Origin of the sequence: Faecalibacterium sp. 3, assembly GCF_048323735.1 — a bacterium.
GTDB classification, from domain to species: Bacteria; Bacillota; Clostridia; order Oscillospirales; family Ruminococcaceae; genus Faecalibacterium; species Faecalibacterium wellingii.
The window spans coordinates 805,517-1,032,889 of record NZ_JBLWFN010000001.1 but is presented as its reverse complement, the minus strand read 5'-3'; the positions used below and the strand labels follow the sequence as shown (position 1 = coordinate 1,032,889).

General features: G+C 57.4%; 210 protein-coding genes, 6 tRNA genes, 3 rRNA genes, 4 pseudogenes, 1 CRISPR repeat array and 1 other annotated feature (2 of these 225 only partly in view). Of the genes and pseudogenes, 138 read left to right on the top strand and 85 right to left on the bottom strand.

The genetic code is table 11. The features are described 5' to 3' along the window. The 4 genes from ACNSPV_RS04800 to ACNSPV_RS04785 all read left to right on the top strand — a co-directional run. On the top strand, positions 1–688 hold the 3' portion of the coding sequence (locus ACNSPV_RS04800) for a LysR family transcriptional regulator (RefSeq protein ID WP_249237874.1). The gene continues 194 nt to the left of window position 1, outside the view; 688 of the gene's 882 nt are visible here — the last part of the coding sequence; its start codon lies off the left edge, out of view; it ends in the stop codon at positions 686–688. A 158-nt stretch (positions 689–846) separates the two neighbouring features. Next, positions 847–1,950: an agmatine deiminase gene (gene aguA / locus ACNSPV_RS04795; RefSeq protein ID WP_339394628.1), complete on the top strand. Its 1,104-nt coding sequence runs from the start codon at positions 847–849 to the stop codon at positions 1,948–1,950. 27 nt (positions 1,951–1,977) lie between these two features. Continuing rightward, positions 1,978–2,868 (top strand): N-carbamoylputrescine amidase, encoded by an 891-nt coding sequence (aguB, locus tag ACNSPV_RS04790; protein WP_348584399.1) that lies wholly within the window; start codon positions 1,978–1,980, stop codon positions 2,866–2,868. Between the two features lie 9 nt (positions 2,869–2,877). Next, positions 2,878–4,452 carry a lipase family protein gene (locus ACNSPV_RS04785; RefSeq protein WP_348584401.1) on the top strand — a complete coding sequence of 525 codons (1,575 nt, stop codon included), beginning with the start codon at positions 2,878–2,880 and terminating at the stop codon, positions 4,450–4,452. Positions 4,453–4,583: 131 nt separating this feature from the next. On the opposite strand, the gene ACNSPV_RS04780 is transcribed toward ACNSPV_RS04785, so the two are convergent. Both ACNSPV_RS04780 and ACNSPV_RS04775 read right to left on the bottom strand, forming a co-directional pair. Further along, a complete protein-coding gene (locus ACNSPV_RS04780; RefSeq protein WP_249241181.1) occupies positions 4,584–4,829 on the bottom strand; it encodes a hypothetical protein in 246 nt (81 codons plus the stop codon). 21 nt (positions 4,830–4,850) lie between these two features. Then, positions 4,851–5,183 carry a helix-turn-helix domain-containing protein gene (locus tag ACNSPV_RS04775; RefSeq protein ID WP_348584403.1) on the bottom strand — a complete coding sequence of 111 codons (333 nt, stop codon included), beginning with the start codon at positions 5,181–5,183 and terminating at the stop codon, positions 4,851–4,853. Between the two features lie 142 nt (positions 5,184–5,325). Between ACNSPV_RS04775 and ACNSPV_RS04770 the strand changes: the two genes are divergently transcribed. Continuing rightward, on the top strand, positions 5,326–5,679 hold the full coding sequence (locus ACNSPV_RS04770; protein ID WP_080788749.1) for a cupin domain-containing protein: 354 nt from the start codon (positions 5,326–5,328) through the stop codon (positions 5,677–5,679). A 169-nt stretch (positions 5,680–5,848) separates the two neighbouring features. On the opposite strand, the gene ACNSPV_RS04765 is transcribed toward ACNSPV_RS04770, so the two are convergent. Further along, positions 5,849–7,426: a recombinase family protein gene (locus ACNSPV_RS04765; RefSeq protein ID WP_348584405.1), complete on the bottom strand. Its 1,578-nt coding sequence runs from the start codon at positions 7,424–7,426 to the stop codon at positions 5,849–5,851. A gap of 450 nt (positions 7,427–7,876) precedes the next feature. On the opposite strand from ACNSPV_RS04765, the gene ACNSPV_RS04760 reads away from it, so the two are divergent. Together ACNSPV_RS04760 and ACNSPV_RS04755 are read left to right on the top strand one after the other, a co-directional pair. Next, the gene (locus ACNSPV_RS04760; RefSeq protein WP_249234995.1) at positions 7,877–8,857 is read left to right on the top strand and encodes a helix-turn-helix transcriptional regulator; all 981 of its coding nucleotides are present in this window, start codon (positions 7,877–7,879) and stop codon (positions 8,855–8,857) included. 78 nt (positions 8,858–8,935) lie between these two features. Further along, positions 8,936–10,231: a GLUG motif-containing protein gene (locus ACNSPV_RS04755; RefSeq protein ID WP_097774243.1), complete on the top strand. Its 1,296-nt coding sequence runs from the start codon at positions 8,936–8,938 to the stop codon at positions 10,229–10,231. A gap of 199 nt (positions 10,232–10,430) precedes the next feature. Here the strand turns inward: ACNSPV_RS04755 and ACNSPV_RS04750 are convergent. Next, positions 10,431–10,506 (bottom strand) — tRNA-Val (locus tag ACNSPV_RS04750). A 235-nt stretch (positions 10,507–10,741) separates the two neighbouring features. Here ACNSPV_RS04750 and ruvC point away from each other — a divergent pair. The 12 genes from ruvC to ACNSPV_RS04690 all read left to right on the top strand — a co-directional run bounded on the left by ruvC (position 10,742) and on the right by ACNSPV_RS04690 (position 23,309). Then, positions 10,742–11,254, top strand: coding sequence for a crossover junction endodeoxyribonuclease RuvC (gene ruvC, locus ACNSPV_RS04745; RefSeq protein WP_339394632.1), 513 nt, complete (start codon positions 10,742–10,744; stop codon positions 11,252–11,254). A gap of 107 nt (positions 11,255–11,361) precedes the next feature. Next, positions 11,362–11,976, top strand: a complete 615-nt coding sequence (gene ruvA / locus ACNSPV_RS04740) for a Holliday junction branch migration protein RuvA (RefSeq protein ID WP_339394633.1) — start codon at positions 11,362–11,364, stop codon at positions 11,974–11,976. A gap of 3 nt (positions 11,977–11,979) precedes the next feature. Continuing rightward, on the top strand, positions 11,980–13,035 hold the full coding sequence (gene ruvB, locus ACNSPV_RS04735; RefSeq protein ID WP_249237880.1) for a Holliday junction branch migration DNA helicase RuvB: 1,056 nt from the start codon (positions 11,980–11,982) through the stop codon (positions 13,033–13,035). 173 nt (positions 13,036–13,208) lie between these two features. Continuing rightward, the gene (glmM, locus tag ACNSPV_RS04730; protein WP_348584406.1) at positions 13,209–14,564 is read left to right on the top strand and encodes a phosphoglucosamine mutase; all 1,356 of its coding nucleotides are present in this window, start codon (positions 13,209–13,211) and stop codon (positions 14,562–14,564) included. A 16-nt stretch (positions 14,565–14,580) separates the two neighbouring features. Next, positions 14,581–15,456 carry a class I SAM-dependent methyltransferase gene (locus ACNSPV_RS04725; protein WP_291013552.1) on the top strand — a complete coding sequence of 292 codons (876 nt, stop codon included), beginning with the start codon at positions 14,581–14,583 and terminating at the stop codon, positions 15,454–15,456. Positions 15,457–15,565: 109 nt separating this feature from the next. Beyond that, entirely contained in the window at positions 15,566–16,405 is an 840-nt protein-coding gene (locus tag ACNSPV_RS04720) for an energy-coupling factor transporter ATPase (protein WP_249237882.1), read from the top strand. A gap of 15 nt (positions 16,406–16,420) precedes the next feature. After that, positions 16,421–17,341, top strand: coding sequence for an energy-coupling factor transporter ATPase (locus ACNSPV_RS04715; protein WP_348584407.1), 921 nt, complete (start codon positions 16,421–16,423; stop codon positions 17,339–17,341). Further along, positions 17,335–18,150 carry an energy-coupling factor transporter transmembrane component T family protein gene (locus ACNSPV_RS04710; protein WP_249237884.1) on the top strand — a complete coding sequence of 272 codons (816 nt, stop codon included), beginning with the start codon at positions 17,335–17,337 and terminating at the stop codon, positions 18,148–18,150. Before ACNSPV_RS04715 ends, ACNSPV_RS04710 begins: the two co-directional genes overlap by 7 nt. Positions 18,151–18,212: 62 nt before the next feature. Beyond that, positions 18,213–18,959, top strand: a complete 747-nt coding sequence (truA, locus tag ACNSPV_RS04705; protein WP_348584409.1) for a tRNA pseudouridine(38-40) synthase TruA — start codon at positions 18,213–18,215, stop codon at positions 18,957–18,959. A 12-nt stretch (positions 18,960–18,971) separates the two neighbouring features. Further along, on the top strand, positions 18,972–20,204 hold the full coding sequence (locus ACNSPV_RS04700) for a DUF5711 family protein (RefSeq protein ID WP_348584410.1): 1,233 nt from the start codon (positions 18,972–18,974) through the stop codon (positions 20,202–20,204). 135 nt (positions 20,205–20,339) lie between these two features. Next, positions 20,340–20,975, top strand: a complete 636-nt coding sequence (locus ACNSPV_RS04695) for a hypothetical protein (protein WP_348584411.1) — start codon at positions 20,340–20,342, stop codon at positions 20,973–20,975. Positions 20,976–20,999: 24 nt separating this feature from the next. Further along, complete coding sequence (locus tag ACNSPV_RS04690; RefSeq protein ID WP_348584412.1) at positions 21,000–23,309, top strand: ATP-dependent Clp protease ATP-binding subunit; 2,310 nt, start codon at positions 21,000–21,002, stop codon at positions 23,307–23,309. Positions 23,310–23,589: 280 nt separating this feature from the next. Here ACNSPV_RS04690 and ACNSPV_RS04685 read toward each other — a convergent pair whose 3' ends face one another. The 4 genes from ACNSPV_RS04685 to ACNSPV_RS04670 all read right to left on the bottom strand — a co-directional run bounded on the left by ACNSPV_RS04685 (position 23,590) and on the right by ACNSPV_RS04670 (position 25,982). Next, positions 23,590–24,498, bottom strand: a complete 909-nt coding sequence (locus ACNSPV_RS04685) for a radical SAM mobile pair protein B (RefSeq protein ID WP_348584414.1) — start codon at positions 24,496–24,498, stop codon at positions 23,590–23,592. After that, the gene (locus ACNSPV_RS04680; RefSeq protein WP_348584415.1) at positions 24,486–25,175 is read right to left on the bottom strand and encodes a radical SAM mobile pair protein A; all 690 of its coding nucleotides are present in this window, start codon (positions 25,173–25,175) and stop codon (positions 24,486–24,488) included. The genes ACNSPV_RS04685 and ACNSPV_RS04680 overlap by 13 nt, the downstream gene beginning before the upstream one ends. Further along, positions 25,172–25,609 (bottom strand): radical SAM mobile pair system MarR family transcriptional regulator, encoded by a 438-nt coding sequence (locus ACNSPV_RS04675; protein WP_348584417.1) that lies wholly within the window; start codon positions 25,607–25,609, stop codon positions 25,172–25,174. Before ACNSPV_RS04675 ends, ACNSPV_RS04680 begins: the two co-directional genes overlap by 4 nt. 115 nt (positions 25,610–25,724) lie before the next feature. Then, complete coding sequence (locus tag ACNSPV_RS04670; RefSeq protein ID WP_339394642.1) at positions 25,725–25,982, bottom strand: hypothetical protein; 258 nt, start codon at positions 25,980–25,982, stop codon at positions 25,725–25,727. A gap of 220 nt (positions 25,983–26,202) precedes the next feature. On the opposite strand from ACNSPV_RS04670, the gene gltX reads away from it, so the two are divergent. From gltX to ACNSPV_RS04640, 6 genes are all read left to right on the top strand, one after another. After that, positions 26,203–27,672, top strand: coding sequence for a glutamate--tRNA ligase (gene gltX, locus ACNSPV_RS04665; RefSeq protein ID WP_339394643.1), 1,470 nt, complete (start codon positions 26,203–26,205; stop codon positions 27,670–27,672). 32 nt (positions 27,673–27,704) lie between these two features. Beyond that, the gene (locus tag ACNSPV_RS04660; protein ID WP_348584419.1) at positions 27,705–27,977 is read left to right on the top strand and encodes a hypothetical protein; all 273 of its coding nucleotides are present in this window, start codon (positions 27,705–27,707) and stop codon (positions 27,975–27,977) included. Then, positions 27,961–28,239, top strand: a complete 279-nt coding sequence (locus tag ACNSPV_RS04655) for a DUF4160 domain-containing protein (RefSeq protein WP_005921956.1) — start codon at positions 27,961–27,963, stop codon at positions 28,237–28,239. The genes ACNSPV_RS04660 and ACNSPV_RS04655 overlap by 17 nt, the downstream gene beginning before the upstream one ends. A 194-nt stretch (positions 28,240–28,433) precedes the next feature. Next, on the top strand, positions 28,434–30,719 hold the full coding sequence (locus ACNSPV_RS04650; RefSeq protein ID WP_348584420.1) for a SpoIIE family protein phosphatase: 2,286 nt from the start codon (positions 28,434–28,436) through the stop codon (positions 30,717–30,719). A gap of 80 nt (positions 30,720–30,799) precedes the next feature. Next, on the top strand, positions 30,800–31,747 hold the full coding sequence (locus tag ACNSPV_RS04645) for a pectinesterase family protein (protein ID WP_348584421.1): 948 nt from the start codon (positions 30,800–30,802) through the stop codon (positions 31,745–31,747). 48 nt (positions 31,748–31,795) lie between these two features. Then, a complete protein-coding gene (locus ACNSPV_RS04640) occupies positions 31,796–31,957 on the top strand; it encodes a hypothetical protein (RefSeq protein ID WP_339394647.1) in 162 nt (53 codons plus the stop codon). Between the two features lie 68 nt (positions 31,958–32,025). Here ACNSPV_RS04640 and nagZ read toward each other — a convergent pair whose 3' ends face one another. From nagZ to ACNSPV_RS04625, 3 genes are read right to left on the bottom strand one after another with little or no spacing between them, the layout of a single operon-like run. Then, positions 32,026–33,216 (bottom strand): beta-N-acetylhexosaminidase, encoded by a 1,191-nt coding sequence (nagZ, locus tag ACNSPV_RS04635; RefSeq protein WP_339394648.1) that lies wholly within the window; start codon positions 33,214–33,216, stop codon positions 32,026–32,028. 28 nt (positions 33,217–33,244) lie between these two features. Beyond that, entirely contained in the window at positions 33,245–34,804 is a 1,560-nt protein-coding gene (locus tag ACNSPV_RS04630; protein ID WP_348584423.1) for a HAMP domain-containing sensor histidine kinase, read from the bottom strand. An 18-nt stretch (positions 34,805–34,822) separates the two neighbouring features. Continuing rightward, the gene (locus ACNSPV_RS04625) at positions 34,823–35,509 is read right to left on the bottom strand and encodes a response regulator transcription factor (protein WP_339394650.1); all 687 of its coding nucleotides are present in this window, start codon (positions 35,507–35,509) and stop codon (positions 34,823–34,825) included. Between the two features lie 260 nt (positions 35,510–35,769). Here ACNSPV_RS04625 and ACNSPV_RS04620 point away from each other — a divergent pair, with 260 nt between their 5' ends. The 3 genes from ACNSPV_RS04620 to ACNSPV_RS04610 all read left to right on the top strand — a co-directional run bounded on the left by ACNSPV_RS04620 (position 35,770) and on the right by ACNSPV_RS04610 (position 39,616). Beyond that, positions 35,770–36,576, top strand: coding sequence for a MurR/RpiR family transcriptional regulator (locus ACNSPV_RS04620; protein ID WP_348584424.1), 807 nt, complete (start codon positions 35,770–35,772; stop codon positions 36,574–36,576). A gap of 173 nt (positions 36,577–36,749) precedes the next feature. Further along, the gene (locus tag ACNSPV_RS04615) at positions 36,750–38,213 is read left to right on the top strand and encodes a family 1 glycosylhydrolase (protein WP_348584425.1); all 1,464 of its coding nucleotides are present in this window, start codon (positions 36,750–36,752) and stop codon (positions 38,211–38,213) included. Between the two features lie 32 nt (positions 38,214–38,245). Further along, positions 38,246–39,616: a PTS transporter subunit EIIC gene (locus ACNSPV_RS04610; protein ID WP_348584426.1), complete on the top strand. Its 1,371-nt coding sequence runs from the start codon at positions 38,246–38,248 to the stop codon at positions 39,614–39,616. Between the two features lie 121 nt (positions 39,617–39,737). On the opposite strand, the gene ACNSPV_RS04605 is transcribed toward ACNSPV_RS04610, so the two are convergent. Then, positions 39,738–39,965, bottom strand: a complete 228-nt coding sequence (locus ACNSPV_RS04605; protein ID WP_348584427.1) for a DUF1653 domain-containing protein — start codon at positions 39,963–39,965, stop codon at positions 39,738–39,740. 207 nt (positions 39,966–40,172) lie between these two features. Here ACNSPV_RS04605 and ACNSPV_RS04600 point away from each other — a divergent pair, with 207 nt between their 5' ends. From ACNSPV_RS04600 to ACNSPV_RS04585, 4 genes are all read left to right on the top strand, one after another. Continuing rightward, positions 40,173–41,486 carry an SMP-30/gluconolactonase/LRE family protein gene (locus ACNSPV_RS04600; protein WP_348584428.1) on the top strand — a complete coding sequence of 438 codons (1,314 nt, stop codon included), beginning with the start codon at positions 40,173–40,175 and terminating at the stop codon, positions 41,484–41,486. A gap of 27 nt (positions 41,487–41,513) precedes the next feature. Further along, on the top strand, positions 41,514–42,074 hold the full coding sequence (locus ACNSPV_RS04595) for a TIGR01440 family protein (protein ID WP_348584429.1): 561 nt from the start codon (positions 41,514–41,516) through the stop codon (positions 42,072–42,074). A 5-nt stretch (positions 42,075–42,079) separates the two neighbouring features. Next, the gene (locus tag ACNSPV_RS04590; protein ID WP_348584430.1) at positions 42,080–42,799 is read left to right on the top strand and encodes a YggS family pyridoxal phosphate-dependent enzyme; all 720 of its coding nucleotides are present in this window, start codon (positions 42,080–42,082) and stop codon (positions 42,797–42,799) included. A 151-nt stretch (positions 42,800–42,950) separates the two neighbouring features. Then, positions 42,951–44,741 carry an ABC transporter ATP-binding protein gene (locus ACNSPV_RS04585; RefSeq protein ID WP_348584433.1) on the top strand — a complete coding sequence of 597 codons (1,791 nt, stop codon included), beginning with the start codon at positions 42,951–42,953 and terminating at the stop codon, positions 44,739–44,741. Positions 44,742–44,803: 62 nt separating this feature from the next. Here the strand turns inward: ACNSPV_RS04585 and ACNSPV_RS04580 are convergent, their stop codons facing one another. The 6 genes from ACNSPV_RS04580 to ACNSPV_RS04555 all read right to left on the bottom strand — a co-directional run bounded on the left by ACNSPV_RS04580 (position 44,804) and on the right by ACNSPV_RS04555 (position 48,928). Beyond that, the gene (locus ACNSPV_RS04580; RefSeq protein ID WP_348584434.1) at positions 44,804–45,754 is read right to left on the bottom strand and encodes an ROK family glucokinase; all 951 of its coding nucleotides are present in this window, start codon (positions 45,752–45,754) and stop codon (positions 44,804–44,806) included. A 148-nt stretch (positions 45,755–45,902) separates the two neighbouring features. Next, the gene (locus ACNSPV_RS04575; RefSeq protein ID WP_348584436.1) at positions 45,903–46,787 is read right to left on the bottom strand and encodes a fumarylacetoacetate hydrolase family protein; all 885 of its coding nucleotides are present in this window, start codon (positions 46,785–46,787) and stop codon (positions 45,903–45,905) included. 14 nt (positions 46,788–46,801) lie between these two features. Next, a complete protein-coding gene (locus ACNSPV_RS04570; protein WP_348584437.1) occupies positions 46,802–47,353 on the bottom strand; it encodes a DJ-1 family glyoxalase III in 552 nt (183 codons plus the stop codon). Between the two features lie 132 nt (positions 47,354–47,485). After that, entirely contained in the window at positions 47,486–47,788 is a 303-nt protein-coding gene (locus ACNSPV_RS04565) for a YerC/YecD family TrpR-related protein (protein ID WP_348584438.1), read from the bottom strand. 115 nt (positions 47,789–47,903) lie between these two features. Continuing rightward, the gene (locus tag ACNSPV_RS04560; protein ID WP_348584440.1) at positions 47,904–48,398 is read right to left on the bottom strand and encodes a GNAT family N-acetyltransferase; all 495 of its coding nucleotides are present in this window, start codon (positions 48,396–48,398) and stop codon (positions 47,904–47,906) included. A gap of 8 nt (positions 48,399–48,406) precedes the next feature. Beyond that, entirely contained in the window at positions 48,407–48,928 is a 522-nt protein-coding gene (locus ACNSPV_RS04555; RefSeq protein WP_348584442.1) for a nitroreductase, read from the bottom strand. Between the two features lie 224 nt (positions 48,929–49,152). On the opposite strand from ACNSPV_RS04555, the gene ACNSPV_RS04550 reads away from it, so the two are divergent. Both ACNSPV_RS04550 and ACNSPV_RS04545 read left to right on the top strand, forming a co-directional pair. Next, positions 49,153–49,746 carry an RICIN domain-containing protein gene (locus ACNSPV_RS04550; protein ID WP_348584443.1) on the top strand — a complete coding sequence of 198 codons (594 nt, stop codon included), beginning with the start codon at positions 49,153–49,155 and terminating at the stop codon, positions 49,744–49,746. 162 nt (positions 49,747–49,908) lie between these two features. Next, entirely contained in the window at positions 49,909–50,418 is a 510-nt protein-coding gene (locus ACNSPV_RS04545) for an 8-oxo-dGTP diphosphatase (RefSeq protein ID WP_348584444.1), read from the top strand. A gap of 111 nt (positions 50,419–50,529) precedes the next feature. On the opposite strand, the gene ACNSPV_RS04540 is transcribed toward ACNSPV_RS04545, so the two are convergent. Next, on the bottom strand, positions 50,530–51,588 hold the full coding sequence (locus ACNSPV_RS04540) for a PTS sugar transporter subunit IIC (RefSeq protein ID WP_348584445.1): 1,059 nt from the start codon (positions 51,586–51,588) through the stop codon (positions 50,530–50,532). A gap of 337 nt (positions 51,589–51,925) precedes the next feature. Here ACNSPV_RS04540 and ACNSPV_RS04535 point away from each other — a divergent pair, with 337 nt between their 5' ends. The 9 genes from ACNSPV_RS04535 to ACNSPV_RS04495 all read left to right on the top strand — a co-directional run bounded on the left by ACNSPV_RS04535 (position 51,926) and on the right by ACNSPV_RS04495 (position 61,326). Next, positions 51,926–53,098, top strand: coding sequence for a glycoside hydrolase family 25 protein (locus ACNSPV_RS04535; protein ID WP_348584446.1), 1,173 nt, complete (start codon positions 51,926–51,928; stop codon positions 53,096–53,098). An 18-nt stretch (positions 53,099–53,116) separates the two neighbouring features. Continuing rightward, entirely contained in the window at positions 53,117–53,959 is an 843-nt protein-coding gene (locus tag ACNSPV_RS04530; protein ID WP_348584448.1) for an HAD family hydrolase, read from the top strand. A gap of 482 nt (positions 53,960–54,441) precedes the next feature. Continuing rightward, entirely contained in the window at positions 54,442–55,158 is a 717-nt protein-coding gene (locus ACNSPV_RS04525; protein ID WP_348584450.1) for a DUF4830 domain-containing protein, read from the top strand. Positions 55,159–55,166: 8 nt separating this feature from the next. Then, entirely contained in the window at positions 55,167–55,340 is a 174-nt protein-coding gene (locus ACNSPV_RS04520; protein WP_418268252.1) for a hypothetical protein, read from the top strand. Between the two features lie 112 nt (positions 55,341–55,452). Next, positions 55,453–55,716, top strand: coding sequence for an HPr family phosphocarrier protein (locus ACNSPV_RS04515; protein ID WP_249237914.1), 264 nt, complete (start codon positions 55,453–55,455; stop codon positions 55,714–55,716). A 106-nt stretch (positions 55,717–55,822) separates the two neighbouring features. After that, positions 55,823–57,463 (top strand): phosphoenolpyruvate--protein phosphotransferase, encoded by a 1,641-nt coding sequence (gene ptsP, locus ACNSPV_RS04510; RefSeq protein ID WP_339394665.1) that lies wholly within the window; start codon positions 55,823–55,825, stop codon positions 57,461–57,463. 183 nt (positions 57,464–57,646) lie between these two features. After that, a complete protein-coding gene (locus ACNSPV_RS04505) occupies positions 57,647–58,828 on the top strand; it encodes a cation diffusion facilitator family transporter (RefSeq protein ID WP_348584453.1) in 1,182 nt (393 codons plus the stop codon). A gap of 19 nt (positions 58,829–58,847) precedes the next feature. Then, the gene (locus tag ACNSPV_RS04500) at positions 58,848–60,035 is read left to right on the top strand and encodes a pyridoxal phosphate-dependent aminotransferase (protein WP_348584454.1); all 1,188 of its coding nucleotides are present in this window, start codon (positions 58,848–58,850) and stop codon (positions 60,033–60,035) included. A 79-nt stretch (positions 60,036–60,114) separates the two neighbouring features. Further along, complete coding sequence (locus tag ACNSPV_RS04495; RefSeq protein WP_005937607.1) at positions 60,115–61,326, top strand: NADP-dependent isocitrate dehydrogenase; 1,212 nt, start codon at positions 60,115–60,117, stop codon at positions 61,324–61,326. A gap of 424 nt (positions 61,327–61,750) precedes the next feature. Here the strand turns inward: ACNSPV_RS04495 and ACNSPV_RS04490 are convergent, their stop codons facing one another. Together ACNSPV_RS04490 and aroD are read right to left on the bottom strand one after the other, a co-directional pair. Continuing rightward, a complete protein-coding gene (locus tag ACNSPV_RS04490) occupies positions 61,751–62,353 on the bottom strand; it encodes a Type 1 glutamine amidotransferase-like domain-containing protein (protein WP_348584456.1) in 603 nt (200 codons plus the stop codon). Positions 62,354–62,493: 140 nt separating this feature from the next. Then, a complete protein-coding gene (gene aroD, locus ACNSPV_RS04485) occupies positions 62,494–63,249 on the bottom strand; it encodes a type I 3-dehydroquinate dehydratase (protein ID WP_348584457.1) in 756 nt (251 codons plus the stop codon). Positions 63,250–63,923: 674 nt separating this feature from the next. Between aroD and ACNSPV_RS04480 the strand changes: the two genes are divergently transcribed. The 8 genes from ACNSPV_RS04480 (at position 63,924) to ACNSPV_RS04445 (ending at position 71,610) form a co-directional block, all read left to right on the top strand. Continuing rightward, a 16S ribosomal RNA gene (locus tag ACNSPV_RS04480) occupies positions 63,924–65,434 on the top strand. Between the two features lie 120 nt (positions 65,435–65,554). Next, a tRNA-Ala gene (locus ACNSPV_RS04475) sits at positions 65,555–65,630 on the top strand. A gap of 3 nt (positions 65,631–65,633) precedes the next feature. Further along, positions 65,634–65,710: transfer RNA gene (locus tag ACNSPV_RS04470), tRNA-Ile, on the top strand. Between the two features lie 207 nt (positions 65,711–65,917). Further along, positions 65,918–68,752, top strand: a 23S ribosomal RNA gene (locus ACNSPV_RS04465). Positions 68,753–68,880: 128 nt separating this feature from the next. Next, positions 68,881–68,997 (top strand): 5S ribosomal RNA (rrf, locus tag ACNSPV_RS04460). Together the 16S, 23S and 5S rRNA genes with 2 tRNA genes alongside form the textbook arrangement of a ribosomal RNA operon. Before the next feature lie 141 nt (positions 68,998–69,138). Further along, entirely contained in the window at positions 69,139–70,002 is an 864-nt protein-coding gene (locus ACNSPV_RS04455; protein WP_348584458.1) for a TraX family protein, read from the top strand. A gap of 4 nt (positions 70,003–70,006) precedes the next feature. Beyond that, positions 70,007–70,687, top strand: a complete 681-nt coding sequence (locus tag ACNSPV_RS04450) for a response regulator transcription factor (protein ID WP_348584459.1) — start codon at positions 70,007–70,009, stop codon at positions 70,685–70,687. Beyond that, the gene (locus ACNSPV_RS04445) at positions 70,669–71,610 is read left to right on the top strand and encodes a histidine kinase dimerization/phospho-acceptor domain-containing protein (RefSeq protein WP_348584460.1); all 942 of its coding nucleotides are present in this window, start codon (positions 70,669–70,671) and stop codon (positions 71,608–71,610) included. The genes ACNSPV_RS04450 and ACNSPV_RS04445 overlap by 19 nt, the downstream gene beginning before the upstream one ends. 56 nt (positions 71,611–71,666) lie before the next feature. Here ACNSPV_RS04445 and murC read toward each other — a convergent pair whose 3' ends face one another. Next, entirely contained in the window at positions 71,667–73,049 is a 1,383-nt protein-coding gene (gene murC / locus ACNSPV_RS04440) for a UDP-N-acetylmuramate--L-alanine ligase (protein WP_249237923.1), read from the bottom strand. Positions 73,050–73,379: 330 nt separating this feature from the next. Between murC and ACNSPV_RS04435 the strand changes: the two genes are divergently transcribed. Further along, entirely contained in the window at positions 73,380–74,228 is an 849-nt protein-coding gene (locus tag ACNSPV_RS04435; RefSeq protein ID WP_339396310.1) for a DegV family protein, read from the top strand. 36 nt (positions 74,229–74,264) lie between these two features. On the opposite strand, the gene coaBC is transcribed toward ACNSPV_RS04435, so the two are convergent. Further along, on the bottom strand, positions 74,265–75,461 hold the full coding sequence (coaBC, locus tag ACNSPV_RS04430) for a bifunctional phosphopantothenoylcysteine decarboxylase/phosphopantothenate--cysteine ligase CoaBC (RefSeq protein WP_348584461.1): 1,197 nt from the start codon (positions 75,459–75,461) through the stop codon (positions 74,265–74,267). 312 nt (positions 75,462–75,773) lie between these two features. Between coaBC and ACNSPV_RS04425 the strand changes: the two genes are divergently transcribed. The 16 genes from ACNSPV_RS04425 to ACNSPV_RS04350 all read left to right on the top strand — a co-directional run bounded on the left by ACNSPV_RS04425 (position 75,774) and on the right by ACNSPV_RS04350 (position 89,991). Then, the gene (locus ACNSPV_RS04425; RefSeq protein ID WP_249237925.1) at positions 75,774–76,670 is read left to right on the top strand and encodes a type III pantothenate kinase; all 897 of its coding nucleotides are present in this window, start codon (positions 75,774–75,776) and stop codon (positions 76,668–76,670) included. A gap of 31 nt (positions 76,671–76,701) precedes the next feature. Beyond that, positions 76,702–77,682, top strand: a complete 981-nt coding sequence (locus ACNSPV_RS04420) for a Gfo/Idh/MocA family oxidoreductase (protein ID WP_348584462.1) — start codon at positions 76,702–76,704, stop codon at positions 77,680–77,682. A gap of 147 nt (positions 77,683–77,829) precedes the next feature. Next, positions 77,830–78,423 (top strand): ECF transporter S component, encoded by a 594-nt coding sequence (locus ACNSPV_RS04415; protein WP_005943857.1) that lies wholly within the window; start codon positions 77,830–77,832, stop codon positions 78,421–78,423. 425 nt (positions 78,424–78,848) lie between these two features. Further along, positions 78,849–79,640: an NAD(P)-binding domain-containing protein gene (locus ACNSPV_RS04410; protein WP_348584463.1), complete on the top strand. Its 792-nt coding sequence runs from the start codon at positions 78,849–78,851 to the stop codon at positions 79,638–79,640. Beyond that, positions 79,637–80,227, top strand: a complete 591-nt coding sequence (locus tag ACNSPV_RS04405) for a dipicolinate synthase subunit B (protein WP_348584466.1) — start codon at positions 79,637–79,639, stop codon at positions 80,225–80,227. The genes ACNSPV_RS04410 and ACNSPV_RS04405 overlap by 4 nt, the downstream gene beginning before the upstream one ends. 96 nt (positions 80,228–80,323) lie before the next feature. Then, entirely contained in the window at positions 80,324–81,637 is a 1,314-nt protein-coding gene (locus tag ACNSPV_RS04400; RefSeq protein ID WP_348584468.1) for a D-alanyl-D-alanine carboxypeptidase family protein, read from the top strand. A 125-nt stretch (positions 81,638–81,762) separates the two neighbouring features. Beyond that, on the top strand, positions 81,763–82,329 hold the full coding sequence (gene rfbC / locus ACNSPV_RS04395) for a dTDP-4-dehydrorhamnose 3,5-epimerase (protein ID WP_044953950.1): 567 nt from the start codon (positions 81,763–81,765) through the stop codon (positions 82,327–82,329). Positions 82,330–82,335: 6 nt separating this feature from the next. Next, complete coding sequence (locus ACNSPV_RS04390) at positions 82,336–83,145, top strand: ABC transporter permease (RefSeq protein WP_223388262.1); 810 nt, start codon at positions 82,336–82,338, stop codon at positions 83,143–83,145. Between the two features lie 12 nt (positions 83,146–83,157). After that, complete coding sequence (locus ACNSPV_RS04385) at positions 83,158–83,901, top strand: ABC transporter ATP-binding protein (RefSeq protein ID WP_005943870.1); 744 nt, start codon at positions 83,158–83,160, stop codon at positions 83,899–83,901. A gap of 1 nt (position 83,902) precedes the next feature. Then, positions 83,903–85,780, top strand: coding sequence for a glycosyltransferase family 2 protein (locus tag ACNSPV_RS04380; RefSeq protein ID WP_348584472.1), 1,878 nt, complete (start codon positions 83,903–83,905; stop codon positions 85,778–85,780). Positions 85,781–85,784: 4 nt separating this feature from the next. After that, positions 85,785–86,321 carry a DUF5662 family protein gene (locus ACNSPV_RS04375; protein ID WP_249235440.1) on the top strand — a complete coding sequence of 179 codons (537 nt, stop codon included), beginning with the start codon at positions 85,785–85,787 and terminating at the stop codon, positions 86,319–86,321. Between the two features lie 284 nt (positions 86,322–86,605). Further along, the gene (locus ACNSPV_RS04370; protein WP_249235441.1) at positions 86,606–87,130 is read left to right on the top strand and encodes a hypothetical protein; all 525 of its coding nucleotides are present in this window, start codon (positions 86,606–86,608) and stop codon (positions 87,128–87,130) included. Between the two features lie 21 nt (positions 87,131–87,151). After that, complete coding sequence (locus tag ACNSPV_RS04365) at positions 87,152–87,688, top strand: hypothetical protein (RefSeq protein WP_249235442.1); 537 nt, start codon at positions 87,152–87,154, stop codon at positions 87,686–87,688. A gap of 398 nt (positions 87,689–88,086) precedes the next feature. Then, on the top strand, positions 88,087–88,602 hold the full coding sequence (locus tag ACNSPV_RS04360; RefSeq protein WP_339395415.1) for a hypothetical protein: 516 nt from the start codon (positions 88,087–88,089) through the stop codon (positions 88,600–88,602). Between the two features lie 56 nt (positions 88,603–88,658). Further along, on the top strand, positions 88,659–89,210 hold the full coding sequence (locus ACNSPV_RS04355) for a hypothetical protein (RefSeq protein WP_339395416.1): 552 nt from the start codon (positions 88,659–88,661) through the stop codon (positions 89,208–89,210). Between the two features lie 217 nt (positions 89,211–89,427). Beyond that, positions 89,428–89,991, top strand: a complete 564-nt coding sequence (locus tag ACNSPV_RS04350; RefSeq protein WP_348584475.1) for a hypothetical protein — start codon at positions 89,428–89,430, stop codon at positions 89,989–89,991. A gap of 173 nt (positions 89,992–90,164) precedes the next feature. Here the strand turns inward: ACNSPV_RS04350 and ACNSPV_RS04345 are convergent, their stop codons facing one another. Further along, positions 90,165–90,290, bottom strand: a complete 126-nt coding sequence (locus tag ACNSPV_RS04345; protein ID WP_005943878.1) for a hypothetical protein — start codon at positions 90,288–90,290, stop codon at positions 90,165–90,167. 312 nt (positions 90,291–90,602) lie between these two features. Between ACNSPV_RS04345 and rsxC the strand changes: the two genes are divergently transcribed. From rsxC to ACNSPV_RS04310, 7 genes are all read left to right on the top strand, one after another. After that, positions 90,603–91,919, top strand: coding sequence for an electron transport complex subunit RsxC (gene rsxC / locus ACNSPV_RS04340; protein WP_242702960.1), 1,317 nt, complete (start codon positions 90,603–90,605; stop codon positions 91,917–91,919). Further along, positions 91,919–92,878, top strand: a complete 960-nt coding sequence (locus ACNSPV_RS04335; RefSeq protein WP_097777391.1) for an RnfABCDGE type electron transport complex subunit D — start codon at positions 91,919–91,921, stop codon at positions 92,876–92,878. Before rsxC ends, ACNSPV_RS04335 begins: the two co-directional genes overlap by 1 nt. Continuing rightward, on the top strand, positions 92,875–93,423 hold the full coding sequence (locus ACNSPV_RS04330; RefSeq protein ID WP_249237933.1) for an FMN-binding protein: 549 nt from the start codon (positions 92,875–92,877) through the stop codon (positions 93,421–93,423). The genes ACNSPV_RS04335 and ACNSPV_RS04330 overlap by 4 nt, the downstream gene beginning before the upstream one ends. Positions 93,424–93,439: 16 nt before the next feature. Beyond that, on the top strand, positions 93,440–94,105 hold the full coding sequence (gene rsxE, locus ACNSPV_RS04325; RefSeq protein WP_005943886.1) for an electron transport complex subunit RsxE: 666 nt from the start codon (positions 93,440–93,442) through the stop codon (positions 94,103–94,105). 1 nt (position 94,106) lies between these two features. Beyond that, on the top strand, positions 94,107–94,739 hold the full coding sequence (locus ACNSPV_RS04320) for an electron transport complex protein RnfA (protein ID WP_005943888.1): 633 nt from the start codon (positions 94,107–94,109) through the stop codon (positions 94,737–94,739). Positions 94,740–94,754: 15 nt separating this feature from the next. Beyond that, positions 94,755–95,654 (top strand): RnfABCDGE type electron transport complex subunit B, encoded by a 900-nt coding sequence (locus ACNSPV_RS04315; RefSeq protein WP_348584479.1) that lies wholly within the window; start codon positions 94,755–94,757, stop codon positions 95,652–95,654. A 514-nt stretch (positions 95,655–96,168) separates the two neighbouring features. After that, positions 96,169–97,308: an MFS transporter gene (locus ACNSPV_RS04310; protein ID WP_348584482.1), complete on the top strand. Its 1,140-nt coding sequence runs from the start codon at positions 96,169–96,171 to the stop codon at positions 97,306–97,308. 158 nt (positions 97,309–97,466) lie between these two features. On the opposite strand, the gene ACNSPV_RS04305 is transcribed toward ACNSPV_RS04310, so the two are convergent. Beyond that, positions 97,467–98,096: an epoxyqueuosine reductase QueH gene (locus ACNSPV_RS04305; protein ID WP_348584484.1), complete on the bottom strand. Its 630-nt coding sequence runs from the start codon at positions 98,094–98,096 to the stop codon at positions 97,467–97,469. Positions 98,097–98,227: 131 nt separating this feature from the next. On the opposite strand from ACNSPV_RS04305, the gene ACNSPV_RS04300 reads away from it, so the two are divergent. The 5 genes from ACNSPV_RS04300 to ACNSPV_RS04280 all read left to right on the top strand — a co-directional run bounded on the left by ACNSPV_RS04300 (position 98,228) and on the right by ACNSPV_RS04280 (position 105,750). Then, positions 98,228–98,452: a DUF896 domain-containing protein gene (locus tag ACNSPV_RS04300; protein WP_154260758.1), complete on the top strand. Its 225-nt coding sequence runs from the start codon at positions 98,228–98,230 to the stop codon at positions 98,450–98,452. Positions 98,453–98,656: 204 nt separating this feature from the next. Further along, positions 98,657–99,949, top strand: a complete 1,293-nt coding sequence (locus ACNSPV_RS04295) for an adenylosuccinate synthase (RefSeq protein WP_348584486.1) — start codon at positions 98,657–98,659, stop codon at positions 99,947–99,949. Positions 99,950–99,993: 44 nt separating this feature from the next. After that, the gene (locus tag ACNSPV_RS04290; RefSeq protein ID WP_348584488.1) at positions 99,994–100,896 is read left to right on the top strand and encodes a DegV family protein; all 903 of its coding nucleotides are present in this window, start codon (positions 99,994–99,996) and stop codon (positions 100,894–100,896) included. 603 nt (positions 100,897–101,499) lie between these two features. Beyond that, entirely contained in the window at positions 101,500–104,112 is a 2,613-nt protein-coding gene (clpB, locus tag ACNSPV_RS04285; protein ID WP_339395423.1) for an ATP-dependent chaperone ClpB, read from the top strand. A gap of 333 nt (positions 104,113–104,445) precedes the next feature. Next, positions 104,446–105,750 carry a hemolysin family protein gene (locus tag ACNSPV_RS04280; RefSeq protein WP_348584490.1) on the top strand — a complete coding sequence of 435 codons (1,305 nt, stop codon included), beginning with the start codon at positions 104,446–104,448 and terminating at the stop codon, positions 105,748–105,750. Between the two features lie 180 nt (positions 105,751–105,930). Here the strand turns inward: ACNSPV_RS04280 and ACNSPV_RS04275 are convergent, their stop codons facing one another. The 13 genes from ACNSPV_RS04275 to ACNSPV_RS04215 all read right to left on the bottom strand — a co-directional run bounded on the left by ACNSPV_RS04275 (position 105,931) and on the right by ACNSPV_RS04215 (position 118,441). Beyond that, entirely contained in the window at positions 105,931–106,488 is a 558-nt protein-coding gene (locus ACNSPV_RS04275; protein ID WP_348584493.1) for a LemA family protein, read from the bottom strand. Between the two features lie 128 nt (positions 106,489–106,616). After that, a complete protein-coding gene (locus ACNSPV_RS04270; protein ID WP_348584495.1) occupies positions 106,617–107,906 on the bottom strand; it encodes a sensor histidine kinase in 1,290 nt (429 codons plus the stop codon). Further along, positions 107,903–108,637 carry a LytTR family DNA-binding domain-containing protein gene (locus ACNSPV_RS04265; protein ID WP_348584496.1) on the bottom strand — a complete coding sequence of 245 codons (735 nt, stop codon included), beginning with the start codon at positions 108,635–108,637 and terminating at the stop codon, positions 107,903–107,905. The genes ACNSPV_RS04270 and ACNSPV_RS04265 overlap by 4 nt, the downstream gene beginning before the upstream one ends. Positions 108,638–108,675: 38 nt before the next feature. Beyond that, a complete protein-coding gene (gene nagA / locus ACNSPV_RS04260; protein ID WP_348584498.1) occupies positions 108,676–109,812 on the bottom strand; it encodes an N-acetylglucosamine-6-phosphate deacetylase in 1,137 nt (378 codons plus the stop codon). A gap of 190 nt (positions 109,813–110,002) precedes the next feature. Further along, positions 110,003–110,947, bottom strand: a complete 945-nt coding sequence (locus tag ACNSPV_RS04255) for a bile acid:sodium symporter family protein (RefSeq protein WP_348584499.1) — start codon at positions 110,945–110,947, stop codon at positions 110,003–110,005. Between the two features lie 115 nt (positions 110,948–111,062). Further along, positions 111,063–111,316, bottom strand: a binding site (T-box leader). 96 nt (positions 111,317–111,412) lie between these two features. After that, positions 111,413–112,465, bottom strand: a complete 1,053-nt coding sequence (locus tag ACNSPV_RS04250; RefSeq protein ID WP_337795643.1) for a DctP family TRAP transporter solute-binding subunit — start codon at positions 112,463–112,465, stop codon at positions 111,413–111,415. A gap of 458 nt (positions 112,466–112,923) precedes the next feature. Then, complete coding sequence (locus tag ACNSPV_RS04245) at positions 112,924–113,652, bottom strand: GntR family transcriptional regulator (protein WP_339395429.1); 729 nt, start codon at positions 113,650–113,652, stop codon at positions 112,924–112,926. Between the two features lie 24 nt (positions 113,653–113,676). Beyond that, positions 113,677–114,309, bottom strand: coding sequence for an SGNH/GDSL hydrolase family protein (locus tag ACNSPV_RS04240; protein ID WP_339395430.1), 633 nt, complete (start codon positions 114,307–114,309; stop codon positions 113,677–113,679). A 256-nt stretch (positions 114,310–114,565) separates the two neighbouring features. Then, positions 114,566–115,171 (bottom strand): MFS transporter, encoded by a 606-nt coding sequence (locus ACNSPV_RS04235; protein WP_348584500.1) that lies wholly within the window; start codon positions 115,169–115,171, stop codon positions 114,566–114,568. After that, positions 115,171–115,992 carry a glycoside hydrolase family 2 protein gene (locus tag ACNSPV_RS04230; RefSeq protein WP_348584501.1) on the bottom strand — a complete coding sequence of 274 codons (822 nt, stop codon included), beginning with the start codon at positions 115,990–115,992 and terminating at the stop codon, positions 115,171–115,173. The genes ACNSPV_RS04235 and ACNSPV_RS04230 overlap by 1 nt, the downstream gene beginning before the upstream one ends. A gap of 587 nt (positions 115,993–116,579) precedes the next feature. Next, a complete protein-coding gene (locus tag ACNSPV_RS04225) occupies positions 116,580–117,278 on the bottom strand; it encodes a transglutaminase family protein (protein ID WP_348584503.1) in 699 nt (232 codons plus the stop codon). Positions 117,279–117,695: 417 nt separating this feature from the next. After that, positions 117,696–117,771: transfer RNA gene (locus tag ACNSPV_RS04220), tRNA-Val, on the bottom strand. Positions 117,772–117,838: 67 nt separating this feature from the next. Beyond that, positions 117,839–118,441, bottom strand: a complete 603-nt coding sequence (locus ACNSPV_RS04215) for a TetR/AcrR family transcriptional regulator (RefSeq protein ID WP_348584504.1) — start codon at positions 118,439–118,441, stop codon at positions 117,839–117,841. 255 nt (positions 118,442–118,696) lie between these two features. Between ACNSPV_RS04215 and ACNSPV_RS04210 the strand changes: the two genes are divergently transcribed. Both ACNSPV_RS04210 and ACNSPV_RS04205 read left to right on the top strand, forming a co-directional pair. Further along, complete coding sequence (locus ACNSPV_RS04210) at positions 118,697–120,796, top strand: efflux RND transporter permease subunit (protein ID WP_348584505.1); 2,100 nt, start codon at positions 118,697–118,699, stop codon at positions 120,794–120,796. A 7-nt stretch (positions 120,797–120,803) separates the two neighbouring features. After that, positions 120,804–122,714 carry a hypothetical protein gene (locus ACNSPV_RS04205; protein WP_339395439.1) on the top strand — a complete coding sequence of 637 codons (1,911 nt, stop codon included), beginning with the start codon at positions 120,804–120,806 and terminating at the stop codon, positions 122,712–122,714. Positions 122,715–123,111: 397 nt separating this feature from the next. Here the strand turns inward: ACNSPV_RS04205 and ACNSPV_RS04200 are convergent, their stop codons facing one another. The 3 genes from ACNSPV_RS04200 to ACNSPV_RS04190 all read right to left on the bottom strand — a co-directional run bounded on the left by ACNSPV_RS04200 (position 123,112) and on the right by ACNSPV_RS04190 (position 124,783). Continuing rightward, positions 123,112–123,819, bottom strand: coding sequence for an LrgB family protein (locus ACNSPV_RS04200; RefSeq protein ID WP_249237956.1), 708 nt, complete (start codon positions 123,817–123,819; stop codon positions 123,112–123,114). Next, positions 123,800–124,111 (bottom strand): CidA/LrgA family protein, encoded by a 312-nt coding sequence (locus tag ACNSPV_RS04195; RefSeq protein WP_418265425.1) that lies wholly within the window; start codon positions 124,109–124,111, stop codon positions 123,800–123,802. Before ACNSPV_RS04195 ends, ACNSPV_RS04200 begins: the two co-directional genes overlap by 20 nt. Positions 124,112–124,351: 240 nt before the next feature. Continuing rightward, positions 124,352–124,783, bottom strand: a complete 432-nt coding sequence (locus ACNSPV_RS04190) for an RrF2 family transcriptional regulator (protein WP_249237959.1) — start codon at positions 124,781–124,783, stop codon at positions 124,352–124,354. 221 nt (positions 124,784–125,004) lie between these two features. Here ACNSPV_RS04190 and cysK point away from each other — a divergent pair, with 221 nt between their 5' ends. Further along, positions 125,005–125,937 carry a cysteine synthase A gene (cysK, locus tag ACNSPV_RS04185; RefSeq protein ID WP_339395441.1) on the top strand — a complete coding sequence of 311 codons (933 nt, stop codon included), beginning with the start codon at positions 125,005–125,007 and terminating at the stop codon, positions 125,935–125,937. Between the two features lie 172 nt (positions 125,938–126,109). Here cysK and ACNSPV_RS04180 read toward each other — a convergent pair whose 3' ends face one another. After that, entirely contained in the window at positions 126,110–127,273 is a 1,164-nt protein-coding gene (locus ACNSPV_RS04180; protein WP_339395442.1) for a DUF819 domain-containing protein, read from the bottom strand. Positions 127,274–127,408: 135 nt separating this feature from the next. Here ACNSPV_RS04180 and ACNSPV_RS04175 point away from each other — a divergent pair, with 135 nt between their 5' ends. Continuing rightward, a complete protein-coding gene (locus tag ACNSPV_RS04175; RefSeq protein ID WP_249237961.1) occupies positions 127,409–128,506 on the top strand; it encodes a dipeptide epimerase in 1,098 nt (365 codons plus the stop codon). Between the two features lie 128 nt (positions 128,507–128,634). Here ACNSPV_RS04175 and ACNSPV_RS04170 read toward each other — a convergent pair whose 3' ends face one another. Then, a complete protein-coding gene (locus tag ACNSPV_RS04170; RefSeq protein ID WP_348584507.1) occupies positions 128,635–130,086 on the bottom strand; it encodes an aminoacyl-histidine dipeptidase in 1,452 nt (483 codons plus the stop codon). Positions 130,087–130,358: 272 nt separating this feature from the next. Between ACNSPV_RS04170 and asnA the strand changes: the two genes are divergently transcribed. Further along, on the top strand, positions 130,359–131,372 hold the full coding sequence (gene asnA / locus ACNSPV_RS04165; protein ID WP_249237963.1) for an aspartate--ammonia ligase: 1,014 nt from the start codon (positions 130,359–130,361) through the stop codon (positions 131,370–131,372). Between the two features lie 127 nt (positions 131,373–131,499). Here the strand turns inward: asnA and ACNSPV_RS04160 are convergent, their stop codons facing one another. Both ACNSPV_RS04160 and ACNSPV_RS04155 read right to left on the bottom strand, forming a co-directional pair. Then, positions 131,500–131,850, bottom strand: a complete 351-nt coding sequence (locus ACNSPV_RS04160) for a type II toxin-antitoxin system PemK/MazF family toxin (protein WP_348584508.1) — start codon at positions 131,848–131,850, stop codon at positions 131,500–131,502. Positions 131,851–131,973: 123 nt separating this feature from the next. Then, positions 131,974–132,384 carry a holo-ACP synthase gene (locus ACNSPV_RS04155; RefSeq protein WP_249237964.1) on the bottom strand — a complete coding sequence of 137 codons (411 nt, stop codon included), beginning with the start codon at positions 132,382–132,384 and terminating at the stop codon, positions 131,974–131,976. Positions 132,385–132,546: 162 nt separating this feature from the next. Here ACNSPV_RS04155 and ACNSPV_RS04150 point away from each other — a divergent pair, with 162 nt between their 5' ends. Continuing rightward, entirely contained in the window at positions 132,547–132,792 is a 246-nt protein-coding gene (locus ACNSPV_RS04150) for an IreB family regulatory phosphoprotein (protein ID WP_249237965.1), read from the top strand. A 131-nt stretch (positions 132,793–132,923) separates the two neighbouring features. On the opposite strand, the gene ACNSPV_RS04145 is transcribed toward ACNSPV_RS04150, so the two are convergent. The 7 genes from ACNSPV_RS04145 to ACNSPV_RS04115 all read right to left on the bottom strand — a co-directional run bounded on the left by ACNSPV_RS04145 (position 132,924) and on the right by ACNSPV_RS04115 (position 140,619). Further along, complete coding sequence (locus tag ACNSPV_RS04145; RefSeq protein WP_348584510.1) at positions 132,924–133,868, bottom strand: tRNA-dihydrouridine synthase family protein; 945 nt, start codon at positions 133,866–133,868, stop codon at positions 132,924–132,926. Between the two features lie 206 nt (positions 133,869–134,074). After that, on the bottom strand, positions 134,075–134,788 hold the full coding sequence (locus ACNSPV_RS04140) for an ABC transporter ATP-binding protein (RefSeq protein WP_249237967.1): 714 nt from the start codon (positions 134,786–134,788) through the stop codon (positions 134,075–134,077). 3 nt (positions 134,789–134,791) lie between these two features. Beyond that, entirely contained in the window at positions 134,792–135,631 is an 840-nt protein-coding gene (locus ACNSPV_RS04135; RefSeq protein ID WP_348584511.1) for an ABC transporter ATP-binding protein, read from the bottom strand. Continuing rightward, a complete protein-coding gene (locus tag ACNSPV_RS04130; protein ID WP_249237968.1) occupies positions 135,624–136,649 on the bottom strand; it encodes a branched-chain amino acid ABC transporter permease in 1,026 nt (341 codons plus the stop codon). Before ACNSPV_RS04130 ends, ACNSPV_RS04135 begins: the two co-directional genes overlap by 8 nt. Before the next feature lie 13 nt (positions 136,650–136,662). Continuing rightward, positions 136,663–137,541, bottom strand: coding sequence for a branched-chain amino acid ABC transporter permease (locus ACNSPV_RS04125; RefSeq protein ID WP_339395448.1), 879 nt, complete (start codon positions 137,539–137,541; stop codon positions 136,663–136,665). 170 nt (positions 137,542–137,711) lie between these two features. After that, positions 137,712–138,932 (bottom strand): ABC transporter substrate-binding protein, encoded by a 1,221-nt coding sequence (locus tag ACNSPV_RS04120; protein WP_348584513.1) that lies wholly within the window; start codon positions 138,930–138,932, stop codon positions 137,712–137,714. A 265-nt stretch (positions 138,933–139,197) separates the two neighbouring features. After that, positions 139,198–140,619, bottom strand: a complete 1,422-nt coding sequence (locus ACNSPV_RS04115) for an MATE family efflux transporter (RefSeq protein WP_348584515.1) — start codon at positions 140,617–140,619, stop codon at positions 139,198–139,200. A gap of 395 nt (positions 140,620–141,014) precedes the next feature. On the opposite strand from ACNSPV_RS04115, the gene eno reads away from it, so the two are divergent. Next, entirely contained in the window at positions 141,015–142,313 is a 1,299-nt protein-coding gene (gene eno, locus ACNSPV_RS04110; protein ID WP_348584516.1) for a phosphopyruvate hydratase, read from the top strand. A 373-nt stretch (positions 142,314–142,686) separates the two neighbouring features. After that, positions 142,687–143,358 carry an Ig-like domain-containing protein gene (locus tag ACNSPV_RS04105; RefSeq protein ID WP_348584517.1) on the top strand — a complete coding sequence of 224 codons (672 nt, stop codon included), beginning with the start codon at positions 142,687–142,689 and terminating at the stop codon, positions 143,356–143,358. 112 nt (positions 143,359–143,470) lie between these two features. On the opposite strand, the gene ACNSPV_RS04100 is transcribed toward ACNSPV_RS04105, so the two are convergent. Both ACNSPV_RS04100 and ACNSPV_RS04095 read right to left on the bottom strand, forming a co-directional pair. Beyond that, positions 143,471–143,860: an FMN-binding protein gene (locus ACNSPV_RS04100; protein WP_348584519.1), complete on the bottom strand. Its 390-nt coding sequence runs from the start codon at positions 143,858–143,860 to the stop codon at positions 143,471–143,473. A gap of 21 nt (positions 143,861–143,881) precedes the next feature. Further along, a complete protein-coding gene (locus tag ACNSPV_RS04095) occupies positions 143,882–145,540 on the bottom strand; it encodes a glutamine--tRNA ligase/YqeY domain fusion protein (protein WP_348584520.1) in 1,659 nt (552 codons plus the stop codon). A gap of 227 nt (positions 145,541–145,767) precedes the next feature. Between ACNSPV_RS04095 and ACNSPV_RS04090 the strand changes: the two genes are divergently transcribed. Both ACNSPV_RS04090 and ACNSPV_RS04085 read left to right on the top strand, forming a co-directional pair. Then, positions 145,768–146,652 (top strand): YitT family protein, encoded by an 885-nt coding sequence (locus ACNSPV_RS04090; RefSeq protein WP_348584522.1) that lies wholly within the window; start codon positions 145,768–145,770, stop codon positions 146,650–146,652. Positions 146,653–146,765: 113 nt separating this feature from the next. Further along, a tRNA-Pro gene (locus ACNSPV_RS04085) sits at positions 146,766–146,838 on the top strand. A 79-nt stretch (positions 146,839–146,917) separates the two neighbouring features. Here ACNSPV_RS04085 and ACNSPV_RS04080 read toward each other — a convergent pair. From ACNSPV_RS04080 to ACNSPV_RS04065, 4 genes are all read right to left on the bottom strand, one after another. Then, complete coding sequence (locus tag ACNSPV_RS04080) at positions 146,918–148,060, bottom strand: ComEC/Rec2 family competence protein (protein ID WP_348584523.1); 1,143 nt, start codon at positions 148,058–148,060, stop codon at positions 146,918–146,920. Beyond that, a complete protein-coding gene (locus tag ACNSPV_RS04075; RefSeq protein WP_348584524.1) occupies positions 148,033–150,099 on the bottom strand; it encodes a YgiQ family radical SAM protein in 2,067 nt (688 codons plus the stop codon). The genes ACNSPV_RS04080 and ACNSPV_RS04075 overlap by 28 nt, the downstream gene beginning before the upstream one ends. Before the next feature lie 191 nt (positions 150,100–150,290). Then, positions 150,291–153,194, bottom strand: coding sequence for a DNA translocase FtsK (locus ACNSPV_RS04070; protein ID WP_348584525.1), 2,904 nt, complete (start codon positions 153,192–153,194; stop codon positions 150,291–150,293). Between the two features lie 336 nt (positions 153,195–153,530). Next, the gene (locus ACNSPV_RS04065) at positions 153,531–154,211 is read right to left on the bottom strand and encodes a ClpP family protease (RefSeq protein ID WP_249237980.1); all 681 of its coding nucleotides are present in this window, start codon (positions 154,209–154,211) and stop codon (positions 153,531–153,533) included. Positions 154,212–154,472: 261 nt separating this feature from the next. On the opposite strand from ACNSPV_RS04065, the gene ACNSPV_RS04060 reads away from it, so the two are divergent. The 5 genes from ACNSPV_RS04060 to ACNSPV_RS04040 all read left to right on the top strand — a co-directional run bounded on the left by ACNSPV_RS04060 (position 154,473) and on the right by ACNSPV_RS04040 (position 160,014). Continuing rightward, positions 154,473–155,114: a redox-sensing transcriptional repressor Rex gene (locus tag ACNSPV_RS04060; RefSeq protein WP_339395461.1), complete on the top strand. Its 642-nt coding sequence runs from the start codon at positions 154,473–154,475 to the stop codon at positions 155,112–155,114. A 300-nt stretch (positions 155,115–155,414) separates the two neighbouring features. Beyond that, on the top strand, positions 155,415–156,029 hold the full coding sequence (locus ACNSPV_RS04055; RefSeq protein WP_249237982.1) for a thymidine kinase: 615 nt from the start codon (positions 155,415–155,417) through the stop codon (positions 156,027–156,029). 600 nt (positions 156,030–156,629) lie between these two features. Beyond that, positions 156,630–158,012 (top strand): ABC transporter substrate-binding protein, encoded by a 1,383-nt coding sequence (locus ACNSPV_RS04050; protein WP_339395462.1) that lies wholly within the window; start codon positions 156,630–156,632, stop codon positions 158,010–158,012. A 204-nt stretch (positions 158,013–158,216) separates the two neighbouring features. Beyond that, the gene (locus ACNSPV_RS04045) at positions 158,217–159,146 is read left to right on the top strand and encodes a carbohydrate ABC transporter permease (protein ID WP_154259430.1); all 930 of its coding nucleotides are present in this window, start codon (positions 158,217–158,219) and stop codon (positions 159,144–159,146) included. A 10-nt stretch (positions 159,147–159,156) separates the two neighbouring features. After that, a complete protein-coding gene (locus ACNSPV_RS04040) occupies positions 159,157–160,014 on the top strand; it encodes a carbohydrate ABC transporter permease (RefSeq protein ID WP_005942942.1) in 858 nt (285 codons plus the stop codon). Positions 160,015–160,117: 103 nt separating this feature from the next. On the opposite strand, the gene ACNSPV_RS04035 is transcribed toward ACNSPV_RS04040, so the two are convergent. Next, positions 160,118–160,936: an AraC family transcriptional regulator gene (locus ACNSPV_RS04035; RefSeq protein ID WP_348584526.1), complete on the bottom strand. Its 819-nt coding sequence runs from the start codon at positions 160,934–160,936 to the stop codon at positions 160,118–160,120. Between the two features lie 224 nt (positions 160,937–161,160). Between ACNSPV_RS04035 and ACNSPV_RS04030 the strand changes: the two genes are divergently transcribed. From ACNSPV_RS04030 to ACNSPV_RS04020, 3 genes are all read left to right on the top strand, one after another. Then, positions 161,161–162,717 carry a glycoside hydrolase family 28 protein gene (locus ACNSPV_RS04030; protein ID WP_348584527.1) on the top strand — a complete coding sequence of 519 codons (1,557 nt, stop codon included), beginning with the start codon at positions 161,161–161,163 and terminating at the stop codon, positions 162,715–162,717. Between the two features lie 4 nt (positions 162,718–162,721). Then, entirely contained in the window at positions 162,722–163,867 is a 1,146-nt protein-coding gene (locus tag ACNSPV_RS04025; protein ID WP_348584529.1) for a glycoside hydrolase family 88/105 protein, read from the top strand. A gap of 245 nt (positions 163,868–164,112) precedes the next feature. Continuing rightward, positions 164,113–164,256, top strand: coding sequence for a hypothetical protein (locus ACNSPV_RS04020; RefSeq protein WP_348584530.1), 144 nt, complete (start codon positions 164,113–164,115; stop codon positions 164,254–164,256). A gap of 165 nt (positions 164,257–164,421) precedes the next feature. On the opposite strand, the gene ACNSPV_RS04015 is transcribed toward ACNSPV_RS04020, so the two are convergent. Beyond that, entirely contained in the window at positions 164,422–164,859 is a 438-nt protein-coding gene (locus ACNSPV_RS04015; protein WP_348584532.1) for a MarR family winged helix-turn-helix transcriptional regulator, read from the bottom strand. A gap of 59 nt (positions 164,860–164,918) precedes the next feature. Continuing rightward, positions 164,919–166,274 carry a citrate/2-methylcitrate synthase gene (locus tag ACNSPV_RS04010; RefSeq protein WP_348584533.1) on the bottom strand — a complete coding sequence of 452 codons (1,356 nt, stop codon included), beginning with the start codon at positions 166,272–166,274 and terminating at the stop codon, positions 164,919–164,921. A 316-nt stretch (positions 166,275–166,590) separates the two neighbouring features. On the opposite strand from ACNSPV_RS04010, the gene ACNSPV_RS04005 reads away from it, so the two are divergent. Together ACNSPV_RS04005 and ACNSPV_RS04000 are read left to right on the top strand one after the other, a co-directional pair. Further along, the gene (locus tag ACNSPV_RS04005; RefSeq protein ID WP_348584534.1) at positions 166,591–167,277 is read left to right on the top strand and encodes a methionine synthase; all 687 of its coding nucleotides are present in this window, start codon (positions 166,591–166,593) and stop codon (positions 167,275–167,277) included. Then, complete coding sequence (locus ACNSPV_RS04000) at positions 167,264–169,696, top strand: homocysteine S-methyltransferase family protein (protein WP_348584535.1); 2,433 nt, start codon at positions 167,264–167,266, stop codon at positions 169,694–169,696. Before ACNSPV_RS04005 ends, ACNSPV_RS04000 begins: the two co-directional genes overlap by 14 nt. 762 nt (positions 169,697–170,458) lie before the next feature. Here ACNSPV_RS04000 and ACNSPV_RS03995 read toward each other — a convergent pair. Together ACNSPV_RS03995 and ACNSPV_RS03990 are read right to left on the bottom strand one after the other, a co-directional pair. Next, positions 170,459–171,007, bottom strand: a complete 549-nt coding sequence (locus ACNSPV_RS03995; RefSeq protein WP_348584536.1) for a phosphatase PAP2 family protein — start codon at positions 171,005–171,007, stop codon at positions 170,459–170,461. 211 nt (positions 171,008–171,218) lie between these two features. After that, positions 171,219–172,178 (bottom strand): carbohydrate kinase, encoded by a 960-nt coding sequence (locus tag ACNSPV_RS03990; protein ID WP_348584537.1) that lies wholly within the window; start codon positions 172,176–172,178, stop codon positions 171,219–171,221. A 205-nt stretch (positions 172,179–172,383) separates the two neighbouring features. On the opposite strand from ACNSPV_RS03990, the gene ACNSPV_RS03985 reads away from it, so the two are divergent. Both ACNSPV_RS03985 and ACNSPV_RS03980 read left to right on the top strand, forming a co-directional pair. Next, entirely contained in the window at positions 172,384–173,682 is a 1,299-nt protein-coding gene (locus tag ACNSPV_RS03985) for an MATE family efflux transporter (protein WP_348584538.1), read from the top strand. 112 nt (positions 173,683–173,794) lie between these two features. Beyond that, positions 173,795–174,901, top strand: coding sequence for a GGDEF domain-containing protein (locus ACNSPV_RS03980; protein WP_348584539.1), 1,107 nt, complete (start codon positions 173,795–173,797; stop codon positions 174,899–174,901). Here the strand turns inward: ACNSPV_RS03980 and ACNSPV_RS03975 are convergent. Beyond that, entirely contained in the window at positions 174,892–175,737 is an 846-nt protein-coding gene (locus tag ACNSPV_RS03975) for an AraC family transcriptional regulator (protein ID WP_348584540.1), read from the bottom strand. The genes ACNSPV_RS03980 and ACNSPV_RS03975 overlap by 10 nt on opposite strands. Before the next feature lie 125 nt (positions 175,738–175,862). On the opposite strand from ACNSPV_RS03975, the gene ACNSPV_RS03970 reads away from it, so the two are divergent. Continuing rightward, positions 175,863–176,978, top strand: a complete 1,116-nt coding sequence (locus ACNSPV_RS03970) for an ABC transporter ATP-binding protein (RefSeq protein ID WP_120020388.1) — start codon at positions 175,863–175,865, stop codon at positions 176,976–176,978. An 80-nt stretch (positions 176,979–177,058) separates the two neighbouring features. On the opposite strand, the gene ACNSPV_RS03965 is transcribed toward ACNSPV_RS03970, so the two are convergent. Genes ACNSPV_RS03965 through ACNSPV_RS03940 form a run of 6 tightly spaced genes read right to left on the bottom strand, consistent with a single transcriptional unit; the run spans position 177,059 to position 181,073 of the window. Beyond that, complete coding sequence (locus ACNSPV_RS03965; RefSeq protein WP_348584541.1) at positions 177,059–177,757, bottom strand: uracil-DNA glycosylase family protein; 699 nt, start codon at positions 177,755–177,757, stop codon at positions 177,059–177,061. 16 nt (positions 177,758–177,773) lie between these two features. Next, the gene (locus ACNSPV_RS03960; RefSeq protein WP_348584542.1) at positions 177,774–178,562 is read right to left on the bottom strand and encodes a Cof-type HAD-IIB family hydrolase; all 789 of its coding nucleotides are present in this window, start codon (positions 178,560–178,562) and stop codon (positions 177,774–177,776) included. Between the two features lie 12 nt (positions 178,563–178,574). Next, positions 178,575–179,465: a LysR family transcriptional regulator gene (locus ACNSPV_RS03955; RefSeq protein ID WP_339395475.1), complete on the bottom strand. Its 891-nt coding sequence runs from the start codon at positions 179,463–179,465 to the stop codon at positions 178,575–178,577. A 12-nt stretch (positions 179,466–179,477) separates the two neighbouring features. Beyond that, on the bottom strand, positions 179,478–180,176 hold the full coding sequence (gene tsaA, locus ACNSPV_RS03950; RefSeq protein WP_348584544.1) for a tRNA (N6-threonylcarbamoyladenosine(37)-N6)-methyltransferase TrmO: 699 nt from the start codon (positions 180,174–180,176) through the stop codon (positions 179,478–179,480). Between the two features lie 12 nt (positions 180,177–180,188). After that, entirely contained in the window at positions 180,189–180,407 is a 219-nt protein-coding gene (locus ACNSPV_RS03945; protein WP_348584545.1) for an aspartate dehydrogenase, read from the bottom strand. Positions 180,408–180,455: 48 nt separating this feature from the next. Further along, a complete protein-coding gene (locus tag ACNSPV_RS03940) occupies positions 180,456–181,073 on the bottom strand; it encodes a LexA family protein (RefSeq protein WP_249238000.1) in 618 nt (205 codons plus the stop codon). Between the two features lie 194 nt (positions 181,074–181,267). Between ACNSPV_RS03940 and ACNSPV_RS03935 the strand changes: the two genes are divergently transcribed. Both ACNSPV_RS03935 and ACNSPV_RS03930 read left to right on the top strand, forming a co-directional pair. Beyond that, positions 181,268–181,549 (top strand): helix-turn-helix domain-containing protein, encoded by a 282-nt coding sequence (locus ACNSPV_RS03935; protein ID WP_249238001.1) that lies wholly within the window; start codon positions 181,268–181,270, stop codon positions 181,547–181,549. Continuing rightward, positions 181,527–181,838 (top strand): hypothetical protein, encoded by a 312-nt coding sequence (locus tag ACNSPV_RS03930; protein ID WP_249238002.1) that lies wholly within the window; start codon positions 181,527–181,529, stop codon positions 181,836–181,838. The genes ACNSPV_RS03935 and ACNSPV_RS03930 overlap by 23 nt, the downstream gene beginning before the upstream one ends. A gap of 134 nt (positions 181,839–181,972) precedes the next feature. Here the strand turns inward: ACNSPV_RS03930 and ACNSPV_RS03925 are convergent, their stop codons facing one another. Beyond that, positions 181,973–182,140, bottom strand: coding sequence for a FeoB-associated Cys-rich membrane protein (locus tag ACNSPV_RS03925; RefSeq protein WP_339395479.1), 168 nt, complete (start codon positions 182,138–182,140; stop codon positions 181,973–181,975). Positions 182,141–182,319: 179 nt separating this feature from the next. Here ACNSPV_RS03925 and ACNSPV_RS03920 point away from each other — a divergent pair. From ACNSPV_RS03920 to ACNSPV_RS03910, 3 genes are all read left to right on the top strand, one after another. After that, a tRNA-Val gene (locus ACNSPV_RS03920) sits at positions 182,320–182,396 on the top strand. Between the two features lie 437 nt (positions 182,397–182,833). Then, positions 182,834–183,253, top strand: a complete 420-nt coding sequence (locus tag ACNSPV_RS03915) for a nuclear transport factor 2 family protein (protein WP_003864537.1) — start codon at positions 182,834–182,836, stop codon at positions 183,251–183,253. Positions 183,254–183,538: 285 nt separating this feature from the next. Continuing rightward, entirely contained in the window at positions 183,539–185,020 is a 1,482-nt protein-coding gene (locus ACNSPV_RS03910) for a recombinase family protein (protein WP_348584547.1), read from the top strand. A 1,064-nt stretch (positions 185,021–186,084) separates the two neighbouring features. Here ACNSPV_RS03910 and ACNSPV_RS03905 read toward each other — a convergent pair. The 9 genes and pseudogenes from ACNSPV_RS03905 to ACNSPV_RS03865 all read right to left on the bottom strand — a co-directional run. Next, positions 186,085–186,444: pseudogene (locus ACNSPV_RS03905) on the bottom strand (NgoFVII family restriction endonuclease); the annotation flags it as partial. Between the two features lie 55 nt (positions 186,445–186,499). Then, a complete protein-coding gene (gene cas6 / locus ACNSPV_RS03900) occupies positions 186,500–187,255 on the bottom strand; it encodes a CRISPR system precrRNA processing endoribonuclease RAMP protein Cas6 (protein ID WP_348584548.1) in 756 nt (251 codons plus the stop codon). After that, positions 187,252–188,340 carry a type III-A CRISPR-associated RAMP protein Csm5 gene (gene csm5, locus ACNSPV_RS03895; RefSeq protein WP_348584549.1) on the bottom strand — a complete coding sequence of 363 codons (1,089 nt, stop codon included), beginning with the start codon at positions 188,338–188,340 and terminating at the stop codon, positions 187,252–187,254. The genes cas6 and csm5 overlap by 4 nt, the downstream gene beginning before the upstream one ends. Continuing rightward, positions 188,337–189,302, bottom strand: a complete 966-nt coding sequence (gene csm4 / locus ACNSPV_RS03890; RefSeq protein WP_348584551.1) for a type III-A CRISPR-associated RAMP protein Csm4 — start codon at positions 189,300–189,302, stop codon at positions 188,337–188,339. Before csm4 ends, csm5 begins: the two co-directional genes overlap by 4 nt. Next, the gene (csm3, locus tag ACNSPV_RS03885) at positions 189,283–189,948 is read right to left on the bottom strand and encodes a type III-A CRISPR-associated RAMP protein Csm3 (RefSeq protein WP_348584552.1); all 666 of its coding nucleotides are present in this window, start codon (positions 189,946–189,948) and stop codon (positions 189,283–189,285) included. The genes csm4 and csm3 overlap by 20 nt, the downstream gene beginning before the upstream one ends. 4 nt (positions 189,949–189,952) lie before the next feature. Next, positions 189,953–190,489: a type III-A CRISPR-associated protein Csm2 gene (csm2, locus tag ACNSPV_RS03880; RefSeq protein ID WP_348584553.1), complete on the bottom strand. Its 537-nt coding sequence runs from the start codon at positions 190,487–190,489 to the stop codon at positions 189,953–189,955. Further along, the gene (cas10, locus tag ACNSPV_RS03875; protein ID WP_348584554.1) at positions 190,473–192,857 is read right to left on the bottom strand and encodes a type III-A CRISPR-associated protein Cas10/Csm1; all 2,385 of its coding nucleotides are present in this window, start codon (positions 192,855–192,857) and stop codon (positions 190,473–190,475) included. Before cas10 ends, csm2 begins: the two co-directional genes overlap by 17 nt. 238 nt (positions 192,858–193,095) lie before the next feature. Further along, positions 193,096–193,544: a CRISPR direct-repeat array (repeat unit 27 nt; unit sequence GTTTTCGCCCCCTTACGGGGATGGTAC). A 149-nt stretch (positions 193,545–193,693) separates the two neighbouring features. Further along, positions 193,694–194,062, bottom strand: a complete 369-nt coding sequence (locus tag ACNSPV_RS03870) for a hypothetical protein (protein WP_348584555.1) — start codon at positions 194,060–194,062, stop codon at positions 193,694–193,696. 71 nt (positions 194,063–194,133) lie between these two features. After that, a complete protein-coding gene (locus ACNSPV_RS03865) occupies positions 194,134–194,328 on the bottom strand; it encodes a hypothetical protein (RefSeq protein WP_339395488.1) in 195 nt (64 codons plus the stop codon). Positions 194,329–194,482: 154 nt separating this feature from the next. On the opposite strand from ACNSPV_RS03865, the gene ACNSPV_RS03860 reads away from it, so the two are divergent. From ACNSPV_RS03860 to ACNSPV_RS03840, 5 genes are all read left to right on the top strand, one after another. Beyond that, positions 194,483–195,091 (top strand): TM1812 family CRISPR-associated protein, encoded by a 609-nt coding sequence (locus ACNSPV_RS03860; RefSeq protein WP_348584556.1) that lies wholly within the window; start codon positions 194,483–194,485, stop codon positions 195,089–195,091. Positions 195,092–195,097: 6 nt separating this feature from the next. Beyond that, positions 195,098–195,571 carry a hypothetical protein gene (locus ACNSPV_RS03855; RefSeq protein WP_348584557.1) on the top strand — a complete coding sequence of 158 codons (474 nt, stop codon included), beginning with the start codon at positions 195,098–195,100 and terminating at the stop codon, positions 195,569–195,571. Beyond that, complete coding sequence (locus ACNSPV_RS03850) at positions 195,528–196,112, top strand: hypothetical protein (protein WP_348584559.1); 585 nt, start codon at positions 195,528–195,530, stop codon at positions 196,110–196,112. The genes ACNSPV_RS03855 and ACNSPV_RS03850 overlap by 44 nt, the downstream gene beginning before the upstream one ends. 1 nt (position 196,113) lies before the next feature. Further along, entirely contained in the window at positions 196,114–197,559 is a 1,446-nt protein-coding gene (locus ACNSPV_RS03845; RefSeq protein WP_348584560.1) for a TM1812 family CRISPR-associated protein, read from the top strand. Between the two features lie 441 nt (positions 197,560–198,000). Next, complete coding sequence (locus ACNSPV_RS03840; protein WP_418268294.1) at positions 198,001–198,135, top strand: DUF7695 domain-containing protein; 135 nt, start codon at positions 198,001–198,003, stop codon at positions 198,133–198,135. A gap of 289 nt (positions 198,136–198,424) precedes the next feature. Here the strand turns inward: ACNSPV_RS03840 and argF are convergent, their stop codons facing one another. The 3 genes from argF to ACNSPV_RS03825 form a co-directional block, all read right to left on the bottom strand. Continuing rightward, a complete protein-coding gene (gene argF / locus ACNSPV_RS03835) occupies positions 198,425–199,423 on the bottom strand; it encodes an ornithine carbamoyltransferase (RefSeq protein ID WP_339395493.1) in 999 nt (332 codons plus the stop codon). 218 nt (positions 199,424–199,641) lie between these two features. Beyond that, a complete protein-coding gene (locus ACNSPV_RS03830; RefSeq protein WP_348584562.1) occupies positions 199,642–199,782 on the bottom strand; it encodes a hypothetical protein in 141 nt (46 codons plus the stop codon). Positions 199,783–199,973: 191 nt separating this feature from the next. Continuing rightward, the gene (locus tag ACNSPV_RS03825) at positions 199,974–200,453 is read right to left on the bottom strand and encodes a deoxycytidylate deaminase (protein ID WP_249238021.1); all 480 of its coding nucleotides are present in this window, start codon (positions 200,451–200,453) and stop codon (positions 199,974–199,976) included. 658 nt (positions 200,454–201,111) lie between these two features. Between ACNSPV_RS03825 and ACNSPV_RS03820 the strand changes: the two genes are divergently transcribed. After that, the gene (locus ACNSPV_RS03820) at positions 201,112–203,196 is read left to right on the top strand and encodes an elongation factor G (protein WP_348584563.1); all 2,085 of its coding nucleotides are present in this window, start codon (positions 201,112–201,114) and stop codon (positions 203,194–203,196) included. Positions 203,197–203,762: 566 nt separating this feature from the next. Here the strand turns inward: ACNSPV_RS03820 and ACNSPV_RS03815 are convergent. Then, complete coding sequence (locus ACNSPV_RS03815; protein ID WP_348584564.1) at positions 203,763–205,535, bottom strand: hypothetical protein; 1,773 nt, start codon at positions 205,533–205,535, stop codon at positions 203,763–203,765. 399 nt (positions 205,536–205,934) lie between these two features. Here ACNSPV_RS03815 and greA point away from each other — a divergent pair, with 399 nt between their 5' ends. The 17 genes and pseudogenes from greA (at position 205,935) to mobQ (ending at position 218,697) form a co-directional block, all read left to right on the top strand. Then, positions 205,935–206,420: a transcription elongation factor GreA gene (gene greA, locus ACNSPV_RS03810; RefSeq protein WP_348584565.1), complete on the top strand. Its 486-nt coding sequence runs from the start codon at positions 205,935–205,937 to the stop codon at positions 206,418–206,420. Positions 206,421–206,432: 12 nt separating this feature from the next. Next, positions 206,433–207,944: a lysine--tRNA ligase gene (gene lysS / locus ACNSPV_RS03805; protein WP_348584566.1), complete on the top strand. Its 1,512-nt coding sequence runs from the start codon at positions 206,433–206,435 to the stop codon at positions 207,942–207,944. 291 nt (positions 207,945–208,235) lie between these two features. Then, the gene (locus ACNSPV_RS03800; protein ID WP_348584567.1) at positions 208,236–208,466 is read left to right on the top strand and encodes a DUF6462 family protein; all 231 of its coding nucleotides are present in this window, start codon (positions 208,236–208,238) and stop codon (positions 208,464–208,466) included. A 124-nt stretch (positions 208,467–208,590) separates the two neighbouring features. Next, complete coding sequence (locus ACNSPV_RS03795) at positions 208,591–209,457, top strand: DUF6017 domain-containing protein (protein WP_348584568.1); 867 nt, start codon at positions 208,591–208,593, stop codon at positions 209,455–209,457. Beyond that, on the top strand, positions 209,435–210,289 hold the full coding sequence (locus ACNSPV_RS03790; protein WP_348584569.1) for a ParA family protein: 855 nt from the start codon (positions 209,435–209,437) through the stop codon (positions 210,287–210,289). Before ACNSPV_RS03795 ends, ACNSPV_RS03790 begins: the two co-directional genes overlap by 23 nt. After that, positions 210,246–211,178: a ParB/RepB/Spo0J family partition protein gene (locus ACNSPV_RS03785; protein WP_348584571.1), complete on the top strand. Its 933-nt coding sequence runs from the start codon at positions 210,246–210,248 to the stop codon at positions 211,176–211,178. The genes ACNSPV_RS03790 and ACNSPV_RS03785 overlap by 44 nt, the downstream gene beginning before the upstream one ends. A 67-nt stretch (positions 211,179–211,245) precedes the next feature. After that, positions 211,246–211,716, top strand: a complete 471-nt coding sequence (locus tag ACNSPV_RS03780; protein ID WP_348584573.1) for a hypothetical protein — start codon at positions 211,246–211,248, stop codon at positions 211,714–211,716. 11 nt (positions 211,717–211,727) lie between these two features. After that, positions 211,728–212,168, top strand: a complete 441-nt coding sequence (locus ACNSPV_RS03775) for a DUF3846 domain-containing protein (RefSeq protein WP_348584574.1) — start codon at positions 211,728–211,730, stop codon at positions 212,166–212,168. Between the two features lie 30 nt (positions 212,169–212,198). Next, entirely contained in the window at positions 212,199–212,657 is a 459-nt protein-coding gene (locus ACNSPV_RS03770; RefSeq protein WP_348584575.1) for a PcfB family protein, read from the top strand. Next, positions 212,654–212,953: pseudogene (locus tag ACNSPV_RS03765) on the top strand (conjugal transfer protein TraG); the annotation flags it as partial. The gene ACNSPV_RS03770 and the pseudogene ACNSPV_RS03765, both read left to right, overlap by 4 nt. 32 nt (positions 212,954–212,985) lie before the next feature. Then, entirely contained in the window at positions 212,986–214,860 is a 1,875-nt protein-coding gene (locus tag ACNSPV_RS03760; RefSeq protein WP_348584577.1) for a recombinase family protein, read from the top strand. 79 nt (positions 214,861–214,939) lie between these two features. Then, a complete protein-coding gene (locus ACNSPV_RS03755) occupies positions 214,940–215,131 on the top strand; it encodes a transposon-encoded TnpW family protein (protein WP_006060444.1) in 192 nt (63 codons plus the stop codon). 133 nt (positions 215,132–215,264) lie between these two features. After that, entirely contained in the window at positions 215,265–215,555 is a 291-nt protein-coding gene (locus tag ACNSPV_RS03750) for a hypothetical protein (RefSeq protein ID WP_262539217.1), read from the top strand. A gap of 70 nt (positions 215,556–215,625) precedes the next feature. Then, complete coding sequence (locus ACNSPV_RS03745) at positions 215,626–215,910, top strand: autorepressor SdpR family transcription factor (RefSeq protein WP_262539216.1); 285 nt, start codon at positions 215,626–215,628, stop codon at positions 215,908–215,910. Further along, on the top strand, positions 215,907–216,572 hold the full coding sequence (locus tag ACNSPV_RS03740; RefSeq protein WP_262539215.1) for an SdpI family protein: 666 nt from the start codon (positions 215,907–215,909) through the stop codon (positions 216,570–216,572). Before ACNSPV_RS03745 ends, ACNSPV_RS03740 begins: the two co-directional genes overlap by 4 nt. Before the next feature lie 82 nt (positions 216,573–216,654). Continuing rightward, positions 216,655–216,954, top strand: coding sequence for a DUF3847 domain-containing protein (locus ACNSPV_RS03735; RefSeq protein ID WP_262539214.1), 300 nt, complete (start codon positions 216,655–216,657; stop codon positions 216,952–216,954). Between the two features lie 231 nt (positions 216,955–217,185). After that, complete coding sequence (mobQ, locus tag ACNSPV_RS03730; RefSeq protein WP_348585159.1) at positions 217,186–218,697, top strand: MobQ family relaxase; 1,512 nt, start codon at positions 217,186–217,188, stop codon at positions 218,695–218,697. A 62-nt stretch (positions 218,698–218,759) separates the two neighbouring features. Here the strand turns inward: mobQ and catA are convergent, their stop codons facing one another. Continuing rightward, positions 218,760–219,383 (bottom strand): type A chloramphenicol O-acetyltransferase, encoded by a 624-nt coding sequence (gene catA, locus ACNSPV_RS03725; RefSeq protein WP_348585160.1) that lies wholly within the window; start codon positions 219,381–219,383, stop codon positions 218,760–218,762. Between the two features lie 89 nt (positions 219,384–219,472). Between catA and ACNSPV_RS03720 the strand changes: the two genes are divergently transcribed. The 7 genes and pseudogenes from ACNSPV_RS03720 to ltrA all read left to right on the top strand — a co-directional run. After that, positions 219,473–221,374 carry an AAA family ATPase gene (locus ACNSPV_RS03720; protein WP_348584579.1) on the top strand — a complete coding sequence of 634 codons (1,902 nt, stop codon included), beginning with the start codon at positions 219,473–219,475 and terminating at the stop codon, positions 221,372–221,374. 85 nt (positions 221,375–221,459) lie between these two features. Next, a pseudogene (locus ACNSPV_RS03715) lies at positions 221,460–222,938 on the top strand (VirD4-like conjugal transfer protein, CD1115 family); the annotation flags it as partial. Positions 222,939–223,077: 139 nt separating this feature from the next. Beyond that, positions 223,078–223,293: a Maff2 family mobile element protein gene (locus tag ACNSPV_RS03710; RefSeq protein WP_055186938.1), complete on the top strand. Its 216-nt coding sequence runs from the start codon at positions 223,078–223,080 to the stop codon at positions 223,291–223,293. Positions 223,294–223,508: 215 nt separating this feature from the next. Then, on the top strand, positions 223,509–224,375 hold the full coding sequence (locus tag ACNSPV_RS03705; RefSeq protein ID WP_097773636.1) for a VirB6/TrbL-like conjugal transfer protein, CD1112 family: 867 nt from the start codon (positions 223,509–223,511) through the stop codon (positions 224,373–224,375). Between the two features lie 13 nt (positions 224,376–224,388). Then, positions 224,389–224,751 carry a PrgI family protein gene (locus ACNSPV_RS03700; RefSeq protein ID WP_117527059.1) on the top strand — a complete coding sequence of 121 codons (363 nt, stop codon included), beginning with the start codon at positions 224,389–224,391 and terminating at the stop codon, positions 224,749–224,751. Next, positions 224,726–226,171, top strand: a pseudogene (locus ACNSPV_RS03695) (VirB4-like conjugal transfer ATPase, CD1110 family); the annotation flags it as partial. The gene ACNSPV_RS03700 and the pseudogene ACNSPV_RS03695, both read left to right, overlap by 26 nt. A gap of 547 nt (positions 226,172–226,718) precedes the next feature. Then, positions 226,719–227,373 carry the start of a group II intron reverse transcriptase/maturase gene (ltrA, locus tag ACNSPV_RS03690; RefSeq protein ID WP_348583747.1) on the top strand. 1,028 nt of this gene lie beyond the right edge of the window, so 655 of the gene's 1,683 nt are visible here — the first part of the coding sequence; the start codon lies at positions 226,719–226,721; its stop codon lies beyond the right edge, outside the window.

The following is a 227,373-nucleotide window of genomic DNA, read 5'->3' as shown; positions in this document are numbered from 1 at the left end:
CCCGTCCATCCGCGATGTGCTCAACAGCGACGAGGCCCTCAAGCAGAGCATCGCCCGCCTGAACGGCCTTGAAAAGGGCAAGGTGAGGCTGGGCGTGTTCAACTCGGTATGCGCGTCGCTGCTGCCGGGGCTGCTGAAAAGTTTTATGACCCACTACCCGCAGATCGAGATCGAGGTCTATCAGGGCACCTACGATGATGTGAAGGAATGGCTGCGCACCGGTCAGGTGGATGTTGCGTTCCTTTCTTCCACCTGCCGGGAGGAATTCAACCTCACCGAGCTGTTCCGGGAGCCGCTGCTGTGCATCGTGCCGCAGGACTGGCCCGAACCGGAAAACGGCGTGATGACCCCTGCCCTGATGAACGGTCAGAGCTTTGTGGTGCAGTGTGACGCCACCGACGCAGAAATGCGCCAGTTCCTGAAGAAATACAAGGTCGGCACCGAGCGCCGCTGCCACGTCATCGACGACCAGTCCAACATTGCCATGGTGGAAGCCGGTCTGGGCATTTCCATCATGCCGCAGATGCTGCTGCGGGACTGCAAGGCCGCTGTGAAGATCTACCCCATCGAGCCGGAGGAATACCGTGTGGTGGGTCTGGCCGTCCAGCGCCCTGCCGCGATGGCTCCTGCCGTGGAGCAGATGTTCCACCACATCGTGGACTACTGCAAGCAGGTCGAGCTGCAGTAACGCGGGATCCCTATTACTATAGCACATTTCAGCCGGTGTTTGGTGCACCGGCTGAATTTTTTTGCAAAATGCGCCCGGATGCAGGGGTGCGGGTGGCAAGTCTATTGTATCTGCTGGGAAAATCCGGTATACTAAACAAAAAACAACAGGAGAATGCAATGCATACTTTTTCTACCCTGCCCGCCGCCGAGGGCTTCCGGATGCCGGCGGAATATGAGCCGCACCGCGGCTGTGTGATGATCTGGCCGGTGCGGCCCGGTTCCTGGCTGTACGGCGGCCGGGACGCCCAGCCTGCCTTTGCGCAGGCCGCCCGCGCCATTGCCGAGAGTGAGACGGTGTGGATGCTGGCCGGCCCGGCAGATGCCGGTGCCGTGCAGGCGGAGTTTGCCGGGGACGAGAACATCCATGTGCTGACCATCGAGACCGATGACGCATGGGCGCGGGATGTGGGGCCCACCTGTGTGGTGGACGATCACGGTACCGTGCGGGGCGTGGACTGGCAGTTCAACGCATGGGGCGGCATGGTGGACGGCCTTTACGCCCACTGGGAAAAGGACAACGCAGCCGCCCGCGCCATCTGCGCAGCACTGGGCATGGACTGCTATGATGCACAGCACTTTGTGCTGGAGGGCGGCTCCATCCACTCGGACGGCGAGGGCACCATCCTTGCCACCGAAGCCTGCCTGCTGAGCCGTGGCCGCAACCCGGAGCTGAGCCGGGCCGAGATCGAGCAGGAGCTGAAAAACTATCTCGGCGCACAGAAGATCGTCTGGCTGCCCCGGGGCATCTACAACGATGAGACCAACGAGCATGTGGACAACGTGTGCGCCTATGTGGGCCCGGCAGAGGTGGTGCTGGCGTGGACGGAGGACGAGAACGACCCGCAGTACGCCCTGAGCAGGGCAAGTCTGGACGCGCTGGAAGCAGCTACCGATGCAAAGGGTCGGCACTTCACGGTGCACAAACTGCCCATCCCGGCAAAGCCCATCTGCGTGACCGAAGAGGAACTGCAGGGCTATGCCTTTGAAGAGGGCGAGGATACCCGCGAGGCCGGGGAGCGCCTTGCAGCAAGCTATGTGAACTTTTACATCTCCAACGGCGGCATCATCCTGCCGCAGTTCGGAGACGAGAACGACGCCGAGGCGGTACGCATTCTGGGCGGACTGTTCCCGGGCCGCAGGGTGTACCCCATCCCGGCCCGGAGCATTCTGGTGGGCGGCGGCAACATCCACTGCGTCACCCAGCAGATCCCCAGAGGCTGACAGAAACGATATGAGGAGGAAAGCAGTATGAGAAACGTAACGGTGGCCGTGGTGCAGATGCAGTGCGCCAAAGAGGTGGAGGCCAATATCGCCAAGGCAGATGCCATGGTGCGGGAGGCAGCGGCAAAGGGGGCCAAGATCATCCTGCTGCCGGAACTGTTCGAGCGGCCCTATTTCTGCCAGGAACGGCAGTATGAATATTACGCCTACGCCACCCCCACGGCACAGAATCCGGCAGTGCAGCACTTCCGGACGGTGGCAAAGGAGCTGGGCGTGGTGCTGCCCATCAGCTTCTATGAGAAGGCGGGCACCCAGCTGTTCAACAGCATCGCAGTGCTGGACGCAGACGGCACCCTGCTGGGCGTCTACCGCAAGACCCACATCCCGGACGACCACTACTATCAGGAAAAATTCTACTTTACCCCCGGCGACACCGGCTTCAAGGTGTGGGATACCCGCTTTGGCCGCATCGGCATCGGCATCTGCTGGGACCAGTGGTTCCCGGAGACGGCCCGCAGTCTGGCCCTGATGGGGGCCGAGCTGCTGCTGTACCCCACGGCCATTGGCAGTGAACCCATTCTGGACTGCGACAGCGCCGGGCACTGGCGCCGCTGCATGCAGGGCCATGCCGGCAGCAACCTTGTGCCGGTTCTGGCGGCAAACCGCATCGGTCTGGAAACGGTGGAGCCCTGCGAGGCCAACGGCGGGCAGAAGTCTGCCCTGCGGTTCTACGGCTCCTCCTTCATTGCAGACGAGACCGGTGCACTGGTGGCAGACGGCACCCGCGATACCGAACAGGTGCTGACCGCGACCTTCGATCTGGACAAGGTGGAAGAAAACCGCATGAGCTGGGGCGTGTTCCGGGACCGCCGCCCGGAGTGGTATGGAGAAATCACCCGTCAGGGCCGGGGCGTTTGAGAAAAGACCATGAAACGAAGAGATTTCTGTAAAACGACTGCCGCGCTGCTGGCGGCGGGCACGCTGGTTCCCCACGCAGCGGCAGACGCTCTGCTGCCGGAAGAAACACAGGCCGTGGTGGGCAGCATCGTGCCGGAAGACCGGTATCCCATGACCTTCCGCAGCGACCACAGCGAGACCGACCTGACCCATGACTTTTACTATACCGACGCCTTTTTTGAGAACACGGCGCTGAAGTATGACCATCGGCTGGCGCTGGCCACGCTGGGCCTTGTGGCGGCATGCGGCAATACCTACCGCAGCGATGACCTCTACTGGCTGGAGGGGGAAGCGGGCCGCGAAGACCACATTGCGGCGGCCTACCGGGAGCTGGGCTTTGCCAATCCGGTCTGCGTGGGCTATCAGAGCAGCCTGAATACACCGGCAGACCGGGCGGGCTGCGCCTTTGCCCAGAAAACGCTGGTGCAGCAGGGACGGCGCACCACCATCATTGCGGCGATGCTGCGCGGCGTGGGCTATGGCGCAGAGTGGGTCAGCAACCTGCATCTGGGGGAGAACAGCTGGCATTACGGCTTTGTCACGGCGGCAGAGCAGTTCTTTGCAGACCTGCAGGACTATCTGGCCTGTGCAAAGGCCGCAGCCGGAGAGCTGGGCACCATCAAATTGTGGCTGGGCGGCTACAGCCGCGGCGCGGCAGTGGCAAATCTGGCCGCAGCCCGGGTGCGCAGGGAGCTGCCGCAGATCGCGCAGGAGGACACCTATGTGTACACCTTTGCAGCCCCGGCGGCACTGACGGCGGCAGACCTGCCGGAGCTGCAGGCAGACTACGACAACAACCACACTGCCAGCGGCCAGCTGAAAGCGGACTGGGACGGGAGCAACATCTTCAATCTCATTTCCAGCGGCGACGTGGTGGCCCGGGTCATGCCGGAAGAGTGGGGCTATCACCGCAACGGCAACGACCGTTTCCTGCCCGCCACGACCTATCGGAACGAGCTGGACGATCTGAACATCATCGAGAGCCGCATGGGCGGCGTGCCGCTCCGGTTCGACCAGCTGGCGACCCGGGAAGATGTGGATTCGGTGATCGCGGCGGCCCTGCGTTTCTGCAAGAGCCGCGAGAACTATCATCGGAAATACGAAGCGGCATTCATGGATATGATCCAGTGCGCCTTTACCCGTTCGGAGGAAGAGGTAGCCGACGGCGTGATCCTGGACGACGAGGCCGTGATGGCCCGGCTGCGCAGCATGCCGAACATCCGGCAGATGGATTGGAGCAGAGTGCTGCGCTGCGTAATGACGGCCTCTGCCATGAGCCGCCCCATTCTGGAGCGGGTGGGGACTATCATCCCACTGCAGGCACGGCAGATCGTGATCCCGGTGCTGGCCGTGGGCCTGTGCTATGAGGTGGAGACCGATGTGCTGAAGCTGCTGGTGTACTACATCATCAGCCTGATGAGTGTGAACAGCCCGGCAGACAGCGTTCTGCGTGCGGCATTCTGCCACTACCCGGAAAACTACATCACCCTGATGGAATACTACGACCCCGCCGAGCACGGCATGGCAGGATATACCAGAAGATAAAAAGCCCCGCGCGCCGCAGGGCATCCCATCCAAACAGAAACCCGGAACCCTTTTTGAGCCGTTGGCCCTGAAAAGGTTCCGGGTTTTGTGCATGCTTTTGTGGTGGAATATTGTCCACAGCAGGCGAACTTTTAAGCGGGCATATCGTTGCTGCGGTCAGAGCGCTTCAAACCAAGAAACGGAGGCACTTCGGAACGCTTCAGCCCTTGCTCGTGTGCTTTTTTCAGTTGATATTCGTGCAGGGCAATGCTGTCCAGCAGATCGCGCTGATTTTGGGAAGCTGCATAGTAATCAACGCCGAACCGCTTGCAGACTGCGCTGAGTTGGTCGAGCATTTCGACGGCAGTAGGGGACATTCGTTTGACCTCGATATCCATAGAAGCACCACCTTATATCGATCATGACCGATCAACGACGGATTTATAGTAATTGCCAAAGTCTGCAAGTGCATTGACGATTGGCAACATTTCCGCTCCGAGATCGGTCAATCCATATTCCACTTTGGGAGGATTCTCGTGATAATCACGGCGGTAGGCAAGTCCATCATCGATCATCTGCCGTAAACTCTCGGTCAAAACTTTCTGCGAGATCCCGTCGATGCTTCTTTGCAACTCATTGAATCTCCATGGACGCTCTTTCAGATTTCGCAGAAGCAAGAGCTTCCATTTTCCGCCAATCAGGGATACTGCTGTTGCAACCGGACATTCCGGCAGTTCTTCTTTTGTACGCATATCGGTCACCTCGGTATAGAGTATAGCACATTCATTTTTGAGTGTACAGTTACAAAAAGGTGCGTACTTGTTTTTGAATGTGTGAGCTTCTATACTTAACTCAGGCAATGAAAGATTGCGAATCAAAATGGAGGTGCTTACAATGGCAAGCTACACAAAAATGACAGTTGGAAAAGAAAATCGGACGGAGCTTCATGAAAAACTCGCCCTGACTGGTGCGGAGATCAGCCTGAATACGCTTCCTGCGGGAGCAAATGTTCCGTTTGTCCACTCCCACAAGGCAAATGAGGAAATCTACGGTGTTCTTTCCGGCAAAGGCAAGGTCGTTATCGATGGCGAAGAAATCAGCCTTGCAGCAGGCGACTGGCTGAAGATTTCTCCCGTGGCAAAACGTCAGTTCTTTGCTGCAAGCAATTCTGAAATCACTTATATTTGTATTCAGGTCAAGGAGAATTCTCTCGAAGGCTATACTGCAACGGATGCTGTGATCTACTGATAAAACATATCAAAACAAAAGGCAGGATACCATCGCCACGATGATACCCTGCCTTTGCTCGTTCCTGTTCTCGTCCTGTACCGTCCACCACGAAAAAAGTCGCCAGACCGAATGGTCTGGCGGCATCTTTCTTGGTAGACATTCCTATGCGTTGGGAACCGCGCACTAATCAAAGCCCCAGTGGGGCTTTGATTGCCTTCGCTGCGCTCGGCACGTGCTGTTCTCGTCCTGTACCGCCCACCAAAACAAAAAGACCCGACTCGAATGAGTCGGGTTGTTTTGGTGGAGCATTGTCCACAGCACTCGAACCCAACACTTCCTCACGGGTGACCGTCTTGGCATCGTCCGTGAAGTTGAAGTTGAGTACGACCCGGTCATCAAAGACGTAGACCGAGTTGACAAAGGTATCAATGATCTGCCGCTGGTGTTCCGTGCTGCCCACGTCACCCTTGCGGAATTTTTCAAGCCAGAACCGAATCCACTCACGGGTCAAGACGGGCTTTTTCAGCTCTTCTTCCAGAATGCTGGTGTTCAGAGCTTCTTTCCGGGCTTCCAGCTCGTCCAAACGCTGCTTGGTGGTCGGGGTCAGGATGCCCTGTTCAATGGCTTCCAGAAGGTTTGCCAGCCGTTTCTCCGTGTCCCTGAGCTGGTCTTTCAGGACAGGCAGCCGGGTGTTCTCCTTCTGCTGGGCTTCCATGACCAAATCTATCAGCCGTTCGATGATTTCATCGTTAAAAATCACCTTGATGGCGGTATCCACCACGAACCGTTCCAGCGGCTCCTTGCGAATGGCTTTCAGGTCACAGTGCGCCTTGCCGTGGCGTTTGGCGTTGCCGCACTTGTAGTAATAGTAGGTGTTTCCCATGTGGCTGGTGCCGCTTTCGCCACCCATCAGGGTGCCGCACTTGCCACAGAACAGCTTAGTGGTCAGCAGATAGCTCACATCCTCTTTTGCAGGCCGACCGTGGGCGATCCTGTTCTGCTCGAAACGCTGCTGCACCCGGTCGAACAAATCCTGGTCAACAATAGCCGGAATGCCGCCCGGCGTCACAATGTCCTTGTAGCGGTATTCGCCGATGTAGCGGCGGTTGCGGAAGATCTGGAAGAAGCTGTTCTTCACGAACGGCTTCCCGGTGCGGGTACGCAGGCCGCGCTCGTTCAGGGAGGCGGCAATCTTCTCAGCCGGTTCGCCGTCGGCGTATCGGGTGAAGATCTCCTGCACGATGGGAGCCGTCTCCGGGTCGATATGGTACAGCCTGTCCTCCTTGCCAATGGTGAAGCCCAGCGGCACCACACCGCCGTTGTACTTGCACTGGAGGGCATTTTCGCGCTCACCGCGCGCCACTTTCAGGGCGAGTTCGGCGGAATAGTATTCCGCCATGCCAATCAGCATACTCTCCACCATAATGCCTTCAGGCCCCTGCGAGATGGGTTCCATGGCAGACACCAGATGGACACCGTTCTTTTCCAGCTGGTACTTGTAGTTCACGGCATCGAATCGGTTCCGGGCAAAGCGGTCCAGCTTCCAGACCAGAACCACATCGAAGATTTTCTTTCCGCTGTCTTTAATCATCCGCTGAAAGTCCGGGCGGTCATCCGTTTTGGCAGAGTAGGCACGGTCAATGTAGGTGCCGACCACGGTGATGCCGTTCTTCTCGGCGTAGTCCTTGCAGTCGCGCAGTTGTCCTTCAATGGACGCTTCGCGCTGGCTGTCAGATGAATAGCGGGCGTAGATTACAGCGGTCATGGGAGCACCTCTCTTTGCACATCATTGAATCAACGCAATGTTTCGTATAACCTATATACCATATTTCACACCTGTTTGCAAGAAAAACAAAACGGAAAAGTGGTGGTGCTCATCGTGAACACCACCACTTCAGAAGAAAAAAGTTCTTTGCCCGCTTATGCGTTTTAACAATTTGGAAACAATTACGGAAAATCGAATTTGAGCTTATTAGCTGAGAGCAAGAATCGTCCCGTGGCCACAAATTTTCAGTTCTTGAAAATTTCCTGTCCATCCGGGACTTCACTTCTTCAACTCTTGCGAGTTTCCGAAGTGTTCTTGTTGGGGCGTGCCTGCCCCAAACCCTGCTAGGAACGCGTGCTATAAGCTGGAATTTATAGATTCAATGGATAAAGGTGTGGCTTGTTCCAAACTCATGCATTTATTATAATAGGGCTGTGAGGAGGTGCTGGAATGAAGCAGTGTCCCATTGATTTCTTTGACCCGGAGGTGCAGCATTTGGCCGCATCTGCCGGGTGCAGACTTTACCGGATGCAAAACGACACCGGCGAAGGGCTCATCTCTGAATATCCGATCCTGTCGGGGATCGATCTTTTCTACAATGACTTTCACATGAAGGACGGGCAGAATCAGAACAAACGCCCCATGCCGGATACCATCGAAATCAATCACTGCCGGGAAGGGCGGTTTGAGTGCGAATTTCAGAACGGCGATTATCAGTATATTGGTGCGGGCGACCTGTCCATTCACCGGCTGAGCCACACCACCCGGCAGACCCGTTTTCCACTGGCGCACTATCACGGCATTTCCATCACCATCGACTTGCCGCGGGCGCAGCAGACGCTTTCTTCTCTGGAAGCCATCATGGGCGATCTTGATATCCATTTGGAAGCCATCGCCGAGCGTTTCTGCCGGGAAGAGAGCTGCTATGTGCTGCGCAGCAACCGGGAAGTCGCGCACATTTTCTCGGAGCTGTATGCCGCCCCACCGGAACGGATGGCACACTACCTGAAAGCCAAGGTACTGGAACTGCTCATGCTCCTAAACGACCTACCGCAGGAGTCCTTCTCGGAAAAGCGGCAGTTTTTCTCCCGCAGTCAGGTCACGGCTGTCCGGGCGATACACGATGCAATGATACAAGATCTCAGTCACCATTACACATTGGCTGAGCTTTCCCGGCAGTTCGGCATTGCGCAGACTTCCATGAAGCTCTGCTTCAAAGCCGTTTATGGCAGCTCCATTTATCAATACATGAAAACCTACCGGATGCAGACCGCCCGCGTCCTTTTGCAGGATACAAGCCGCAGTGTGACCGAGATCGCAGCTACACTCGGCTATGATAACCCTAGCAAATTTTCGGAAGCGTTCAAAAAGGAATACGGCATAAGCCCCACTCTGTTCCGAAACTCGCCGTCCGAATTGGATGTTTCCTGACGGTTCGGAGTGGCAGACCGTCTTTGTTTTGTTATACTTTCTGGTTAGAAGAAACTAACAAAGAAAGGATATTCCATTATGAGACGAATTCAAACCGGCGTGATTGCCGTATGCCTCGCCGCCGCTCTCCTGTCAGGCTGTGCAGGTTCTTCCGCCCAGAGTACCGCAAGCAGCACTGCCGCAAGTTCTGCGGCAGCTTCTTCCATCAGCACCACTGCTGTTTCCGCCAACTATGACGGTGGTTCCGGCACGCAGGAAGACCCCTACCAGATCAACAGCGTAGATTCCCTGCTGACCTTTGCTTCCAACGTCAACGATGGCTCGCAGGGCGGCTATGCCGGTGTTTCCTTCAAGCTGACCAGTGATCTGGACCTGTCTGGCGTCGAGTGGGCTCCCATCGGCAACATGAACGACATGGAAACACACTCCACCCTGTTCCTCGGCTCCTTTGATGGCGACGGCCATACCATTTCCAACCTGAACTATACTTCGGATGTTTACAACTGCGGTGCCGGTCTGTTCGGCGTAAGCTGCGGTGAGGTGAAAAATCTGACACTGGAAAATGCCACGGTCGCAGTAACGGAAGGCACTTCCATGGCCATTGGCGGTGTTGTGGGCTACAACATGGGCTCTGTAGACAACGTCACACTGAAAGGTGATTCCACCATTACCGGCAACAACTGTGTCGGCGGCATCGTGGGCGGCAACAACAACTCCATCACCAACTGCACGGTGGAGGGCGCTACCGTGGTCGTCATCGGTGACAATCACTTTACCGATCAGATCATCCAGGCAGACGTTGCCGAGTGCGGCGGTCTGGTAGTCGGCGGCAGCTTTGGCGGCAGCATCGACAGCTGCACCGCATCCGGCACCGTAAAAGCCACCGGCAATGAGCCGGTGGGTCTGGGCGGCATCGGTGGCTGTCTGGAAATGATGGACACCATCACCAACTGCACCGCTGATGTGACCATCGAGAGCGAAAACGGCGGTCACGCCATTGGCGGTTTATGCGGCTATGCGGGTACTCATTCCAACCCGGATATCTGCCTTGAGACGGAAGGCTTCTCCACTAAAAACTATCCCTCTGTCATTGACAACTGCAATGTGACCGTGAACATCAAGGCAAACGGTGCCACCCATGTGGGCGGCCTTGTGGGTACTGGTCTGTACTACTACGGTGAGGAGACGGTTTTCAAAATCACCAACTGCTCGGTAAAGGGCAGCATTGACGGTGCCGTTACACCCGGTACCGTTGCAGGCCGCGCCGAGGGCAGCACCATTGAAAGCTGCACTGCCGATGTGACCATTGACGAGAACGCTGGTACGGAGCAGGTCGGCACAACGACCCAGATGTACGAAAGCGCAGACCAGTAAAATGATTTTCTCCATAAGGGCAATCAAGTTCGCACAATGATAACTTGATTTCAAAGAAAAAGGCAGGATACCACCGTCATGGTGATACCCTGCCTTTGCTCGTTTACTGTTCCGAGTAGTCCTTTCGCAGAACCTCTTGTAAACAAAAAACGTACCCGAACCCCTTCTCATAGAAAATCGGGTTCGAGTACGAACTGTATGGTGGACGGTACAGGACTCGAACCTGTGACCTCCTGCACGTCAAGCAGATGCTCTACCAGCTGAGCTAACCGTCCATATTCCGTTTTTTGCCGAAATCAGCTTGTTTATGTTATCATACCTTTTGCAAAAAAGCAAGCCTTTTTTGCAAAAAATATAAAACTTTTTTGAAATTACGGTCTCAAAAAGGCCTTTTCTGCGCGGGAACGCAGATTTCGGCGCAAAGGATCGGCGGCTTTCTGTTGCTCACACTGTTTTGTTGTGATATAATAATAAAGTTATAATAGGAATAGTATCGGAAGGTATCGCAGCATGAGAGTTTTGGGCATCGACCCCGGCTACGCCATCGTGGGCTGGGGCGTGGTGGATTACGGGGGCAACCGGTTTGCGCCGGTGGATTTCGGTGCGGTGTGCACCGATGCAGGCGTGCCGTTCGAGCGGCGTCTGGATGAGGTGTACACCGGCATCAAAGAGGTGATCGAGCGCACCCGGCCTGAGGTGCTGGCCATCGAAAAGCTGTTCTACCAGCACAACCAGACCACCGTGATCGGCGTGGCCGAGGCGCGGGGGGTCATTCTGCTGGCAGCGGCGCAGGCGGGCCTGCCCATCTACGAGTACACCCCCATGCAGGTCAAGCAGGCAGTCACCGGCTACGGCAAGGCAGTGAAAAAGCAGGTGCAGGAAATGACCCGCGTGCTGCTGCATCTGCCCGCCGTGCCAAAGCCGGACGATACCGCCGATGCGCTGGCAATGGCCATCACCTTCTGCCACACCAACGGCAACCAGCTCAACCGCTTTGTCCGCCGTGTGGCCGGGCCGATCTGACCCTCTCACCGGTTCCGTCCGCCTGCGGCGGCGCGGTGCCGGAGCTCTCCCGAAGGGCGAGCTGAACAGAGGAAAATTGGCCGACACAGAAACTGAGAGGGTTTCAAATGATCTACTGTCTGACAGGAAAAATCGTCAAAAAAAGCATGAATGCCGTGGTGCTCAGCTGCGGCGGTGTGGGCTACTACGCCCAGTGCCCGGCCAGCGTGGCGGGCGCACTGCCCGGCGTTGGCAGGGAAGCCACCATCTACACCGTGATGAGCGTCACCGAGAACGATGTGAGCCTTTACGGCTTTGCCACCGAGGAGCAGCAGGCCTGCTTTGAGATGCTGACCGCCGTGTCCGGCGTGGGCCCCAAGGTGGGCCTTGCCATCCTGAGCGTGATGGAGCCGGAGCGGGTGGCGCTGGCGATCTCGGCGGGGGACCACAAGGCGTTCAAGGCGGCTTCCGGCGTGGGCCCCAAGCTTGCCCAGCGCATCGTGCTGGAGCTGAAGGACAAGGTCGCCAAGGGCTTTGTGGACGGCATCTCGCTGGAGGATGTGGCGGGGGCTTCTGCGCAGACGCCCGCCGCCCAGAGCAGCAGTCAGGCCATTGCGGCGCTGGTATCGCTGGGCTACAGCCAGAGCGAGGCCGCACTGGCTGTTTCCAAGATCGATGCAACATTGCCCGTGGAAGAGATCATCAAGCTGGCCCTGCGCGGCATGGCAGCAGGCAGGAGGTAAACGATGCAGGACGAAACCGCGCTGTATGGCGCAAAAATGATGCAGCCCGGCATGACTGCGGCGGACAGCGAGGAAAACAACCTCCGCCCGCAGCATCTGGAAGACTACATCGGGCAGGAAAAGGTCAAGCAGAACCTGAAGATCTATCTGGAAGCCGCCAAGCGGCGCGGGGAGCCCATGGACCACATCCTGCTCTACGGCCCGCCGGGTCTGGGCAAGACCACGCTGGCGGGCATCATTGCTAACGAGATGGGGGTGCAGATCCGCATCACCAGCGGCCCGGCCATTGAAAAGCCCGGCGACCTTGCCGCCCTGCTGACCAACCTGCAGGAGGGCGATGTGCTGTTTATCGATGAGATCCACCGCCTGTCCCGGCAGGTGGAAGAGGTGCTGTATCCGGCGCTGGAAGACTATGCGCTGGATATCATGATCGGCAAGGGCCCCAGCGCCCAGAGCATCCGCATCAATCTGCCCCGGTTCACGCTGGTGGGGGCCACCACCCGTGCGGGCCAGATCACCGGCCCGCTGCGGGACCGCTTTGGCGTGCTGCTCAAACTGGAGCTGTACGGCCCGGACGAGCTGAGCCGCATCATCCAGCGCTCGGCAGGCATTCTGGATCAGCCCATCACCCCGGAGGGCGCATACGAGTTGGCCAAGTGCAGCCGGGGCACCCCCCGCGTGGCCAACCGCTTTTTGAAGCGCATCCGCGACTTTGCCACCGTGCTGGGCGATGGCATCATCGATCAGGACGTGGCCCTGATGGGCCTCAAGAGGATGGACGTGGACGCGCTGGGTCTGGATGAACTGGACCGCAGCCTGCTGCGTGCCATCATTGAAATGTACAACGGCGGCCCGGTGGGTCTGGAAACGCTGGCGGCGGCTCTGGGTGAGGAGGCCGTCACGCTGGAAGACCTGTGTGAGCCGTATCTGATGCAGATGGGCTTTCTGACCCGGACGCCGCGGGGCCGCTGTGCCACCCGGCTGGCCTACGAGCATCTGGGCCTGAAAGCGCCGGAGACCGGCGCGCCCGAAGAGAACGGGCAGCAGAGTTTGTTCTGAGATAAACGGGCTTGCCCTCTCAGTCTCACTTCGTTCGACAGCTCTCCCAAAGGGAGAGCTTCATGAGCGAAAAACCAAAAGATGCCAAAAAGCTCCCCCTTTTGGGGGAGCTGGCAATGCCGCAAGGCATTGACTGAGAGGGTTCTTCTTTCTATAGAAAGTGGGGTTTTATTATGGGAAAATACTTTGGAACCGATGGCGTGCGCGGTGTAGCGGGCGCAGACCTGACCTGTGAACTGGCTATGAAGATCGGCCGCGGCGCCGCCGCGGTGCTGACCGGCAGCACCGGCCACCGTCCGCGCATCCTGATCGGCAAGGACACCCGCCAGTCCGGCGATATGCTGGAAGCAGCCCTGACAGCCGGTCTGTGCAGTGTGGGTGCGGATGTGGAGAGCCTTGGCGTTCTGCCCACGCCCGCTGTGGCCTATCTGGTGGGCAGATACAATGCAGATGCCGGCATCGTGATCTCGGCGTCCCACAACCCGATGGAGTTCAACGGCATCAAGATCTTTGCCGGTACCGGCTACAAGCTGCCGGACGAGGTGGAGAACGAGATCGAGGTCTACATCGACAACGACTGTGCAGGCATCGAGCTGAAGACCGGTGCCGAGGTGGGCCGTGTTTACCGCCGCGACGACGGCCTGCAGGACTATGTGGATCACCTGTATGAGTCCATCCACGGCGACCTGACCGGCCTGAACGTCTGCATCGACTGTGCAAACGGTGCTTCTGCCGCTGTGGCGCAGAAGCTGTTCCCCCGTCTGGGCGCAAAGTGCACCTTCCTTGGCATTGCACCGGACGGCCAGAACATCAACAGGGGTGTGGGCAGCACTCATCTGGAAAATCTGGAAAAGGCCGTGGTGGAAGGCGGCTTTGACTGCGGCATTGCATTTGACGGCGACGCCGACCGCTGCCTTGGCTGCGACGAAAAGGGTCAGGAGATGGACGGCGACAAGATCATTGCCCTGCTGGCGATGACCATGAAGGAAAAAGGCCGTCTGGACGGCGACACCGCTGTGGTCACGGTCATGTCCAATCTGGGCTTCATCAAGTACATGGAGGCACAGGGCATCAACACCGAAAAGACCGCCGTGGGTGACCGCTATGTGCTGGAAAACATGCGCGAGAACGGGTTTGCCATCGGCGGTGAGCAGAGCGGCCATGTGATCCTGCTGCACCATGCCACCACTGGTGACGGTGAGCTGACCGCCGGAAAGCTGCTCAAGCTGCTGGCGGAGAGCGGCAAAAAGATGAGCGAACTGAACGGGATCTATGCCCAGTACCCGCAGGTGCTGGTGAATGTGACCGCCAACGCCGCCCAGAAAAAAGCCTATAAAGAGGACGAGGTGCTGGCCGGTTTCATTGAGAACGAGCAGCAGAAGCTTATGGGCATGGGCCGCGTGCTGGTGCGGGTGTCCGGCACCGAGCCGAAGATCCGCGTGATGGTGGAGGGCCAGGATCTGGATGCCATCCACCGCTGCGCCGACCGCATCGTGGATAAGATCAACAAACGCATTCTGGGACAGTAAAAGAAGGGAGGACGCCATGCGCCCTGCAGATACCTGGAAAGACTATGAACTGCTGGATGCCACCGACGGCAACCGTCTGGAGCGCTGGGGTGAGACCATCCTCATCCGCCCGGACCCGCAGGTGGTGTGGAAAACGCCCAAGCAGAGCCCCCTGTGGGCAAAGGCAGATGCGGTGTACCACCGCTCCAATCAGGGCGGCGGCGAGTGGGAATACAAGCGCCGTCTGCCCGAAAAGTGGAAGATCAGCTGCGGCGAGGGCGAGGATAAGCTCACCCTCATCGTCAGCCCCACCGGCTTCAAGCACACCGGCGTGTTCCCGGAGCAGGCTGTCAACTGGGCATGGTACGCCAAAAAGATCCGTGCCGCAGGCCGCCCGGTAAAGGTGCTGAACCTGTTCGGCTACACCGGCGGTGCCACGCTGGCCTGTGCGGCGGCAGGTGCCACCGTCTGCCATGTGGATGCCTCCAAGGGCATCGTGGCGTGGGGCAAGGACAATGCCGTGGCAAGCGGCCTTGCCGACCGGCCCATCCGCTGGCTGGTGGACGACTGTGCCAAGTTCGTTGCCCGCGAAAAGCGCCGCGGCAACACCTACGACGGCATCATCATGGACCCGCCCAGCTACGGGCGCGGCCCCGGCGGTGAGATCTGGAAGCTGGAGGACTGCATCTACGACCTCATCAGCCAGTGCGAGGAAGTGCTGAGCGATACGCCGCTGTTTTTTGCAGTGAACAGCTACACCACCGGCCTGTCCCCGGCGGTCATGGAATATATGCTCAAGACCACACTGGTGCCCCGCTTTGGCGGGCAGACCTCCTGCGATGAGATCGGCCTGCCGGTCTCTGCCACCGGCGGCGTGGTGCCCTGCGGCGCAACGGCCATCTGGGAAGAGTAATATAAAAAGCAAGAGATTTTCAACACCACACGCAGTGTGGTGTTGAAAATGATATAGAATGGGGTACAGCCCCTTTCAGAGGGGCGCACCACCAGAAAGAGAAACACAAATGGAAGAGACGATTTTAACAGCACAAAATCTGAAATTCCGCTACGACAGCGACCAGCCGGTCTACGCACTGGACGGTGTCTCAACGGAAGTAAAGCGCGGCGAATTTGTGGCCGTGCTGGGTGCCAACGGCTGCGGCAAGTCCACTCTGGCAAAGCACTTCAACGCCATCCTGCTGCCGGAGAGCGGCAAGGTCTACGTGGAGGGCATGGACACCGCAGACGATGACAAGATCTATGATATCCGCCAGACCGTGGGTATGGTGTTCCAGAACCCGGACAACCAGATCGTTGCCACCGTGGTGGAGGAAGACGTTGCCTTTGCACTGGAAAATCTTGGCGTGCCGCCGGAGGAAATGCGCCGCCGCGTGGACGACTCCATGAAGATGGCCGGCATCTATGAGTACCGCGAGCGCGCGCCCCACAACCTTTCCGGCGGCCAGAAGCAGCGCGTTGCCATTGCGGGCGTGGTTGCCATGCGGCCGGACTGTCTGATATTAGACGAAGCCACCGCCATGCTGGACCCCCGGGGCCGTGAGCAGGTGATGCAGACCATCCACTACCTGAACAGGAATATGGGCATCACCGTGGTGTCCATCACCCACTACATGGAGGAAGCTGCGCAGGCAGACCGTGTGCTGGTGATGAGCAAGGGCCATGTAGTGATGGAGGGCACCCCCAAAGAGGTGTTCAGCCAGACCGAGAAGGTGCGTTCCCTGCATCTGGATGTGCCGCAGGCCGCAGAGCTGCGGGACGAGCTGGTGAAGGCCGGCATCCCGATGCCGGAGGGCATCATCAACACCGGCGAATGCGCACAGGCTCTGTACGAGCTTTTGCAGTAAGGGAGGGCAGACGCAATGGCAGATATCATCAAAGTAGAACATCTGAGCTACGTCTACAACCCCGGCATGCCCAATGCGGTCACTGCGCTGGACGATGTGAGCTTTACGGTGGAAGAGGGCGACTTTGTGGGCATCATCGGGGCCACCGGCTCCGGCAAGAGCACCCTCATCACCCATATGAACGGCCTGAACAAGCCCACCAGCGGCAAAATCTATATCGATGGGCGCGACCTGTGGGCCGACCCGGAGAAGATCCGGGATTTCCGCTTCCTCACCGGTCTGGTGTTCCAGTATCCGGAATACCAGCTGTTCGAGGAGACCTGTTATAAAGATATCGCGTTCGGCCCCAAGAACATGGGTCTGGACGAAGCCGAGATCGACCGCCGCGTGCATGAAGCCGCCGATTTCGTGGGCCTTGACCCGGCCCTGCTGGAGCGCAGCCCCTTTGAGCTGTCCGGCGGCCAGAAGCGCCGGGTGGCCGTGGCGGGCGTCATGGCTATGAAGCCCCGCATCCTTGTGCTGGACGAGCCTGCCGCCGGTCTGGACCCGGAGGGACGGGACGACATCCTCAGCGAGGTGAAGGAGTACCACAAAAAGACCGGCACCACCGTGCTGCTGGTGTCCCACAGCATGGAGGACATTGCCAAGTATGCCAACCGTGTCCTCGTGATGAGCAACAAGAAAATTGCCATGTACGACACGGTGGAAAAAGTCTTTGCCCGCGCTCCGGAGCTGCTGGAGCTGGGCCTTTCCGTCCCGCAGGTGACGAAAATTTTCCTCAAGCTGCGGGAGATGGGGGTGGATGTGCCCGCCGATGTGTACACCATCCCCTATGCGGTCAAGATGATCCTGGAGGCGAAGCGCCGCCGGGATGCAGGCGAGAGCCTCGTGCTCCCGCGGGAAGCAAAGCAGAAAGGAGGTGCTGCCGGATGCTGAGAGATATCACCATTGGCCAGCACTTCCCGGGCAACAGTCTGGTGCACCGGTTCGACCCGCGCCTGAAGCTGGTGCTGACCATCGCTTATATCGTGCTGCTGTTTGCAGCCTCCAATCCGCTGGGCCTTACCCTTTCCATCCTGTTTCTGGCAGTGATGTACCGGGTGGCAAAGATCCCCGGCAAAATGATCCTGAAGAGCCTGAAGCCCATCCTGCCCATCGTGGTGTTCACGGCGGTGCTCAACCTGTTCTTTGTGTCGGGCGAGGGCGAACCGCTGGTGCATATCGGTTTTTTGACCATTTATGCCGAGGGCGTGCGCTATGCGGTGCTGATGGCGGTGCGCGTCATGGCGCTCATCGCGGGCACCAGCCTGCTCACCTACACCACCAGCCCCATCGTGCTCACGGACGCCATTGAGCAGCTGCTCAAGCCGCTGGGCAAACTGCACTTCCCGGTGCATGAGCTGGCCATGATGATGAGCATTGCCCTGCGGTTCATCCCCACCCTCATTGAGGAGACGGATAAGATCATGAACGCCCAGAAGGCCCGCGGTGCCCAGCTGGACACCGGCAAGATGACCGACCGGGTCAAGGCGCTGGTGCCGGTGCTCATCCCGCTGTTCATTTCGGCCTTCCGCCGCGCGGACGAGCTGGCCATGGCCATGGAATGCCGCTGCTACCGGGGCGGCGACGGCCGCACCCGCCTGAAGGTGCTGCGCTGCGAAAAGCAGGATTATATCGATCTGGCCGTGTGCATCGCCTGCTTTGCAGTGATCCTTGCCTCCCGGCTGGTGTTCCCGAATTTTTAAAGAGGAGAACCCTCTCAGGCGCTTGCAATGCCGGAAGGCATTGCCTGAGAGGGTTTTAGACTATGAATTTTTTACTTACCCTTGCCTACGACGGCACCAATTACTGCGGCTTTCAGGTGCAGCCCAACGGGCGCAGCGTGGCCGCTGCGTTTCAGGACGCGCTGGAAGCGGTGCTGGGCTCCCGGCCCGACATCAAGGGCTGCAGCCGCACCGATGCGGGGGTGCATGCGCTGGGCTTCCGGCTGAACTTCCACGCCGATACCCGTATCCCGGCAGCAAAGCTGCCGCTGGCGCTGAACCAGCATCTGCCGCCGGACATCCGGGTGCTGGATGCACAGCCGGTGCCGGAGGACTTCCACGCCCGGTACGCCGCCCACACCAAGACCTATCTCTACCGCATCCACAACCACCCCATCGATTCGCCTTTTGATGCGGCCTATTACACCCGGGTGCCCCGGCATCTGGACGAAGCCAGAATGCAGGCGGCAGCACAGCAGTTCGTGGGCAGGCACGATTTTCTGGCCCTGTGCGCGGCGGGCTCTTCCGCTGCAGCCCATGGCGACACGGTGCGCACCATCACGGACTGTCACGTTACCCGCAAGGGGGACGAGATCGACATTGAAGTGACCGCCGACGGCTACCTGTACAACATGGTGCGCATTCTGGCGGGCACTTTGTGTGAAGCGGGCGCAGGCCGGCTGGACCCGGCGGAGATCCCCGCCATTCTGGCAAGCCGCGACCGCAGCCGCGCCGGGCCGACCCTGCCCGCCAAGGGCCTGTTTTTGAAATGTGTGGAGTATGATCTGTAAGGAGAACCATCCATGAGCAAAATTCGCCGCGGCGACCATTCCAGCGAAGGGGAGCCGCTTTCTGCCGGGCGCGTCGAATATCTGGAAGCCGCCCGGGCCCGGGTGCGCACACGGCGCATCCGCCGCACCGTTATCATCGTAGCGGTGCTGACCATCCTCGTCCTGTTTGCCACCGGCGCGGTGGGCTCCTCCATCGCGCGGGCAAAGGATCTGGTGGATACGGCTGCCATCGCGCTGGCCCCGGCGTCCGGCTGGCCGCAGCAGACCGGCATCACCGACCCGGACACGGTGCAGCAGCTTTCCGGTGCCTTTGTGGAGATGGGCGGAGACAGCTGTGCTGTTTACAGCATGAATGGCACCCGGCTCAACAGCATCCAGAGCGGCTACGCCCGCCCGGCCATTGCAGTCGGCAAGACCCGCTTTGTGCTGTACAACCGCTCCGGCAGTGAGCTGCGGGTGGAAAGCCGCACCCAGAACCTTTACACCAAGACCATGGACAGCACCATCTACCTGTGCGCCGTGGCAGACGCCGGGCAGGTGGCTGTTGTGACCGACAATGCCGACAGCGCGGCAGCGCTGACCGTTTACAATTCCAGCATGCAGCAGCAGCTGGTCTGGAACCTGACCAGCGAGCAGGGCGTTCCCCTGCGCATGGCGTTTTCGCCGGACAGCCGCCGCCTTGCCGCAGCCGCTGTGACGGCAGTGGGCGGGCAGCTGACCACCAACCTGTATGCGCTGCCCCTTGCACAGGGCGACCCGGTGCTGCTGAGCACCGAGAACAGTGTGCCCCAGTGGATGGGCTGGCTGTCCAACGGCTTTCTGCTGGTGATCTACGAGAACCGCGCCGTGCTGTACAACACCACCGGCGGCAGCATCGGCGAGCGCGCCAGCTATGATTTTGGCGGCGGCACCCTCGTCAGCGTGTCTGCCGAAAACAATGGCGTGGCCCTGCTGCTGAGCAATGGCCAGACCAGCACGGCGGTGCTGCTGGACGGGGAGCTGACCGTGGGTTACAGCGGCAGCGTGCTCTCGGCCAGCCAGATCATCCGGGCAAAGAACGATGGCTTCTACCTGCTCACCGACAGCACGGTGGAACGCTTCAACAATGTGGGCGAGTTCCAGTGGAGCCAGCCGCTTTCGGCCCGGCCCCGGGCACTGGTCGAGGGCAGGCAGATTTTGGTGTTCACCGGCAATACGGTGCAGGTGCTCACGCCGCCGGAGCAGGCAGCTTCCAGCGGACAGTGACTTTTTTAGGTGGGAAATCATGCGGAAATAGCACTCTTGCGGGGAAAGTGATAAAAATAACAGGGAAAACAAGGTATGTTCAAGAATCCGTCATTTCTTTTTGATATTATATGCACTGTAGTATGGGTGATCCTGATGGTGCGCTATGCGCGCAAGGGCTTCCTTGCGTCCATGGTGGGGCTGGTGGGCAATCTGCTCAGCCTGCTGGGTGCCCACCAGCTTTCCGCCGCCTGTGCCGGATGGGTGTTCGAGCACATGCTGGCCGGCGGCTTCCGCACCCAGATCGCCGCCAGCATCGCCGCAGGCGGTGCGGTGGACCTTTCCGGCATTGCGGAAAAGTATGCAGGCTTTCTGCCCGCCAGCTTCCGCGCGTCCATCGTGGCGGCCTGCGAGCGCTCCATTGGGGCCGTTCTGGCCGACAATGCCGTGGTGCTGGCCGATTCCATTGTGGAGAATGTGCTGCAGCCCCTGCTCACCCCGGTGATCACACTGGTGCTGTTCTTCCTGTTCTACGCGCTTCTGCGCCTGCTGGTAAGTATGCTGGTCACGGTGCTGGGCCTTGTGAACAAGCTGCCGGTCATCGGCACGGTGAACCGCGGCCTTGGCTGGCTGGTGGGAGCCGGTACGGCACTGCTGGATGTCTATCTGGTGCTGTGCATCCTGTGGGGCCTCATCGTGATCACAGGCGGCAGCCTGAATGTGCTCAACGATACGGTGATGAGCACGAGCCTTTACTACAAAATCTTCAATCTCTTCAACCCTTTCCTGTAAAGGGTTTTGAATAAAGGAGGAACTATGCTCTGTATTCGATGCCAGAAACGTCCGGCGATCATCTTCATCCAGCGGATGGATGGCGGTCAGATGAAGCAGGAGGGCTACTGCCTGCACTGCGCACGGGAACTGCACATCAAGCCGGTGGATGATCTGATGAAGCAATTCGGCATGTCGGATCAGGACCTCGATAACATGGAGAGCCGCATGGAAAGCATGATGGAGGAAATGGGGGACTCGAACCCGCTCTCCATGATGATGAACATGGCAAACGGCGGCGAGGACGCCGACCCGGACAGCATGGACGAGGATCTTGTGCCCGGCAGCAATGCCACCTTCCCGCTGGGCTTTACCAGCAGCGATAAAAAGGAAGGCGATAAAAAGACCGACCGCAAAAACGGCAAAAAGCCGCCCAAGCGCAAATTTCTGGATACCTATTGCGAGAATCTGACCCGCAAGGCCCGGGAAGGAAAGCTGGACGATATCATTGGCCGCGACCGCGAAATTTATCGCACCATCCAGATTCTGAGCCGCCGCCAGAAGAACAACCCCTGCCTCATCGGTGAAGCCGGTGTGGGCAAGACCGCCATTGCCGAGGGCATTGCGGAGCGCATCGCAAAGGGAAATGTACCCATCGGCCTGAAGGATAAAGAAATCTATCTGCTGGACCTCACCAGCCTTGTGGCAGGCACCCAGTTCCGCGGCCAGTTCGAGCAGCGGGTCAAGGGTCTGCTGAGCGAGGTAAAGGCTGCGGGCAATGTGATTTTGTTCATCGACGAGATCCACACCATCACCTCGGCCGGTGAGAGCGAGGGTGCCATGAACGCGGGCAATATCCTGAAGCCCGCCCTCTCCCGCGGAGAAATTCAGGTCATCGGTGCCACCACCTTCAACGAGTACCGCAAGTACATTGAAAAGGATCAGGCGCTGGAGCGCCGCTTCCAGCCCGTGCGGGTGGAGGAGCCCAGCGTGGCCGATACACTTGCCGTGATGAACGGCATCAAGCGCTACTACGAGCAGCACCATCATGTGCAGGTTCCGGCCGATGTGCTTTCGGCCACCGTCACCCTGAGCGAACGGTATATCACCGACCGCTTCCTGCCCGATAAGGCCATTGACCTGCTGGACGAAGCCTGTGCCTGCTGCAATCTGGCCCATCCGGTCATTTCCGAGTATCTGGGGATGCAGAAGGAGCTGGATGCCCTGAAGCAGGAAGAAGCCGAGATGGAGAATGCGGATGTCAATGAGCCCATCGACTACGAGCGTGTGGCAGAGCGCAAGACCCGCATCGCCAAGCTGGAGGCAGAGCTGCCCGCAAAGCAGGCCGCCGCCAGCGAGATCCAGGTGACCATGGACGATGTGGCCAAGGTCATCGAGCTGTGGACCGGCATCCCGGCGGTGAAAATCCGCGAAACCGAGTTCGCGAAGCTGGCAAACCTTGAGAGTGAGCTGAAAAAGAAGATCATCGGGCAGGACGAGGCCGTGCATCTGGTGGCGCAGGCCATCAAGCGCAGCCGCGCCGACCTTTCCGGCCGCCGCCGTCCCGCCAGCTTCATCTTTGTAGGCCCCACCGGCGTGGGCAAGACCGAGCTGGTCAAGCAGCTGGCAAATCAGCTGTTCGACGGCCCCGACCCGCTCATCCGTCTGGACATGAGCGAGTATATGGAAAAATACGCGGTGTCCCGCATGATCGGTTCGCCTCCGGGCTATGTGGGCTACGAGGAGGCCGGTCAGCTTACCGAGAAGGTGCGCCGCCGCCCCTACAGCGTGGTGCTGTTCGACGAGATCGAAAAGGCACACCCGGATGTGATGAACATTCTGCTGCAGATTCTGGACGAGGGCAAGATCAACGATGCGCAGGGCCGCACGGTGGACTTCTCCAACACGGTCATCTGCATGACCTCCAACGCCGGCAGCAGCGACCAATCCACCGGCGGGCTTGGCTTCAACAAGAGCGAGGAACAGCTCAGCGAGGAAAAGACCCGCAAGGCGCTGGCCCAGTTCCTGCGGCCGGAGTTCCTTGGCCGCGTGGATGAAGTGATCGCCTTCAAGCCTTTGACGGAACAGACCCTGCAGGGCATCGCGGCCCTGATGCTGGACGAGTACAAGCCCGGCATGGAGGCCAAGGGCATCGCATACAGCTATACCCCGGCAGCCCTCAAGGCGCTGGTGCAAAAGAGTCAGGGCGGCAAGTTCGGCGCGCGCGATTTGCGCCGCGTGATCCGCAAGGCCGTGGAAGACCCCGCCGCCGAGCGCCTGATCGACGGCAGCCTTGCTTCCGGCGGCACCCTTGTGGTGGATGCCGATGAAAACGGCGAAATTATCTTGAAGTAAACAAAAAGCCCCTGCATCCGTTTTTGGAATGCAGGGGCTTTTCCGCTGTTCAGTGCTGTACGGCAAACTGGAACTTGTCGGAGCGAGGCCCCTCCATCTTGCTGCCGCAAGACCGTTCTGTCGCTTAAAAGCCCCACTGGGGCTTTCATTGTTCCGCTTCGCTCCACAAACGCGAACTTGTCGGGGCGAGGCCCCTCCATCTTGCTAACGCAAGACCGTTCGGTCGCTTAAAAGCCCCACTGGGGCTTTCATTGTTCCGCTTCGCTCCACAAACGCGAAATTAGCGATTTCTTTTTCCGGTATTCTCTGTCCCACGGATTTCCTCATGATAGAAATAATCTACGATCACCGGATGCCCCTGCGGGACTCTGCCATAAGGCATTTCATTATCCACAAAGGCACAATCGTACTTCTTAGCCATTTTCTCGGCTTTTACTTCAAGTGCTTCAAAGTAGCTGCGGTTATGCTTGTTATAGATCTCATCGTAAAGTGGTACAAGATCAGGCTGTTTTTCGGCGATATAATCCATAATTGTCTTTTTGAAACCGCCTCGAAGATTGAGATTTTCGAGCCAGAACAGATCGCACTGATCCTTTACCCGCTCAAAGATTGCTTCAAAATCCGTGATACCGGGAAATACCGGGGATACGAAACAGACTGTACGGATACCTGCTTCATATACCTGCTTCATAGCAGAGATACGGCGCTCAATGCTCGAAGCAGAGTCCATATCGTTCTTGAAATTTTCATCCAGTGTGTTGATCGACCATGAAACGGTTACACGTCCAAGCTTCTTCAGCAGATCAATATCCCGTACCACAAGATCCGACTTTGTGCAGATCAGAATATCTGCGTCACTGCCGATCAGCTGCTCCAGAAGTTTTCTGGTATTCCCGAATTGCTCCTCCTGTGGATTGTAGCCATCTGTCACAGAACCGATGACCACCCGCTGTCCGGCATATTTCTTCGGATTTTTAATTTCTGGCCAATGCTTCACATCAAGGAAAGTGCCCCATTCCTCCTTGTGCCCGGTAAAGCGCTTCATAAAAGAAGCATAGCAATACTTGCAGGCATGTGTACAGCCCACATAGGGATTGACCGAGTAACCGCCTACCGGCAGACTGGACTTAGTCATGATGTTCTTTGTTTCCACCTCACGAATGAGGATTCCATTTATTACTTCTTCCATGATTTCTGTACCTCTAACACTTTATTAAATCCTTCCGGCATTTCCTGAATCATATTTTCATCCTCTATGATAGGGACAAGGTCTTCCTTCATAAACACCGGAATGCCGAGCTTATCTGCCTGGTTCGCCAGAGACCATGCCCATTCCGGCTCCGTATGAATCTTCCTGCTCTGAGCTCCGGTCATGGTGCCGACAACGATCCAATTGATTCCGGAAAGGTCAACTGTGCCGGGATCGTCGAATAACGGCTCAAAGGTAACATGGTAATGTTTTGCTCTGACGTTTTTCCGAAGGGCGTCGATACGCCACAGTTCTGCTTTCCTCGTCACCGTAACGCCAAACCATGCGTTTTCCAGATCGGTATCAAAATCCAGCAGATCAGGTCGCTTGGTAAGGAACAGGAACTGATGCTGTGGATTTTCACGGATCTTTGCAAATACCTCGTCTCTCCATTCCGGCTTCCATCCGGAGAGATCGCTCATGCCGGTAAGAAGAAAGTTCTGCGGACGTTTCTTTTCCATCATCTTGAGCTTACCCGGAAAGAAATCAGGGGCAGCGAAATCATCCATCATATGCCAGCGTTTCACGTTGTTGCGGGCATAGCAATATGTACACCCCACTGTGCAGCCAATGACGATATTCATGTTCTGAATCTGATCTTTGATACAAATACTCATGACTTCTGCCACTCCTCAAGATTCTTTCTGATGCGGTCGAGGCATTCCTCAAACCGGGTAATTTCTTCCGCTGAAAAACCTTTGTAGTAAATACTGCCCATCTCATCAGATACAGAATCGTACTCGCCCTTTAAGGCATGTGCTTTCTCAGTCAGAAACAGGAGCGTTTTCCTTTTGTCCGTTTCAGACTGAACACGGCTTATCAGCCCTTGATTTTCCATTCTTTCCAGCATCGTAGTAAGAGATGTTATCGCTAATCCGCATTTAGTCGAGAGTGACCTGATTGAAATACCATCCTTCTGCCACAGCACATAAAGAATACGCCCTTGGGCTCCATTAAACGCATCAATATTCTTTTCACTGAGAATCTTCTCGAAAATCCGGTCTCCAAGCTGTTTTATTTTGGTGACAAGAAATCCTCCATTCATTTCCATACAAAAACTCCTATATAGTAGTTTATTAAAAACATACTATATAGGAGTTTTATTGTCAAGAGTTTATATGTCTTAATAGGTAAATTCCGTTTTTTCAATTCTCCAAACTGGAATTTTACAGGGTATGAATGATATGAGAAGCAAGTTCTGCATTTTCTTTGTCTACAAAAATCTCTGTAATATACCGAGGCTTTATTCCAAAAGTCCCGATTTGTGCTCGCATCCGTGCTGCGTCAAAAACACTTCGCTGATTCACATCTTTGGTTTTGCAATAGCATTTGATTCCAGCCGCTGTCAAAGCATCTGTAATACGGTGGCAATAGGTTGAATCCGAAACCGTTGCTACCTGTGACTTGAAGAATCGTTCCAGCATGGTGAACCTCCTGTGCAAAAAAGTTGAACGATGAGTACTTGATGAACCAACGTAGCAAATTCCGATTTATTGAATCAAGTATAGCATATTGCGAACAAAAGGAAAAGGATTAGATGTGAATGTATGATGTTATCCCGCATTGACAAAACAGCGCAGAATCAGTACAATAAAACATAGCTATCCGCAAATTTTTTGCATGAGAATAAAGGAGCGTTTTTCTATGCCGAGCAATAAAGTCCGCACCCGTTTTGCGCCGTCGCCCACGGGTTATATGCACGTTGGCAACCTGCGCACTGCCCTGTACACCTACCTGATGGCAAAGCACGAGGATGGTACCTTCATCCTGCGCATCGAGGATACCGACCAGGGCCGCTATGTGGAGGGTGCGGTGGATGTCATCTACAACACCCTGCGGGAGACCGGCCTGCTGTGGGACGAAGGCCCGGATATCGGCGGCCCCGTGGGCCCCTATGTGCAGAGTGAGCGCATGGGCATGTTCAAGCAGTATGCCGAGCAGCTGGTGGCTGAGGGCAAGGCATACTATTGCTTCTGCACCGAGGAGCGTCTGGAAGCTCTGCATGCCGAGCAGCGCGCCAACGGTGAGATGACCCACTATGACGGCTGCTGCCGCGACCTGCCCAAGGAGGAAGTGGAAAAGCGCCTTGCCGCCGGGGAACCCTATGTTATCCGCCAGAAGATCCCCCGCGAGGGCGTGACCGGCTTTGACGATGTGGTGTACGGCCATATCGAGGTGAACAACAGCGAGATGGACGACCAGATCCTCATCAAGACCGACGGTATGCCCACCTATAACTTTGCCAACGTGGTGGACGACCACCTCATGGGCATCACCCACGTCATCCGCGGCAGCGAGTATCTGTCCTCCACCCCCAAGTACAACCTGCTGTATCAGGCCTTTGGCTGGGAGATCCCCACCTACATCCACTGCCCGCCGGTGATGAAGGACGCCCAGAACAAGCTGTCCAAGCGCAACGGCGACGCCAGCTATCAGGATCTGGTGGCAAAGGGCTACCTGACCGAGGCCGTGCTGAACTATATCTGCCTGCTGGGCTGGAGCCCCAAGGGCGAGTATGCCGAGCAGGAGATCTTCTCCCTGCCGGAGCTGGTCAAGATCTGGTCTCCGGACGGTATCTCCAAGTCTCCCGCCATCTTCGACCCCCTCAAGCTGCGGGCCATCAATGCGGAATATATCCGCCGCCTGTCCCCCGAGGAGTTCCAGAAGAAGGCGGAGCCGTGGATCGACAAGGCCGTGCATACCCCCATTGACAAAAAGCTGCTGTGTGCAAACCTGCAGCCCCGCTGCGAGGTGCTGGGCGAGATCCCCGAGCAGCTGGATTTCTTTGATGTCATGCCGGAGTATGACGTGAGCCTGTATGCCAACAAAAAGCAGAAGACCACCCCGGAAACGGCGAAAGAGGCACTGGAAGCCCTGCTGCCGGTGCTGAGCGATGAGGCACTGGATTTTGGCAATCGCGATGCCGTCTTTGATGCCTGCAAGGCCAAGGCCGAAGAGCTGGGCAAAAAGAACGGCTGGCTGCTCTACCCGCTGGGCATTGCCCTGTCCGGCAAGCAGCGCACCCCCGGCGGCGGCACCGACCTCGCCTGCATGATGGGCCGTGAGACCACCCTTGCCCGCGTCAATGCGGCAATTGAAAAGCTGAACGGTTAAGCATAAGTACAGAGATCTGGGAGGTGGAACCTATGATGTACCCGTTTATGACATTGGATGACGATACTGAGATCGTGCATTCCGAGATGAAGCCCGATGGCCGGGTAAAGGTGTACCTTGAAAAACCGGATACAGAAGATTGTTTCCACTCAGCAGTGTGCTGGCTGCCGGGCTATGACTGGCAGGAGGTACACGGCTTCACGCCCGAGGAGATCGCGCGGTATCAGAAGATCGTGGAGTCTACCGCGCATCTGATCTTGCGGTTCTCCCAAGAAGGAGGCGTGGAAAATGCCGCAGGTTTTTAAGGTTGGTTCCTACTGGGTCTATTTCTGGGCCAACGAGAATGAGCCATTGGAGCCGATCCATGTGCACGTTGCGCAGGGCGCACCCAACAGCAACGCCACGAAGATCTGGATCACCAAGGCGGGCGGCTGCTATCTGTGCAATAATAACTCCCAGATCCCACCCCGGGTGCTGCGTAACATTATGGCGGTTATTGAGGCCCGCAGCGGCGAAGTGATCGAAAAATGGACAGCCTTTTTTGGCGAGATCCGCTATTTCTGCTGAACGGCTGATTTTTTGCAAAATAACACAAAGCTCTGCGGCGTTTTTGGATGCCGCAGGGCTTTTTTGCGTCTTTGGGCCGGTTTGCGGCAGAACACTGCACTGCGCTAAAAATCGCCGCCGCCCCGCGCTACAGTATATGCAGAAAGCGCGGGGCACAGAACAACAGGACCCCGCCGGAAAGCGGGGAATTTTTTATGACAGAGCGGATGGGTCTGGTAACAGCAGGGCGGCAGGACGGGCGTTCGGCGGCATTGGCACGGCGGGCAGAGCTGCGCCCGGCAGCCCGCAGGCTGGCGGCGGTGGCAGTGGGATTTGCAGGCGGCTGGGCCGTTCTGTACGGGGCACTGATGCCCTTTGGTCTGGGCTTTGTGCTGGGCTTTGCAGAGGACTGCTTTGCCCCCTGCGCGGCAGGTGCGGCGCTGGGGATGCTGCTGCACGGGTTTGGCGCACTCTCGCTGCGCAGCGTCTGTATGCTGTGCGCATTGGGCGCTGCGGTGGCGGCACGGTGGATGGGAACCAGAAAGCTGGCCCCGGCTGCGCTGGCGGGCTGCGGCACGTTGGTCGGAATGGCGCTGTGCTTTGCCTTTGGCGGAGAAGGAACGGAGCTGGTGCTCTACAGTGCGGCAGATGCCCTGCTGGCTGCAGCCATCGGGTTCTGTCTGCGGCAGTTCGCGCCCGAAAAGCCGGGTGCCGGGATGCTTCTGGTAGGGGCTGCAGCGGCAGCGGCGCTGGGCAGTGTGCAGCTGTGGCAGCTGCAGCCGGGGGTCATTGCCTGCGCGGCACTGGAGCTGTACCTGTGCAGTAAGGCGCAGGTCAAGGCGGCCCTTGCCGCCAGCGCGGTGCTGGGGGCAGCCCTGTGCGCCGCAGACCCGGCCCTCAGCTTTGCGGCGGCGGGCCTTGCCTGTGCCACGGCGGCAGCAGCCGTGCTGGCACCCGGGCGGCGGATGGAAGCAGCCGCGGCCTATGCGGGCGGCTGCGTGACCGGCGCACTCTGTGTCCAGCCGCCCGGAAGCGCGTTCCAGTACCTGCTGAACGTCTGCATCGGCATCACGGCGATGGCATTGATGCCGGCGCGGTGGCTCGTGCCGGAGCCGGAGGACAAGACGCCGCCCCGGCAGGCACAGCGCCCACAGTACAGCGTTGCCGCTACCCGGCTGGAACAGGTATCCCAGAGTCTTGCATCGCTGGCCGAGACCGTGAACGATGTCTACGACACGCTGCCGCACCGGCGTGAAAATTTCCGGTGGGTGATCGACAACACGCATGATACCCTCTGTTTTAATTGTGGGCGGCGGGATACCTGCTGGAAACAGGAGTATGCCGCCACGCTGGAGGGGATGGAGGCACTGCGCCCGCTGCTGGAGCAGAACGGCGGGCTGGAAACCGCCCAATTGCCCGGGCAATTATCCCGCTGCATCCACCCGGCGGCACTGTGTGCAGCCGCAAGCCGCTCCTTTGCGTTGTACCGCAGCCGCAAGGAGGCCCGCCTGCACGCGGAAGCCATGCGCACCGCCCTGACCGAGCAATACAGCGCGGTGGCCGAAGCGCTGGGCGTGCTGGGGGAGCAGCTGGGCCGTCCGGGCGACCCGGAACCTTATAAATCCGGCCGGGTGGCGGACTTTTTTGCAGGCCTTGGCACCCCGCCGCAGGAGTGCGCCGTCACGCTGGACGACTTGGGCCGCACCCACGCGGCGGTCACGCTGCCGCGCACCCGTTTTTCCGCGCAGGAGCTGGCCGCACTGGCCGGGGAGGTGGGCCGCATCTGCCGCCGCACGCTGGAAGTGCCGCAGGTGCTCTCCTGCAAGGGAATGACCACCCTGCTGTTCTGTGAAAAGCCTGCCCTGCGGGCGGTGTTCGGCATGGCAGGCGCGGCGGCGCGGGGCAGCATTTCCGGCGATGCGGTGCAGCAGTTCTGCAGCCCGGCAGCGGCGCAGATGATCCTGTGCGACGGCATGGGCACCGGCAGGCCTGCAGCCGTGGATGGCAACCTTGCCGCCGAGCTGACGGCCCGGCTGCTCAAGGCGGGCTTTACCGCAGAGCTGGCGGCAAGGCTGGTCAACGTGGCCCTTGCCCTGAAAAGTGAGGATGAGAGCGGGGCTACGCTGGATCTCATCAGCGTGGACCTATACACCGGCACGGCAAGGCTCTTCAAGGCCGGGGCAGCGCCGGGGTTCCTTGTGCACGGCGGGCGGGTGCGGGCAGTGGGGGACGCCAGTCTGCCGGTAGGGATCCTGAGCGGGGTGAACGGTCAGAGCCGGGTGGTGCATCTGACGGCCGGGGATTATGCGGTGCTGGTGTCGGACGGCCTTCTGGTGGATGGCCCGGGCTGGGTGGCAAAACAGCTGGAGCTCTCGGCAGCAGCAGGGGAGCCGCCGGAGCAGATCGCAAAGACGCTGGTGGAGACGGCTCGTGTGCGTGCCCAAAAGACCGGCAGGCCGGACGACATCACGGCGGCGGTGCTGCGGCTGGAAAAGTGCTGAGTTCACACAAACTTCGTTGATTTTCGGCAGGGAAGAAGGTATACTATGGAAGCATAGAAACAAAACGGGAGGGCAGAAAGATGCTTACCATAACCGTGGCGCAGGATGGCAGCGGCGATTTTGCTTCGGTGTCCGAAGCGGTGCTGGCCGTGCCGTATGACTGCAGGGCAGAGATCCATATCGGGCCGGGCACTTACCGGGAAAAGCTGGTCTGCGAAAAAAAGAACATTGCCCTGCTCGGTGCAGGCATGGACAATACCCGCATCGTGTGGGGCGACGGCGGCAGGCTGCCGCACCCGGACGGCAGGCCCACCCATACCTTCCGCAGCTACACGGCGTTTTTCAGCGGAGAACGTCTGCGGGTGGAAAATTTGACCATCGAGAATGATGCCGGTCCCGGGGCCGAGGTGGGTCAGGCTGTGGCGGCTTACGTGGACAGCGCCCGCGCGTTTTTTGCGGATGTGCGGCTGCTGGGGAATCAGGACACCCTGTTCTGCGCCCCTCTGCCGGAGAAGGAGCGGGAGAAGGACGGCTTTCTGGGCCCGCGCGGCCTTGCGCCCCGCCGCCCGACTGCCCAGTATTACCGGCACTGCCAGATCGCAGGGGACATCGATTTTATCTTTGGCGGTGCGGACGCCCTGTTTGAGCAGTGCACCATCCGCACCGTGAACAATCACCTGCCCGCCAGCTATGTCACAGCTCCCTCGGGCCGTGCCGATGGCCTCGGGTTTGTGTTCTGGGACTGCGACTTTGTTTCGGACGACTGCCCGGCAGGCACGGTGTTTCTGGGCAGGCCATGGAGGCCCACCGGAAAGACTGCCGTGCTGGACTGCCGTCTGGGAGCCCACATTGCACCGGAAGGCTTTTCGCCCTGGCAGAGCCGCACCGACTCGGACCTTGCCTGCTTTGCGGAAGCGGGCAGCACCGGCGAGGGCGCAGCAGCGCGCGGTGCATGGGTGAAGCAGCTGGACAGCCAGCAGGCCGAAGAGCTGCTCAGATGTGCACGGAAGCTTTGCAGACCGGAATAAAAGCGAAAAATATAAAATAAAGTATAAAACGGATTTGAAGGATCTTTTATGAAAAAACTGCCGAATTTTGTCAAATGGCTCATCATTCTGGCGGCACTGGCTGCAATGGGCTGGATGATGTGGGCTGTGAATGATCGTGCCTCCCGGGTGGAAATGCCCGCACCGGATAATACATTTGGGATTTATCACACAGCAGATTCCAATTCGTAATCGGCCCGTAACAGAAAAACGGCCTGCTGCAGCTGAGCAGCAGGCCGTTTTGGCTTTTCTGGGAGAACTCAGTTCCAGAGCCGGGAGAGCCGGTCCAGCAATGTGTCGGCCGGTGTACTGGCCCGGAGCGAAAGACCGGCCTTTTCCTTCAGGGTCAGGATGCGACGGACGCTCTCGTCAAGCCGTTCCTCGGAGATCCGGCCGGACTCCACGGCGGCAACGACACCGTCAAAGGCTTCCTGCAGGTCGGCAGGGAGCAGAAGGAGATCGGCACCGGCATCCAGAGCGGCAATGGCAGCCTCTGCCAGAGAATAATGGTCGGTGATGGCTTTCATGCCCAGCCCGTCCGTGCAGATCACACCGGTAAAGCCAAGCTCGCCGCGCAGACGTTCGGTCAGCATCGTGTAGGAAAGCGAGGCCGGCAGGCCGTCCTCGGTGGCGTTGGGGGTTGTGATGTGTGCGGCCATGACCACATCGGCTCCGGCCGCAATGCCGGCCTCAAAGGGCAGCAGTTCCACCGCTTTCATCTCTTCCCATGTCTTTGTGCTGGTGGCAGTCCCGGCATGGCTATCCTCAAGGGTGTCTCCGTGTCCGGGGAAATGTTTCAGCGTGCAGAGCATCCCGGCTTCATGGAAGCCCTGCACCGCAGCACGGACCATCCCGGCGGTGACGTCCGGGTCGGAGGAAAAGGCGCGGCGGCCGATGACCGGGTTCAGGGGGTTGGAGTTGACATCGGCGACGGGGGCAAGGTCCAGATTGAAGCCGTAATGCTTCAGGTAGCCGCCGATGGTGCGTCCCATGGTCCTGGCCTGCTCGGGATCGCCGGTGGTGCCGATGGCGGAAGCACTCGGGAATTTCGGCAGGTCGAAGGCAGAGCTGTTTGCCAGACGTGCCACCGGGCCGCCCTCTTCATCCACCGCGACCAGAAGGCTGTTCCCGGCGGAACGCTGAAAATCCCGGATCAGTGCGGTCATCTGGGACTGGCTGGAAATATTGGTGGCAAACAGCACGATACCGCCCACCGGGTAGGAGCGCAGATGCTCCCGCATGGAGCAGGTCAGCTTCATGCCGCCGGAGCGCTGCTCAAAATCCAGCGCTTCCGGCCGCACGGCAAACAGCTGGCCTACCTTTTCCCGCAGAGTCATGGAGGCGAGTGCAGCTTCCACTTCATCCGAAGCGGCTCCTGCCGCGGGGGGCATCCCGGCCAGCAGTGCCAAACTGACGATGGCGACCGCCGCTCTTTTCCAAAATTGCTTCATGAAGGCTCCTCCTGCTTTTGACGATATCTTATTCTATCATCTTTTCCCCGGGATTTTCACCGCCTCTGTCTTCCACCGTTTTCTTTTCGTTGGCAGGCAGATCGTTCATGACGAACCAGAATGTGGTGCCCATGCCAATGGCGCTCTGCACGCCAAAGCGGAAGCCGTGCTGCTGGAAGATCGCCTTTGTGATGGAAAGGCCAAGGCCGGTGCCCTGCTTTCCGGCGTCGGAGCGGGAGCGGTAGTACCGGTCGAAGATATAGGGCAGGTCGTCGGCGGCAATGCCGGGACCGTGATCCTCCACCTCGATCCGCACGCCCTCGGTGCAGCGCTGGGCCCGCAGGATGAAGATGCCGTCCTTGCCGATATGGTGCATGGCGTTGCCCAAAAGGTTGTGCAGTGCACGCTGCATCATATCCGGGTCGGCGTAGACCGGCAGTTCCTCGTCCGGCAGCTCCAGCTTCAGCTGCCAGCCGTTCTGGGCGCAGATGGCGTCGTAGCGCTCGCTCACCTCGTCACACAGCTGAGCCATGTCAAAGTGCACGCGCTCACATTTTGCCGCGCCGCTGGTCACTTTGCTCAGCTCCATCACGCTGGAGACCAGCGCGGTCAGACGGTCGGTCTCATCCACGATAATGTTCATCTGTTCATCGCGGTGGGCCTTGTCGTCGCCGGTAATGTCGCGCACCGTCTCGGCATAGCCTTTGATGAGGGTCAGCGGGGTGCGCAGGTCGTGGGAAACGTTGGCCAGCAGGTCACGCTGCATCTGTGAAGAGCGCTGCACCTCGGTTGCCATGTGGTTGAAGTCCTGCGCCAGATCGCCCAGCTCATCGCTGCGGCGGGTGTCCACCTGCACGGCGTAGTTGCCCATTGCCATCTGGCGGGCAGCGCTGGAAAGCTGGCGCAGCGGTTTTGTGAACCACTCGCTGAACAGCCACCCTGCCGTCATGGCAAAGGCGAAGATCACGGCTGCTGCCATGGGCAGCACGGTGCTCAGGATCTTGCCTGCCTCGGCCACATGCACAAGACTGGTAGTGACAAGCACGGTATACTCGCCGCCGGCCGTGTTGCGCCCCACCAGCAGCTGGGCGGAGCCGGACAGCCGCGGCGGGTTCAGGGTCTGCACAAAGCCGCCGGTGGTGCGGCATTTTTTGCGCATGGCCACGGCGGTGGAAACGATCATGTCGTTGTTGGCAGAGTCGGAAAGCAGCGTTTCGTGCAGGTTGCAGTAGGACTGGTTCTCGATCTTGTAAATGGTGCGCATGGTGGAATCCGAGATATCCACACAAAAGCTGTTCAGAGAACCGCTGGCGTACAGCTGGGTGGCCAGCCGGTCAAAAAAAGACGTGTTTACAGAAAGCTGGCCAAAGGACCAGGAGGAAAGCGTTTCGTCCTCCGCAAGGGCTTTATCCAGATCTGCCGTGATGTTTTCGGCCTGCGTGATCAGCTGCTTTTCAATGTGCTTGGTGTACAGCGGTTCCAGCAGCTGGGTGGACAGAAACCACACCAGTGCCAGCAGGAACAGACAGATACAACACAAAAACCACATCAGCTGGCCGCGGATGCCGGGAGAGTGATGGTGCCGCATGAACCCTACACTCCTTTATCAGCGCGTTGCGTCGGGGTCGAATTTGTAGCCGATGCCCCACACGGTAGCAATGTAGCTGCGGCACTTGCCCAGATGGCCCCGCAGCATTTTGACATGGGTATCCACCGTGCGGTCCTCACCGAAGTAGTCGTAGTTCCACACCTTCTGCAGGATCTTTTCACGGCTGAGGGCGATGCCCTTGTTGGAAGCAAGGAACACCAGCAGGTCGAACTCCTTGGGAGTCAGGGCGACCTCCTCGCCGGAAACACGCACCGTGTGGCTGGCGGTGTCGATGGTCAGCTCGCCGAAGGTCATGGTGTCGGAGGCGGCAGCAGGCTTGGGCATGGTGCGGTTCAGCACCGCTTTCACGCGGGCCACCAGCTCCCGGGGCGAGAACGGCTTGACCACATAGTCGTCTGCACCGCCCTCAAGGCCCGCCAGCTTGTCGTATTCCTCGCTGCGGGCGGTCAGGATGATGACCGGCGTGTTGATGTGGCGGGCACGCATCTCCCGCAGGCAGGTCATGCCGTCCATGAACGGCATCATCAGATCCAGAATGACCAGATCAAAGGCCCCGCCGGAAAGCTGTGTCAGCGCAGCAGTGCCGTCAGCGGCCTCTTCACAGATGTAACCGGAATATTGTAAATGTTCACGGATCAGCTCGCGGATACGCGGCTCATCGTCAACGATCAGGATCTTAGCCATAATACAGTCCCCTTCCTCGAAAATAGACTTCTCATCCATCGTATCATACAGCAAGAATAGGAAAAAGCTGTGAAGTTTGCGTGAACGCTTTTCAAAAAAGCACGGGCGTACCCACTCTCAGTATACCACAGAAAACCAGCCCTGCACAGCCGCAGTTTCAAAGCGGATAAAACAGACAGTTTTATTGCACAAAAGCGTGGAATATGATACTATAAAGATAAGATTTTTTGCCGGAAAACGGAATACAGGAGGGCGGGCTCATGGGCATTCTGTACGACAGACTTCTGATCCTGCTGAACGAATCCAGCAGCGACTCCACCTTTTATCACATTGCGCTGGCCATGCTGCAAAATATGGAACTGCTGCACAGCCTTGCCATCAACGAGGTGGCGGACCTGTGCAGGGTATCCAAGTCCACCATTTCCAAGTTCATCCGGGCGCTGGGCTACGAGGACTACGCCGAGTTCCGGGAAGCGGCTAGGCTTGAGGAAAACAAATATCATGTCTCCTACAATTTTTCCGTGGATGTAATCGGGTATCTGGAATCCAACTCGGTGCAGGAGTATACGCAGGAGATCGCAAAAGACATCCAGCTCACAGCGCAGCAGCTGGACTGGGATGCCGTTGACCGGCTGGTGGACGATCTGATTTACTATAAAAAAGTGTTTGCGCTGGGCATGATGTTCTCCGGTACCGCAGCCATGGATCTGCAGATCAAGCTGGGCCGCTGCGGCAAGTTCATTGTGGCACCCCGGAACGATATCCAGCAGATGGACAATGTTGCCCGTGCGGACGAGGACACGTTGCTGATCGTGTTCAGCGATTCCGGCCAGTACCTGAACCGGTACGACGCCATTGAGGATTTCTATGATAAGGGAATCTTCAACACCACAAAGGCAAAGACCGTGCTGATCACCTCGGACGAAAAAATGGCCCATGACCCCCGCGTGGCCTACAGCATCCTGTTCCACCGGGGCGGTAATGTGCACACCCACCGCACGACATTTCCCTTCGTTACGGATATGATCGCATGGCGTTACTACGAAAAATCCCATAAAAACCGGTAATATTGGAATACTGCACAAATCAAAGCGCGTACATTTTAGCAAACTGCCGAATGTACGCGCTTTTTGTTTCCAAAATGCGAAATTTCCCATGTATCCATTACGGGCAAATATAATAGAAGCAACGAACGGCAAATGCGATTTTCAAGCACAATGACGAAGAAAAGGAGACGCATATGAGAGTACCCGATGGATTTTTGTGGGGCGGTGCCACCGCCGACTTCCAGTACGAGGGCGGCTGGCAGGAGGGCGGACGCGGCCTTTCTACCCACGATTTTGAGACCGATGGCTCCGTGCAGGACCCGCGCGGCAACACCCTGCTGCTGGCAGACGGCGGCTTTGCCAAGGCACGCAGCAGCTTTTTTGCAGCCGAGAGCTTCCCGGAAGGCGCAAAGCCGCACGTCTACCCGGACTGCTACTATCCCAGCCACAACGCTGTGGACGGCTACCACCACATGAAGGAAGATGTGGAGCTGATGGCCGGTATGGGCTACAATGTGTACCGTTTCTCCATCTGCTGGAGCCGTATCTTCCCCACCGGCGAAGAGCAGCAGCCCAACGAAGAGGGCCTGAAGTTCTATCTGGACCTCATCGACGAGCTGGAAAAGCACGGCATGGAGCCACTCATCACCATCCATCACGATGAGCTGCCCGCCGCTCTGGCCGAGAAGTACAACGGCTGGGAGAGCCGCCACACCATCGACTGCTACCTGCACTACTGCCGCACCCTGTTTGAGCGCATCGGCATGCGGTGCCGCTACTGGCTCACCTTCAACGAGATCAACGCCGTGCGCGGCTACGCCTCCTGCGGCACCTCCAGCGCCGACGACCAGACCCACTACAACGCCGTGCACAACATGTTCCTTGCCAGCGCACAGGCCGTCAAGCTGGGCCACGAGATGATGCCCGGCTCCCAGTTTGGTGCCATGTATGCCCTGAGCGAGATCTACCCCGCCACCTGCAAGCCGGAGGATATGTTCCGCCAGATGCAGTGCCGCCGCGAAAGCCTGTTCTTCATCGATGTGATGGCCCGCGGCTACTACCCCTCCTACACCGGCGACCTGTTTGGCCGCCGCGGTGTGACCCTGCACACCGAGCCGGGCGATGACGAGATCCTGAAGAGCGGCACGCTGGACTTTGTGTCCTTCAGCTACTATCGCTCCTGCACCGTGAGCACCGAGACCAAGTTCAACGTGATCGGCGGAGACCAGAACCCCTATCTGCAGAGCACCCCGTGGGGCTGGCCCATCGACCCGCTGGGCCTGCGCTATTGCATGAACGAGATCTACGACCGCTACCAGAAGCCCATCTTCATCGTGGAGAACGGTCTGGGTGCCATCGACGAGATCGAAGAGGACGGCACCATCAACGATACCTACCGCATCAACTACCTGCGCGACCACCTCAAGGCCATGATCGACGCGATCGTGATCGACGGTGTGCCGTGCCTGGGCTACACCATGTGGGGCTGCATCGATCTGGTAAGCCTTTCCACCGGTGAGATGAAGAAGCGCTACGGCCACATCTATGTGGATATGGACGATAAGGGCAACGGCACCTGTGCACGCCGCAAGAAGCTGTCTTACGATTGGATGAAAGAGGTCATCGCCACCAACGGCGAAAGCCTCTGGAACGAATAAAGGAATCATAAATAAAGCAAAGGAGAAACAATATGGCATTTGACGCAAAGAAAACGGCTGCGGAAGTGGTTCAGCTGGTGGGCGGTACCGAGAACATTTCCAGCGTGGCACACTGCATGACCCGGCTGCGGTTCGTGGTCAAGGATCTGAACAAGGCGGATCAGGAAGCACTGAAAAAGATCCCCGGCGTGCTGGGCGTGATCTACGCCGGCGGCCAGCTGATGGTGGTTTTGGGCAAGAATCTGCTGCCCGTGTATGAGGCGGTCGTGAAGGACTTTGACCTCAAGGAAGGCGCAGCCATCAACGAGAATCTGGATGTGCCCAAGGAAAAGCAACCCCTCACCGTGAAGAGCGCAGGTGTTGCAGTGCTGAACTACGTTTCCGCTGCCGTGTCGCCCATGATCACCGGCCTGGTGGCCGGCGGTATGCTCAAGGTGCTGCTGCTGCTCATCACGCTGGTGAATGCAGGCTTTGCCGATACCGCTACATACGCCCTGCTCAGCGGCGTTGCGGATGCAGCCTTCTTCTTCATGCCCATCTTTGTTGCCTACGGCGCAGCCAAAAAGCTGGGCGGCACCCCCATCTACTCCATGATCTGTGCCGCAGCCCTGCTGCACGGCAAGTACACCGCGCTGGTGGCTGCCGGTGAGCCCATTACCCTGCTGGGCATCCCCGTGCGCCTGATGAGCTACTCCAGCTCCCTGCTGCCGGCGCTGCTGATCGCACTGTGCGCATACTATCTGGAAAAGTTCTTCAACAAGATCGTTCCGGGCATCTTCAAGTCCCTGCTGGTGGGCCTGTGCACCGTTACCGTCACCTCCATTCTGGGCTTCACCGTGCTGGCTCCTCTGGGCGGTTACCTGGGCAACTATCTGGCCGTCGCGTTCAGCTTCCTGGGCGATAAGATCGGCTTTATCACCGTGGGCCTGCTGGCCGCCTGCCTGCCCTGGCTGGTCATGACCGGTATGCACATTGGTCTGGTGCCCTTCATGGCACAGGCTCTGACCAACCCCGGCTACGACGCTGTGTTCCGCCCCGCATTCATTCTGCACAACATGGCAGAAGGCGGTGCCTGCATCGGCGTGGCCCTGCGCACCAAGAGCGCTGAGAAGCGTGCCGAAGCTCTGTCCATCGCATTCGGCTGCATCGTGGCCGGTGTTACCGAGCCTGCCATCTACGGCATCAACCTGCCCCGCAAAAAGCCCATGTACGGCGTGATGGCCGGCGGCGCTGTGGGCGGCGTTGTGGCCGGCCTGCTGGGCGCTAAGGCTTACGTGATGGGCTACTCCACCGTGCTGGCCCTGCCCATCTTCCAAGATACCATCATCGCCATGAGCATCGCCATCGTGACTGCCATCGTGGTGGCTGCCATTGTGACCTACGTACTGGGCTTTGAGGAATAAGTGCTTTACAGGTAAATGAAGAACGCTGCGCCGTGCAGGGGCGCAGCAGAACGTAAAAGGTCCTTCCGGATGCACCCGGAAGGACCTCTTTTTGTATGCATTTTCGGCTGCGGCACGGCGCTTATTCCTCGATGCGCACAAAGCGGGGCTGCACTTTGCCGTCCCGCTCCACGGTCTCGCACCACATGGCGGCGGGACGCACCCAGAGGCCGCGCTCACCGTACAAAGCGCGGTACACCACCATTTCCTCTTCAGTCTCGCTGTGCCGGGCCATGCCCAGCATCTCGTATTCATTGCCCTTGAAATGCCGGTAGCGGCCCGGCAGAACGTTGTATTTGAATGGCTCCATTTTCATCCTCGATTCCGGTCGTTTGTGCACGATGTTATCACCAAACGGATTATAGCATACTTTCATGCAGCAAAAAAGCCTTTTGCAGGAAAGATGCGGAAAAAGGTCTGCGGCGGATGCTTGCACTGCCGCGCCGCAAATGCTATACTGAAACGATAAGGGCAGGCAAACCTGCCAAGACTGCTGACAAACAAAGGAAATAGCCCTATGAGGATCGGACTTGTTGAATTTCTGCTCATCCTTGCCATTGCGTCGCTCACCATCGGGCCGCAGGTGGCATTGTTCGTGGATCGCTGGCTGCGGCGGGCAAACCGCGTCAATGCCAGAGCCGCCCGCCGCCGGGCAGAATATGCCGCGCAGGCGGCTGCCGAGCGGGACGCCCTGCTCAAGCGCTTCCGCACGGCCAGCACGGTGTTTGGCGTGTGCATTCTGCTGGCGCTGGTATATACACTGGTGTTCCGGCCCATCGATACACCGCCGCAGGCGTACGATGCCCCTGCTGTACGGCAGGATACCGGTGCAGCACAGACGGCCCTTGCAACTGACGATAAGGGCACGCTGGATCTGGGCGAGTATCAGAACGTGGACTGCATCCGCGCCCGGGATGGTCTTGTATATGCTGCGGCCTGCAATGGTGCCGCGCTGAAAAAGTGCAGCAGTGACCTTGTGCGCACCGATGGCGGTCACACGGCGGCGGTGCTGACGGTGGACGGAGAGCTGACCGGCTTTGCCTTTGACGGCAGCGGAGACCTGTGGCTGAGCATCCTCACGCCCGGCGGTGGCAGTCTGTGCCGTGCCGCCCACGACAGCTGGGGCACGGCAGTGGAGCAGGTGGTGACCCAGATCGACGGTGCACCGCTGGGGGCCGTCTCGGCGGTGGAAGCCGCGCCGGACGGCCGGATCTATTTTGCGGTTGCTGCCGCTGCCGGTGCCGCGGACGGGCTGGAGAGCACCCTGCGTACCGAACTGCTGGCCCACACCGGCACCGGCTGTGTGTATGTGTACGACCCGGCGGCACGTTCGGTGCAGAAGGTGCTGGGCGGCGTGGCCGGTGCGGCCGGTCTGGCACTGAGCCCGGACGGCAGCACCCTGTATGTCTCCGACCTTGCAAACCGCTGTGTGTGGAGGGTGAGCGCTGATGCGCAGGATCTGACCGCAGGCGGAAAGAACTGCAGCAGCTTGGTCTCCGGCCTGCCGGGGTATCCCGGTGCGCTGGCGATGGACCCGGACGGGACCCTGTACATCGGCTACCGCTGGGCCCGCAGCAGCTGGCTGGAAAAAAATGCAGGCAGCACTCTGCTGCGGGGCATCGCCCTGCGTGCAGGCCGGAATCTGCAGGAGAAGCTGTTCAGCCTGCCTGCGGACGCCCCCTGCACCGAGGCGGTGGACACCGCAGACGGCAGCTGGCAGCGGGTGGTCTCCGGCCGGGGCGCAGGCAGCGTGACGGCACTGTGCCCGGTGGAAAGCAGGCTGTATCTCGGCCTTGCAGGCAGCGAAAAGGTGCGCAGTGCAAATCTTTGATTTTTGATAAAAAACGAGGTGTTTTTTATGACAGAGGAATTCAAAAAACAGATCGAAACCGAGGCGCGGCAGGCCGTGACAGAGCTGCTGGCGCAGGCTAAGCTGAAAAAAGGGGACGTGTTCGTAGTGGGCTGCTCCTCCAGCGAGATCGTGGGCGGGCACATCGGCAAGGATTCCAGCCTCGAGGCGGCACAGGCCGTGTACGCGGGCATTGCCCCAGTGCTGGCCGAAAACGGCATCTGGCTGGCTGCGCAGTGCTGTGAGCATCTGAACCGCGCCATCATAATTGAGCGGGAAGCCGCCGAAAAATACGGCTGGGAAGAGGTGTGCGTGGTGCCCCGCCCCCATGCAGGCGGCAGCTGGGCCACCACCTGCTGGAAGAAGTTCCGGGAGCCGGTGGCCGTGGAAGAGATCCGCGCCCACGCAGGCATTGATATCGGCGGTACCCTCATCGGGATGCACCTCAGAAGGGTGGCAGTGCCGGTGCGACTGAGCCTTTCAAAGATCGGCGAAGCCAACATCCTGTGCGCCCGCACCCGCCCGAAGCTCATTGGCGGCGAGCGCGCCAAGTATACCGAGGAGGACTGAGCATCATGGCAGAAAAGAATCTGGAACAGATGAAGGAGGCCGTGGCGGAGATCCGGGAAAAGATGGCTGCTGCCGCCCGTGAAGCAGGCCGCGACCCGGCAGCGGTGCAGCTGTGCGCCGCCTGCAAGACCCGCACTGCACAGACGGTGGCCGCAAGTGCAGCCCTGCCCATCGATGTGTTTGGCGAGAACCATGTGCAGGAGCTGTGCGCAAACTTTGACGCCGGTGCCTACTGCGGTAAGCCCAGCCACTTTATCGGCCATCTGCAGACCAACAAGATCAAAAAGGTGCTGGGCCGCGCCAGCCTCATCCAGAGCGTGGACAGTGAGCATCTGCTGAACGCCATCGAGAAGGAAGCAGCCAGGGCCGGCATCGTGCAGGACGTGCTGCTGGAGGTGAACATCGGCGGGGAGGAGAGCAAGACCGGCGTGGCACCGGAAGCACTCTGGCCGCTGCTGGATGCCGCTGCCGCACAGGAGCACATCCGGGTCAAGGGGCTGATGGCCATTCCTCCCGTGAATGACGATGATACCCGCAACCGCCGCTATCTGGCCGAGGTGTACAAGCTGTTCGTACAGGCGGGCGAACGCGGCTATTCCAACGTGTCCATGGAGACCCTCTCCATGGGCATGAGCGGCGACTTTGAAAACGCCATCCGGGAGGGTGCCACCCTCGTGCGCATCGGCACCGCCATCTACGGTGAACGGGATTACAGTAAAAAGTAAGAGAACGAACCCTCTCCGTCATTGCTGCGCAATGCCACCTCCCCCGGAAGGGGGAGGTTTTGTACAGCTTCCCGAAAGATGCAAAGGCTCCCCCTCTCGGGGGAGCTGGCGAACGAAGTGAGCCTGAGAGGGTTTTACAACAGGAGGAACCATGTCAAAAACCAAGATCAACGACCCCGGGGCGCACCACGCAGGCAGCGGTGCGCTGATCCGGCGGTTTCTGCCCTATCTGGCAAAGTACAAAAAGACCCTGTTTCTGGATCTGTTCTGTGCAGCACTGACCACCCTGTGCGATATCGTGCTGCCCAAGATCATGAGCACCATCACCAACGCCGCCATGGGCGTGGGCATCACCCTGACGGCGGGCATCGTGCTGCGGCTGGCGGCACTCTATTTTGTGCTGCGCATCATCGACGGTGCAGCCAGCTACTATATGTCCAGCATCGGCCATATCATGGGCGTCCATATTGAGACCGACATGCGCCGCGATGCCTTTGACCACCTGCTGAAGCTGGACCACACCTACTACAACAACACCAAGGTGGGCACCATCATGGGCCGCATCACCAACGACCTGTTCGATGTGACCGAGTTCGCCCACCACTGCCCGGAGGAATTTTTCATTGCGGCCATCAAGATCGTGGTGTCCTTTGTCATCCTGTGCCGGGCCAGTGTGCCGCTGACACTGGCGGTGTTCGCCTGCGTGCCGCTGATGGGGGTGGTGTCAGTATACCTGAACGGACGTCTGCGGGCACGGTTCCGCCAGCAGCGCGTGCAGATCGGCGAGCTGAACTCCACCATTGAGGACAGCCTGCTGGGGCAGGGCGTCGTGAAGGCCTTTGCCGCCGAGGATGAGGAACGGGAAAAGTTCGCCAAGGGCAACCGGGAGTTCGAGGAGATCAAGACCCTCGGCTACTACGCCATGGGTGCCTTCAACACCTCCACCCGCCTGTTCGACGGCCTGATGTATCTGGTGGTCATTCTGGCAGGCGGCCTCTCGCTGGTGTACGGCAGGATCACCGCCGGTGACATGGTGGCCTATATGCTGTACGTCACCACCCTCATTGCCACCATCCGCCGCATCGTGGAGTTTGCCGAGCAGTTCCAGCGCGGCATGACCGGCATCGAGCGCTTTGCCGAGATCATGGACACCCCCGTGACCATCGGCGACGCCCCGGACGCGGTGCCGCTGCAGCCCGGCCCCGGTGACATCCGGTTTGAAAATGTCAGCTTTGAGTACCCGGACGACCACAACAAGGTCCTGCACAACGTCAGTCTGGATATCCGGGCGGGCGAACGGCTGGCGCTGGTCGGCCCCTCGGGCGGCGGCAAGACCACCCTGTGCAACCTCATCCCCCGCTTCTACGAGGTGACCAGCGGCCGCATCCTGATCGATGGGCAGGACATCCGCCATGTCACCCTGAAGAGCCTGCGGCAGGATATCGGCATCGTGCAGCAGGACGTGTACCTGTTCAGCGGCACGGTGGCCCAGAACATCGCCTACGGCAAGCCCGGTGCCACCCGCGAAGAGATCATGGAAGCGGCGCGTCTGGCGGGTGCGGAAAAGTTCATTCTGGCCCTGAAGGACGGCTTTGACACCTACGTGGGTGAGCGCGGCGTCAAGCTCTCCGGCGGGCAGAAGCAGCGCATCGCCATTGCGCGGGTGTTCCTGAAGAACCCGCCCATCCTCATTCTGGACGAGGCTACCAGCGCACTGGACAACGAAAGCGAGATCCTGGTGGGCCAAAGCCTTGAAAAGCTGGCCCATGGCCGCACCACCCTTACCATCGCCCACCGCCTGACCACCATCAAGGACTACGACCGCATCCTTGTGCTGGGCGAAGAGGGCATCGTGGAATCCGGCACCCATGACCAGCTGCTGGCAAAGCAGGGCGTCTACTACCGCCTGTGGAACCAGCTGCCGGGGGAAGATACACTGTAAAAAAGCACACATACAAAAAAGCTCTGCCGCAAGCACGGCAGAGCTTTTTGCGTACAGAGGGATCATTCACCCACGATCAGGCGCACAGAACCATAGATACCGGCATCGTTGCCAAGGATGGCGGGCACGATGGGGGTCTCACGGCAGGACTTGAAGGCATAGACCTTGAAGTGCTCCCGCAGCGGGGCAAACAGAACCTCGCCTGCGCGGGACACGCCGCCGCCCACCATGAACATCTCCGGGTCCACGGTGGCGGCAATGGTTGCCAGCGCCATGCCGAGGGTATCGGTCATCTCGTCCACCTCGCGGGCGGCAAGGGCGTCGCCATTGCGGGCGGCATCAAACACGTCCTTGGCGGCAAACTCAGTGCCGCGCAGGGTGCAGGGGGTGTCCGGGTTCTCGTCCAGCAGCTTCTTCATGCAGCGCACAACGCCGGTAGCACTGGAATACTGCTCCAGACATCCGTGCTTGCCGCAGCCGCAGGCGGCGGTCTCGTGGCGGTCCACCGTGATGTGGCCGATCTCGCCGCCGGCACCATGGGTGCCATCGATGACCTTGCCGTTGACGATGACGCCGCCGCCCACGCCGGTGCCCAGCGTGACCATGACTGCGCTGCGGCAGCCCTTGGCTGCGCCCATCCAGATCTCGCCCAGAGCAGCCACGTTGGCGTCATTGCCCACAAGGACCCGGATGCCGCCCAGCATGGTGCTCAGCTCTTCGGCTACATTATGCTTGCCCCAGCCGCCGAGGTTTGCGCAGATGATGGGCACGATGCGGCTGTCCAGCACAGGGCCGGGCACGCCCACGCCCACGCCTTCCACCTGAGCGGCGGCAAGGCCTTTTTCCTGCATCTTGCCCTGCACGGCAGCAGCTAGATTTTCCAGAATGTGTTCACCGGCGTTGGAGGTATCGGTGGGAACTTCCCACTTTTCCAGCAGCTCGCCGGTGGTCTTGAACAGGCCGATCTTAGCGGTGGTACCGCCCAGATCGATGCCGAATGCGTATTCCTTCATAGTTCATTTACCCCTTCTGCGGCCCGGGGCCGCATTTTTCATTCATACAGCCAGTATAGCACACCCGCTCCGAAAAGAGCAGTGCCGCTGCGGATTTTCATGCAAACAGACGGAAAACGCAGTGGATATTTGGCACAAATGCCAGTACTCACCGCACGGTGTTGGTCAGGCTGCCAATGCCGTCGATCTCGCAGCGCACCGTGTCGCCGGGCTTCAGAAACTGCGGCGGGTCCATGCCCATGCCCACGCCTGCCGGGGTGCCGGTGGCAATGATGGTACCGGCCTTCAGGGTCATGCCCTGGGTCAGCTCGTGAATGACATGGTCGATGTCAAAAATCTGCAGGCCGGTGTTGGAGTCCTGCCGCTTTTCGCCGTTGACAAAGCTGCGGATGCCCATTTTGGGCGGATAGGTGTCGAATTCGTCTGCAGTAACGATGCAGGGGCCCATGGGCGTAAAGCCGTCCAGACTTTTGCCGAAATACCACTGCTTGTGGGCAGTCTGCACATCGCGGGCGGAAACGTCGTTCAGGATGGTGTAGCCGAACACATAGTCCTTCGTCTGCCCGGCGGGCACGTCCCGGGCGTCTCTGCCCAGCACCACAGCCAGTTCGCATTCGTAGTCCAGCTTCTGCACAAGGTCGGTGTGGGCTTCAATGAAGCCGCCGTCCGGCACAGCGCGGCTGACCCGCTTGGAAAAATAAATGGCGTCCTGATGCTTTGTGGCAAAGGCATCGGCAGAGTATTTCTCTGCCTCGTCCGAGTGGGCCATGTAGTTGATGCCAAGGCACACCACGTCCTGCGCAGGGCAGGGGATGGGGCTTTGCAGCTGTACGGCATCGATGGGCAGGGCCGGGATGCCTGCAATGGCAAGCTGCAGCCCGGCCCGCACCTGCGGGGTCAGAAAGGGGATGGCGTCGGACAAGGTTTCATAGGAAAGGCCCAGCCAGCTCAGGGGCCAGACCTGTGTGCCGTCGGCAGAAAGAATGGCCGGATCTTCCACGCCGTCCGGCAGGCGGCAGGTAACAAAACGCATACTGACTCCCTCCCTCAGTGGCGGTAGGCGATGGCGTTCCGGATGCGGTCGGCCTCAGCCTGTCCGGCCAGCTGGCGCACCAGCTCCAGCGCAAAGGGAATGGCACCGCCCAGACCGTAGCTGGTGGTGATATTGCCGTCCACGACGACCTCGGCATCCAGCACCTCGGCACCGGCCAGCTGATCCTGAAAACCGGCGTGAGCCGTGGCCTTTCTGCCTTCCAGCAGGCCCAGCTGTGCCAGCACGCTGGGGGCGGCGCAGATGGCGGCGACCTTTTTGCCCGCCTGCGCAAAGGAAACACAGGTGTCGGTGACAGTCTTGTTGGCGGCAAGGTTCGGGGTGCCGGGGATGCCGCCGGGCAGCACCACCATGTCCACATCCGAGTAATCGATGTCCTCTGCCAGTGCGTCGGCGGTGATGTGCACCTTGTGGCTGCTGGTGATGGCGCGGTTGCCGGTGGCGCTGGCAATGGTCACCTCCACCTTGGCGCGGCGCAGCAGATCGACCACCAGCAGGGCTTCACACTCTTCGGTGCCCTCGGCAAAAAATACAACAGCTTTACTCATAAAATATCCCTCCTGTGAAGGCTTTCTCCGGAGAAAGGCAGCGCAGGATCCCCGCGCGGCGGGAACCGGCTGCTTCCCGGTCGGATGACAAAAAAGCCGCATGCCGCTCCGGGCGGCACGCGGCACAGCTTCTCATTTTTTGGTTTTGCCGGCAGATTTCTCCGCTTCCAGCAGGTTGCGCAGCACGCTGTCGTCGGCACTGAGCACCCGGCTGACCCGGCTGATGATGGCACTGGACGCACCGGTCTTATCCATGATCTCGGTGTAGATGCGTTTGTCCACCAGCATTTCGGCAATGTTGTAGCGCTGCTCCATTGCGCTCAGCTCGGAATAGCTGCACACATCCTGTAAAAAGCGGTAGCACTGTTCCGGGGTCTTGAGCTGCAAAAATGCCTGATACAGACCGGACTGACCGGTAGGATGATCTTTTGCCATGTCGTTCTCCTTTTTTGCAGATGCCGCCCACAGGCAGGCACTTTATTACACTACATTAGTGTAGAACAAACGAAGAAAAAATTCAATAGCATTTTGCGGTTTTCCGGCAGCAAAATCAGCCCAGAGTATGCTCAAACACCACTTCGTCCCGGGGAACGGTGCCGGTGTCCTGCTCAGCAGGCTTCAAATTGCGGTAGCGCAGTGCCTTGAAGAACTGCTGCACCGGCAGGGCCTTGGCGTGCACGGTGCACCACACACGGCCCTTGCCCTCGCCGCGGGCCAGCCGCTCGCAGGAGAGCACGATGTCCCGGCCCAGTGCCTTGCCGCGGTATTCGGGCCTGAGGTACAGGTGCATCAGATGCAGGGCGGTGTTCTCCATCTTCCACGCAAAGTAGCCGATGGTCTTGCCGCCCAGAACGACCAGAAAATAGTTCACATCGTTGTCGATGTCTGCTTCGATGGCGTCTGCGCTCTGCAGCTCCTCCACAAGGGTGTCCAGCTGCTTTGCGGGGTAATAGCGCTTGTATACCTCGTGCCAGAGCTCGCTGGCAAGGTCGGCGGTGGCGTGGATGTATTTGGCCTTGGCGACCAGCTTGTAATCAGGCTTCATAGTTCTCCTTATACTTTTACGATATAATCCGGCTTGCGGGGTGCGGCGGGCTTGGGGTCTGCAGCAGGATAGCCCAGAATGCAGTGGCTGACGCCGACCCAATCACCCTCGATGCCCCACTGCCGGAGCAGGGCCTTGCCCTCGTCGGATTCAAACTCTTCCTTTGCACGGTTGATCCAGCAGCTGCCCAGCCCCAGCGAGGCCGCGGCCAGCATCAGATTGCCCATGACAAGGCTGCCATCCTGCACGGCATTCTTGGAACCGGCATCGGCCAGCACCACCAGAATGGTGGGAGCGCCGTACATGGGGTCGGTGTCCTTACCCATGACAGCGGCGTTCATGCGGGTGAGCTGGGCGCGGGTGGCAGCGTCCTGCACCACCACGATCTTTGCGCTCTGGCGGCCCATGGCGCTGGCGGCGTAGGTGCCGGCTTCCAGCACGGCGTTCAGCTCTTCGTCGGTGATCTGCTCCGGCTTATAGGCACGGCAGCTGCGGCGGCTCTTAATGGTTTCCAAGGTTTCGTTGGTCATTCCAAATCCCTCCCTAAAAGCGTGTGCCTTTATTGTATCACAAGACGGGCCGGAGTGTAAAGAAATTCCCTGCAGAGACGGTTTTGTTGCGCGTAAACGTTATCGTTGCGGGAATCATGTCGAAATGCACAATAAAACGTAAAAAGATTATGGAAAAGCATTCTTGCTGCCAAAGGACAAATACGTTATAATAGGGCTACCAAACTGGAAAGGAGTCGTGCTCTATGGCAAAGGCATCGCAGGCAGTCATTCTGGAAAATGAATTTTATATCATCAAAGCCCCCAATGGAAAGGTGCTGGAAGTAAAGAACTTCAACACCGAGAATGGCGCGGCCATCCAGCTGTGGAGCTATGCAGGCCATCCGTGGCAGCAGTGGCAGTTCGTGGATGCAGGCGAGGGCCGCTGGCGCATCTGCAACCGCTTTACCGGCAAGATGATGGATCTGGCCCTTGGCGGTGTGGTGGAGGGCACATGGCTGCACCAGTGGGGCCGCACCAGCGGGCTGAGTCAGTGCTGGGCGCTGGAGCCCACCCGCAGCGGGCGCACCCGCATCCGCAATGTGCTGGCGGATAAATACATCGACCTTGTGGGCATGAACACCGCCAACGGCGCACAGGCCCAGATCTGGAACTTTGTGGCCGGCGGCAATCAGGAATGGACGCTGGAACGCATCGACCCGGACACTGCCCAGAGCGGACGCCGTGCCGAGGAGGCCAAAGACCCGCAGCCCACGCCCAGCCAGCGCAAGCATCAGAACGACCTTGTGCGCAAGCTGAACAATGCGGGCAAGGGAAGAGCAAGCCGGAAGGGGCAATGATTTTAAATTGCCGCCGCGTTGCTCTGGCATATTCAGAGGAAAAAGTTTTTTTTGGTTTGCACCCCGGCAAAGCCTGCGGGCTTTGCCGGGGTGCTTTTTCCCGGGAGGGGCCGCAGCGAAAAACGGCATTTTCCACAAAAACAAGATCAAAAGGAGAACGCAATGAATCTAGGAGCCTTCATGAACCCGGAATTTCCCATTTTCAGCACCACGCTGTGTTATCTGGAACGGGAGGATGCCTACCTGATGCTGCACCGCATCAAAAAGCAGGACGACTACAACCACGACAAATGGATCGGTGTAGGCGGAAAGTTTGAGCGGTTTGAAAGCCCGGAGGACTGTCTGCTGCGGGAAGTGAAGGAGGAGACCGGCCTGACTTTGAAGCGCTTCCGTGCCCGGGGCCTGCTGACCTTTATTTGGGGCAACATGACCGAGTTCATCCATCTGTATACCGCCGACCGCTGGGAAGGCGAAATGGTGCGGGGCAGCGCCTGCAGGGAGGGCGTGCTGGAATGGGTGCCGAAGGAGAAGGTGACCGGCCTGCCCATCTGGGAGGGCGACAAGATCTTCTTCCGGCTGCTGAATGAGGACCGGCCTTATTTCTCCCTCAAGCTGGTGTATGAAGGCGATACGCTGAAACAGGCGGTGCTGGACGGGAAACGGATCGTTTGAGCGCTTCCTGTGCAGAGCGTAGTCGTGTGTTTAACCGTGAAAAGACAAATCCCGGCAGACCGCAGCCTGCCGGGATTTGCTCTATCAAAAAAGAATTTTCCGCTTAAAAAATCAGTTCAGCTTCAGATCGCCCTCTTTGATCCAGCCCATCTTCCGCTCGATCTCGCAGAAGATCACGCTCAGCACGGCGGGCAGAACAAAGCACAGCAGCACCATTGCAGCCCAGTCCATGGGGGTGATGGCGGTCTTGACGCCGGCGGCAATGTCGCTGACCCAGCCGGTGTACACGCCGATCTGGCCCACCAGACCGCAGGTGCCCATGCCGGAGGACACGGCGGCACCGTTCATCTCAAAGTGGAACACGCAGGTAGCCAGCGGGCCGGTGATGGCACTGGCCAGCGTGGGTGCGATCCAGATGCGGGGGTTCTTGACGATGTTGCCCATCTGCAGCATGCTGGTGCCAAGGCCCTGGCTCACCAGACCGCCCACACCGTTTTCCTTGTAGCTCATCACGGCAAAGCCGATCATCTGGGCACAGCAGCCTGCCACGGCAGCACCGCCGGCAAGGCCGGTCAGGCCCAGCGCGGCGCAGATGGCGGCAGAGGAAATGGGCAGAGTCAGCGCAACGCCCACGATGACGGACACCAGAATGCCCATGACCAGCGGGGCCTGCTCGGTGGCCCACATGATCAGGGTGCCCACCTGACTTGCAGCGGCACCGATGGGGGCGGCGATCAGCATGGAAAGGCCCACGCCGGAAAAAATGGTCACCAGCGGGGTCACGAGGATATCCACGCGGGTCTCCTTGCTCACGGCCTTACCCAGCTCGGAAGCCACGATGGCGATGATGAGCACGGCCAGCGGGCCGCCTGCGCCGCCCAGAGCGTTGGCAGAGTAGCCCACGGTGATCAGGCTGAACAGCACCAGCGGCGGGCAGTGCAGTGCCCAGCCGATGGCACAGGCCATGGCGGGGCCGCTCATGGCGGTGGCGTAGCCGCCCAGATCCACCAGCACGTCCAGACCGGTCTGCTGGCCCAGCGTCTTGATGATGGTGCCGATCAGCAGGCTGGCAAACAGGCCCTGTGCCATGGCACCCAGCGCCTCAATGAGATAGCGCTGCGGGGTGATGACGATATCCTTGCGTTTTAAGAAATCTTTCACATTTGACATGAGAAACTGCCTTTCTGTTTCAAGATGGTTGATTCGATGCAAAAACTGCATGTCAAGTATAATACCATACACATGTCAAGACAGCAAGATGAAACGCTGATTTTACTGGAAATATCTGCAATTTTTGGCTTTGTGCAATGTTTTTGCCGGTGCAGACGTATCTATTTTGGAGCATTTTCTGGTACGGGGTCTTGGGCAGCGCAGAGGGCGCACGGCACAGGAGCGGCAATTGACGGGAGCTTGTCTGCGGGTGTATACTGGAACCGTATCCGAAATATGAAATGCTGCCCTCTGCGAGGGCGGCATCCCGATAAATTCAGAAAGTTTGGAGCACAGCATGAAAAAAATGTTCTGGAACAAGTTCAAGGTCCGCAGTGCAGCGGCGGTTCTGGCGGCGGCACTTGCCTTTTCGATGAGCGCACCGCTGGCACTGGCTGCACAGCCGGAGGAAGCGGCAGCGTCTGCCGGGACGGTGCAGGAGGCGGATATGCCCACCCTGCAGCCGGAGACACCGGAGCTGGCCGCCGAGGACCCGGAGGCACCGCCCGTACAGGCCACAGAAGCTGAAGAAAACAGCACGAACCAGCACACCCCGGAAAACAGCGTCGTGCTGACCCCGGAGGAGATCCGTGCCGCACTGGATGCCGGTGCCATGGATGCCGCCGAAGCTCAGTGCATCGACCTGAGCGATGAGAACGGTTTTTTCAGCTGGCTGTTCAATTTCCTGTTTGGCTGGCTGGGCAAAAAAGACGAGTCCCAGCCGGAGCCGGCCTACTCCGGCTGGCGTACCTCCGGCGGCAAGACCTACTACTACAGCCAGAGCACCAACAAGCCGGTGGTGGGCATCCAGTGCATCGACAATAAACTCTATTATTTCAATGCGGACGGCGTGCTGGAAAAGGGCAAGACCTTCGGCGTGGATGTTTCCAAGTATCAGAAAAATGTGGACTGGGCGAAGATCAAAAAGGCGGGCGTCAGCTTTGTCATCGTCCGCATCGGCTACCGCGGTTATGGTGCGGCCGGTACGCTGGTGCTGGACCCCATGTTCGAGGAGCATTTCACCAATGTGAAGAACGCAGGCCTGAAGGTGGGCGTGTACTTCTTCAGTCAGGCCACCACCGAAGCGGAAGCCAAGGAGGAAGCCTTTGCCTGTGCCTATGTGCTGAATGGCCGCAAGCTGGATTACCCCATCTTCTTTGACACCGAGGCGTCTGGCGCTTCCAACGGCTCCGGCCGCGCAGACGGTCTGGGTATGGAGGACCGCACCAAGTGCGCTATCGCCTTCTGTGAGGAGGTCAAGGCACAGGGCTACAAGCCCGGCGTATACGCCTCTACCCTGTGGTACCGCAAGCGTATCGATCTGAACAGCCTGAAAAAGTATACCATCTGGAACGCACACTATGGCGTTGCCAGCAGCCCCATCGACTGCGCACTGTGGCAGGGCACCTGCACGGCACGTCTGCCCGGCTATAAGGGCGATATGGATGTGAACATCAGCTACATTGGATAAGGGATAAGTGAGGGACCTATGGACCACATTCGCCTGATCGCGTCGGACATGGACGCGACACTTCTGGACGAACGCAGCCAGCTCCCGCCGGATTTTGCGGAAACGATCCGCGCATTGGCCGGGCAGGGCATCCTGTTTGCCGCCGCCAGCGGCAGACCGCTTTATACGTTGGAGACCATGTTCCCGGAATTGCTGGAGGAGATCATCCTCATTGGCGATAACGGCGGCGCGGCCCGCTGGAAAGGCAAGAACCTGTTTGTGTCCGAAATGCCTGCCGAAGGCTGGCGGCAGCTGGCCCGGAGCACGAAGCAGGCCGGAGATGTGGGCCTTTTGTGCGGACTGCAGGCGGCCTACGCGGAAAAGCGGGATGAAGGATACGATGCCGTGTTCAAGAACTTCTACACCCGGGTGGAGTACGTGGATGACCTGACCGCTGTGGAAGCGGCGGCGGATAAGTTTACCATCTATCTGCCCAACGACGACTCGCAGGAAGCCTTCGACCGGACCTACGGCGCATTCCACACCGGAAATGGCGGTGCATTCTCGGTGGCGGTGGCAGGCAGAAACTGGGTGGACGTGATGAACCCCGGTGTGCACAAGGGCGCAGCACTGGCAAAGGTGGGCGAACTGCTGGGCATTCCGACCGACAGCATGATGGCCTTTGGCGACACCTACAACGATGCCGAGATGCTTACCGCCGCAAAGTACGGCTTCCTGATGGAGAACGGCAGCGAACCGCTGCGGGCGCAGGTGCCATTTCTGGCACCGTCCCATCGGGAATACGGCGTGATGCAGGTGCTGAAACAGGTGCTCCGCCAGAACGGCGAAGTCTCGCCGGAGGATTTTGTGAAGGCGCATTGAGAAGAATCTGATTTAGAATTGTCTCCGCTTCGCTCTGGACGAGTTGTGGCACCCAGCGGCTACTACGGCCCTTGAGCGGGCCTTGCATCCTGCTGGCCACGGCCCCAACAGCTCCTCCCTGCATTCCCTCTTTTGTCGCTATGCGACATCTTCCCCCGGCCGGGGGAAGTCTTTGGCCGCAGGCCGCAGTCGTCGCCGTTGCAATAGCAGAGGAAATATTATTTTATAATTAGTAAATCCGAAAAGCCTGCGGGCTTTTCGGATTTACTTTTTCACGGGAGAGGTCGTGAAGGGAAACTGCATCTTATCAAACTCCTCCAGTCTGCTCCGCAGACAGCCCCCTCACGGAGGGGGCCCTTGGCAAAACCGAAAATCGCTCCTCTTCGCCAGAGGGGCGGCGGGCGTTTTAAATCGTCATAACCTGCCCGGACTCTGAATAAATTGTTCTCAGAGCAATAAACAGGCTGGGGAGGCATGGGGATATGTTTGTAGTTACACTGAGCAAAACGAGCCTGAAAAAACTGGGTCTTGGCGCCATGTGCTGCGCACTGGTGGTGTGCAGCGCCCTGCTGGGCCGGTTCATCAGCCAGCGCACGGTCACGGTCTCGGCGACGGTGAACCGGATCGAGAGCGCGCAGGATATCCAGACCTGGTTCACCGGCTATGGTCTGGATGTGGACGGCGCGTCCATCACGGCAGATAAGGTAAAGATCCCCCGCAAATGGGATGACAGCTTTTCGGCCTTCAACGGGGTGGTGCAGCAGAGCGGCATGGATCTTGCCCGCTATAAGGGCAAGACGGTGGAGAAATGGACGGCCCTGATCCCGGCAGCCAGCAGCGGCGAGACCAGCCGCTACGGTGTGCTGCTGGTGTATAAGAAAAAGGCTGTGGGAGCCTATCTGCTGGAACGGCCTTCCGGCGTGGTGGTGGGCCTGAAAGACATGCAGGCCGCCATGGCAGAGGCAGAAGCACAGCAGACCTCCGGCGAGGATTACAGCGGTGACTGGGGCGAGCGCCACGACGAGGAACTGACCGACGAAGCACAGCAGACCTCCGGCGAGGACTACAGCGGCGACTGGGGCGAACGCCATGACGAAGAGCTGGATGCGCAGCAGACCTCCGGCGAGCCGGATGCTGCCCCGCAGGCGGTGCCGTACACAGAACTGCCGCTGGATGCGGAAGGCTACCCGGTGGAATGAGCACCGGAATGGCCCGCAAAAACCGGGAACAGCCGGAAATGCCTTTGGCTCCTGCTGCAAAGCCAAAGGACAAAATGCCTAAAATTTACGCACAAGCGGAAGAAAAAGTGAAATTTGCGCATTTTTGTCACATTTGTATGTTCAATTGTACCAAAATTTTGCATAAAAAATTAGCAATATAAAATGGTGAAAAATTTCCGACTAGGGTTTATAATAGAAGTATCAACCGTGCCGCAGCTGGGCTGCGTCCGGCGCAGGTGCAGAAGCGCCGCACGGGATCTAAGTAAGGAGAAAATGATTATGAAGGAATTCCAGTATACCGTTAAGGATGCATGCGGCATCCACGCTCGTCCCGCCGGCCTGCTCGTCAAGACCGTCAAGGGCTTTGCCAGCAGCGTCACCCTTGAAAAGGACGGCAAGAGCTGCGATATGCGCAAGCTGATGGCTCTGATGGGCATGGGCGTTAAGCAGGGCGAGACCGTTACCATCAAGGTCGAGGGCGACGATGAGGAAGCTGCAGCTGCAGCTGTCCAGAAGTTCCTGACCGAGAACGTTTGATTCCGCAGTTAACATGAGGAAGGCCCTCGCGGGTGAGCTGCGGGGGCTTTTTTTGGACTGTCGGAGCAGTGCGGCCCCGGCACAGATGAAGAAGGAGTAGTGTGCAATGCAGGTAGGCACCGGCAAAAGCGTACTCAATGGCATCGCCATTGGCAAGCTGAAGATCTATAAGAAAAAAGATACCGCTATTTCCACCGCCCCTGTGGCAGATACTGCCGCAGAACTGGAGCGTTTTGAAGCTGCCCGCCAGAAGGCCATTGAGCAGCAGACCGCCCTGTACGAAAAGGCACTGGCAGAAGCCGGCGAGGACATCGCCGAGGTGTTCAACATCCACGCCATGATGCTGGATGACGACGACTTTGTGGACGCCATCAAGGAGATCATCAACGGGCAGAAGATGTGTGCCGAGTACGCCGTCAAGACCGCCGGCAACAATCAGGCTGCGGTGTTTGCCGCCATGGACGACCCGTATCTGCAGGCCCGCAGCGCCGATGTGCTGGACATTGCGCAGGCCATGCTGGACATCCTGCAGGGGGTGGACAATGCCAGCCTGCAGGGTACCGAGCCCAGCATTCTGGTCGCGGAGGATCTGGCCCCGTCTGAGACCGTCCGCATGGATAAGAGCCTGCTGCTGGGCTTTATCACCCGGGAGGGCAGCTCCAACAGCCACACTGCCATTCTGGCCCGCAGCATGAACATCCCCGCCCTGATCCAGTGCAAGGATATTCAGGACGACTGGGACGGCAAGATGGCGGTCATCGATGGCTACAATGCCTGCGTTTACGTTGACCCCACCCCCGACCTGCTCAAGAGCCTGAAAAAGCGCCAGCAGGAAGATCAGAAAAAGCAGGCCCTGCTGCAGGAGCTGAAGGGCAAGCCCAACACCACGCTGGACGGCAAGACCATCAACGTGTTTGCCAACATCGGCGGCATGGGCGACGTGGGCGCTGTGCAGCAGAACGACGCCGGCGGCGTGGGTCTGTTCCGCACCGAGTTCGTTTACCTGAACTGCAAGGACTTCCCCACCGAGGACTACCAGTTCGAGGCTTACAAGCAGGTAGTGGAAAGCCTTGCACCCCGCAAGGTCGTCGTGCGCACCTGTGATATCGGCGCAGACAAGACCGTGGATTACATGAAGCTGGATCACGAGGATAACCCCGCGCTGGGCTACCGCGCCATCCGCATCTGCCTGACCCGCAAGGACTTCTTCAAGACCCAGCTGCGTGCGCTGCTGCGTGCTTCCGCCTACGGTAACATGAGCATCATGTTCCCCATGATCACCAGCCTGCGGGAGCTGCAGGACGCCAAGGCTGTTCTGGAAGAGTGCCGTGCGGAGCTGACCGCTGAGGGTGTCAAGATGGGCAAGAACATCGAGGTCGGCACCATGATCGAGACCCCCGCCGCCGTGCTCATCGCGGACGAGCTGGCTGCTGAATGCGACTTCTTCTCCATCGGCACCAACGACCTGACCCAGTACACCTGCGCGCTGGACCGCCAGAACGCAAAGCTGGAGCCGTTCTTCAACCCCCATCACCCCGCTGTGCTGCGCGCCATCAAGATGACCATTGAGGCGGGCCACCGCCACGGCATCTGGGTGGGCATCTGCGGTGAGCTGGGCGCAGACACCGCCCTCACTGAGACCTTCCTGCGCATGGGTGTGGACGAGCTGTCCATGAACGCCAAGAGCATCCTGCCGGTGCGCAAGATCATCCGCAGCGTGGATCTGAGCAAGCCTTCTGAGAAGTAATTCATCCGAGAATCCCGGTTTACCGTTCCCATAAAGTTCCCCGGCAGGGCATCCCGCTCTGCCGGGGTCTTTCTATACCGGGCAAAAGTTTACGGAAAATACTTTAAAACGATAAAGCGAAATGCTATACTATAAGCGATAACAGGGTATGCAGGTGTCCAGCGCTGCCCATGGAGGACCGTTATGACTCAGTTTTTGATCCGTCTTTTCATTCGCCAGCCCGACCATGCGCAGGAACCTAAGGTGCGCGCCGCCTATGGCAACCTTGCCTGCTGGGTGGGTATGGCGTGCAACCTGCTGCTGTGTCTGGGCAAGCTGACCGTGGGCACCCTGTTCGGCTCCATTGCCATCATGGCAGATGCTCTGAACAACCTGTCGGACGCTTCGTCCAACGTGGTCAGTCTGGTGGGCTTCAAGCTGGCCGCCAAGGCCCCGGACGCAGAGCACCCCTTCGGCCATGCCCGGTATGAATATCTGGCGGGGCTGGCAGTCAGCGTGACCATTCTCGGCATCGGCTTTTCGCTGCTGAAGGAATCGGTGGTCAAGGTGCTGCACCCCACCCCGGTGATGTTCAGCTGGCTCACGGTGGCAGTGCTGGCGGCGTCCATCCTCGTCAAGCTGTGGATGAGCGGCTTCAACCGCACCATCGGGCGCATCATCGGCTCCGAGACCCTCATTGCCACTGCTGCCGACAGCCGCAACGATGTGCTGAGCACCGGCGCGGTGCTCATTGCCGCAGTGCTGTGCCGCGTGACCGGCTGGAATGTGCTGGACGGCCTGATGGGCGTAGGCGTGGCGGCGTTCATCCTGATCTCCGGCTGGGGCCTTGTGATGGACACGCTCAGCCCGCTGCTGGGCGAAAGCCCCAGCGAGGATCTGGTGGATCACATTGAGCAGAAGGTGCTCTCCTATCCCGGCGTGCTGGGGATGCACGATCTGATGGTGCACGACTACGGCCCGGGACACCAGTTCGCCTCCCTGCATGTGGAGCTGCCCGCCGAGCAGGACCCGCTGGAGGCACATGACCTGATCGACAACATCGAGCGGGACTTCTTTAAAAACGACAACCTCATGGTGACCATCCACTACGATCCCATCGTCACCTCGGACGCCGCAGTGGGGGTGCTGCGTGCCCGTCTGACCGAAAAGCTGCGTCAGATGGACCCGGAGCTTTCTCTGCACGACCTGCGCATCGTGCCGGGCAGGACCCACACCAACGTGCTGTTCGATCTGGTGCTGCCGGCAGGCTATGCAGGGGATAAGGTAGAGCTGCTGACTCAGCTGGAACAGTTCATCAAGGAACAGGATGCAGCCTACAGCTGCATCATCAAGGTGGAGCAGAGCTATACGGCTGCCCACAAATAAACTCTCAGGGGGAAGTATTATGCTGAATGAGACCTACCGCGCGATGCTCGGCAATAAGAGCGTCATCCGCGAGACCTTCATGTACGGCAAACAGCGTGCCGCAGAGATCGGATATGAGAATGTGTTCGATTACTCGCTGGGCAACCCCAGCGTGCCCTGCCCGCAGGAGTTCACTGCCGCCATGCAGGACCTGTTGGCCAACGAGGAACCGGTAAACCTGCACGGCTACTGCCCCAGTCAGGGCGACCCGGGCTTCCGCACCGATGTGGCAGCGCACCTGACAAAGACCTTTGGCCTGCCCTATGAGCAGAAGCACATCTTCCCCACCACCGGTGCGGCGGGTGCCATTGCCCATGCCATCCGCGCAGTGACCCGGCCCGGCGATGAGGTGCTGACCTTTGCACCCTACTTCCCGGAGTACGGCCCCTATGTGGCGGGCACCGGGGCAGTCCTCAAGGTGGTGCCGCCGCAGGCACCGACCTTCCAGCCCAATCTGGATGCCTTTGAACAGATGCTCACTGAGAAGGTGACGGCGGTGCTCATCAATACCCCCAACAACCCCACCGGTGTGGTCTACTCTGCAGGGACGCTCACCCGCATGGCAGAGATCCTGACCGAAAAGAGCCGGGCGTTCGGCCACAACATCTTCCTTGTCAGCGACGAGCCCTACCGGGATATTGCATTCGACGGCAAAAAGGTGCCTTACCCGGCGGCCTTCTACCCCCACACTCTCACCTGCTTCTCCTATTCCAAGAGCCTGAGCCTGCCCGGCGAGCGCCTTGGTTATGTGGCGGTGCGTCCGGGCTGTGAAGGTGAGGACATCCTTGTGGACATGATGGCTCAGATCTCCCGCTTTACCGGCCACAACTGCCCGCCCAGCATCATCCAGCGGGCCGTAAGCCGCTGTCAGGATGTGACCAGCGATCTGAGCGTGTATGAGACCAACATGAACCTGCTGTACGATAAGCTCACCGCGCTGGGCTTTGAGGTGGAGCGTCCCGGCGGCACCTTCTACATTTTCCCGAAGGCGCTGGAAGAGGACGCCAACGCCTTCTGCAGGAAGGCCCGGGAGTTTGACCTGCTGCTGGTGCCCAGCGACAGCTTTGGCGTCAAGGGCTATGTGCGCCTTGCCTACTGCATCGACACCGAGAAGGTACAGCGCAGCTTGCCGGCCCTTGAAAAGCTGGCGGCGGTCTACCGCAAATAAACAAGCCGAACCGCTCCGGCGCGGCGATCGGCTGCGCGGGGCTGAAAACAAACCGCAAGAGAGGAAAGGGAACCCTGCTATGGAAAAGATCAAAATGACCACGCCCCTCGTCGAGATGGACGGCGACGAAATGACCCGCATTCTGTGGAAGATGATCAAGGACGAACTGATCCTTCCGTTTGTGGACCTCAAGACCGAATACTATGATCTGGGCCTGCCCAACCGCGATGCTACCGCAGATAAGGTGACCATGGATGCCGCCCTTGCCAACAAGAAGTACGGCGTTTCGGTCAAGTGTGCCACCATCACCCCCAACGCCCAGCGCATGGACGAGTACAAGCTGCACGAAATGTGGAAGAGCCCCAACGGCACCATCCGCGCTGTGCTGGACGGCACCGTGTTCCGTGCACCCATTATGATCGACAGCATCAAGCCGGTGGTCAAAAACTGGAAAAAGCCCATCACCATTGCCCGCCACGCCTACGGCGATGTGTACAAGTGCACCGAGTTCCGCATCCCGGGTGCCGGCAAGGCTGAACTGGTGTTCACCGGTGCCGATGGCTCCGAGCAGCGTGCCACCGTCTTTGATTTTGAGGGCGCAGGCGTTCTGCAGGGTCAGTACAACAAGGACGATTCCATCCGCAGCTTTGCCCGCAGCTGCTTCAACTACGCACTGGATGTGAAGCAGGACCTGTGGTTCGGCGCAAAGGATACCATCTCCAAGAAGTACGACCACACCTTCAAGGATATCTTCCAGGAGGTGTACGACGCCGAGTATAAGGCAAAGTTCGAGGCTGCAGGCATCACCTACTTCTACAGCCTCATTGACGATATCGTTGCCCGCGTCATTCGCAGCGAGGGTGGCTTTGTCTGGGCCTGCAAGAACTACGACGGCGACGTGATGAGCGATATGGTGTCCACCGCCTTTGGCTCTCTGGCAATGATGACCAGCGTGCTGGTCAGCCCGGACGGCAAATACGAGTTCGAGGCCGCCCACGGCACCGTCACCCGCCATTACTATAAGTATCTGAAGGGCGAAAAGACCTCCACCAACCCCATGGCGACCATCTTTGCGTGGTCTGGCGCGTTCAAGAAGCGCGGTGAACTGGACGGCCTGCCGGAGCTGGTGAAGTTTGGCGAGGCACTGGAAGCCGCCAGCCTGCAGACCCTGAACGATGGCATCATGACGAAAGACCTGTGCGGTCTGGCTGAGGGCATCACCCCCACCGCCGTGGACAGCGAGGGCTTTATCAAGGCCATCCGCACCCGTCTGGAAGCCAAGCTGGCATAAAACGATTTTCAATATAACATAAAAACCGGAACGATCCACCCGAAAAAGGGAAGATCGTTCCGGTTTGTGTTTTAGGCAGGATGTGCGACAAACTGGAACTTGTCGGGGCAGCATAAACCCTCTCAGTCAAAGCCTGACGGCTTTGCCAGCTCTCCCGAAGGGCGAGCTCTTTGCAGCTGACGGAAAGCACCTATAAAGCTCCCCCTGAGAGGAAAGACTTCCCCCGGCCGGGGGAAGATGTCACCGCAGGTGACAAAAGGAGGAATCTGGACGCGAAGCGGCCTGAGAGGGTTTCTGTACTTGCAAACGCGAACTTGTCGGAGCGAGGCCCCTCCATCTTGCTGACGCAAGACCGTTCGGTCGCTTAAAAGCCCCACTGGGGCTTTTATTGTTCCACTTTGCTCCACAAACGCGAACTTTTAAATTAGTCTTTGCAAATAACCTTTGAACCTTCACCATCAATTACAATTCCCTGACGGTTGTTAATTGGGCATAGATTCAAATCCGAAAACTCAGTCATTATTTTCTCGGTAACTTTCTTAAATGGTGCTGTAAGATAATGCGGAAGAACATAGAAATCAATCAAATCAAGCCCTGCATCATCTTCTTGTGAGTAGTCCTCCGGCTTTTCATCCATTTGCTCGATATATTGGATGCTTGGAGCGCATATAATCGCACCTGCCGATTCCCCAATCATCAGTTTTCCCTTTGCCAATTCTTTCTTCAACAGCTCATCCGTTCCCGTTTTACGGAGCTGGTCTATAAGGAAAAAAGAATTTCCGCCGGTAAAATATATCATATCCGCATCTTCAAAAACAGACTGTATCGTTGAATAAGCCTCCGTTGAAATATCAATTTCAGTTACGATTGCTCCCAACTTTTTGAATAATTTTCGAGCCGAGCCGACATAACCGGTGTAGCCTTCACGCAGCGAAGCTGTTGGAATAAATGCGACTTTTTTATTTTCAATTTCTTCCTTTATCAGACTTCCTACACTTGAAAAGTGCGAACATAAAAACAGTTTCATCAATATTCTCCTTTATATATAAATTCGCGTTTGTGGAGCGAAGCGGAACAATGAAAGCCCCAGTGGGGCTTTTAAGTGACAGAACGGTCTTGCGGCAGCAAGATGGAGGGGCCTCGCCCCGACAAGTTCCGATTTGTCGGTTACAAATGCAGTGCATCCAATACTTCGTTTACGACATCCAGCGACACCTGCCCCGGTGCACTGGCCTGCCCGGGATTGGCAAAGGTCATGGCGGAGCCGAGGGCTTCGCCGGAAAGGCGGCTCACCGCGCCCAAAGCTCCCATGCTCATGGTGATGATGGGAGTCTCCGGATGCCGGTCGGCCATTTCAGCGGTGGCAGCCAGAAGCTCCAGCACGTCGGTGCGGCTCTGGGGCATCACAGCCAGTTTGGGCAGATCAGCCCCGGCCCGCTGCATGGCAACCATGCGGCTCACCAGCTCGGCGCGCGGCGGCGTTTTATGGAAGTCGTGGCTGGAACACACCACTGCAGCCCCGGCGGTGCGGGCTTCTTCGATCAGCGCAGGAAGCTCTGCGCCCGCAGTGAAAAATTCAATGTCGATCAGATCGGCGCAGTCGGTGGCAAGAACGGTGCGGATAAAATGAAGATACTCTTTGTGAGCCAGAGCGACTTTGCCGCCCTCGGCCTTTGTGCGGAAGGTGAAAAGAAGCAGTTTGTCCTTCAAGACAACGCGAAGCTTTGCAGCGCAGTGCACGATGGCCGGAAAGTCTTTTGCACCTTCAAAGCAATCAATGCGCCATTCCACACAATCGGCGCGCAATGTGGAAAACTCAGCAGCCTTTTCCAGAACGGCGGTTTCCGTGGGCTCTACAATAGGAATAATAACTTTAGGGCGGCCCTCACCGATACAGCAGCCGCGGATGTTGACACAGGACATGGCGCTTCTCCTTTATGTAATAAGCATAGCTACCTTATACAGGATGCTGGGGGATGACTCCATAATACGTTCTGCCCGCCGCCTTGTCAAGAAAAAGGCACGTCCTGTAACGGATGAAAAACAGGGAAAATCTTTACTCTGCAAAGAAATTGGAAAAAATCCGTCAAAAAGTGTTGACAAGGAGGCGGGGGTGTGGTATTATACTTGAGCGCCAAGCGCTGAGGCAAAAGAATGACTTCCGAAGCCTCAGCAGGAAGCCTTTGAAAAGGACCAATAGACGCTGAAAAGTTTTGCGGTTGCGAGAGCAATGAACCGCCCCAGTGGGGCGTTCAAGCAAACAGAGCGGTCTTGCGAAAGCAAGATGGAGGGGTCTCACCCCGACAAGCTCACGGTTTGTTCTGAGAAACTTCTTGAGTGCCCATGTTCAGAAAGTTCAAAAGCTTCTAAAAAATAAGGCTTGACAAAAAACCACTTTGGCGGTAAAATAAACAGGTCGTCAGCCGCAAGGCTGAGGCGCTACAGGACCTTGAAAATTGAACAATATCGAAAAACTTGTAAGGAACCTTTATGTGTTTGGAAAAACACTTAAAACAATTCCAAAAGTAATTCACACAGGACGCAAGCGATTGCGTGCTGAGCGAACAAGATTTAACACTTTTAAGTGATAAATATCATTTATAAAGAGTTTGATCCTGGCTCAGGACGAACGCTGGCGGCGCGCCTAACACATGCAAGTCGAACGAGCGAGAGAGAGCTTGCTTTCTCGAGCGAGTGGCGAACGGGTGAGTAACGCGTGAGGAACCTGCCTCAAAGAGGGGGACAACAGTTGGAAACGACTGCTAATACCGCATAAGCCCACGGCTCGGCATCGAGCAGAGGGAAAAGGAGCAATCCGCTTTGAGATGGCCTCGCGTCCGATTAGCTAGTTGGTGAGGTAACGGCCCACCAAGGCGACGATCGGTAGCCGGACTGAGAGGTTGAACGGCCACATTGGGACTGAGACACGGCCCAGACTCCTACGGGAGGCAGCAGTGGGGAATATTGCACAATGGGGGAAACCCTGATGCAGCGACGCCGCGTGGAGGAAGAAGGTCTTCGGATTGTAAACTCCTGTTGTTGGGGAAGATAATGACGGTACCCAACAAGGAAGTGACGGCTAACTACGTGCCAGCAGCCGCGGTAAAACGTAGGTCACAAGCGTTGTCCGGAATTACTGGGTGTAAAGGGAGCGCAGGCGGGAAGACAAGTTGGAAGTGAAATCTATGGGCTCAACCCATAAACTGCTTTCAAAACTGTTTTTCTTGAGTAGTGCAGAGGTAGGCGGAATTCCCGGTGTAGCGGTGGAATGCGTAGATATCGGGAGGAACACCAGTGGCGAAGGCGGCCTACTGGGCACCAACTGACGCTGAGGCTCGAAAGTGTGGGTAGCAAACAGGATTAGATACCCTGGTAGTCCACACCGTAAACGATGATTACTAGGTGTTGGAGGATTGACCCCTTCAGTGCCGCAGTTAACACAATAAGTAATCCACCTGGGGAGTACGACCGCAAGGTTGAAACTCAAAGGAATTGACGGGGGCCCGCACAAGCAGTGGAGTATGTGGTTTAATTCGACGCAACGCGAAGAACCTTACCAAGTCTTGACATCCCTTGACAGACATAGAAATATGTATTCTCTTCGGAGCAAGGAGACAGGTGGTGCATGGTTGTCGTCAGCTCGTGTCGTGAGATGTTGGGTTAAGTCCCGCAACGAGCGCAACCCTTATGGTCAGTTACTACGCAAGAGGACTCTGGCCAGACTGCCGTTGACAAAACGGAGGAAGGTGGGGATGACGTCAAATCATCATGCCCTTTATGACTTGGGCTACACACGTACTACAATGGCGTTAAACAAAGAGAAGCAAGACCGCGAGGTGGAGCAAAACTCAGAAACAACGTCCCAGTTCGGACTGCAGGCTGCAACTCGCCTGCACGAAGTCGGAATTGCTAGTAATCGTGGATCAGCATGCCACGGTGAATACGTTCCCGGGCCTTGTACACACCGCCCGTCACACCATGAGAGCCGGGGGGACCCGAAGTCGGTAGTCTAACCGCAAGGAGGACGCCGCCGAAGGTAAAACTGGTGATTGGGGTGAAGTCGTAACAAGGTAGCCGTAGGAGAACCTGCGGCTGGATCACCTCCTTTCTAAGGAGTCAGGCGAAAGAGCGACATCAAAGATGGAGATCTTTCGGACAGGTAACAAACGAGTAGAGTAGATATTGTTCGATTTTGAGGGCCCTGAAAAGGGAACTCAATTCCTAATGTGGGGGTTTAGCTCAGCTGGGAGAGCACCTGCTTTGCAAGCAGGGGGTCAAGGGTTCGATTCCCTTAATCTCCACCACATGGGCCAATAGCTCAGCTGGCTAGAGCACACGACTGATAATCGTGAGGTCGATGGTTCGAGTCCATTTTGGCCCACCATGTGATGGAAATCAAAGTACCGGGAGACCGGGCTTTGAGCAACATCACCAAGACGTACCTTGAAAACTGAATAATAACTGCGAAACAAAGATTATAGTAAGTTCTTTTTTAAGAAATATTGCAATTTCAAAAGGAAGGGTAACAATAATCTTCGTTGGCAAGAGAGAATCAAGAGGATACCAAATGTTCTTAAAAGAACGTTTGAAAGGTCAAGCGAACAAGGGCGCAGGGCGAATGCCTTGGCACTGGGAGCCGATGAAAGACGTGATAAGCTGCGATAAGCTTCGGGGAGCTGCAAATAAGCATTGATCCGGAGATTTCTGAATGAGGAAACTCACCTGGGTTCATACTCAGGTACGTTATACTGAACTTCAAAATAGGTATATCGAGGGAACCGCCTGAACTGAAACATCTAAGTAGGGCGAGGAAGAGACATCAAACGAGATTCCGTAAGTAGTGGCGAGCGAACGCGGAAGAGGGCAAACCGAGAGTAGAAATACTTTCGGGGTACGGACTGCTTTTAGGACTTAATCTGTTAACCGAACGGCATGGGAAGGCCGGTCAGAGAGTGTGAGAACCACGTAGGTGAAAACGGAGAGAGCTGCGCAGGATCCAGAGTACGGCCAGACACGTGAAACCTGGTCGGAATACGGGGGGACCACCCTCCAACCCTAAATACTACCCAGTGACCGATAGCGTATAGTACTGTGAAGGAAAGGTGAAAAGCACCCCGGGAGGGGAGTGAAAAAGAACCTGAAACCCTGTGCCTACAAGCACCTAGAGCGCGTCAATGCGTGATAGGGTACTTTTTGTAGAACGGTCCGGCGAGCGATTGTATGCAGCAAGGTTAAGGACTTAAGGTCTGGAGCCGAAGCGAAAGCGAGTTTGAAAAGGGCGTTAAGTTGCATATAATGGGCCCGAAACCGGGTGACCTACCCATGGTCAGGTTGAAGTGGAAGTAAAATTCCATGGAGGACCGAACCGACCTCCGTTGAAAAGGCGGCGGATGAACTGTGGGTAGCGGAGAAATTCCAATCGAACCCGGAGATAGCTGGTTCTCCCCGAAATAGTTTTAGGACTAGCCTCAAGTTAGATACCTGGAGGTAAAGCACTGAATAGCCTAGCGGCCGAGAGGTTAGCGAAGCTTATCAAACTCAGAATGCCAGAGTATTGATGCTTGGGAGTCAGACAGTGTCAGATAAATGTCATTGTCAAAAGGGAAACAGCCCAGATCTACAGCTAAGGTCCCAAAGTCAGGTTAAGTGGAAAACGATGTGAAGATACGCAGACAACCAGGATGTTGGCTCAGAAGCAGCCACTCATTCAAAGAGTGCGTAATAGCTCACTGGTCGAGCGGCTTTGCGCGGAGAATTTAACGGGGCTAAACCTGACACCGAAGCTTAGGCAATACAGCAATGTATTGGGTAGGGGAGCGTTGTATACGCGGTGAAACAGTAGCGTAAGCGGCTGTGGAGTGTATAGAAGTGAGAATGCCGGAATGAGTAGCGCGAATGCAGTGAGAATCTGCATGGCCGAAAGCCTCAGGTTTCTGGAGGAAGGTTCGTCCGCTCCAGGTCAGTCGGGAGCTAAGGTGAGGCCTAACGGCGTAGCCGATGCACAGACGGTAGAGATTCCGTCACCACCAAAAGAGTTAAACACAGGGACACATATGAAGTCTCGGAGCCGGGTGTTGGTTCCGGTAGCGATCGAGGGAAGTTAGTACCGAAGTCCGGGATGGAAGATGGCGAGAAAAGCTGTGTGTATTTCTGCGGTGCCCGTACCGCAAACCGACACAGGTAGGTAGGAAGAAGATTCTAAGGCCAACGGGAGAAGGGTTGTTAAGGAACTCGGCAAATTGACCCCGTAACTTCGGGAGAAGGGGTGCTGCAGCAATGCAGCCGCAGAGAATCGGCCCAAGCAACTGTTTACCAAAAACACAGGTTTGTGCTAAATCGAAAGATGACGTATACGAGCTGACGCCTGCCCGGTGCTGGAAGGTTAAGAGGAGATGTGCAAGCATTGAATCGAAGCCCCAGTGAACGGCGGCCGTAACTATAACGGTCCTAAGGTAGCGAAATTCCTTGTCAGGTAAGTTCTGACCCGCATGAAAGGCGTAATGATTTGGGCACTGTCTCAACAGCCCGCCCGGCGAAATTGTAGTACCGGTGAAGATGCCGGTTACCCGCGACAAGACGGAAAGACCCCATGGAGCTTTACTGTAGCCTAATATTGGGTTTCGATGTTGCATGCACAGGATAGATGGGACTCTGGGAAGCAGGTGCTTTGGCGCTTGTGGAGAGGCCGTTGGGATACCATCCTTGCGATATTGGAATTCTAACCTGCGCCTTTGAATCAAGGCGGGGGACATTGTTAGGTGGGCAGTTTGACTGGGGCGGTCGCCTCCTAAAGAGTAACGGAGGCGTTCAAAGGTTCGCTCAGCTTGAACGGAAATCAAGCAAAAGAGTGCAAACGCAGAAGCGAGCCTAACTGCGAGACTGACGGGTCGAGCAGTAACGAAAGTTGGAGTTAGTGATCCGGTGGTATGTGAGTGGAAATGCCATCGCTCAACGGATAAAAGTTACCCTGGGGATAACAGGCTGATCTCTCCCAAGAGTCCACATCGACGGGGAGGTTTGGCACCTCGATGTCGGCTCATCGCATCCTGGGGCTGTATTCGGTCCCAAGGGTTTGGCTGTTCGCCAATTAAAGCGGTACGCGAGCTGGGTTCAGAACGTCGTGAGACAGTTCGGTCCCTATCTGTCGTGGGCGCAGGATATTTGATGGGAGCTGTTCCTAGTACGAGAGGACCGGAGCGGACGTACCTCTGGCGCACCAGTTGTTCTGCCAAGAGCATAGCTGGGCAACTATGTACGGATCGGATAAACGCTGAAAGCATCTAAGCGTGAAGCCGACCCAAAGATAAGATATCCCATTGTTTCAAACAAGTAAGACCCCTTGAAGACTACAAGGTTGATAGGCACGATGTGTAAGTGGAGCGATCCATTCAGCAAGCGTGTACTAATAGGTCGAGGGCTTGACCACAATTCGCTTGAGACTCTCAAGAGTCAACGAAAAAATGCTAGCAGTGATTATTCAGTTTTGAAGGCACGTCCTTCTAAGAAACACTGGACAAAGTAGACCAGTTATGGTATACTGAACCAGTCAGATCGGTCGGTGTCGATGACGGTGAGGTTCCACCTGTTCCCATTCCGAACACAGAAGTTAAGCTCACTTGTGCCGAAGATAGTTCGCTGGAAACGGCGCGTGAAAATAGGTAGTCGCCGACTTGAACAAAAACGCTTCAGAAGAAATTCTGAGGCGTTTTTTTTGTTGCGTTTCGGGGCAAAAAATAGTATCATAAAGGCAGAACCTTATACTTTCTACAGATTTTCCTGTTACACTGAATGCACAAGGAAAGGAGAGTCTATATGGAAAAATTGACGAAAAAAGGGCTGGACGGTACCCAGCTCAAGACCATTGCACTGGTGATGATGGTACTGGACCACATTCATTATTTCTTCGAGTTCACCGGCTGCATCCCGACGGTGTTCAGTATGCTGGGGCGGCTCAGTGCGCCGCTGTTTCTGTTCTGCACGGTGGAGGGCTTTGCCCATACCCATGACCGCAGGCGGTATTTTATCCGCATCTGGGCTATTGGCGCGGCGATGGCAGCGCTGGAATTTTTAATGATTTACGCCAAGGCCTTCCGGCGCGGGGATGGATTCTACCCGCAGAATGCTATTTTTCAGGATCTTGTGCTGCTGTGCATCGTCTGGCAGGGCATTGACTGGCTGCGGGAGAAAAAATTCGCAAAGGGCATTGGCACCATTGCCGCCGTTTTGTGCTGGCCGTATGTGGTGGTAGTATTTCTGCTGCTCTTCCCCGGGGTACAGGAGATGCCCATTGCTTCAACGATCGTAGCCTTTGTCATTACAAGCCCGCTGCCCATGTGGACAACCATCACGGACGGCGGCTGGAGCTTTTTGCTGGGCGGTGTGCTGCTGTATGCCCTGCGGGGGCATCGCCGCGTACAGCTGACGGCATGGGCCGTGCTCATTTTCCTATGTGATTTTGTGCCGACCTTTGGGATGCTTTGCAGACAGGCGGATTTTGTGTGGACGCAGATGTTCACCGACTACTACGAGTGGTTCGGCGTAGCGGCGGTGCTGCTGATGCTGCTGTACAATGGGCAGCGTGGCAGCGGACATAAGCGGCTGTTCTACTGGTTCTACCCCGCCCATGTGTATCTGCTGTATGGAGCATCCTGCCTTGTTTATAACGTGTTGAGGTGATCTTGTGGCGAATATTCTGGCCGTGGACGACAATCTGGAGCTCTGCAAGCTGATCCGCACCACTTTGGAGCGGGACGGCCACCGGGTAGAAACGCGGCAGGCGGGCGGGGCGTTGACCGAACCGCTATGCCGCTGGGCAGACTGCATCCTGCTGGATGTGATGATGCCCGGGGAGGACGGCTTTGCGGTCTGTCGGCGCATCCGCAGCCTGACCGAAGCACCCATTCTGTTTCTGAGCGCCCGCACCGACGAGGCTGCCGTGCTGGAGGGACTGGGCATCGGAGCAGACGACTTTTTGTCTAAGCCCTTCCGGGTGGCTGAGCTGAGGGCGCGGGTGGCGGCACATCTGCGGCGGCAGAGCCGCACCCCGGCACACCGGATGGTGCGCAGCGGCGTGGCCTTTGACCTGACCGCCCGGAGCGCGGCGGTAGAGGGGAAGGCGCTGCCCTTGACCCGCTCGGAGTATGCCATCTGCGAGTATCTGGCGCTGCACGCCGGGCAGACCTTTACCAAGGAACAAATTTACGAAGCAGTTTTTGGCATTGACGGCACTGCGGACGACACCGCCGTGACCCAGCACATCAAGAATATCCGGGCAAAGCTGCGGGCGGCGGGCGTGCCGGAGCCGGAAAAGCTGCTTAATACCGTATGGGGCGTGGGGTACCGATGGAAAAGCGAAGACTGATTTCTCTGCGCAGTGTGCTGCTGCAATATCTGGTGCGCACGGCGCTGGCCTGCCTGCTGGTCGCGGTGGGGTGGCTGCTGGTGCTGCTGGTGTGGATCCAGAACAGCGGGTTGTTTCTTCCCGCGAATCAAGCTGCACAGGCCTGCCAGAAAGCCGCACAGGACGTTTTACCGGGCATGACCGCCGCTACTTTTGACGAGACGCAGCTGGACTCCTTGTGCCGGTACGCCCTGTTTGCCGCGCCGGACAGCAGCGAGGTGCTGGCCACCAACATGGATGCCGGGCACTTGCAGCGGGCAATGGAGAACCGGCAGGGGAAAACCCACTGGCATTTTGGTTACACACAGTATTATATGACGTCGAAATTGCAGGACGGAACGGTTTGCCTGCTGCAATTTGACTATGCCGTGCCCTACTCCGACCCTGCGCTGCGGGGCGTGCTGCCGGATATGCAGACCGTGCACTGCATTCTGGGCATTCTGCTGCTGATAGGGGCAGTGGTGTGGAGCACCCACAGGACAGGGCGCTTCCTGACCCGGGAGACCGAAAAGCTGACCGCCGCCGCGCAGGCGGTGGCGCGGAAGGATCTGGACAGCGCCGTGTTTTCCGGTGCGAAGGTGCGGGAGTACGAGAGCGCTTTGCAGGCATTGCAGACCATGGGCGATGAATTGACCGGTAGCCTGCAGAAGCAGTGGGACATGGAGCAGCGGCAGCGGGAGCAGATCATTCGGCTGTCCCACAAGCTGAAAACGCCGCTGACCATCATCAAGGGCAACGCGGAGCTGCTGGCGGAGGATGACCTGACTGAGGAACAGCGGGCGCAGGTGGAAGCGATTCTGCAGGGCGCAGAGCAGACCCGCGCCTATCTTGGCAAGATCCGCGCCGAGGTGCAGACCCCTTTGAAGTATCGACAGAGAAAATGAAGACAGCCCGGTGCGAAACCCTTTCGCACCGGGCTGTCTGCTGTGATAAGCGAAAATTACGGCTGCTCAGCCACCATCATCTTGCTGGCCTTGTAGATGTCGCCGCAGCCGAGGGTGATGACCAGATCGCCTTCCCGGGCGTTCTGCTTGACCCAATCAGCGGCCTCCTCCAGACTGTTCACCAGAACAGAGCCGGGGATCTGGGCAGCCAGCTTTGCGCTGGTGATGCTGGGGTCGTTGGGCTCACGGCTGCCCATGATGGGAGTGAGCACCGTGATGTCGGGGATCTTGAGCACATCCACAAAGTCGTTGAACAGCATCTTGGTGCGGCTGTATGTAAACGGCTGGTGGACGGCGATCAGCCGTTTATAACCCATTTCCTTGGCCGTGGTCAGGGTGGCGCGCAGCTCGGTGGGGTGATGGGCATAATCGTCCACGACCAACGCACCGTTGCATTCGCCGTAGACCTCAAAGCGGCGGCCGGCACCCTTGAAGTTCAGGGCGGCATCGGCGCACTGCTCCACGGTCAGGCCGATGAAGCGGCAGACGGCGCACATGGCAAGCGCATTGTAAATGTTGTGGTAGCCGGGCACAGCCAGACGGATATGGCCGGTGACCTTGTTCCACTCCTTCAGGTCGAACTCAAAGAAGCCGGGCTTGTATTCGTTCACGTTCAATGCCTGATAATCGCCGTCGTTCTGGATGCCAAAGGTACGCACGCGGCGGTCCAGCGTGTACATGACATCCATGGTGTTCTTGTCGTCCGCATTGGCAAAGATCATGAACTTGGTCATCAGGGCAAAGCGCTTGAAGGCGAACTTCAGCTCGCCCATGCTGCCGTAGTAATCCAGATGGTCGTTGTCGATGTTCAGCACAACGGACAGATAGGGGGTCAGCTTGAGGAAGGTCTCGGCGAACTCGCAGGACTCGATCACGATGTCGTCGCCCTTGCCGGCCTTGCCGTAGCCGTTGATGAGGGGCAGCTTGCCGCCGATGACAGCGGACGGGTCGCGGCCTGCCAGCTCCAGCGCGGTGGTGATCATGGAAGTGGTCGTGGTCTTGCCGTGGGTGCCGGAGACGCAGATGCTCTGCTTGTACAGGCGGCTCACATAGCCCAGCAGCACGCTGCGCTCGATAGTGGGGATGCCGTAGGAGGCAGCGGCATTCAGCTCCACGTTATCCTTGGAAATAGCGGCGGAATAAACCACCATATCGGTGCCGATGACATTGTCTGCACTGTGGCCCAGACTGACCTTGACGCCCATCTCCCGCTCGTAGCGGATGATGCTGCCATCCAGCACATCGCTGCCGGAGATCTGGTAGCCCTTGGCCGCAAGGATCTGAATCAGCGGATACATGCCGCTGCCGCCGCAGCCGATGAAGTGGATCTTTTTTACATTGTCCAGCAGGTGCTGGTTGTAATCGGTGTACATGAACATAGTAAGGCAACCTCCAAATAAATAACGGCCGCAGAGCAGACCGATTCAATCCATTCTATTAGGATACATCTTATTATATAATTTTTGGCGGACAAAATAAACAGGTAAACCCGAATTTTCGGAAAGAACCATAAATCCAATTCGGAATTTGTGATAAGTGTACAAGAAAACCGAAACCGGCAACTTCTTCATAAAAGATTTACATTTGCCTTTGCAAAATACTTAACAACTTTGAATCATCTGTGGTAAAATAGAAAAGGACAATTTTTTAAGGGATCGTCGGTGCGGCCAACAGAGGATGCAGAACGGTTTTATAAAAGGAGAAATAATGTGAGAATCAAGATCACAGCGGACAGCACCTGCGACCTGTCCGAAGAGCTTTTGGCACAGTGGGACATTGCCCTGATGCCCATGCACATTCTGATGGGCGAGGATAGCTATCTGGACGGCGTAACGATCTACCCGGCAGATGTGTTTGCCTATGTGAATGCGGGCGGCAAAATGCCCAAATCCGCCGCCGCAAATCTGGTGGAATATACCGAATTTTTTGAGCCGTTTGCCAAAGAGTGCGATGCGGTGATCCATATTTCGGTCAGCAGCAAGCTTTCGTCCTGCTTCCAGAATGCGAAGCTGGCGGCAGGCGAATTCGAGAATGTCTATGTGGTGGACAGCCAGAATATCTGTACCGGGCAGGGCTATCTGGTGCTGAAAGCGGCCAAGTGGGCTGCAGATGGCCTGCCCCCCCGCAACATTACGATGCGGCTGCAGAGCCTTGCCAAACGGGTAGAGCTGAGCTTTGTACTGGACCGGCTGGACTTTATGGCCAAGAGCGGCCGCTGCTCCGGTGTGCTGGCCTTCGGGGCAAACCTGCTGGGCATCAAGCCCGCACTGGAAGTGATCGACGGCGAGCTGAAGGTAGTCAAAAAATACCGCGGCAGCCTGCCCATCTGCGTGGGCAAGTACATCACCGACCGTCTGGTGGAACGCGACGACATCGAGGACAGCCTTGTGTTCATCTCCTCCTGCCAGCCGAAGCCCGGCTGCATGGACGCAGTGAAGGCGGGGCTGAAGAAATACGGCAGCTTCAAGGAATGCCACGAGACAGACATCGGCACCACCATCGGCGGCTATTCCGGCCCGGGTACCATTGGCATCGTGTTTGCACGGAAGGAAAAATAAAAAAGTGGCTGTTGCACATGCGACAGCCACTTTTTCTCACTGGGAGCGGCGTTTTAAAATTTCGTCCAGAATGGCGTCGGCCACATCCGCCTTGCTCATCAGCGGAAGCTCCCGGGCACCGTCCGGGGTGATGAGGGTGACTACATTGGTGTCCACACCAAAACCGGCACCGGCCACCTTGAGATTATTTGCCACCACCATATCCAGATTCTTTCGGGTGAGCTTTGCAGAGGAGTTTTCCACAAGGTCGCGGGTCTCCATGGAAAAACCACACAGGAACTGGTGGGCCTTCCGGGGGCCGATGGTGCCCAGAATATCCGGCGTGCGTTCCAGAGGAATGGACATGTCGCCGTCTTTTTTCTTGATCTTGTCGTTTGCTACGGCAGCGGGGCGGTAGTCGGCTACGGCAGCGGCCATGATGAGAACATCTGTGTCCTCAAAGCGGCTGGTGACGGCCTCGTACATCTGCTGGGCGGTGGTCACGGGCACATCGGTGGTGAAGCGGACCGGCTGCAGAGCGGTCTCGCCGTGGATGAGGGTGACATCCGCGCCGCGCATGGCGGCAGCCCGGGCAAGGGCGTAGCCCATCTTACCGGTGGAGTGATTGGTCAGGTACCGCACCGGGTCCAGGGCCTCCTGCGTGGGGCCGGCGGTGACGGCAACGCGCAGACCGGCAAGGTCTTTGGGACGGGCGATGGTGTGCAGGATGTATTCAAGCAGCACATCCGCCTTGGGCAGACGTCCGCTGCCCACATCCTTGCAGGCCAGCACGCCGCTCTCGGAGGGAATCACCGTAAAGCCGTACCGCTGCAGCGTGGCAAGGTTATCCTGCGTGATGGGGTTTTCCAGCATGCCGGTGTTCATGGCCGGAGAGACCAGCTTGGGGCACTTTGCCGCCAGCACCACGGTGGTGAGCATGTCGTCAGCGATGCCGTGGGCCATTTTGGCGATGACGTTGGCGGTGGCCGGTGCGACAAGGATCACATCTGCCTTTTTGGCCAGTGAGATATGGGTGACTTCAAACTTGAAATCGCGGTCAAAGGTATCCACCATGCATTTGTGGCCGGTGAGGGTCTCAAAGGTGAGGGGAGTGATGAACTGGGTGGCGTTCCGGGTCATGATGACCTCCACATCGGCTCCCAGCTTGCGCAGTGCGCTGGCCACATTGGCCATTTTATAGGCGGCAATGCCGCCGCTTACGCCCAGAAGGACGCATTTTCCGTTCAGATCCATTGGTCAAACCTCCTGCAAAAACGTACTGTTTCCACATTTCTTACCTTAGTATAATGCAAAAGTTCCGCCAGCACAACAAAATCTTTGTACGGGCTTGTAACTGGGGACAAAATGCGGTAAAATACAGCTTGACAAAGAATGGACAGACTGCGGTGAGGGGCAGGCCATCGGGGAGCTTTCTCCGCGAACAGCCCGGGACTCCAGTCCCGCCCTGCTGCCTGCGGCAGCAGGGTCCCACCCCCAGGACGTTCGCCGGAGAAACTCCCCGCCGTCCTGCCGGATACTGCCGCGTTATAAAGGGAAAACAGAATTATGATCTTAGCCATTGATATAGGCAACACCACCGTCGCCCTTGGGGGCATTCGGGACGGACGTGTATGCTTTGTGGCGCGCATGGACACGGTGCGCACCCGCACGGCTGCAGAATATCGTGCCGAAATGGATAAAATTTTTGCGCATCGACGCCACCCGGAACGGCCCATGCGGTTTGAGGGCGCTGTGCTCACCAGCGTGGTGCCCCAGATCACGGGGGCACTGGCGGAGTGCGCCCGTCATTACACCGGCAGGAAGCCGGTCATCATATCACCGGAGATCCACACGGGCCTGACCATGGGGGTGGATGAACCCCATGCCGTGGGCAAGGACAGGCTGGTGGATGCGGCCTACGCGGCGGCAAATTTCCCGCTGCCGGTGGTCACGGTGGATCTTGGCACTGCCACGACCTTTAATGTGGTGGATGAAAACCGGGTATTCCGGGGCGGTGTCATCTGCCCGGGGCTTTCCACCGGGCTGCGGGCACTGGGCGACCGCTGTGCCCAGCTGCCGCAGGTGCATCTGGGCTCGCCCAGAAGTGCCATTGGCACCAACACTGAAAAATGCATGCTGTCCGGTTCCGTGATGGGCACCGCTGTGCTCATCGACGGCATGGTGCAGCGCATTGAGGAAGAGCTGGGCTGCCCGGCGACATTGGTGGTAACAGGAGGGCTGGCAAAATATGTAACGCCGCTGTGCCGCCATGCGCTGACCTACGACCCGGAGCTGCTGATGAAGGGTCTGGCCCTTTTGTACCAGCTCAACGCGCCGCAGCCGCCGCGTCACAGTGCGGGCGGCGGCAGGCATTATGCCAAGCAGAACCAGCACGGCCACGCAAAACAGCGCTCCTACAGCAAAAAGCGCACCCGCCGCGAGCCGGAAGCACTGGCAGGCTGATGCGGGACGATAGGATAGGGAGAAAAAACAGATGAAATTAGGCATTCTTGGCACGGGAAAGATCGTGCGGGAATTTTTGCCCTGGCTGGTGGAGCACACGCCCTTTGCGGTGCAGGCCATCTGCAGCACCGAGCGCAGCGCCGAGCTGGCCCAAAGCCTTTGCGGCCAGTATGGCGTGCCGCAGCACACCACCAACTTTCTGGAGCTGCTGCAGTGGGTGGATGTGGTGTACATCGCAGTGCCGAACCTGCAGCATGTGCGCTACGCCCGCGTGGCGCTGGAGGCAGGCAAACACGTGATCGTGGAAAAGCCGCTGGCCCCCTCGGCAGCACAGACCGAAGAGCTGGTGGAGCTGGCGCGGCGCAAAAAGGTGTTTCTGTTCGAGGCTGTGACCACCCAGTATCTTGAAAATTACGCAAAGATCCGGGAGCTGCTGCCCCGCATCGGCACCGTAAAGCTGGTACAGTGCAATTTCAGCCAGTATTCCAGCCGGTACGATGCCTTCTGTGCAGGCGATGTACAGCCTGCCTTTGACCCGGCCTGTGCCGGCGGTGCCCTGATGGATCTGGGCGTGTACAATGTGAGCTATATCGTGGGCCTGTTCGGCGAGCCGAATCAGGTAAAATATACCGCCAACATGGAGCGCGGCATCGACACCAGCGGTATCCTGACGATGGATTACAGCGGCTTCAAGGCCGTGAGCATCGCCGCCAAGGACTGCGCGGCCCCGGCCCGGTACATCATTCAGGGCACGAAGGGCTATATCCTGCAAAAATCCACCGCCAACTGCTGCGGCGGCGTCACCTTCCACCCCAACGAGGGCAAGGAGGAGCACTACAATTTGAACGGTGGCAGGCCCCGGCAGGCGGCAGAGTTTGAAGCTTTTGCCCGTGCGCTGGAAAACGGCAATCAGGAGCTGTGCACCCGGATGCAGGATACCACCATCGCGGTCAGCCGTGTGCTGACGGTGGCCCGCCGCAGTGCGGGCATCCGCTTCCCGTGCGACCGCTGACCCCAAAAACAGCCATTTCCATTGGAACACGCCCTGACAAAACGCGCTCCAATCTGTTTGAATATTTACCCAAAACCCGCATAGAGCGGGCAGGTTTGCGCCGTATCCGACGTATCGGGCGGAACGGCAGCAGGAGGAAAACTGAATATGAAAAATACGAAAACTCTTACCCGTGTGGCACTGCTGGTTGCCATTGAGCTGGTCATGAAGATGGTGGGTCTGGGCAGTGTGCCTGTGGGCCCGCTGTACATGAGCTTCCTGACCCTTCCCATCGCAGTGGGCGCCATCACCATGGGCCCGGCGGTGGGTGCGCTGCTGGGCGGCGTGTTCGGCGCAGTGAGCTTCTATGACGCCATCACCGGTGCTTCCGCCATGACCGGTGCACTGTTTCAGGTGAGCCCCGTCAACACCTTTATCCTGTGTGTGGGCATGCGTGTGCTGATGGGCCTGTGCTGCGGCCTGATCTTCAGCGGCCTGAAGCGCTTTGACAAGCCCGGCACCTGGAGCTACATCCTCAGCGCCATGAGCGCACCCTTCCTGAACACGGTGTTCTTCATGGGCTGGATCGTGCTGGCCTTCTACGGCTGCGACTATGTGCAGAATCTGGTATCTGTCAAGGGCGCTGCGAACCCCTTCATGTTCGTGGTGCTGCTGGTCGGCGTGCAGGGCGTGGCCGAGTTCCTTGTCTCCGGCATTCTGGGCGGCATCGTAGCCCGTGCCGTGGCAAAGTTCGTAAAATAAAAGATGTGCCGAATGTCAGGGCGGCGCATTCCGTAAAAATAGTTTTTCAAAGGGACTGCTGTGCATTGCGTGCGGCAGTCTCTTTTTGTACAGATACAGATTTAAATGGCCGCCGCGTTCACTTTGGCCATAATTAGCGGAAATTTTATTCGTGTTTGTCGCAGCCTGCGGAACTTGTCGGGGCAAAGCCCCTCCATCTGCTCACGCAGGGAGCCAGCGACAGCATATGGTGTTCACTGCCCAAGCCCCTTCCCGTGAAAATGGGTTTCAGGAAAGTCCGCAGACTTTCCTGAAACCCGAAATTTAAAATCTTTTTTCCGCTGAAGATGCGCAGAGCAGCGCGGAGCGCATTCAAAATCGTCCCTCTCACGTATTTCCATCTTCCTGCATAGGATGGCGCACAGCGGAAAAGGGGAGGGAACGGCATGGAGACAAAGCGGTTTGCGATCGTGGGCACCGATGCCCGGCAGGCGGCGGCAGGCCGGGCGCTGGAACGGGCGGGCTGTGCGGTGAGCGGAGCCGAACAGGTGGCGCGGGCAGACTGCATCCTGCTGCCGCTCCCGCTGGACGAGAGCCGCACCCCGCTGGCAGAGCTGCTGCGTGCCGCAAAGCCCGGCGCGGTGGCGCTGGGCGGCAGGCTCTCGGCGCAGGCAAAGACCATTGCGCAGCAAGCGGGCGTGGAGCTGGTGGATTACTACGCGCGGCCGGAGCTGGCCATCTACAATGCCATCCCCACGGCGGAAGGGTGCATCGGCATCCTGCTGCGGGAGAGCACCCGCACCCTGTGGAGCGCAAACATCCTGCTGCTGGGCTTTGGCCCGGTGGGGCAGGCGCTGGGGGTACGGCTGGCAGCGCTGGGAGCAGATGTGACTGTCTGTGCCCGGCGTCCGGAACAGCGGGCTCTGGCCGAGAGCCTTGGCCTGCGCGGTGCAGAGCTGGCCCGGCTGGGCGCACTGGCCCCGGCCTTTGACCGGGTGGTGAACACGATCCCTGCGCCGGTGCTGACAGAGCCGGTGCTGACGGCCCTGCGGCCCGGAAGCCTGATCGTGGATCTGGCCTCGAAGCCCGGCGGAACGGATTTTGCGGCAGCGCAGCGGCTGGGCCTCCGTGCCATCCATGCACTGAGCCTGCCGGCGGTCTGCGCGCCGGAAACAGCGGGCGAAGCGGTGGCACGCACGGTGCTGGCCATTTTGCGGGAGCGGGAGGAATGCACATGACCACACAGAAAAGGGGAAGCGCCGCATTTGCGGTGTGCGGCAGCTTCTGCACGCTGGAAACGGCATTGGAAGCAGCGCGGATGCTGACGCTGCAGGGCTGGGATCTGCTGCCCATCATGAGCTTTGCGGCCGGGCAGGACACCCGCTTTGGCACCGGAACGTTCTGGAAGGAACGGCTGGAGGCCCTTACCGGGCACCCGGTGCTGGATACTCTGCAGGCCGTGGAACCGCTGGGCCCCAGACAGATGGCACAGGCGCTGGTCATTGCGCCCTGCACCGGGGCCACGCTGGCACGGCTGGCGGCGGGGCTTTCCGATACGCCGGTGACACTGGCGGCAAAGAGCCTGCTGCGGGTGGGGTGCCCGGTGCTGGTGGGCATTTCCACCAACGATGGGCTGGGGGCGTCGGGGGAGAACATTGCCCGGCTTTTCCAGCGCAAGCATTACTATTTTGTGCCCTACGGGCAGGATGACCCCATTGCCAAGCCCAGCAGCCTGAAGGCGGACTTTGCCCGTCTGCCCGCTGCACTGGACGCTGCGCTGGCCGGGCGGCAGCTGCAGCCCGTTCTACTGCAAAACAACGTCTGAATGGCTTTTCAGCCGGGACAAAATGTGGTATACTGAATTTGATGCTTTGCCGGTGCAGTACGGCCGGGCAGAATAAGCTTCGATGGAGAAAACCAGATGAAAAAACTGACCGCAGCGCTGTGTGCTGTGCTGCTTGTGTTCTGTATGTTCGTGCCGGGGGCTGCGGCGGCTGGCCCTGCCCTTGGTGCCACCCGCGCTTACTGCATCATCGATGCAGACACCGGCCTTGTGCTGGCACAGCAGAATATGAACGAAGAGCTGCACCCGGCGTCCATTACCAAGGTGATGACGCTGGGTCTTGCCTGTGAAAAGGCGCAGGGAAACTGGGAGAATACAAAGCTGACCGTGAGCCACGAGGATGTGTACTCGCTGGCAGGCACCGATTCCAGCCACATCGCTCTGCTTGAAGGCGAAGAAGTCCCCCTGACGGATGCGTTGTATGCCACCCAGATGGCCAGCGCCAACGACGGAGCCAACCTGCTGGCCGAATATTTCGGCGGCGGCACCATCGCGGACGGCGTGGAGAAGATGAACGCAAAGGTGCAGGAACTGGGCCTTGCGCACACCCACTTTTCCAACCCCCACGGCATCAGCGACGAGGACCACTACACCAGCTGCTACGATATGGCGCAGATCCTGCGCTGGGCACTGGAGCAGCCGGGGTTTGAGCAGGTGTTCACCCGCAATGAGATGTACACCATGGACCCCACCAACATCCAGCCCGTGACCCGCTACTTTTCCCAGCAGGACAAGCTGCGCATCGGCTCCAGCCGGTACCATATCACGTCGGTCAAGGGCTCCAAGCTCGGCTATACCAACACGGCCCGCTACAGCTACGCCTGTCTGGCGGAGCAAAACGGCGTCCGGCTCATCTGCGTGACCATGCAGAGCGAGCTGAGCACCGATAAATACAACGATGTCCGCACCCTGCTGGACTACGCCTTCAGCACCTTTACCGGCTACACCGACCTGCCCGCCCGGGGCGTGACCGCGCAGCTGCCGGTGATGGGCGGCGGCGGGAGCCTTGGCACCGTGACCGTCTCCGACCCCGGCGTGCGGCTGCTTCTGGCCGACGGCCTGACCGCGGAGGATGTGGAAGTGGCGCTGGAGCTGCCGGAGACCTATCTGCTGGGCACCGAGCCGGAGGTGTACGCAGTGTACACCGTCAAAGGCGGCACAAAGCAGGAAGAGACCAGCGTCCGGGTGGAAGCCGAAGTGACCGGCCTTGCCCAGCTGCTGGACGGCAGCACCGGCGTAGAGCTGGAAGCGGCCAAAGCGGTAAAGCCCAAAAGCCGGGTGCTGTGGCTGCTGGGCATTTCGCTGGGGTCCACGGCGGCGGCAGCGGCAGTGACCCTTGTGGTGGTGCGGCTGCTGGCAAAGCGGAAAAAGCGCCGGGCCGGCCGCCGGTGATCATGCGCAAAAGCCTGCACAGGAGCAGACTTTTCCAGATAAAATGAGAAGCGGCTTTTATGCGGACGAACACCGCAAAAAAGACCGCTTCCAAAATCGCTTTACAAAAAGAGAGGTACAAAACTATGGGCAAGTTTACGTTTACTCAGACCGAGATCCCCGGTGTTGTGGTCATTGAGCCGCAGGTGTTCGGCGACGACCGCGGTTACTTTATGGAGACCTACCAGAAGGATCAGTTTGCCGAAGCCGGCATCGATAAGGAGTTCGTGCAGGACAACCAGAGCCGCTCCACCCGTGGCGTGCTGCGCGGCCTGCACTTCCAGAAGAACCACACGCAGGGCAAGCTGGTGCGCGTGACCAAGGGTGAGGTGTTCGATGTGGCCGTGGACTGCCGCCCCCACAGCGCCACCTTCGGCAAGTGGGTGGGCGTCACCCTGTCCGAGGAGAACAAGAAGATGTTCTATATCCCGGAGGGCTTTGCACACGGTTTTCTGGTGCTGAGCGATGTGGCAGAGTTCTGCTACAAGTGCACCGATGTCTACGACCCCACCAGCGAGGGCGGCATCCCCTACGATGACCCCACCGTGAACGTGCAGTGGCCGGACTGCGGCTGCGAACACAAGACCAGCGCAAAGGACAAGCTGCACGAGCCCTTTGCTGCACAGAAGTTTGAATATTTTGAAAAGTGGTGATCGCCTGTGGCAAAATTCAAAGCAATGTGGAACGGCTTCTGGTGCTACCGCTACCTGCTGTGGAATCTGGTCAGCCGTGACTTCAAGCTCAAATACCGCCGCAGCGTGCTGGGCGTGGTGTGGAGCGTTCTGAACCCGCTGCTCATGTGCCTTGTGTACTGGGCCGTGTTCAGCAGTCTGATGGACATGCGGGGCAGCGGCATCGACAACTTTGCCGTGTTCCTGATGTGCGGCCAGCTGCTGTTCAACTTCTTCAACGAGGCCACCTCCACCGGCATGAGCAGTGTGCTGGGCGCAGCGCCCCTGCTCAAAAAGGTGTATATCCCCAAGTATATCTTCCCGCTGGAAAAGTGCTGCTTTGCCATGGTGAACTGCGTGTTCAGCTTTGTGGCACTGCTGCTGGTGATGATCTTCACCGGTGCACCCTTCCACCTGACCCTCATCGAGGCGGTCTACCCGCTGGTGACGCTGTTCTTCTTCAGTCTGGGCGTGGGCCTGCTTCTGGCAGCGGCCACCGTGTTCTTCCGGGATATCATGCACATCTGGAGCGTGTTCATCACCGCATTGCTGTATTTTTCCGCCATCTTCTACGATCCCACCCAGATGACCTTTTCCATCGGCGGGTTCAATATGCAGCAGATCATCAAGCTGAACCCCATGTACTGGTACATCACAGGCTTCCGCCGTACCGTGATGTGGGGCATCCCGCTGGATTTCAACATGTTCGCGGTGTGCGGCTGCTGCGCCGTGCTCTCCATGCTGGTGGGCGTGTGGGTGTTCCGCAAAACGCAGGACCGCTTTGTGCTGCATATTTAAGGAGGAAGAACAATGGAACCGATCATCAAAGTGGACAATGTTTCCATGTGCTTCAACCTCTCCAAGGAAAAGCATGAGAGCCTGAAGGAATACTTCCTTGCCATGGTGCAGGGCCGCCTGCAGTACGATGAATTTTACGCCCTCAAGGACGTGAGTCTGGACATCATGCCCGGCGATTTCTACGGCCTTGTGGGTCTGAACGGCTCGGGCAAGTCCACCCTGCTCAAGACCATTGCGGGCGTGTACAAGCCCAGCAAGGGCAAGGTGACGGTCCGCGGCTCCATCGCCCCGCTCATCGAGCTGGGCGCGGGCTTTGATATGGACCTGACCGCCCGCGAGAACATCTACCTGAACGGCACGGTGCTGGGCTTCTCGCCCAAGTATCTGGACGAAAAGTTTGATGAGATCGTGGAGTTCAGCGAGCTGCAGAACTTTCTGGATGTGCCGCTGAAGAACTACTCCTCCGGCATGGTGGCCCGCATCGGCTTTGCCATTGCCACCATCACCAAGCCCGATATCCTCATTGCGGACGAGGTGCTTTCGGTGGGCGATTTCCTGTTCCAGCAGAAGTGCGAAAAGCGGATGCAGGAGCTGATGGCAGGCGGCACCACGGTCATTCTGGTGTCCCACTCCATCGAGCAGATCGAGCGCATGTGCAGCAAGGTGGCATGGCTGAGCCACGGCCACCTGAAAATGAACGGCGATACGGCAACGGTCTGCGCGGCCTACAAGGCAACGCAGCGCGGCGAGGCCTGATATGAATGTACGACTGAAACGAGCCCGAGAGCTGGCAGGCTATGCGGTGCAGCTGACGAGGGACGAGGGCCTGCCCACCATGCTCAAACGGGGCGCGGGCTTTGTCAAGCGCCGCTGCTTTGGCAAGCGTGCCCGCTATCTGCCCGCCAAAAAGGTGCTGGAAGCCCAAAAAGCAGAAATGGCCGGCAAAACGGCGGCAGACTGCGGCCTGCCCACCATCAGCATCCTGACCCCGCTGTATAACACACCGGAAAAATACCTGCGGGAATTTCTGGATTCCTTTGTGAACCAGACGGCTCCCAACGGTCAGCTCTGCCTTGCGGATGCTTCCGATGCAGAACATGCCGATGTGAAGCGCATCGTAGAGGAATATCAGGCAAAATATCAACGCATCGTATACAAAAAGATCGAAAACAAGGGCATTGCGGCCAACACCAACGCTGCGGCAGAGCTTGCCGCAGGGGAATATCTGGCCCTTGCCGACCACGATGATATTCTGGCACCCCATGCCCTGTACACCATGGGCAAAGCCATTCTGCAGCTGCGGCAGCGCGGCGAGCCGGACGGCTTTCTGTACAGCGACGAGGCACTGTTCACCAAGAGCATCCAGCGGCCCATGGTGGCCCACTTCAAGCCGGACTACGCCCCGGACTACCTGCTGTGCTGCAACTACATCTGCCATCTGGCGGTGTTCCGGAAAGCCCTGTGGGACGCCATTGGCGGCGAGCGCCCGGAGTGCGACGGCAGTCAGGATCACGACCTGTTCCTGCGTCTTGCCGAAAAGACCGGCGGCGCGGCCCATGTACCGCAGGTGCTCTACTACTGGCGGGTGCACGCAGGCTCCACCTCCGGCGGCGCGGACGCCAAGCCCTATGTGGCAGCGGCGGCAAAAAAGGCGCTGGCCGACCATCTGGCCCGCACCGGACGCACCGGCACCGTGGAGGACGGCCTGTTCCCCAGCACCTACCGGGTGAAGTGGGACATTGTGGGCGAACCGAAGGTGAGCATCCTCATCCCGAACAAGGACCACACCGACGATCTGGAAAAGTGCCTGCACAGCATCTGGACCAAAACCAGCTGGGAGAACTTTGAGGTCATCGTCATCGAGAACAACTCCACCGACCCGGCCACCTTTACCTATTATAAGGAAGCCCGGCAGCGCTACGACGGCCTGCAGGTGGTCAGCTACCCGAAAAAGGGCTTCAACTTCTCCGGCATCAACAACTTTGGCCGACAGTACGCCAGCGGGGATTACCTGCTGCTGCTGAACAACGACGTGGAGGTGCGCAATGCCGACTGGCTCACCGAGCTGCTGCGGCAGTGCGCCCACCCCGGCGGTGCGGCCATCTGCGGCGCGGAGCTGCTTTACCCGGACGAGACGTTGCAGCATGCGGGCGTCGTGACCGGCCTTGGCGGCTACGCGGGCCACAGCCACAAATACCGCAAGGCGGGCGGCAGCGGCTACATGTTCCGCGCTGCAACGGTGCAGGACTTTTCCGCTGTCACCGGTGCCTGCCTGCTGGTAAAGACCAGCGTGTGGGACGAAGTGGGCGGTCTGGACGAAGCCTTTGCGGTGGCCTTCAACGATGTGGACTTCTGCCTGCGGGTGCGGGATGCAGGCTGCCGCATTGCATGGACACCCTACGCCCGGCTGACCCATTACGAAAGCAAGAGCCGCGGCGGCGACGAAAAAGACCCGGTGAAGGCCCGGCGCTTTGCCGCCGAGCAGCAGCGGCTGTATGCCGTGCACGGCAAGGCGAACATCCTGCACGACCCCTACTATAACCCCAACCTGACCATGGACCGGGAGGATTTTTCCGAAAGCAATGATCTGCGCGGGCTGAAAGAGGGACGCATCACGGTGCAGTGGAGGAAATAACAGCATGAACATCAAAGGCCATTTTGAGACCATCACCCGGCACAAGCTGCTGGTGATGAAATACTGCTTTGCCTGCGGGCTCTATGAGCAGGGCCTTGCCCACGACCTGAGCAAGTACAGCCCTACCGAGTTCATTCCGGGCTGCATCTACTATCAGGGCGACCACAGCCCCAACGAGGCCGAGCGCGCGGCGCGGGGCTACTCCTCCGCGTGGCTGCACCACAAGGGCCGCAACAAGCACCATCTGGAATACTGGATCGACTACAGCACCCGGAAGGCGGGCCTTGCCGGCATGAAGATGCCCCTGCGCTATGTGTGCGAAATGGTGTGCGACCGCGTGGCCGCCAGCCAGATCTATCTGGGCGACAGGTACACGGATGCTTCCCCGTGGGAATACTACGAGCGCAGCAAGACCCACTACCTGCTCCATCCGGAGACCCGCGCCCTGCTGGAAGAGCTGCTGAAGATGGTGCGCGACCTTGGGCATGACCGCACCTTTGAGCACATGAAATACCTGCTGGGCTGCGAAAAAGATTACTAAAAGGAATATTTTGTTTAAAAACACCGCTGAGGGAGACCCGGCGGTGTTTTTTTGTTGAAAAAATCAGGGATTTGAGTACAAAAATGCATTCAAAAAAGTATCCGAAAAGAAAGTGCAGGTGCCAAAAAAGAAAAGATATTTTTCACTGAAAAACCGTGAAAAAAGAGCAGATCAAACAAAAGTTCTTCCATGGAAAAATCTCCGGGGGAGGGTACAATAAAAGCAGGAAGGGAGTCGGAGAACATCCGCTCCGAAACATTCAACGATGGAAGGAGAATTTTGTTATGAAATTGTTCAAGCGCCTGATGACTGCTCTGCTGGCTGGTGTGCTGGCGATGGGGATGCTGGCCGGATGCAGCGGCGCACCGGCTGCCCCGAACACTCCGCTGCCCAATGACGCCGAAGCTCTGGCACTGTATCAGGGCGTCTCGGAAACCTGTAAAAAATATAATGTAAAGACGCCGGTTTACTGTGCTGAACTGGAACCCATCGCGCAGGAGATTGCCAAGGCGGCTGTGATTCACCGGTACTACACCACGCAACCGTCTGCTGCTGTGATCAACAAGGCTAAAATGGATGTGTCTGCTCTGATGGATGGTGCAGAGTATCTGGTGTATGAGTTGAACCCTTATGACACTGCAGCCAAAGCTCCGCTCTCCGTCAATAGCATGAAGAACACGATCATCCAGAAGGGTGCAAACCGTGTGGGTATTGCAATCGTCACCCTGACGAATGCCGATACCAAGGAAGAAGTAAAGTACGAGTGCACCGTGTATGTCCGTTTCCCGGATGCAGCTGCACAGGAATAAACCGGACAGGAGGAAAAAACGATGAAACTGTTTAAAAAACTGATGTCCGCAATGCTGGCCGGTGTGCTGGCGGTAGGGATGCTGGCTGGCTGTTCTGGCGGCAGTGTGAACGGCCCTGTGCCTACCAGTCCCCGCCCGGAAGACCCGGCCGTGCAGGCTGTATATGAAGTGATCGAGCAGAAAACCGCAAAGATGAACTTCGTTTCCGCCCCGGCCTACAGCAAAGAAGCTTCAGCACTGGCAGAAGCATATCTGAACGGCGGCGATAAGACCAAAGCATTTAACGAGCTGAAAGCCGCTCTGGCCCAGCAGGGCCTGCGCATTTCCAATGCACAGGATACCGCTGAAGCATCCAGCCTGAGCAAGTTTTCTGGTCCCGATGCTGTGTGGACCAGCGATCTGGAAGAAACCAACTATAGTTTGAACAAACGCTATACCGATACTATGATTGCGGGCTTGGTGGATTACCGCTGCAACAGCGTGGGCATTGCCGTGAAGGACGGCAAGATGTCGATCGTCTACCTGCGCATTACCGAGATCCCTGCTGAAAACAGCTGACCTCAGCATTTTTGCTTTCCTCATAAGTTCTCCAAGTGCAGCGCCCTGCCGGGCTTTCCCTCCGGCAGGGCGCTGCCGCGTTTTCGATGGTGCGCTTTACTGCAAAAAATACACGACATTATACCGGATGTATTATCCTGCTGCAAGGGCCCAGAAATAAATAAGAATTCTGAAAACACCGCTGAGGGAGACCCGGCGGTGTTTTTTGTATGCCATGAAAAAACAAAAAACCACTCTGGTTGGCTATCACGCGGGACTGCAAAAAATACATGTCATTTTTTGTGGCATCCGCGAATTGACAAAAGGGTACGGGGGGGGGGGTAAACTTAACTCATCCAAGCCGGAGGGGTTCCACTTGGGCGTGTGAAAAAACTCTGATATTCAGGAGGAAATGCAAAATGAAACTGTTCAAGAAACTGGCAGCAGCCGCTCTGGCAGCTGTTCTGGCCCTGTCTATGGTGGGCTGCGGTGCAGGCGGCACGGGCTCGGCACTTGATCTGAAGAACGAAGTGCTGAATCTGGTCGAAGATACATACTACATGAGTGGCAAGACTGCGACCCACACCACTGCCATGGATACGGAAGCGGCTAAGCTCATTGAGAGTGCTGCAAACGCTGGAGCAGAAGAAGGCAATAATAATACGGTGCAAGAACTTCTGCAAAAGTACGACAAGGGCAATTACATTGCGATCTTTGCGCCCCAGCTGCGTACAGAAATGATGCAGAATGCCTACATTCAGAAAATGAACATGGCACTCAGCGCGGTAACCAAGGGCGAGAGTTCTTATGATGAGATGATCGTTAAAATCGGCACTCCTGCAGTTGGTAAGGGCGATTCGATCGAGATGGGTGCAGCTACGGGTACGATCAAGGGCAAGAACTATCTGGTTCTGCTGGTGAAAAAGGCAGCCTGATCGACCGGTTAAAACAGAATACCAACCTGTAAATAGATTTTAGGAGGAACAAGAACATGAAATTGTTCAAAAAACTGGCAGCTGCTGTACTGGCAGCGGTTCTGGCCCTGTCCATGGTGGGCTGCGGCAAGGCAAATAGTGTCAACGCTACCAAGCAGCTCGTGCTGGATCTGATTGCTGATAGTGCAGATCAGAATGATGCAGAGATCAACAACACTGCTGCAATGGACGGCATTGCACAGAACCTGCTGAATAAGGCAGCGGAGCTTTATGGCTCTGAGGGATATGCGGGTAAGCCTGTGGTCACTCTGCTGGATGCTGCCAGCAAGACAGAAGGTATGGGCTTTGAAGCAGGCAAAACCTATCAGGTCAGCTGCGCAGAGGATTATCAGTTCAAGAGCAGTCTGATACCGAATGCTACTAAGCAGCAACTCTTCTTTATGAATCTGCAGTGGAACAGCTTTACTGTGAACAGTTCAGACCCTGTGAAAAATGTAAAGAAAGCAGATGTCGGCGTTGCTGTTGGTAAAATTGGCGACAAGACCTATGCGGTTGTGGTCATGGTGCCCACAGAGACCGCTGCGGCCCCTGGCACCACCAAAGACTAAGCAAAAACCAAACTTTAAAGCATAACAAAAAGGCGCTGGCTCCGGCCAGCGCCTTTTCTGTGTCAGCGGTGCACTTTACTGCCAAAAAGTGCGCCGCTTTTTTGTGGCATCCGCGAATTGACAAAAGGGTACAGGGGGGGGGTAAACTTAGTGCATCCAAGCCGGAGGGGTTCCGCTTGGGTGTGAAAAAACTCTGATAATCAGGAGGAAATGCAAAATGAAACTGTTCAAGAAACTGGCAGCAGCCGCTCTGGCAGCTGTTCTGGCCCTGTCTATGGTGGGCTGCGGTAAAGCAGAGGTTGGTGCTGCTTACAAGACCGAACTGACCAACATGCTGAAGGACAGCCTGTATGGCACAGAGGCTACTGTTGAAAATACGACAGAGCTGGACAACGCAGCTCAGGTGCTGCTGGCAAATGCACAGACCGAATATGGTAAGCTTACTGCCGAGCAGCAGAAGAATTTTGATGAGAGTCAGATCATCGATTGGCTGACCGCTCCGAATGCTGTGGAAAAGGCAACTGGCCTGCAGGGCAAGTATTGCTTTGTGTCCTTTGTTGAGAACCCGAATCTTGTGAGCAACCTTGGCAGTCAGTTTAAGTATTATATGATGATGGAGAGCCTGACACCTGGTTATGATAGAAACGGTCAGATTCAGTTGAAGTCTAATCAGGCTATTGTTAACAGTGAGGCTAAGAAAAACGATACGAAGGATGCCAAGGTTGGCTTTGCAAGCGGCAAACTCGGTGACAAGACCTATGTTGTTATGGTCATGTTCTGATTTTTTGCCAAAGGGATAAACTGTTAAGTAAAACGCCCGGCACATGGAAAAACCCCTTCCGTGTGCCGGGCGTTTTTTGCGCCGGTTATTTCCGGCAAAAAAACCACAAATCCCCCAGCCCGGGCAGCGGCGTGCCGCTCAGGCTGGGGGATGCTTTTGTGCAGGACGCGGGGTTACTGCTCGTTCTCGTAGATCTGGATATAACGGGGTGCGTTCTTATCCTGAATGAACAGCAGCGCGGCGGTCAGGGCCACCGCCAGAGCAGTGAGGACGGCGAGCAGTGCTTTGAGAACCTTCATCGTTTCAAGCCTCCTTAGTAAGTCTGGCGCGGAGCGGGGGACGTTCCGCAGTTTTTGGTTGCCCTTAGTATAGCATAATCCGCATACAAAGGCAAACACCGGATGCTGGAAGAAAAATACGGTGGTTAGTTGTATATAACCACGAAAAAATGAAAAGAAAGTTCAGGAAAATACATCATTTTTGTGCCATTGTCGTTGACTTCCCACGCCAAAATGATACAATAAGTGTGTTAAGCAGCTGCTGTCCCTGTACCAGTGCGCCTGCATGGGCGTGGGGGCGGCAATTCAAGCAGAATGGGGGATTTGAATTCCATGTTGAACAAGCTGAAACGTGCGGCGCTTGGCGCGCATACGCCGCATGACAAGGCAACTGCTGCAAGCAAACCGGTCCCGATGCCTCTGCCCGCGCAGGTACGCATCCTCATGAGCCAGCATATCGGCGCTCCCGCCAAAGCTCTGGTCAAAAAGGGCGACGAGGTATTCGTTGGCACTAAGATCGGCGAGGCTGGCGGCTTCGTCTCTGCAAACATCCACTCCAGCGTCTCCGGCACGGTTGCCGCGGTGGAGCCCTTCCGTCTGTCCAATGGCCGCATGTGCGACTCTGTCGTTATCAAGACCGATGGCAAACAGACCGTGGACCCGGCTGTCAAGGCACCGGAAGTGACCGATAAGGCCAGCTTCCTCAAGGCTGTGCGTGAGTGCGGTCTGGTCGGTCTGGGCGGCGCAGGCTTCCCGACCGACGTAAAGCTGCAGCCCAAGCAGCAGGTGGATACCCTGCTGATCAATGCTTCCGAGTGCGAAGTGTGGCTGACCAGCGATACGCAGGAGATGCTGAACTGCAGCGATGATATCATCCGCGGCATCAAGGCCGTGCTGCAGTACACCGGCATCCCGAAGTGCGTCATCGGCATTGAGAACAACAAGCCCGAGTGCATCGACCTGCTGTGCAAAAAGACCAATGGCGACAGCACCATCGAGGTCAAGCCCCTGCCCAGTGTCTACGGCACCGGCGCAGAGCTGATCCTTATTGAAAAGTGTCTGGGCCGCGAAGTGCCCCACGGCGGTCTGCCCGCAGATGCCGGCGCCATCGTCATGAACGTGACCAGCGTCTCCACCCTTGGCAAGTATCTGGCTACCGGTATGCCGGTGGTCGAGCGCACCATCACCGTGGACGGCGACGCCTGCGCAAAGCCCCAGAACATCGTTGTCCCCGTGGGCACTGCCTATCAGGACATCATCGATTTTGCGGGCGTCAAGGGCGAGCTGGGCAAGGTGGTTGCCGGCGGTGCCATGATGGGCCCCGCTGTGGAGAACCTGAGCTACCCCACCACCAAGACCACCTCCGGCCTGATCTTCCTGAGCAAGGCCGCTGCAGAGCCTGCACCGGTGAATCCCTGCATCCGCTGCGGCCGCTGCGTGGAGTACTGCCCCATGGGTCTGGAGCCTGTGGAGGTCAATCAGGCTTACGCTGCACGCGATGTGCAGGAGCTGGGCAAGCTGCATGCAGACTACTGCTTCAACTGCGGCAGCTGCTCGTTCGTCTGCCCGGCAAAGCGCCCTGTTACCCAGATGATGAGTCTGGCAAAGGCGTTCTACCTTGGTGAAATCAAAAAAGGAGGCAATAAGTAATGGATACGAAGCTTATTGTTTCGGCTTCCCCGCATGTGCGCAGCGAAGAGACCACCCAGAGCCTGATGGCCAACGTGATCGTCGCCCTGTGCCCCTGCGTGGTGGCCTCTGCCATCATTTTTGGCGTGCGTGCACTGCTGGTAACAGCCGTGTCCGTGGTGGCCTGCGTGGCCTTTGAGTGGCTGTACTGCAAGCTGCTCAAGAAGCCCAACCCCATCAGCGACCTGTCTGCCGTCGTCACCGGCATCATTCTGGCCATGAACGTGCCCGTGGGCATGCCCATCGGTCAGCTCATCATCGGTGATCTGGTGGCCATCGTCATCGTCAAGCAGCTGTTCGGCGGCATCGGCATGAACTTTGCCAACCCCGCTCTGGTGGGCCGTATCGTGCTGTTCATCAGCTTTGCCGGTTCCATGAACAAGTGGGTGTTCCCGGATGCAGCGGTGGACCAGCTGTCCAGCGCTACCCCGCTGGCTGTGGCCGATAAGTCCAAGCTGAGCCTGCTGGATCTGTTCATGGGCATCCACGGCGGTGTGCTGGGCGAGACCTGCGCACTGGCCATCGTGCTGGGCCTGATCTATCTGGTGGCCACCAAGACCATCAGCATCGCCATCCCGGCTTCTTACGTCGGCAGCATGTTCGTGTTCTACCTCATTGCTACCCACAGTGTGCACGAGGCTCTGGTTGCCGTGCTGAGCGGCGGCCTGCTGTTCGGTGCCGTGTTCATGGCTACCGACTACGTTACCAGCCCCTTCACCCTGAAGGGCAAGCTGGTGTACGGCGTGGCACTGGGCATCGTCACCTTTGCCATCCGTTACTGGGGCAGCTACACCGAGGGCGTGTCCTTCGCACTGCTGTTCATGAACCTGTGGGTCCCCTACATCAACGATCTGACCCGTCAGACCCCGTATGGCTACATCAAGCCTGCAAAGAAAGCAAAGGAGGGTGCTGGCAAATGAGTAAGTCTTCCAACTGGGAGAGCACCATCAAGCCCATTGTTGTGCTGAGCGTTATCTCCCTGATCGCCAGCCTGCTGCTGGCACTGGTGAACGGCATGACCGCCCCGGTCATTGCCGAGAACACCAAGCGCACCACTCTGGCCGCTTATGTCGGCGTGCTGCCCTCCGTTTCGGACGCCAGCGAGCTGGAAGAAGTGACCGATTACACCACCGCCGGCATCACCGGCGTGGTCAAGACTCCGGACGGCAGCACTGCAATCAAAGCCGAGGAAAAGGGCTTTGACGGCGGTATCCTGACCGTTATCATGGGCTTTGATGCCAATGGTGCCGAGACCGGCATCTGGGTAGACGCTTCTACCCAGACCAAGGGCATCGGCTCCAACGTGAGCAGTGACGACTTCCTGGCGCAGTTCGATGGCATGGATGGTACCCAGAACATTGTGATGAATCAGGATTACGATGCCTACAGCGGCGCAACCATTTCGTCCACCGCTCTGTTTGCTGCCATCAATGACTGTGTCAACTGCTACAACGAGCTGGCGTAAAGGAGGTTGGTAAGAAATGGCACAAGAAAATAAGTCCAAGGTAAGCATCCTTACCAACGGCATTATCAAAGAAAACCCCGTTCTGCGTCTGGTTCTGGGTACCTGCTCCATTCTGGCAGTTACCACTGCAGTTTCCAGCGCTCTGGGCATGGGTGCCGCCTTCACCTTCGTGCTGGTGTGCTCCAATATCATGATCTCCCTGCTGCGCAAGGTGATCCCCGGCAAGGTGCATCTGCCCTGCTACATCGTCATTATCGCAAGCTTCGTGACCATCGTTCAGATGTTCATGCAGGCTTACATGGAAAGCCTGTACAACGCTCTGGGCGTGTTCCTGCCCCTGATCGTTGTCAACTGTATCATTCTGGGCCGTGCCGAGATGTTCGCCTGCAAGAACAGCATCGTGGACTCCGCACTGGACGGCGTGGGCATGGGCGTTGGCTACACCCTCACCGCTACCCTGATGGCCTCCATCCGTGAGATCCTGGGCAGCGGCACCTGGCTGGGCTTCCAGGTGATCCCGGAAAGCGTTGCCAAGGTCTCCATCATGACGCAGGCTCCCGGCGCATTCTTCTGCTTTGGCCTGTTGATGGCCGGCTGTGTGTGGCTGGAAGGCAAGCTGGACGCCCGCATCGAGCGCAAGAGCTGCTGCGACCTTGATAACCTGAAGAAGGAGGCAGAATAAGATGTTAGTAAAACTCGCTGCGATCTTCTTCAGCATGATCCTGGTCAACAACTACGTGCTGGTGAAGTTCTACGGTATCTGCCCGTTCCTGGGCGTTTCCAAAAAGCTGGATTCTGCGGTTGGTATGTCCGGCGCTGTCATCTTCGTCATGTTCATGGCAACGGCCGTTACCTTCCCCATCCAGATCTTCATTCTGGACCCGGCTGGTCTGAGCTACCTGCAGACCATCGTGTTCATTCTGGTCATTGCTGTTCTGGTGCAGTTCATCGAGATCTTCCTCAAGAAGTATGTGGTTGCACTGTATAACTCTCTGGGCGTTTACCTGCCCCTGATCACCACCAACTGCTGTGTTCTGGCTGTCACCATTCTGGTCGTGGGCGACTACGGCGCAGATGTGGCTGCTATGGGCTTCGGTGTTGCTTACATTGAGGCTCTGGTCTGTGCCATCGGCGCAGGCTGCGGCTTCATGCTGGCCATGGTCATGTTCAGCGGCGTGCGCAAGCGCGTGGAAGCCTGCGATCCCCCGGCACCCTTCAAAGGCCTGCCCATCACCCTGATCGCAGCAGCAATCACCAGCCTGTCCTTCATGGGCTTCGGCGGCATCGTCGAAAACCTGTTCAATGTCACGCTGTAAGGGAGGAACAGGATTATGAATATTGTATCTGCTGTTATCCTGTGTACCATCGTGGGCGCAGTCGGCGCGATCGTTCTGGTCGCAGCGGCCAAGTTCATGGCGGTGGAGGAAGACCCCCGCATTGAAGAAGTTACCAACTGCCTTGCCGGTGCAAACTGCGGCGGCTGCGGCTACGCAGGCTGTGCGGACTACGCAAAGGCTGTGGTCATGGACGGCGTGCCCTGCGACAAGTGCGCACCCGGCGGCCCCAAGGCTGCCGCTGCCATTGCCAAGATCATGGGCGGCACGGCCAGCGCCGTGGAAAAGAAGGCGGTTGTCCAGTGCCAGGGCAATTCTGAGCACTGCAAGCCCGCTTACGATTACAAGGGCATCCAGACCTGTGCAGCCGCTGCTGCGCTGTACGGCGGCCCCAAGACCTGCTCCTTTGCCTGCATTGGTCTGGGCGACTGCACCAAGGTGTGTAAGTTCGATGCCATCCACATTGTGGACGGTGTTGCCAAGGTGGACAAGGACAAGTGCACCGGCTGCGGTGCCTGCGCAAACATCTGCCCCAAGCAGGTCATTATGATCGATGTGGGCGGCCCGCGCAAGCCGGTGGTCATGTGCTCCAACAAGGACAAGGGTCCTGTGGCCATGAAGGCCTGCACCACCTCCTGCATTGCCTGCGGTATGTGCGAGCGCACCTGTAAGTTTGACGCCATCCACGTGGTGGACGGCGTGGCCCGCATCGACTACGACAAGTGCAAGGGCTGCGGCATGTGTGCCCAGAAGTGCCCCAAGCACATCATCCTCTTCCCGCTGAAGGATGACCCTAATCCCCCGAAGCCGGTGGTGAAGCCCGCCGCTCCCGCTGCTGCCCCCGCAGCAAAGCCGGAAGCCAAGGCTGAGGCAAAGCCCGAGACCAAGGCAGAGTAAACTGTAAAAACCAAAGCCCGCCGTGCAGCGATGCCCGGCGGGCTTTTTGCATAGAAAATGATTGGAAATGCCCTCCGCGTTGCTCTGGGCATCTTCAGCGGAAAATCATTTTTAATTTCGCGTTTGGAGTGACCGCATTTGCGCAGCAATGAAAGCCCCAGTGGGGCTTTTAAGCGGCAGAGCGGTCTGCGTAAGCAGATGGAGGGGCGTTGCCCCGACAAGCTCTGCGGAGCGCTCCAAACGCTTTTTTCACGAGAGGGGCTGTGACGGGAAAATGCATCTCATCTCTGCGACTTTTCTTGTGAAAATGGTAGAACGGAACGCCCGCAGGCGTTCCGTTCTACCGAAATCCAGAGTAATATTTCCTTGAATTATGCCCAGAGCAACGCGGAGGGCATTTTAAATCGTCCGAATCCGGCGGGCTTTTTGCAACTTTTTGTAAGAAAATCCGGTTGCAATGAGGCGGAATTATGGTTAAATAGAAGGAGGATATTTTCACAGAAAGAGGACGATTATGGAACAACAGTCTGCACGCCTGCGGAATACAGGCTTTCTTACCTTCTTCTTCAGCGGCATCTGCGCCATCAGCGCTGGCGTTGTGGTCAGCCTTTTGCAGGAAGAGTACGGCTTTGCCTACGGCATGACCGGCACTCTGCTCTCGCTCATGAGCATCGGCAACCTGATCGCCGGATTTCTGGTGGGCGTGCTGCCCGGTGCGCTGGGCATGAAACGCAGCGTGCTGCTGCTGACCATCGGCTACGCGGTGGGCTACAGCCTGATGGGCCTGACGGGTGCCGTGGCGGTACTGGCGCTGGCGTTTTTTCTGGTGGGCATTGCCAAGGGCAGCGTCATGAACACCTGCACCATTCTGGTCAGCGATAACTCGGCCAACCGCACCCGGGGCATGAACCTGATGCACAGCTGCTACGCCTGCGGTGCGCTGCTGTGCCCCTTCCTCATTGCAGCGGCGGCAAGGGTGAGCACCGCACTGGCAGTATTCCTGCTGGCAGTGCTGGGCCTGATGCTCTGGCTGGTGTATGGATTTACTCCGCTGGGCGGCGGGAGTCAGAAAACAGCCCGGACGAAAGAGGCCATCGACTGGAGCTTTCTGCACGCGCCGCGCTTCTGGCTGCTGACCGGCCTTTTGTTCTGCCAGAACGCGGCGGAGCAGAGCGTTACCGGCTGGATGGTGACCTATTTTAAGGGCAGCGGCATCATTGCCGGTTCGCTGGCGGCCTACACCGTCACGGTGATGTGGGGTGCCACATTGGTGGCACGCCTGCTCATTGCGTTCGTGTTCCCGTTCAGGAACCCGCGTAAGGCCATGGTGGGCATGAGCGTGCTGTGCACCTTCTTCTATGTGCTGCTGGTGCGGGCCGACACGCAGGGCATGGCCATTGCGCTGCTGTTTGCATTTGCATTCTCGATGGCAGGTCTGAACCCCACTGCGGTCGCCAGTGCAGGCCGCATGACCAGCGTTACCAGCATGGGCATCATGCTGCCGGCGGCGTCCAGCGGTGCCATCCTCATGCCGTGGATCATCGGCATCGTGGCCGAAAAGGCGGGCCTTGCCGCCGGTATGGCGTCCAACATCGTGCCCTGTGTGGGGCTGATCGTGTTCACCCTGCTGGTAGCTAGATTGCCGGAGGAATAAACCCTCTCAGGCGCTATCGCGCCAGCTCCCCCGAAGGGGGGAGCTTTATGCGCTAAAACCGTTTGGTATTCTCTTTTCAGTAAAGAAAATAACCGTTGGGAAGTAGAAAAAGCTCCCCTCTCGGGGGAGCTGGCATTGCGCAGCAATGACTGAGAGGGTTATTTCTCAATGCCACGTGCTTTCGCGCTGAACTCGCACCCGCAGTAATCCTGCCGGTACAGGCCGTATTCCTCCGAAAGCTGCAGGCTGCGCAGGTAGCCGTTGTGCTTTTTGAAGTCTGAGGGCAGATGCTTGACCCCGAATTCTGCCTCCAGCTCCTGCCCGATGGCGTTGATACGCTTGGCGTCCTTGTGGGGGCTGATGGACAGCGTGGTGGTGAACCAGTCAAAGCCGTTTTCACTGGCGTACTGTGCCGCCCGGCGCATCCGCAGTCGGTAGCAGACCGTGCACCGACTGCCCCGCTCCGGCTCGTTTTCAAGGCCGGTGACGGCGGAGTAGAACTCCTGCGGGTCGTAGTGGTCCTCCACCACGGTCACACCCAGAGGATGGGCTGCCGCCACGAACTTCTTCAGTTCCTCGCCGCGGCGGTGGTATTCTTCCGCAGGCCAGGTGTTGGGGTTATAGTAAAGCACCGTGATTTCAAAATACTGGCACAGCTGTTCCAGCACGGCGCTGGAACAGGGCCCGCAGCAGGCGTGCAGCAGCAGGCGCGGACGGGTGCCGCCCAGCTCTTTGAGCACGGCATCCATCTGCTGTGCAAAATTCAATTGAGTTGCCATTTTTATCATCCTTTGCTATACTGATTGAGATAATTCCTTAAAAAGCTCGCCCTTTCGGGAGAGCTGGCATTGCATAGCAATGACTGAGAGGGTTTGTTTTCTTATTATAACATATTCCGCTTGAAAATACAGGAGGCCCCATGACACAGGAAAAGATCGCCCGCATCAACGAGCTGGCAAAAAAGAGCAAGACCACCGGCCTGACCGAGGCCGAAAAGGCAGAGCAGCAGGCTCTGCGCCGCGAGTACATCGATGATATGAAGGCCAGCCTGCGCGCACAGCTGGCCAACACCTCCATTCAGGAGCCGGACGGCACCATCCACAAGGTGACCCTCCGTGCCGACCTTGAGAAGCCCCGCAGCTGAACGCACAATTTTACGCGCACTTTTTTGGAGGAAAACGCAGCTCAAAGCTGCGCTTTCCTCTTTTTTTGCGCGGAAAACTGTGCTATACTATACTAGCATTGGTGCGTGCATGATGCGCCGGTGCGCTTTCCCAAGGTGGCGTATCCCGGGCAAGGTGCACGGAAAAGGCTGTCTTTTGAAAAAATGATAAAGAGGTCATTTATTATGCTTACTGCAATTACGGGTATCAACTGGGGCGATGAAGGCAAGGGCCGCATGGTCGACCTCATCAGCCAGGAGTATGACATCGTTGCACGCTATCAGGGCGGCAACAACGCCGGTCACACGGTGAAGAACGAGCGCGGCAAGTTCGTGCTGAACCTGCTGCCCTCCGGCATCCTGCGCCCCAATGTCGTCTGCGTCATGGGCAACGGCATGGTCATCGACCCGCATCATCTGGACGGCGAGATCAACAAGCTGCGGGAGCAGGGCGTTGAGATCAGCCCGGCAAACCTGAAAATCTCCGACCGTGCAACCATCACCATGCCCTACCATGTGGAGCAGGATGGTCTGGAAGAGGCACGTCTGTCCAAGACCGGCGCACAGTTCGGCTCCACCAAGCGCGGCATCGCCTACGCTTACGGTGATAAGTACATGAAGAAGACCCTGCGCATGGGCGACCTGCTGCATCTGGACGACGCGGTGAAGAAGCGCCTGATCACCATGGTGGACTCCAAGAATCTGGTGATGGAGGGCAGCTACAACGCCGCTCCCATCAGCGTGGATGAGATGTGGGCATGGCTCGAAAAGTATGCCGCCATCTTCAAGGACTACATCTGCGATGTGGGCCAGTATCTGGCCGATGCCGACGCCGAGGGCAAGAAGGTGCTGTTTGAGGCACAGCTGGGCGCTCTGCGCGACATCGATTTCGGCATTTACCCCTATACCACCTCTTCCAACGTCATCGGTGCCTACGCTCCCATCGGCGCAGGCATCCCGGGCCACAAGCTGCACAACTCCATCGGTGTCATGAAGGCTTACTCCTCCTGCGTGGGCGACGGCCCCTTCGCTGCCGAGCTGGCAATGACCGAAGAGGAAAAGCACGACCTGCGTGAGGCTGGCCACGAGTACGGCGCAGCCACCGGCCGTCCCCGCCGCGTGGGCCCCATCGATCTGGTGGCAAGCCGCTACGGCGTGTTCTGCCAGGGCTGTGATGAAGTTGCCCTGACCCTGCTGGACGTGCTGGACTACATGGAAAAGATCCCCATGGTCACCGCTTATAAGCTGACCGACGGCAGCACCACCACCCGCTTCCCCATGGGTGAAGCTCTGGATACCGCACAGCCCGTGGTGGAGTACCTGCCCGGCTGGCACTGCGATATCACCGCGGCCCGCAAGTGGGAAGACCTGCCCAAGGAAGCACAGGCCTACGTGGAATATCTGGAAAAGGCCGTTGGCTGCAAGATCACCTATATCTCGGTGGGTGCCGAGCGTGAGGCTTACATCCATCGCGTCTGATGTTCCCGGCAGCCCCGAATGTTGCAGAAAAGGAAGCGTCACAGATGTTTGATATCATTACCGACAGCGCATGCGACCTGACGCCGGATACGGCCCGGCAGCTTGGTGTTGAGGTCGTGCCTTTCTACGTCTCGCTGGACGGCGAGCACTACCGCAAGGAGGGCACCGAGATCGCCGTGCGGGATTTCTACCAGTTCATGGTGGACAACCCCTCGGCCTACCCCAAGACCAGCCTTGCCTCCATCGAGGACTTTGAACAGAACTTCCGTGCCCATGCTGAGGCGGGCCGGGCTGTGCTGTGTCTGGTGTTTACCGGCAAGATGAGCGGCTGCGTGGGCAGCGCCCGCAATGCCCGGGATCTGGTGCTGGAAGATTTCCCCGATGCCCGCATTGAGGTCATTGACAGCGCGGCAGCTACCGTTACCGAGTCCACCATGGTGGAAAACGCCGTGGCCATGCGGGACGCAGGCTGCACGCTGGACGAGACCGTGACATGGCTGGAAGCAGAGAAGGCCACCAACCAGATCTTCTTCACGGTAGGCAATCTGGACTATCTCATCAAAGGCGGCCGCATCGGCAAGGTGACGGGCCGTGCAGCCAACATGCTGGGCATCAAGCCGATGATCCTGTTCAAGGATGGCGAGATCTTCTCCGGCGGCGTGGCCCGCGGACGTCAGAAGAGCTTTGAAAAAGCACTGGACCAGCTGATGAACTATCTGGATGCCCACGGCGGCACCCCGGATGACTACCGCATCACCGTGGGCTACGGCTACGATGCCGACGAGGGCAAGCGCCTGTGGATGCAGACGCGCGCGGCCCTGCGTGCAAAGTACCCCGGCGCACAGTGCGAAGTGGGCCTGCTGCAGATCGGCTGCACCATTGCCGTGCACACCGGCCCCTATGCGCTGGGCATGGGCGTGATGCGCCGCTGGAAAAAGCAGGGCTGAACGTAAAGCCTTGACAAATTTATAAAAAGTAACTATACTACAAATAGAAAAGGCACTGCGACAAGCGGTCAGCCCTTTAGGTTTAGGATTCTAAAACGAACCGTCACCGGCCAGGGTGGCGGTTCATCTTTTACCTTTAGAAATCCGAAGCGTGAACGTAAGCCCAAGCAGATGGAATGTAAAAGTAATAGGCATGACTCTCACCTCCTTTCGGAAGCGAGGGCTGAACCGCCTGCCGTTGTATGCAGTGCCTTGCTGCTTACAGAAGCAGCAAGTATAGAGTATCATATCATTCGACAAATTGCAAGGATGCACTGCACGGCTGAAAAGCTGTGTGGTGCTTTTTTTGTTGAAAAATTATGATTTGCAAACTTTTTATGAACCCTATTGACAAAGTGGGGAAACAGGAGTATATTTTTAGCAGTCGAACAGATAGAGTGCTAAAACGAGCAAAACCAGTTCGGCAGGAGGTGCTTGAAATCGTGAAACAACTGAAGAATAGCCGCTGCTTCCCGTTTGGCAGCATCTCTGCGCCGGGCTTTTAGCAAACGGCTGTCATGTCCGCTAAAATAAACCTTCCGGTATGAATGGAGGCTTGACTTTATGAATACCAATCAATATACGCAGAAAACGCTGGAAGCTCTGCAGGCAGCGCAGCAGCTGGCTGTGGAGTATCAGCATAACCAGCTGGAACCCGAACATCTGCTGCACGCACTGGCTTCGCAGGAGCAGGGCCTGATCCCGCAGCTGCTGCAAAAGATGAACGTGGACCCCGGCAGCTTTTCTGCCGCCGTGGCCGAAAAGCTTTCGGCTCTGCCCCGGGTGTCCGGCTCCGGCCGTGACCCCGACAAGGTCTATATCTCGCAGGCCACCGATAAGGTGCTCAGCGCCGCTGCCCGCGAGGCAAAGGCCATGAAGGATGACTATGTCAGCGTAGAGCATGTGTTTCTGGGCCTGCTGAATGAGCAGGATCAGAACACGGCAGAACTGTTCCGTGCTTTTGGCATCACCAAGGATAAGTTCCTGCAGCAACTCACAGCAGTGCGCGGCAACCAGCGCGTCACCAATGACAACCCGGAGGATACCTACAATGCCCTGCAGAAATACGGTCAGGATCTGGTAGACCTTGCCCGCAAGCAGAAGCTGGACCCCGTCATTGGCCGCGATCAGGAGATCCGCAACGTGATCCGCATCCTGTCCCGTAAGACCAAGAACAACCCCTGCCTGATCGGTGAGCCCGGCGTTGGCAAGACCGCCATTGCAGAGGGTCTTGCACAGCGTATCGTACGCGGCGATGTGCCCGAAAACCTGAAGGACCGCATCGTGTTCAGTCTGGACATGGGCGCTCTGGTGGCCGGTGCAAAGTACCGCGGCGAGTTCGAGGAGCGCCTGAAGAGCGTGCTGAACGAGGTGAAGAAGAGCGAGGGCAAGATCATCCTCTTCATCGATGAGCTGCACACCATCGTGGGCGCCGGCAAGACCGATGGCGCCATGGACGCAGGCAACCTGCTCAAGCCCATGCTGGCCCGGGGCGAGTTGCATTGCATCGGTGCTACTACACTGGACGAGTACCGCCAGTATATCGAGAAAGACCCCGCTCTGGAGCGCCGCTTCCAGCCGGTACAGGTGGATGAACCCACCGTGGAGGACACCATCTCCATTCTGCGCGGCCTGAAGGAACGCTACGAGGTGTTTCACGGCGTGAAGATCAACGACAGCGCCCTGATCGCCGCTGCCACCCTGTCCGACCGCTATATCACGGATCGTTTCCTGCCGGATAAGGCCATCGACCTTGTGGATGAAGCCTGCGCCATGATCAAGACCGAGATGGACAGCATGCCCAGTGAGATGGACGATCTGGCCCACCGCATCACCCAACTGCAGATCGAGCAGGTGAGCCTGAAAAAGGAGACCGACGCCCTGAGCCAGAGCCGCCTGAAGGATCTGGAAAAGGAGCTGGCCGAGCTGCAGGACAAGTTCCGCAGTATGAAGGCAAAGTGGGAGAACGAGAAGAACGCCATCGGCAAGGTGCAATCCCTGCGTGAGCAGATCGAGCAGACCAATGCCGACATTGAAAAGGCTCAGCGTGAGTACGACCTGAACAAGGCTGCCGAGCTGAAATACGGCAAGCTGCCTCAGCTGCAGAAACAGCTGGAAGAGGAAGAGAAGATCGCCGCCGCCAAGAAGGAGGACAGCCTGCTGCGTGACCGCGTGACCGACGAGGAGATCGCCCGCATCGTGGCCCGCTGGACCGGCATCCCGGTGGAAAAACTGGTGGAGGGTGAGCGCGAGAAGCTGCTGCATCTGGACGATGTGCTGCATCAGCGGGTCATCGGTCAGGACGAGGCTGTGACCAAGGTGAGCGAGGCTATCCTGCGCAGCCGCGCCGGTATCGCCAACCCCAACCGCCCCATCGGCAGCTTCCTGTTCCTCGGCCCCACCGGCGTGGGCAAGACTGAGCTGGCCAAGGCACTGGCACAGGCTCTGTTTGACGACGAGCGCAACATGGTGCGAATCGATATGACCGAGTATATGGAGAAGTTCAGCGTCAGCCGTCTGATCGGCGCGCCTCCGGGATACGTCGGTTACGAAGAGGGCGGCCAGCTGACCGAGGCTGTGCGCCGCAAGCCCTACAGCGTGGTGCTGTTCGATGAGGTGGAAAAAGCCCATCCCGATGTGTTCAACATCCTGCTGCAGGTGCTGGACGATGGCCGCATCACCGACAGTCAGGGCCGCACCGTGGACTTCAAGAACACGGTCATCATCCTCACCTCCAATCTGGGCAGCGACATCATCCTGAACGATCTGGAGCAGCGCCGTGCCAACGGCTCCAACGAGCTGAGCGAGGAAGCAAAGCACCAGATCGACCAGCTGCTGAAGAGCAAGTTCCGCCCCGAATTTCTGAACCGTCTGGATGAGATCGTCTACTACAAGAGCCTGACCAAGGACGAGATGCGCAAGATCGTGGATCTGCAGCTGCAGGATCTGCGCAAGCGTATGGAGGAGGGCAAGCACCTCAAGCTGGAGGTCACCACCGCCGCCAAGGACTTCATCATCGATTCTGCCTACGACAGCGTCTATGGTGCACGTCCCATCAAGCGGTTCATCCAGAGCCGCGTGGAGACCCTGATCGCCAAGGCCATCATTCAGGGCAGCTATACCGAGGGCAACACCCTGACGGTAGACTGCGAGAATGGCGCTTTGACCCTGCGATAACGCGGATTTTACCTGTTTTGTACGGACTTTGCGGCCAGAAAGCTTGCACCACCGTACAGAATATGGTATGATTACAAATAACATTGATGTGCTTTTCATCGCGGAACAGCAACGATGGGGAGCACATTTTTGTATGTAAGAATATTTATCCCAAAACTCTCTCAGGCGCATTGCGCCAGTGTGCGATATCCCGGGCAGCAGCACCTTCTGCGTGGAAGGGGCAGGCTGTGGGCGCACAGAAAAAAGCTCCCCCCTTCGGGGGAGCTGGCATCGCGCAGCGATGCCTGAGAGGGTTCAAACAAAAACAGAAAGTTGAGTGTGATTTCCCTTTTTATGGACGATGGCAGTATTACGCTTTTAGTGGCGTTGATCATTCTGGTGGCATTTTCCGCCTTTTTCTCCGCCTCTGAGACCGCATTTTCTTCCCTGAACCAGATCCGCCTGAAAAGCCGTGCTGAGGACGGCGATTCGGCAGCAGCCCGCGTGCTGGCTATGTCGGAAAAGTACGACAAGCTGCTCTCCACCATCCTCATCGGCAACAATATCGTCAACATTGCCGCAGCATCCATTGGCACAGTGCTGTTCACCCGCCTGCTGGACCCGGAGCGGGGCGCGACGGTGTCCACCATAGTGCTGACCGTGGTGGTGCTGATCTTTGGCGAGGTGACTCCCAAGAGCCTTGCAAAGGAGATGCCGGAGACGGTTGCCACGGCAGTGTCGCCCTTTTTGAATCTGCTGCTGATCCTGTTCACCCCGCTGACCTGGCTGTTCACCCAGTGGAAGCGCCTGCTGGGGCATTTCATCCACAGCACCGAGGAGGACACCATCACTGAGGGTGAGCTGATGACCATGGTCAGCGAGGCCGAGAACGACGGCGAGCTGACCGACCGGGAAAGCCAGCTTATCCGCAGCGCCATTGAGTTCGACGATGTGGAGGTGGAGGAGATCCTCACGCCCCGCGTGGATGTGATCGCGGTGGAGGACGACCTCTCGCTGGATGATGTGGCCGACACCTTTGCGGAATCGGGATATTCCCGTCTGCCCGTCTACCATGGCACCATTGACAACATCATCGGTGTGGTACATGAAAAGGACTTTTACCTTGGCCGTCTGCGCAAGGATACCACGCTGGAAGACCTTGTGAAGCCCACCCTTTATACCACCGGCTCCACCCAGATCTCCCAGCTGCTGCGCACTCTGCGCGAGCAGCACCATCACATGGCGGTGGTGGTGGACGAGTACGGCGGCACCGAGGGCATCATCACACTGGAAGATATTCTGGAAGAGCTGGTAGGCGAGATCTGGGATGAGCACGACGAAGCGACCGAGGACTTCCGCAGGCAGTCGGACGGCAGCTGGATCGTGCTGGGCAGTGCCGGTGTGGACGACCTGTATGAGAGGCTGGGCCTGCCGGAGGATGAGGATATCGATTCCAATACGGTGAACGGTCTGGTGCAGGAAAAAACCTGCCATTTGCCCAAGGTGGGCGACCGGTTCACGCTGGGCGAGTACGACGGTGTCGTTACCCGCACGGCCAAGCGCCGCGTGACTGAAGTGCGTCTGACCCCGGCGGATAAGCCGGAGGTGAAGAAGGACGAAGAGGACAGGCAGCGCTTCAACCGGATCACGAATAAATAAGAAGCTGCTTCCCATAAGCTGCGTGAATAGACGGGGCATTTTGCCCGGTCAGCAGGAACAGCAGCTGAAAGACCAAACGATATAAAAAAAGCAAGTGCACACATCTCCATCAAAAACGCTGGTTTTTGAAAAGAGTGCGGCACTTGCTTTTGTTTTTGTGGGCTCACAGCCGGAACGATCTCAGGCGGGTGCTTTTTGCGTGGGCTGGGTGGGCTGAACAGAGCAGACCACCGGGGCGTCCGGTGCAAACTGCAGATATTCCCGCGGGGCAAAGCCCAGAAGCCCGGCCAGCGGGGCAAAATGCTTTTGTTTCAGGGTATTGTTGAACCGTGTGACCGAATCGTTGTAGATCAGGCTGCTGGTATAGATCATGCGGTTGTAGCAGTTGGCCGCTTCGATGCAGCGCTGGTAGGTCTTGTCTGCCTTGATGGCCGGGCGGCTCTCGGCCACGGCGGTCACATAGCTCATGGCCTGCGCAAGCCGCTGCTCCTGTTCCAGCACCTGTGCCGGAGTGGAAAGCGCGTGGATGGAGGGCGGCGGCAGCACCAGCTGGGCCGAAGGACCATAGCTCCGGAGAAGCTCCAGAAGCGCTTCCAGTGCGCGGAAGCGGGAGGAAAGCTGCAGGCCGATCTGTTCCATGGCAATTTTGATGTTGTCGTCCAGTTCACGGAGACGGCGATATACTGCGCCGACCCAGACTGCAAGCAGAAGCAGCAATGGGATGAGTACGTATATCATACAGGAGACCTCCCTTCAAAGAAGTAAAATCGGGCGGCAGTACAGCCGTCTGAGCTTACTATAACACAAAATGTGCGGCAGGAGGGTATTTGGCATGAACCGCCCATAAAATGCATTGAATCGACCTTTTACAGGGAAATGCGCAGCACGAACTGATCCTGCTGCCGGGCAAAGCTGTACATGCCGCCGTATTGCTCCACAATGGCGCAGATGCTGCGCACGCCAAGACCGTGGCCGGGCTGGCTGGTGGTGGGAACGCCCTGCGCGTCGAACTGGACCGGGAAAGAGCAGGAGTTTGCGATCTGCACAAACAGCCTGCCGTTCTTTTCGTAGGCGGTGGTCTCCACAACAGCGGGCTTTCCGGCCTGCTTCTGGTGCTGCCCGGCGTGCAGGGCGTTTTCCAGCGCGTTGGAAAACAGCACGCACAGGTCGCTGTCCGGCAGCGGCAGAATCAGCGGGATGGCTGCATGGACCCGGAAATCGATGCCATCGTGCTGTGCGCGGGCAGCAAAGGAGGAGAGGATGAGGTTGGCGGCCTCGTTCTCGCAGTAAACATTCACCTTGCTGGCTTCGATCTCGGCACACACACTGTGGATGTACTCCTGTGCGGCTTCCGTGCGGCCGTTCTCGATGCAGGCAGAAAGATACTGCAGATGATGGCGCAGGTCGTGGCGGTAGGTGCTGGCCTTGCGCTGGCTCTCCCGCATGGCTTCGATCTCACGCACGGCCTGAGCCACCTGCAGGTTCAGGCTGTTCCGGGTCTGTTCCAGCTGGCTGCGCAGCTGCTGCTCCTGTGTGGTGTGCAGCACAAAGCCCAGATAGGCCAGACTGCACACAAAGGGCATGAACTCCACAGCCGCCTGGTTGCCGCTGGAAAGCAGATCGGTGTAGATGCGGGTAAAGTAGTCAAAGAGATAGCTCAGCAGCGGGATCATGCCGAATTGCAGCTGCAGCAAAAGCGGGGAGCGGGACAGTGCCCGCACCGACGGTGCGATCCAGCGGATCAGCACCAGAAGGATCGGCAGGGTGACGATCAGCTCGGTGGCGTCCTGCAGTACGGTGCCGCCCGTCGGGAACAGCGCAATGACCAGCAGCGCGGCCCAGCGCCGCAGCTGGCAGCACAGATAGGCTGTCAGTACGGATACCAGCGGCCATAGCGCACGGCGGGTCATGACAGCCAGCAGCAGCCACAGCGGCAGATGGGTGATGAGCGGATAGAGATACCGGGCAAGGCCGGTGCCCCAGCGCAGGCTGACCACGCCCTGCAGCGCCAGCATCAGGATAGTGCTCCCCACAAGCAGGAGTTTGTGGCGGCGGGTCCATTCGATCTCACAGAAGGCGGCAGACAGCACGATGCCGAAAATGCCCACCGCGGCAAGGTTGCACAGGGAAAGAGCTTCCGTCAGGAGGCTGCTCACAGCATCACCTGCTTTCGGCGGAAGGCGTATTCCAGATACTGCCGGCGGATGTCCGAGGATTTGCCGTGGGGAATGGGGATCTGCACCAGATTGGTCAGGGTGACGGCCCGGCTGGAAATGTTCTGGACATATTCCATGTTGACAAGGAACGAGCGGTGCGGGCGCAGAAAGATCTCGTAGGGAGCCAGCTGCCGGGCCAGCTCGTCCATGCTGCCGGTGCTCTCCAGAACGCCGCCGTCTGAAAGGTGGAACAGCAGGGTGCGGCCCAGCACCTCGCAGTACAGCAGCTGATCCAGCTCAATGCGGGAAATGCCGGTCTTGCACCGCAGCACCAGACTGCGCTGGTCGGCCCGGCGGCACTCGGCAATGACCGAGTCGGTCAGTCGGAAAAAGCTTTCCTCCCAGATGGGCTTGAGCTGATAGAAGTAAGCACCCACCATATAGGATTCCACCGCAAACTCGGTGGAAGAGGTGAGAAAGATGATCTCGACTGCAGTGTCGTACTGGCGGATCTCCTTGGCGACGGTGATGCCGTTTTCAGCCGGCATGATGACATCCAGAAACAGGATATCATACCGCACACCCTTTTCGATCTCGGCCAGCAGATCCAGCGGACTGCGGAACGCTGTGCACTGGATCTGGATGCAGCGCTGAGTGCGGTATTTTTCCAGCAGGGCAGACAGCTGATCCAGAACAGTCTGGTCGTCGTCGCAGAATGCGATTTGGATCATAGCGGTTTCCACATCCTTTGTTCGTGTTGGTCGGGTACTTACAGCTGGGCTTTGCCCATGCAGTAGGTCTGCAGCACATCGTAGTTGTCGTCCAGCACCACAAGGTCGGCGTCCTTGCCCACCTGAATGGAACCCTTGCGGTCATCCAGATGCAGGCAGCGGGCCGGGTTGATGGTGCAGGCGTTCAGTGCGTAGTTGAAGGGCACCATGGCTTCTTCCACAAGGATGCGCAGGCCCTTGTTGATGTTCAGGGTGGAACCGGCCAGCGTACCGTTGTCCAGATGCGCGCTGCCGTCCGGGTAGATGGTGATATGGTTGCCGCCAAAGATATACTCACTGCCGATGGGGGTGCCCTTTGCCATCAGCGCGTCCGAGATCATGATGGCGTAGTCCGGGCCCTTGCTCATAAAGTAGTTGTTCAGGGCAGCCGGGGTGGAGTGGCAGCCGTCGCAGATGATCTCACCGTACATGGTGCGGATGCGGTAGGCTGCGCCCACCAGACCGTTTGCACGGTGGGCAAAGGGGGACATGCCGTTGTAGACATGGGTCATGGAGCGGGCACCGTTGGCCCATGCCATCACAGCCTGCTCGTAGGTGGCGGCGCTGTGGCCGATGCTGACTACCACGCCGTGCTCGGTCAGGTAATGGGTCAGGGCAAAGCCTTCGTCGTGCTCAGGTGCAAGGGTCACATAACGGATGTGGCCGCGGGCGGCCTCCTGATAGTGCTTGAACTGCTCCACGCTGGGCTTTGCAATGTACTCCGGCGGCTGTGCGCCCTTGTACTTCATGTCGAGGTAGGGGCCCTCAAAGTGGATGCCAAGGATCTCGGCACCCTCATAGCCGCCCTCCATCACGTCGGCCACATTGGCCACGGCGTTGGTCAGCACCTCCACGCTCTGGGTGATGGTAGTGGCCAGAAAGCTGGTCACGCCCTCGGAGACGATATGCTTGGCCCAGTAGCGCAGGCCCTCCGGCTTTGCGTCGTTGGTGTCGAACTCATAGGCACCATGGCAGTGGATGTCCATAAAGCCGGGAACGATGCGCTTGGAGCCGTAGTCCACATCGGCCTGCTTTTCCCCATAGGGGAAGATGCCGGTGATCCGGCCCTGCTCCAGCTCCAATGCAGCCGGCACAAACTGGTCGGCAAGCCATACCTTCTTGCTCTGGATGATCATACGCTTAACCCTCCGTACTGTTCATCATAAAATCTGCATCTGCTGCGCAGCAAAAGCGCAGTCTGTCTACCGAAAATTATAACATTTTCTGGTGAAAATAACCAGTGCTACAGCGGCTTTTCAAAAAAATACAGCAGGACCCCCGGCAGAATGCAATGCTCTGCCGGGGGTCCTGCTGCTTTATGAAAGATCAGTCCTTCTTCTCTGCGGTGCGGGCAAAGAAGTTGGCGAGGATGGCACCGGAAATGTTATGCCACACCGAGAACACAGCGCCGGGGATGGTTGCCAGCGGATACTGTGCAAAGTGGGCAGCGGCCAGAGAGGTGGCAAGGCCCGAGTTCTGCATACCGACCTCGATGGAAATTGCACGGCACTTGGTGGAATCCAGCTTCAGCAGCTTGCCCACGCCAAAGCCGGTGAGGTAGCCCAGCAGGTTGTGCAGGATAACCACAGCGAGGATCAGCAGGCCGCTGGTCATGATCTTGGCGGAGTTTGCGGACACAACGGCGCAGATGATGAGCACGATAGCAGTGGTGGAGATCAGCGGCAGCACGCGGACGGCGTTCTGGGTAAAGGCATGGAAGAAGTGGTTGACCACAAAGCCCAGTGCGATGGGCACCAGCACCACCTTGACGATGGACAGGAACATGTTCATGGGGTTCACATCCACGCGCTGACCGGCATACAGCAGGGTGAGCAGCGGGGTAAGGACGGGGGCCAGCACGGTGGAAACAGCGGTCATGCCAACGGACAGTGCAACGTCACCTTTGGACAGATAGGTCATCACGTTGGAGGAGGTGCCGCCGGGGCAGGTGCCCACGAGGATGACGCCGATGGCCAGCTCGGTGGGCAGATGGAACACCTGGGTCAGCGCCCATGCCAGAAAGGGCATCAGGGTGAACTGTGCAATGCAGCCGATGACGACGTCCTTCGGGCGGCTGAACACCACCTTGAAGTCCTCCGGCTTCAGGGTAAGGCCCATGCCGAACATGACGATGCCCAGCAGGGTGTTGACCCATGCGGTCTTGACCACGCTGAAGGTACCCGGGAAGAACAGGGCCAGTGCCGCCACCACGATGACGATGGCGGCCATGTACTTGCCCACAAAGTCGCTTACTTTTTCCAGTGTTTTCATGATGAACTCTCCTTTTTTCTGAACACTTTATTTTTGCGGATGCAAAGACGATGAAACATCCGGAAAATGGCTTTCCCGCAAATAAAAACGCCTCTGCCCCTTACGGTTCGTAAGAGACAAAGGCGTAAAAATTCCTCTGCGGTACCACTCTTATTGCCGGTGCAAAGCCCGGCCCCTCAGTGCGCATCCAACAATGCGCGGCCCGTGATAACGGGGGCCTGCCGTTCCCGCTTACTGGGGCGCAGATGCTGCCCATTCAGCCGGAAAGCTCGGAGAGGATCTTCCCACGGACGCCCTGCACTGCCTTGCACCATCCGGCAGCTCTCTGCGGCATTCTTTCCGGGTACTCTTTCTCGTCATAGCCGAATATTTCACTGCCCCGCAGTATACTCTTCCGCAAGGGCAAAGTCAAGGGATGGGGCCCGTCGGATTTTTCATCTGGTTTGCATCAGGGATGAAAGCAGTTCAGGCAAGGGCTGCGATCTTATCGTACAGCTTTTTCTGGCTGTCGGTCAGGGTGGGCAGCACGCCGCCGATCATGGCGTCGGCAAACTCCTGCGTATCCACCTCAACGTACTCCATGCCCTTTTCCTGTAGTTCGTTGTAATATTTTTCCTCGTTGTCCAGGAACAGCTGATGCTCGGCGGCCTGTGCGGCGGCGGCACCGTCCATCACCACCTGCTGCAGTTCGGCGGGCAGGGCATCGAACTGGGCCTTGCCCATGGCCACATACACCCATGCACGCAGATGCGCGGTGAGGATGAGATACTTCTGCACCTCAAAGAAGCTCTTGGTGTAGATCATGGCCAGCGGGTTCTCCTGTGCCTCAATGGTGCCCTGCTGCAAAGAGGTGAACACCTCGGCCAGAGCCATCGGGGTGGGCTTTGCGCCCAATGCTTCAAAGGCGGCCACGGTCATGGCAGCGGCCGGGGTGCGGATGACCAGATTGTTGCAGTCGGCCACGCAGGTGATCTTGCGGTTGGAGGTGATGTAGCGCGGGCCGCGGGTGTAGTAGGCAAGGCACTTCATGCCTGCGGCTTCCATCAGGTCCTCCAGCTCCTGCCCGACTTCGCCGTTGAGCACCTTATCCATGTGCTCATCGCTCTGGATGAGGTACGGCATACCGATCATGCCCAGATCCGGCTCGTAGGTCTGCATGGTCTCGCCGGTAAAGGTGATATCACAGCCGCCCTGCGAGAGGATGGACTGGATGATGTCCACCTCGGGGCCCAGCTGGCCGTTGGGGAAGATCTCGACCTCGATCTGGCCGTTTGATTTTTCCTGCACATACTTCTGGAACTCCACAGCACCCAGATGCATGGAGTCGGTCTCGTCCTGCTGATGCGCAATGGTGATCTTGTAGGAGGCATTGCCCGCAGCGGAAGAAGCGGCAGGGGATGCGGTGGAGCTTGCTGCTGTGCTGCTGGAGGAACCGCCGCAGGCGGCCAGACCCATTGCCAGAGCTGAAATACCAGTGATCTGCATGAAGTTGCGACGGCTGATCTTGTGAATGCGCATAGTGTTTCTCCTTTTCTGCTTGTTTGATTTTTTTTTGCTTGTAAGCGTTCTTTTTGCTTGCTTCGTTCGGGTTGGTGTTCCGGCTTTGTGTCAGGCCCGGCCCCCACACCGGGCGGTGATCTTGCTTTGACGGGATGGCCGTCTCTTTAATGATATATTAGTTCATTTCGATAGATTCGTCAATAGAAAACGCATATTCTCTCAAGCCGAATATTTTCTGCGAAAATAGAGCATAATGCACAAGAATCGGCCTTTTTTCACGGAGTCAAAGGCTGATTTTCTTGGAAAATTCACGGCATTAACTGATATATTGAATGTGATCCATTGACAGATGCGAGTTTCTGCTTTTGCTTCGGAACTGCTTAAAAAGCGTGGATTCGCACTTTTTATATCGTGAAGCAAAAAAGACCCGCCAGCGGATACAGCTCTGCTGACGGGTCTTGACCTGTTATGATATATCACTCGAAGAAATCCGGGAACTTTTCCAGCAGCTGCTGGAATCCATCGCGGAAATGCCCCAGATGTTCCTCCATCTCCTGACGGATATCCACCGTGGGCGGAATGCCAAGCATGAGGTAGTTGTAAAAGCGGCGGTGCTCTTCCACCACACGGTTCTCATCCTGTCGGATGACCGCATTGGTCATGTAGCGCACCCGGTCGTAGTGCGAGGTGACGTTGTGCACAGCCTGCCATGCGCGGTCGTAACCGCCATAGTGGTACAGCAGCTGATGAAAGTCGTTGTCCAGCGAGACGAACTCCTGCCCGGGGGTCTCATAGTTGCCGCTGTTGGCCACTTTGGCCTGCGCCTCGATGCAGGCGGCAAACGGCTTGAGCTGCTGCATGGTCAGACGGCCCGCCAGCTGCTGCATGATGCTGGCTTCCAGCATCAGCCGCATATTGAAGCCCTCGCGCAGGTAGTCCACGCGGATCATGGAAACGCTGCTGCCGCGCTGGGCCTGCACATCCACGAGCCACTCGTTCTTGAGCATCATCACAGCCTCATGCACTGGGGTACGGCTCATTTCCAGCTTTTCGCTCAGTTCTGCCTCGCTCAGGGTCTGGCCCGGCGCGAACTGCAGCGTGATGATGTTCTGCCGCAGCACGCGGTAGGCATATTCGCGGTTGTTCTCGCCCTCCAGCCGCGGGCTGATGAGCAGCGGCAGGCTGCTGTTTTCCTTGGTCGGCATAGGCATCTCTCCGAAAACGGTTTCTCAGTCCAGCAGTTGGTGAACCAGCGGCTCCAGTGCCCGGGCCAGCGCTGCGTGGTTTGCGGCGTCCATGTGGATGGAGTCCTCGTCGCAGGGGCCAGCCACGGCGGCGGCGTCAAAGAATGCACAGCCCGCCTGTTCTGCTGCACGCCGTATCTCTGCGGCAAGACCTTTGGAGATCTCAATGGCTTCCGGCTGGAAGCTGCCGAAGGGGCTGTGTGCCACATCCGGCCCGATATGGATGGGCGAGACCACCAGCACCTTCGGGGCAGAATAATTGGGCGCATAGGGATAGGTCTGGATCAGGTGCAGCAGCTGGGCCACTCCCTGCCCGATGCTCCAGGCATTGTTCTGGAAGTAGTGCTTCATATCGTTGGTGCCCAGCATCAGGATGACCAGATCCAGCGGGTTGTGGCTGGCAAGGCACACCGGCAGACTGGTGCGGCCATTGCGGCCCAGATCGATGGGGTCTTCAAACACAGTGGTGCGGCCGCCGCAGCCCTCCTCAATGACCCGGTACGCCGGGCCAAGGGCCAGCTGCAGCCGCCCGGTCCAGCGCACGTCATAAGGGTGGCGTCCGCCGTGCAGGGTAAAGCCGAAGGTATTGCTATCGCCATAGCACAGGATATTTTTCATGCTCACAGTCTTCCTTTCCATTGCTTGCACAGCGTTTTGCGCCTGTTTTGGGGAGACAGGCCGGGCTTGCAGTGCAGCCGCTGCTGTGCAGGTGCCGGAAACCGGAAACAACAAAAGAACCGCTTAGAATGATTTTATTATACTCTGCGCCGCCGGGAAACACAACAGTTTTTTCAAAGCTTTTCCCGGCATACAAAATGGACGGCTGCTTTTGTTCAGGCAGCCGTCCACAATGAGAGGTGCTTCGCGCAGGGCCTCAGCTCCGGTATTCCGCCGGCAGCTGATCCATGGTCTGCCACTTGTCCATGGCTTCTTCCAGCTTCATGCCCTTGGCCACTGCATCGCGGCGGCAGGCATTGACCGCCTGGATCTCCTTCATCTTGGCACCGGTCAGGGTATAGCCCTTCATGGCGATGAGGGTAGCCGCCCATGCCACCATGGGAATGATGCAGAACAGCACGATGACCACCCAGTTCATGCCCGGGGTGTAGGGATCATACTGGGTGGGCAGGCTCTGCAGGCCCACAAAGCTGACCGCAATGCCCACCACGGTAGCGGACAGGCTGGACACCAGCTTGTCCACCAGACTGAACAGGGTGCCCATGATGCCGGGGATATACTTGCCGCTGCGGTAGGTCTCGTAGTCGGAGCAGTCGGCCACCATGGGGATGGGCATATCGGCAGTGGCGTAGTAGGCACCGTAGCCGATGCCGAAGAAGGCGATGAACAGGATGGTGTACAGATTGATGGAAAGGCCATTCTCGCCCAGAATGGACAGGGTGAAGGCATCGCCGCGGCCCCAGAGCAGCAGCAGCACCAGCACGCCCACATAGCACACCAGTGCCACGCTGACGTACTTCATCAGGCTGGCCTTCTGTCCTTCCTTCTGGCTGGTGCGGACGGTGAGCAGGAAGAAGGGCACGCTGCACACATAGCATCCACAGAGAAGCTGCGCAGACCCACCCGGGTGGTCACTTCGTCCACCGGCTGGCCGTCCTGCAGCAGACGAACCACGCAGGTGTACAGGTAGGGGTCTTTGACGCCGTTCCACAGGTGGGGAGCATCCAGATGGAGGGAAGCATTTTCGCCTTCGCCCTTTGCAACGGTGCGGCCCTCGGTGTCCAGCAGCTCCACCGTCACGGTGCCGCTGCCTTCCACCAGCGTTTCCACCCGGATGTCGGCGCTGTTCTCCTGCAGGGCCGGGGTGATCTTCACGCCGGTATCGCCAAAGTGTCCCAGTGCGATGTGGTTCTTGTTCACCACCAGCAGGCTCACATCCCGGTAGATGCCGCCGTAGAAGGTGAAGTCCGCTTTCTGGGGGTAAACGCGGTCGTTGACGCTGTTGTCCACCCGCACCGTGAGCTGGTTTTCTGCCTGCAGCAGTTCCGTGACCTCTGCCCGGAAGGTGGAGTAGCCGCCGTCATGGGTGCAGAGCTGCTGACCGTTCAGCAGCACGGCGGCGCTGGCGTTGACGCCCTCAAATTGCAGCCATACCTGCTGCTGTGCCGGGTCGTACACCGGTGCTGCAAAGCGGGTGCAGTAGGTGCAGCAGCCCCGCCAGTAATCGTTGCCGCCGTCCTGACCGTCCTTAGCGTTCCATGTATGGGGCAGCTCTACGGCGGTGGTAACGCCGTTCGGGCCGGTGAACTGCCAGTCCTTCATGAGCTTTGCAATACTACGCATCCGATTCCTCCTGTTTTTGCTGTGGTACAGTGATTTTTTGTTGCTTTCTGATCTTTGTCATTATTTTATCAGAGTGACCGTATTTCGCAAGATGCGTGCGAAAATCGGTCGTTTTGCGTGCGCATTCGGTTTTGAACTGCCAAATGTGAACTAATATATTTGTAAGTTTTTCACAAGCAGATGTATCCAACAAGCCGCAAAAAGAAAACCGCCGCAGTCCTTCCGTTTCCGGAACTTCTGCGGCGGCTGCCGTTCTCTTAACTTATTTTTGCAGTGGAAAGATGATCTTTTCCGAAATTTCGGCGTAATGGTTGCGCAGATCCCGGGAAGGGCGAGCTCTTTGCAGCTGACGGAAAGCACCCATAAAGCTCCCCCTGAGAGGAATGACTTCCCCCGGCCGGGGGAAGATGTCACCGCAGGTGACAAAAGGAGGAATCTGGACGCGAAGCGGCCTGAGAGGGTTTCTGTACTTGCAAACGCGAACTTGTCGGGGCGAGGCCCCTCCATCTTGCTGCCGCAAGACCGTTCGGTCGCTTAAAAGCCCCACTGGGGCTTTCATTGTTCCGCTTCGCTCCACAAACGCGAATTTAGCAATTTCTAATTTTTTTGACGTTTCGGTTCATTAAATGCCTGCCAAAGTGTTTATATAAAAATGCTTTTATCGCAGACATTTCTTGATGGTGTGCTTTTAGCAAGTCATCAGGCGAATCATAGACTCCAAAATCTTGATTAATTCCTTCACTCTGAATATATGTATTATTTCTATCAAAATCTATAATTAGATTTTTGAAGTCTTTTACGGCTACACCATAACCACAAAATGCACCTTTACAATCACTATTTTTTTCCTGTAATTTTTGTAAATACTTTTTATCAAGAATAAACGCCTCTAACTCATACCATCTATCCTCAAAGTAAACTTCAACCCAACTATGAAATACATTTTGTGGTGCATTTCTATAGACAATCCCTGTCATTGCTCCCTTTTGTAATTTTTTATCAATGGTGAATCCATGTACCCTGCAAGGAATATTGCATGCCCTTAGTATTGCCATAAACAATGTTCCTTTTGTATTACATTGTCCATAACCATCTGCCAAAACCTTTGATGCAGGAACATTATCATCAATATTATATCCAAACAATATTTCATCCCTAACAAAATCATAAATCGATTTTAAGCGTTCAAATTCATTTATATTTTTCCATCGTCTTTCCCGAATTAACTGCTGTATGTTTGCGTTGGAATAATTTAACATTTTTGTTTCTTTTAAATATTTGTCCATAAAGCACCTTCACAAATTCCGATTTGCTGAACTAAGCCGAGTATACCACGCCTTGTTAAGAATATCAAAAGGCAGGATATCGCCCTCATGGTGATACCCTGCCTTTGCTTGTCCCAGTTCTCGTCCTGTACCGTCCACCACAAAACGGCAGTCATCCCGGTAGACATTCCTACGCATTGGGAACCGCGCACTAAGCAACAGCAACGGGTTGCGTTTGCTGATTTTTCTTCAGCCCCTTGGCAGGGCTTTGAAAAATCCGAACGCTGCCCCAACAACTCCTCCCTGTTTCAGCCGCAGGCTGCGGTCGTCGTCGTTGCACTGGGGTGTTTGTTGCCCCGCCTGCGGCGTGGCCGTGCTGTTCGAGTCCTGTACCGCCACCACGAAAAAAGTCCCCAGACCTTTTGGTCTGGGGACTCGTGGTGGACGGTACAGGACTCGAACCTGTGACCTCCTGCACGTCAAGCAGATGCTCTACCAGCTGAGCTAACCGTCCATAAGTCATATCGACTTGAATAGTTTACCACAGCCTGTGCAAAAAAGCAATACTTTTCTGTGATTTTTTATTTTTCCACCTTCAGCGACCTGCGGACGATATCATACAGCACCGGCTTCATGGCCTCGATGTCATCGGGCTTGCCTTCCAGCACGCTGGAATAGCACACCGACATGCACATGCTGCCCAGTGCCGTGATGCGCTGGTAGATCTCCCGCTCGGTGCGGCCGGCCATTTCCGGGCTGGTCAGCACCGCGTTCAGCAGCTTGCGCATCAGCGGCTCGGCTTCGCGGCTGGCCTCGATCTGGTCCAGCCCCGGCCATATGAAGTTGTGCTCCAGAAACTTGAGCACCAGCGTATCCTTCCGCAGCGCTTCGATGATGTGGTCGATCACCGCCACCATCTTGTCCGGGAAGTTTTCAAGCTCTGTCTGCTTTTCCACCGCTTCGCACGCATCGCTCAGCAGCTGGTAGCTCACCCGGCCCAGCAGCGCCTGCATCACCGCACCTTTATCCTGAAAATACAGATAAAAGGTGCCCTTGGCCACCTTGGCCCGGCTGGTGATGTCCTCCACGCTGGTTTTTGCGGCACCTCGCTCCAGAAACAGATCATAGGCTGCCTCCAGCAGCGCCCGGCGCTTCTCCTGCTTTTTGCCCTCCACGGTACCCATAGTCCCTGACGATTCCTCTTTTCCTCTTGTTTTCTCTCGCTCGTTCGTGCTGTATCAATATTTTAGCAGTCCGGGCAGGATAGCGCAAGGGCCAATTCTTATACAATTTCAGGCAGTTGATAAGAAAACTGACCTCTGGTCATTTTTTGTTCTTGACACCCGGTCCGGCATGATTATAATAGATTTTGCTTAGAAATGACCGAAAGTCATTTTACTAAGATTCTTTAACCAAACCACTTTCTATGGAGGGTTCTCATGAAAAAGATCGCACAGGGCATCGTGCGGTTGCGCAAGCTGATCTTAACAGTAGCATTCCTGCTGTTGATCCCTTCCGCGATCGGCGCGATCGCCACCCGCATCAACTATGACATCCTCACCTACCTGCCGCAGGATCTGGATTCCATGATCGGCGAGGTAGCCCTTGAGGACGATTTCCATCTGGCCTCCACCGGTATGATCACGGTAGAGGGCCTGCCCACAAACGAGCTCATCGCCATGAAGAAGGATATCGAAGCCGTTCCCGGCGTCACCCAGACCTTCTGGCTCAGCGATGTGATCGACCCCAGCATCCCCACCGAGATGCTGCCCGCCGATGTGCAGCAGTTCATGTTCGGCAAGAACGATTCCACCATGCTGATCGTTCGCTTTGACGCTCCCAGCGCCAGCGACGAGACCATGGAAGCCGTCGCTCAGATCGAAAAGCTGCTGCGCAAGGACTGCTTCTTCGGCGGTATGAGCGTCATCCTGCAGGACACCAAGGCACTGGTCAATCAGGAAATGCCCATGTACATCCTGATCGCCGTGGGTGCCAGCCTGCTGGTGCTGTTCCTTTCGCTGGAAAGCACCATCACCCCGCTGCTGTTCATGCTGGGCCTTTTGTTCCCCATTGCGTACAACTTCGGCACCAACATCTTTCTGGGCCAGATCAGCTACATCACCGAAGCACTGGCCACCGTGCTGCAGCTGGGCGTCACGATGGACTTCTCCATCTTCCTGCTGCACCGCTATCAGGAAGAGAAGGAGCTGCGCTCTTCCAACGAGGAGGCCATGACCAGCGCCATCTGCAAGACCATGACCTCCATTTCCGCTTCCAGCCTGACCACCATTGCAGGCTTCCTTGCACTGTGTGCCATGCGCCTGACGCTGGGCCGCGATATCGGCCTTGTCATGGCAAAGGGCGTTGCCCTCGGCGTCATCTGCACCGTGGTCATCCTGCCCTCCCTGATCCTTACCTTTGATAAATGGGTGGAAAAGTACAAGCACCGCACCGTGATCCCCAAGCTGAAAAAGCTCAGCTACTTTGTTTCCAACCACTCGGTGCCCATCGTGGTCGTCTTTATCCTCGTCCTCATCCCCTTTGCCATCGCGCAGAACAAGACCGAGGTGTACTACACCCTGTTTGACTCCCTGCCGCAGGACCTGACCGGCATCGTGGGCACCAACAAGCTGGGCGAGGACTTCGGCATGACCACCAGCCACTTTATTCTGGTGCATGACGACCTGACCGCCACCGAGGTGAGCGACCTGTGCGATGAACTCAAGGACGTGGACGGCATTACGCAGGTGGTGAGTCTGGATTCCATCACCGGCCCGGGCTTCCAGACCGAGCTGCTGCCCGACAGCATCATGGAGATCCTGCAGTCCGGCGGCTACAAGCTGATTTTGGCCAACAGCTCCTATAAGACCGGCACGGATGCCATCAACAACCAGCTGGACGAGATGATCGGCCTGATCAAGAACGTAGACCCTGAGGGCGTCATCACCGGCGAGGGTGCCATGACCAAGGACCTGATCGAAGTGGCAGATGTGGACTTCAAGAACGTCAACGTCTGGTCCATCATGGCCGTTCTGGTCATCATCGCCGTTTCCTTCAAGAGCATTTCCATCCCGGCGCTGCTGGTGGCCAGCATTGAAGCCGCCATCGCCATCAACATGGGCATCCCGTACTTCACCGGTACGCAGCTGCCCTTCATTGCCAGCATCGTCATCGGCACCATCCAGCTGGGTGCTACCGTGGACTACTCCATCCTGATGACCACCCGTTACCACGAGGAGCGCGCCTTTGGCCGCACCCCGAAGGAAGCCGCCCAGCAGTCGCTGGAGCACTGCAGCCAGTCCATCCTGACCAGCGGCCTGACCTTCTTTGCCGCCACCGTCGGTGTGGCTGCCATCAGTAAGATGGAGCTGCTGAAGAGCATCTGCCTGCTGATCTCCCGCGGCGCACTGATCAGCATGGTGGTCATTCTGGTGATGCTGCCCGCAGCCCTGATGCTGTGCGACTGGATCATCCGCCACACCACCCTCAAGTGGATGATACCCGAATCCGCCAACGCCAAGAAGTCTGAAAAGGAGTAATTGCGTTATGAAAAAATCGCTTCGTTTCGCCAGTGCGGCGCTGGCTCTGACACTCGCCGCAGGCTGCGCCATGCCTGCATTTGCAGCTGGTAAGAGCAGCTTTTCCAAATCTGAGACCGTCTATGCCGTGATGAACGGCGACGGCTCCATCAAGAACACTACCGTCAGCGAGCACCTGTACAGTGCCTCCGGCCTGTCCGGCGTCACCGACAAGACCACCCTGACCGACATCCAGAACACCGAGAGCGATGCCGAGTTCACCCAGAACGGCGAAGAGCTGGTCTGGAACACCGAGGACACCGATGTTTACTACAAGGGCAATACCGACAAGGCCCTGCCCATCGATGTGAAGGTGACCTACGCTCTGGACGGGCAGGAAGCTGCGCTGGAAGACCTCATCGGCAAGAGCGGCCATCTGACCGTGACCGTTGCCCTGAAGAACAATGAGACCGGCACCGTGAACGTGAACGGCAAGGACCGCACCATCGTCACCCCGCTGATCACCGCTGTGGGCGTTATTCTGGGCGGGGATGCTTCCAACGTGACCGCAGAACACGGCATGGTCGAGAGCGCCGCCAAGAGCAGCGTTGCCGCCTTTGTCACCCTGCCGGGCGTGAAGGATTCCCTGTCCGGCCTGCTGCCCGATGAGGTGGACAGCATCGAAGACTATCTGCAGGATACCGTTACCGTTGAGGCAGATGTCACTGAGCTGACCTGCCCGCAGGTCATGGTGGCCTGCGCCACCAGCACGGCCGCTCTGGGCACGAGCAACGTGTTCGACCTGAGCAGCATCAACGACCTGACCGACGGCATCAACCAGCTGAACGACGCCATGAGCCAGCTCATGGACGGCGCTTCCCAGCTGGTGGACGGTACCTCTCAGCTGGCAAACGGTGTTCTGGCCCTGCTGGACGGTGCCAACACCCTGAACAACGGCGCTGCCGCTCTGGACGACGGCCTTGGCCAGCTGACCAACGGTCTGGACACCCTGAGTGCCAACAATGCAGCACTGAACGCCGGTGCCCAGCAGGTGGCGGACGGTGTGCTGGCTTCTGCCAACAAGACCCTGAAGGAAGGCGGCCTGATCGACGAGGACATGACATGGTCGAACTACGAGGCTGTGATCGACAACATCCTCACCATGAACGATAAGACCCTCGCTGCCGGACGCCGCAAGATCGTGCGCACCGTGTGGGAGCAGGCTCCCAGCTTCAAGGACAGCCAGCTGGATCTGGCCCTGTACCTGTCCGCGACCAAGACGAACCACGATCTGGAAGCAGCCCTCAAGCTGATGCAGAACTACGACCCCTCCATGCTGTGCGGTCTGGTACAGCTGCTGACCAGCGAGGATGCCAAGAACGCCGCCAAGGCTGAGCTGAAGTATCAGGTGGAGAACAGTCAGGATATGGCCGATGTCCGCGCCCTGAAGACCAGCCTTTCTCAGATCCAGTTCTTTGTTTCCAGCGTGAACCAGTACACCGCAGGCGTGCAGACCGCTGCGGACGGTGCCCACTCCGCAAAGGATGGCAGCGCACAGCTGGCTGCAGGCACCAAGACCCTGTATGACGGCGTGAACACCCTGAACACCGGTGCAGGTCAGTTGAATGACGGCGCAGGCCGGCTGAACGACGGTCTGAACCAGTTCAACGAGGAAGGCATCTCCAAGCTGACCGGCGCGCTGGATCAGGATCAGCTCCATGGCCTGAAGACCGTGCTGGACGAGATGACCGACCGTCTGAACGACTACACCAGCTTTGCCGGTGCACCGGATGATGCCGAGAGCAGCGTCAAGTTCGTCTATAAGACCGCCGAGACGGCTGCCTCTGTGGATGTTGCGGCAGCCGAGACCGAGACCGTGAAGGAAGGCAACATCTTCACCCGTCTGTGGCAGCGCATCGTGAACCTGTTCAAGTTCTGATAAGCCATTTCCGAGAACTCATGATGAACCTCTTTTCATAGAGAAGCAGAAGCCCCCGGCTGCAATTCGCAGCCGGGGGCTTCTGCTTTGCGACCATTTTATGTCAGCTTCTTCCTTCCACACAGCTGCTCCGGCAGAGAGCCTGCGCAGGCAGATGCCGTTTTCCTTTCCGGCCCCTTTCGTGAAAAAGCAAATCAGCCAGGCCTGCGGGCCTGGCTGATCTGCAATATCAAAAAATTTCCGCTGATATATTCGGGTTGCGGCTCCCTGCAGCTGCCTCGTGCCTTGGACGGCACTCGCATCTTGCAGGCCGCGGCCCCAACAGCTCCTTCCTGTTTCTGCCGCTGGCAGCGGTCGTCGCTGTTGCAGAGCGAACGCGGCGGCCATTTTAAATCGTTTAATTGATCAGGTTCACGAACACCGGGCAGAGCACGGCGGTCAGCACACCGGCCACGGCAATGGAAAGGCCGCTCATGGCACCTTCCACCTCGCCCATCTGCAGGGCCTTGCTGGTGCCCACGGCGTGGGCTGCAGTGCCGATGCCCACGCCCTTGGCAATGGGGTCGGTGATATGGAACAGCTTGCACACGGTCTCGGCCAGCAGGGCACCCACGATGCCGGTGACGATCACGATGGCACCGGTCAGCGCCGCAATACCGCCCAGCTCTGCGGCCACATCCATGCTGATGGCGGTGGTCACGGACTTGGGCAGCAGGGTGGCATACTGCTCCCGGGTCAGGTCCAGCGCCAGTGCCAGCGCCAGCGCGCTGCCAAGGCTCACCAGCGTGCCCACCGAAATGCCCGCAATGATGGCGGCGGCATTCTCTTTCAGCAGGTCGATCTTCTCATACAGCGGGATGGCCAGCGCCACTGTGGCGGGCAGCAGCAGGTAATTCACCGGTGCTGCGCTGATCTTATAGTCCGCATACGGGATCTTACACACCGAAAGAAACACGATGACAAAAATGCTGCCCAGCAGCAGCGGGTTGAAGATGGCCTTGCCGGTCAGCTTATTGATGAGGGCGCCCAGCGCAAAAGCGGCCAGTGTGAGCAGCACGCCCCATGCGGCAGAGCCGGACAGAAAATCATTCAGCAGCTGCGTCATTGTCGGCCTCCTTGTTTTTGCGGCCGCTCAGGGCCTGCGTGGTCTTGCCTGCGCTTACCATCACCAGCACCGTCACCGGGATGATGGCAATGAGGATGGGCAGCAGCATTTCGCCCATTTCTGCCCACAGCTCCATCACACCGGCGGCAGCGGGCACGAACAGCAGCGGGAAGATGCCGGTCAGGTAGGTGCCCACCTCTTTTACGTCCTCCAGCTTGATCAGCCGGAAGTTCAAAGCCAGCAGCAAAAGCACCAGCCCGTACACGCTGGCCGGCACCGGCAGGGGCAGCACACAGTGAAGGATCTCACCTAAAAAGCAAAACGCAAGAATGCGTGCAAACTGAAAAATGTATTTCGTAGCAAAACGCTCCTTCCTCGGGTAAAAGTGTAAAAAGTCACATCGAATGTAAAGTATACCGCAGGAGCTCCAAACCATCAACCGTGATTCTGGATAAGAAAAACTGCACATTTTTCCCAGAACTGTGCAAAAAAAGGCGCACCGCAGAAACGGTGCGCCGATGGCGGAGCTTTCTCAGATCACATAGTCATTCCCGGCCTGATCGGGCAGGGCCAGATCGGCCAGAGTGATATTGCCGAAGTAGTTGGAGATCAGGTCGTTCAGGCCCTTCCACATTTCATAGGTGCGGCAGTTGGCCATGCGGGAGCAGGAGGCCGCACCGGGGGTCAGGCAGGACACCGGGGCCAGACTTCCTTCGGTCAGCATCAGGATCTCGCCTACGGTGTACTGGTCCGGGCTGCGGGTCAGGCGGTAGCCGCCGCCCTTGCCGCGCAGGCCCTCCAAAAAGCCGTTCTGCACCAGCACCTTGAGGATGTTTTCCAGATACTTCTCCGAGATCTCCTGACGGGCGGCGACTTCTTTGAGGGGAACATATTTTTCGGACTGATGTTCGGCAAGGTCGATCATCACGCGCAGTGCATAGCGCCCTTTGGTGGACACGATCATAATACGGTACTTCCTTTGCTGGTTATAAATTGAATTTTAACCTATTATACAACAGGGTAAATAATATTTCAATCCCACTTTTTTCAAAAAATCCATTGACAAGCGACCCAAGGGAGACTATAATACCATCAAACCCACAAACAATGTTGGTATAAAGGATTTAAAACCGGGTCATCCGGCAGGGCACATGTGCCCGTAACTGTATCAGGGAGGAAACTACAATGAGCAAGATTTATACTGCCGCAGATCAGCTGATCGGTCATACTCCGCTGCTGGAGCTGACCCACATCGAAAAGGAGCAGCAGCTGCCTGCCCATATCATTGCCAAGCTGGAATACTTCAATCCGGCCGGTTCCGTCAAGGACCGCATCGCCAAAAAGATGATCGATGATGCCGAGGAAAAGGGCCTGCTGAAGGAAGGCTCCGTCATCATCGAGCCCACCTCCGGCAACACCGGCATCGGTCTGGCGGCTGTAGCTGCAGCCAAGGGCTACCGCATCATCATCGTGATGCCCGAGACCATGAGCGTGGAGCGCCGCCAGCTGATGAAGGCCTATGGCGCAGAACTGGTGCTCAGCGAAGGCGCAAAGGGTATGAAGGGCGCCATTGCCAAGGCAGATGAGCTGGCAAAGGAGATCCCCGATTCCTTCATCCCCGGCCAGTTCGTGAACCCGGCCAATCCGCAGGCACACATCGAGACCACCGGCCCCGAGATCTGGGAGGATACCGATGGCAAGGTGGATATCTTTGTGGCCGGCGTCGGCACCGGCGGCACCGTCACCGGCGTGGGCCAGTACCTGAAGAGCAAGAACCCGGACGTCAAGGTGGTTGCCGTGGAGCCTGCCTCTTCTCCCGTGCTGAGCAAGGGCGTTGCAGGTGCGCACAAGATCCAGGGCATCGGCGCAGGCTTTGTGCCGGACGTGCTGGACACCAAGGTGTATGACGAGGTCATCGCGGTGGAGAACGATGACGCCTTTGCCACCGGACGTCTGATCGGCCACAAGGAAGGCGTTCTGGTGGGCATCTCCTCCGGTGCCGCCGTATATGCTGCGCTGCAGCTGGCAAAGCGCCCGGAGAATGCCGGTAAGAACATCGTGGTCCTGCTGCCCGATACCGGCGACCGTTATCTTTCCACTCCGCTGTTTGCAGAGTGATGCTCCGGGACCGTCCCGGTCCTGCGCGGACGAGATGAAAGGGACGACTGCAAAACAGTCCCGATAAAAAAGAGATAGGCTTCCCCGGAAGGGGCCGCCTATCTCTTTTTTTGTTGTAAGCTGAGGCCGCGTTGGTTTCAACGGCCCCGGACTGCGTTATAAGCCGGAGACATTATGCCAGCAGCGACATGATGTTTGCGGTGATCAGGCCGCCTGCCGTGCCGATAACGTAACCCATCAGAGCCATCAGAACGCCAACGGGCACCAGAGCGCCGCTGTAGGCACCGGCCAGAATGGGAGCAGATGCGGAACCGCCGATGTTTGCCAGAGATGCCACGCCGCAGGTGAACATATCCAGATGGAAGATCTTTGCCAGCAGCACCAGAACGATGCCGTGGATGGCAAGGATCATAAAGCCTGCCAGGATCCATGCGGGTGCATCGGTCAGCTCCAGGAAGCTTGCGCGGGAGGCAAGCAGAGCCACCACAGAGTACAGCAGCAGGTTGGACAGCTCGGTGCTGCCTGCCATGCGGCCCACGGGGGTGACAGCGCCGATCAGGCCGGACAGCGTGATGAGCAGGACGGTCCAGGTGGCCTTGTCCAGGAAGGGCATTGCGCTGTTCAGGGTTGCGCCGATGTCCTGACCGAAGGCGGAGATCACCAGAGCCAGACCCAGCAGGAAGATCAGGTTGACAAAGCTGGCCTTGTCCTCGTTGGCCTTTGCGTCCTCTTCCAGACGGCGGGACACTTCGTCCAGCGTGGTGGTGTCGGCCTTGACCCACTTGTTGAACTTGGGAGCCAGATTGATGGCCCACAGCAGGAACATGACCCAGATGGAGTAGTCGATGGAGTCCACCACCAGTGCGTAGGCCATGTCACCTTCGCCGATGTCCAGCGCAGCCTGCACGGCGATCATGTTGCCGGAGCCGCCCATCCAGCTGCCGCACAGAGCGCCCAGTGCCTTCCATGCTTCGGAGCCAAGGGGCCCCTTCATGATGGCGAAGGTGGCAATGAAGGCCACCGAGATGGAGACGGAAGCGGCAAAGAAGCCGCCCAGCATCTTGGGACCCAGCTTGATGATCTTGCGGATGTCGCAGCGCAGCAGCATCAGGAAGATCATTGCATACAGCAGGTTGTTCTTGAGGGCAGAGTAGGCGGGTTTGGTGGCAGCCATATCCCAGACATTCAACGTGCAGAGGATCATGGTGATGAGATACAGCAGAACGATGGGAGGTGCGTAGTCGAAGAACTTCGATTTGGTATAGCGCTGGAGCCATACCAGCATTGCGGCAATGAAGATCAGCACCGCAATATAGGTGAAGCCATTGGTGATCATAATTCCGGACCCCTTTCCTTTTTTACGATTTTTTCACGGACAATTGTCTTTACAACATCGACAACTTCGTATACAATGTTACCATAGATCATAGAATCTGGCAATATTTTTTTATTCGAAAGGGGTAGGTTTTGTATGAAAATTACGGAAGTACGTCTCGGATTGATCTCCGTGCCGCTGCGTGTGCCCTTCAAAACGGCGCTGCGCTCGGTCAGCAGCGTGGAGGATGTCATCGTGGAGATCCACACCGACACCGGCGCGGTGGGTTACGGTGAAGCACCTCCTACCGGTGTGATCACCGGCGACACCACGGGTGCCATCATCGGTGCCATCCGCGACCACATCGCAAAGACCATCATTGGCCGCGATGTGGACGACTTTGAGGACCTGATGATCGCCCTGAATGCCTGCATCCAGAAGAACACCAGTGCCAAGGCCGCCGTGGATATGGCCCTGTGGGACCTGTACGGCCAGCTGTACAAGATCCCCGTGTACAAGCTGATGGGCGGCGCAAAGAAGTCCATCGTCACGGACATCACCATCAGCGTCAACGACCCCGAGGAGATGGTGCGGGACGCGCAGAACGCCATCCAGCGCGGCTATGACTGCCTGAAGGTCAAGGTGGGCAAGGAACCGGAAAAGGATATCGCCCGCCTGAGCGCCATCCGTGCCGCCGTGCCCAAGGAGACCTGCATCCGCATCGACGCCAATCAGGGCTGGACCCCGAAAGAGGCCGTGCGCATCCTGAACGGGATGCAGGAGCGGGGACTGGATCTGGAGTTCGTGGAGCAGCCGGTCAAGGCCCACGATTTTGACGGCCTGAAGTACGTCACCGAGCGCTCCTATGTGCCGGTGCTGGCAGACGAGAGCGTGTTCTCCCCGCAGGACGCACTGACCATTATGCAGATGGGAGCCGCAGACCTTGTGAACATCAAACTGATGAAGTGCGGCGGCCTGTACAACGCCCTCAAGATCGCATCTGCCGCCGAGGTGTACGGTGTGGAGTGCATGATCGGCTGCATGCTGGAAGCCAAGATCAGCGTGAATGCCGCCGTGCATCTGGCCTGCGCAAAGCAGATCATCACCCGCGTGGATCTGGACGGCCCCGTGCTGTGCAGCGAGGACCCCATCCTCGGCGGTGCCGTGTTCAACGAAAAGGAGATCACGGTTTCCAACGAGCCGGGCCTCGGCATCAAGGGCATCGAGCCGGGCAAGATCAAGTATTTGGACTGACCCTCTCAGCTTCACTTCGTTCAGCAGCTCCCCCGAAAGGGGGAGCTTTTTGCATCTTTACAGTCAGCACAAAGAAAGCTCCCCCTTTCGGGGGAGCTGGCACAGCGCAAGCTGTGACTGAGAGGGTTTTATGCTTTGTAAGCCAGAATAGCCTTCAGGTACTCCCACACGCGGGCCACCGATGCAATATCGGCGCGCTCATTGGGGGTGTGGACATGCAGCAGGTTCGGGCCAAAGGAGATGCAGTCCAGCCCGTCGATCTTGCCCGAGAGGATACCGCATTCCAGACCTGCATGAATGGCAACGATCTGGGGCTTTGCACCGTATTGTGCCTCGTACATAGCAACGCAGCGGTCGCGCAGGGCACTTTCGCGGGCGTAGGTCCAAGCGGGATAGTCGCCGTGGAACCGCACGGTGCCGCCCAGCAGCTCGGTCAGGGTCTGCAGCTTGCAGCTCAGCAGCTCCTTCGCCGAGGGCACCGAGCTGCGCAGGGAGAAGCGCAGGATGGCTTCGCTGTCGTCCAGTTCGGCAACGCCGAGGTTCAGCGAGGTCTCCACAAGGCCCGGCACATCCATGCTCATGGCCTGCACGCCCCATGGCATCAGGAGCAGGGCCTTGCGCAGCCGCTGGACAGAAGCACCGTCCAGTGCCTGATACCCGCCGCAGCCCTGTTCGGTGAGCTGCAGACAGATCTCCGGGTCGGCCGTGCCGTATTCGGCCTTCATCTGAGCGGCAAACTGGGCAGAGGCCGCACGGACGCCCTCCGTGATGCCGGTGGGCAGCACCAGTGTGACGCTGCTTTCCTTGGGGATGACGTTCTCCTTTGCACCGCCGGAAAGGGCCAGCACCGTGTAGTCCACGCCGTTTTCGGTCAGCAGGGTCAGCCAGCGGCCCAGCAGGGCGATGGCGTTGGCGCGGCCTTTGTGGATCTCGGTGCCGGAGTGCCCGCCCACAAGGCCGGTCACGTCTGCCTTTACGGCGGTGCCGGTCACAGCTGCACGGGTGACGGGCAGATGGCATTCAACGCGGCGTCCGCCTGCACAGCCTGCGGTCAGCACCCCCTCTTCCTCTGAGTCGATGTTGATGAGCAGGCGGCCTTCCAGATCGGAAAGCTCCATGGCAGATGCACCCAGCAGGCCCACCTCCTCGCAGACGGTCAGCACGACCTCCAGCGCAGGGTGGGGGATGTCCTTTGCGTCCAGCACAGCCAGTGCGTAGGCCACGGCAATGCCGTCGTCGCCGCCCAGCGTAGTGCCCTCGGCGCGGACATAATCGCCGTCCACCACCAGCTGGATGGCATCCTTTTCCAGATCCAGCGGGCAGGCAGCGGTCTTGTCGCCCACCATGTCCAGATGGCCCTGCAGGATCAGGGCAGGCTGGTTCTCGTAGCCCGGCGTGGCCGGTGCTTTGATGAGCACATTGCCCATTTCGTCCTGACGGCAGGCAAGGCCGTGCGCCTTTGCAAACTGCACGCAGTAGTCGCTCAGTGCCTTTTCGTGATGAGAGGTGTGCGGGATGCTGCAGATCTCTTCAAAATAATGAAAAACCGATGCCGGTTCCAGTTTGGTTAATACGCCCATAATGACCCACTCCTTATAATATAGTGAAAAAACTTCCTTTTTGTATTCTAGCAGATTCCGGGGCCGGACACAATCACTAAATTCTGAGTCGTAACATGTGCCCTCAAAACCGGGGATGCTCCTGCGGCTTGCGCGGGGTACTCTTTTTTTGCCGCCTCACTTTACTTTCATAAGAAAATGTGCCATAATGGAGCCAGTATTTTTTGGTTCAAAAACTGCGCCCTGTACCGGGAAAGCAGGGCCGGAATCCAACAAGAAGAGGGGTATCCTTTATGAGCAAGACCATCATTCCTGCAAACTACACGCCTGCGCTGAACCTGTACGACACCCAGCGCGCCATCGGCACGGTCAAGCGCCTGTTTGCCGACACTCTGTGCGCCACGCTGAACCTGTACCGCGTGTCCGCTCCGCTGTTTCTGGAAGCGTCCACCGGCCTGAACGACGACCTGAACGGTGTGGAGCGCAAGGTCACCTTTGATATCAAGGACAGCGGCATTGAGGCACAGGTGGTGCAGTCGCTGGCAAAGTGGAAGCGCAAAGCTCTGAAGGACTACGACTTCCATGTGGGCAAGGGCCTGTACTGCGATATGAACGCCATCCGCCGGGATGAAGAGCTGGACAACCTGCACTCCGTCTATGTGGATCAGTGGGACTGGGAAAAGGCGATCCGTCTGGAGGACCGCAACGAAGCATACCTGAAGAGCGTGGTGCGCTCCATCGTGTCTGCCGTCTGCGCCACCGAAATGAACCTGCACGCCATGTTCCCCCAGCTGCAGGAGCTGCCGCTGCACAGCCCCAACGTCACCTTCATCACCACCCAGGAGCTGGAGGACAAGTATCCCGACCTGACCCCGAAGGAGCGCGAGAACGCCTTTGTGAAGGAGAACGGCACCACCTTCCTGATGAAAATCGGCGCTCCGCTCAAGAGCGGCAAGCCCCATGACGGCCGTGCCCCCGACTATGACGACTGGGATCTGAACGGCGACCTGCTGTTCTGGAACGACCCGCTGCAGTGCAGCTACGAGCTGAGCAGCATGGGCATCCGCGTCAGCCCCGAGAGCATGGACAGGCAGCTGACCATGGCCGGCTGCGATGACCGCCGTGCTCTGCCCTTCCACAAGGCCGTGCTGAACGGTGAGCTGCCCTACTCCATCGGCGGCGGCATCGGCCAGAGCCGTCTGTGCATGCTGCTGCTGGGCAGCGCCCACATCGGCGAGGTGCAGGCCAGCGTCTGGGACGCTGCCACCCGTGAAGCCTGCGCCAAGGCGGGCATTCCGCTGCTGTAAGCGTTCCGTCCACAGGACTGCCTGCTGAAAAAGATCGTATAAGACCCGGGACCTTTCAGGGCCGAAATGGCTCGAAAAGATCCCGGGTCTTTTTGCTTTGTATACGATTTCACTTCCCGGCAGACGCTCAATAGGACGTGAGTCCGAGACTGACATCCAGAGCCTGATCCACCCGTTTCTGGTCTTCCGGTGTGATCTGCCCGGCCCGCTCCCGCAGGCGGTGCTTATCAAGCGTGCGGATCTGTTCCAGCAGCACCACGCTGTCCTTGGCAAGGCCGGTGTCCGCCGCCCGGATGTTGATGTGGGTAGGCAGGCGGGCTTTGCCCAGCCGGGATGTAATGGCCGCTGCAATGACGGTGGGGCTGTGCCGGTTGCCGATCTCGTTCTGCACGATCAGCACCGGCCGCACGCCGCCCTGCTCGGACCCCACCACCGGCGAAAGATCCGCGTAAAAAACTTCTCCTCTGTGTACCTCCATGGAATCTCCCTCCCTGCATTTGGAGGATGCGCCCCGCTATGTGATGCGTCCGGCGCATCGTTCGTCTGCTCTCAGTATGAGCAGGAAGCACGGGGGATATTCCATTGTATGCACAGAAGCGGCTCAGGTTTCCGTTTCCAGTGTACAGAATGCCAGCGCCATGCCGCCTTCGTGGCTCAGGGAGAGCCGGGCGGTCAGGCTGCGGGCCTGCACCCATTCTGCCGTCCTTCCGCTGAAGCGATAGGCCGGTGCGCCGTTTTCCTGCCGGATGGCTTCGATCTCACAAAGCGAAAAGGGCTCCCGCAGGCCGGTGCCTGCTGCCTTTAAAAAGGCTTCCTTGGCGGCAAAGTTGGCAGCAGCACTGGCCAGCCGGTGGGCTGCGCTGCGCCCGGCGGGGAGGGGAGCGTCCAGCCCGAGAGCGGCACGCTCGGCCTCGCCGTAGACCCGGCGGACAAAGGCCGCAGCATGTGCGCCGGTAAGGCTTTTTTCCAGATGTGCCAGCTCGCACAGGTCGCAGCCGATGCCATACAGCATAAAAAGGCCTCCTTCTGCCGCATTTGCGGCGCTGCAGGTCGTCAGCCTGCAAAATCTGAACCGGAAATTTTATGCAAACTGTGCAAATCCGGTCCGTTTATCTTGAAGTTTCCCCGCAATTCGTGTACAATGAACGTAGTTCTTCCTAAGGGGGTGTATTCCGTGAGTGGCGAGACTGCTATTTTTTCGATCCACGACAAAAAGGACTATGAGATCCATGAGATCGTGCAGCAGGTGTACGATGCTTTAAAGGAAAAAGGCTATAATCCGGTCAATCAGCTGGTGGGCTATATCCTGTCCGAAGACCCCACCTACATCACGACCTACAAGAATGCCCGTGCCCTGATCCGTAAGGTGGATCGGGACGATCTGCTGCAGGCCATGCTGCGCAGCTATCTGAACGTCTGATACCCCTTATCTGCTCAGGCCCCGCTGTCTTTCAGATGGCGGGGCTTTTTCATAATAGAATGCAGATGCTGTTTACCGTCACAGCCCCTCCGGTGAAGATGGCCAGAGTGAAACGGAGGCCATGCCGATCGTTACGGCCGGAATGGCAGCGTAAAGATCTGGTTCACCACCACCTCATACTCCCACGGTTCCCGGGCCTTGCGCAGCTGCTTTTCCAGCTTTTCGGAGCCTTCAAATTTGTGGATCAGGTAGAACCAGTGCCCTTTCATCCGGCTGACGGCACACCCGGCACTGCCGAACAGCTCGGTGTAGCCGTGGTAAAGGTCATCGAGATAGCCCCGCAGCTCTTCCCGTGCGGCCGGCGTACCGCCGCGCGCCACCCGGAACAGGGCAGGGTCCGCAATGATACCGCGCCCAACCATGATGCCGGACAGCTGCGGGTACTGTTCTTCCAGCATGTGCAGGTCGGCGGCAGTGGTCACATCGCCGTTGTAGCACACCGGCATCCGGCACCCGGGCAGGGCGGCAGCAAAGGCTGCACGGTCGGCCTGTCCGCGGTACTGCTGACGCATCACGCGCGGGTGGATGGTCAGCTCACAGATGGGATACTGGTTATAAATGTCCAGAATGGCGGCAAACTCCTCCGGCTTGTCCACACCCAGCCGGGTCTTGACCGAGATGGGCCCCTCCGCATTGGCAAACACGGCAGCAAGGAAGGCATCCAGCTTTGCAAGGTCCCGCAGCATCCCGGAACCCTTGCCCTTGGCCGTTACCGTGCCGGCTGGACAGCCGAGGTTCAGATTCACCTCGGTGTAGCCCAGTTTGCGCAGTTCGCCGATCATCCATGCGGCCAGCTCCCCGTCCTTTGCCAGCAGCTGCGGGATCACCGGTGCGCCGGGGTTGGCTGCGGGGGCCAGTTCGGCCATCTTCTTTTTGATCAGTACCCGGTTCTCCGGCGGGGAGAGAAACGGGGCATAATAGCGGTCGGCGGCACCGGCGGGGCCGAACCATTTCTGGTGCGCCTGCCGCCACACCCGGTCGGTCAGGCCCTCCATGGGGGCAGCGTAGTAGTTCATGAGCAGATCTCCAAAATGTTTGATAGGGCTATTGTAGCATAAATGAAATAGGGCGGCAATGGGGGAGCAGTATCTGCTTCCGGTGCAGAGCCTGCCGCCGTAAAAAAACAGGACCCCGGAACAGCAAGGTGCTTTTCAGCCCTGCGGTCCTGGGGTCCGTCTTATGAGCTTTTGCAGTGCAGAAGCTCTTTTTTGTTTTACAGCGATCAGCCGCCCAGATAGGCGCTGCGCACGCGCTCGTTGGTCAGCAGCTCGGCACCGGTGCCATCCATGACCACACGGCCCGTCTCAAGGACGTAGGCGCGGTCTGCCACGGAAAGAGCCATCTGCGCGTTCTGCTCCACCAGCAGGATGGTCATGCCTTCCTTGTGCACGTTCTGGATGATGTCGAAGATCTCCTGCACCAGCAGCGGCGAAAGGCCCATGGAGGGCTCGTCCAGCATCAGCATGGAGGCGTTGCTCATCAGGGCGCGGCCCATAGCCAGCATCTGCTGTTCGCCGCCGGACATGGTGCCCGCCAGCTGCTTGCGGCGCTCCTTCAGGCGGGGAAACAGCTCAAACACCTTTTCCTTGTTGGGGGCAATGGTGGAGTTGGGCTGGGTGTAGGCACCCATATCCAGATTTTCTTCCACGGTCATGTGCAGGAACACATGGCGGCCTTCCGGCACGTGGGCAAGGCCCGCTTCCACGATCTTGTGGGCGCGCATGCCCTTGATGCTGCTGCCCTTGTACAGGATATCGCCGGTCTTGGGCTTCAGCAGGCCGGAAATGGTCTTCAGGGTGGTGGATTTGCCGGCACCGTTGGCACCGATCAGGGTGACGATCTCGCCCTGATTCACCTCGAAGGAGATGTCCTTGACGGCGTGGATGTTGCCGTAGTAAACGTTGATGTTATCGACCTTCAGTAATGTATCAGCCATGTGTCAGCCCTCCTTCTTGCCCAGATAGGCCTCAATGACCTGCGGGTTGTTGCGGATCTCATCCGGTGTGCCCTTGGCGATGATGCGGCCGAAGTTCAGTACGGCGATGCCCTCGCAGATGCCCATGACCAGACTCATGTCATGCTCGATCAGCAGCACGGCGATGTTGAACTCGTCGCGGATGCGGCGGATGGTCTCGGTCAGCTCCGCGGTCTCGGAGGGGTTCATACCGGCAGCAGGCTCGTCCAGCAGCAGCAGCTTCGGGCTGGTGGCCAGTGCACGCATGATCTCCAGACGGCGCTGTGCGCCGTAGGGCAGGCTGCCGGCCTGAACATTGGCAAGGTCTGTCATGTGGAAGATATCCAGCAGCTCCAGAGCACGTTCGGTGCACTTCTTCTCTTCCTTCCAGTAGTTGGGCAGGCGGATCAGAGAGGAGGCCAGATTGTACTTCATGGATTCATGCAGGCCCACCTTGATGTTGTCGATGACGCTCAGTTCCTTGAACAGGCGGATATTCTGGAAGGTGCGGGCCACGCCCATGCGGTTGACCTGATAGGTCTTTTTGCCGGCGGTGGGCATGCCATCGATCAGGATGGAGCCGCGGGTGGGCTGGTAGACGTTGGTCAGCAGGTTGAACACGGTGGTCTTGCCGGCACCGTTGGGGCCGATCAGACCGGTGATCTCGTTGCGGCCGATCATCAGGTTGAAGCCGTCCACGGCGGTCAGACCGCCGAAGTCGATGCCCAGCTCACGCACGTCCAGAATGGGCTTTTTGTCCATGTCGCGGTCGGTCAGGAAGCCGCCGGAGGGCACACTGTGTAACTTGGTCTGGAACTCACTCATGGTCTGCACCCTCCTTTGCTTTTTTGCGGAACAGCTCGCCGTTCATGATCTTTTCCACGATGCGGCTCATGGAGAAGTCATAGCTGCCAAGCAGTCCGCCCGGGCGGAAGATCATCATCAGGATCAGCACCAGCGAGTAGACCACCATGCGGTAGCTCTCAAAGCTGCGGGTAGCCTCGGGCAGGATGGTCAGCACGGTCGCGGACAGGATGGAGCCCAGCATGGAGCCCATGCCGCCCAGAACCACCATGACCAGAATCTCGATGGACTTCATAAAGCCGAAGGTGGAGGGGTCCAGAACGCCCAGATAGCAGGCGTACAGACCGCCGGCCAGACCGGCGAAGGCAGCCGAGAAGGCAAAGGCCATGACCTTATAATAAGTAGTCTGGATGCCGCAGCTCTCGGCTGCGATCTCGTTGTCGCGGATGGCCAGCACGGCGCGGCCATGACGGCTCTTCATCATGGCGTGGATGGCAAAGCAGGTGATGACCACGCACAGGAACACGTTCCAGTAGTTGGAATATTTGGGAATGTTCTTCAGGCCCTTGGCACCGTAGAACAGCTTGAAGCCCAGCACATCATCGATGTTGTTCAGGGTGATGCGGATGATCTCGCCAAAGCCCAGCGTCAGGATGGCCAGATAGTCACCGGTCAGGCGCAGGGCGGGAATGCCGATCAGCACGCCGAACAGCGCAGCCACGATGCAGGCCAGAACCAGACCCACGACAAAAGCAACGCCGGAGGGCAGATTGCTGTACTTGGTGAACAAAGCGCAGGTGTAGGCACCCACAGCCATGAAACCGGCGTGGCCCAGCGGCAGCTGGCCCAGATAACCGGTGGCGATGTTCAGCGAGACAGCCAGAATGATGTTGATGCCCACGGTGAGCAGCACCTTGTTCTGGTAGGTGGACAGCACGTTCTGGGTGAGGAAGGACAGGCCCACAAACAGCAGAGCCACCAGCACGGCGTTCATCAGGTAGCGCACGGGCATTTTGAGCGTTTTGCGTTTGGTATTCATCTTCATGCCCTCCTTACACCTTTTCCTGAACCTTGCGGCCAAGGAAGCCGGTGGGCTTGACCAGCAGCACAATGATCAGGATCGCAAATGTGACGGCATCCTTCCATGCGGAAAGGCCGATGGCGGAAACAAAGCACTCGCACAGGCCGATGGCAATGCCGCCGATCATGGCACCGGGAATGGAGCCGATGCCGCCCAGAACGGCTGCAACGAAGGCCTTCAGGCCCAGCATGGAGCCCATGGTGGGAGTTGCCTGCGGGTAAGAGCAGCAGTACAGCACCGAGCCGATGCCGGCCAGAGCGGAACCCACCGCAAAGGTAAAGGAAATGGTGCTGTTGACATTGATGCCCATCAGGCGGGCAGCGTCCATATCCTCAGAGACGGCGCGCATGGCCTTGCCGAGCTTGGTCTTCTGCACCAGAAAGGTCAGCACCAGCATGGACAGCACCGTGACCAGCAGGGTGATGATGGAGGTGAGGCCCAGCGGCACAGAGCCGATGCGGAAGGTCTGGTTGGTGTAGTAGGCCGGAATGACCTTTGCACCGGAACCCAGGATCAGCTCAGCCGTGTACTCCAGGAAGAAGGACACGCCGATGGCAGTGATCAGCAGGGAGATACGGGGCGCGTTGCGCAGCGGGGTGTAGGCGATCTTTTCGATCACGACACCCAGCAGCGTGCAGGTGATGATGGTGGCGCACACAGCGGTGACCGGGCCAAGGCCCAGCTGGTTCATCACGAACCAGGACATGTATGCACCAACCATGATGACATCGCCATGGGCAAAGTTCAGCAGCAGGATGATGCCGTACACCATGCTGTAACCCAGTGCGATCAGTGCATAGATGCTGCCAAGGGACAGGCCGTTGATCAGCTGGCTAAAAAACACTGTCATGGACTGATACTTCCTTTCTTTGCGGCGGAGGACCCGCCTTTTGGGATACACTTTTTTACCAAAAAAGCGGAGACAGCCGAGCAAAACCTGTTCCGGCGGTCTCCGCAATGGGTCATTTATTTCTGAGTGCTGCCTTCATGCCGCACACCGGCGCGCAGGATCAAAGCAGATCAGAACATTTCCTTCAGAACGGGGGTTGCACCGTCGAAGCACAGGATAGCGGTCTGCTTGACGGGGTTGTGGTGCTCATCAAAGGTGAAGGTGCCGGTGATGCCATCGATGGTGCCGCCTGCGATGGCGTCGATGACGGCCTGCTTGTAGTCGTCATCGCCAGCAGCCAGACCGGCATCCTCAGCAGCCTGAATGCCGTAGACAACGGTCATGGCAGCATCGTAGCCCAGAGGAGCGAAGCCGTTGGGGTACTCCTCGCCGTACTCGGTCTTGTATGCGTTCTCAAAGTCGGGGTTGGAGCCCTTTGCGTAGTTTGCGCAGAAGTAGGCGTCCTTCAGCTGGTCGGCCGTTGCGTAGCCTTCCAGACCATCCCAGCCGTCGCCGCCCAGGAAGGGAACTGCCAGACCGACGCTCTCAGCCTGAGCCAGGATCTGACCGACTTCCTGATAGTAGTTGGGGCAGAACACCACTTCGGGAGCCTTGCCCAGAATGGTGGTCAGCTGGGTCTTGTAGTCCACATCGCCCTCGGAGTAGGTCTCCTGATCGACGATGGTGCCGCCCAGGCTCTCGAACTCGTTGACGAAGTTCTCTGCCAGACCCTCGTTGTAGTCAGCGCCCTTCTGGAAGATGACAGCGGCCTTGGTGTAGCCCAGCTTCTGGTAAGCGTAGTCAGCCATCTTGATGCCCTGGAACGGGTCGGTGAAGGTTGCGCGGAACACATTCTCGTTCACGGTGTCGGTCTCGGCATCGTAGGTGACAGCCTCGGCGGTAGCGGAAGCGGTGACCATGGGCATGTTGTAGTCTGCGCTCTCGGCAGCAACTGCCAGAGTCGGGGTGGTGGTAACGTCGCCCACCAGTGCGGTGATGCCCTGATCGCACATCTTGGTGAAGCAGGTGACAGCCTGTGTTGCATCGCCCTGCTCATCCATGGTGACGATCTCCAGCTGCTTGCCGTTGATGCCGCCCTTTTCGTTGACCTGCTTCAGGTACAGGGTAGCACCGTTGATGACAGCCAGACCGTAAACGGAAACATCGCCGGTCATGGGGCCCAGAACACCGACCTTGATGGTGTCGCCGGAAGCGGCAGCATCAGCACCGGTGGAAGCAGCAGCGGAAGCAGCAGTGCTGCTGGAAGAACCGCCGCAGGCGGTCAGAACGCCGGCTGCAGCAACAACGCCAGCAGCGGCCAGAAAATTACGACGAGAAATCATCTTTTTCATAGTGAATTTCCTCCTTGGGAACATTCGTGATTCAATTATAAAAACGGAAGCAAGGCCCCTTCCCTCAAAGCGACCTTGCTTCGTTATCAATATTATAGACCCACCGCCGCAAATGCGCAATTCACAAACCGTCCATACTTTTGGCTTCCGTTTGTGGACTTTGTTGACAAAATAGCTAAAACCACACAGATGTTTTTGTGCACTATTTCAAGTTGTTCATTTCATTTGTGCGTCAGGTGAATCCAATTCACAAATTGCAAAAGGGTTACAGGATCTCCATTTCGGCGTCTGCGGCAAACACAGCCTCTGCACGCGCCCCGGCAGCTTCGCCCGCTGCTTCCGCTTTGGCCGGAGACTCTGCAAGGACCTTGCGGATGGCGGTAAAGTAGAACACCAGCGACAGACCGGTGCCGATGCACCAGCCCACAGGCCATGCCATCCAGATGCCGGTGGAGCCCAGCGCGGTGCTGCTGAGCACGATGGCAATGCCAACGCGCAGGATCAGATCGGAGAAGGTGGCGATCATAAAGCGCACCATCATGCCGCAGCCGCGCAGGATGCCGTCGGTGACCAGCTTGACTGACACCACGAGGTAGAAGGGAGACAGGATGCGCAAAAACAGCATACCGGTGTCGATGGCCGGGCCCTGCGGGTCATTCATGAACAGCAGCAGCAGGAAGCGGCCGAAGAAGAAGTACAGGAGCACGATGGGCACGCAGATGATCCACACCAGATTGCGGCCTGCACCAAAGCCCTCGTGCACACGGTCCATCTTGCCGGCACCCATGTTCTGGGAGGTGTAGTTGGAAATGCCGTTGCCCAGAGTGGTGAAGGAGGTGATGACCATATTGTTCAGCTTGACCGCTGCGGAGTAACCGGCGATGACGCTGGCACCAAAGGTATTGATGACGCTCTGCAGGATGATGTTGCCCACCGAGACGAAGCTCTGCTGCAGAATGCTGGGGATGGCGACCATGGCCACCTTGCCCAGCATGTTCCAGGAGAAGAGCACCACCTTGTGGGTGGACTTGAAGGCACCGATGCGGCGGAACACCACCACCATAGCCAGCACGCAGCTCACGCCCTGGCACAGGAAGGTGGCCCATGCCACACCGGCTACGCCCATTTTGAAACCGGCCACGAACAGGATGTCCACGCCGATGTTGGACAGGGACGAGACTGCCAGAAAGTAGAAGGGTGTTTTGCTGTCGCCCAGAGCGGAGAAGATGCCGGTGGCGATGTTGTAGAAGAACATGAAGGGCAGGCCCAGCACGTAGATATCCAGATACAGCGAAGAATCTGCAAGGATCTCCTCCGGGGTGTTGATGAGCTCCAGCAGGCCGTGGCAGCCCACCAGACCGATCAGCATCAGCACCGCACACAGCACCGCAGAGCCGATCAGCGAGGTGTAGACCGAGGTCTTCATTTCGTCGTAATCCTTGGCGCCAAAATAGCGGGACACGATGACCGAGCAGCCGATGTTGCAGCCAAAAGCAAATGCAATGAAGATCAGGGTGATCTCATAGCTGTTGCCCACAGCAGCCAATGCGTTTTCGCCGATGAACTTGCCGGCAACAAGGCTGTCGGCAATGTTGTACAGCTGCTGGAAAATGATGCTGCCGAACATGGGCAGGCAGAACTGCCACAAAACCTGTGACGGCTTGCCTACCGTCAGATCCTTATTCATATGTAGATCCTCCTCTATCCTGTAAAAAACATGATCCGAACCAAAACAGAGTATAGAATGACCCTGCCAAAAAGTAAAGAGAAATTTTGGCATATCTGCCATACGAAATTTACATGGTTAGTACAACGCATCCCTGCTTTGCAAAAGGGGCAGACTATCCATACGCTTTTTCTCCCCTGTCCGGTGCCGCAGCTGCGTTCTGACGGCCGCGAGACCTCTGTTTTGCGTCCGGTCAAAAGTTTATGCCTGCAAACATGCGCACCGGCTCTTGCACCGGGGCACAAAGCGTGGTAGGATATTCATGGTTAGTTAGACGCAACTATCCAAACGGGCAGCCACCCGTCTGCCCGCCCGGGCAGCACCGGGAAGGAAATGATATTCAGGAGGTTTTCGAGATGAACTATCTGGAAATTGAATCTGTTGTAGGCCGCGAGATCCTGGACTCCCGCGGCAACCCCACTGTGGAAGCGGAGATCACGCTGGCCGACGGCACCGTGGCACGCGGCTGCGCACCTTCCGGCGCATCCACCGGCGAGTTCGAGGCGCTGGAGCTGCGGGACGGCGATAAGGGCCGTTATCTGGGCAAGGGCGTGACCAAAGCTGTGGAAAACATCAACACGGTCATTGCGGACGCAGTGGTGGGCATGGATGCTTCCGACATCTACGCCATCGACGCCGCCATGATCCGGGCCGACGGCACCAAGGATAAATCCAATCTGGGCGCAAACGCCATTCTGGCCGTTTCCATTGCCGCCTGCCGCGCCGCAGCCGCTTCTCTGGAAATGCCCCTGTACCGCTTTCTGGGCGGCGTAAACGGCAACCGTCTGCCCGTGCCCATGATGAACATTCTGAACGGCGGCGCACACGCCACCAACACGGTGGATACGCAGGAGTTCATGATCATGCCGGTGGGTGCGCCCTCCTTCAAGGAAGCGCTGCGTTGGTGCGCGGAGGTGTTCCATGCGCTGGCTTCCATCCTGAAGGCCAGAGGTCTGGCTACTTCCGTGGGCGATGAGGGCGGTTTTGCGCCCAACCTGTCCAGCGACGAGGAAACCATTGAGACCATTCTGGCCGCCATCGAAAAGGCCGGTTACGTGCCCGGCAAGGACTTCATGCTGGCAATGGACGCTGCTTCCTCCGAGTGGAAGAGCCCCAAGGGCAAGGGCTTCTACAAGCTGCCCAAGGCAGGCACCGAGTTCACCTCCAGCGAGCTGATCGCACACTGGAAGAGTCTGGTGGAAAAGTACCCCATCATCTCCATCGAGGACGGTCTGGATGAAGAGGACTGGGAGGGCTGGCAGGAGATGACCCGCGAGCTGGGCGGCAAGGTCCAGCTGGTGGGCGACGACCTCTTTGTGACCAACACCGAGCGTCTGGCCAAGGGCATCGGGCTGGGTGCCGGCAATGCCATCCTGATCAAGCTGAACCAGATCGGTTCTGTTTCCGAGACGCTGGAGGCCATCAAGATGGCCCATAAGGCCGGTTACACCGCCATCAGCTCTCACCGCTCCGGCGAGACCGAGGACACCACCATTGCTGATCTGGCCGTTGCTCTGAACACCTGCCAGATCAAGACCGGCGCTCCCAGCCGTACCGAGCGTGTGGCAAAGTACAACCAGCTGCTGCGCATCGAAGAACAGCTGGGCGGCAGCGCGGTCTACCCCGGCATGGCAGCCTTCAACGTGAAGCGCTGAGCGGCCCATCGCGCCAACTGCTCCCATGGCACCTGTACTGCTTTTTCGGCGGTATGGGTGCTTTTTGTTTTAGAGGCTGCCAATTTTTTCCTGCAATCTTCTGTGCGGCCCGGACGTATCTCTGGCAGAACGGCCCGGAAGACCGCTCCGAAGGTTTGCCCTTTGCGCGGGCGCTGGTCCGGAATCACGCAAAGGAGAAGAACTTCATGTCATCTGCTATTTTACTGCTTTCCAAGCTGCTGGGCGAAGGCAGCCTGCTCAAGCTGCTGCTGTTTCTCTTGAAATTCGCAAAATAACTAGAAAAGTTCACACAAATGGGGTATTATAAGGATGGAAAGCTGTAGAGATTGCAGCGCGAAGGGAGGAAACCTTTATGAAAGTCAAAAAGTCTGTGGTGTTTGCGGCAGCATTGGCCTGCGGCATTCTGCTGGCGGTGCCGCTGGGTGCGGCGGCTGCATCCAACTATCGGATGGCCGAAAACGGCCCGGCAACCCGCGAGGAAAGTGCACGGCTGAACCGTACGTTTCTGTATCTGAACATTGAGTACAACGACCGCGCACCCCACGAGCAGCTGTCGCTGGACACGGCAGGGGACAGCGTGGTAAGCTGGCGCAGTGCAGACCCGTCCATCGTGACCGTAAGCCCGGACGGTGTAGTGACTGCCTGTGCGGAGGGCATCACCAACGTGTATGCCGATACGGCAAGCGGCACGACCCTGAGCTGTGCCGTGACGGTGACGAACAACATTGGCAGGGTGAGCCTGAGCGAGTCGCGCCTGTATCTGGAAGACATGGGCAGCAAGGCGGCTCTTACCGCCAGCGTGGCCGTGGAAAACCCGGCGGCAGTGCCCATCACATGGCGCAGCAGCAACCCGGCGGTGGCATCGGTGGATGTGAACGGCACAGTGACGGCTGTGGGCGAAGGCGAAGCCACTATTACGGCGTCCACCCCGGAAGGCCGGAACGCCACCTGTAAGGTGTACACCGGCGCTGTGGCTGTGCAGAAGCAGCAGAGCGGCGGCGCATTCCGCAATCTTTTTCAGTAAGCAATGAGAAAACGCGGCAGCGCGTTGAAAAACAGAAAAAAGGCCTCTGCGCAGGACGCGCAGGGGCCTTTTCTATGCCTGGGATTGATCCGGGATGCAGGCGCTTTGCCGCTTACTGAGCCTGACGCAGGCAGTCGTCCATAGCGGTAAAGATGGCCTGACTGGTCATAGTGGAACCGGAAACAGCATCCACGCCAGCGGTAGAACCGGTCTTGAGCAATGCAGCTGCCAGAGCTTCGGCAGCGGTGCCGCCCAATTCGGGAGTCTCGCCGGAAGCGTCGATCTCCACACCGGTCACCCGGCCGCCGGTGACCGTGACCTTGACAGTCACATCACTCAGGTAGCCCTGCGCGCTGGACGTATAGGTGCCATCGGTCAGGCTGGCGGCGTTGTCGGCGGCAGGCACGGTGCCGGTGTTCTGGATGTACAGGCTGAGCGCAACTGCCATGATAACGGTGACAACAGCCATGAGGATCACGTTCCGGGTCATTTTGTTTTTCATGAAAGGCGGATGCTCCTTTGATTACTTTGCGGGCTTGAAGCTGTCACGCAGGGTGACGACGCGGTTGTACACGCCCGGGTTCTTGCTGTCCGGGGTAAAGAAGCCGGTGCGCACGAACTGGAACTTATCGCCGGGCTTTGCGTCCTTCAGGCTTTCTTCCAGCTTGCAGCCCTTGCGTGCCACCACGCTTTCCGGGTTCAGGTAGTCCTTGTAGTCGCTGCCCTCGGGGATGGCGTTCATGTTGGCCTCGGTGAACAGCTTGTCGTACAGGCGCACCTCGGCGTCCACGGCGTGGGCAGCACTCACCCAGTGGATGGTGCCCTTGACCTTGCGGCCGTCGGCGGGATTGCCGTTGCCGGTCTCAAGGTCGGCGGTGCAGTGGATGGCGGCAATGCTGCCGTCGGCATTCTTCTCCACGCTCTCGCACTTGACGATGTATGCGCCCATCAGACGCACCTCACCGCCCACGGTCAGGCGCTTGAACTTCGGAGGCGGGACCTCGGCAAAGTCCTCGTTCTCGATCCACAGCTCGCGGGTGAAGGCCACCTTGCGGGTGGTGGTGTCATTGGCCTCGCGGTTGGGGTTGTTGGCCACATCAAAGTACTCGGTCTTGTCCTCCGGATAGTTGTCCACGACCAGCTTTACGGGGTCCAGCACGGCAATGCGGCGCTGTGCGGTCAGGTCCAGCTCGCTGCGGATGCAGGCTTCCAGCTGGCGCATGTCGATAAGGTTGTCGGACTTGGAGATACCGGCCTCCCGCACGAAGGTGAAGATGGAGGTGGGGGTGTAGCCGCGGCGGCGCAGGCCGCACAGGGTGGGCATACGGGGGTCGTCCCAGCCGTCCACGATGCCCATTTCCACCAGCTCACGCAGGTAGCGCTTGCTCATGACGGTGTTGGTCATGTTCAGGCGTGCAAACTCGCGCTGTTTGGGAAAGGCGGTGCCGAAGATGTTCTCGATGACCCAGTTGTACAGCGGACGGTGGTTCTCGAACTCCAGACTGCACATGCTGTGGGTGATGCCCTCAATGGCGTCCTGAATGGGGTGTGCGAAGTCGTACATCGGGTAGATGCACCACTTGCTGCCCTGACGGTGATGCTCGGCGTACTTGATGCGGTAGATGGCCGGGTCGCGCATATTCATGTTGGGGCTGGCCAGATCGATCTTGGCACGCAGGGTCTTTTCGCCCTCCTGGAACTCACCGGCACGCATCCGGCGGAACAGATCCAGGTTCTCTTCCGGGGTGCGGTCACGCCACGGAGAAGGACGGCTGGGCTTGCCGGCGTCGGCACCGCGGTACTCGCGCATTTCGTCGCGGGTCAGGTCGTCCACGTAGGCCTTGCCCTCCATGATGAGCTTTTCGGCATACTCGTAGCATTTATCAAAGTAGTCGCTGCCGTAGAAGATGCCGCCGTTGGGGTCGGCACCCAGCCAGTGCAGATCCTCGATGATGCTGTTGACGTACTCCTCACCCTCGCGGGCGGGGTTGGTGTCGTCCAGACGCAGGTTGAACTTGCCGCCATACTGGTTTGCAATGGACCAGTTGATATAGATGGCCTTGGCACTGCCGATGTGCAGGTAGCCGTTGGGCTCGGGCGGGAAGCGGGTATGGATCTCGCGGATCTTGCCCTCGGCCAGATCGGCGTCGATGATGTCGGTCAGAAAGTTTTTATCTGCCATATGTTTTCCCCCTGTCAAAGGCACAAAGTGCCTACATATTCCATAATACTATATAATACACTATTCTGCCGATTTCTTCAAGAGAAAGCGATAAAAGGCTCCCCATGGAGAAAGAAATACCTATTTTCCACAACTTTTGTCCTATCCCTTGACACCGGCAGAGAAGGAGAGTATATTTTTGCATGGTGTAAGGCGGATTTTGCCGTGTTTATAATAGGAGGAACCCCATGAACAGTTTAAAAGAAGTGTTCAGCTGGAAAAATATGCTGAAGAATTTAAATTTCTTTTGTGAGCTGAACCTTGGCCTGATCCTGACTGCGGTCGGCATCGTATACTTTAAAAATCCCAACCATTTTGCATTTGGCGGCACCTCGGGCCTGTCCATTCTGCTGGCAGACCTGTTCCCCCGGATCAACGTGGGCGGCTTCATGTGGATCATCAACCTGATCCTGGTGGTGCTGGGCTTCGTCTTTCTGGGCATCAAGACCATGGGCTGGACGATCTACTCTTCCTTTGCGCTGTCCTTTTTCGTGTCGGTGTGCGAGTGGCTCTATCCCGTCAACGTTTCCATGAGCGGTGACGCCATGCTGGATCTGGTGTTCGCAGTGTTCCTGCCGGCGCTTGGCGCGGCCATCGTGTTCGACATTGGCGCATCCACTGGCGGTACGGATATTGTGGCCCTGATCCTGGCAAAATATACCTCTATGGAGATCGGCAAGGCCCTGATGGTCAGCGATATCCTCATCGTGCTGGCGGCGGCATGGCGGTTTGGTATGGGCACCGGCCTGTACTGTATCCTCGGCCTGATCGGCAAGAGCTTTGTGGTGGATGGTGCCATCGAGAACATCCGCCTGCGCAAGGTGTGCACCATCGTGACGGCCAACCCGCAGCCCATTCTGGACTTCATCATCAAGGAAATGAACCGCTCTGCTACCGTGGAAAAGGCCTACGGTGCCTACACCCACCACGAGCTCAGCGTTCTGGTCACGGTGCTGACCCGCCGTCAGGCACTGCAGCTGCGCAACTTCCTGCGCGAGAACGATCCCCGGAGCTTTATCACCATCGTCAACTCCAGCGAGATCATCGGCAAGGGCTTCCGCTCCTTTAATTAAGGGAAGGCGCAGGATCTGCCCGTTTTTGCCCCATTGGTGCACAATGCCGTATTGACGAACGGCCAAAAAAACGATATACTATATCCCGGCGGTGCAGCAGTGCCGCCGGATGCCGGGGTGTTGCGCAGTTGGTAGCGCGCCTGCTTTGGGAGCAGGAGGCCGCGAGTTCGAGTCTCGCCACTCCGATATGAATAAAACCCACGGTCTGACGTTGCAAAATTCGTCTTTCCGTGGGTTTTTCTTTGTCTCGTCAGATCTGACGAGTTTATTTGATGCAGCTGGAGCAGGGCGTATAGCCTGCTTCCACGGCTTCCTCGTAGCTGGAGAACAGGACCTGATTCTTCTCTGCCGGCAGGTTCGGGCAGCTGGGCAGGTGGAACTTTTTGCTGTTCACATTGCCGATGTAGGTCTGCTGGGCTGTGCTGGATGCCGCTGGGTCGGTGGGGTTCAGTGCGGAATCTGCCGCAAAGTGCTCGGTGCCCACGGTGTAGTTCTGGCCGTCCGAACCAATGGTGATGGTGCCCTGCAGGTCGGTGCGGTAGACATCCACCCCGGCGTCCCGCAGGATGCTCAGGGTCTCCTCGTGGGGGTGGCCGTACTTGTTGTTCACACCGCAGGAGATGACGCCCATTTCCGGCAGCACCGCATTCAGGAAGAGGTAGCTGGTGGAGGTGCTGGAACCGTGGTGGCCCACCTGAAGAACATCGGCCCTGAGGTTGGCACCGCTGTTCACAAGGTCGGTCTCCGCCGTCTTTTCCATGTCGCCGGTCAGCAGGAAGCTGGTGGAGCCGTAGTCGATGCGCAGCACGAGGGAGGTATCGTTGGTGTCGCTGTATTGTGCCACCGGCCCCAGCATGGTCACGGTGGCGCCGCCCAGCGGCCACATGGTGCCCACGGCAGGCACCTCTACCTGCAGGCCCTGCTGTTGGGTGTACTTGACAAAATCCTGAAAGCACTTGGTGGAGGCATCGGTCACCGGGCTGTACACATGGTACGCCGGGAAGTAGGCCAGCGCCGCAGCCAGACCGCCCACATGATCTTCATGGGCATGGGAGCAGAACACATATTCCAGCTGCTCCACCCCCTGACTCTGCAGGTAGGACACCACCAGACTGCCGTCGTCCACATTGCCGCCGTCGTAGAGCATGAACTGTCCGTCACACTCCACCAGCACGCTCAGCGCCTGACCGACATCGATAAAATGCACCTCCAGCGGTGCATCCACCGTGTCCACCGTCGCAGCGGCAGAGGACGGGTTCGGCACCACATCGGCGCTTCCACCCGGAACGGATGGCATGCTGCAGCCCGCAAGACTCAGTACCAGCGCGGCGGCAGCGGCCAGCGCAGCAAGGCGCTGCCACAGGCTTTTTTTATGCGGGGTCACTTTTTCTTCTTTCCAGTTTTCCACGTTGCGTTCTCTTTCTGTTGATTGTTTTTGGGCTTGTGCGCAGGTGCCGAATGGGGCGCAAAGCGTGCGCCGGGGCTGGGCGCACGGCCTGCCGGTCCAGCGCCGCGGCTCTGGCCGTGGGCAGGCTTGCCGTTATGGCCCTTCTGGTTCGGGCGCACCGTATAGGTGCCGTCATTGTGGATGGTCACATCGGCGGCTTCGGCCCGGCGGGCAGAGCGCTGCATGGCGCGGCGGCCTGCGGCGGGCACCAGCAGGGGGATCAGGTCCTCCCGGTGGGTCATCTTCAGTGCCTTGACCACCTTCTCGGCGTTGCGGGGCTCGTAGTACTGCAGCAGCGCTCGCTGCAGTGCCTTGCCCTCGGGGGTCTTTTCCACGAACACCGGCTTCAGGGTGTAGGGGTCCAGACCGGTGTAGAACATGCAGGTGCTCACGGTGCCGGGGGTGGGGTAGAAGTCCTGCACCTGCTCCGGGCGCATGTGGTTTTTGTAGAGATATTCCGCCAGATAGACCGCATCCTTGAGGGTGCTGCCCGGGTGGCTGGACATCAGGTAGGGAACAAGATACTGCTTTTTGCCCGCCTTTTTGCTCAGCTCATAGAACTTATCCTTGAACTTGTTGAAGGTCTCGATGGGCGGCTTGCCCATGTAGGCCAGCGTATTGGGCGCACAGTGCTCCGGAGCCACCTTCAGCTGGCCGGACACATGGTACTCCACCAGCTCCTTGAAGAAGGTGTCGTCCGGGTCGGCCATCAGGTAGTCGAACCGGATGCCGCTGCGGATGAACACCTTTTTCACGCCCGGCAGCTCCCGCACCCGGCGCAGGATCTTCAGATAATCGCTGTGGTCCACGATCATGTGGGAGCAGGTGGTGGGGGCAAGACAGTGCTTGCCGCCGGTGCACATGCCCCGCAGCATCTGCTCCCGGCAGGAGGGGAAGCGGAAGTTTGCGGTGGGGCCGCCTACATCGTGGATGTAGCCCTTGAAATCCGGCTCGTGGGTCATGCGCTCCGCTTCTGCCACGATGCTGTCCGCGCTGCGGCTGGTGACACGGCGGCCCTGATGCAGCTGGATGGCGCAGAAGTTGCAGCCGCCGAAGCAGCCGCGGTTCTGGATGATGGAGAACTGCACCTCCCGGATGGCGGGCACACCGCCCATGCTCTCGTAGATGGGGTGATACCGGCGGGTGTAGGGCAGGGCATAGACCTTGTCCAGTTCCCCGCGCACCAGCGGCTTTGCGGGGATGTTCTGCACCAGATACTTCTCGCTCTGCTTCTGCACGATGATCTGGCCGCTGACCACGTCCTGATTGTCCATCTGGATGCGGCAGGCCTTGGCATACGCCGTCTTATCCGACGCCACCTTTTTAAAGCCTGCGCACTCCACGTAGCGTTCGGGCAGATGGTCGAAGTCGGTCATGTAACAGGTGCCGTCCACGTCCGTGATGCTTTCCACCGGCTCCCCGGCGGCAAGGCGGCGGGCGATCTCCACGGTCTGGTGCTCGCCCATGCCAAAGCTGATGATGTCCGCGCCGGAGTCCTCGGCAATGCTGGGCAGCACGGTGTCCAGCCAGTAGTCGTAGTGGGCAAAGCGGCGCAGGGACGCTTCCAGACCGCCCAGGATCACCGGCAGGTCGGGATAGGCCTGCTTGGCAAGGCGGGTGTACACGGTGGCGCTGCGGTCCGGGCGTGCACCGCCCTTGCCGCCGGGAGAGTATTCGTCCTCGGCGCGGGGGATCTTTGCCACGGAATAGTGGCTGACCATGCTGTCCACGTTGCCGCCGCCGATGAAAAAGCCATACTTGGGCTTGCCGAACCGCTTGAAGTCCTCACAGTCGGTGTAGCGGGGCTGGGCCAGCACGCCGATCTTATAGCCCTCGGCTTCCAGCAGACGGCTGATGATGGCGGTGCCAAAGCTGGGGTGGTCCACATAGGCGTCGCCGCCCACCACCACAAAGTCCAGCTGCTCCCACCCGCGGGCCTCCATATCGGCCCGGCTGATGGGAAGAAATTCGGTGTAGATCTTAGGGGAAGAGTTGTCCATTTGCTAATATCCTCATTCTTGGTTGAACACGGGCAGCATCCTCGCCCTCTCCGTCAATGCTTGCGCATTGCCACCTCTCCCAAAGGGAGAGGCCTTGGCAGTCCATGCAAAGTTTCCGGTTTCGCCAGAGGCTCTCCCTTTGGGAGAGCTGGACGCGAAGCGGCCTGAGAGGGCGAGCGCTCTTTTGTTTTTCATTCCTCCGGCTGGTTCATCTGCATCTCCAGCCACTGCTGGCGGCTGATGAGCACTGCACGGGGCTTGGCACCCTCGTAGGGGCCAATGACGCCTTTCTGCTCCATTTCGTCCATGATGCGGGCCGCGCGGGCGTAGCCCAGCTTGCAGCGGCGCTGCAAAAGGCTGGTGGAGGCCTGACCGGCATCGATGACCACCTCCACGGCCTGCTTGAACATGGGGTCGCTGTCCGGCTCTTCGTCCGCATCCGCGCCGCTGCTGCCCTTTTTGCCGTCCTGAATGGCATGCTTTTCCATGGCCTCGATCATGGCTTCATCGTACTGCACGGTGCCGCTCTGCTTGATGAAGTCCAGCACACGGCTGATCTCCTCATCCCGCACAAAGGTGCCCTGAATACGGGTGGGCTTGGGCGCACCCACCGGCATGAACAGCATATCGCCCATGCCCAGCAGTTTTTCGGCACCGGAGCCGTCCAGAATGGTGCGGCTGTCCACCTGACTGGACACCGCAAATGCGATGCGGCTGGGGATGTTGGCCTTGATCAGGCCAGTGATGACGTCCACGCTGGGGCGCTGGGTGGCCACGATCAGGTGCATGCCGGCCGCGCGGGCCTTCTGGGCGATGCGGCAGATGGAGTCCTCCACATCCTTGCCCACCACCATCATCAGGTCGGCCAGCTCGTCGATGATAATGGCGATGTAGGGCATCTTTTCCAGCTCCGGCCGTTCTGCGGCCAGCTTGTTGAAGGACTTGATGTCACGCACATTGTTCTCCGCAAACAGGCGGTAGCGGCGCTCCATCTCCTGCACGGCGCTGCCCAGCGCACCGGCGGCCTTTTTCGGCTCGGTGACCACCGGCATCAGCAGATGGGGAATGCCGTTGTACTCGGCCAGCTCCACCACCTTGGGGTCGATCAGCAGCAGCTTCACGTCCTCCGGGCTGGAGCGGAACAGCAGGCTCATGATGATGCTGTTCACGCACACCGATTTGCCGCTGCCGGTGCTGCCCGCGATCAGCAGATGGGGCATCTTGCACAGGTCTGCCACCTGCGCCACACCGGCAATGTCCTTGCCCAGCGCGATGCCCAACGGTGAGGTCATGCGCAAAAAGCTCTGGCTCTCGAACACGCTGCGGATATACACCGGGGTCTTTTTGTGGTTGGGCACCTCGATGCCGACGGCGGGCTTGCCGGGAATGGGCGCTTCCATGCGCACGTCCGCCACCGCAAGGTTCAGTGCGATATCGTCCGCCAGCGAGGTGATGCGGCTGATCTTGACGCCCGCCATGGGCTGCACCTCGTACCGGGTGACGGAGGGACCCCGGGAGATGTCCAGCACACGGGTGCGCACGCCAAAGCTTTCCAGCGTGTCCACCAGCTTCTGGGCATTGGCCTTGAGCTCTTCCTGCGCACCGGGGTCGGTCTCGTCCTGCGATTTTTCAAACAGCTCGATGGGCGGGTACTGGTACTGATAGGTATCCACCGGTTCGGTCTCGTCCACAGGGGCCGCTGCCGCGGCCTGCTCGGAGGCGGCGGGCTTTTCCATTGCCGCTGCCACCAGCGTGCTGATGTCCTTTTCCTCCACCGGTTCAGCGGTAATGCTGATCCAGCCGTCCTCATCCGGTGCGCTGCGCATGGCCGCCGCGTTTTCTGCACTGACACGGGCGGGTGCTGTCGGCACGGCGGGCTGGATGGGCGCCGCAGGCATTTCCGGCGTGATGGCCGCTGCCGGAGCTTCCGGCGGGACGGTGGGCATCACCGGTGTATCAAAGCTTTCTGCCGCAGGCTGCACCGGCTGTGCGGCCTTTGCAAAGAAGTCGGACGCATCCGTTTCCACCGCATCTGCCACGATGGGCTGCGGGGCAGGTTTGGGGGCCGGGCGCAGCGGGTTCTGCCCAAAGGTACCGCCCGGGCCCACGATGAGCGGCTCGATGGGCTCGCTGCCGCCCTCCTTTACCTCAGTGTGGTCGGGGCCAAGGTCTACGTCAAAGGAAGCCCGGGGCCGGGATACCCGTACCTGCACCGGCGTGATGGCCGGGGCGGCAGGCTCCGGCTGGGCAAGCGGCTGACCGGAAGTGTCTGCGGGCGGCTCCGGCTGCGGGGCTGCCTCCGGCTCCTCCGCTTCCATCTCTTCGGTCACCTTGTGGCCCCAATGCCGGATGCCGTTCAGCCAGTCCGGCACACCGATATGGAATGCAGGGCCGGCCGGTTCGTCCTCCGGCTCCTCTTCTTCATATTCGTCTTCGGCTTCCTCCTCGGCCTCCTCGGCCTCTGCCGCCCGGGCGGCCGCACGTTCCGCACGGCGCTCCGCGCTCTGCCGGGCAAGGGCGGCGCCCTTTGCGTGCACCCCGCCGAATGCGGCGCACAGCCACTGCCAGACCTCTGCCGGGGTCAGGTCAAAAATGTACAGACTGACGCAGAGCGCCAGCACCGCCATGATCAGGTTTGCCGCCGGTCTGCCGCAGAGCAGCAGCAGATTGCCGCCCAGCAGTGCGCCCAGCGCGCCGCCGCCCAGCCATGCATTCACGCCGTTGGCATAGCAGGCGGCAGTCATCTGGAACGCAGACAGCCCCTGCGGCTGGATATCCGAAAAAACGATCACGGTCCCGCAGGCAAACACCAGCCCCAAAATCAGTTTGAAGATCGGGGGCAGAAGGTCTTCGCCCCGGGTATACTGCACGGCAAGGCAGCACACGGCTGCGCCCAGCACAAAGCTGCCGCAGCCAAAAAGTCCGAACAGCACATCGTGCAGGGCCTTCCATGCCGAATCTCCCTCCACAAAGGCCAGCACCACCAGCAAAAGGCCTGCGAACAGGGTGCCAAGCCCTGCCGGGAGCCGCTGTTCGGCGCGCTTTTTGCGCGATGATGTGCGCCGTGTTGTCGTTTTACGTTTTCTTGTCGCCATTCTTCTCTGTTCCCCACATTTGTAGTAGACACACTATTTGATTTTATTATTGTACCACGCAGGGAAGAAAATGGCAAACCTATTGTTGTACAAATTTCTTCAGCCCGGCAGGCCAGCAGATAGCTTTCTCCGCGAACAGCGACGGGTTGCGGCACCCAGCATCCGCTTCGCTATCGCTTGCGTCTTGCTGGCCGCTGCCCCAACAGCTTCTCCCTGTTTTCTGCCGCGGGCAGCGGTCGTCGCTGTTGCAAGACTCCAGTCCCGCCCTACTGCCTGCGGCAGCAGGGTCCCACCCCCGGGACATTCGCTGGAGAAACTATCTGCCGTCCTGTCTTCTTACTCTTTTTCGATTTCTTTATACAGCCACGCCAGTGCATCCGAAAGCCCGCCCAGCTCGTCGATGAGCTTTTCCTTCACGGCCCGGCGTCCGTCCAGCACGGTGCCCATGTCCATCACCAGCTCGCCGGTGTGGAGCATCAGGTCAGTGTAGCGCTTTTCGGTCATGCCGCTGTGGGCCGCCACAAAGCCGGTGATGCGCTGCTGCATCTGCTCAAAGCTGCGCATGGTCTGCGGCACCCCCAGAATGACGCCGGAATGCCGCACCGGGTGCACGGTCATGGTGGCTGTGGGCACGATGAAGCTGCGCCGGGCGCTGACGGCAAGCGGGATGCCGATGGAGTGTCCGCCGCCCAGCACCAGCGTCGCGCTGGGTTTGGACACGCTGGCGATCAGCTCCGCCAGCGCAAGGCCCGCTTCCACATCCCCGCCCACCGTGTTCAGCAGCACCAGCAGGCCCTCGATGCGGGGGTCCTCCTGCGCGGCCACCAGCTGAGGGATGACATGCTCGTACTTCGTGGTCTTCTGGCCCTGCGGCGCTTCCGAATGGCCTTCGATCTGTCCGATGACGGTCAGGCAGTGGATGACATGCCCGCCGCGGGCCAGCGTGACCGTGCCCAGATCCTCGATCTCTTCTTTTTCCAGCCGACCTGCGTCGGTCTGCTGCGTTTCATCGTTCATATGCTTTCCTCCTGCGTTTTTTGTCAGCATTCCCCGGCCTGTGCCGGGCTATACAGACCCGCCGCAGCAAAAAAACGGTAACATTTCATAAAATTTTTTTGAGAATGATTTGACATTCTCCATCAGTGCTGTATACTTTAAATAATTGACTGTAATATCTGCAATATGAACCCGTAAACGGATCGGGGTTTCTCTGCGCCGCATCTGTAAAGCAGGCAGCTGCGGCAAGTACTGCGATAGAGCGAAAGGAGAAAGTATTCTATGAGCACCCCTGCAAAGGCTTCGCTTCCCGTTATCAAGCGTCTTCCCAAATATTACCGCTATCTGCGCTCTCTGCAGGAAGACGGCATCAACAGCATTTCCTCCCGCGAGCTGGCTGCTCAGATGGGCACCACTGCTTCGCAGGTACGACAGGACTTCAACTGCATCGGCGATGTGAATGGCCGGCAGGGCATCGGCTACTCGGTGGAAAACCTGCTCTCCATTCTGGAAGGCCTGCTGTTCGGCAACGGCGACCGCCTGCCCACCATCCTGATCGGCTGCGGCCGTCTGGGCAAGGCAGTGAGCCGCTTTATCACCACCGATACCAACGGCTACCGCCTGATCGCCGCCTTTGATGTGGCACAGAGCGAGGTAGGCAAGGAGATCAGCGGCATCCAGATCCGCCATATCGACGAGCTGGAGTCTTTCTGTGCCGAGCATCACCCCAAGGTCGCAGTGCTCTGTGTGCCCCGGGACGGTGCGGAGCAGGTCAGCGGCCGTCTGGTGGATCTGGGTATCGAGGGCTTCTGGAATTTCTCCCACTATGACCTTTCGGTGTCGTACCCCGATGTGGTGGTGGAGAACGTCCATCTGGGCGACAGCCTGATGAGTCTGGGCTACCGCCTGCGCAATCAGGACTGAACGTACCTATTATAAGTAATAAGAGAACCCTCTCAGTCAAAGCCTGAGATGCCGCCGAACCCTCTCAGTCTCGCATACGCTCGACAGCTCCCCCAAAAGGGGAGCTTTATGAGTGGGGACGGGAAAGTTTCTGCTTCTCCGGCGAAGGACAGCCTGCCCGGAAGATGCAGAAAAGCTCCCCCTTCGAGGAAAGACTTCCCCCGCTCCGGGGGAAGATGTCGCGCAGTGACAAAAGGGGGAATCTGGCAAAGCCGTCAGGATTTGGCTGAGAGGGTTCTTTCTGTAAGGAGAGTTTTTCAAATGGCAAAACTGTATTTCCGTTACGGCGCGATGAACAGCGGCAAGAGCACCGCCCTGATGCAGGTGGCCCACAACTACGAGGAGCAGGGGATGCGGGTGCTGATCCTCAAGCCGCAGGTGGATACCAAGGGCGGCGGTGAGCTGGTCAGCCGTCTGGGCGTCCGCCGCAAGGCCGATCTGCTGATCCCGCCGGAAACGGATGTGTTCGAGGCGGTGCGTCAGGCCAACAGCACCGCTGCCCTTGCCTGCGTGCTGTGCGACGAGAGCCAGTTCTTCACCCCGGAGCAGGCCGAGCAGCTGTTCATGGTCACGGTGGACCTGAACATCCCGGTGATCTGTTACGGCCTGCGGGCAGATTTCTCCCTCAAGGGCTTCCCCGGCTCCACCCGGCTGCTGGAGCTGGCCCACACCATCGAGGAAATGAAAACCATCTGCACCTGCGGCCGCAAGGCCATCTGCAACTGCCGCAAGGTGAACGGCAGATTCGTCTTTGAGGGCGAGCAGGTGGCCATCGATCTGGAAAACGATGTGCAGTACGTGAGCATGTGCCCCCAGTGCTATTTCAAGGCAAAGCGCGCGTTCTACGCCGAAAAAGCTGCTTCGCAGGCTGATTAAAACTTGTATACAAGGCTGCTGTGTCCAACGACACGGCAGCCTTTCTTTTTATCTCCGGCCTACGGGCGCAGTCCACGCAACAGCGCAAAATATGTCGCTGTCGGCGCTTTTTCACCCCCCAAAAGGACGAAGAAGCACCGATTTCCATGCCCGCAGACCGGTGCCGGGGGACCGCCGCAAACAATTGATATATCAGAGTGAACATTTTTTGCGCTATTGATATATCAGTTTAAAGGCTCTCATCCGGGCTTTTTAAGCTGTTGTTCGTCCACAATGTATGCAACGATTCTACGTTCTGAAACGGAATGTTTACAAAATTATTGCAAAATTCGACGTTCCTCCTATGATGCATCCCAGTTTTCTATGCAAAATAGCGAAGTATACATGTTGCACAGTTTTTCGAGCCAAGTTTATTCATTTCAGCGAAGGCGTCAATTCTTGCGCGAAAACAAGAGCAATATTTGTACGTTTTTTGTTTAGATATCTGCAATTTGCGTCTTTCTTTTTGGCTGTTGTTTTGTTATCATAATTGTATACAACGGGGTATGTGCAGAACCCCCGTTCGAGATGATGTTTTCTGTATTTAGGAGGAGAACGAAAATGAGCAAGGCAATTTCTCGTCGTGATTTCATGAAGGTCACCGGCGCTGTGGGCGCTGCCGGCCTTCTGGCTGCCTGCGGCGGCAACTCTGCTGCATCCAGCTCTGCTGCTTCCACCGCTCCCGCTGCTTCTGCAGACGAGAGCCTGGCACTGTCTGACGGCCCTGTTTCCATGACCATCAGCTGGTGGGGCGGCGACAGCCGTCACGAGGCTTACCAGAACGCCATCAAGGAGTTCCAGGCTGAGCACACCAACATCACCATCGAGCCCACCTTCGCCGCATGGTCCGGCTGGGAAGAGAAGATGGCAGCTGCCTTCATCGCAGGCAACGCACAGGATGTGTGCCAGGTGAACTGGAACTGGCTGTACAACTACTCTGCCGACGGCAGCAAGTTCGTGGACCTGAACACTGTTTCCAAGTTCCTGGATCTGACCCAGTGGGATGACGCTGCCATGGACGCCTGCTACGTTGCAAACAGCCAGCAGTGCGTGCCCGTTTCCATGACCGGCCGTATCTTCTTCTGGAACATGACCACCTTCAACAAGGCTGGCATCACCGAAGTTCCCAAGTCTCTGGATGATCTGATGGCTGCCGGCAAGGCATTCAAGGAGAAGCTGGGCGACGATTACTACCCCATGCACCTGGGCGCATACGACCGTATGATCCTGATGGTCTTCTACCTCGAGTCCAAGTACGGCAAGGACTGGGCTGACCCCGTCACCTCTACCCTGAACTACACCGAGGACGAGATCGCTGAGGGCATCGACTTCATCAAGAGCCTGGTGGACGGCCACGTCATGATGAACCTGAAGACCTACTACTCTGCAAACTCCGATACCGCTACCCACCAGTCCAACGAGTGGATCACCGGTAAGATCGCAGGCATCTTCGAGTGGGATTCCGCTGCTTCCAAGTACTCCTCCGCTCTGGATGACGCCAACAAGGACGGCTTCACCGTTGGCGAAGAGATCAAGTTCGGCGACAACAACGGCGGCTTCTCCAAGGTCTCCATGGGTCTGGCCATCACCAAGACCAGCAAGTGCGTTGCCGAGGCTGCTACCCTGATCAACTTCCTGCTGAACGAGGAGAAGGGCGCTTCCATCATGGGTTCTGAGTGCGGCATCCCCGCTTCCAAGGCTGGTCTGGCTGCTGCTCAGGCTGCCGGCGCTGTCAAGGATCTGGTGGCTGAGGCAAACGCCAAGGTCATGGCTTTCACCACCAACAAGCTGGATCCCCTGTTCGAGAACAACGACCTGAAGGCTTCCGGCACCGGCATCTATCAGGAAGTGTTCGATACCGTTGACTACGACGGCGTTGCCGGCGCAGACGTTGTTGACACCCTGCTGGACGGCATGGAGTCTGTTGGCTACACCATCGGCTAAGTTCCATTTTTGAGTGCCGCCGTGTGCGGTCACGCACAGAAAAGGGCACCCTTTGACTGAACCTGAGGGGCACCTGCCGCCCGACCGGCAGATGCCCCTTTTTTGTCAGAGATATATTACAAAATCTTGACAAAGCTGTATCCAGTCTGTTACCCCTTCGTCCGTCTCATGCTCCGAAATTCCTTAAAAAGGAGGATTTCCCAGATGAAAGAAAGCAATGCACCCGCCGTCGGGCGCACCCCGTTCCAGAAGTGGCTGGACAAATATCAGGGCCTGTTTTATCTGATCCCCTGGATCATCGGCTTCGTCGTCTTTAAGGCAGTTCCCTTCGGTCAGTCGCTGTACTACAGCTTCACCGATATGAACTTCTTCGAGAGCGGCACCAAGTTCGTTGGTCTGGCCAACTACATCACGGCCTTTACCACCACCAAGATCACCAAGGCGCTGATCATCACCTTCAAGTACGCTTTCATCACCGTGCCGCTGAAGCTGGTCTTTGCGCTGTTCATCGCATACATCCTGAACTTCAAGATCGCATGCGTCAACCTGTTCCGTACTGTGTACTACATCCCCTCCATTCTGGGCGGCTCTGTTGCTATCGCCGTTCTGTGGAAGGCTGTGTTCAGTGTGGACGGCCTGCTCAACACCGTTCTGCGCGCTGTCACCTTTGGTCTGGTGCAGGGCCCCGAGTGGCTGTCTGACCCCAGCTACGCGCTGTGGATCATCTGCTTCTTGCGCATCTGGCAGTTTGGTTCTGCCATGGTGCTGTTCCTGGCTGCTCTGAAGGGTGTGCCTGCCGACCTGTACGAGGCTGCCACCATTGATGGTGCCGGCAAGTGGCGTCAGTTCTTCTCCATCACCGTTCCGATGATCACCCCCATCATCTTCTACAACCTGGTCACTCAGATCTGCCAGGCTTTCCAGGAGTTCAATGGCCCGTACATCATCACCAACGGCGGCCCCCGTGGTTCCACCACGCTGATCTCTCTGCTGGTTTACAACTACGCATTCAAGTCTTATGACATGGGTATGGCATCCGCTCTGGCATGGATCATGTTCATCATCGTCTGCATCCTGACGATCATTGCATTCACCAGCCAGAAGAAGTGGGTCTACTACTCTGACGAAAGGTAAGGTGACCAGTATGGGAATGAAAGCATCGAACAAAATCGCGACCTTCTTCAAGTATTTCGTCCTGATCCTGGTCGGCGTCATCATGATCTATCCTCTGCTGTGGATGATCAGCGCTACCTTTAAGGACAACAGCGAGATCTTTGCAGGCATCAGCCTGTGGATCAAGCACCCCACTCTGGATGGCTACCGCGGCGCTCTGAACAACTTTGGCGGTTCCATCAACATCCTGCAGGCCATGCTGAACACCTACAGCTACGTTATCCCCAAGGTGATCTGCACGGTGGTCTCCGCCTGTGTGGCTGCCTACGGCTTTGGCCGCTTCGATTTCCCCGGCCGTAAGCTGATGTTCAACATCATGCTGGCCACCCTGTTCCTGCCGCAGGTCGTTCTGAACGTGCCGCAGTACCTGCTGTACAACAAGTTCGGCTGGCTGGACAGCCCCTTCTATCTGGCCATCTGGGTGCACTGCGCATTTGCGACCGAGACCTACTTCGTCTACCAGCTGGTGCAGTTCATGCGCAATGTCCCCCGTGATCTGGACGAAGCTGCCGCCATCGACGGCTGCTCCTCCTTCCAGACCCTGTACAAGGTCATCGTGCCCATGCTGGGCCCCGCTCTGGTGTCCTGCGCACTGTTCCAGTTCATGTGGAGCTGCAACGACTTCATGGGCCCGCTGCTTTACGTCAGCACCCCCGGCAAGTATCCCATGTCCCTGTTCGTCAAGCTGTCCATGGACGGTGATACCGGTTTCGCCTGGAACAAGATCCTTGCTCTGTCGCTGATCTCCATCCTGCCGCAGCTGATCGTTTTCTTCTGCGCACAGGACCAGTTCGTTGAAGGTATCTCTGCCGGTGCCGTCAAGGGCTAAGCCCCGCGCACAAGCATAAGATCTCTGATACAAACACCCCCTGTGCCGTTCCCGTAGATGGCACAGGGGGTGTTTTTAATGATGTGTTCCCGCAGCGGAATGATCATTTCTTATGTCCTTTGCGGTACTGCAGCGGGCCGGTGCCCATCACCTCGCGGAATACCCGGCGGAAATGGGCGGCGCTGGCAAAGCCGGTCTGCTCTGCCACCGCGCTGATGGACAGCTCTGTGGTCTCCAGCAGCTTCTGAGCCGCTTCGATGCGGCGGTTGTTGATGTAATCCACGATGGACTGGCCTGTCACCCGCCGGAACAACCGGCTCAGGTAGTAGGGCGAAAGATAAAACTGCGCCGCTACCTCGGTGAGGGAAAACTTCTGCCGGTAGTTGGCCGCAAGGTAGGCGCAGATCTGCTCCACCGTCTCGTTGCGGGGGCGTGCCACGGCACTGCTCTCTGCAAAGCACTCCTGCTCCACGTAGTGCAGGATCAGCAGCAGGTACAGCGGGCCGGGATAATCCTGTTCGTCCATTGCACTGCTCATCATTTCCAGCAGGGTGCGTATCCGGCTGGTCCACTGCACCGGTGCATACAGCACGGTGCGCTCCCCGGGCGCAAACAGACGCGAAAAGTCCCGCCCGGCCGTGGTTTTCAGGTCATGCAGCATCCCCAGCGGAAAATGGCACCCCACGATCTGGGGCACGACGCTGCCGGTCTGCAGAAAGCTGCAGCCGCCCGGGCCCAGCAGCACGGCGCTGCCGGGGTTTACCAGTACGCTCTGACCGCCCGATTCCAGCGTCACGCTGCCTTCGGACACCAGCAGCAGATAACAGGTGTCCTCGTCGGGCAGCAGCTCGTGGCGGTTCGCATTCAGGCGCAGGGTGGCAGCGGCCACCTTGCCGGTGATCTTTTCACGTTCTGATCTCATAATACACTTCTCATCATCTTCCGAGGGAAAACCCTCTCCGTCATCGCTGCGCGATGCCACCTCTCCCAAAGGGCGAGGTTTTATGCATTTGACCGTTCCGCTCCATAAAAGCTCCCCCCTTTCGGGGGAGCTGGCAAACCCTTTGGGTTTGACTGAGAGGGTTCTTTTTCATCATACCATGCCCAAGGCATTTGGGCAAGACAAAACCATCAGGAGGTTCTCTCATGAATCTGTCGCTTATCCGTTCCATGACGCGCAGCGCTGTTTTCGAGCTGGAAAACGACCTGTGCTACCGTCCGGCCCATCCGTTCATCGTCACCCTGAACGGCAGGACCGTCTACGAAGCCTGCAATACCAACGTGTTCTCCCTGTTCTCCCTGCTGCCCGGCACGGAATACACGGTGGGCGTGCAGGCTGAGGGCGAGAGCCTGACCTGCACCTTTACCACCGAGGCCGAGACCTTCTTTGTGGATGCATCCCGCTACGGTCTGGTGGCCGACGGCACCACGGACAACACCCTCAAGCTGCAGGCTGCCCTGTCCACCTGCCCCAAGGGCGGCACGGTGTATGTGCCGGCAGGCCGTTACCGCACCTGCAGCCTGTTCATGAAGAGCTGCACCACCCTGTACCTTGAAAAGGGCGCTGTGCTGCTGGGCGACAACGACCGCACCCACTATCCCATCCTGCCCGGTGTGATCCCCAGCGAGAACGAGGTGGACGAATACTACCTGACCGGCTGGGAGGGCAACCCCCTGAGCAGCTTTGCCGGCCTTTTGAACATCACGCAGGTGCATGACGTCGTTGTGACCGGCGAGGGCACGCTGGACTGCGACGCGGAGAACGGCGACTGGTGGGTGACGCCCAAGATCAAGCGCATCGCATGGCGTCCTCGTGCCGTGGCCATGGTGGACAGCGAGAACATCTGCCTGCACGGCATCACAGTGCAGAACAGCTACTCCTGGACCATCCACCCCATCTTCGTCAAGCACCTTGACCTGCTGAACTTCAACATCAACAACCCCTACAACGCCCCCAACACCGACGGCATCGACCCCGAAAGCTGTGAGTACATCCGCATCATCGGCGTGAACATCCATGTGGGCGACGACTGCATCGCCATGAAGGCCAGCAAGGTGTTCCTTGGCATGAAGCTGAAAAAGAGCTGCGAGCACACCGTCATCCGCAACTGCCTGCTGGACAAGGGCCACGGCGGCATCGTCATCGGCAGCGAAATGAGCGGCGGCGTCAAGGATATGGTGGTCACCCAGTGCCTGATGGACCACACTGACCGCGGCCTGCGGGTCAAGACCCGCCGCGGCCGCGGCAACACCGCCGTCATTGATGGGCTGGTGTTCCGCAATGTGGAAATGCGCGGCGTCAAGGCTCCCTTCGTTATCAACATGTTCTATTTCTGCGACCCGGACGGCCACGGCCCCTATGTGCAGTGCCGCGACGCCATGCCCGTGGACGAGTACACCCCCAAGCTGGGCAGCCTGACCATGGAGGACATCGTGGCCACCGACGCCCAGTTCGCCGGCTGCTACTTTGACGGCCTGCCGGAGCAGCCCATTGAGCGCGTTACCATGAAGAATGTCACCATCACCTTTGACCCCAACGCCAAGGAAGGTCAGGCCGCCATGGCAGATAACCGCCCGCTGGTGAAGAAGCTGGCCATCTATGCCGAAAACGTCAGGGAGATTGACCTGCACAACGTCAAGATCGAGGGCTACGAGGGCGAGCGCCTGCATTTTGCCAACGTCGGCCATTTTGAGGAGGACTGAAACCATGACCCATGAAGAGATCCTGTCCATGCTGGGCGACTACGTGGACTATCTGATCGCCAATTCCAGCGCCGAAGCACCCATGTGGAACATCGAAAAGGTGCGCAGCGGCAAGCCCAACAAGTGGAACTACATCGACGGCTGCATGATCACCGCCTGCCTGAGCCTGTACAAGACCACCGGCGACGAGAAGTACCTGAGCTTTTCCAAGAACTTCATCGACTGGTTCGTGCAGGAGGATGGCTCCATCAAGACCTACGACCCCAAGGAGTACAATCTGGACAACGTGAATCAGGGCAAGAACCTGTTCACCCTGTACGATATCTTTGGTGACGAGAAGTACCGCAGAGCCATTGACACCATCCGCAGCCAGCTGGCCACCCAGCCCCGCACCAAAGAGGGCAACTTCTGGCACAAGGACATCTATCCGTGGCAGGTGTGGCTGGACGGCACCTACATGGCCCAGCCTTTCTACATGGAATACGAGACCCGCTTCAACAAGATGCAGGGCTGCATCGACAGCTACAAGCAGTTCATGAACATCAAAAAGCACATGCGGGACGAAAAGACCGGCCTGTACTACCACGGCTACGATGAGAGCCGCCAGATGTACTGGGCCGACCCCGTCACCGGCTGCAGCCCCAACTTCTGGCTGCGTGCCATGGGCTGGTTCATGGTGGCGATGGTAGACGTGCTGGAGCGGATGGACGAGCAGCTGTACAATGAGTACCGCGGCATCATGGCAATGCTCAAGCAGACCATCGAGGATGTGCACAAGTTCCAGGACGAGGAGACCGGCATGTTCTGGCAGGTGATGGACCACCCCGGTGTGGAGGGCAACTACCTCGAGACCAGCGGCACCGCCCTGTTCGCTTACGCCGTGCTCAAGGGCGTGCGTCTGGGCTATCTGCCCAAACGCATGGCGGCATGGGCCGAAAAGGCCTTCTACGGCACCTGCGACAAGTACCTTTCCAAGAACCCGGACGGCAGCCTGCAGCTGGACGGCATCTGTCTGGTGGCGGGTCTCGGCGGCAAGGATCACCGCGACGGCTCTCTGGCATACTATTTCAGCGAGCCGGTGGTCTGCAACGACGCCAAGGGTGTGGGCCCGCTGGTGCTGGCCTACACCGAAATGATCGCCAGAAAGTAAAACTTTCAACAGCAAGGCCCCGCTCCTGTGGAGAACAGGGGCGGGGCCTTGTTTGCTGCCGAAAAGTATGTTAAACTGAGAGTGCCGCTGAAAAGCGGCGGATAGGTGCTGTGTTCTGAATGCAGGCGGCTCCCTTGCCGGTATCAGCTCGTTTCATGTTCCCATGGAATGAACGGATTGCCGGGAGGCTGGCTTTTTGAAGTTGAACCTCCCACTCGTGCAATGCGAGAGAGGAGGAGTGTCCCATGACATTGTCGGAATTGCTCTTACTGCTGACCCTTCTGGCCGCAGTTGGTTCCCTGATCATCAGTGTGGTCAACACTACATTTGACATCGCGTGGAAAGTGTCTCACGACAGGCAGAACGATGACAACAAAAAAAGCGAATGACCGCCTTCTAGTTCCCCAACCGGATACGGTTACTCGCTTTTTGTGAGTGATACGCGGTAAGGAGCTGGCTGTCAGGCACAGCACCTTTTCCGTTTTCTATTTTCAGTATAGTGATTTTCTGCCCGCCTGTCAAGCGGGCTTTTTGTATCGCAGAGCAAAACAGGTTCAGCTGTTTTGCTCCCGCTCCTCCTGCAATACAGCCGTCACCTTCTGCATGATGTCCACAGCACGGCGCAGCTCGTCGTCGCCCAGTTCCGTGCGCAGGCGAGCATAGCAGCGTTTCATAAAATCGCGTTCTTCGGCCATCAGCTCCACCGCCTTGCTGGACAGCTCCACGTAGGTGCGGCCCGCCTCGCGGTCGGTCTTCCACGCCACAAGGCCTTTGTCCTGCAGTTTTTCCATTGCCTTGGACAGCTCGGTGATCTTCAGCCCCATCACTGCAGCCAGATCTGCCAGATAGACCTTTTGCTCCGGGTGCTGGTCGGCCTCCATCTTGATATAGTACAAAATCAGATAGTCGGCCCGCTGGATGGTATTGAACACCCTGTCTGCATCAAAATTGTGCAGAAAGAACCATTCTTCCGGGTGATGTTTCAGTTCCATATCGTTTCCTCCTTCAGAAGCGGTTTTTTGTCCTCGATCATGCTTGCAAAAGCAGCATCTTACCGTTCATTGCGGCGGATATATTCGTGGTCGCCACCAAGGCTCTTGTAGGCCGGACGGATGATCTTGTTGGCACTGAGCAGTTCTTCAATGCGGTGAGCGCTCCAGCCCGTCACGCGTGCCACGGCAAACAGCGGGGTGTACAGCTCCATGGGGATGCCCAGCATATCGTAGACAAAGCCGCTGTAGAAGTCCACGTTGGGGCTGACGCCCTTGAAGATTTTGCGCTCTTCTGCGATCAGCTGCGGGGCCATCGTTTCGATCTTGTTGTAGAGGGCAAGGTCTTTGTCCCGGCCTTTTTCGTGGGCCAGCTGCTCCACATAGCCCTTGAACACCACCTCGCGGGGGTCGCTGAGGGAGTAGACTGCGTGGCCCATGCCGTAGATCAGACCCTTGCGGTCAAAGGCCTCGCCGTGCAGCAGTTTTTTCAGGTAGGCTTCCAGCTCCTCGTCGTCCTCGGTGTCGTGCAGATTTTCGCGGATGTTCTGCATCATCTGCATCACCATCAGGTTGGCGCCGCCGTGGCGCGGGCCCTTGAGGGAGCACAGCGCTGCCGCCATGGCAGAGTAGGTATCGGTGCCGGAGGATGTGACCACACGGGTGGTAAAGGTGGAGTTGTTGCCGCCGCCATGCTCTGCATGCAGCAGCAGAGCCACATCCAGCACCCGCGCTTCCAGCTCGGTGTACTTCATATCCGGGCGCAGCATCCGCAGGAAGTTCTCTGCGGTGGAAAGGGTCGGGTCCGGACGGTGGATGTACATGCTTCCGTCCTTTTCGTAGTGGTTGTAGGCGTGGTAGCCGTACACGGCCAGCATGGGGAAAATGCCCGTCAGCTGGATGCTCTGGCGCAGCACATTGGAGATATCCAGATCGTTGGCCATGGGGTCGTAGGAGGCCAGCGTGAGCACGCTGCGGGCCATGGAGTTCATGATATCATGGCTGGGGGCCTTCATGATGACATCCCGGGTAAAGTTTGTGGGCATGGTGCGGCACTCGCCCAGCACCCGGCAGAACTCATCCAGCTTTTCCTGCGTGGGCAGTTCGCCGAACAGCAGCAGATAGGCCGCCTCTTCAAAGGCGAAACGGCTGCCGGACGATCCCCGGATCAGGTCCTTGACATCATAGCCGCGGTAAAGCAGCTGGCCGTCCGCCGGCTTTTTCACGCCGTTCACATACTGAAAGGCGCGGATATCGGAAATATTCGTCAGCCCCGCCAGCACGCCCTTGCCGTTTTCGTCGCGCAGGCCCGCCTTGACGCCAAATTCCCGGTAGAGATCTTTGGCGATGCGGTCATGCTCGGCACACAGCGGCTGCTGCTGGTCGAAATATCCCATCACGTTCTGCAGATGATCCATAGGTGTGTTGCTCCTTTCCTACTGCCGTCCTGCCCGAAAAACCGTATTGATTCGGGACGGCATTCACTTACATTCAGAATACTCTTCCAGATTACAAAAAGGATATTTCGGTGTCAAGGTACTGTTTGTAAATAAAAAAAGAACAAAACCGGAAAGCAAAAAAGCTGCCGGATGCGTGTTTGCCCTTTTGAAGAGAGTCAGAACGCAGCGGAGGCCGGTTTAAATCGCTTTCTTTCTCTGTGCGGGATTGCGAAAATCCCACAGGTGCGGTATACTTAAAACCACTTTATTTAAAAAAAGCAGGGAGGTGCGGTGGATGATCGGTGCTCCAAGGCCGCTGCCGCTGGCAAAACCGGCAGCCATTGATACGGCACAGGCCGCACGGTATTTTGGTGCCCGTGGTGAGCCGGACGAAAAAACCATGGCGCTGCTGGAAACATGCGCCCTGCCGCTGCTGGCGGCGGCAACGCCCCGGGCGGTCTGGCTGGAAGCGGACACGGCTGCCCTTGCCGAAGCAGGCATCCTGCGGGGCGGGGACGTGATGCGCCATCTGGAAGGGTGCCCGAAGGCGGTGCTGCTGGCTGTGACGCTGGGCCCCGGCGTGGATGCACAGATCCGCCGCGCCGGTGTGGGCGATATTGCGGCGGGCGTAGCCTCCGACGCGCTGGGCAGCGCGCTGGCTGAGCAGGCCGCAGACGCAGCAGAAGCGGAGCTGCGCCAGTGGGCCGCAAAAGAGGGAAAGTATCTCACCGGGCGGTTTTCGCCCGGCTACGGTGACTGGGATATCGCGGTGCAGCCGCTGGTGGCAAACGCGCTGGACACGGTGCGCCGTGCAGGCCTGTGCGTCACCGACACCAATCTGATGACCCCGCGCAAGAGCGTGACGGCCATTCTGGGGGTCAGCGGCCACCCGGTAAAGGGAAAACTGGCCGGGTGCGGCCACTGTGTGCTGCGCACCCGTTGCGAATACAGAAAGAGGGGAAAGACCTGTGCAAGCGAGTGAACTTTTCAAACAGAGCAATACCGTCCTGCTGGACGGCGGCATGGGCACCATGCTGCAGGCTTCGGGCCTGAAGCTGGGCGCAAAGCCGGAGGAACTGAACATCACCAACCCGGAGCTGATCGAGAGCATCCATGCAAAATATGCCGCTGCGGGCAGCCGCATTGTCAACGCCAACACCTTTGGCGCATCGGCCCACAAGCTGGCGGGCAGCGCCTACAGTCTGGAAGAGATCATTGCGGCGGGCATCGCCAACTGCAAGCGCGCCTGTGCGCCCTACGGTGCCCTGACCGCGCTGGACGTGGGCCCGCTGGGCGAGCTGCTGGAACCCAGCGGAACGCTGGCCTTTGAGGATGCGGTGAGCGAGTATGCCCGCATCGTCCGGGCAGGCGCTGCCGCCGGGGCCGACCTTATTTTCTTTGAGACCTTTACCGACCTTTACGAGCTGAAAGCCGCTCTGCTGGCCGCAAAGGAAAACAGCACCCTGCCCATTCTGGCCAGCATGAGCTTTGAAGCCGGCGGGCGCACCTTTACGGGCTGCACGGTGGAAAGCTTCGGCGTGACCGCCCGCGGTCTGGGGGCCAACGCGGTGGGTATCAACTGCTCACTGGGTCCCAAGGAAATCTTCCCCATGGCAAAGCGTCTGGCGGAGACTGTGCCCGGCGATTTCCCGGTGTTCGTCAAGCCCAATGCGGGCCTGCCCCGGGCCGACGGCAGCGGCTACGATATCACCCCGCAGCTCTTCGCCATGGAAATGAAGCCCTACCGGGAGCTGCATCTGTTTGCGGCGGGCGGCTGCTGCGGCACCACGCCGGAGTTCATCAAGCTGCTGAACAGCGTTTTTGCAGGCTGCGTACCCGGCCGTCCGGCCCACAAAATGCCCTCGGTGCTCTGCACGCCGGTGGACTTTGTCAATGTGGACGGCATCACGGTGGTGGGTGAGCGCATCAACCCCACGGGCAAAAAGCGCTTCCAGCAGGCACTGCGGGAAGAGGATATGAACTATGTTCTGGAGCAGGCGGTCAGTCAGGTGGAAGCCGGTGCTCAGGTGCTGGACGTGAACGTGGGCGCGCCCGGGGTGGACGAGCCTGCCCTGATGCCCAAGGTGGTCAAGGCCTTGCAGAGCGTCACCAGCCTGCCGCTGCAGCTGGACTCCTCCAATGTGGAGGCGCTGGAAAACGGTCTGCGCGTGTACAACGGCAAGCCCATCGTCAACTCCACCAACGGCGAGCAGGAAAAGCTGGACGCGATTCTGCCCCTGTGCAAAAAGTACGGTGCGGCCATCGTGGGCCTTGCCATCGATGAGCGGGGCATCCTGCCTGCCGCCGAGGACCGTGTGGCCATTGCCCGCCGCATCACGGAGGTGGCCCTTGCCGCCGGCATCCCACGGGAGGACATCTACATCGACTGCCTGACCCTGACCGCCAGCGCCCAGCAGAAGGACGTTCTGGCCACCGTGCAGGCACTGGAAGCCTGCAAGAAGGAGCTGGGTGTGCGCACCATTCTGGGTGTGTCCAACATCAGCTTCGGCCTGCCCTGCCGCCCCTATCTGAACACCACCTTCCTCACCATGGCCATGTACGCCGGGCTGGACCTTGCCATCATGAACCCCTCCAGCGAGGAGATGATGGCGGCGGTGTATGCTTACAACGTGCTGACCAACCGCGACCCGCAGAGCGCCAAGTACATTGAACGGTATGCCGACCATGTGCCTGCATCCGCAGCCATCCGGCAGGCCGCGCAGGCGGTGCCTGCGGCTTCGGCATCCGGTGAGAGCGCAGAGCTTACCGGCCCTTATGCGGGCCTGATGAAGGCGGTGGAAAAGGGCCTGAAGGGTGATGCTGCCGCCCAGACCAAGGCACTGCTGGCCGAAAAGCAGCCGCTGGAAGTGGTGGACGAAGCACTGATCCCGGCGCTGGACATCGTGGGCGCAAAGTACGAGAAGGGCACGCTGTTCCTGCCGCAGCTGCTGCAGGCCGCAAGTGCGGCCCAGAGCGCCTTTGAGGAGATCAAGAATGTCATTGCCCAGAAGGGCGAGGGCAGCGCCAGCAAGGGCCGCATCGTGCTGGCCACCGTCAAGGGTGACGTGCACGACATCGGCAAGAACATCGTCAAGGTCATTCTGGAAAACTACGGCTTTGAGGTGATCGACCTGGGCCGTGATGTTCCGGTGGAGATGGTGGTGAACACCGTGCGGGAAAAGAATGTGCATCTGGTGGGTCTTTCTGCCCTGATGACCACCACCCTCAAGAGCATGGAGGAGACCATCGCCGCCCTGCACGAAGCGGGCTTGGACTGCAAGATCATGGTGGGCGGTGCCGTGCTGACCCCGGAATATGCCGAGAAGATCGGCGCGGACTGGTACGCCAAAGATGCAAAGCGCAGCGCCGACATCGCCAAGGAATTTTTCGGGGCACAGTAAAAGAACGCAAGGGCGGTGTCCCGGAAGCTTTCTCCTCAGACACGAATCGGGCCATTCCATCGCCCGCCCTATTGCCCTTCGGGCAACAGGGTCCCACCCCAGCGGACGGTCTTCGGAGAAACTTCCGGCCCGCTGCCCCGGTAAGCTGGGGCCCCACCCCCAGGACATTCGCGGAGAAACTCCCTGCCGTCCTGTCAGGGAAAACTTCCGGCCCGCCGCCCCGATAAGCTGGCCCCTTTGAAAACACCTGAAAATCTATTTGCAAATTGTTCAAAAACTCCACAAAGAAATGCCACGATTGTCTGGTAGTATAAGGGTGCAGTCAGGGAGATGCAAAGACACCTCCCAAAAGCCGACAAGGGCTTTCCTCTGCGGGGGCCGGTGCTTTGGGCACGACCCAGCAGATCCTTATTAAAACACTGTTCCCCGTCCCATGCCAGGCAATAGCCCGGGCGGTGGACAGACTACCAAATCCCTCCTGATCCACCGCAAAGTTCGGGAGTTCTCATACTGCAGCCAGCACCGCTTTATCCTCCTTTCCACGGTGCTGGCTGCTTTTGTTTTTACCTGAATGCAAGAGAACGATTGGGAATAGCCGCCGCGTGCGCTTTGGCTGTTTTAGCGGAAATTCTATTATCATTCGTTGAGCCTCGGAAAAATCTGCGGATTTTTCCGAGGCTCTTTTTCACGGATGGGGTCGAAGCGAGATACTTCATCTGAATGCAAAAAGCAAAGCGAGAACGAGTGCGAGACGAAATTGGTTTATACAGTTCGTTTTACTTCGCTGCGTTTCGCCCATTTGTTACTGATTTTATCTGCCAGCAGAGAGCCGCAGGCCCCCACTGCAAGGCCCAGTGCCACGCCGCCCAGAATGTCGGTGGGAAAATGTACATACAGGTACATCCGCGTGAAGCCGATGAACCCGGCCAGCACAAGAGCCGGGACGCCGAGCCTGCGGTTCTGCAGCCAGAGCGCAAAGGCAGCGGCAAAGGCGGAGGCAGTGTGTCCGGAAGGGAAGGACCAGCCATGCGGCCGGGCCACCAGCGTGAGCATCTCCGGCCGGAGGTCGCAGGGGCGCGGGCGTGCGAACAGCGGCTTTAAGGCGCAGTGGCCTGCCAGCATGTAAAGGCCCAGCGCCAGCGCCATGGCCAGCCCGGCCCGGCGGGTGCGCCGGAACGCCAGCAGCACCGCCGTGAAGGCGATCCAGATCTCGCCGTGGGCACCGGCCTGATCGAAAAACACCGCCAGTGCATCCAGCACCGGACAGCGCAGAGCCTGCAAGGCATCCAGAAGGGTAAATTCAAAGGACATGGATAAAGCCTCCCTGCTTGTTGTTCTTGCCCTTATGGTAACATGGAACCGGGCAGAGAATAAGAACAAGGCTTGTACAAAGGATAAACAAATCTTAAACCGGCAGAAAAGATGTCAGAAACAGCACAAAACTGGAATATAGAATCACAATACTACAAATTGTAAATAGAAAAAAGCCCTTCGGTGTTGGACGCAGGGCTTTTTGCATCCTTTACTGCATCTGGTCAAGGGTGGGGTAGCTGTCGATGGCACCGTGCTGCTGCACGCTGATGCCGCAGAACTGGTTGGAAAAGGCAAGATATTCGCAAAGACGGGCCCGGCTCAGCTTTTCCAGCTTGTTCCGCGTTACGCCGTCACGTTCCAGCTGCCACAAAAAGGAGCCGATGAAGCCATCGCCCGCACCGGTGGTGTCCACAGCCCGGACTTTCCGGCAGGGGGCAAAGCCATGGGCGGTGCGGGTGTAGGCGTGGGCACCGCTGCTGCCGCAGGTGTAGACCACCAGCTGCACATCACCCACGAACAGCTGCGGCAGGGCGGCTTCGATGTCCGCAGTGCCGGTGAGAAATTCCAGCTCTTCATCCGAAATTTTGAGGATGTTGGAAAGCGGCAGAAACTGCAGCACCGTCCCGCGCAACATGTCGCGGTCCGGCCAGAGCGGAAAGCGCAGGTTCGGGTCAAAGCTGACGATACTGCCGGCCTCCCGGGCGGCGGAGATGGCCGCAAGGTGGGCGTAGCGCATGGGGCTGTCCACCAGCGAGACACTGCAAAAGTGCAGGGCAAAGGCATCGGCGAACCATGCCGGGTCGATCTGCTCCGGAGAATAGAGCAGGTCGGCGGAGGGCTTGCGGTAGAAGCTGAAGGTGCGGCTGCCGTCCTCTTCCAGACTGACGAAGGCAAGGGCTGTGCTGGCCTTGTCGGTAAAGGCCAGATGGGAGAGGTCGATGCCGCAGTCGGTCAGCTCCCGGGCGATCTTATGGCCGAAGGGGTCATTGCCCAGCTGGCTCAGAAAGGCGCTTTTGCCGCCCAGCCGGGCGAAGGCTGCGCACACATTGGCCGGTGCGCCGCCAGTGCGCGGGCTGAACGAGGGCACCTCGTCAAAAGAGCAGCCTGCTCTGGACGGGATCATATCAATGAGTGCTTCGCCAATGGAAAACAGTGTGCTGCCGGACATAGAGAACCTCCCAAATTAAGATGCTGGTAATAAAAGGCTTCCCCCGGCGCGGGGGATGGCTTTGTGACCGCTCCCAGTGTAAGGGCCAGAGCCCGGGCTGTCAATGCTTTTTTGCACGGTGCAGGGCGTTTTTGTGTTGACTTGCATTTTGGGGTGTGCTAAAATATGCCGGTATGCGTAAAAAATGCCATGAAAGGGAACTTGGATGAACCTGACAAAGCAATTCTTCAAATATGTATCGCAGAACATTTTCGGGCTGCTGGGCACCTCGTGCTACATTCTGGCCGATACCTATTTTATCTCGCAGGCGGCGGGTACCGACGGCGTCACCCTGCTCAATCTCTGCCTGCCCATCTACAACTTCATCTTTGCCATTGGTGCCATGGTCGGGATTGGCGCAGCTACCCGCTACGCCATCCTCAGGGCACAGGGCGATGAACGCTGTCAGCGGTATTTTTCCAACGCCATCTTCTGCGCCTGCGCGCTCAGCGTGCCGTTTTTGCTGGCGGGCATTTTTGCGCCGGGCAGCCTGCTGCGGCTGATGGGCGGCGACGCGGAGATCGTGGCGCTGGGCATTCCGTATGCCCGCATTTTCCTTATGTTCACGCCGTTTTTCATGTGCAACTACATCGTGTCGGCCTTTGTGCGCAACGACGGCGACCCCTCCCTTGCCATGGTGGCTACCCTGAGCAGCAGCCTGTTCAACGTGATGTTCGACTACATCTTTATGTTCCCCATGGGTCTGGGGCTGGCCGGTGCGGCGCTGGCCACCGCCGTGTCTCCCATCATCAGCATTTCTATCTGCAGCCGGCACTTCTTTAAAAAGGAGAACGGCGTGGAGTTCGTGCGCCGGATGCCCTCGGTGAAGCTGCTGGGGCAGAGCTGCCAGCTGGGCATTTCCGGCTTTGTGGGCGAGATGAGCTCCGGCGTTACCACCACCGTGTTCAACCTTCTGCTGCTGGGGCTGGCGGGCAATGTGGCCGTGGCGGCCTATGGCGTGGTGGCGAACTTTGCGCTGGTGGCAACGGCCATCTTCAATGGCGTAGCACAGGGTGCACAGCCGCTGGTGAGCGAGTGCTACGGCAAAGGCGACCGGTCCGGGACCAGAAAGCTGCTGATCCTCGGCAGCGGCACAGCGCTGGTGCTGGCCGCTGTGCTGTACAGCGTGGTCTTTGGTGCCACCGATGCGCTGGTGGGCATATTCAACAGCGAGAACTCCGTCCGGATGGCCCAGTTTGCCCACATGGGGATGCGGCTGTACTTCATCGGCTACTTCTTTGCCGGGTTCAACATCGTGGCGGCGGGCTATCTGAGTGCGACCAACCGCCCGGTGGAAGCCTCCGTCACCTCCATCTGCCGCGGCATGGTGGCCATCGTGGTCTGCTCGCTGGTGCTGAGCCGCCTGTTTGGCATGAATGGTGTGTGGGCAGCGTTCCCGGTGTCGGAGCTGCTGACGGCCCTGCTGACCCTGTTCCTGCTGCTGCGGCGAACAAAGACGGAATAAGGCACGAATGCCCCAATAAGCCGGTCTTTTCTTGAAATGGAAATAAAAAACGGGTATAATACACAGAAAGGCGGATGATCGAGGAGCTTAATCATGAAATGAAGGAACTGCTATGAATCCTTATTATACAGCCAATACCATTTTTGTGGTGTTGTCCATGATGATCATGCTGACGGCGGTCAGCTTCAATACAACGCTGGATCAGCAGCGCAAGAATATCACCCGGGTCCTGTTTCTGGTCATCAGCACGGCGGCACTGTGCGAGTGGCTGGGCAATGCGCTGGACGGCGCCCCGGCAGAATCTATCGGGCTGCATAAGCTGGTAAAATACGTTGAGCTGTGCAGTGCGCCGTATCTGGGCCTTTTGTGCGGCAAAAGCCTCAGCAGCCGCGTTTTGTGGGAAAAGAGCATCAGCTGCCTGCTGGCGTTCCATGTGGTGCTGGAGACCGTGACCCTGTTCACGGGGCAGATCTGGTATGTGGACGCGCAGAACATCTACCACCACGGCCCGCTGTACGCGGTGTACATTGCATTCTATTGCTTCAGCGCCGTATATTATCTGGTGCAGGAGCTGCAGACCTTCCGGCGCTACCAGCAGAGCGGCAGCGTGATGGTGCTGCTGGTCACGGTCTTTCTGGCCAACGGCATCGCGGTGACCCTGCACGATAACAATGTGGAAATCATCTGGCTGGTGGTGGCCATCTCGGCCATTATGCTGTACAAATTCTACGGCGACATTTTGCAGCAGGTGGATGGCCTGACCGAGCTGGGCAACCGGTGGAGCTTTGAGGATCACCTCAAGCGGTACCGCGGTGCCGGTGTGATCCTGTTTTTTGATGTGGATCACTTCAAGATGATCAACGACACCTACGGCCACGCGGTCGGCGACAAATGCCTGTGCACGGTGGCGCAGGGCCTGCGCGAGGTGTACGGCGCCAGCGGCCGCTGCTTCCGGATGGGCGGCGACGAGTTCTGTGTGGTGCTGCGCCGGGATCTGGACAGGGTGGAACAGCTGAACGCCGAATTTGACGCATGGCACAAGGGACATATCGGGAGCGACCAGCCCGTGATGAGCATTTCCGTCGGGTGGAAAGCCTTTGACACCGGCACGGAAAGCGTGAAGGAAGCCTTCCGCCGCGCCGATGAGGCCATGTATCACGCCAAAAATGCGTGCAAAGAAGCCCATTTGAAGGAAACAGATGCAGCTTCTCAGATATAAAGCTCCTGTTCGCGCAGGGATTCTTCCGGGGAAAGCCCGGACTGCGCGGCATGACCGGCCATTGCCCGCCACTGTGCGGGGGATTGGCCGGTTTCTTTTTTGAACACGCGGCACAGGTAGTTGGCCCCGGAAAAGCCGCACAGGCTGGCGACCACGTCCAGCGTGTATTCCCGGTGGAGCAGCAGCCGCTGAGCGGCCTCGATGCGCACGGTGGTCAAATACCGGCCCGGCGGCACCCCGATGGCAGCGGTAAAGGTGCGCACCAGATGGCTCTTGGACACGCCCAGTCGCTCGCTCAGCTCTTCCACGCCGTACAGGCCCGCGTAGTTGGCGCGGATGTCCTCAATGGCGGCCTGTACCAGCGGCGGCAGGGCAGGGGAGGCGCTGTCGGCGTCAGAAAGCTCACACAGCAGCGCGTAGGCCAGCTGGCTGCGCGCCCGGCTGTGGGAGGATTTTTCCTCGGCCAGACGGCCCATCAGCTCGGCGGCAGCAGGGCAGGAGCCGCCCTTGGCAAGGAAGGGCAGTTCCCGCAGTCCGGTGAGAAACTGAGAAGCGGCCTGCCCGGTGAGCTGGACGCAGAGCAGGTGACAGGCGCTTTCCGGCACGAGAGACAGCGGCGCACGGCTCAGGATCAGGTGCCCGGCGGGCACCGACTGCGGCGGAAGGATCAGCGCGGCTCCCGCCGGCGAGGGCCCGGCCCCGGGGACGGAGGCGGTGCATTTGCCGCTGGACACAAGGCAGACCCACAGCCCTTCGCCCGACAGGGTGAGGGGCGCGGAAAGCTGGAGATCCTGCACCGAAGAGGGCGCGGCGACAACGTTCCAGTCAAACAGCAATATCTGACACCTCTAATCAATAAAATGCTATTTTATATCACAAAATTATCTGCTATTATAGTACCAACGAAACAACACGCCGTCAAGTGCGTGAAACACAAAATATCAAACGGAGGATAACGCTTATGGCTTCCATCAGCTGCCAGCACATCTATAAGATCTACCCGGGCGCAACTGCCCCGTCCGTTACCGACTTCAACCTGGAGATCCAGGATAAGGAGTTCATCATCTTCGTCGGCCCCTCTGGCTGCGGCAAGTCCACCACCCTGCGTATGATCGCCGGTCTGGAGGAAATCTCCAAGGGCGAAATGTACATCGGCGGCCGTCTGATCAACGACGTTCCCCCGAAGGATCGTGATATCGCCATGGTGTTCCAGAGCTACGCTCTGTATCCCCACATGACCGTTTACAAGAACATCGCTTTCGGTCTGGAGCTGCGCAAGACCCCGAAGGACGAGATCGACAAGCGCGTGCACGAGGCTGCCAAGATCCTGGAGATCGAGCATCTGCTGGACCGCAAGCCCAAGGCTCTGTCCGGTGGTCAGCGTCAGCGTGTTGCTCTGGGCCGTGCAATGGTTCGTAACCCGGCAGTCTTCCTGCTGGACGAGCCCCTGTCCAACCTGGATGCTAAGCTGCGTACCTCCATGCGTACCGAGATCATCAAGCTGCACAAGAAGCTGGCTACCACCTTCATCTACGTTACCCACGACCAGACCGAGGCTATGACCATGGGCGACCGTATCGTTGTTATGAAGGACGGCATCATCCAGCAGGTCGATACCCCGCAGAACCTGTACGATATGCCCTGCAACATGTTCGTTGCTGGCTTCATCGGCAGCCCCCAGATGAACTTCCTGGACGGCACCCTGATCAAGAAGGGCGACCTGTACGGTGTTGACCTGGGCGGCGACGTGATCCCCCTGCCCAAGGAGAAGACCGCAGACGGCAAGCTGGATGCTTACGTCGGCAAGAAGATCAAGATGGGCATCCGTCCCGAGGATATCGACGACGAGCCCGAGTTTATGGCAAAGCACACTGACTGCCAGCTGGATGCTCAGGTGGACGTCTCCGAAATGATGGGCGCTGAGATCTACCTGTATCTGGAGTACAAGGGCAACAAGATGACCGCTCGTGTGGCTCCCACCTCCAAGGCTCGCAACGGAGACACCGTCCGCGTTGCATTCGATCCCCACAAGGTCCACCTGTTCGACGTCGAGACCGAGCTGACCATCCTGAACTAAACATTTTAGCGACGATCATTTTTGATCCTCCTATCATAAGAGAAACCGCCGAAGGAAAGAAACCTTCGGCGGTTTTTCGTTTAGGTGGGTTTGTTCAATCGAGACAGAATGCGCTGCCAATCATGGTTCTGTAGATCATCATCCCGGTTGCGAGTGGTGCTGGGGTGGTAGACCGGATAAACAGGATAAGTTTTTTCTACCTGCTCGGATCGATCCAAAAGCCGCAGTTCGACGAGAGCGGTATTGTCTACAAGGCTGCGGAACGAAGTGTCAGGCATGGGATCCTGCGGCAAGGCCAGCAGACTGTTCCGGCAGCAGGCCAGTGAACGAAAAGCAGCTTCCCCTAAAACAATGATGATTTTGGGATCAAGAATTTCAAGCTCATCCCGGAAGAACTGGCTGACGCAAAGGGTGAGCCAACTTTCGTTGACAGGGCCGGAATTATTGCGCTGACGGTAGCAGCAGGCGGCATTCGTGAAAAAACAACGGTTCAGATAAGGCCCCAGAAATTTTTTGATCCGGCGGTCTGTTGGTGAATCGAAGTTCGTGATCGGGCTGTCAAGTCTGCCAAAATCCTGCCCGACGATCAGAATATCGGGATTGTAATTTCTCACCCAAGTGTTCCAGTGATTGATAACGGATGGATCGGCCGATGGCGCATGACACAAATGGTCGCCCTTCCGATAGCCGGGAGAAGAATAAATCGTTTTACACAAATGGCAGGCCGAAACTTTGCCTGCCAGCTGTCGGAGCTGTTCCCGCTTTTCTTCCTCTGTCATAGCACACCTCGCTTGTTCATGCTTCAATCAGCCCATGCTCTACACAATAATGATAGATGCCGTCCTCCGCGCAGGCACCGCAGATGTCTGTGGCTGAGGCTTTCAATGCGTCCGAGCCGTTGGCCATGGCCACGCCGGTACCCACGGCGCCAAACATTTCCAGATCGTTGTTGCCGTCGCCAAAGGCCATGGCGTCGGCTTTGTCGATGCCGTAAGCCGCCAGTACATGGGCGATGCCGGTGCCCTTGCCGCCTGCGGTGGGGATAATGTCCATGGCGCGGTCCCACCATGCGGCGATCTTGGCACCGTGCACATCCTGCATCAGGCGGCCATATTCCTCGGCGCGCCCGCCGATCATGATCTGGTACACCTTGCCTGCGGCCAGTGCGTCAAAATCCTCTGCAATGGGCACGGGGATCTTTGCAATGGCGCAGTAATCGGCAAGGTCTGCATCCGTGCCATTTGCGGCAAGGCGGCTCTCGGTGGCAAGGCACATGGGCCGGCCTAGCGCGGCGGCATTCCGGCGCAGGGTGCGGATGTCCTCTGTGGGGATGGGGCTGGCAAACAGCACCCGGTCTTTATCATAACAGTAGGAGCCGTTGAAGGTAATAAACACATCGAACTGCACACCGGGGAACTCTTCCAGCGGCACCGTCATGGGCGAACGCCCGGTGGCAATGGCCAGCCGGATGCCGTTTGCCTGCAATTTGTGCAGGGTGGAGAGCATAAGCGGTGTGATGCACTTTTTCTGCATGTCGATGAGGGTGCCGTCAATGTCAAAAAAGAGGATCTTTGGCTTGTGCATAAAGCACTCCTTTCAGGTGGGGGCGGCGGGCTGGCGCACCAATTCGATAAAAGCCTTCATCTGAGGTGTGAGCCATTTGTCCCGGTGGTAGAACAGCTGGCGGTGCATCTCCACGGCACAGTCCGGCACGCTCAGCCGGGCAAGGTGCCCTGCGGCCAGCGCCGGACGCACGATGTACTCCGGCAAAAAGGAAAGCCCCATGCCCTGCTCCACCATCTGGCACAGCAGGGCGGCGCTGCCCAGCTCCAGATACGGGTGCACGGCAAGTCCGCGGGCCGCAAGGCACTGGTCCAGCGCGTCCCGGTAGCTCATGCCCCGCTCGGTGAGCAGAAACTCCTGCTGCGTCAGCTCTTCCAGCGAGACCTCTGCCTGCCCGGCCAGCGGATGGCCGGAGGGTGCGATGAAGCACACCGGTTCCGGCACGTCGGCGGCAAGAACGAGGTTCGGCTGCAAAAGGGGCTGATCCAGCGTGTAGGCCAGATCGACCTGATTGGTGCCCAGCATCTGCAGCATCCCGTCTGCCGTGGTGGTGCACAGCACCAGCTCCACCTGCGGGCACAGGGCATGGTAGCGCTTGAGCAGCCCGGGCAGAAAGGTGGAGCAGACTGAATCCGCCAGTGCGATGCGCAGGCTGCCGCTGATCTGCTTTGCGGGCTGCAGCGCGGCCTGTGCCTGCTGGGCCGTGGCAAGCAGGGTGCGGGCGTAGCCCAGAAAGGTCTGGCCTGCATCGGTGAGCCGCACCGTCTTGCCCACCCGGTCGAACAGCGGGGCCCCCAGCTCGGCCTCCAGCTGGGCGATCTGGGAGGACACCGCAGACTGGGAATAGCCCAGATGCCGGGCCGTGCGGGAAAAGCTGTGCAGCTCTGCAATGTGCAAAAAGGTGTTGATGTTCCGCAGTTCCATAGACAGGCCCCCTCAGCGGCGGCAGACGCCGGTCACGGTCAGAAGCTCCCCGTCCACGGTGAAGTGGACTTCCAGCGGGCCGAACTCCATGCCGTACACCCGCTGGGGATCGTGCTGGTAGGAGGGGCGCGGGTCGTTTGCCAGCACACCGGTCAGGGCGGCACGGTCAGCCTGCGGCACCTGTGCCAGCAGCTCCGGCGGGAACGCTACCTGCAGATGGTGGGACTGGGTCTGGCCCGTGAAGCCCTCGGCGGCGTCCGGGTGGCAGTCGGCATAGGGGATATAGGGCTTGATGTCGTAGATGGGGGTGCCGTCCATCAGGTCGGCCCCGCGTACGATGAGCACCGGGCCCACGTCCGGCCGGTGCTCAATGGCTTCCAGCCGTACACTGGAAAGGCCCAGCGGGTTGGGCCGGAAGGGCGACCGGGTGGCGAACACGCCCATGCGGGTGTTGCCGCCCAGACGGGGCGGGCGCACGGTGGGAGACCAGCTGTCCCGCACTGCACCGGAAAACTGCCACACCAGCCAGATGTGGCTGAAATCTTCCAGCCCGCGCACCGCGTCGGCGCTGCGGTATTCCGGTGTGAACACCACCTCGCCGCGCAGCTCCTCTACAAGGCCGCTCTGGCGTGGGATGCCGAACTTGGTGGGAAAGGCCGTGTGGATATGTGCAATGACCTTCAGGGTCATTTCTTTGGGTGCAGTTGGCATGGCGAACTCCTTTTAATAGATCTTTTTCAGGGGGCATTCCGGCGGGATGCCGTACCGTGTCCGGAATGCGTCCAGTTCCTGAGACGTGCGGATGAGCTGAACGTCCTCAAAATGGCCATCCGGGGAGATGAAACCGGCCACCTGCTCCCCGGTGCAGATGCTGCACCGCAGTGCAGGCTGCTGGGTGGCGGGGTCGTAAGAATGGGCAGGCTTTTTGCGGGAGAAAAACATGAGAAGCCTCCTTCTTTTATGAAACGTGCCTGAACGACTGCAGGCGGCTCACAGCCCCCGGCACAGGCCGACGGCCCGGCCCTCGATGTGCAGTTCTTCCAGCTGCGGGCCGGTGTAGACCATCGGCGGGCAGACGGCAGCGTTGTCGGCAATGAGCATCACGGTGCTCCCCTGACGATGGAAGTGCTTGAGGGTGGCCTCGCTGCCGATGCGCACCGCTGCGATCTGGCCCTGCTCCACCTCCGGCTGGCAGCGGATGCATACGATATCCCCATCACAGATGGTGGGAGACATGCTGTTGCCGTGGCAGGTCAGGGCAAAGTCGGCCCGCCACGCGGCGGGTACGCCGATATAGCGTTCAACGTTCTGTTCTGCGGTGATGGGCGTGCCGCAGGCGATGGACCCGATCAGCGGGACCCGCACCATGGCAGGCAGCGGCTCAAAGCCCGGCGGCGGACAGGGCGCATCCAGCCCCAGCAGGTAGGCGGGAGTGGTCTCCAGCGCGGCAGCAAGCTCCTCGAGCTTGGCCTGTGGCAGGTCGTTGACGCCCTTTTCCAGCTTTGTGATGGAGGATTTGGAACGGTAGCCCATGCGCTGGGCAAGCTCCTCCTGCGAAAGGCCCAGCTCTTTGCGGCGCAGGCGCAGGCGGGTGGATAATTCAGACATGGAAAACCTCTCTTATAAACGTATGGTTGTTTGTTGAAGTGAAGGTCTGCTGCCCTCAGTATACCAGATAATTGCATTAAAATCAACTTTTTTCGGTGGATTTGGAAAAATGTGTTGACAATAAATCAATACAGGAATATACTACAACCAAAGATTGTTACACGCCGATGCAAATACAAAAAGGAGAGAGGAACATGGCAAATACAGAGATGATCCGGGAGTACATTCGTGCCAGCGGCTACAAGCTGCAGTATGTGGCACGGGCAATGCAGATCAGCCCCAACGCGCTGGGACAAAAACTGCAGGGCCACACGCAGTTCAAGCTGAACGAAGCGGAACGGCTCAGCGCAGTGCTGGGCCTGAGCATGTACGAGCGGGACCTTTGCTTTTTTGAAGAGCAGAACCGCCGCGAGGCGCTGGCGCGCCGTGCGGATGAAAAAAGGAGGGGAGAGTGTGACAAACGAGCAGAGAAATAAAACCCGGCTGGCGCTGTATCGGTACGGGATGCGGCAGAGGGCGCGCAATCCGGTGGAACACAGCTGGTGCGCTGCGATCGAAGAGAGCCTGACCTATTACCGCCAGCACGACCCGCTGCGCGCCGACCTGTTTGAGCTGCGCTATGTCCAGCACCGCACAGAGGACGATGTCATGGACCGGCTGCACATCGGGCGTACGACCTATAAAAAAGCCCAGCAGGACCTGCTGAGCACCGTGGCGGTGTACGCGGCCGAGCGCGGCGTGTTCTACCGTGAAACAGACAGCTGAAGAATACGAATGCCCCCGGAGCATGCCAGCAGGCAGCATCCGAGGGCATTTTAAGTTGAGATACCGGTTCCATAAGCATGGCACACCGCCGGAACGGCTTTTTGCCTTGACGCGCCCTGCTTGCGAAATGGATTTCAGTGCTTTTTGCTGGGGTCCGGGTTTTCGCAGCGGCTGTGACAGGATGCACAGTTGCCGCCGCAGCCTTCGCCCTTCCAGCCGCCCTGCTTGGAGATCCATACAACGGCCAGTGCAAACAGGATGACCAGAACGATCAGCGTGATGATTCCACGAAGTGTCAACATTTTTCTGTACCTCTTTTCCGGAAGGAAAGGTTTCCGCATTCAGTATACACGATTTTGCCCCGAAGGGCAACGGAAAGTAAAAAGAAAAAGTGTGATTTTTTTAAAATTAGGGCTTGCATTTTGGCAAAGGCCGTGCTATAATAATCACGTTCCAGTTCGGAACGCACGAAACAAAATATGGAGGATTAGCTCAGCTGGTTAGAGCACCTGCATCACACGCAGGGGGTCTGGGGTTCGAGTCCCTAATTCTCCACCAAACAGTTCGTACTCGAACCCAATTCTCTATGAGAAAGGGTTCGGGTACGTTTTTTGTTTATCGGAAATTCTGCGGAAGGACTACACAGAGCGTTAAACGAGCAAAGGCAGGGTATCACTATGACGGTGGTATCCTGCCTTTTGCTTTGAGGAATCAAGTTCGCTTTGTGCGAACTTGATCGCCATCTATATGGCGCATTGATGGCAATTGCTGCGTACGTGCGTACCGGGAGCCTGTACACCTCTGGCAAGGTGTAACACACTAGACTTTGTTCCAAAGTCCGTGTGCTAAGGGGTCAAGCCCCTTAGAATCCCTGCGGATTGTGTACGCACGTACGCAGAAAAATGGCAAAATTTCACTATATCGGGCTGTTCTTTCATGGTGGAGTGTGGTATACTCGGCTTAGCCCAGTAAATCGGAAGTTATGGAGGTACTTTATGAACGAGAGAGAAAAAATTATCCGATTATGGTTTGATATGTGGATTAAGAAAGCAGATTTAGGAATTGACAATATTTTTACAGATGATGTTGTATATACTGAGAGTTGGAGTCCTAAATATGAAAACCGCAAAACGGTAAAGCACTGGTTTGACGAATGGAATACACGCGGAAGTGTTCTTGTCTGGGAGATTAAGCAATTTTTTCATCAAGGCAATCAAACAATCGTGGAGTGGTATTTTAAAAGCAAAATGAATAATGGAAATGTTGAAGAATTTGACGGAATATCTTTAATTGTATGGACACAGGATAACAAAATAAAATCATTAAAAGAGTTTGGTTGCAATCTTCATAATTACAATCCATATCGAGATAGTGATATTCCCGTATTTCGAGAAGAAAAAGCAAATTGGTTTTGAGAGGACTATAAATTCCAGTTTGCCGTACTCGTTCCAGCAGGGTTTGGGGCAGGCACGCCCCAACAAGAGCACTTCGGAAACTCACATGAGTTGAAGAAGTGAAGTCCCGGATGGACAAGAAATTTTCAAGAATTGAAAATTTGTGGCCACGGGACGATTCTTGCTCTCAGCTTTTTCACTGCGTTTCGCAATTTGCACATTTCAATCTGCTCGCAGATTGTTGACAAGCTGCGCTTGACCCGATAATATAAAGGCAAGTCGAATACACGCCAAGGAGGTGCAACCATGACCGCCGTGATCTACGCCCGCTATTCATCTGACAGCCAGAGAGAAGCGTCCATTGAAGGACAGCTGCGCGACTGCAAGGACTACGCCGAGAAGAACGGTATCACCGTGGTCGGCACCTACATCGACCGTGCCTACTCTGCCAAGACGGATGACCGCCCGGACTTCCAGCGGATGATTAAGGACAGCGCAAAGAAAATCTTCGACGTAGTTCTGGTCTGGAAGCTGGACCGCTTTGCCCGGAACCGATTCGATGCCGTGAACTACAAGTACCAGCTGGAAAAGAACGGTGTCCATCTGGTGTCTGTCATGGAACCCATCTCGCAGGGGCCTGAAGGCATTATGGTGGAGAGTATGCTGATTGGCATGGCGGAATACTATTCCGCCGAACTCGCCCTGAAAGTGGCGCGCGGTGAGCGCGAAAATGCCCTCCAGTGCAAGTACAACGGCGGTGTGGTGCCGCTGGGCTTCACCATCGGCAAGGAGGACAGGCTGTACCATATCGACCCGGAAACGGCTCCTATTGTGCAGGAGATCTTCAGCCGGTACGCCGACGGCGAACCGGCTGAGAAGATTGCCGCATCCCTGAACGAGCGCGGCCTGCGTACCCGCACCGGGAAGCCGTTCGTAAAGAACAGCTTCTTCCAGATCTTCCGCAACCGCCGCTACATCGGCGAATACCGCTACAAGGACATTGTGACGCCGGGCGGCATTCCGGCTATTGTTGATCAGGACTTGTTCGACCGGGTGCAGCAGCGTTTCGAGCAAAACAGGATCGCCCATGGTCGGCCTGCAAAAGAGGATGTGAGCTATCTGCTGACCACCAAGCTGTTCTGTGGCAAGTGCGGCACCCTGATGGGTGGCGAAAGCGGCACCAGCCACATGGGAAACACCTACTATTACTACAAGTGCGGCAACGCCAAACGCCACGGCAAGGCGCACTGCGACCTGAAAGCCATCCGTAAGGAGCCTCTGGAGCGGTTCGTGGTGGACACTGCCATTAAGGTGATTTTCAGCGATGAAATCATCGAACAGCTGATAGATTTGGTCATGGAAGCCCAGCAGAAGGAGAACACCCGGCTGCCTGTCCTGAAAGACCAGCTCAGGGACACAGAGAAGCGGCTGGCAAACCTTCTGGAAGCCATTGAACAGGGCATCCTGACCCCGACCACCAAGCAGCGGTTGGACGAACTGGAAGCCCGGAAGGAAGCCCTGAACACCAGCATTCTGGAAGAAGAGCTGAAAAAGCCAGTCCTGACCCGCGAATGGATGCGGTTCTGGTTTGAAAAATTCCGCAAGGGTGACATGAGGGACATGGAACACCAGCGGCAGATCATTGATACCTTTGTCAACTCGGTCTACGTTTTTGACGACCGGGTCGTGCTCAATTTCAACTTCACGGACGATTCCAAAACCATCTCCCGTGAAGAGGTGTTGGGTTCGAGTGCTGTGGACAATGCTCCACCATGCAAAAGCCACTAACAAAAGTTAGTGGCTTTTCTTTTTGTGTTATACGCGGACTTATGTTGGTGTATAGAGAATTAGGGACTCGAACAGCACGGCCGCGCCGCAGGCGGGGCAGCAAACACCCCAGTGGGGTGTTTGCTAGTGCGCGGGTTCCAACGGTCAGGAATGTCTACCGGGGATGATGCTCAAAAGTCCAGCTGGTCAGAGAATGGTTTGAAATCTTTAAGCCCCCTTTTCAGTCGTTTGTAGCAGATCTGTAGCAAAATTCGGGGAGGATCGGCAAAATGGCTCCGTAAACCTGATTTTTGCGGATTTTTTGGTATAAAATTTTATCCTTGAATTTTGTGCAGAATAACAGGGGCGCTTTCCATTCGGATTCTGATGCCGTACAATAAAGGAAAAGATCATGGATGAAAGGAGAAATCGCTGTGCGCTACACCATCCGGCATTTTGATTTGCCACTGCTTACCTTTGAAGCAAACATGGACAGTGCAGATACTGGCCTCCATTTTATAAAGGTCTACGAAGAAAACCGTTCCTTTCTACCTTTGAACCTGACTGTATCAGAAGATGGCGTGGAACGCTGGCTGCGGCATCGCACAATTCCGAAGAACCGAGCGTATGTAGATGCTCTGCTCTCTAAGGTGGGGCTTTCTTTGAATCGACCGCTTGGAATTATTGCAGCCAATAAAGGTCTTTCATTCAATGATTGCTTTTGGGTAGATGCAGAGGGCTCCGGTGACACCTTTGAAAAAGTAAATCTTTACGATAACCGATTCAGTCAGGTGCTGGCAGCAATCGCCTTTACAGGATATGGCAGCAGCATACGAACTTCGCTTGCGTCCTGCCCGGAGTTCTCGACCAACGGGATGCTGCCAAAATGCTGGCGCAGACAAAACGGAAAAATCTATCTTTATAAAGGTGGCACGTCAGGGTTCAGTAATCTGGGATTTGAACCGTACTCGGAACTGTACGCCTATCAAGTTGCGCAGGCAATGGGTGTAAATGCAATTCGCTACACTCTAACGAAAGACCTGAAAAAGACGCTTTGTTCCAAGTGTGAGCTGTTCACCAGCAAAGAGTATTCTTATATTCCCATCGGACAGCTTGTGTCCAAAGGTGGAATACAGGTTATCGAGAACTTCTTCATTCTCCCAGCTTTCTGCGGCCTTACCCCAAAGGGTCACATAGAACATTTGCAGCATCTGCTGCTCTACCGGCGGCAGGGCTGCAAAATTGGTGTTGTCCAATTTCGGCAGAAGCCCCGGCAAAAAACGGATCCACCTGCGGGAATCCACGACTGCAAAGCGTGCAAGGGCTTTGGGCATAGGTTCTTCCAAAGGCTCTGCAAAATCGGATGCCGACCCTGCGCGGACGCACAGCCTGCTGAAGCAGACCTTTTTGCTGTAAATTGCACGGGGGTCGAGATGATAGTATGATGCTACAATAAAAAGAGACTGATGCAGTGCAACAGTCTCTTTTTAGCATTGAGGCTTATACAACGGGTGTTTTTTTATAAAAATCCGTAGCAGCGCCTCCCATTCCAAGAGTGGTTTTGATGCCAACTCCGCCATGGGATGCAAAAGAGAGCAACGCGTTCCAAAGTTCCAGAAGCGGCGGCGCAAGGCGTGCCTCGATGGTCACATTGCCTTGAAAGGCTGGAATGCGCGTTTCTTTCAGCAGATAACGTGTGGTATGGAGATTATAATCCACAATATGAAGCCCTTGCTGTAAAGCCTGCAGTGCATCAGAATCGATAAGGGCATATTCTGGAAAGGCAGCGTTCCAATGCGCAATCAGACTTTGCAAAAGCAGAGTTTCCTGCGGGAAAATAGTATAGCGGCCGGACTGCTTGAAGGCGCAAGGCGACAGAAAAGCAATTTTGGCACGGGTTTCGCTGTGGGAACGCCCAGAACGGATCAGCTCTTCAGCGGAGATTGCCGGAAAGGTGCGGACCTCTGAAACCGGGAGTGTCAATTCATGCAGAGGGATTTCCTTTGCAGATTCCAAAACGGGAAAAACTACCTGTCGAGCAGTGTCATTCAGCAGGTTGACCGTCCAGATCAAAGACTGTTTTTCCGGCGAAAAACATAGAAAATGCGCAATGGGGTGTTCCCCTTGCAGATGCATCTGCTCTCCAAATTCAGAAGAAATCTGTGACATCAGCCAGCCATACAGACGATAGGACCACGACTGGGGAATCCGCACATCATTGGGCGGAGATAAAACCAGTTGAATCTGCTGGATCATAAGATACTCACCCCGCAATATCCATAGGGATAAAGCCGACCACGAAAGCGAGCATATTTCATGGTGTGCGGGGAAATACCTTTTTCGGCATCACGCTCATGCTTATGTTTACGGAACATCTGCGCCATTTGCTCTGCTGTCCAGCGCAAACCTTCTTTTTCGCCCAGATAGGGATATGCCAGCGACTTGGCAAAGAACCCGGAGCCGCCGCCCAGGATCAGGTGTGGCTGCTGCGGCAGGTTAACGGCACCGCGCGGCAGGGTAAAATGCCGAGCGTAGGTCTGCTGATAGGATGCATCGAACTGTTGGATGGCTTCCAGCAGAGAGTCTTTTGTAATGCGGCCCTTCAGCACAGACTGATCCAGGGTCAGCTTGAACCGGATGGCTGTGCCCGGTGCGGCGCATTCTCGGCAGAGGTTGATGCTGTGGGTTCCGCCATCTGTGGCGGAGTCTGTTTTTCCGGCCAGCATCATGCAGTTGTCCGGGATTGAGAGGCTGTCGGAAACCTGAATGCCACGGAAAATGCTGTTGACAGCGTCCGGAGCGGTGCTTCCATCTTTCAGCGTGCGCAGATGCAGCTGGTTGACATATTTCTCTTCCGGAAAGGCGGCCCGGCGGTTTGGTGCAAGGCTGTGTCCGGTGCTGCGGTCAGCCAATACCGCACTCAGCAGCCATGCAGTACGCAGCGCACCCTTGATGCTGCTGCCGGGAATGTAGGCATGGCCCTGCGCATCACGCTGGAAAGCATGGATCTCTTTCAACGAGTGCTCAGCATCCAGCGCATCTCCCACCTCGATCTGATAGCGCGTCAGCGTTTTCAGTTCTGCATCGGAAATGCCGCAGTCTTTGGTCAGAAATGCCCAGAGATTGGACTGCTCGCTAAGCATAAACTGTCCGTACTTGTCCACCAGATCGTGCTCGACCAGAAAACTGAAAAATTTTTGCTCGTCCAGAAAGGAGACTTTGCCATTACGGGTGTTGTACATGTACTCTTTTTTGGTATAGCTGCTGCCGTTGCCAACAAACAGAGGTGCCCATACATTCAGAGTAAGGTCAAAGATCTGCAGATGATCCTGCTGAATCATAATGTCACCCCCATAAAGATTGGCTTGGAATAGCGGTATACCGGATGCACATCCGACAAACCAACATCATACAAAGCACCCTGATAACGATTTTGCAGGACAGACCCTGCCGAAAGGGCATACTGCGTTTTTTTCTTCAGTGGAGTTTCCACACGATCGGATGCCATAAAGCCGCTGCGGCGCACCAGCTGGAAGGAGGCGCCCTCTAATGCATGATCCAGTTCATCTGTCTGCGGCAGGCTGGTGGTCAGCAGCAGATAGGGTGCGCGGTTGGCAGAAAGTGCACGGCGCAGCCATTTGGTCTGCGCGTCAGAGGGTGTATTTAGACAAAGCTTTTGCACTACATGGAACTTTCCGTAACCAGAGCTGACTTTGCCGCCGATGCCGGTAGCGCCCAGCCAATCCAGCAAATACTCCAGATCTTCATCCTGACCATCTTCGGTAAATCCGCAGATGAAATACAGTCCGCAGTCCGGCGCAAAACGGAACAGTCCAACCTGATACGGCATGGTATCCCCCTGCATGGGAACGGCTGCCTTGGTCTGCTCATAGTGGGTGCCAAAACTTTCCGGTTGCTCGTCAGGGGTAAAATGACCTTCATGCAGGCTTCTGGCGTAGCGGTCAAATTCCAACACAGGGATCCATGCTAGCTTTTTTACCTTTTTACGAAGGGTGGTTTCTACCTCCTCGGTGGATTCTGACGCGGCAATGGGCTTTGGCAGGTAAAATGTTTCGCCATACCAGGGCATTGTATCGCTGAGCAGGAATTTTCCCTGCCGGACCTGCGCACAAAGCTGTTCCAGAGCTTCTTCTCCGTGCTGGACGAGGGTCTCATGGCAGAGGGCAGAAAACAGGGTATCTGCCCGCAGGGTTTCTTCGGAGGTATAAAGCGACAATGCAGAGTCGGCCCCTCCAAAATGAACAGCTGTGTCAAACTGCAGCTTAAACAGAAAATAGTTCATAACTATCCACCTCATCAAAGAGGGATTTCAGGCGGCTGAGATCCGCCTGCGCGCCATAGCCTTCCAGCGCAAAGTTTTTCAGGCTGACACGGCCGCTGCCGCGGGAACCATGGCCGCCCAGATAATCCATCTGCAGCAGCTTCATGCCTTTGGCCAGAAGAGAAAGATCTTCCTCGACCTGTGCCGGGTCGGTTACATCGTAAACGATGCTGACACCGAACTTTGCACCGGCGATCACACGTTCGATCTGGCGGGGATTGGCCACAGAGTTGGCACGGGAAATTGCGTTTTCGGTCTTGACCTCGGTCACACCCACATTGGAAAGCTCTTTTGCATTGGACAAAAAGGCATCCGCAAACTGCAGGCGGGAACGGCGCACCGGCTCCGAGGAACCGAACAGGCGCAGAATGCGCTCGTCGTCCTTGTCGAAAGCAGGCATGTGTTCGATATCCTGACAGGTGCTGCGGGCCAGCAGGGTACGCAGTTTGCCTTTCAGACTGCTGCCGGGTACGATGGGATAACCGGTATAGGGGTCACGCACCACCGGGCTGTCCACAGCACCAATGGCAGAAAAGGCAGAGGAACCGCCGATGTGCATACCGGTGCGCACTTCCAGATCGCACCGGATCAGAATTTTTCCATACATATGATTACCCCTCCTTGCCGCCGAAGTAGCGGTGGAAAGCGACCAGCGCTTCCATGTAGTGTGCAAAGCGGATCAGGTCCGCACGGTCGGTGGAAATGCCCTTGAGGTATTCCAGCAGGTTCGTCTGTGCCACAAAGCTTTTTACGGTGTCATCACGCCCGCACTCATAAGCCACCCGGACCCGCATCAGGTTGAGCTTCACGATGCTTTCTGGCCGCAGCTTTTCCTCGGTGCGGATGTTTTCCGTATTAAAGATATCCGTCACGAGGCTCAACAGGTTGCGAATTTTGCTGGTGGTCACGGTCTTGCCGCCGCTCATGAGGCTGCGCATAATACGCTCGGCTTCGTCTACATAATCTTCCGGCACCTTTTTCGGCGTGATCTCCGGCGGCAGCTCTTTCTGCTGCCCATAGCTGCTACGGCTGTTATAGCTGCCGGAACTGCTGCGGTTTCCGTTGTAGCTGTTGCTATATCCGCTCCGGCTGTTGTTATAGCCACCGCCGCCATAGCCGCCCCGGCCATTATCATTCCATCCTGCCATCTGTGTCGCCACCCTTTCTGTTCTGATAGACATAAATATAAATTGCGGTGATGAGCTGGTGACGCTGTACGGCATCCAATGCCCAATCCATCATGCTGCGAGAGAATTGCTCGTAAAGTTTATAATCTGGTGCATTCTTTTTGGGGGAAAGCCGCGCCAGCAGGTAAGCGTACCGTGCAAGGTTGATGCGGTCGTTTTCTGCTTCCCGCAGCAGTGCCAGAAGATTGTAGAGCATGGCGTTTCCATGCTCGGCGTTATCCCTGCCGAAGAAGCTTTGCAGGCAGCCGACCTTTTCGGTCAGGACCTTTGCGCGGAAGGTGTCCCACGCATAGATATGTCCCTGCTCCGGCTGCACCAGCAGATTGCCCTTTGCATCCCGGACTGCTTTGCGCTCCGGCGTAAACAGCGCCACAGCATTCTTGCCGGGCAGATGCTTGGCGGCTTCTTCCAGCGCGGCAGTTTCCTCGGCGGAAAGCCGGATGGGGTAATGGTCATCAAAGATGCCAATGCCCGCGCTGAGAGTCAGTGCACCGCAGGAAAATGCGGTGAAATTACGCTGGATGCGCTGTGCTGCTTCCAGAACATCGTTCCATGCGCCCACAAGGAATACATCGTCGCCGCCGGCGTAGACGATGCTTACATGCAAGCCCTCTAGAATGCCGTTGATGTAGCACTTGAAAAACAGTGACATCTGCCGGGAGAACGCCGAGGTGCGGGACAGGGTAACATAGTGCATCCGTTTGACCGGGTCTTTCTCGTTTTCCTGTTCAAAACCGGAGATGAAGGCATGGCCGAGGTTGTCCACATCCATACGGCAGACCGCAATGCGGCGCACACCCTCGGACTGCTCTGCCAGTTCTTCCATGCTGTTGCTGGCGGCGTAATCGCCAACATACAGGTTGGTGCTGTAAGTAAGGCCGGTGAACGGTGCATTTTTGGTATATACACGCACGACCGGCTCGCCGGAAGCCAGCCGTTTGCGGGCAGAGAGCGGATCCGTCAGGGACAGATATTCGCTGCCGCCATCCAGTGCAGGCAGGGTGCAGTCATCGGCAGCCGAGGGCTGACGGCTTACTACCAGAACGCGCTTGTTCTGGATCTTAATGGAAAGATCTACGAACAGTTTGCACCAAGGGCAGAGATCATCCTTCAGGTTGGCACTGGTGCCGCACACCTTGCATTCCCGGCCATCCGGGTAAGCGGCGGTACTGTTCAGCTGCCGCAGATCCTCTGCGGTATAGCGGTGGAATTTGTGCTGTTCCAGCAGCCGGTTCACCCGGCGGAACAGCTCTTTGTAGGGGCTTTTTTCAGCCGGGGTATTGGTCAGGTCGTTGCCGGAGCAGGGTGTCCATGCGTTGGCCAGAAACAGCTGGGTGCCGAACTGCTGCTGCAGCCAGCGGTTGAACTGCCGGTTCCACCGGGTCAGGGTATCGGCCACAGCGGCAGTGTTGGGCAGCAGCACATAGCAGTGCCCGCCGCCGCTGTAGATCAAGTTGGCGCGGGACACGCCGCACCCGGCCAGAAGCTCGTCCAGATAGTGCTCCATGAGCAGCTCCAGAAAGAACGACCGGCTGCGCAGGGAGCGCAGGGCGTTTTCGGTATGGACGGTATAAAGAAACTTCTGGATGCGGGAAAAATCAGCGGTATAGAGCAGAAAAGCGTCCTTCTGGCAAAAATCCTTCTCCTGCTCAAAAAGTGCCTTGCGCAGGTCGGTGATGTTGTTTGCCTGCACATATTCGCTGATGCACGCCGCAATGGCTGCGGTGGTCTTGGCGTGGTCAAACAGGGAAACATCCGGGCTTTCGCCGGTAAAGGTGCTGGACGGAAAACAGCTGAACTGCGTTTCCAGCAGACCCAGCAGCGAGTTGATCCACTCCGGCTGCGGCTGCAGATCCGGCAGGCACTCGCTCAGCTTGCGTACAGCATCTGCATAGACGGAAGCGGAAAGCGGCTGCTGCTGCCGTGGCAGCTTCAGGCTGCCGTCCTGCGGCTGCGCAGGCATCATCCAGCCGGGGTGGGAACCGTTCAGGTGGGTGAACACCGAGTCCAGCGGAAGATCCCGCCGGAAGGAACTGCTTTCGCCTTCGACCTCCCGGCGGTCTGCGGCGGCAGAAAGATCATCTGCCAAATAAACGATATAGGCCGGGGAATCGGCCGGCAGAGCCTTTGCTGCACCGCGCAGCGCGGCGGCGTGGTGGTAGCGCACACAGTCCAGCGCCGGGGCCCAGTCTGCGCCGGACAAAACGCCGTGCAAAAATTGGTAGCCCTGTTCACTGTGGCTGCCGCGCTGCCCACCGGCACGGTACACCGCTTTGCCGGTGTCGTGCAGCAGCCCGCCATAGGTGGACTGCAGGGTGAGGACGTTCAAAATACCATCTCCTTTACGGATTGTGGAAGAATTGCACAATAAACGGAAAATGTATTTGTTGATTTTGTAAGAGATGCTTGGAATTGGCTTTATTATAGCACATTTTGTCGCTATGTAAAAGCCGCAGCAGAGAAAATATCACAGCAGCTGCAATCGTTCCGTTCATAGAGGAACAGCCCACGGAAAACAAGAAGTTAAGGTTTGCAAAAGAAAAAACTCCGCATCTTTTGATGCGGAGTTTTTTGTCCCCTTACGGGGATGGTACCTGATCCTGAACACGGCACGCGGGAATGGTCCGGTTTTCGCCCCCTTACGGGGATGGTACAGGCTCGTTACAGTGTTCGATAAGAAAGGAGAAGGTTTTCGCCCCCTTACGGGGATGGTACCCCTAAGTCCATTCAGATTCGTGGTGCCCATATGTTTTCGCCCCCTTACGGGGATGGTACAGAATAAGGGGGAACCATCATGACTACAATCAGGTTTTCGCCCCCTTACGGGGATGGTACTGCTCAACGATGGCAAACTTGTCAAAGGCATGATGTTTTCGCCCCCTTACGGGGATGGTACTACTATGCTGTGGGATTCGTACATCGTTAAATAGTTTTCGCCCCCTTACGGGGATGGTACTATGATGTTCGTTTATAACATGTTCCACAGCCTGTTTTCGCCCCCTTACGGGGATGGTACACTAAATATATCACAGAATATCGTAAAATGGAAGAGCTGAATGCCTGAAAACTGTTCACTTTATTGGAATAAAGTAAATCCGCGCGAAAAGGACAACGATAAATCCTGAATCATAATTGTGCCGTGGAGGATAGAAAGAAAACCCTCTTTCAGGGCGAGCCATAGCGGCGGAAGCCTGCAAAGGCGAAGATGCTGCGCTTCAGGGTGCTGCCGTCCGGGTAGGTGGTCTCCTGACTCTTGCGGCGGGAGCAGGCGGCCAGCGTGGGGATGCCCGCGGCTTCCAGACGCTGGACTACCCGGTACACAAAGGTGCACTCGCCCTGACAGAGCACAGCGTCCGGGTCAAGGTGCAGGATGTGGTCGGCGTATACCGCGGCAAGGGAGTCCAGTGCGGCCTCGTCGGCGGCGGGGTCGATGGCGGGAAACGCAAGATCGACCACCTTGCCGTAGCGCTGCGCCGCCGCCTGCTGCTCGGCGCTCCACAGGGCGTAGGGGTGGTTGGAAAAGTTGATGAACATAGCGTGTACCTCCCGGTTCTTTATAAAAGACTCCCGTCCGCACAAAACGGACGGGAGCGCTGGCGCGGGGCTCACCGCTTGTCGATGCGGTGGCCGATGTTGTTGCCGGCCAGAGCGCCGGTAACGCCGCCAACGATGGCCAGCGGGATGGTGCCGGCAATGGCACCGACAGGGCCGCCCACGGCGATGCCCATGGTGGCGCCCTTCACGGCGCCTGCGACGGCACCGGCTGCGGCGCAGCCCAGAGTAGAGATCAGCTCAAACATGTTTTTCACCTCCTTTCACCTACCAGAAGCCCATGGCAGGGGCGCAGTTAAGGCGTAAAAAAATAAATCTGCATAAATTTTTTAAGCCATTGTAGCAGCGGTCTTTTTATGGTATGATGCAGATAATGGATCTTATAAAAAGGAGTGTTGCCCTGTGCTGAAGACTTATATCACCACCGTGCCTTTGCAGGGAAAGCTGGACCCCATGCTGTACCAGCGGGACCATGTAACCCCGCCAGTGGCTACCTGTTTTCCCATCGTGCAGGTGATGCGGGATACCCTTGAACCCGGGGACACGGTGCAGCTGCTGGCCATCCGACAGGAAAATGCCGATACCGCCCGCAACTATCAGCGCCTGCTGGAAGAGCTGGCGCAGCTGGGAATTGCGGAACATCAGGTGCGGCAGATCGACCTGCCGGAGGATCAGTGCCCGGAAACACTGATCGGCCTGTGCCGGGATCTGGTGGATGCCCTGCCGCAGGTCACCCGGGTGTATGCCTGCATCACTTACGGATCCAAGAGCATCCCGGTGGTCACGCTGACGGCATTGACCTGCGCCGAAGCTACCCATACGGAGCTGGAAGTAGGCGGTGTGTATTATGGTGAGGTCAAGCGGGAAAACGGGCGGGTGCTCAGCGCGCGGCTTTACGATATGGCGGCACTGTATCAGCTTTCCGGGCTGGTAGGCACCATGCGCGACAGCAGGACCGCCGAACAAGTGTTCCATCAGCTGATCTGGATGAACGAGAACCGGGAGGACTGAGCAGCGATGAATGATGTGAAAACATGGGCGGACATTGATGCTTCGCCGCTGCTGCAGCTGCCGCCGGAACAGCGCAAAAAGCTGCACGATGCCAATGATGAACGGTTCCGCACGTTCTGGGCGGAATGCTTTCTGACCGCACAGGCTCCCGGAAGGGGAGAGGATGCATGGAACAGCGTGGATTTCTGCAAGGCGTTTCTGGATGCGTTTGATTTTTGGGAAGCAAAGCCGGGGCAGACCTTCAGTATGTATCTGCGCGCCGCCGTCCGTCATGCACAGGCACACGACCAGCAGCAGGAAGAAATGGCTGTGACGGGTTTCGGACGCGAGACGAACCGCAAAATCAAAAAAGCGCTGGAGTACATGGAAAAGAACGGAATTACAGAGAGTGTGCTCTGCCGTGACCCGGAAAAAGAACAGGTGATCGCCGATATTGTTGGGGGTGGGTGTAAAGACCCTGCGGGAAGCACTGCGCAATAAGCAGTCGGTGCTCAGTCTGGACGACACTGGCGGAGAGGATTCGGCGCTGGGCGACCGGGTGGTTTCCCAAGAAAAAAGCGTGGAAGAAAAGGTGGAGCAGAGCAGTGAAATGCTGGCATGGCTGCACCGCGGCATAGGGCTGATGAACCTGCAGCAGAAGGAAAAATACGGCAAGACAGCTGGCCCGTTGTGGAGCAGCGTGCTGATGGGCTTTCTGCGCAACAATGACGCGCTGGACCCGGCAGAGGATGCACCCGCGCGGCTGGCAAACTGCGATGATCTGCGTCCGCTGGAACAGGACAACTGCCTGTGGGATATCCTGCTGCTGCACCGGTATGTGGAATTTACCGTTCAGCCGCCCTATGCGCCCGAAGCGCTGGAATGTGCCGCGCTCCACGCCCTGCTGGACCCGGAGCGCAACCCGGCGCAGGATAAGACCGTGGCAGAGTTTCTCGGCGTGAGCAAGGCGGCTGTATCGCAGCGGCGCAAAACATGGCAGCAAAAACTGGTGCAGATGAAAACGGAACAGGAGGATGGATAAGATGGGACGCGATGTTTTACTTTTATATATGAGCCCGAAAAACCCGAACTACAAGACCCAGACCAACGAGGGCGCGGTGCGGTATCTGATAAAGGAAAAGGAGACCCCGGACTGCATTCTGGCACTGTGCAGCGAGACGGTGCGCAAAAAAGCTATGGTGGAAATGCCGGACGGCAGCACCTGCACCACGCTGGAATATTTCCGCGATGCGTTGCGCAGGGTGGGCATCCCGGCAGAGCGGCTGGTGGTGATCGAAGTGCCGGACAGCATGGATGACGAGAAAAAGCAGTTTCAGGCCATCTCGCAGCTGCTGGACAAGATCGAAAAAGAGGACACCCTTTCCATCGACCTTTCCGGCGGTATGCGGGACACTGCCATGCTGCTGGTGACCGCTGCCCGCTGTATGCGGGACCTGCGCGGTGTGCAGACCCGCCGGGTGATTTATGCAGAGCTGCGCGGGGAAGAGCCTGTCGCGCACGACCGCACCCAGCTGTATGATCTGTTCGACTTTGTTACCGCCATGGACGAGTTCTTCTCCACCGGCACCGCGCAAAAGCTGAAGAGCTATCTGTGGAGCGAGGGCGAAAAAGACCCGGTGCTGCACACGCTGCTGACCCGCATCAACCAGTTCTCAGATGACCTGGCGCTGTGCCGGGTGCAGAAGCTGAACGACGATTTGAACCAGATCGCTCAGGCGCTGAAAGAAACGCCCAAGAAGAGCCAGAACCTGACCGACCTGTTCTTCCGGCTGCTGAAAGACCGTTTCAGCACCGAGTTTGCAGAGCTGCTTACCTCCGGCGAAAAGGTGCTGCCTGCACTGGTGAGCTGGTGCGCCAAGCACGGGATGTACCAGCAGGCGCTGACCCTGCTGTGCGAGCAGATGCCGGAATATGTCTGCCAGCATCTCTTTGTGCAGCCCACTGCAAGAGGCTGGGACTATCTGGCAGATCAGAAGCAGAACGAGGGCAAGCCGTGGGTGTACCCGCTGTTCCATTTCCATTTCTGCTGGTTGGCATTGCTGCAGAATGGAAAATTGAAAGAAATTTGCACAACCGATTTGCGCCTGACCAAAAGTAAAGATGATGCGGGCGGCAATATGCTGCTTGGCGTAGCAAATGCCGCAGAAATGCACGATTATCTGGATATGGTGCTTGCCTCTGACCAACTGGCCATCGACCCTGCCATCCGTCCGCAGCTGGAGCAGGCCGCCCTGCTCTACCAGCGCGTGGTGAAGTACCGCAACCAGATCAATCACGCCAGCGGCAGTGACTTGGGCCTGTTGAGCGATCGCATTCTGCCGCTGGATACCGAGAGCATTGAAGAGACCCTGCAAGAGATCGCCGACTACCTGCATGAGATCCGCCCCTTGAAGCGGAACGTCCCGCAGGGCGTCAAGGCGCTGCCTGTTACAAAGACGATCCCGGCAGGCGCAGCTCCCAACCTGTAAAATAGAATATAAGAAAAAGCAAAGCACCTCCGCTGCTGGCAAACGCCAGTGGCAGAGGTGCTTTTTTGTCCCCTTGCGGGGATAAATTGCAATAAATCGAGAGTTACGCAGACGAGTGCGACATCAAGCTTTCGTCCCCTTACGGGGATAAGCCGCAATTGTACATAGAAGGCGTTGGTGTGCGGATTGTGCAGTTTTCGCCCCCTTACGGGGATGGCGATACGAAAGCAACGAAAGCGGGGGTTTATATGACATTTTCGTCCCCTCGCGGGGATAAATTGCAATGAGATGCTCAACGTTGTAGCAATCATGGGCAGGCTGTTTCCGTCCCCTTACGGAAGATAACTTTACTGTATCACACATTGATTCAAAAGAAAAGAACCATCCACAGGAGAAGCGCGGATGGAGTAGAAATGATAAGCCATCAGCCGATTCCCTTTGGTGATAAGCGGATGTTCCACTATTTCCGGGAGGAAAGCATCGTGTGCAGTCGATGGCGGGCATGAGTATCTCCGTAGGTGTGGAAACCCGGAAGACTGGGAAGAATTATCTGAAACGCAAAGTGTAGATGATTGAAAATTAAGCTGAACACGATCTTTGAAAGCAGAAGTTCAGCGGCAAGCAAAAAAGCTCTTGACCTCTATATTAAAGGCCAAGAGCTTTTTGCAAAGATGATGCTGTAAAGAAGTAAAACAGTGAAAGCAATAAGAACAGGTGGTCAATTACTTTGCATTTTTTGCATACAGATCTGCGGCGAGGGATAGACGGTCTGGCACAGATTATACAAAAACAGGCTGCTGGATTCCTGTTCCAACAGCCTGTTTCTGGTTGCACAGCACATCATATTCCGCACAAGCGGAATCCATCATTTCTCGTATCCCAAGGTCGCTGCCATGACGGCCTTGATGGTGTGCATCCGGTTCTCGGCCTCGTCGAACACGATGCTCTGGGGGCCTTCAAACACTTCGTCGGTCACTTCCATGGCGTCGCGGCCAAAGCGCTCGCCCATCTCCTTGCCTACGGTGGTCTTGTGGTCGTGGAAGGCGGGCAGGCAGTGCATGAACACGGCGTGGGGGCCTGCAATGTCCATCAGCTGCTGATTGATCTGGTACGCAGACAGGTCGTTGATCCGCTCGGCCCAGACCTCCACCGGCTCGCCCATGGACACCCACACATCGGTGTACAGCACATCGGCACCCTTGGCGGCTTTAGCAGGGTCTTCCTCAAAAGTGAGGGTGGCGCCGGTCTGAGCGGCAATGGCCTGACACTGTGCCACAAGGGCCGGGTCCGGCTGGTACTTTTTGGGTGCGCAGGCGGTGAAATGCAGGCCCATCTTGGCGCAGCCCACCATCAGGCTGTTGCCCATGTTGTAGCGGGCATCGCCAAAGTAAACGAAGTGGATGCCCTTCAGGTGACCAAAATGCTCCCGGATGGTGAGGAAGTCGGCCAGGATCTGGGTGGGATGGAACTCGTTGGTCAGGCCGTTCCACACCGGGACCCCCGCATAGCGGGCCAGATCTTCCACGATCTGCTGGCCGTAGCCCCGGTACTCGATGCCGTCAAACATGCGGCCCAGCACCCGGGCGGTGTCGGCAATGGACTCCTTTTTGCCGATCTGGCTGCCGGAGGGATCAAGGTAGGTCACTTCCATGCCCAGATCGTGTGCGGCCACCTCAAAGCTGCAGCGGGTGCGGGTGGAGGTCTTTTCAAAGATCAGGGCAATGTTTTTGCCCGCAAGCTGGTCATTGTGGCGGATACCGGCCTTCTTTTTTGCCTTCAGGTCGGCGGCAAGGTCCAGCAGTTCCTCCATCTCGGCAGGGGTGTAGTCCAATAGCTTCAAAAAGCTGCGGTTCTTCAGACTCATTGTATATTTCCCTCTCTATGCAAAGTTTGATGTATGTTTATGCGAAGTGCAATACTATTATAATACGTTCTCCGCAGCCGGTCAAGAGGACACGGCCATCTTGACAAACCACGATGCTGCGAGTATACTACAAACAGAAGGGGCGCTGACCGCAAAGGTCAGCTTTCCGTCCCGTGAGTCAAAAGAGATTGACCGTCAGGCTTGGAACACTGAGGCGGTCAATCTTTTTTGTTATCATCGTCTTTTCGGTCGTGTGAAATCTTCCACGCGATATCGAATGCAGCTTTCGCTACATCGAGGATCAGTGCAGCCGCTGCAATCAGAAGGGTCAGCAGCAGCATGGTCTCAGACAACGTCATCCGACATCCCTCCCTTCGCCTTCAAGGCTCCGGGCAGGGTACTTCCCAAAAAGTTTCCTCCCGGAACCTCTGCTTGTTCTAAGTAAGAATAGAAAAGCTCGTGATACGGGACAGGAAAGCATGACCACCAATTTTGCAATCAGCGCCTTATCAACAGTTTAGCACATCTTTCGCGGCAGCACAACCGTTTTTTACAGCTCCAGCTCGGCCCGGCGTCCGGTGGGGGTATAGGCAGTCAGCTTCACACCGGCCTTTTTGAACATGAACCGCGCCGCCACGCTGGAATCGCTGTCGTGGTATTTATCGCCGTAGTACACCACCTCGGCAATGCCGGACTGGATGATGGCCTTGGTGCACTCGTTGCAGGGGAACAGGGTCACGTACACCCGTGCCCCCTTCAGGTTGTTGTGGGCGCTGTTGAGGATGGCGTTCAGCTCTGCATGGCAGACATACATATACTTGGTGTCCAGCGGGTCGCCCTCCCGCTCCCACGGCATCTCGTCGTCGCTGCAGCCGATGGGCATACCGTTGTAGCCCAGAGACAGAATCTTGTTTTCCGGGCTGACGATGCATGCGCCCACCTGACTGTTGGGGTCCTTGGAACGCATGGCGGTGAGCAGCGCAATGCCCATGAAATATTCATCCCAGTTGATGTAATCGGTACGTTTCATCGCGGAAAAACCTCCTGTTCCGGCAGCGGGCCCGCCGCTTGACAAACCCGGTAAAATACACTATACTACGAATAGAAAAGGTGCTGACTGCAATGGTCAGCTCCTCATCCGGCGAATCAGTCGTAAAGAATGACCGCTTGCTTTCTGAGGGCATGAGCGGTCATTTCTTTTTGCCGTTGGAAATCGTCCATGTGATCTCGAAAGTAATGTACACTGCTCCGCCAAGAAGCGTGAGCAGCAGCACGACCTGTTCAAACGTCATGAGGCATCCCCCCTTTCCGCTTTCGCGTCAGGGGAAGCAAAAAGTTTTTCGTCCCCTCTGGCGCGCAGCCGGAAGGAGCTAGACCACCGATTATGCAATCAGCACCTGATCACCGCCGAAGCGGCATCTACAGCATACCATAAAATCATACGCTTTGCAACGAAAACACCCCCGGCATCGCACCTGTGTGCGGCACCGGGGGCTTGCTTTTTCTGCGGGGAAAGCTCCCAAAATGTCAACTTGCACAAAACACTGCCCTGAAGTTTGGCAGGCATTTGACCGGCTTTTTTCGAACGATATATTTAAAAATCGTTTTGAGTGTGGTATTATCTTTGTAAAATATGCCACAAAAGCGGAGAGAATGCTCCGTGCGGCGGAAATGAGGGAAAAACCGATATGAAATACGCAAGCAACAACATCCGCAATATCCTGATTGCCGGTCATGCCGGCAGCGGCAAGACCACGCTCACTGAGGCGCTGGTCTATTTTTCGGGCGCTGCCGAGCGTATGGGCCGGGTCGAGGACGGCACCACGATTTCGGACTTTGACCCCGAGGAAGCAAAGCGCAAGGCCAGCCTGTCGGCGTCTGTAGTGCCGGTGGAGTACGAGGGCATCAAGTACAACCTGATCGACGCCCCGGGCCTGTTCGACTTCGAGGCCGGCGAGTATGAGGGCATCCGTGCTGCCGAGAGCGTGCTGGTGGTGGTGTCCGGCCGCAGCGGCGTCACCGTGGGTGCCGAGAAGGCCTTCCAGCTGGCCCGTAAGAACAACAAGGCTACGATGGTTTTCGTCTCCAAGTGCGATCTGGAAAACGCCAACTACTTCAAGATCCTTGAGGATATGAAGATCAAGTTCGGCTCCACCGTCTGCCCCTGCGTGGTGCCCGCCAAGCTGGACGACGGCACCCCCGTGTACATCAACCTGTTCAGCCAGAAGGCCTTCAAGTACGAGGGCGGCAAGCAGATCCAGGTGGACCTGCCGGACATCGGCCACCGTTTTCAGGGCCTGATCGAGGCCATGAGCGAAGCCATCGCCGAAACGGACGATGAGCTGATGGAAAAGTTCTTCGGCGGCGAGGCCTTTACCACCGAGGAGATCGTGGAAGGCATGCGCAAGGGCGTCAAGGACGGCCTGATCACCCCCGTGTTCTGCGGCAGCGCCGTGAACCAGCAGGCGCTGGATATGCTGCTGTTCAACATGCACAAGCTGCTGCCCAGCCCGGAGCACGAAGCCAGCACGCTGGCCGAGGATGCCGACGGCGAGCCGGTGGAGCTGCACTGCACCGTGGACGAGCCCACCGCCGCCTACGTCTTCAAGACCGTGGCCGACCCCTTTGTGGGCAAGCTGAGCTACCTGCGGGTGGTCAGCGGCAAGGTGACCGCCGGCGAACCGCTGACCAACGCCCGCACCGGCGACGTGGAAAAGATCACCAAGCCCCTCACCGTCATCGGCAAGAAGCAGGTGGACTCGGACGGCATCATTGCCGGTGACATCGGCGCCGTGGCAAAGCTGGTGAGCGCCAAGACCGGCGACACCCTGTGCGACGCCGACCGTGTGGTGAAGCTGCCGGCCCCCGTGTTCCCGCAGCCCAGCCTGTTCATGGCCGTCACCGTGGCCAAGAAGGGCGACGAGGGCAAGATCTCCAGCGCACTGGCCCGCCTGATGGAAGAGGACCCCACCCTGAGCTACCAGAACAACGCCGAGACCCATCAGCAGGTCATCGGCGGTTTGGGCGAGCAGCATCTGGACGTGGTGAAAGCCAAGCTGAAGAACAAGTTTGGCGTGGAGATCGGTCTGGAAGCACCCCGCATCGCCTACCGCGAGTCCATCCGCAAGGCCTGCCAGAAGCAGGGCCGCCACAAGAAGCAGACCGGCGGCCATGGCCAGTTCGGTGACGTTATCATCAACTTCGAGCCCTGCGACAGCGAGCAGGTGGTGTTTGAGGAGAAGGTGTTCGGCGGCAGCGTGCCCAAGAACTTCTTCCCCGCCGTGGAAAAGGGCGTGCGCCTTGCCGCCGAAAAGGGCGTGCTGGCAGGCTACCCCGTGGTGGGCCTGAAAGCCACCCTGCTGGATGGCAGCTACCACCCGGTGGACAGCTCTGAAATGGCCTTTATCATGGCTGCAAAGCTGGCCTACAAGGCCGCCATGCCCGAGGCAGGCCCCGTCATTCTGGAGCCAATCCACACCCTGAAGGCGCATGTGCCGAACGACAACACCGGCGACATCATGGGCGACGTGACCAAGCGCCGCGGCCGCGTGCTGGGCATGGAGCCGGACGAGGACGGCCTGCAGACCATCATCGCTGAAGTGCCGCTGGCAGAGTTGGCCAACTTTACCACCTTTATCCGGCAGACCACGCAGGGACGCGGCTGGTTCACCACCGAGTTCGCCCGCTACGAGACCCTGCCCGAGATGCTGGTGCCCGCCGTGGTGGAGCAGGCCAAGAAGCTGGGCAATCTGGACGAAGCCGCCGACGACTGAGCGCGCCAACTCCCCAGCCGCCTGACCGGTGGCAGCCTCCTCGGAGAGGGGGCCTCAGGCTCCCTCATGGAGGGAGCTGGCAGAACCGTCAGGTTCTGACTGAGGGAGTTCCCACCGAAATATGACATCACCCTGACCCCCGTTGACACTTTTCCCTCTGTCAGCGGGGGTTTTTGCGGGCCATTCCAACGGCAAATTGTTAATTTTTATCTGCCTGCTTGACTTTTGCGCCGGATTGCATATACTAGAGGTAGGCTATGTGATGATATGCCGTTCATCATGGATTTCCACGCAAAAAAGAACCCCATCCGGAGTTGCCGCTCCAGATGGGGTCTTTTTGTTAGTGCTTACTGCCCTTGCACATCAGGCTGTCAAGCCACTTGCACAGATAATAGGCTACTACCTGTGCTCCGACAGACTGAAAAAATGTGATGATAGTGTTCATGGACTTCCACCTCCTTTCCGCGACTGGGGGATCGGAGAAGGGCCGCAGTGTCAGTATAACACAAGCTCTGACTCAATACAACAAAAAGCCCCCGGTACTGCGAATACCGGGGCTTCGTGTTTTACTGCTTGGGGAATGCCTTATTCCAGGTCTCGATCACCTTGAACTTCGGTGTCCAGCCTTCGGGCTTGAAGGTGTCTGCGGTCTTGGCCTCCATGATGCCCTGCTCCGCGCACCACTGTGCAGCCTTTGCCATGTCAGCGTCGGCCACATCCGCAAACGCGGGCTGTGCGGCGGGTTCGGGCCTGCCTGCATTGTTCCACACCAGCAATGCCAGCTGGCCGCGGTTCGCGGGGATGGCTGCACCTTCGGGCAGCAGTTTATTCAGGATGACCCGGGTCGCTACCTCGTAGCCGCCCCACACGGCTGCACTGCCAAGGGCCACGGCGGCAATGGCGCCGCCCACGTCGGCAGATGCATCAGAACCGGAAACACTGCCCGCGTCGTCGCCGTCCACGGTCGGGGCATCCCTCTTTACCGGAATGATCTGCAGACGATTTCCGCTGCCGGTGTAGGTGTAGTCGGGCAGCTTCCCACCCTGCTGCGCCTTCAGATCGGTGATGTCCGTGCCGTTTGCATACACTTCGTAGCCGTTGTATTCCGTTCCGGAAAAGTCGGGTTTATAGTTCAGGGTGCCGCTTACAGCTTTTTGGCCAGCCGATAGAGTTACCATGTCGCTGCTGGTGATGTTGGCATTGCCGTTCACGGCCATGTCGGCTTTCCCGAAATCGAGGCTCACGCCTTTGCTCTTTTCAATGTTCAGGGTACCGTTTACGGCCGGGCCGGTGCCGTAGCTGTTGTTCATCTGTACCTCGCCGCCGGCCGTGATGGTAGTGTCGCCGTTTATGATAGGCTGGCTGTTTTCGCCAGCGTTGCAGCGCACGTATACCCCGCCGTTGCTGGTGATATCAGCACCCTGACCGATGGCGGAAGAACCGGTGCTCCAGATCGTCACAAATACATTTGCGCTGTTGTGCACGGTCAGTTTGCCGACCACTGCAACGCTGGCGGTGTCTTTGCGGTTGCTGCTGGTATGGTCATAGGCCGACAGGGCAACATCGTCATCGGTGGTGATATCGGCATTGCCGACAACGGCGGTTTGCACCGCCCGCGCGGCCACCTTTCCGCCTGCCTTCACGGTTAGGTCGCCCGCCACGGCAGCACCAGCGTAGGCACTGTTCTGCAGCGTCACCGTTCCGTCGCTGGTGATATTGCCGGAGCCGATAAGCCAGTTGTTACAGCTGCCGGTCACCTCTACGCTGCTGCTGTTTTGCACGTTCAGGGCACCGCATACGCCATATGTGCTGCTGCCGGTGATCTTCAGCGCACCGGTACAGTCCACGGTCAGGTCGCCCGCCACGAGGGTGTTATCGTTCTGCTCGATGGTCACATCCGCTGTGCCGGTAATGGTCACATTGTGGCCCAGTTGGTAGGTGCCGCCTTGCTCGGCCGTGATCCGCAGACTGACGCCTTCTTTTAAGGCAATCTTAATATTGTACTCCTGCGGAACGGTGGTTTTGCAGTCAATGGTAAGTGTGGTTCCATTGTAGTCCAGCGTGCAGGCTTCCATAGGGTTCAGTCCATCGCTGAACCGCGCGCCATCCGGAGTGGCATAAATGGTGAAAGGACGGATTATATCGGGGTCGTAAACGCCGGTGATCGTAACGGTGGCAAGCTCCTTTTCCACGGCGTCATTCTGGGCGGCAAGGCCGCTGGTGCTCAGCTGCATCAGCGCATCGGTGCTCTCAGCCAGCGCCGGGGCCGAGAGGGTGAACATCATGCATCCGGCCAGCACCGCCGATACTGCACGCCGGATCAGTTTGCCTTGTTTCATGGTACAGCCTCCATTTCTGCCGGGCGAGGAAAGCATACCCCCCCCCCGTAACATTCTGGCCTGAGTATACCAGAAAACCCTGTCAAATAAAAGCAAACCTGCGCGAATCGCCCTGAAAAGCGCGTGAATCGTTAAAAGTATCACTTCTCGGGCAGCTCTGCCATTGCCGCGCAGCGGCACATCATTTGCGCCGCGGCGCAAACATCATTGCGTCAGCTCATCATTGCGCAAGCACATCATCTGCGCGCCAACGGCGCGCATTCCGTCAGGATTTCCTCCCCAGCACCGCCTTTTTTGTTGACAAAGACTCGGCTTGCTATTATAATAATGTAGTCAAAATGGCATTATTGTGCGGCTTTGCGGCTGTGCAAAACAAATAGACAAGGAGAGATTCTCAAAATGGCACAAGAGATCAAGATGTCCGCCGCCGGTCTGAAGGCAATGCAGGAGGAACTGGAATACCTCAAAACGGTCCGCCGCAAGGAGCTGGCTGAAGAGATCAAGGAAGCACGCAGCCACGGCGACCTGTCCGAGAACAGCGAGTACGACGAGGCCAAGAACACCCAGGGTCTGGTGGAGAACCGCATCACCGAGCTGGAGCAGATGATCAAGAACGCTGTCGTCATTGATGAGAGCGAGCTGAGTGTGGACAGCGTGTCTGTGGGCACCCATGTGGTCATCCGGATGACCGGTGAGGACGAGACCGAAGAATACGATATCGTGGGCCGCACCGAGGCCGACCCCCTGAACGGCAAGATCAGCGACGAGAGCCCCGTGGGCCACGCCCTGCTGAACAAGGCCGTGGGTGCCAAGACCGAAGTTCTGCTGCCCACCGGCCACACGGTGGAGTACACTGTGCTGCGCATTTCCCACGCAGCAAACTAAGTAGGAGTAATCATGGAAGAGCAAAAGAAGAACCCCGCACAGGGCCTGTCCGAGAGCGAGCAGGTGCAGGTGCGCCGCCAGAAGCTGGCCGACCTGCAGGCTGCAGGCCACGACCCCTTTACCCTGACCAAGTATCCGCAGGACGCCTACTCTGCCGACCTGAAGGAAGAGTTTGCCGCCCTGCCCAACGAGACCGACAGCGGCAAGACCGTGGCGCTGGCAGGCCGCATGATGTCCAAGCGCGTGATGGGCAAGGCAAGCTTTGCCCACCTGCGGGACGATAAGGGCGACATCCAGCTGTACGTCCGCCGCGACGAGCTGGGCGAGGAGCCCTACGCCGCCTTCAAGAAGCTGGACGTGGGCGACATCATCGGCGTGAAGGGCGAGGTGTTCCGCACCAAGACCGGCGAGCTGAGCGTCCGTGCCACCGAGCTGACCCTGCTGGCCAAGAGCCTGCGCCCCCTGCCCGAGAAGTTCCACGGCCTGACCGACACCGAGATGCGTTACCGTCAGCGCTATGTGGACCTGATCGCCAACCCCGAGGTGAAGGACACCTTCGTGAAGCGCAGCCAGATCCTGAAGGAGATCCGTGCCTATCTGGACGAGAAGGGCTTCCTGGAGGTGGATACCCCCATCCTGACCCCCTTTGAGATCGGCGCATCCGCACGCCCCTTCTACACCCATCACAACAGCCTGAACATGGACATGGTGCTGCGCATCGAGACCGAGCTGTATCTCAAGCGCCTGATCGTGGGCGGCATGGACCGCGTGTACGAGGTGGGCCGCATCTTCCGCAACGAGGGCATGGACCCCAAGCACAACCCGGAGTTCACCAGCATCGAGCTGTATCAGGCCTTCACCGACTTCCACGGCATGATGGATCTGGTGGAGGAGCTGTACAAGCGCCTTGCCCAGAAGATCTGCGGCAGCATGGTCATTCCCTATCAGGGCAAGCAGATCGACATGGGCCACTGGGAGCGCCTGACCATGGTGGAAGCTGTGAAGAAGTATTCCGGCGTGGACTTCAACGACTGGAAGTCTGACGAGGACGCCATCGCCGCCGCCAAGGAGCACCACGTGGAGCTGCCCGAGGTGCCCACCAAGGGTGCCATTCTGGCCGAGTTCTTCGACGCCTTTGTGGAGGACAAGCTGATCCAGCCCACCTTCATCTACGACTACCCCGTGGAGATCAGCCCGCTGGCAAAGCGCAAGCCGGACGACCCCGCCTTCACCGAGCGCTTTGAGTATTTCATCGACTGCACCGAGTACGGCAACGCCTTCAGCGAGCTGAACGACCCCATCGATCAGAAGGGCCGCTTCGAGCGTCAGGTAGCCGAGCGCAAGGCCATCGAGCCCGACTGCAAGGCACAGGTGGACTACGACTACGTGAACGCACTGGAGTACGGCCTGCCCCCCACGGGCGGTCTGGGCTTCGGCGTGGACCGTCTGGTGATGCTGCTCACCGACAGTGCCTCCATCCGCGATGTGCTGCTGTTCCCCACGATGCGCCCGGAATCTAACTGAGCTACGTGATAATCTTTGTGTCTCCGACAATGAAATACATCGCGGATTCCGACACGGAAAGTGTCAGAAAGCTGACATCCTTGACGGATTTCCGCATGGACTGACGGAGATGCAAAAAAATCCCTGTTAGTACAGACGGATTCTCGCATTCTGGCTACCAGCAGAGAACTGTAAACGAGAAAACAGCCAAGAGGACATTTCACCATCAGCGATTGCTGACCGTGAGGTGTCCTCTTTCTATATCCTGATAACGCAAGTATACCACTACCCTTGACAAAGGAGAAGAATGTCATGGAACATAAAGCTGCTTCGTTTGAAGTGCCCGAACTGGAAAGAACTCTAGCCAAAAAGAAAAAGCGATATGTCAATTATAAAGAAGGAATGGCACTTTACTCAATGGGAAGGGACTCCTTCCGCAAGCTGGCAAAAGACGCTCATGCACTACTCCGCATAAAAAAGATAGCGATTATCGATTTGGATATTCTGGATGATTATCTGGAACAGCATCGCAAGAGCAACTGAATCAGAGGTTTCTTACATAGCGCACTTTCCATCCGAAGGTGCGCTTTTTCTTTTACTCTAAAATAGTCAAAGGAGGTTTCCGCATGAACAAGCACTCACAGTTGAAAATCCGAGGACACACCAAATGACGCTCGACTATTTCTATGGGCAGTCGGGTGAGCTGTTTTCCTACTTCCGCATCCCCAAGGCATTGTTTCAGGACAGCCGTTTCCGGCAGCTTTCCACAGATGCCCGGACGTTGTACGGCATTCTGCTCGACCGCATGAGCCTGTCGGTCAAGAACGGCTGGATGGACAAGCAGGGACGGGTGTATATCATCTACACCGTCCGGGAAGTGCAGGAATCGCTCTGCTGTGCCGAACACAAGGCGGTCAAACTGTTCCGGGAGCTGGAGCAAATCGACCTGATCGAGCGCAAGCGGCGCGGTCTGGGCAGACCCAGCCTGATCTACGTCAAAGACTTCACCACAGGGCTGTCAAAAACGCACAATCTGAATTGCGCAAACAGCAATTTAGGCGTTGCCCAAAGCGCAGTTCAGGAGCAGCCAAAACCGCAAGCAAATAAGACTGATAAGAATAAGACAGAGATGAATAAACCCGATCCTATCCACTCAGGGGACATTCGGGAACAGCTTGAGGATTATTTTTATCAGGCGTTGGAGGTCGAACTGCTGCTCCGGCTTTTCCCGGATGATGAGGACGCCATCTATCAAATCGTAGATTTGCTGGTGGACACCTGTGCCACCAAGCGCAGGATGCTCCGAATCGCCGGGGATGATAAGCCTGCCGAGGTGGTACGCAGTCGGCTGAAAAAATTGAATGCCGACCACATCCGCTTTGTGCTGAACAGTCTTGCCGAAAATGCTACTCCGGTGCGGAACATGAAACAGTATCTGCTTGCCTCGCTCTACAATGCGCCCACGACCATGAATCTACACTATCAGAACCTGACGAACCATGACTTTGCGCATGGTTCCCGGAAAGCGGGGTGATGTTATCGCAAAGAAAGCTACGATTATCGCAGTCACAAACCAGAAAGGCGGTGTTGGAAAAAGCACTACCTGTGAAAATCTGGGTATTGGGCTGGCAATGGAGGGCAAGAAAGTTCTGCTTGTGGACACTGACCCGCAGGGCAGTCTTACCATCAGCATGGGCTGGCAGCAGCCGGACGAACTGCCCACCACGCTGTCTACCCTGATGCAGAAAGCCATGAACGACCAGCCTATCCAGCCCGGTGAAGGCATCCTTCATCATGCAGAGGGCGTAGACCTCATCCCCGCCAACATCGAATTGGCAGGACTGGAGGTGGCTCTGGTAAACAGCATGAACCGAGAGAAAATGCTCAAACAGGTGCTGGACGGGGCAAAGCGGGAGTACGATTATATCCTGCTGGACTGTATGCCCTCTCTGGGGATGCTCACCATCAACGCTTTGGCCGCAGCTGACACCACGCTGATTCCCGTGCAGGCACAGTATTTGTCTGCCAAAGGTCTGGAACAGCTTTTGCAGACTGTCGGCAAGGTGCGGCGGCAGATCAACCCGAAATTAAAAATCGAGGGCATCCTGCTCACCATGACGGATAGCCGCACCAACTACGGAAAGCAGATCGACACCCTGATACGCCAAGCATACGGCAGTAAAATCAAGGTGTTCTCCCAGACCATTCCCCGGTCTGTCCGTGCCGCTGAAACCAGTGCCGCAGGAAAGAGCATTTTTCAGCATGACCCAAAGGGCAAGGTGGCAGAAGCCTACCAATCTTTAGCGAGGGAGGTGTTGGCGGATGCCGAAAAGCGGCTTAAACGTAGCTCTGAAAGGGCTAGATGACCTGTTCAGCTCGGAGGAAACCCGGCAGGAAGAACAGCGGGAACAGGTACAGCAGATCCCTGTGGATGAACTTTTTCCGTTCAAGAACCACCCATTCAAAGTGCTGGACGATGATGCCATGACCCGGACGGTGGAAAGCATTTCGCAGTTCGGTGTGCTGGCTCCGCTGATTGCCCGCCCCAGACCAGAGGGCGGCTATGAGATCATCTCCGGGCACCGCCGGAAACACGCCGCAGAGCTTGCCCATCTGGACACCGTGCCTGTCATTGTGCGCAACATGGAGGATGATGCAGCCACGATACTGATGGTCGATTCCAATTTGCAGCGTGAACACATCCTGCCCAGCGAACGGGCGTTCGCCTACAAGATGAAGCTGGATGCGATTGAACGTTCTGTTGGTCGTCCGAAAAATGTGGGACAAGTTGTCCCAGATTATTTTGGAAAGCGCAGTACGGAAATTGTTGCAGAGGGAACTGGCGAAAGTTACAAGCAGGTTCAACGTTTTGTGCGCCTGACAAACCTTGTTCCCGAACTGCTGGACATGGTGGACGAGAAGAAAATCTCGTTTAATCCTGCGGTGGAACTGTCCTATTTGGACGAAGCCCAACAGCGGGATTTTTTAGAGGCTATGAACGACACGCAGAACGCCCCCTCTCTTTCACAGGCGCAGCAGCTAAAAAAGATGGCACAGCAGGGCGAGTTCAGTTATGAAGCCGCCTTTGATGTGATGGGCAAGGAGAAAAAGAGTGAACTAGACACCGTGACCATCAAGAATGAAACCCTGCGGAAATACTTTCCGCGCTCCTATACGCCCAAACAGATGGAAGATATTATCATCAAACTGCTGGATCAGTGGCAGAAAAAACGTCAGCGCAGCAACGAGCGTTGACCACATGATGAACCGTAAGACCCGATTCGGGTCTTTTTATTTTGTAAAAATAACGGAGGAAACGCCTATGAACAATACCATTGATTTCAAGACCGCAAAGACCATCGACACCATGAGCAAGAAAATCGACCACATCGACGACGCAGTGACTGGCTTCTTTTCGTTCATGCACATGGCAATGCAGAACGAGCTTGCCAGCACGGATGTCTATTTCGCCGCTGTGTCACCCGTTCTGGATTTGACCGTGATCCAGCCGGAGGAGGCTCCGCACATCCTGCCCTGCTTTGACGAGGACGATGCCGGCTACGGCATCTCCAAGGAGGAGCCGCTGGGTTTCCGCTATAACCCGAAGCAGGTCATCAAGCTGATGGGCAAGCGGTATCTGACCGGGCCGGTGATTTTCCACCGCTATACGGACGATGGCAAGTTCGCACCCCTGACCATGAGCGATATGTTTGCCATCCAGAAGTATCTGGAAACCGCCAGTGTCACGCTGATGGTTGATGAGGATGCGCTGACCTGTATCTGCATCGACTGAGGTAAAACGGAATGGAAGAAAACACTCTTTCCGTATTGCAGATTTCGCCGGGGCAGTACCCGAAACAGGTCGAGATTGACAACGACCTGAAAGCATTGCAGCAGGCAGTCGGTGGCAGCATCGGTGCAACTTATCCCTTTGATGACCCGGTTGCCATCGTCTACAACGATGATGGCAAGCTGATGGGGTTGCCCCTGAACCGCGCCCTGCGGGATGAGCATGGCGAAGCCTACGATGTGATTGCCGGAACTTTTCTGGTGGTCGGTCTGGGTGAGGAGGACTTTGCATCCCTCACCCCGGAACTGGCACAGAAGTACGAAAAACAGTTCCACCAGCCCGAAGATTTTATCCAGCTGGGGCATCGGATGATGGTCATTCGTGTACCCGATGAGGCTGTCCGCCCTGAGAAAAACAAAGCTGCGCCATCGAAGGATGCAGGTCTTGACCGCTGATTCCTATTTTCTGCACAGGGGGTGATGCAAATGCAGGAAGAAATCGAGCAGAAATCATTCAACCTGATGATTTCGACCACGAAGTTGTCTGCCCGGACAGTGCTGAATGGCGTGAAAGCCGCCATACGGATCTACAAAAACAAAGCCTCCCAAGGCAAGCAAAGCGTCCGTACCCTGCTGCGGCAGAATCGCGGCGTATCCAGCGTGGAAATCAGCAAAACAGGAATCAAAGGCTTTGAGCGGTATGCCAAAAAGTATGGCATCGACTATGCTATCCGAAAGGATAATTCTGAGGTGCCGCCCCGGTATCTGGTCTTTTTCAAAGCCCCGGATTCAGAGGCGTTTCAGGCGGCTTTCAAGGAGTATTCGGCTTCTCTCCTGAGTAAGTCGAAGCGTCCTTCCGTTCTTGCCAAACTGCACGAACTGGTACAGGCGGCGGCAGAGCTTCCCGGTAAAGTCCGGCACAAGGAACAGGAGCGTGGGATGTGAACACAAAGAAGCTGACAAAACTGCTGGCTCTGTATCTGCCCTATATCCTGCTGGGACTGGCGGCAACGAACTTTGGTGAAGCATGGCGGCTTGCCGAGGGAAAAGAACTGGGCGAACGCATTATGTCCATGATGGGAACCCTCCCGGCTGCATTTGCGAACCCGCTGCCCAGTCTGCACCCACTGGATTTTCTTATTGGCATTTCCTGCGGCGCAGGACTACGGCTCGCCGTATATTTGCGAAGCAAAAACGCCAAGAAATACCGGAACGGCATGGAGTACGGCTCTGCCCGGTGGAGTGCATAATTTTAAGTGTAAATGACACATACATGGACGCACAGGAGGTTATGCACATGACTGATTATAGCAAAATTACAGCCCTTTACTCCCGCCTTTCTGTGGGCGACGAGGACAGGGACGGCGGCGAGAGCAACAGCATACAGAACCAAAAAATATTTTTGGAGAACTATGCCAGAGGGCAGCATCTAACCAATATCCGGCACTATATCGACGATGACGAAAGCGGCAGGTTTTTTGACCGTTCCGCCTACTCCCGCATGATGGACGATGTGGAAAACGGGAAAATCGGTGTCTGCATTATGAAAGACCTTACCCGCTGGGGGCGCGACTATCTCCAAGTCGGCAACGCTATGGAGATATTCAGACGGAACAAAGTGCGCTTTATCGCGGTCAACAACGGCATTGACAGCGAGAAGCCCGACACATTGGAGTTTGCGCCCTTTATCAATATCATGTCGGAGTGGTATGCAAAGGACATCAGCAAGAAAGTGAAAACGGGCATTAAGACCAAAGGCATGAGTGGAAAGCCGATTGTCACCGAAGCCCCTTACGGCTATGTCAAAGACCCGGACAACAAGGATTTTTGGATAATCGACGAAGAAGCCGCCGAGGTTGTCCGTTTGATTTTCCGTCTGTTTATCGGCGGGAAGAACCGCAACCAAATCGCCGTATATCTGACACAGGAGCAAATCCCAACCCCCACTTTCTACATGAAAGACCGCGGGCGGGGAACCTGTAAAAATAAGACGCTCAATGAGGATAACCGCTGCAAGTGGAACAAAGCCACCTTGACCAATATCCTCACACGGCAGGAGTATTGCGGCGATGTGGTCAACTTCAAGACTACAAAGCATTTCCGGGATAAACATAACCACTATGTAGACCGGAGCCAGTGGCACATCACAGAAAATGTGCATGAGCCGATTATCAGCCGCAGCGATTTTGAAACCGTACAGCGGATTTTGGAAAACGCACCCGTCAGACGCCCCAACGGGGACGGAGAAATCCACCCTCTGTCCGGCTTGCTTTTCTGTAAGGACTGCGGCGCAAAAATGCACATTCGTATTGATTACCGGAACGGCGGCAAGCGGCACGTTGCTTTTTGCAGCGAGTACCACAAGGGAAAAGCCAAGAACCCCAAATGCCATTCCCCGCACATCATGGACGCGGACTTGCTCATGCAGACCATCGCGGAAGTGCTGAAGAAAATCGAGGACTATTCTATCAGCAACCGGGCGGAGTTTGAAGCATTAGTGAAAAAGAACCTTGCCATGCAGCAGACCGACCAGACCAAGAAACAGCAGAAGCGTATTCCGCAAATCACGACGCGCCTTGAACAGATTGACAAGGTGCTGAACAAGCTCTATGAGGACAACGCCCTCGGCACGATCCCGCAAGACCGCTATGAGCAGATGTCGCAGAAGTATTCGGAAGAATACTACGCGCTGAAAGCGGAGCTTGCCACGCTCCAAGAGCAGCTATCCGCTTACGAGAACGCGGGAGGACGGGCGCAGAAGTTTTTGAAGCTGACGGAACGCCATGCCGCCTTTACCGACCTGACCCCCGCCATTCTCAACGAGTTTATCAGCCGGATTGAGGTGCATGAGCGCGACCAGAAAAGGGCGAGATACGCAATCCAGCACATCAGCATATATTTCAATTATATCGGCAAGTTTGAGAATGAAGTGACGCAGCTTGCAGAGCCGACCGAGCAGGAAATCCGGCAAATGCGTGAGGAAATCGAAGAAGCCAAAAAGGAAAAGAGCCGCGCCTACCACCGGCAGTATTCAAGGGAGTACCGGGCGAGAAACCTTGAAAAGCAGCGGGAGTATGACCGTATCAAGGCGCGGGAATACCGGGCAAGGCGAAAGGCACAGGCAGCCGCCGCACAGCCCGCACAGTAAAGCAGAATAACCGTCAACCAAGAGGGATTTTCCGAACTACGGGAAATCCCTCTTTTGCGCCCGGAGAAAGGAGCCGCCTATGGCAGAACAGACCCCCGACAGCATCATCACGACCCAGAGGAACGGGCAGACCATTGTTGCGGAGTTATTTTTCAATCACAGCAGCACAGAAACATTCCGCGACAAGCTGCTCAAACTGGTACTTGCCGACAGTTCGCGTTTATCCGCGTCTGACGGTCAAGAGCCGGAAAAAACGGAAATCTTGCGATAACAGCCGCCCCGACGATACACTCCCCGTCTGGGCGGTTTCTATTTGAAAATCCTCATTTTCCCCAGGTCAAGAGCCGGGAAAAACACCCGAAAAATGCCCCTATTGCGTAACAGGGGCGCAGAAAGGAGAGTTTATGAGAACAGGGCTGACAAAGCAGGAAAAGACCACCGATATTTGGTTTGACGAGAAAGACCCGCTTATCCATATCCGCACCCACAACACCGACCTCAAGAACAGGCTGACCGCCTACGCCGTAGCTCACCCCGACCAGTGCCGCCAGACCGACGCAGACCCCGAAACGGGTTGCATGGAGTTTGAAATCCGCAAGGGGCGTTTCTCTTTCCGTCTGACCGCCCCATACAGCGAGGAACGGCGGGAAGCCGCAAGCGAAGCAGCAAAGCAAAATAGTGTGAATAAGTTGTAACTTTTTTATGTACTTGCTACAACCTATTGACAAGAAGCGGCTTTATGAGTACAATTAACCTAAAGGTTAAATGATTGGCGGTGATGTGGTGGGACTTCAAAATACAATGAGAGCTTTGGCTGACCCTACTCGGAGAACAATTCTTAACCTGTTGAAGAAAAGGCGGCTATCAGCCGGAGAAATAGCAGAGCATTTTAACATTAGTTTACCGGCAATTTCAAAACACTTATCTATTTTGAAAGAAGCTGACCTTATTCGTGACCAACGAGAAGGCAAGTATATTTTCTATGAGCTTAACGCCTCGGTTCTTGATGAAGCTCTGCTATGGCTCACAGATTTAAGAGGAGGAGAATGATGAAGAAGTTATATGCGCTCTGTTATGGAGTTATCTTGTTATGTATCGTCGGTACGGCAATACTCCTTATATTTACGCCGGATACCATACCAGTCCACTACAATTTTGCTGGTGAGGTTGACCGCTTTGGAAGCAAGTACGAAAATCTAATTTGGCCGATATTTACAATCATTATGGGAGCATTTTTCATTCTACTTGCAAAACAACAACGCAAAAAAGGCGAGACTGTAAATGAGAAAATTCTTCTCTATACCGGGATATGTACCCTGCTTTTCTTTGCTGCACTCGGTTTCTATTTTATGCTTAAAGCTATCAGATATGACCCCGACGCAGCCGCCACAGTCAGTATAGATGCAATGAAGTTTACTGGTATTGCAATCGGTATATTGCTCGTCATACTCGGAAATATCATGCCTAAAATGCGGCGAAATGCGATGTTTGGTTTGCGGACTAAGTGGAGTATGGCAAACGATAGTGTATGGCAAAAAAGTCAGCGTTTCGGAGGGATTGCTTCAGTACTGTGTGGACTTGCAATGATAGTTATTTCTGCTTTTGTGCCGGGTGTTTGGAATTTGCTTGTGATGACTGTTGTAATCATTATTTGGTTAATCCTGTGCATGATTGCGTCCTATCGCTACTACAAGACAGACAATACCCCATAAACTGAATATCTGACCCACAGGGCGACTATTTCAAACCGAAGTAGCCGCCCTTTTTTATGCCTACGGGCAGAAAGGAGCGACCATGGCAAAGAAGAAAATACCGCAGACCATCGAGGAATGTAATGCCGAACTGGAACGCACACAGAAGCTATTACAGCAGTACGAAAACCGAAATAAGATGCTCAACCGCAAGCTGTCCGTCGAGAAACGCAAGGAGCGCAATCACCGTATTTTCCTGTTTGGCGGCTTTATGGAAAGCATCGTGCCGGAGCTGAAAACCATGACGGAGGACGAAGGCAAGGACTTCTTGTATCACATCGCAAAGAGTATGGAAGCACAGGAGTATTTGAAAAAACGCGCCGAGGGGGTAGAAGCCGGATAATACCCTTAGGAACTAAGGGCGCACTTATACACCCTTGCGGGCGTGTGCGCTCTGCCGAGGGCTTATCTCCGCACAGGGAGATTTCCCCGCGCTCCGATATGGCGGCTTTGCCGCAACAAGGGGCTGCACCCCTTGCGCCGCTTCGCGGCTATCCCTGCACACCCACAAAAACAGTACACCCGCCGTTGGCGTCTGTACCATTTTTGCGGGTTTTATTATCCTATCCGGGAGGTGATACCCATAGCCATTTACCATTGGAACATCGGCATTGTGAGCCGAGGAAAAGGCAAATCAGCCGTTGCCGCAGCCGCCTACCGAAGCGGCGAAAAGCTGACAAACGAGTGGGACGGAATGACCCACGACTACACCCGCAAAGGCGGCGTTGTCCATACAGAAATCATGCTGCCGCCCCATGCCCCGCCCTCTTTCTCTGACCGTTCAACCTTATGGAACAGCGTGGAGCTTTACGAGAAAGCCGGGAACGCCCAGCTTGCGCGTGAGATTGACGCAGCGCTCCCCATAGAATTATCCAGAGAGGAACAGATCCGGCTTGTCCGGGAATACTGTTCCTCTCAATTTGTTTCCAGAGGAATGTGCGTTGATTTTGCCATTCACGACACCGACAGCGGCAATCCCCATTGTCATATCATGCTGACTATGCGCCCCCTTGACGAGCGCGGCACATGGACAGCGAAATCCAAAAAGGAATATGACCTTGACGAAAACGGCGAGCGTATCCGCTTGCCAAGCGGCAGATACAAGACGCACAAAATTGACCTTACAGGCTGGAACGACAAGGACAACACCCTCTTGTGGCGCAAGGCGTGGGCTGACTATACCAACGACTTTTTGGAGAGAAACGGAAGCCCGGAGCGTATCGACCACCGCAGCAACGCCGAGCGCGGCATTGACGAGATACCCACCGTCCACATGGGCGTGGCGGCTTGCCAGATGGAGAAGAAAGGTATCGCCACCGAGAAAGGCGAACTGAACCGCAGTATTCAAAAGACAAACCGCCTTATCCGGGAAATCCGGGCGCAGATTAGCAAGCTCAAAGAATGGATTGCCGACCTGTTCAAAGCGCGGGAAGCCGCCCCGAAGCAGCCGCCGCAATCTCCCAACCTTGCAAATCTGTTGATGAAGTATTTGAGCGTTCAGAGAGAAAAGAGCCGGAAGTATTCGCAGCGTTGGCAACAACAACACGCAGCCGACGAACTGAAAACCATAGCGGCAGCGGTCAACTATCTTTCCGAGCATGGTATCTCTAATCTTGACGAGCTGGACGCTTCTCTTTCCTCTGTCAGTGATAAAGCCTATTCAATCCGGGAGGGAATGAAAAACGCCGAGCAGCGCATGAAAGAGCTGCAAAAGCTAATAGAGAACGGCGAGAATTATTTGCAGTACAAGCCCATTCATGCCGAACTGAAAAAGCTGAAAAACGGCTGGACGAACAAACGGGATAAGTATGAGGAAGCCCACCGCGCCGAGCTAACCTTATGGAATGCAGCAAGCCGCTATCTCCATGCAAATCTGACAGATACAAAGACGCTGCCTATCTCCAAATGGAAACAGGAATACGCCGACCTCAAAGAGCAGAGAGATACCGACTACACCAAATTGAAAGCTACCCGCGCCGAGGTTGCCGAGCTTCAGAAGATACGCAAGTGCGTTGATATTGCGCTGAAAGCCGAGCAGCCGGAGCAGACACAGAACCGCACCAAGCGGCATGAACAAGAACGATAAAGAAAAGGACGGGCACGCCCTACCGCTTGTCTGTCCTTTGTGTTGTTCGATAAACTGGGATTTTATTTATTCAGCAAGTCTTGTAATTCATCCAAAAAACGGCAAACATGAAAGCCATCACAAACGGCATGATGCACTTGAATCGATAAGGGAATATAGTATTTTCCGCCATCCTCATAATACTTCCCAAACGTAAATATCGGCAGTAGATAGTCATATCCTTTTTTTAGATTTAAGTTAAAGCCTTCAAAGCTTGTCCACGGTATCATAGAAACAGGGAAAGTGTTTTCCGGAGGATTAGGCTTTGCGAACATTCCCTTTCGTTCACCATAAGCGTCTATATCCTTTTGATAGTTCTGAAGAAACTCAGTATAGTCTGCTGTAAACTCAGTCCAAATACTCGAAAAGGTTTCAGTTTCCTTATGAAAGATTGTGTAGCAAGGCAGCATTTCTGAAAAAACACCTACCTGTCCGTTTTTATCTAATGCCGTCCTGAACTCTTCGTGTCGATTGAGGATTGTTGTAACCCCATATAAGAGAGTCGGATATAATTTTTTTCCATCCTTTTTCAACTTAGAAATATCGAGTTTTACCGTCATACTATATGTGCAGGGCGTATTGTCAAAATAGTGGTCGAAATACTCTTTTCGTGTCCAATTATTTATATTAATCTTTGTGAATTGCATCATTTATCCTCCTCAAATTCTAATTTGCTAATTTTATTATACTTGAAAAATATGAACAATTCAACCACAGAAAGCGAGGTATCAAAACTATGTATTACACCCAAGAACAGATAGACCGCGCCAACCAAGCCGACCTTGTTTCTTTCCTGCAATCACAGGGCGAGCAGCTTACCCGTGCCGGAAATGAATACCGCTGGAAGCGGCACGACAGCCTGACCGTCCGGAGAAACAAATGGTACAGGCACAGCCAGAGTAAGGGCGGTGCACCCATTGATTTTGTCATGGAGTTTTTCGGCAAGAGCTTCACCGAAGCCGTTGAACTGCTGACAGGCGAAAAAGGAGCCGCCCCGCCGCCGGACAGACCAAGCCCCGCGCCCCTATCCGACTTCCGACTGCCACCCCGCAGCACCGACAACCGCATAGCGAGGAACTACCTCACAGCCGCCCGCCGCATTGATGAAGATGTGACGAGCTTTTTCTTTTCCACCGGGGATATTTACGAGGAAGCCGCCCACCATAACGCCGTATTCGTAGGGCGGGACGAGGACGGAGTACCACGCTACGCTCATCAACGCGGCACAGCCGGGAGTTTCCGGCTTGATGTGAAAGGCAGCGACAAAGCCTTTAACTTCTGCTACCGGGGCGAGGGCGAAAGATTGTTTGTTTTTGAAGCCCCCATTGACCTGTTATCTTTCCTCTGCCTGTTCAAAAAGGAATGGCAGAAACAAAGCCACCTTGCACTGGGCGGCGTGGGAGAAAAAGCCCTGCTGCGTTTCCTCTCTGACCGTCCGAACATCAAGACCGTTTTTCTCTGCCTTGATAGCGACGAAGCCGGAAACGACGCTTGCAGCCGCCTTGCAGAGCTTGTGCCGGAGGGGTTGACCGTCCACCGGCTTATCCCTCTTTTCAAGGACTGGAACGAGGTATTGCAGCACCGGGCAGAAATCACAGACGGGAAGTATTTGCGGGAAGCAATCTACGGCTTGAAAGAGCCGCCGCAGGAAGAAACCGTTGAGATTATCCGCATGAGCGAGGTTGACACACAGACCGTTGAATGGCTATGGGAGCCGTATATTCCCTTTGGGAAAGTAACCATTGTGCAGGGCAATCCCGGCGAGGGCAAGACCACTTTTGCCCTACGCCTTGCCGCCGCCTGCACCACCGGGGGAACGCTGCCGGGAATGAAGCCCTTGCCGCCGTTCCAAGTAATTTACCAGACCGCCGAGGACGGGCTGGGCGATACCGTCAAGCCCCGCTTGATAGAAGCCGAAGCCGACCTTGACCGCGTACTTGTGATTGATGAAGCAAAACGGGAGCTTACCCTGTCCGACGAGCGCATAGAAAAGGCAATCACGCAGAACGGGGCGCGGCTGATTATCCTTGACCCCATACAGGCGTACATGGGCGAAAAGACCGACATGAACCGGGCAAACGAAGTGCGCCCCATGTTCCGCCGCCTTGCCGATGTTGCCGAGCGTACCGGGTGCGCCGTTATCCTTATCGGACACCTCAACAAAGCTGCCGGAGGGCAGAGCGCATACCGGGGATTAGGTTCTATCGACTTCCGTGCCGCAGCAAGGAGCGTCCTGCTGATTGGGCGCGTGAAGCGAGAGCCGAATGTGCGCGTTATCGTCCATGACAAATCTTCCCTTGCGCCGGAGGGCAAGCCCATAGCCTTTTGCCTTGACCCGGAAACAGGCTTTTCGTGGATAGGCGAGTATGACATCACCGCCGACGAGCTGCTGTCCGGCGCGGGCGGCAACAACGCCACCAAAACCGAACAGGCTGAACGGCTGATACTTGACCTGCTTGCAGACGGGAAAGAGCTTGCCAGCGAGGACATTGTAAAAGCCGCAGCCGAAGCCGGAATATCCGAGAGGACGGTGCAGAACGCCAAGCGTAACATGGGCAGTGTTTTGGGTGCAAAGCGTGTCGGCGGTCAATGGTACAACTTCATCAAGAAGAAACAGCCACCCGAACCCGCAAGCTGAAAGTGCAAAACGCAGACCCTTTGCACTTTGCACTTTCGCACTTTCACGATAATTTGCGTCAATAACTCAAAAAAGCACTTGACAAAACGCTTCATGGGGCACCGCCAAGGACATTGAACCATTCATGGCACCCAAGTTTGCCGATAACATTATCCTGACCAAAACGGAACGGCTGATGATGTCCAACCGTCCACCGGACCCCAAGAACGCCCGGAACAAAAACGTGCTGGTGGTGGGCGGCTCCGGCAGTGGCAAGACCCGGTTTTGGCTGAAGCCGAACCTGCTTCAGTGCCACAGCTCCTATGTCGTCACCGATCCGAAAGGTAGTATCGTGGTCGAGTGCGGGAACGCCCTCCTGAAGAACGGCTACAAGCTGAAAATCCTGAATACCATTAACTTTTCCAAGAGTATGCACTACAACCCCTTCGCCTATGTTCACAGCGAAAAGGACATTCTGAAACTGGTCACGACCCTGATGACCAACACCAAGGGTGAAGGGTCCGGTGGAGACCCATTCTGGGAAAAATCGGAGCGTCTTTTGCTCACTGCCCTGATTGCCTATCTGCACTATGAAGCCCCGGTGGAGGAGCAAAACTTCGCTACCCTGCTGGAGATGCTGAACACCATGCAGGTGCTGGAGGATGACGAGGAATACCAGAACCCGGTGGATCTGCTGTTTGAAGAACTGGCAAAAAAGAAGCCCAACTCCTTTGCCGGTCGGCAGTACAAACTTTACAAGCTGGCTGCCGGCAAGACTGCGAAATCCATCCTGATTTCCTGCGGTGCCAGACTCGCCCCCTTCGACATCCAAGAGCTGCGTGACCTCACCATGTACGATGAGCTGGCGCTGGACACGCTGGGCGATAAGAAAACGGCGCTGTTCCTCATTATGTCGGACACGGATTCTACCTTCAACTTCCTCATCAGCATGGTCTACACCCAGCTTTTCAACCTTTTGTGCGACAAAGCGGATGATGTGTACGGCGGCAAACTGCCCATCCATGTGCGGTGCCTTATCGACGAGTGCGCCAACATCGGGCAGATTCCCAATCTGGAAAAGCTGGTGGCGACCATTCGCAGCCGTGAGATCTCCGCCTGCCTTGTTTTGCAGGCGAGAAGCCAGTTGAAAGCCATCTACAAGGACAACGCAGATACCATTGTGGGCAACATGGACAGCCAGATTTTCCTCGGCGGCTCCGAACCCACCACCCTGAAAGACCTGTCCGAAATGCTGGGCAAAGAAACGATTGATGCATTCAACACCTCGGATACCCGTGGCAATAGCCCCAGTTACGGCACTACGTTCCAAAAGATGGGGCACGAGTTATTGAGCCGGGACGAGCTTGCGGTGCTGGACGGCGGCAAGTGTATTTTGCAGTTGCGTGGTGTCAGACCGTTTCTTTCTGACAAGTACGACCTGACCCAGCACCCCAACTACAAGTTGACCTCGGACTATGACCCCAAGAACGCCCTCGATATCGAGAAGTTCTTGAACCGAAAAGAAAAAATCCACCCGGATGATACCTTCATCATGGTGGATGCCGATTCGCTCCCGTCTGCCTGACCCGGTAGGCGGTTTTATTTTATCCTGACCAGAGAGGTACACCAGAAAGTCCACTCTCGCCGCAGTTCGCGGCTTCAATAGGCAGCTTCAGGTGTGTACGGATGGTCTACAATTTTTTCAAAATAAAGGAGAAACGACTATGGAATTCTTTAACTCTGCTATCGAAGTCCTCCAGACCCTCGTTGTTGCCCTCGGTGCCGGTCTCGGCGTGTGGGGTGCTATCAATCTGCTGGAGGGCTATGGTAACGACAACCCCGGCTCCAAGTCTCAGGGCATGAAGCAGCTCATGGCTGGCGGCGGCGTTGCTCTGGTGGGCATCACCCTGATTCCTCTGTTGTCCGGTCTTTTCGGCTAATAGAGCCGCAGGCGGGTTTTCCCGCCTGTACATACGCAATCGCTCCATCTCTGCTGTGGATAACAGCCCTTTATAATAAGGAGCGCATTGCATCGAATATCCACCTGATAACTGAAAGGGAGTGTTTTCTATGCAGTTTTTGACCCACATTATTTTTCTTCTGAACCTTCTCAAGACCCTTATCAACCACTTCAGCTAAGGACGGTGACTGCTGAATGGAAACCGTTCTTAAAGCCATTGCCGACTGGATCAAAGGCATCCTGACGGCAGGCATCATGTCCAATCTTTCCGGCCTGTTCGACGATGTGAACACGCAGGTCGGCAACATCGCACAGCAGGTGGGCACCAAACCCTCCAGCTTTGAGCCGCGCGTTTTTGCGATGATCGAAGCTCTTTCTCGGAATGTGGTGCTGCCCATTGCAGGTATCATCCTGACCTTCATCGCCTGTTACGAGTTGATAGAGATGATCACCCAGCACAATAACATGGCGCAGTTTGAGCCTGCCCTCATCATGCGCTGGATTTTTAAGACCGCTGTTTCGGTGTGGCTCATCAGCAACACCTTCGATATTGTGATGGCGGTGTTCGACATCACCCAGAAGGTAGTGTCCGATTCCAGCGGCATCATTGCCGGAAACACCCGTGTCAACGACATTGGCCTGTCGATGTTGGAAGCCAGCCTGATGCAGATGGACGTAGGCCCCCTGTTCGGGCTATTCCTGCAAAGTTTCTTCATCGGCATCACTATGCGGATCTTGAGCATCATCATTTTTGTGATCGTCTACGGGCGTATGATTGAAATCTACTGCATGGTAAGCCTTGCGCCCATCCCCATGGCAACATGGGGCAACCACGAGCAGTCGCACATGGGGCAGAACTACCTGAAATGCCTGTTTGCGCTGGGCTTTCAAGGCTTTCTCATCCTCATTTGCGTGGCAATTTACGCCGTGCTGATACAGTCGGTAGCAATTTCCGGGGATGCCATCAACTCCATTTGGAGCATTGTGGGCTACACTGTCCTGCTTTGTTTCAGCCTGTTCAAGACCAGCTCCGTGACAAAATCTGTCCTCGGAGCGCATTAAAGGAGGTGCTTTATTGGCTGCGTATATCTCTGTGCCCCGTGATTTGACCAAGGTTAAGTCTAAAGTGGCATTCAACCTGACCAAACGGCAGCTTGTCTGCTTTGGCACAGCGGCTCTCATTGGAGTGCCGCTGTTTTTTGTTCTCCGGGATTCTGGCGGCAACACAGCCGCCACCCTTGGCATGATGGCCGTTATGCTGCCTGCATTTTTTCTGGGTATGTACGAGAAAAATGGTCAGCCGCTGGAAAAACTGCTGTCGCACTATGTTCAGGCGCGATTCTTGCGCCCGAAGATTCGACCTTATAAGACCAACAACTACTACGCGATTTTGATGAGAGGAGGGTCAGCCAATGCCGTTTTGGAAAAAGACCGATAAGGGCGGCAAGAAAAAGCCGCCGAAGTCTGCTGTTTCCCGGACAGCACAGCAGTCCATCCCCATGCAGCGGATGTTCGAGGATGGCACTTGCCGGGTGAAGCCCAACTACTACACCCGCACCATCCAGTATCAGGACATCAATTACCAGCTCGCCCAGCAGGAGGACAAGACGGCGATTTTCGAGGAATGGTGCAGTTTCCTGAACTTCTTCGATTCCAGCATCAAGTTTGAATTGTCCTTTGTGAACATGGCAACGGACAGCACCGAGTTTGAAAAGAGCATCCGCATTCCGTTCCAGAAAGACGGCTTTGACGATGTGCGTGCGGAGTATTCCCAGATGCTGCGCCAGCAGCTTGCCAAGGGCAATAATGGCCTGACCAAGACCAAATTCATCACCTTTGGGGTGGAGGGCGAGAGCATGGCGCAGGTCAAGCCCCGTCTGGACCACATCCAGAACGATCTGCTGAACAACTTCCACCGGCTGGGGGTGCAGGCAAAGCCCCTGAACGGTGCCCAGCGACTGAAACTCATGCACGATATGTTCAACATGGACGGCGCATCCAAGTTTCACTTTGACTGGAAAGACCTTGTGAAAAGCGGTCTTTCCGTGAAGGATGCCATTGCGCCCACCGCCTTTGCTTTCAAGAACAGCCGTACCTTCCAGATGGGCGGCATCTATTGCGCCGCCAGCTTTCTGAGCATCACGGCATCCGACATCAGCGACCAGCTTTTGAAGGACTTTCTGGACATGGATTCCAGCCAGATCGTCACCATGCACATCCAGTCCGTTGATCAGAACCGTGCCATTAAGACGGTGAAGCGTACCATCACGGAACTGGATCGCAGCAAAATCGAGGAGCAGAAAAAAGCCATCCGTGCCGGGTATGACATTGACATCATTCCGTCGGATTTGGCGACCTACGGCAGAGATGCCAAGGCTCTTTTGAAGGAATTGCAGAGCCAGAATGAGCGGATGTTTCTTGTCACGTTTCTGGTGCTGAACACCGGGCGCACGGAGCAGGAGCTGGAAAACAACGTTTTTCAGGCATCCAGTATCGCCCAGAAGCACAACTGCAACCTGTGCCGTCTGGATTTCCAGCAGGAACAGGGGCTGATGAGCAGCCTGCCGCTGGCTGACTGCCAGATCGAAATTCAGCGGGGGCTGACCACCAGCAGCACTGCCATCTTCATTCCGTTCACCACACAGGAACTTTACCAGTCTGGCAAAGAAAGCCTGTATTACGGCCTGAACGCCCTGTCCAACAACCTTATCATGGTGGACCGGAAGAAGCTGAAGAACCCCAATGGGCTTATCCTCGGCACTCCCGGCTCCGGCAAAAGTTTCTCGGCAAAGCGTGAGATCGCCAACGCTTTTTTGGTGACGGACGATGATATTATCATCAACGACCCCGAAGGCGAAGTGCGACACGAAGTCGCGTAATGTATTGCGTGTAAACGCTACTCTATCCATTTGGAGTAACCCTACTGTGACCTGCACTGGTCAAAAGCCGGCGTTGGGAAGCTCACAGGACAATATGGGAAATCTGCCAGCCTAAAGCGGATGTACTGTTAGGGTAAAGAATGCTATGTCGAACGTAATGTGAATCATCGTAAGGATCGTTACAGGGAATAGGTGAAATAAGGCTGATACACCTACACCAAAAGGTGTTGGAGGTGACCGAGGGGCCTTTCGCTACCCCGAAGCAAATGGACACAAATCCTCCCGGTTCAAAGATGGCGGCTAAGGCATTCGAGAATTATGCATTACGTGGAACGTGGAAAACCCTATGCGTTCCTTGAACAAAGGTATCGACCTCGCAAGAGGAAGAAATGGCGCAGAGGGTATGAGATGGAATAAAAAGCGAAAGGTTCACTGTAACGGTGAGCATAGGGGTTCAAAATTTGCCCTGACCTGAAAGGGTGCTGACTTATTCCGGGTATTTCATGGCAAGATTGGAGGTATTCCTGTGAACGATAAGTATTCAACGACGGAAGGTAAAACTTCTGAGAAGCTGTCGGACGAAGCTATGTTGAGTGCCCAATGGAAAAACATTGACTGGCATAAGGCAGAGCGGGAAGTCAACAGGCTACAAATCAGGATTGTCAAGGCAACTCAGCAAAAAGACTACAACGCAGTAAAACGACTTCAGTATCTTCTGACACATTCCTTTTACGCCAAAGCACTGGCTGTCAAGCGTGTCGTTACCAACGATGGGCGCAAGACTCCCGGTGTGGATGGTGTTCTCTGGAACACCCCGGCGAAGAAAATGAAAGCGGTTCTATCGCTGACAGATAAAGGGTATCGTGCGCGTCCTCTCCGTAGAGTGTATATCGAAAAGAAGGACAAGAAGAAAAAACGTCCGTTGGGGATTCCCACGATGTATGACCGCGCAATGCAGGCTCTTTATGCTTTGGCACTGGAACCGGTGGCGGAAACAACAGCAGATGGGAAATCCTTTGGTTTCCGAAAAGGAAGATGCGCACAGGATGCCTGCGAATATCTGTTCAATGCACTGTCGCGCAAGCACATTTCTCCGAAGTGGGTTTTGGAGGGTGACATCAAAGGTTGCTTCGACCATATCAGCCATGATTGGCTTCTGGCGAACATCCCCATGGACAAGA

Excerpts from the sequence above, each read along its gene's own strand:
- aguA (WP_339394628.1), top strand. The coding sequence starts at position 847 with ATGCATACTTTTTCTACCCTGCCCGCCGCCGAGGGCTTCCGGATGCCG.
- aguB (WP_348584399.1), top strand. The coding sequence starts at position 1,978 with ATGAGAAACGTAACGGTGGCCGTGGTGCAGATGCAGTGCGCCAAAGAG.
- ACNSPV_RS04785 (WP_348584401.1), top strand. The coding sequence starts at position 2,878 with ATGAAACGAAGAGATTTCTGTAAAACGACTGCCGCGCTGCTGGCGGCG.
- ACNSPV_RS04780 (WP_249241181.1), bottom strand. The coding sequence starts at position 4,829 with ATGGATATCGAGGTCAAACGAATGTCCCCTACTGCCGTCGAAATGCTC.
- ACNSPV_RS04775 (WP_348584403.1), bottom strand. The coding sequence starts at position 5,183 with ATGCGTACAAAAGAAGAACTGCCGGAATGTCCGGTTGCAACAGCAGTA.
- ACNSPV_RS04770 (WP_080788749.1), top strand. The coding sequence starts at position 5,326 with ATGGCAAGCTACACAAAAATGACAGTTGGAAAAGAAAATCGGACGGAG.
- ACNSPV_RS04765 (WP_348584405.1), bottom strand. The coding sequence starts at position 7,426 with ATGACCGCTGTAATCTACGCCCGCTATTCATCTGACAGCCAGCGCGAA.
- ACNSPV_RS04760 (WP_249234995.1), top strand. The coding sequence starts at position 7,877 with ATGAAGCAGTGTCCCATTGATTTCTTTGACCCGGAGGTGCAGCATTTG.
- ACNSPV_RS04755 (WP_097774243.1), top strand. The coding sequence starts at position 8,936 with ATGAGACGAATTCAAACCGGCGTGATTGCCGTATGCCTCGCCGCCGCT.
- ruvC (WP_339394632.1), top strand. The coding sequence starts at position 10,742 with ATGAGAGTTTTGGGCATCGACCCCGGCTACGCCATCGTGGGCTGGGGC.
- ruvA (WP_339394633.1), top strand. The coding sequence starts at position 11,362 with ATGATCTACTGTCTGACAGGAAAAATCGTCAAAAAAAGCATGAATGCC.
- ruvB (WP_249237880.1), top strand. The coding sequence starts at position 11,980 with ATGCAGGACGAAACCGCGCTGTATGGCGCAAAAATGATGCAGCCCGGC.
- glmM (WP_348584406.1), top strand. The coding sequence starts at position 13,209 with ATGGGAAAATACTTTGGAACCGATGGCGTGCGCGGTGTAGCGGGCGCA.
- ACNSPV_RS04725 (WP_291013552.1), top strand. The coding sequence starts at position 14,581 with ATGCGCCCTGCAGATACCTGGAAAGACTATGAACTGCTGGATGCCACC.
- ACNSPV_RS04720 (WP_249237882.1), top strand. The coding sequence starts at position 15,566 with ATGGAAGAGACGATTTTAACAGCACAAAATCTGAAATTCCGCTACGAC.
- ACNSPV_RS04715 (WP_348584407.1), top strand. The coding sequence starts at position 16,421 with ATGGCAGATATCATCAAAGTAGAACATCTGAGCTACGTCTACAACCCC.
- ACNSPV_RS04710 (WP_249237884.1), top strand. The coding sequence starts at position 17,335 with ATGCTGAGAGATATCACCATTGGCCAGCACTTCCCGGGCAACAGTCTG.
- truA (WP_348584409.1), top strand. The coding sequence starts at position 18,213 with ATGAATTTTTTACTTACCCTTGCCTACGACGGCACCAATTACTGCGGC.
- ACNSPV_RS04700 (WP_348584410.1), top strand. The coding sequence starts at position 18,972 with ATGAGCAAAATTCGCCGCGGCGACCATTCCAGCGAAGGGGAGCCGCTT.
- ACNSPV_RS04695 (WP_348584411.1), top strand. The coding sequence starts at position 20,340 with ATGGTGCGCTATGCGCGCAAGGGCTTCCTTGCGTCCATGGTGGGGCTG.
- ACNSPV_RS04690 (WP_348584412.1), top strand. The coding sequence starts at position 21,000 with ATGCTCTGTATTCGATGCCAGAAACGTCCGGCGATCATCTTCATCCAG.
- ACNSPV_RS04685 (WP_348584414.1), bottom strand. The coding sequence starts at position 24,498 with ATGGAAGAAGTAATAAATGGAATCCTCATTCGTGAGGTGGAAACAAAG.
- ACNSPV_RS04680 (WP_348584415.1), bottom strand. The coding sequence starts at position 25,175 with ATGAGTATTTGTATCAAAGATCAGATTCAGAACATGAATATCGTCATT.
- ACNSPV_RS04675 (WP_348584417.1), bottom strand. The coding sequence starts at position 25,609 with ATGGAAATGAATGGAGGATTTCTTGTCACCAAAATAAAACAGCTTGGA.
- ACNSPV_RS04670 (WP_339394642.1), bottom strand. The coding sequence starts at position 25,982 with ATGCTGGAACGATTCTTCAAGTCACAGGTAGCAACGGTTTCGGATTCA.
- gltX (WP_339394643.1), top strand. The coding sequence starts at position 26,203 with ATGCCGAGCAATAAAGTCCGCACCCGTTTTGCGCCGTCGCCCACGGGT.
- ACNSPV_RS04660 (WP_348584419.1), top strand. The coding sequence starts at position 27,705 with ATGATGTACCCGTTTATGACATTGGATGACGATACTGAGATCGTGCAT.
- ACNSPV_RS04655 (WP_005921956.1), top strand. The coding sequence starts at position 27,961 with ATGCCGCAGGTTTTTAAGGTTGGTTCCTACTGGGTCTATTTCTGGGCC.
- ACNSPV_RS04650 (WP_348584420.1), top strand. The coding sequence starts at position 28,434 with ATGACAGAGCGGATGGGTCTGGTAACAGCAGGGCGGCAGGACGGGCGT.
- ACNSPV_RS04645 (WP_348584421.1), top strand. The coding sequence starts at position 30,800 with ATGCTTACCATAACCGTGGCGCAGGATGGCAGCGGCGATTTTGCTTCG.
- ACNSPV_RS04640 (WP_339394647.1), top strand. The coding sequence starts at position 31,796 with ATGAAAAAACTGCCGAATTTTGTCAAATGGCTCATCATTCTGGCGGCA.
- nagZ (WP_339394648.1), bottom strand. The coding sequence starts at position 33,216 with ATGAAGCAATTTTGGAAAAGAGCGGCGGTCGCCATCGTCAGTTTGGCA.
- ACNSPV_RS04630 (WP_348584423.1), bottom strand. The coding sequence starts at position 34,804 with ATGCGGCACCATCACTCTCCCGGCATCCGCGGCCAGCTGATGTGGTTT.
- ACNSPV_RS04625 (WP_339394650.1), bottom strand. The coding sequence starts at position 35,509 with ATGGCTAAGATCCTGATCGTTGACGATGAGCCGCGTATCCGCGAGCTG.
- ACNSPV_RS04620 (WP_348584424.1), top strand. The coding sequence starts at position 35,770 with ATGGGCATTCTGTACGACAGACTTCTGATCCTGCTGAACGAATCCAGC.
- ACNSPV_RS04615 (WP_348584425.1), top strand. The coding sequence starts at position 36,750 with ATGAGAGTACCCGATGGATTTTTGTGGGGCGGTGCCACCGCCGACTTC.
- ACNSPV_RS04610 (WP_348584426.1), top strand. The coding sequence starts at position 38,246 with ATGGCATTTGACGCAAAGAAAACGGCTGCGGAAGTGGTTCAGCTGGTG.
- ACNSPV_RS04605 (WP_348584427.1), bottom strand. The coding sequence starts at position 39,965 with ATGGAGCCATTCAAATACAACGTTCTGCCGGGCCGCTACCGGCATTTC.
- ACNSPV_RS04600 (WP_348584428.1), top strand. The coding sequence starts at position 40,173 with ATGAGGATCGGACTTGTTGAATTTCTGCTCATCCTTGCCATTGCGTCG.
- ACNSPV_RS04595 (WP_348584429.1), top strand. The coding sequence starts at position 41,514 with ATGACAGAGGAATTCAAAAAACAGATCGAAACCGAGGCGCGGCAGGCC.
- ACNSPV_RS04590 (WP_348584430.1), top strand. The coding sequence starts at position 42,080 with ATGGCAGAAAAGAATCTGGAACAGATGAAGGAGGCCGTGGCGGAGATC.
- ACNSPV_RS04585 (WP_348584433.1), top strand. The coding sequence starts at position 42,951 with ATGTCAAAAACCAAGATCAACGACCCCGGGGCGCACCACGCAGGCAGC.
- ACNSPV_RS04580 (WP_348584434.1), bottom strand. The coding sequence starts at position 45,754 with ATGAAGGAATACGCATTCGGCATCGATCTGGGCGGTACCACCGCTAAG.
- ACNSPV_RS04575 (WP_348584436.1), bottom strand. The coding sequence starts at position 46,787 with ATGCGTTTTGTTACCTGCCGCCTGCCGGACGGCGTGGAAGATCCGGCC.
- ACNSPV_RS04570 (WP_348584437.1), bottom strand. The coding sequence starts at position 47,353 with ATGAGTAAAGCTGTTGTATTTTTTGCCGAGGGCACCGAAGAGTGTGAA.
- ACNSPV_RS04565 (WP_348584438.1), bottom strand. The coding sequence starts at position 47,788 with ATGGCAAAAGATCATCCTACCGGTCAGTCCGGTCTGTATCAGGCATTT.
- ACNSPV_RS04560 (WP_348584440.1), bottom strand. The coding sequence starts at position 48,398 with ATGAAGCCTGATTACAAGCTGGTCGCCAAGGCCAAATACATCCACGCC.
- ACNSPV_RS04555 (WP_348584442.1), bottom strand. The coding sequence starts at position 48,928 with ATGACCAACGAAACCTTGGAAACCATTAAGAGCCGCCGCAGCTGCCGT.
- ACNSPV_RS04550 (WP_348584443.1), top strand. The coding sequence starts at position 49,153 with ATGGCAAAGGCATCGCAGGCAGTCATTCTGGAAAATGAATTTTATATC.
- ACNSPV_RS04545 (WP_348584444.1), top strand. The coding sequence starts at position 49,909 with ATGAATCTAGGAGCCTTCATGAACCCGGAATTTCCCATTTTCAGCACC.
- ACNSPV_RS04540 (WP_348584445.1), bottom strand. The coding sequence starts at position 51,588 with ATGTCAAATGTGAAAGATTTCTTAAAACGCAAGGATATCGTCATCACC.
- ACNSPV_RS04535 (WP_348584446.1), top strand. The coding sequence starts at position 51,926 with ATGAAAAAAATGTTCTGGAACAAGTTCAAGGTCCGCAGTGCAGCGGCG.
- ACNSPV_RS04530 (WP_348584448.1), top strand. The coding sequence starts at position 53,117 with ATGGACCACATTCGCCTGATCGCGTCGGACATGGACGCGACACTTCTG.
- ACNSPV_RS04525 (WP_348584450.1), top strand. The coding sequence starts at position 54,442 with ATGTTTGTAGTTACACTGAGCAAAACGAGCCTGAAAAAACTGGGTCTT.
- ACNSPV_RS04520 (WP_418268252.1), top strand. The coding sequence starts at position 55,167 with ATGGCCCGCAAAAACCGGGAACAGCCGGAAATGCCTTTGGCTCCTGCT.
- ACNSPV_RS04515 (WP_249237914.1), top strand. The coding sequence starts at position 55,453 with ATGATTATGAAGGAATTCCAGTATACCGTTAAGGATGCATGCGGCATC.
- ptsP (WP_339394665.1), top strand. The coding sequence starts at position 55,823 with ATGCAGGTAGGCACCGGCAAAAGCGTACTCAATGGCATCGCCATTGGC.
- ACNSPV_RS04505 (WP_348584453.1), top strand. The coding sequence starts at position 57,647 with ATGACTCAGTTTTTGATCCGTCTTTTCATTCGCCAGCCCGACCATGCG.
- ACNSPV_RS04500 (WP_348584454.1), top strand. The coding sequence starts at position 58,848 with ATGCTGAATGAGACCTACCGCGCGATGCTCGGCAATAAGAGCGTCATC.
- ACNSPV_RS04495 (WP_005937607.1), top strand. The coding sequence starts at position 60,115 with ATGGAAAAGATCAAAATGACCACGCCCCTCGTCGAGATGGACGGCGAC.
- ACNSPV_RS04490 (WP_348584456.1), bottom strand. The coding sequence starts at position 62,353 with ATGAAACTGTTTTTATGTTCGCACTTTTCAAGTGTAGGAAGTCTGATA.
- aroD (WP_348584457.1), bottom strand. The coding sequence starts at position 63,249 with ATGTCCTGTGTCAACATCCGCGGCTGCTGTATCGGTGAGGGCCGCCCT.
- ACNSPV_RS04455 (WP_348584458.1), top strand. The coding sequence starts at position 69,139 with ATGGAAAAATTGACGAAAAAAGGGCTGGACGGTACCCAGCTCAAGACC.
- ACNSPV_RS04445 (WP_348584460.1), top strand. The coding sequence starts at position 70,669 with ATGGAAAAGCGAAGACTGATTTCTCTGCGCAGTGTGCTGCTGCAATAT.
- murC (WP_249237923.1), bottom strand. The coding sequence starts at position 73,049 with ATGTTCATGTACACCGATTACAACCAGCACCTGCTGGACAATGTAAAA.
- coaBC (WP_348584461.1), bottom strand. The coding sequence starts at position 75,461 with ATGGATCTGAACGGAAAATGCGTCCTTCTGGGCGTAAGCGGCGGCATT.
- ACNSPV_RS04425 (WP_249237925.1), top strand. The coding sequence starts at position 75,774 with ATGATCTTAGCCATTGATATAGGCAACACCACCGTCGCCCTTGGGGGC.
- ACNSPV_RS04420 (WP_348584462.1), top strand. The coding sequence starts at position 76,702 with ATGAAATTAGGCATTCTTGGCACGGGAAAGATCGTGCGGGAATTTTTG.
- ACNSPV_RS04415 (WP_005943857.1), top strand. The coding sequence starts at position 77,830 with ATGAAAAATACGAAAACTCTTACCCGTGTGGCACTGCTGGTTGCCATT.
- ACNSPV_RS04410 (WP_348584463.1), top strand. The coding sequence starts at position 78,849 with ATGGAGACAAAGCGGTTTGCGATCGTGGGCACCGATGCCCGGCAGGCG.
- ACNSPV_RS04405 (WP_348584466.1), top strand. The coding sequence starts at position 79,637 with ATGACCACACAGAAAAGGGGAAGCGCCGCATTTGCGGTGTGCGGCAGC.
- ACNSPV_RS04400 (WP_348584468.1), top strand. The coding sequence starts at position 80,324 with ATGAAAAAACTGACCGCAGCGCTGTGTGCTGTGCTGCTTGTGTTCTGT.
- rfbC (WP_044953950.1), top strand. The coding sequence starts at position 81,763 with ATGGGCAAGTTTACGTTTACTCAGACCGAGATCCCCGGTGTTGTGGTC.
- ACNSPV_RS04385 (WP_005943870.1), top strand. The coding sequence starts at position 83,158 with ATGGAACCGATCATCAAAGTGGACAATGTTTCCATGTGCTTCAACCTC.
- ACNSPV_RS04380 (WP_348584472.1), top strand. The coding sequence starts at position 83,903 with ATGAATGTACGACTGAAACGAGCCCGAGAGCTGGCAGGCTATGCGGTG.
- ACNSPV_RS04375 (WP_249235440.1), top strand. The coding sequence starts at position 85,785 with ATGAACATCAAAGGCCATTTTGAGACCATCACCCGGCACAAGCTGCTG.
- ACNSPV_RS04370 (WP_249235441.1), top strand. The coding sequence starts at position 86,606 with ATGAAATTGTTCAAGCGCCTGATGACTGCTCTGCTGGCTGGTGTGCTG.
- ACNSPV_RS04365 (WP_249235442.1), top strand. The coding sequence starts at position 87,152 with ATGAAACTGTTTAAAAAACTGATGTCCGCAATGCTGGCCGGTGTGCTG.
- ACNSPV_RS04360 (WP_339395415.1), top strand. The coding sequence starts at position 88,087 with ATGAAACTGTTCAAGAAACTGGCAGCAGCCGCTCTGGCAGCTGTTCTG.
- ACNSPV_RS04355 (WP_339395416.1), top strand. The coding sequence starts at position 88,659 with ATGAAATTGTTCAAAAAACTGGCAGCTGCTGTACTGGCAGCGGTTCTG.
- ACNSPV_RS04350 (WP_348584475.1), top strand. The coding sequence starts at position 89,428 with ATGAAACTGTTCAAGAAACTGGCAGCAGCCGCTCTGGCAGCTGTTCTG.
- ACNSPV_RS04345 (WP_005943878.1), bottom strand. The coding sequence starts at position 90,290 with ATGAAGGTTCTCAAAGCACTGCTCGCCGTCCTCACTGCTCTGGCGGTG.
- rsxC (WP_242702960.1), top strand. The coding sequence starts at position 90,603 with ATGTTGAACAAGCTGAAACGTGCGGCGCTTGGCGCGCATACGCCGCAT.
- ACNSPV_RS04335 (WP_097777391.1), top strand. The coding sequence starts at position 91,919 with ATGGATACGAAGCTTATTGTTTCGGCTTCCCCGCATGTGCGCAGCGAA.
- ACNSPV_RS04330 (WP_249237933.1), top strand. The coding sequence starts at position 92,875 with ATGAGTAAGTCTTCCAACTGGGAGAGCACCATCAAGCCCATTGTTGTG.
- rsxE (WP_005943886.1), top strand. The coding sequence starts at position 93,440 with ATGGCACAAGAAAATAAGTCCAAGGTAAGCATCCTTACCAACGGCATT.
- ACNSPV_RS04320 (WP_005943888.1), top strand. The coding sequence starts at position 94,107 with ATGTTAGTAAAACTCGCTGCGATCTTCTTCAGCATGATCCTGGTCAAC.
- ACNSPV_RS04315 (WP_348584479.1), top strand. The coding sequence starts at position 94,755 with ATGAATATTGTATCTGCTGTTATCCTGTGTACCATCGTGGGCGCAGTC.
- ACNSPV_RS04310 (WP_348584482.1), top strand. The coding sequence starts at position 96,169 with ATGGAACAACAGTCTGCACGCCTGCGGAATACAGGCTTTCTTACCTTC.
- ACNSPV_RS04305 (WP_348584484.1), bottom strand. The coding sequence starts at position 98,096 with ATGATAAAAATGGCAACTCAATTGAATTTTGCACAGCAGATGGATGCC.
- ACNSPV_RS04300 (WP_154260758.1), top strand. The coding sequence starts at position 98,228 with ATGACACAGGAAAAGATCGCCCGCATCAACGAGCTGGCAAAAAAGAGC.
- ACNSPV_RS04295 (WP_348584486.1), top strand. The coding sequence starts at position 98,657 with ATGCTTACTGCAATTACGGGTATCAACTGGGGCGATGAAGGCAAGGGC.
- ACNSPV_RS04290 (WP_348584488.1), top strand. The coding sequence starts at position 99,994 with ATGTTTGATATCATTACCGACAGCGCATGCGACCTGACGCCGGATACG.
- clpB (WP_339395423.1), top strand. The coding sequence starts at position 101,500 with ATGAATACCAATCAATATACGCAGAAAACGCTGGAAGCTCTGCAGGCA.
- ACNSPV_RS04280 (WP_348584490.1), top strand. The coding sequence starts at position 104,446 with ATGGACGATGGCAGTATTACGCTTTTAGTGGCGTTGATCATTCTGGTG.
- ACNSPV_RS04275 (WP_348584493.1), bottom strand. The coding sequence starts at position 106,488 with ATGATATACGTACTCATCCCATTGCTGCTTCTGCTTGCAGTCTGGGTC.
- ACNSPV_RS04265 (WP_348584496.1), bottom strand. The coding sequence starts at position 108,637 with ATGATCCAAATCGCATTCTGCGACGACGACCAGACTGTTCTGGATCAG.
- nagA (WP_348584498.1), bottom strand. The coding sequence starts at position 109,812 with ATGATCATCCAGAGCAAGAAGGTATGGCTTGCCGACCAGTTTGTGCCG.
- ACNSPV_RS04255 (WP_348584499.1), bottom strand. The coding sequence starts at position 110,947 with ATGAAAACACTGGAAAAAGTAAGCGACTTTGTGGGCAAGTACATGGCC.
- ACNSPV_RS04250 (WP_337795643.1), bottom strand. The coding sequence starts at position 112,465 with ATGCGCATTCACAAGATCAGCCGTCGCAACTTCATGCAGATCACTGGT.
- ACNSPV_RS04245 (WP_339395429.1), bottom strand. The coding sequence starts at position 113,652 with ATGCCGACCAAGGAAAACAGCAGCCTGCCGCTGCTCATCAGCCCGCGG.
- ACNSPV_RS04240 (WP_339395430.1), bottom strand. The coding sequence starts at position 114,309 with ATGAAAAATATCCTGTGCTATGGCGATAGCAATACCTTCGGCTTTACC.
- ACNSPV_RS04235 (WP_348584500.1), bottom strand. The coding sequence starts at position 115,171 with ATGAAGTACGTCAGCGTGGCACTGGTGTGCTATGTGGGCGTGCTGGTG.
- ACNSPV_RS04230 (WP_348584501.1), bottom strand. The coding sequence starts at position 115,992 with ATGCGTAGTATTGCAAAGCTCATGAAGGACTGGCAGTTCACCGGCCCG.
- ACNSPV_RS04225 (WP_348584503.1), bottom strand. The coding sequence starts at position 117,278 with ATGGACAAATATTTAAAAGAAACAAAAATGTTAAATTATTCCAACGCA.
- ACNSPV_RS04215 (WP_348584504.1), bottom strand. The coding sequence starts at position 118,441 with ATGGGTACCGTGGAGGGCAAAAAGCAGGAGAAGCGCCGGGCGCTGCTG.
- ACNSPV_RS04210 (WP_348584505.1), top strand. The coding sequence starts at position 118,697 with ATGAAAAAGATCGCACAGGGCATCGTGCGGTTGCGCAAGCTGATCTTA.
- ACNSPV_RS04205 (WP_339395439.1), top strand. The coding sequence starts at position 120,804 with ATGAAAAAATCGCTTCGTTTCGCCAGTGCGGCGCTGGCTCTGACACTC.
- ACNSPV_RS04200 (WP_249237956.1), bottom strand. The coding sequence starts at position 123,819 with ATGACGCAGCTGCTGAATGATTTTCTGTCCGGCTCTGCCGCATGGGGC.
- ACNSPV_RS04190 (WP_249237959.1), bottom strand. The coding sequence starts at position 124,783 with ATGATCGTGTCCACCAAAGGGCGCTATGCACTGCGCGTGATGATCGAC.
- cysK (WP_339395441.1), top strand. The coding sequence starts at position 125,005 with ATGAGCAAGATTTATACTGCCGCAGATCAGCTGATCGGTCATACTCCG.
- ACNSPV_RS04180 (WP_339395442.1), bottom strand. The coding sequence starts at position 127,273 with ATGATCACCAATGGCTTCACCTATATTGCGGTGCTGATCTTCATTGCC.
- ACNSPV_RS04175 (WP_249237961.1), top strand. The coding sequence starts at position 127,409 with ATGAAAATTACGGAAGTACGTCTCGGATTGATCTCCGTGCCGCTGCGT.
- ACNSPV_RS04170 (WP_348584507.1), bottom strand. The coding sequence starts at position 130,086 with ATGGGCGTATTAACCAAACTGGAACCGGCATCGGTTTTTCATTATTTT.
- asnA (WP_249237963.1), top strand. The coding sequence starts at position 130,359 with ATGAGCAAGACCATCATTCCTGCAAACTACACGCCTGCGCTGAACCTG.
- ACNSPV_RS04160 (WP_348584508.1), bottom strand. The coding sequence starts at position 131,850 with ATGGAGGTACACAGAGGAGAAGTTTTTTACGCGGATCTTTCGCCGGTG.
- ACNSPV_RS04155 (WP_249237964.1), bottom strand. The coding sequence starts at position 132,384 with ATGCTGTATGGCATCGGCTGCGACCTGTGCGAGCTGGCACATCTGGAA.
- ACNSPV_RS04145 (WP_348584510.1), bottom strand. The coding sequence starts at position 133,868 with ATGAACTACTACGCTGCCCCCATGGAGGGCCTGACCGACCGGGTGTGG.
- ACNSPV_RS04140 (WP_249237967.1), bottom strand. The coding sequence starts at position 134,788 with ATGGCTGATACATTACTGAAGGTCGATAACATCAACGTTTACTACGGC.
- ACNSPV_RS04135 (WP_348584511.1), bottom strand. The coding sequence starts at position 135,631 with ATGAGTGAGTTCCAGACCAAGTTACACAGTGTGCCCTCCGGCGGCTTC.
- ACNSPV_RS04130 (WP_249237968.1), bottom strand. The coding sequence starts at position 136,649 with ATGAATACCAAACGCAAAACGCTCAAAATGCCCGTGCGCTACCTGATG.
- ACNSPV_RS04125 (WP_339395448.1), bottom strand. The coding sequence starts at position 137,541 with ATGACAGTGTTTTTTAGCCAGCTGATCAACGGCCTGTCCCTTGGCAGC.
- ACNSPV_RS04120 (WP_348584513.1), bottom strand. The coding sequence starts at position 138,932 with ATGAAAAAGATGATTTCTCGTCGTAATTTTCTGGCCGCTGCTGGCGTT.
- ACNSPV_RS04115 (WP_348584515.1), bottom strand. The coding sequence starts at position 140,619 with ATGAATAAGGATCTGACGGTAGGCAAGCCGTCACAGGTTTTGTGGCAG.
- eno (WP_348584516.1), top strand. The coding sequence starts at position 141,015 with ATGAACTATCTGGAAATTGAATCTGTTGTAGGCCGCGAGATCCTGGAC.
- ACNSPV_RS04105 (WP_348584517.1), top strand. The coding sequence starts at position 142,687 with ATGAAAGTCAAAAAGTCTGTGGTGTTTGCGGCAGCATTGGCCTGCGGC.
- ACNSPV_RS04100 (WP_348584519.1), bottom strand. The coding sequence starts at position 143,860 with ATGAAAAACAAAATGACCCGGAACGTGATCCTCATGGCTGTTGTCACC.
- ACNSPV_RS04095 (WP_348584520.1), bottom strand. The coding sequence starts at position 145,540 with ATGGCAGATAAAAACTTTCTGACCGACATCATCGACGCCGATCTGGCC.
- ACNSPV_RS04090 (WP_348584522.1), top strand. The coding sequence starts at position 145,768 with ATGAACAGTTTAAAAGAAGTGTTCAGCTGGAAAAATATGCTGAAGAAT.
- ACNSPV_RS04075 (WP_348584524.1), bottom strand. The coding sequence starts at position 150,099 with ATGGACAACTCTTCCCCTAAGATCTACACCGAATTTCTTCCCATCAGC.
- ACNSPV_RS04070 (WP_348584525.1), bottom strand. The coding sequence starts at position 153,194 with ATGGCGACAAGAAAACGTAAAACGACAACACGGCGCACATCATCGCGC.
- ACNSPV_RS04065 (WP_249237980.1), bottom strand. The coding sequence starts at position 154,211 with ATGAACGATGAAACGCAGCAGACCGACGCAGGTCGGCTGGAAAAAGAA.
- ACNSPV_RS04060 (WP_339395461.1), top strand. The coding sequence starts at position 154,473 with ATGAGCACCCCTGCAAAGGCTTCGCTTCCCGTTATCAAGCGTCTTCCC.
- ACNSPV_RS04055 (WP_249237982.1), top strand. The coding sequence starts at position 155,415 with ATGGCAAAACTGTATTTCCGTTACGGCGCGATGAACAGCGGCAAGAGC.
- ACNSPV_RS04050 (WP_339395462.1), top strand. The coding sequence starts at position 156,630 with ATGAGCAAGGCAATTTCTCGTCGTGATTTCATGAAGGTCACCGGCGCT.
- ACNSPV_RS04045 (WP_154259430.1), top strand. The coding sequence starts at position 158,217 with ATGAAAGAAAGCAATGCACCCGCCGTCGGGCGCACCCCGTTCCAGAAG.
- ACNSPV_RS04040 (WP_005942942.1), top strand. The coding sequence starts at position 159,157 with ATGGGAATGAAAGCATCGAACAAAATCGCGACCTTCTTCAAGTATTTC.
- ACNSPV_RS04035 (WP_348584526.1), bottom strand. The coding sequence starts at position 160,936 with ATGAGATCAGAACGTGAAAAGATCACCGGCAAGGTGGCCGCTGCCACC.
- ACNSPV_RS04030 (WP_348584527.1), top strand. The coding sequence starts at position 161,161 with ATGAATCTGTCGCTTATCCGTTCCATGACGCGCAGCGCTGTTTTCGAG.
- ACNSPV_RS04025 (WP_348584529.1), top strand. The coding sequence starts at position 162,722 with ATGACCCATGAAGAGATCCTGTCCATGCTGGGCGACTACGTGGACTAT.
- ACNSPV_RS04020 (WP_348584530.1), top strand. The coding sequence starts at position 164,113 with ATGACATTGTCGGAATTGCTCTTACTGCTGACCCTTCTGGCCGCAGTT.
- ACNSPV_RS04015 (WP_348584532.1), bottom strand. The coding sequence starts at position 164,859 with ATGGAACTGAAACATCACCCGGAAGAATGGTTCTTTCTGCACAATTTT.
- ACNSPV_RS04010 (WP_348584533.1), bottom strand. The coding sequence starts at position 166,274 with ATGGATCATCTGCAGAACGTGATGGGATATTTCGACCAGCAGCAGCCG.
- ACNSPV_RS04005 (WP_348584534.1), top strand. The coding sequence starts at position 166,591 with ATGATCGGTGCTCCAAGGCCGCTGCCGCTGGCAAAACCGGCAGCCATT.
- ACNSPV_RS03995 (WP_348584536.1), bottom strand. The coding sequence starts at position 171,007 with ATGTCCTTTGAATTTACCCTTCTGGATGCCTTGCAGGCTCTGCGCTGT.
- ACNSPV_RS03990 (WP_348584537.1), bottom strand. The coding sequence starts at position 172,178 with ATGTCCGGCAGCACACTGTTTTCCATTGGCGAAGCACTCATTGATATG.
- ACNSPV_RS03985 (WP_348584538.1), top strand. The coding sequence starts at position 172,384 with ATGAACCTGACAAAGCAATTCTTCAAATATGTATCGCAGAACATTTTC.
- ACNSPV_RS03980 (WP_348584539.1), top strand. The coding sequence starts at position 173,795 with ATGAATCCTTATTATACAGCCAATACCATTTTTGTGGTGTTGTCCATG.
- ACNSPV_RS03970 (WP_120020388.1), top strand. The coding sequence starts at position 175,863 with ATGGCTTCCATCAGCTGCCAGCACATCTATAAGATCTACCCGGGCGCA.
- ACNSPV_RS03965 (WP_348584541.1), bottom strand. The coding sequence starts at position 177,757 with ATGACAGAGGAAGAAAAGCGGGAACAGCTCCGACAGCTGGCAGGCAAA.
- ACNSPV_RS03960 (WP_348584542.1), bottom strand. The coding sequence starts at position 178,562 with ATGCACAAGCCAAAGATCCTCTTTTTTGACATTGACGGCACCCTCATC.
- ACNSPV_RS03955 (WP_339395475.1), bottom strand. The coding sequence starts at position 179,465 with ATGGAACTGCGGAACATCAACACCTTTTTGCACATTGCAGAGCTGCAC.
- tsaA (WP_348584544.1), bottom strand. The coding sequence starts at position 180,176 with ATGCCAACTGCACCCAAAGAAATGACCCTGAAGGTCATTGCACATATC.
- ACNSPV_RS03945 (WP_348584545.1), bottom strand. The coding sequence starts at position 180,407 with ATGTTTTTCTCCCGCAAAAAGCCTGCCCATTCTTACGACCCCGCCACC.
- ACNSPV_RS03940 (WP_249238000.1), bottom strand. The coding sequence starts at position 181,073 with ATGTCTGAATTATCCACCCGCCTGCGCCTGCGCCGCAAAGAGCTGGGC.
- ACNSPV_RS03935 (WP_249238001.1), top strand. The coding sequence starts at position 181,268 with ATGGCAAATACAGAGATGATCCGGGAGTACATTCGTGCCAGCGGCTAC.
- ACNSPV_RS03925 (WP_339395479.1), bottom strand. The coding sequence starts at position 182,140 with ATGTTGACACTTCGTGGAATCATCACGCTGATCGTTCTGGTCATCCTG.
- ACNSPV_RS03915 (WP_003864537.1), top strand. The coding sequence starts at position 182,834 with ATGAACGAGAGAGAAAAAATTATCCGATTATGGTTTGATATGTGGATT.
- ACNSPV_RS03910 (WP_348584547.1), top strand. The coding sequence starts at position 183,539 with ATGACCGCCGTGATCTACGCCCGCTATTCATCTGACAGCCAGAGAGAA.
- cas6 (WP_348584548.1), bottom strand. The coding sequence starts at position 187,255 with ATGATCCAGCAGATTCAACTGGTTTTATCTCCGCCCAATGATGTGCGG.
- csm5 (WP_348584549.1), bottom strand. The coding sequence starts at position 188,340 with ATGATTCAGCAGGATCATCTGCAGATCTTTGACCTTACTCTGAATGTA.
- csm4 (WP_348584551.1), bottom strand. The coding sequence starts at position 189,302 with ATGAACTATTTTCTGTTTAAGCTGCAGTTTGACACAGCTGTTCATTTT.
- csm3 (WP_348584552.1), bottom strand. The coding sequence starts at position 189,948 with ATGTATGGAAAAATTCTGATCCGGTGCGATCTGGAAGTGCGCACCGGT.
- csm2 (WP_348584553.1), bottom strand. The coding sequence starts at position 190,489 with ATGGCAGGATGGAATGATAATGGCCGGGGCGGCTATGGCGGCGGTGGC.
- ACNSPV_RS03870 (WP_348584555.1), bottom strand. The coding sequence starts at position 194,062 with ATGTTCATCAACTTTTCCAACCACCCCTACGCCCTGTGGAGCGCCGAG.
- ACNSPV_RS03865 (WP_339395488.1), bottom strand. The coding sequence starts at position 194,328 with ATGTTTGAGCTGATCTCTACTCTGGGCTGCGCCGCAGCCGGTGCCGTC.
- ACNSPV_RS03855 (WP_348584557.1), top strand. The coding sequence starts at position 195,098 with ATGAATGATGTGAAAACATGGGCGGACATTGATGCTTCGCCGCTGCTG.
- ACNSPV_RS03845 (WP_348584560.1), top strand. The coding sequence starts at position 196,114 with ATGGGACGCGATGTTTTACTTTTATATATGAGCCCGAAAAACCCGAAC.
- argF (WP_339395493.1), bottom strand. The coding sequence starts at position 199,423 with ATGAGTCTGAAGAACCGCAGCTTTTTGAAGCTATTGGACTACACCCCT.
- ACNSPV_RS03830 (WP_348584562.1), bottom strand. The coding sequence starts at position 199,782 with ATGACGTTGTCTGAGACCATGCTGCTGCTGACCCTTCTGATTGCAGCG.
- ACNSPV_RS03825 (WP_249238021.1), bottom strand. The coding sequence starts at position 200,453 with ATGAAACGTACCGATTACATCAACTGGGATGAATATTTCATGGGCATT.
- ACNSPV_RS03820 (WP_348584563.1), top strand. The coding sequence starts at position 201,112 with ATGAAATACGCAAGCAACAACATCCGCAATATCCTGATTGCCGGTCAT.
- ACNSPV_RS03815 (WP_348584564.1), bottom strand. The coding sequence starts at position 205,535 with ATGAAACAAGGCAAACTGATCCGGCGTGCAGTATCGGCGGTGCTGGCC.
- greA (WP_348584565.1), top strand. The coding sequence starts at position 205,935 with ATGGCACAAGAGATCAAGATGTCCGCCGCCGGTCTGAAGGCAATGCAG.
- lysS (WP_348584566.1), top strand. The coding sequence starts at position 206,433 with ATGGAAGAGCAAAAGAAGAACCCCGCACAGGGCCTGTCCGAGAGCGAG.
- ACNSPV_RS03800 (WP_348584567.1), top strand. The coding sequence starts at position 208,236 with ATGGAACATAAAGCTGCTTCGTTTGAAGTGCCCGAACTGGAAAGAACT.
- ACNSPV_RS03795 (WP_348584568.1), top strand. The coding sequence starts at position 208,591 with ATGACGCTCGACTATTTCTATGGGCAGTCGGGTGAGCTGTTTTCCTAC.
- ACNSPV_RS03790 (WP_348584569.1), top strand. The coding sequence starts at position 209,435 with ATGGTTCCCGGAAAGCGGGGTGATGTTATCGCAAAGAAAGCTACGATT.
- ACNSPV_RS03785 (WP_348584571.1), top strand. The coding sequence starts at position 210,246 with ATGCCGAAAAGCGGCTTAAACGTAGCTCTGAAAGGGCTAGATGACCTG.
- ACNSPV_RS03780 (WP_348584573.1), top strand. The coding sequence starts at position 211,246 with ATGAACAATACCATTGATTTCAAGACCGCAAAGACCATCGACACCATG.
- ACNSPV_RS03775 (WP_348584574.1), top strand. The coding sequence starts at position 211,728 with ATGGAAGAAAACACTCTTTCCGTATTGCAGATTTCGCCGGGGCAGTAC.
- ACNSPV_RS03770 (WP_348584575.1), top strand. The coding sequence starts at position 212,199 with ATGCAGGAAGAAATCGAGCAGAAATCATTCAACCTGATGATTTCGACC.
- ACNSPV_RS03760 (WP_348584577.1), top strand. The coding sequence starts at position 212,986 with ATGGACGCACAGGAGGTTATGCACATGACTGATTATAGCAAAATTACA.
- ACNSPV_RS03755 (WP_006060444.1), top strand. The coding sequence starts at position 214,940 with ATGGCAGAACAGACCCCCGACAGCATCATCACGACCCAGAGGAACGGG.
- ACNSPV_RS03750 (WP_262539217.1), top strand. The coding sequence starts at position 215,265 with ATGAGAACAGGGCTGACAAAGCAGGAAAAGACCACCGATATTTGGTTT.
- ACNSPV_RS03745 (WP_262539216.1), top strand. The coding sequence starts at position 215,626 with ATGATTGGCGGTGATGTGGTGGGACTTCAAAATACAATGAGAGCTTTG.
- ACNSPV_RS03740 (WP_262539215.1), top strand. The coding sequence starts at position 215,907 with ATGATGAAGAAGTTATATGCGCTCTGTTATGGAGTTATCTTGTTATGT.
- ACNSPV_RS03735 (WP_262539214.1), top strand. The coding sequence starts at position 216,655 with ATGGCAAAGAAGAAAATACCGCAGACCATCGAGGAATGTAATGCCGAA.
- catA (WP_348585160.1), bottom strand. The coding sequence starts at position 219,383 with ATGCAATTCACAAAGATTAATATAAATAATTGGACACGAAAAGAGTAT.
- ACNSPV_RS03720 (WP_348584579.1), top strand. The coding sequence starts at position 219,473 with ATGTATTACACCCAAGAACAGATAGACCGCGCCAACCAAGCCGACCTT.
- ACNSPV_RS03710 (WP_055186938.1), top strand. The coding sequence starts at position 223,078 with ATGGAATTCTTTAACTCTGCTATCGAAGTCCTCCAGACCCTCGTTGTT.
- ACNSPV_RS03705 (WP_097773636.1), top strand. The coding sequence starts at position 223,509 with ATGGAAACCGTTCTTAAAGCCATTGCCGACTGGATCAAAGGCATCCTG.